Annotated in this window: 203 protein-coding genes, 10 pseudogenes and 3 riboswitches (2 of these 216 cut by a window edge); of the genes and pseudogenes, 77 read left to right on the top strand and 136 right to left on the bottom strand. The window is 49.3% G+C overall.

Going from position 1 to position 230,686, the window contains the following annotated elements; genetic code table 11:
* The 5 genes and pseudogenes from OIN60_RS05500 to OIN60_RS05520 all read right to left on the bottom strand — a co-directional run.
* Positions 1-104 carry the start of a hypothetical protein gene (locus OIN60_RS05500; RefSeq protein ID WP_305753848.1) on the bottom strand. It extends 388 nt beyond the left edge of the window, so only the first 104 of its 492 coding nucleotides appear in the window; it begins with the start codon at positions 102-104; the stop codon falls past the left edge of the window.
* A gap of 21 nt (positions 105-125) precedes the next feature.
* Positions 126-263, bottom strand: a pseudogene (locus OIN60_RS22555) (HNH endonuclease); the annotation flags it as partial.
* Positions 264-309: 46 nt separating this feature from the next.
* Positions 310-1,614: an AAA family ATPase gene (locus tag OIN60_RS05510; RefSeq protein WP_305753849.1), complete on the bottom strand. Its 1,305-nt coding sequence runs from the start codon at positions 1,612-1,614 to the stop codon at positions 310-312.
* Between the two features lie 110 nt (positions 1,615-1,724).
* Complete coding sequence (locus OIN60_RS05515; RefSeq protein WP_305753850.1) at positions 1,725-3,293, bottom strand: cellulase family glycosylhydrolase; 1,569 nt, start codon at positions 3,291-3,293, stop codon at positions 1,725-1,727.
* A 184-nt stretch (positions 3,294-3,477) separates the two neighbouring features.
* Complete coding sequence (locus OIN60_RS05520) at positions 3,478-4,884, bottom strand: MATE family efflux transporter (RefSeq protein WP_305753851.1); 1,407 nt, start codon at positions 4,882-4,884, stop codon at positions 3,478-3,480.
* A gap of 149 nt (positions 4,885-5,033) precedes the next feature.
* On the opposite strand from OIN60_RS05520, the gene OIN60_RS05525 reads away from it, so the two are divergent.
* A complete protein-coding gene (locus tag OIN60_RS05525; protein ID WP_305753852.1) occupies positions 5,034-6,029 on the top strand; it encodes an acrylyl-CoA reductase family protein in 996 nt (331 codons plus the stop codon).
* A 147-nt stretch (positions 6,030-6,176) separates the two neighbouring features.
* Here the strand turns inward: OIN60_RS05525 and OIN60_RS05530 are convergent, their stop codons facing one another.
* The 5 genes from OIN60_RS05530 to OIN60_RS05550 form a co-directional block, all read right to left on the bottom strand.
* Positions 6,177-7,730 (bottom strand): recombinase family protein, encoded by a 1,554-nt coding sequence (locus OIN60_RS05530; protein WP_305753853.1) that lies wholly within the window; start codon positions 7,728-7,730, stop codon positions 6,177-6,179.
* A gap of 647 nt (positions 7,731-8,377) precedes the next feature.
* On the bottom strand, positions 8,378-9,334 hold the full coding sequence (locus OIN60_RS05535; protein ID WP_305753854.1) for a nucleoside hydrolase: 957 nt from the start codon (positions 9,332-9,334) through the stop codon (positions 8,378-8,380).
* 84 nt (positions 9,335-9,418) lie between these two features.
* Entirely contained in the window at positions 9,419-11,326 is a 1,908-nt protein-coding gene (gene abc-f / locus OIN60_RS05540; protein ID WP_305753855.1) for a ribosomal protection-like ABC-F family protein, read from the bottom strand.
* A gap of 99 nt (positions 11,327-11,425) precedes the next feature.
* Positions 11,426-11,569 (bottom strand): RAxF-45 family protein, encoded by a 144-nt coding sequence (locus OIN60_RS05545; RefSeq protein ID WP_305753856.1) that lies wholly within the window; start codon positions 11,567-11,569, stop codon positions 11,426-11,428.
* 115 nt (positions 11,570-11,684) lie between these two features.
* Positions 11,685-11,897 carry a cold-shock protein gene (locus OIN60_RS05550; RefSeq protein ID WP_305753857.1) on the bottom strand — a complete coding sequence of 71 codons (213 nt, stop codon included), beginning with the start codon at positions 11,895-11,897 and terminating at the stop codon, positions 11,685-11,687.
* Positions 11,898-12,243: 346 nt separating this feature from the next.
* On the opposite strand from OIN60_RS05550, the gene OIN60_RS05555 reads away from it, so the two are divergent.
* The gene (locus OIN60_RS05555) at positions 12,244-13,305 is read left to right on the top strand and encodes a stalk domain-containing protein (RefSeq protein ID WP_305753858.1); all 1,062 of its coding nucleotides are present in this window, start codon (positions 12,244-12,246) and stop codon (positions 13,303-13,305) included.
* Between the two features lie 120 nt (positions 13,306-13,425).
* Here the strand turns inward: OIN60_RS05555 and OIN60_RS05560 are convergent, their stop codons facing one another.
* Together OIN60_RS05560 and OIN60_RS05565 are read right to left on the bottom strand one after the other, a co-directional pair.
* Positions 13,426-13,725, bottom strand: a complete 300-nt coding sequence (locus OIN60_RS05560) for a putative quinol monooxygenase (protein ID WP_305753859.1) — start codon at positions 13,723-13,725, stop codon at positions 13,426-13,428.
* A gap of 138 nt (positions 13,726-13,863) precedes the next feature.
* A complete protein-coding gene (locus tag OIN60_RS05565) occupies positions 13,864-14,874 on the bottom strand; it encodes an NADP-dependent oxidoreductase (protein ID WP_305753860.1) in 1,011 nt (336 codons plus the stop codon).
* Between the two features lie 121 nt (positions 14,875-14,995).
* Between OIN60_RS05565 and OIN60_RS05570 the strand changes: the two genes are divergently transcribed.
* Positions 14,996-15,577, top strand: coding sequence for a TetR/AcrR family transcriptional regulator (locus OIN60_RS05570; protein WP_305753861.1), 582 nt, complete (start codon positions 14,996-14,998; stop codon positions 15,575-15,577).
* Between the two features lie 159 nt (positions 15,578-15,736).
* Here OIN60_RS05570 and OIN60_RS05575 read toward each other — a convergent pair whose 3' ends face one another.
* Positions 15,737-16,918: an NAD(P)/FAD-dependent oxidoreductase gene (locus tag OIN60_RS05575; protein WP_305753862.1), complete on the bottom strand. Its 1,182-nt coding sequence runs from the start codon at positions 16,916-16,918 to the stop codon at positions 15,737-15,739.
* Positions 16,919-16,948: 30 nt separating this feature from the next.
* Complete coding sequence (locus OIN60_RS05580; RefSeq protein WP_305753863.1) at positions 16,949-17,380, bottom strand: DUF1641 domain-containing protein; 432 nt, start codon at positions 17,378-17,380, stop codon at positions 16,949-16,951.
* Between the two features lie 394 nt (positions 17,381-17,774).
* Between OIN60_RS05580 and OIN60_RS05585 the strand changes: the two genes are divergently transcribed.
* Complete coding sequence (locus tag OIN60_RS05585) at positions 17,775-18,170, top strand: rhodanese-like domain-containing protein (protein WP_305753864.1); 396 nt, start codon at positions 17,775-17,777, stop codon at positions 18,168-18,170.
* A gap of 300 nt (positions 18,171-18,470) precedes the next feature.
* Here the strand turns inward: OIN60_RS05585 and OIN60_RS05590 are convergent, their stop codons facing one another.
* Positions 18,471-19,130, bottom strand: a complete 660-nt coding sequence (locus OIN60_RS05590) for an HNH endonuclease (protein ID WP_370872387.1) — start codon at positions 19,128-19,130, stop codon at positions 18,471-18,473.
* Between the two features lie 275 nt (positions 19,131-19,405).
* Between OIN60_RS05590 and OIN60_RS05595 the strand changes: the two genes are divergently transcribed.
* Entirely contained in the window at positions 19,406-20,860 is a 1,455-nt protein-coding gene (locus tag OIN60_RS05595; RefSeq protein ID WP_305753866.1) for an alpha-amylase, read from the top strand.
* A gap of 21 nt (positions 20,861-20,881) precedes the next feature.
* Here OIN60_RS05595 and OIN60_RS05600 read toward each other — a convergent pair whose 3' ends face one another.
* Positions 20,882-21,976 carry a DNA alkylation repair protein gene (locus OIN60_RS05600; RefSeq protein WP_305753867.1) on the bottom strand — a complete coding sequence of 365 codons (1,095 nt, stop codon included), beginning with the start codon at positions 21,974-21,976 and terminating at the stop codon, positions 20,882-20,884.
* A gap of 174 nt (positions 21,977-22,150) precedes the next feature.
* Here OIN60_RS05600 and pepT point away from each other — a divergent pair, with 174 nt between their 5' ends.
* The 9 genes from pepT (at position 22,151) to OIN60_RS05645 (ending at position 30,088) form a co-directional block, all read left to right on the top strand.
* Complete coding sequence (pepT, locus tag OIN60_RS05605; protein WP_305753868.1) at positions 22,151-23,389, top strand: peptidase T; 1,239 nt, start codon at positions 22,151-22,153, stop codon at positions 23,387-23,389.
* Positions 23,390-23,853: 464 nt separating this feature from the next.
* Positions 23,854-24,348, top strand: coding sequence for a methyl-accepting chemotaxis protein (locus OIN60_RS22560; protein WP_370872403.1), 495 nt, complete (start codon positions 23,854-23,856; stop codon positions 24,346-24,348).
* 160 nt (positions 24,349-24,508) lie between these two features.
* A complete protein-coding gene (locus OIN60_RS05615; protein ID WP_305753870.1) occupies positions 24,509-24,850 on the top strand; it encodes a winged helix-turn-helix transcriptional regulator in 342 nt (113 codons plus the stop codon).
* Between the two features lie 123 nt (positions 24,851-24,973).
* Positions 24,974-25,612, top strand: a complete 639-nt coding sequence (hxlA, locus tag OIN60_RS05620) for a 3-hexulose-6-phosphate synthase (RefSeq protein WP_305753871.1) — start codon at positions 24,974-24,976, stop codon at positions 25,610-25,612.
* Positions 25,613-25,617: 5 nt separating this feature from the next.
* A complete protein-coding gene (gene hxlB, locus OIN60_RS05625; RefSeq protein ID WP_305753872.1) occupies positions 25,618-26,175 on the top strand; it encodes a 6-phospho-3-hexuloisomerase in 558 nt (185 codons plus the stop codon).
* A gap of 202 nt (positions 26,176-26,377) precedes the next feature.
* On the top strand, positions 26,378-27,241 hold the full coding sequence (locus tag OIN60_RS05630) for an SDR family oxidoreductase (RefSeq protein ID WP_305753873.1): 864 nt from the start codon (positions 26,378-26,380) through the stop codon (positions 27,239-27,241).
* Between the two features lie 130 nt (positions 27,242-27,371).
* Positions 27,372-28,049: a GntR family transcriptional regulator gene (locus OIN60_RS05635; RefSeq protein WP_305753874.1), complete on the top strand. Its 678-nt coding sequence runs from the start codon at positions 27,372-27,374 to the stop codon at positions 28,047-28,049.
* A 93-nt stretch (positions 28,050-28,142) separates the two neighbouring features.
* Positions 28,143-29,237, top strand: a complete 1,095-nt coding sequence (gene uxuA / locus OIN60_RS05640; protein ID WP_305753875.1) for a mannonate dehydratase — start codon at positions 28,143-28,145, stop codon at positions 29,235-29,237.
* Entirely contained in the window at positions 29,234-30,088 is an 855-nt protein-coding gene (locus tag OIN60_RS05645; RefSeq protein WP_305753876.1) for an SDR family oxidoreductase, read from the top strand. The genes uxuA and OIN60_RS05645 overlap by 4 nt, the downstream gene beginning before the upstream one ends.
* Positions 30,089-30,172: 84 nt before the next feature.
* Here the strand turns inward: OIN60_RS05645 and OIN60_RS05650 are convergent, their stop codons facing one another.
* Complete coding sequence (locus tag OIN60_RS05650) at positions 30,173-31,504, bottom strand: hypothetical protein (RefSeq protein ID WP_305753877.1); 1,332 nt, start codon at positions 31,502-31,504, stop codon at positions 30,173-30,175.
* 271 nt (positions 31,505-31,775) lie between these two features.
* Here OIN60_RS05650 and OIN60_RS05655 point away from each other — a divergent pair, with 271 nt between their 5' ends.
* Together OIN60_RS05655 and OIN60_RS05660 are read left to right on the top strand one after the other, a co-directional pair.
* On the top strand, positions 31,776-32,720 hold the full coding sequence (locus tag OIN60_RS05655) for an aminopeptidase (protein ID WP_305753878.1): 945 nt from the start codon (positions 31,776-31,778) through the stop codon (positions 32,718-32,720).
* 273 nt (positions 32,721-32,993) lie between these two features.
* Positions 32,994-34,139 (top strand): copper amine oxidase N-terminal domain-containing protein, encoded by a 1,146-nt coding sequence (locus OIN60_RS05660; protein WP_305753879.1) that lies wholly within the window; start codon positions 32,994-32,996, stop codon positions 34,137-34,139.
* Between the two features lie 129 nt (positions 34,140-34,268).
* On the opposite strand, the gene OIN60_RS05665 is transcribed toward OIN60_RS05660, so the two are convergent.
* Complete coding sequence (locus tag OIN60_RS05665; RefSeq protein WP_305753880.1) at positions 34,269-34,646, bottom strand: MerR family transcriptional regulator; 378 nt, start codon at positions 34,644-34,646, stop codon at positions 34,269-34,271.
* A gap of 228 nt (positions 34,647-34,874) precedes the next feature.
* On the opposite strand from OIN60_RS05665, the gene OIN60_RS05670 reads away from it, so the two are divergent.
* A complete protein-coding gene (locus OIN60_RS05670; protein ID WP_305753881.1) occupies positions 34,875-35,618 on the top strand; it encodes an SDR family oxidoreductase in 744 nt (247 codons plus the stop codon).
* Between the two features lie 142 nt (positions 35,619-35,760).
* On the opposite strand, the gene OIN60_RS05675 is transcribed toward OIN60_RS05670, so the two are convergent.
* The gene (locus tag OIN60_RS05675) at positions 35,761-36,678 is read right to left on the bottom strand and encodes an AraC family transcriptional regulator (RefSeq protein ID WP_305753882.1); all 918 of its coding nucleotides are present in this window, start codon (positions 36,676-36,678) and stop codon (positions 35,761-35,763) included.
* Positions 36,679-36,853: 175 nt separating this feature from the next.
* Here OIN60_RS05675 and OIN60_RS05680 point away from each other — a divergent pair, with 175 nt between their 5' ends.
* The 4 genes from OIN60_RS05680 (at position 36,854) to OIN60_RS05695 (ending at position 41,314) form a co-directional block, all read left to right on the top strand.
* Positions 36,854-39,079 (top strand): glycoside hydrolase family 52 protein, encoded by a 2,226-nt coding sequence (locus OIN60_RS05680; protein WP_305753883.1) that lies wholly within the window; start codon positions 36,854-36,856, stop codon positions 39,077-39,079.
* Positions 39,080-39,245: 166 nt separating this feature from the next.
* The gene (locus OIN60_RS05685; RefSeq protein ID WP_305753884.1) at positions 39,246-39,698 is read left to right on the top strand and encodes a hypothetical protein; all 453 of its coding nucleotides are present in this window, start codon (positions 39,246-39,248) and stop codon (positions 39,696-39,698) included.
* A 226-nt stretch (positions 39,699-39,924) separates the two neighbouring features.
* The gene (locus OIN60_RS05690) at positions 39,925-40,290 is read left to right on the top strand and encodes a MerR family transcriptional regulator (RefSeq protein WP_305753885.1); all 366 of its coding nucleotides are present in this window, start codon (positions 39,925-39,927) and stop codon (positions 40,288-40,290) included.
* A gap of 100 nt (positions 40,291-40,390) precedes the next feature.
* Positions 40,391-41,314: an NAD(P)-dependent oxidoreductase gene (locus OIN60_RS05695; RefSeq protein ID WP_305753886.1), complete on the top strand. Its 924-nt coding sequence runs from the start codon at positions 40,391-40,393 to the stop codon at positions 41,312-41,314.
* Positions 41,315-41,471: 157 nt separating this feature from the next.
* Here OIN60_RS05695 and OIN60_RS05700 read toward each other — a convergent pair whose 3' ends face one another.
* Together OIN60_RS05700 and OIN60_RS05705 are read right to left on the bottom strand one after the other, a co-directional pair.
* On the bottom strand, positions 41,472-42,389 hold the full coding sequence (locus tag OIN60_RS05700) for a copper amine oxidase N-terminal domain-containing protein (protein ID WP_305753887.1): 918 nt from the start codon (positions 42,387-42,389) through the stop codon (positions 41,472-41,474).
* A gap of 388 nt (positions 42,390-42,777) precedes the next feature.
* Positions 42,778-43,746: an AraC family transcriptional regulator gene (locus tag OIN60_RS05705; protein ID WP_305753888.1), complete on the bottom strand. Its 969-nt coding sequence runs from the start codon at positions 43,744-43,746 to the stop codon at positions 42,778-42,780.
* A gap of 185 nt (positions 43,747-43,931) precedes the next feature.
* Here OIN60_RS05705 and OIN60_RS05710 point away from each other — a divergent pair, with 185 nt between their 5' ends.
* Together OIN60_RS05710 and OIN60_RS05715 are read left to right on the top strand one after the other, a co-directional pair.
* The gene (locus OIN60_RS05710) at positions 43,932-45,323 is read left to right on the top strand and encodes an MFS transporter (protein ID WP_305753889.1); all 1,392 of its coding nucleotides are present in this window, start codon (positions 43,932-43,934) and stop codon (positions 45,321-45,323) included.
* Between the two features lie 441 nt (positions 45,324-45,764).
* Positions 45,765-46,421 (top strand): FMN-dependent NADH-azoreductase, encoded by a 657-nt coding sequence (locus OIN60_RS05715; protein ID WP_305753890.1) that lies wholly within the window; start codon positions 45,765-45,767, stop codon positions 46,419-46,421.
* A 199-nt stretch (positions 46,422-46,620) separates the two neighbouring features.
* Here OIN60_RS05715 and OIN60_RS05720 read toward each other — a convergent pair.
* From OIN60_RS05720 to OIN60_RS05755, 8 genes and pseudogenes are all read right to left on the bottom strand, one after another.
* Positions 46,621-48,372, bottom strand: a pseudogene (locus OIN60_RS05720) (ABC transporter ATP-binding protein); the annotation flags it as partial.
* The gene (locus tag OIN60_RS05725; protein ID WP_305753892.1) at positions 48,371-50,134 is read right to left on the bottom strand and encodes an ABC transporter ATP-binding protein; all 1,764 of its coding nucleotides are present in this window, start codon (positions 50,132-50,134) and stop codon (positions 48,371-48,373) included. The pseudogene OIN60_RS05720 and the gene OIN60_RS05725, both read right to left, overlap by 2 nt.
* 80 nt (positions 50,135-50,214) lie before the next feature.
* On the bottom strand, positions 50,215-50,628 hold the full coding sequence (locus tag OIN60_RS05730) for a MarR family winged helix-turn-helix transcriptional regulator (protein ID WP_305753893.1): 414 nt from the start codon (positions 50,626-50,628) through the stop codon (positions 50,215-50,217).
* A 224-nt stretch (positions 50,629-50,852) separates the two neighbouring features.
* A complete protein-coding gene (locus tag OIN60_RS05735) occupies positions 50,853-51,785 on the bottom strand; it encodes a GDP-mannose 4,6-dehydratase (protein WP_305753894.1) in 933 nt (310 codons plus the stop codon).
* A 5-nt stretch (positions 51,786-51,790) separates the two neighbouring features.
* Positions 51,791-52,759: a GDP-mannose 4,6-dehydratase gene (gene gmd, locus OIN60_RS05740; RefSeq protein WP_305753895.1), complete on the bottom strand. Its 969-nt coding sequence runs from the start codon at positions 52,757-52,759 to the stop codon at positions 51,791-51,793.
* Positions 52,760-52,931: 172 nt separating this feature from the next.
* Positions 52,932-53,210 carry a hypothetical protein gene (locus OIN60_RS05745; protein WP_305753896.1) on the bottom strand — a complete coding sequence of 93 codons (279 nt, stop codon included), beginning with the start codon at positions 53,208-53,210 and terminating at the stop codon, positions 52,932-52,934.
* A gap of 240 nt (positions 53,211-53,450) precedes the next feature.
* Positions 53,451-55,160: a methyl-accepting chemotaxis protein gene (locus OIN60_RS05750; protein WP_305753897.1), complete on the bottom strand. Its 1,710-nt coding sequence runs from the start codon at positions 55,158-55,160 to the stop codon at positions 53,451-53,453.
* A gap of 208 nt (positions 55,161-55,368) precedes the next feature.
* Entirely contained in the window at positions 55,369-56,769 is a 1,401-nt protein-coding gene (locus OIN60_RS05755; protein WP_305753898.1) for an MFS transporter, read from the bottom strand.
* A gap of 124 nt (positions 56,770-56,893) precedes the next feature.
* On the opposite strand from OIN60_RS05755, the gene OIN60_RS05760 reads away from it, so the two are divergent.
* The gene (locus OIN60_RS05760; RefSeq protein ID WP_305753899.1) at positions 56,894-57,232 is read left to right on the top strand and encodes an ArsR/SmtB family transcription factor; all 339 of its coding nucleotides are present in this window, start codon (positions 56,894-56,896) and stop codon (positions 57,230-57,232) included.
* Between the two features lie 96 nt (positions 57,233-57,328).
* Positions 57,329-58,705 carry a DUF2252 domain-containing protein gene (locus OIN60_RS05765; RefSeq protein WP_370872388.1) on the top strand — a complete coding sequence of 459 codons (1,377 nt, stop codon included), beginning with the start codon at positions 57,329-57,331 and terminating at the stop codon, positions 58,703-58,705.
* A 147-nt stretch (positions 58,706-58,852) separates the two neighbouring features.
* Here the strand turns inward: OIN60_RS05765 and OIN60_RS05770 are convergent.
* The 9 genes and pseudogenes from OIN60_RS05770 to OIN60_RS05810 form a co-directional block, all read right to left on the bottom strand.
* Positions 58,853-59,107: pseudogene (locus OIN60_RS05770) on the bottom strand (KGG domain-containing protein); the annotation flags it as partial.
* Positions 59,108-59,769: 662 nt separating this feature from the next.
* The gene (locus tag OIN60_RS05775; RefSeq protein WP_305753900.1) at positions 59,770-60,243 is read right to left on the bottom strand and encodes a phosphorothioated DNA-binding restriction endonuclease family protein; all 474 of its coding nucleotides are present in this window, start codon (positions 60,241-60,243) and stop codon (positions 59,770-59,772) included.
* A gap of 100 nt (positions 60,244-60,343) precedes the next feature.
* A complete protein-coding gene (locus tag OIN60_RS05780) occupies positions 60,344-60,739 on the bottom strand; it encodes a L5-gp82 domain-containing phage-derived protein (protein WP_305753901.1) in 396 nt (131 codons plus the stop codon).
* 86 nt (positions 60,740-60,825) lie between these two features.
* Entirely contained in the window at positions 60,826-61,626 is an 801-nt protein-coding gene (locus tag OIN60_RS05785; RefSeq protein WP_305753902.1) for a phosphoadenosine phosphosulfate reductase domain-containing protein, read from the bottom strand.
* Between the two features lie 34 nt (positions 61,627-61,660).
* The gene (locus OIN60_RS05790) at positions 61,661-64,999 is read right to left on the bottom strand and encodes a DUF6079 family protein (RefSeq protein WP_305753903.1); all 3,339 of its coding nucleotides are present in this window, start codon (positions 64,997-64,999) and stop codon (positions 61,661-61,663) included.
* A complete protein-coding gene (locus OIN60_RS05795) occupies positions 64,999-65,874 on the bottom strand; it encodes a DUF4007 family protein (RefSeq protein WP_305753904.1) in 876 nt (291 codons plus the stop codon). Before OIN60_RS05795 ends, OIN60_RS05790 begins: the two co-directional genes overlap by 1 nt.
* Before the next feature lie 32 nt (positions 65,875-65,906).
* Positions 65,907-70,985 (bottom strand): FtsK/SpoIIIE domain-containing protein, encoded by a 5,079-nt coding sequence (locus tag OIN60_RS05800; protein WP_305753905.1) that lies wholly within the window; start codon positions 70,983-70,985, stop codon positions 65,907-65,909.
* Positions 70,978-72,570 carry a hypothetical protein gene (locus OIN60_RS05805; RefSeq protein ID WP_305753906.1) on the bottom strand — a complete coding sequence of 531 codons (1,593 nt, stop codon included), beginning with the start codon at positions 72,568-72,570 and terminating at the stop codon, positions 70,978-70,980. Before OIN60_RS05805 ends, OIN60_RS05800 begins: the two co-directional genes overlap by 8 nt.
* 17 nt (positions 72,571-72,587) lie before the next feature.
* Entirely contained in the window at positions 72,588-74,261 is a 1,674-nt protein-coding gene (locus OIN60_RS05810; RefSeq protein ID WP_305753907.1) for a hypothetical protein, read from the bottom strand.
* A gap of 235 nt (positions 74,262-74,496) precedes the next feature.
* Between OIN60_RS05810 and OIN60_RS05815 the strand changes: the two genes are divergently transcribed.
* On the top strand, positions 74,497-74,835 hold the full coding sequence (locus OIN60_RS05815) for a helix-turn-helix domain-containing protein (protein WP_305753908.1): 339 nt from the start codon (positions 74,497-74,499) through the stop codon (positions 74,833-74,835).
* A gap of 101 nt (positions 74,836-74,936) precedes the next feature.
* On the opposite strand, the pseudogene OIN60_RS22565 reads toward OIN60_RS05815, so the two are convergent.
* The 4 genes and pseudogenes from OIN60_RS22565 to OIN60_RS05830 form a co-directional block, all read right to left on the bottom strand.
* Positions 74,937-75,130: pseudogene (locus tag OIN60_RS22565) on the bottom strand (IS4 family transposase); the annotation flags it as partial.
* Between the two features lie 18 nt (positions 75,131-75,148).
* Positions 75,149-75,370, bottom strand: a complete 222-nt coding sequence (locus OIN60_RS05820) for a type II toxin-antitoxin system HicA family toxin (RefSeq protein WP_305753909.1) — start codon at positions 75,368-75,370, stop codon at positions 75,149-75,151.
* Positions 75,363-75,785 carry a RelB antitoxin-like protein gene (locus OIN60_RS05825; protein WP_305753910.1) on the bottom strand — a complete coding sequence of 141 codons (423 nt, stop codon included), beginning with the start codon at positions 75,783-75,785 and terminating at the stop codon, positions 75,363-75,365. The genes OIN60_RS05820 and OIN60_RS05825 overlap by 8 nt, the downstream gene beginning before the upstream one ends.
* 256 nt (positions 75,786-76,041) lie before the next feature.
* On the bottom strand, positions 76,042-77,385 hold the full coding sequence (locus OIN60_RS05830; RefSeq protein ID WP_305753911.1) for a sodium-dependent transporter: 1,344 nt from the start codon (positions 77,383-77,385) through the stop codon (positions 76,042-76,044).
* Between the two features lie 444 nt (positions 77,386-77,829).
* Here OIN60_RS05830 and serS point away from each other — a divergent pair, with 444 nt between their 5' ends.
* Positions 77,830-79,116, top strand: a complete 1,287-nt coding sequence (serS, locus tag OIN60_RS05835) for a serine--tRNA ligase (protein ID WP_305754093.1) — start codon at positions 77,830-77,832, stop codon at positions 79,114-79,116.
* A gap of 16 nt (positions 79,117-79,132) precedes the next feature.
* Here the strand turns inward: serS and OIN60_RS05840 are convergent, their stop codons facing one another.
* Positions 79,133-80,668: a DUF4153 domain-containing protein gene (locus OIN60_RS05840; RefSeq protein ID WP_305753912.1), complete on the bottom strand. Its 1,536-nt coding sequence runs from the start codon at positions 80,666-80,668 to the stop codon at positions 79,133-79,135.
* Between the two features lie 107 nt (positions 80,669-80,775).
* Between OIN60_RS05840 and OIN60_RS05845 the strand changes: the two genes are divergently transcribed.
* Positions 80,776-82,464 (top strand): ABC transporter substrate-binding protein, encoded by a 1,689-nt coding sequence (locus OIN60_RS05845; protein ID WP_305753913.1) that lies wholly within the window; start codon positions 80,776-80,778, stop codon positions 82,462-82,464.
* Here OIN60_RS05845 and OIN60_RS05850 read toward each other — a convergent pair.
* The 4 genes from OIN60_RS05850 to OIN60_RS05865 all read right to left on the bottom strand — a co-directional run bounded on the left by OIN60_RS05850 (position 82,433) and on the right by OIN60_RS05865 (position 86,441).
* Complete coding sequence (locus OIN60_RS05850; RefSeq protein WP_305753914.1) at positions 82,433-83,446, bottom strand: asparaginase; 1,014 nt, start codon at positions 83,444-83,446, stop codon at positions 82,433-82,435. The genes OIN60_RS05845 and OIN60_RS05850 overlap by 32 nt on opposite strands.
* Before the next feature lie 103 nt (positions 83,447-83,549).
* Positions 83,550-84,224, bottom strand: a complete 675-nt coding sequence (locus OIN60_RS05855) for a C40 family peptidase (protein ID WP_305753915.1) — start codon at positions 84,222-84,224, stop codon at positions 83,550-83,552.
* A gap of 309 nt (positions 84,225-84,533) precedes the next feature.
* A complete protein-coding gene (locus tag OIN60_RS05860; protein WP_305753916.1) occupies positions 84,534-85,829 on the bottom strand; it encodes a nucleobase:cation symporter-2 family protein in 1,296 nt (431 codons plus the stop codon).
* Positions 85,830-85,850: 21 nt separating this feature from the next.
* Positions 85,851-86,441, bottom strand: a complete 591-nt coding sequence (locus OIN60_RS05865) for a xanthine phosphoribosyltransferase (RefSeq protein WP_305753917.1) — start codon at positions 86,439-86,441, stop codon at positions 85,851-85,853.
* 160 nt (positions 86,442-86,601) lie between these two features.
* Positions 86,602-86,705: riboswitch (purine riboswitch) on the bottom strand.
* Between the two features lie 99 nt (positions 86,706-86,804).
* Between OIN60_RS05865 and OIN60_RS05870 the strand changes: the two genes are divergently transcribed.
* The 4 genes from OIN60_RS05870 (at position 86,805) to OIN60_RS05885 (ending at position 91,238) form a co-directional block, all read left to right on the top strand.
* Positions 86,805-87,512, top strand: a complete 708-nt coding sequence (locus tag OIN60_RS05870; protein WP_305753918.1) for a response regulator transcription factor — start codon at positions 86,805-86,807, stop codon at positions 87,510-87,512.
* Entirely contained in the window at positions 87,509-88,525 is a 1,017-nt protein-coding gene (locus tag OIN60_RS05875; RefSeq protein WP_305753919.1) for a sensor histidine kinase, read from the top strand. The genes OIN60_RS05870 and OIN60_RS05875 overlap by 4 nt, the downstream gene beginning before the upstream one ends.
* A gap of 90 nt (positions 88,526-88,615) precedes the next feature.
* Positions 88,616-89,380, top strand: coding sequence for an ABC transporter ATP-binding protein (locus tag OIN60_RS05880; RefSeq protein ID WP_305753920.1), 765 nt, complete (start codon positions 88,616-88,618; stop codon positions 89,378-89,380).
* Positions 89,355-91,238 (top strand): FtsX-like permease family protein, encoded by a 1,884-nt coding sequence (locus tag OIN60_RS05885; RefSeq protein WP_305753921.1) that lies wholly within the window; start codon positions 89,355-89,357, stop codon positions 91,236-91,238. The genes OIN60_RS05880 and OIN60_RS05885 overlap by 26 nt, the downstream gene beginning before the upstream one ends.
* Before the next feature lie 196 nt (positions 91,239-91,434).
* On the opposite strand, the gene OIN60_RS05890 is transcribed toward OIN60_RS05885, so the two are convergent.
* The 3 genes and pseudogenes from OIN60_RS05890 to OIN60_RS05900 form a co-directional block, all read right to left on the bottom strand.
* Positions 91,435-92,157, bottom strand: a complete 723-nt coding sequence (locus OIN60_RS05890) for a hypothetical protein (RefSeq protein ID WP_305753922.1) — start codon at positions 92,155-92,157, stop codon at positions 91,435-91,437.
* Positions 92,158-92,181: 24 nt separating this feature from the next.
* Positions 92,182-92,508, bottom strand: coding sequence for a hypothetical protein (locus OIN60_RS05895; RefSeq protein ID WP_305753923.1), 327 nt, complete (start codon positions 92,506-92,508; stop codon positions 92,182-92,184).
* Positions 92,509-92,998: 490 nt separating this feature from the next.
* Positions 92,999-93,625 (bottom strand): annotated as a pseudogene (locus tag OIN60_RS05900) (MerR family transcriptional regulator); the annotation flags it as partial.
* 113 nt (positions 93,626-93,738) lie between these two features.
* Here OIN60_RS05900 and OIN60_RS05905 point away from each other — a divergent pair.
* Positions 93,739-95,967 (top strand): GDYXXLXY domain-containing protein, encoded by a 2,229-nt coding sequence (locus tag OIN60_RS05905; RefSeq protein WP_305753924.1) that lies wholly within the window; start codon positions 93,739-93,741, stop codon positions 95,965-95,967.
* Positions 95,968-96,034: 67 nt separating this feature from the next.
* Here the strand turns inward: OIN60_RS05905 and OIN60_RS05910 are convergent, their stop codons facing one another.
* The 3 genes from OIN60_RS05910 to OIN60_RS05920 form a co-directional block, all read right to left on the bottom strand.
* A complete protein-coding gene (locus OIN60_RS05910) occupies positions 96,035-96,583 on the bottom strand; it encodes a guanylate kinase (RefSeq protein ID WP_305753925.1) in 549 nt (182 codons plus the stop codon).
* Positions 96,584-96,705: 122 nt separating this feature from the next.
* The gene (locus tag OIN60_RS05915) at positions 96,706-97,398 is read right to left on the bottom strand and encodes a response regulator (RefSeq protein ID WP_305753926.1); all 693 of its coding nucleotides are present in this window, start codon (positions 97,396-97,398) and stop codon (positions 96,706-96,708) included.
* On the bottom strand, positions 97,395-98,993 hold the full coding sequence (locus tag OIN60_RS05920; RefSeq protein ID WP_305753927.1) for an ATP-binding protein: 1,599 nt from the start codon (positions 98,991-98,993) through the stop codon (positions 97,395-97,397). Before OIN60_RS05920 ends, OIN60_RS05915 begins: the two co-directional genes overlap by 4 nt.
* Before the next feature lie 197 nt (positions 98,994-99,190).
* Here OIN60_RS05920 and OIN60_RS05925 point away from each other — a divergent pair, with 197 nt between their 5' ends.
* From OIN60_RS05925 to OIN60_RS05940, 4 genes are read left to right on the top strand one after another with little or no spacing between them, the layout of a single operon-like run.
* Complete coding sequence (locus tag OIN60_RS05925; RefSeq protein WP_305753928.1) at positions 99,191-100,219, top strand: Bug family tripartite tricarboxylate transporter substrate binding protein; 1,029 nt, start codon at positions 99,191-99,193, stop codon at positions 100,217-100,219.
* A gap of 57 nt (positions 100,220-100,276) precedes the next feature.
* Positions 100,277-100,732: a tripartite tricarboxylate transporter TctB family protein gene (locus OIN60_RS05930; RefSeq protein WP_305753929.1), complete on the top strand. Its 456-nt coding sequence runs from the start codon at positions 100,277-100,279 to the stop codon at positions 100,730-100,732.
* Between the two features lie 21 nt (positions 100,733-100,753).
* On the top strand, positions 100,754-102,280 hold the full coding sequence (locus tag OIN60_RS05935; RefSeq protein WP_305753930.1) for a tripartite tricarboxylate transporter permease: 1,527 nt from the start codon (positions 100,754-100,756) through the stop codon (positions 102,278-102,280).
* Between the two features lie 49 nt (positions 102,281-102,329).
* On the top strand, positions 102,330-103,751 hold the full coding sequence (locus tag OIN60_RS05940) for an NAD-dependent malic enzyme (protein ID WP_305753931.1): 1,422 nt from the start codon (positions 102,330-102,332) through the stop codon (positions 103,749-103,751).
* Positions 103,752-103,854: 103 nt separating this feature from the next.
* Here the strand turns inward: OIN60_RS05940 and OIN60_RS05945 are convergent, their stop codons facing one another.
* Positions 103,855-104,520 carry a hypothetical protein gene (locus tag OIN60_RS05945; protein WP_305753932.1) on the bottom strand — a complete coding sequence of 222 codons (666 nt, stop codon included), beginning with the start codon at positions 104,518-104,520 and terminating at the stop codon, positions 103,855-103,857.
* 186 nt (positions 104,521-104,706) lie between these two features.
* Positions 104,707-105,369 (bottom strand): pectate lyase, encoded by a 663-nt coding sequence (locus OIN60_RS05950; protein ID WP_305754094.1) that lies wholly within the window; start codon positions 105,367-105,369, stop codon positions 104,707-104,709.
* 412 nt (positions 105,370-105,781) lie between these two features.
* Here OIN60_RS05950 and OIN60_RS05955 point away from each other — a divergent pair.
* A pseudogene (locus OIN60_RS05955) lies at positions 105,782-107,276 on the top strand (peptide MFS transporter).
* 71 nt (positions 107,277-107,347) lie between these two features.
* Here OIN60_RS05955 and rlmN read toward each other — a convergent pair.
* From rlmN to OIN60_RS05975, 4 genes are all read right to left on the bottom strand, one after another.
* Positions 107,348-108,412, bottom strand: coding sequence for a dual-specificity RNA methyltransferase RlmN (rlmN, locus tag OIN60_RS05960; RefSeq protein ID WP_305753933.1), 1,065 nt, complete (start codon positions 108,410-108,412; stop codon positions 107,348-107,350).
* Positions 108,413-108,649: 237 nt separating this feature from the next.
* A complete protein-coding gene (locus OIN60_RS05965; protein WP_305753934.1) occupies positions 108,650-109,510 on the bottom strand; it encodes a PepSY domain-containing protein in 861 nt (286 codons plus the stop codon).
* A 107-nt stretch (positions 109,511-109,617) separates the two neighbouring features.
* Positions 109,618-111,051 (bottom strand): sensor histidine kinase, encoded by a 1,434-nt coding sequence (locus tag OIN60_RS05970; protein WP_305753935.1) that lies wholly within the window; start codon positions 111,049-111,051, stop codon positions 109,618-109,620.
* Positions 111,048-111,707: a response regulator transcription factor gene (locus OIN60_RS05975; protein WP_305753936.1), complete on the bottom strand. Its 660-nt coding sequence runs from the start codon at positions 111,705-111,707 to the stop codon at positions 111,048-111,050. The genes OIN60_RS05970 and OIN60_RS05975 overlap by 4 nt, the downstream gene beginning before the upstream one ends.
* A gap of 212 nt (positions 111,708-111,919) precedes the next feature.
* On the opposite strand from OIN60_RS05975, the gene OIN60_RS05980 reads away from it, so the two are divergent.
* The 3 genes from OIN60_RS05980 to OIN60_RS05990 all read left to right on the top strand — a co-directional run bounded on the left by OIN60_RS05980 (position 111,920) and on the right by OIN60_RS05990 (position 114,071).
* Positions 111,920-112,783 (top strand): AraC family transcriptional regulator, encoded by an 864-nt coding sequence (locus OIN60_RS05980; RefSeq protein WP_305753937.1) that lies wholly within the window; start codon positions 111,920-111,922, stop codon positions 112,781-112,783.
* Between the two features lie 561 nt (positions 112,784-113,344).
* Positions 113,345-113,686, top strand: coding sequence for a type VII toxin-antitoxin system MntA family adenylyltransferase antitoxin (mntA, locus tag OIN60_RS05985; RefSeq protein ID WP_305753938.1), 342 nt, complete (start codon positions 113,345-113,347; stop codon positions 113,684-113,686).
* Positions 113,687-113,831: 145 nt separating this feature from the next.
* A complete protein-coding gene (locus OIN60_RS05990; RefSeq protein ID WP_370872390.1) occupies positions 113,832-114,071 on the top strand; it encodes an NAD-dependent epimerase/dehydratase family protein in 240 nt (79 codons plus the stop codon).
* Positions 114,072-114,361: 290 nt separating this feature from the next.
* Here the strand turns inward: OIN60_RS05990 and OIN60_RS05995 are convergent, their stop codons facing one another.
* From OIN60_RS05995 to OIN60_RS06015, 5 genes are all read right to left on the bottom strand, one after another.
* Complete coding sequence (locus OIN60_RS05995; RefSeq protein ID WP_305753939.1) at positions 114,362-115,468, bottom strand: FAD-dependent monooxygenase; 1,107 nt, start codon at positions 115,466-115,468, stop codon at positions 114,362-114,364.
* Between the two features lie 121 nt (positions 115,469-115,589).
* Positions 115,590-116,144 (bottom strand): GNAT family N-acetyltransferase, encoded by a 555-nt coding sequence (locus tag OIN60_RS06000; RefSeq protein WP_305753940.1) that lies wholly within the window; start codon positions 116,142-116,144, stop codon positions 115,590-115,592.
* A 134-nt stretch (positions 116,145-116,278) separates the two neighbouring features.
* Positions 116,279-116,755, bottom strand: a complete 477-nt coding sequence (greA, locus tag OIN60_RS06005; protein WP_305753941.1) for a transcription elongation factor GreA — start codon at positions 116,753-116,755, stop codon at positions 116,279-116,281.
* 375 nt (positions 116,756-117,130) lie between these two features.
* Positions 117,131-118,300 (bottom strand): chromate efflux transporter, encoded by a 1,170-nt coding sequence (gene chrA / locus OIN60_RS06010; protein WP_305753942.1) that lies wholly within the window; start codon positions 118,298-118,300, stop codon positions 117,131-117,133.
* Between the two features lie 178 nt (positions 118,301-118,478).
* On the bottom strand, positions 118,479-119,213 hold the full coding sequence (locus OIN60_RS06015; protein WP_305753943.1) for a Bax inhibitor-1/YccA family protein: 735 nt from the start codon (positions 119,211-119,213) through the stop codon (positions 118,479-118,481).
* Between the two features lie 302 nt (positions 119,214-119,515).
* Here OIN60_RS06015 and OIN60_RS06020 point away from each other — a divergent pair, with 302 nt between their 5' ends.
* From OIN60_RS06020 to OIN60_RS06030, 3 genes are all read left to right on the top strand, one after another.
* Complete coding sequence (locus tag OIN60_RS06020; protein ID WP_305753944.1) at positions 119,516-119,866, top strand: DUF805 domain-containing protein; 351 nt, start codon at positions 119,516-119,518, stop codon at positions 119,864-119,866.
* A 131-nt stretch (positions 119,867-119,997) separates the two neighbouring features.
* A complete protein-coding gene (gene bluB / locus OIN60_RS06025; protein WP_305753945.1) occupies positions 119,998-120,645 on the top strand; it encodes a 5,6-dimethylbenzimidazole synthase in 648 nt (215 codons plus the stop codon).
* A 119-nt stretch (positions 120,646-120,764) separates the two neighbouring features.
* Complete coding sequence (locus OIN60_RS06030) at positions 120,765-121,388, top strand: acetate uptake transporter (RefSeq protein WP_305753946.1); 624 nt, start codon at positions 120,765-120,767, stop codon at positions 121,386-121,388.
* A gap of 233 nt (positions 121,389-121,621) precedes the next feature.
* On the opposite strand, the gene OIN60_RS06035 is transcribed toward OIN60_RS06030, so the two are convergent.
* Entirely contained in the window at positions 121,622-122,689 is a 1,068-nt protein-coding gene (locus OIN60_RS06035) for an LLM class flavin-dependent oxidoreductase (protein WP_305753947.1), read from the bottom strand.
* A gap of 224 nt (positions 122,690-122,913) precedes the next feature.
* Between OIN60_RS06035 and OIN60_RS06040 the strand changes: the two genes are divergently transcribed.
* Positions 122,914-123,435, top strand: a complete 522-nt coding sequence (locus OIN60_RS06040) for a DUF1036 domain-containing protein (protein ID WP_305753948.1) — start codon at positions 122,914-122,916, stop codon at positions 123,433-123,435.
* A gap of 102 nt (positions 123,436-123,537) precedes the next feature.
* Here the strand turns inward: OIN60_RS06040 and OIN60_RS06045 are convergent, their stop codons facing one another.
* From OIN60_RS06045 to OIN60_RS06060, 4 genes are all read right to left on the bottom strand, one after another.
* Positions 123,538-124,554, bottom strand: coding sequence for an SDR family oxidoreductase (locus OIN60_RS06045; protein WP_305753949.1), 1,017 nt, complete (start codon positions 124,552-124,554; stop codon positions 123,538-123,540).
* A 178-nt stretch (positions 124,555-124,732) separates the two neighbouring features.
* A complete protein-coding gene (locus OIN60_RS06050) occupies positions 124,733-125,437 on the bottom strand; it encodes a hypothetical protein (RefSeq protein WP_305753950.1) in 705 nt (234 codons plus the stop codon).
* Entirely contained in the window at positions 125,437-125,661 is a 225-nt protein-coding gene (locus tag OIN60_RS06055) for a hypothetical protein (RefSeq protein ID WP_305754103.1), read from the bottom strand. Before OIN60_RS06055 ends, OIN60_RS06050 begins: the two co-directional genes overlap by 1 nt.
* 140 nt (positions 125,662-125,801) lie before the next feature.
* The gene (locus OIN60_RS06060; protein WP_305753951.1) at positions 125,802-126,344 is read right to left on the bottom strand and encodes a hypothetical protein; all 543 of its coding nucleotides are present in this window, start codon (positions 126,342-126,344) and stop codon (positions 125,802-125,804) included.
* A 98-nt stretch (positions 126,345-126,442) separates the two neighbouring features.
* Between OIN60_RS06060 and OIN60_RS06065 the strand changes: the two genes are divergently transcribed.
* Positions 126,443-127,357, top strand: coding sequence for a phosphatidate cytidylyltransferase (locus OIN60_RS06065; protein WP_305753952.1), 915 nt, complete (start codon positions 126,443-126,445; stop codon positions 127,355-127,357).
* A gap of 73 nt (positions 127,358-127,430) precedes the next feature.
* On the opposite strand, the gene OIN60_RS06070 is transcribed toward OIN60_RS06065, so the two are convergent.
* The 3 genes from OIN60_RS06070 to OIN60_RS06080 form a co-directional block, all read right to left on the bottom strand.
* Positions 127,431-127,535 (bottom strand): YjcZ family sporulation protein, encoded by a 105-nt coding sequence (locus OIN60_RS06070; protein WP_305753953.1) that lies wholly within the window; start codon positions 127,533-127,535, stop codon positions 127,431-127,433.
* 86 nt (positions 127,536-127,621) lie between these two features.
* On the bottom strand, positions 127,622-130,009 hold the full coding sequence (locus OIN60_RS06075) for a GH36-type glycosyl hydrolase domain-containing protein (RefSeq protein WP_305753954.1): 2,388 nt from the start codon (positions 130,007-130,009) through the stop codon (positions 127,622-127,624).
* 106 nt (positions 130,010-130,115) lie between these two features.
* Positions 130,116-130,592 carry a DinB family protein gene (locus OIN60_RS06080; protein WP_305753955.1) on the bottom strand — a complete coding sequence of 159 codons (477 nt, stop codon included), beginning with the start codon at positions 130,590-130,592 and terminating at the stop codon, positions 130,116-130,118.
* 136 nt (positions 130,593-130,728) lie between these two features.
* On the opposite strand from OIN60_RS06080, the gene OIN60_RS06085 reads away from it, so the two are divergent.
* The 3 genes from OIN60_RS06085 (at position 130,729) to OIN60_RS06095 (ending at position 134,069) form a co-directional block, all read left to right on the top strand.
* Positions 130,729-131,781: a bifunctional transcriptional activator/DNA repair enzyme AdaA gene (locus OIN60_RS06085; RefSeq protein ID WP_305753956.1), complete on the top strand. Its 1,053-nt coding sequence runs from the start codon at positions 130,729-130,731 to the stop codon at positions 131,779-131,781.
* Between the two features lie 92 nt (positions 131,782-131,873).
* Positions 131,874-132,389, top strand: coding sequence for a translation initiation factor IF-3 (gene infC / locus OIN60_RS06090; protein ID WP_305753957.1), 516 nt, complete (start codon positions 131,874-131,876; stop codon positions 132,387-132,389).
* Between the two features lie 252 nt (positions 132,390-132,641).
* On the top strand, positions 132,642-134,069 hold the full coding sequence (locus OIN60_RS06095) for an SEC-C metal-binding domain-containing protein (RefSeq protein WP_305753958.1): 1,428 nt from the start codon (positions 132,642-132,644) through the stop codon (positions 134,067-134,069).
* 141 nt (positions 134,070-134,210) lie between these two features.
* On the opposite strand, the gene OIN60_RS06100 is transcribed toward OIN60_RS06095, so the two are convergent.
* From OIN60_RS06100 to OIN60_RS06110, 3 genes are all read right to left on the bottom strand, one after another.
* Positions 134,211-135,266, bottom strand: a complete 1,056-nt coding sequence (locus tag OIN60_RS06100) for a threonine aldolase family protein (RefSeq protein ID WP_305753959.1) — start codon at positions 135,264-135,266, stop codon at positions 134,211-134,213.
* On the bottom strand, positions 135,263-135,712 hold the full coding sequence (locus tag OIN60_RS06105; protein ID WP_305754095.1) for a MarR family winged helix-turn-helix transcriptional regulator: 450 nt from the start codon (positions 135,710-135,712) through the stop codon (positions 135,263-135,265). Before OIN60_RS06105 ends, OIN60_RS06100 begins: the two co-directional genes overlap by 4 nt.
* A 77-nt stretch (positions 135,713-135,789) precedes the next feature.
* Positions 135,790-136,797 (bottom strand): glycosyltransferase family 4 protein, encoded by a 1,008-nt coding sequence (locus OIN60_RS06110; protein WP_305753960.1) that lies wholly within the window; start codon positions 136,795-136,797, stop codon positions 135,790-135,792.
* 140 nt (positions 136,798-136,937) lie between these two features.
* On the opposite strand from OIN60_RS06110, the gene OIN60_RS06115 reads away from it, so the two are divergent.
* A complete protein-coding gene (locus tag OIN60_RS06115) occupies positions 136,938-137,210 on the top strand; it encodes a hypothetical protein (protein ID WP_305753961.1) in 273 nt (90 codons plus the stop codon).
* A 70-nt stretch (positions 137,211-137,280) separates the two neighbouring features.
* Positions 137,281-138,051, top strand: coding sequence for a hypothetical protein (locus OIN60_RS06120; protein ID WP_305753962.1), 771 nt, complete (start codon positions 137,281-137,283; stop codon positions 138,049-138,051).
* A gap of 117 nt (positions 138,052-138,168) precedes the next feature.
* Here the strand turns inward: OIN60_RS06120 and OIN60_RS06125 are convergent, their stop codons facing one another.
* Positions 138,169-138,834, bottom strand: coding sequence for a GntR family transcriptional regulator (locus OIN60_RS06125; RefSeq protein WP_305753963.1), 666 nt, complete (start codon positions 138,832-138,834; stop codon positions 138,169-138,171).
* 177 nt (positions 138,835-139,011) lie between these two features.
* Here OIN60_RS06125 and OIN60_RS06130 point away from each other — a divergent pair, with 177 nt between their 5' ends.
* Positions 139,012-139,545, top strand: coding sequence for a YbhB/YbcL family Raf kinase inhibitor-like protein (locus OIN60_RS06130; RefSeq protein WP_305753964.1), 534 nt, complete (start codon positions 139,012-139,014; stop codon positions 139,543-139,545).
* A 339-nt stretch (positions 139,546-139,884) separates the two neighbouring features.
* On the opposite strand, the gene OIN60_RS06135 is transcribed toward OIN60_RS06130, so the two are convergent.
* Complete coding sequence (locus tag OIN60_RS06135) at positions 139,885-140,751, bottom strand: helix-turn-helix transcriptional regulator (protein WP_370872391.1); 867 nt, start codon at positions 140,749-140,751, stop codon at positions 139,885-139,887.
* A gap of 142 nt (positions 140,752-140,893) precedes the next feature.
* On the opposite strand from OIN60_RS06135, the gene OIN60_RS06140 reads away from it, so the two are divergent.
* Positions 140,894-141,634 carry an SDR family oxidoreductase gene (locus OIN60_RS06140; RefSeq protein ID WP_305753966.1) on the top strand — a complete coding sequence of 247 codons (741 nt, stop codon included), beginning with the start codon at positions 140,894-140,896 and terminating at the stop codon, positions 141,632-141,634.
* Here OIN60_RS06140 and OIN60_RS06145 read toward each other — a convergent pair.
* Complete coding sequence (locus tag OIN60_RS06145) at positions 141,631-142,545, bottom strand: LysR family transcriptional regulator (protein ID WP_305753967.1); 915 nt, start codon at positions 142,543-142,545, stop codon at positions 141,631-141,633. The two genes, OIN60_RS06140 and OIN60_RS06145, sit on opposite strands and share 4 nt — an antisense overlap.
* Positions 142,546-142,667: 122 nt before the next feature.
* On the opposite strand from OIN60_RS06145, the gene OIN60_RS06150 reads away from it, so the two are divergent.
* The 4 genes from OIN60_RS06150 (at position 142,668) to OIN60_RS06165 (ending at position 144,968) form a co-directional block, all read left to right on the top strand.
* Positions 142,668-143,408 carry an SDR family NAD(P)-dependent oxidoreductase gene (locus OIN60_RS06150; RefSeq protein ID WP_305753968.1) on the top strand — a complete coding sequence of 247 codons (741 nt, stop codon included), beginning with the start codon at positions 142,668-142,670 and terminating at the stop codon, positions 143,406-143,408.
* Positions 143,409-143,543: 135 nt separating this feature from the next.
* A complete protein-coding gene (locus OIN60_RS06155) occupies positions 143,544-143,984 on the top strand; it encodes a MarR family winged helix-turn-helix transcriptional regulator (RefSeq protein ID WP_305753969.1) in 441 nt (146 codons plus the stop codon).
* Positions 143,981-144,619 (top strand): nitroreductase family protein, encoded by a 639-nt coding sequence (locus OIN60_RS06160; RefSeq protein WP_305753970.1) that lies wholly within the window; start codon positions 143,981-143,983, stop codon positions 144,617-144,619. The genes OIN60_RS06155 and OIN60_RS06160 overlap by 4 nt, the downstream gene beginning before the upstream one ends.
* A gap of 43 nt (positions 144,620-144,662) precedes the next feature.
* A complete protein-coding gene (locus OIN60_RS06165; protein ID WP_305753971.1) occupies positions 144,663-144,968 on the top strand; it encodes a putative quinol monooxygenase in 306 nt (101 codons plus the stop codon).
* A 43-nt stretch (positions 144,969-145,011) separates the two neighbouring features.
* Here the strand turns inward: OIN60_RS06165 and OIN60_RS06170 are convergent, their stop codons facing one another.
* Complete coding sequence (locus tag OIN60_RS06170; protein ID WP_305753972.1) at positions 145,012-146,958, bottom strand: amidase family protein; 1,947 nt, start codon at positions 146,956-146,958, stop codon at positions 145,012-145,014.
* Between the two features lie 192 nt (positions 146,959-147,150).
* Entirely contained in the window at positions 147,151-147,597 is a 447-nt protein-coding gene (locus tag OIN60_RS06175) for a MerR family transcriptional regulator (RefSeq protein WP_305753973.1), read from the bottom strand.
* 178 nt (positions 147,598-147,775) lie between these two features.
* Between OIN60_RS06175 and OIN60_RS06180 the strand changes: the two genes are divergently transcribed.
* A complete protein-coding gene (locus OIN60_RS06180) occupies positions 147,776-148,630 on the top strand; it encodes an SDR family NAD(P)-dependent oxidoreductase (protein WP_305753974.1) in 855 nt (284 codons plus the stop codon).
* Positions 148,631-148,705: 75 nt separating this feature from the next.
* Here OIN60_RS06180 and OIN60_RS06185 read toward each other — a convergent pair whose 3' ends face one another.
* From OIN60_RS06185 to OIN60_RS06205, 6 genes and pseudogenes are all read right to left on the bottom strand, one after another.
* Positions 148,706-150,058, bottom strand: a complete 1,353-nt coding sequence (locus OIN60_RS06185) for an S-layer homology domain-containing protein (protein WP_442417847.1) — start codon at positions 150,056-150,058, stop codon at positions 148,706-148,708.
* Positions 150,038-150,547 (bottom strand): annotated as a pseudogene (locus OIN60_RS22720) (RCC1 domain-containing protein); the annotation flags it as partial. The pseudogene OIN60_RS22720 and the gene OIN60_RS06185, both read right to left, overlap by 21 nt.
* A gap of 109 nt (positions 150,548-150,656) precedes the next feature.
* Entirely contained in the window at positions 150,657-151,316 is a 660-nt protein-coding gene (locus tag OIN60_RS06190) for a hypothetical protein (protein ID WP_305753975.1), read from the bottom strand.
* A 73-nt stretch (positions 151,317-151,389) separates the two neighbouring features.
* The gene (locus OIN60_RS06195; RefSeq protein ID WP_305753976.1) at positions 151,390-152,787 is read right to left on the bottom strand and encodes a sensor histidine kinase; all 1,398 of its coding nucleotides are present in this window, start codon (positions 152,785-152,787) and stop codon (positions 151,390-151,392) included.
* Positions 152,788-152,789: 2 nt separating this feature from the next.
* On the bottom strand, positions 152,790-153,464 hold the full coding sequence (locus tag OIN60_RS06200) for a response regulator transcription factor (protein ID WP_370872393.1): 675 nt from the start codon (positions 153,462-153,464) through the stop codon (positions 152,790-152,792).
* Between the two features lie 80 nt (positions 153,465-153,544).
* Complete coding sequence (locus OIN60_RS06205) at positions 153,545-154,444, bottom strand: SMI1/KNR4 family protein (protein ID WP_305753977.1); 900 nt, start codon at positions 154,442-154,444, stop codon at positions 153,545-153,547.
* Between the two features lie 303 nt (positions 154,445-154,747).
* On the opposite strand from OIN60_RS06205, the gene OIN60_RS06210 reads away from it, so the two are divergent.
* Entirely contained in the window at positions 154,748-155,599 is an 852-nt protein-coding gene (locus tag OIN60_RS06210; RefSeq protein ID WP_305753978.1) for a helix-turn-helix transcriptional regulator, read from the top strand.
* A 109-nt stretch (positions 155,600-155,708) separates the two neighbouring features.
* Here OIN60_RS06210 and OIN60_RS06215 read toward each other — a convergent pair whose 3' ends face one another.
* On the bottom strand, positions 155,709-156,287 hold the full coding sequence (locus OIN60_RS06215) for a TetR/AcrR family transcriptional regulator (RefSeq protein ID WP_305753979.1): 579 nt from the start codon (positions 156,285-156,287) through the stop codon (positions 155,709-155,711).
* A gap of 318 nt (positions 156,288-156,605) precedes the next feature.
* On the opposite strand from OIN60_RS06215, the gene OIN60_RS06220 reads away from it, so the two are divergent.
* Both OIN60_RS06220 and OIN60_RS06225 read left to right on the top strand, forming a co-directional pair.
* Positions 156,606-157,634, top strand: a complete 1,029-nt coding sequence (locus tag OIN60_RS06220; protein WP_305753980.1) for a 1-aminocyclopropane-1-carboxylate deaminase/D-cysteine desulfhydrase — start codon at positions 156,606-156,608, stop codon at positions 157,632-157,634.
* A gap of 6 nt (positions 157,635-157,640) precedes the next feature.
* Complete coding sequence (locus OIN60_RS06225; RefSeq protein ID WP_305753981.1) at positions 157,641-158,156, top strand: DinB family protein; 516 nt, start codon at positions 157,641-157,643, stop codon at positions 158,154-158,156.
* A 3-nt stretch (positions 158,157-158,159) separates the two neighbouring features.
* On the opposite strand, the gene OIN60_RS06230 is transcribed toward OIN60_RS06225, so the two are convergent.
* The 3 genes from OIN60_RS06230 to OIN60_RS06240 form a co-directional block, all read right to left on the bottom strand.
* Positions 158,160-158,756: a CGNR zinc finger domain-containing protein gene (locus tag OIN60_RS06230; RefSeq protein WP_305753982.1), complete on the bottom strand. Its 597-nt coding sequence runs from the start codon at positions 158,754-158,756 to the stop codon at positions 158,160-158,162.
* Between the two features lie 96 nt (positions 158,757-158,852).
* On the bottom strand, positions 158,853-161,927 hold the full coding sequence (locus OIN60_RS06235; RefSeq protein ID WP_305753983.1) for a hybrid sensor histidine kinase/response regulator: 3,075 nt from the start codon (positions 161,925-161,927) through the stop codon (positions 158,853-158,855).
* Positions 161,928-162,066: 139 nt separating this feature from the next.
* Positions 162,067-162,429: a winged helix-turn-helix transcriptional regulator gene (locus tag OIN60_RS06240; protein ID WP_305753984.1), complete on the bottom strand. Its 363-nt coding sequence runs from the start codon at positions 162,427-162,429 to the stop codon at positions 162,067-162,069.
* 110 nt (positions 162,430-162,539) lie between these two features.
* On the opposite strand from OIN60_RS06240, the gene OIN60_RS06245 reads away from it, so the two are divergent.
* The gene (locus tag OIN60_RS06245) at positions 162,540-163,076 is read left to right on the top strand and encodes a dihydrofolate reductase family protein (protein ID WP_305753985.1); all 537 of its coding nucleotides are present in this window, start codon (positions 162,540-162,542) and stop codon (positions 163,074-163,076) included.
* Positions 163,077-163,166: 90 nt separating this feature from the next.
* Here OIN60_RS06245 and OIN60_RS06250 read toward each other — a convergent pair whose 3' ends face one another.
* A complete protein-coding gene (locus OIN60_RS06250; protein WP_305753986.1) occupies positions 163,167-164,666 on the bottom strand; it encodes a malate:quinone oxidoreductase in 1,500 nt (499 codons plus the stop codon).
* Between the two features lie 243 nt (positions 164,667-164,909).
* Positions 164,910-165,488, bottom strand: coding sequence for a TMEM175 family protein (locus tag OIN60_RS06255; RefSeq protein ID WP_305753987.1), 579 nt, complete (start codon positions 165,486-165,488; stop codon positions 164,910-164,912).
* Positions 165,489-165,729: 241 nt separating this feature from the next.
* On the opposite strand from OIN60_RS06255, the gene OIN60_RS06260 reads away from it, so the two are divergent.
* On the top strand, positions 165,730-166,458 hold the full coding sequence (locus OIN60_RS06260) for an MIP/aquaporin family protein (protein WP_305753988.1): 729 nt from the start codon (positions 165,730-165,732) through the stop codon (positions 166,456-166,458).
* Positions 166,459-166,574: 116 nt separating this feature from the next.
* Here OIN60_RS06260 and OIN60_RS06265 read toward each other — a convergent pair whose 3' ends face one another.
* From OIN60_RS06265 to OIN60_RS06315, 11 genes are all read right to left on the bottom strand, one after another.
* Positions 166,575-167,597, bottom strand: coding sequence for an ABC transporter substrate-binding protein (locus OIN60_RS06265; RefSeq protein WP_305753989.1), 1,023 nt, complete (start codon positions 167,595-167,597; stop codon positions 166,575-166,577).
* A 127-nt stretch (positions 167,598-167,724) separates the two neighbouring features.
* Positions 167,725-168,555: a helix-turn-helix transcriptional regulator gene (locus OIN60_RS06270; RefSeq protein ID WP_305753990.1), complete on the bottom strand. Its 831-nt coding sequence runs from the start codon at positions 168,553-168,555 to the stop codon at positions 167,725-167,727.
* A 278-nt stretch (positions 168,556-168,833) separates the two neighbouring features.
* The gene (locus tag OIN60_RS06275; RefSeq protein ID WP_305753991.1) at positions 168,834-169,175 is read right to left on the bottom strand and encodes a zinc ribbon domain-containing protein YjdM; all 342 of its coding nucleotides are present in this window, start codon (positions 169,173-169,175) and stop codon (positions 168,834-168,836) included.
* A 585-nt stretch (positions 169,176-169,760) separates the two neighbouring features.
* The gene (locus OIN60_RS06280) at positions 169,761-171,215 is read right to left on the bottom strand and encodes a serine hydrolase domain-containing protein (RefSeq protein WP_305753992.1); all 1,455 of its coding nucleotides are present in this window, start codon (positions 171,213-171,215) and stop codon (positions 169,761-169,763) included.
* A gap of 51 nt (positions 171,216-171,266) precedes the next feature.
* A complete protein-coding gene (locus OIN60_RS06285; RefSeq protein WP_305753993.1) occupies positions 171,267-172,373 on the bottom strand; it encodes a HAMP domain-containing sensor histidine kinase in 1,107 nt (368 codons plus the stop codon).
* A complete protein-coding gene (locus OIN60_RS06290) occupies positions 172,358-173,032 on the bottom strand; it encodes a response regulator transcription factor (protein ID WP_305753994.1) in 675 nt (224 codons plus the stop codon). The genes OIN60_RS06285 and OIN60_RS06290 overlap by 16 nt, the downstream gene beginning before the upstream one ends.
* Positions 173,033-173,139: 107 nt before the next feature.
* Entirely contained in the window at positions 173,140-176,751 is a 3,612-nt protein-coding gene (locus tag OIN60_RS06295; RefSeq protein WP_370872394.1) for a collagen binding domain-containing protein, read from the bottom strand.
* 281 nt (positions 176,752-177,032) lie between these two features.
* The gene (locus OIN60_RS06300; RefSeq protein WP_305753995.1) at positions 177,033-177,833 is read right to left on the bottom strand and encodes a transglutaminase-like domain-containing protein; all 801 of its coding nucleotides are present in this window, start codon (positions 177,831-177,833) and stop codon (positions 177,033-177,035) included.
* 13 nt (positions 177,834-177,846) lie between these two features.
* Positions 177,847-177,934, bottom strand: a riboswitch (cyclic di-GMP riboswitch).
* Positions 177,935-177,993: 59 nt separating this feature from the next.
* Positions 177,994-178,080, bottom strand: a riboswitch (cyclic di-GMP riboswitch).
* A 174-nt stretch (positions 178,081-178,254) separates the two neighbouring features.
* Complete coding sequence (locus tag OIN60_RS06305) at positions 178,255-178,764, bottom strand: GNAT family N-acetyltransferase (protein ID WP_305753996.1); 510 nt, start codon at positions 178,762-178,764, stop codon at positions 178,255-178,257.
* A gap of 329 nt (positions 178,765-179,093) precedes the next feature.
* Positions 179,094-179,525, bottom strand: a complete 432-nt coding sequence (locus OIN60_RS06310; protein ID WP_305753997.1) for an SRPBCC family protein — start codon at positions 179,523-179,525, stop codon at positions 179,094-179,096.
* Positions 179,522-180,028 (bottom strand): MerR family transcriptional regulator, encoded by a 507-nt coding sequence (locus OIN60_RS06315; RefSeq protein ID WP_305753998.1) that lies wholly within the window; start codon positions 180,026-180,028, stop codon positions 179,522-179,524. The genes OIN60_RS06310 and OIN60_RS06315 overlap by 4 nt, the downstream gene beginning before the upstream one ends.
* 246 nt (positions 180,029-180,274) lie before the next feature.
* On the opposite strand from OIN60_RS06315, the gene OIN60_RS06320 reads away from it, so the two are divergent.
* On the top strand, positions 180,275-181,549 hold the full coding sequence (locus OIN60_RS06320; RefSeq protein WP_305753999.1) for an AAA family ATPase: 1,275 nt from the start codon (positions 180,275-180,277) through the stop codon (positions 181,547-181,549).
* Positions 181,549-182,241 (top strand): RloB family protein, encoded by a 693-nt coding sequence (locus OIN60_RS06325; protein WP_305754099.1) that lies wholly within the window; start codon positions 181,549-181,551, stop codon positions 182,239-182,241. Before OIN60_RS06320 ends, OIN60_RS06325 begins: the two co-directional genes overlap by 1 nt.
* 66 nt (positions 182,242-182,307) lie before the next feature.
* On the opposite strand, the gene OIN60_RS06330 is transcribed toward OIN60_RS06325, so the two are convergent.
* The 9 genes and pseudogenes from OIN60_RS06330 to OIN60_RS06370 form a co-directional block, all read right to left on the bottom strand.
* Entirely contained in the window at positions 182,308-182,823 is a 516-nt protein-coding gene (locus tag OIN60_RS06330; protein WP_305754000.1) for a DinB family protein, read from the bottom strand.
* A 93-nt stretch (positions 182,824-182,916) separates the two neighbouring features.
* On the bottom strand, positions 182,917-183,678 hold the full coding sequence (locus OIN60_RS06335; RefSeq protein ID WP_305754100.1) for a helix-turn-helix transcriptional regulator: 762 nt from the start codon (positions 183,676-183,678) through the stop codon (positions 182,917-182,919).
* Positions 183,679-183,723: 45 nt separating this feature from the next.
* Positions 183,724-183,888 (bottom strand): annotated as a pseudogene (locus OIN60_RS06340) (helix-turn-helix transcriptional regulator); the annotation flags it as partial.
* Positions 183,889-183,987: 99 nt separating this feature from the next.
* The gene (locus OIN60_RS06345; protein WP_305754001.1) at positions 183,988-184,983 is read right to left on the bottom strand and encodes a phosphotransferase enzyme family protein; all 996 of its coding nucleotides are present in this window, start codon (positions 184,981-184,983) and stop codon (positions 183,988-183,990) included.
* Positions 184,984-185,079: 96 nt separating this feature from the next.
* On the bottom strand, positions 185,080-185,610 hold the full coding sequence (locus tag OIN60_RS06350; RefSeq protein WP_305754002.1) for a hypothetical protein: 531 nt from the start codon (positions 185,608-185,610) through the stop codon (positions 185,080-185,082).
* 23 nt (positions 185,611-185,633) lie between these two features.
* Positions 185,634-186,383 carry a Fic family protein gene (locus OIN60_RS06355; protein WP_305754003.1) on the bottom strand — a complete coding sequence of 250 codons (750 nt, stop codon included), beginning with the start codon at positions 186,381-186,383 and terminating at the stop codon, positions 185,634-185,636.
* A 174-nt stretch (positions 186,384-186,557) separates the two neighbouring features.
* Entirely contained in the window at positions 186,558-187,337 is a 780-nt protein-coding gene (srtB, locus tag OIN60_RS06360; RefSeq protein WP_305754004.1) for a class B sortase, read from the bottom strand.
* A gap of 18 nt (positions 187,338-187,355) precedes the next feature.
* Positions 187,356-193,649 carry a DUF7601 domain-containing protein gene (locus OIN60_RS06365; RefSeq protein WP_305754005.1) on the bottom strand — a complete coding sequence of 2,098 codons (6,294 nt, stop codon included), beginning with the start codon at positions 193,647-193,649 and terminating at the stop codon, positions 187,356-187,358.
* A 535-nt stretch (positions 193,650-194,184) separates the two neighbouring features.
* Positions 194,185-194,550: a MerR family transcriptional regulator gene (locus OIN60_RS06370; protein ID WP_305754006.1), complete on the bottom strand. Its 366-nt coding sequence runs from the start codon at positions 194,548-194,550 to the stop codon at positions 194,185-194,187.
* Positions 194,551-194,661: 111 nt separating this feature from the next.
* Here OIN60_RS06370 and OIN60_RS06375 point away from each other — a divergent pair, with 111 nt between their 5' ends.
* The gene (locus OIN60_RS06375) at positions 194,662-195,423 is read left to right on the top strand and encodes an SDR family NAD(P)-dependent oxidoreductase (RefSeq protein WP_305754007.1); all 762 of its coding nucleotides are present in this window, start codon (positions 194,662-194,664) and stop codon (positions 195,421-195,423) included.
* Between the two features lie 426 nt (positions 195,424-195,849).
* Here OIN60_RS06375 and OIN60_RS06380 read toward each other — a convergent pair whose 3' ends face one another.
* Entirely contained in the window at positions 195,850-196,212 is a 363-nt protein-coding gene (locus OIN60_RS06380; protein ID WP_305754008.1) for a winged helix-turn-helix transcriptional regulator, read from the bottom strand.
* Between the two features lie 103 nt (positions 196,213-196,315).
* On the opposite strand from OIN60_RS06380, the gene OIN60_RS06385 reads away from it, so the two are divergent.
* Both OIN60_RS06385 and OIN60_RS06390 read left to right on the top strand, forming a co-directional pair.
* Entirely contained in the window at positions 196,316-197,221 is a 906-nt protein-coding gene (locus OIN60_RS06385; protein ID WP_305754009.1) for an alpha/beta fold hydrolase, read from the top strand.
* Between the two features lie 14 nt (positions 197,222-197,235).
* On the top strand, positions 197,236-197,754 hold the full coding sequence (locus OIN60_RS06390) for a dihydrofolate reductase family protein (RefSeq protein WP_305754010.1): 519 nt from the start codon (positions 197,236-197,238) through the stop codon (positions 197,752-197,754).
* Between the two features lie 119 nt (positions 197,755-197,873).
* On the opposite strand, the gene OIN60_RS06395 is transcribed toward OIN60_RS06390, so the two are convergent.
* A complete protein-coding gene (locus OIN60_RS06395; protein WP_305754011.1) occupies positions 197,874-198,560 on the bottom strand; it encodes a TetR/AcrR family transcriptional regulator in 687 nt (228 codons plus the stop codon).
* 155 nt (positions 198,561-198,715) lie between these two features.
* Here OIN60_RS06395 and OIN60_RS06400 point away from each other — a divergent pair, with 155 nt between their 5' ends.
* Complete coding sequence (locus OIN60_RS06400; RefSeq protein WP_305754101.1) at positions 198,716-200,068, top strand: MATE family efflux transporter; 1,353 nt, start codon at positions 198,716-198,718, stop codon at positions 200,066-200,068.
* A gap of 243 nt (positions 200,069-200,311) precedes the next feature.
* On the opposite strand, the gene OIN60_RS06405 is transcribed toward OIN60_RS06400, so the two are convergent.
* The 7 genes from OIN60_RS06405 to OIN60_RS06435 all read right to left on the bottom strand — a co-directional run bounded on the left by OIN60_RS06405 (position 200,312) and on the right by OIN60_RS06435 (position 206,861).
* Positions 200,312-202,453 carry an ABC transporter permease gene (locus OIN60_RS06405; RefSeq protein ID WP_305754012.1) on the bottom strand — a complete coding sequence of 714 codons (2,142 nt, stop codon included), beginning with the start codon at positions 202,451-202,453 and terminating at the stop codon, positions 200,312-200,314.
* A complete protein-coding gene (locus OIN60_RS06410; protein ID WP_305754013.1) occupies positions 202,450-203,133 on the bottom strand; it encodes an ABC transporter ATP-binding protein in 684 nt (227 codons plus the stop codon). Before OIN60_RS06410 ends, OIN60_RS06405 begins: the two co-directional genes overlap by 4 nt.
* Positions 203,134-203,222: 89 nt before the next feature.
* A complete protein-coding gene (locus OIN60_RS06415; protein ID WP_305754014.1) occupies positions 203,223-204,161 on the bottom strand; it encodes a VanZ family protein in 939 nt (312 codons plus the stop codon).
* Positions 204,162-204,262: 101 nt separating this feature from the next.
* Positions 204,263-205,264 (bottom strand): sensor histidine kinase, encoded by a 1,002-nt coding sequence (locus tag OIN60_RS06420; protein ID WP_305754015.1) that lies wholly within the window; start codon positions 205,262-205,264, stop codon positions 204,263-204,265.
* The gene (locus OIN60_RS06425; protein WP_305754016.1) at positions 205,265-205,948 is read right to left on the bottom strand and encodes a response regulator transcription factor; all 684 of its coding nucleotides are present in this window, start codon (positions 205,946-205,948) and stop codon (positions 205,265-205,267) included. It abuts the gene before it with no gap.
* Positions 205,949-206,104: 156 nt separating this feature from the next.
* Positions 206,105-206,554 (bottom strand): YdeI/OmpD-associated family protein, encoded by a 450-nt coding sequence (locus OIN60_RS06430; RefSeq protein ID WP_305754017.1) that lies wholly within the window; start codon positions 206,552-206,554, stop codon positions 206,105-206,107.
* A 157-nt stretch (positions 206,555-206,711) separates the two neighbouring features.
* The gene (locus tag OIN60_RS06435; protein ID WP_305754018.1) at positions 206,712-206,861 is read right to left on the bottom strand and encodes a VOC family protein; all 150 of its coding nucleotides are present in this window, start codon (positions 206,859-206,861) and stop codon (positions 206,712-206,714) included.
* Positions 206,862-207,259: 398 nt separating this feature from the next.
* Here OIN60_RS06435 and OIN60_RS06440 point away from each other — a divergent pair, with 398 nt between their 5' ends.
* Together OIN60_RS06440 and OIN60_RS06445 are read left to right on the top strand one after the other, a co-directional pair.
* On the top strand, positions 207,260-207,727 hold the full coding sequence (locus OIN60_RS06440) for a MarR family winged helix-turn-helix transcriptional regulator (RefSeq protein ID WP_305754019.1): 468 nt from the start codon (positions 207,260-207,262) through the stop codon (positions 207,725-207,727).
* Between the two features lie 42 nt (positions 207,728-207,769).
* On the top strand, positions 207,770-208,708 hold the full coding sequence (locus OIN60_RS06445) for an NADP-dependent oxidoreductase (RefSeq protein WP_305754020.1): 939 nt from the start codon (positions 207,770-207,772) through the stop codon (positions 208,706-208,708).
* Between the two features lie 208 nt (positions 208,709-208,916).
* Here the strand turns inward: OIN60_RS06445 and OIN60_RS06450 are convergent, their stop codons facing one another.
* Positions 208,917-209,420, bottom strand: a complete 504-nt coding sequence (locus OIN60_RS06450) for an S-layer homology domain-containing protein (RefSeq protein ID WP_305754021.1) — start codon at positions 209,418-209,420, stop codon at positions 208,917-208,919.
* Between the two features lie 12 nt (positions 209,421-209,432).
* Here OIN60_RS06450 and OIN60_RS06455 point away from each other — a divergent pair.
* The 4 genes and pseudogenes from OIN60_RS06455 to OIN60_RS06470 all read left to right on the top strand — a co-directional run.
* Positions 209,433-209,839 (top strand): annotated as a pseudogene (locus OIN60_RS06455) (extracellular solute-binding protein); the annotation flags it as partial.
* A gap of 128 nt (positions 209,840-209,967) precedes the next feature.
* Positions 209,968-212,226, top strand: a complete 2,259-nt coding sequence (locus OIN60_RS06460; RefSeq protein WP_305754022.1) for a putative bifunctional diguanylate cyclase/phosphodiesterase — start codon at positions 209,968-209,970, stop codon at positions 212,224-212,226.
* Between the two features lie 4 nt (positions 212,227-212,230).
* Positions 212,231-213,877, top strand: coding sequence for a thiamine pyrophosphate-binding protein (locus OIN60_RS06465; protein WP_305754023.1), 1,647 nt, complete (start codon positions 212,231-212,233; stop codon positions 213,875-213,877).
* Positions 213,878-213,895: 18 nt separating this feature from the next.
* On the top strand, positions 213,896-214,288 hold the full coding sequence (locus OIN60_RS06470; RefSeq protein ID WP_305754024.1) for a carboxymuconolactone decarboxylase family protein: 393 nt from the start codon (positions 213,896-213,898) through the stop codon (positions 214,286-214,288).
* A gap of 320 nt (positions 214,289-214,608) precedes the next feature.
* On the opposite strand, the pseudogene OIN60_RS22725 reads toward OIN60_RS06470, so the two are convergent.
* From OIN60_RS22725 to OIN60_RS06500, 7 genes and pseudogenes are all read right to left on the bottom strand, one after another.
* A pseudogene (locus OIN60_RS22725) lies at positions 214,609-214,797 on the bottom strand (helix-turn-helix domain-containing protein); the annotation flags it as partial.
* A 308-nt stretch (positions 214,798-215,105) separates the two neighbouring features.
* Entirely contained in the window at positions 215,106-216,302 is a 1,197-nt protein-coding gene (locus OIN60_RS06475; RefSeq protein WP_305754025.1) for a site-specific DNA-methyltransferase, read from the bottom strand.
* Positions 216,303-216,325: 23 nt separating this feature from the next.
* Positions 216,326-217,771: a DNA adenine methylase gene (locus OIN60_RS06480; RefSeq protein ID WP_305754026.1), complete on the bottom strand. Its 1,446-nt coding sequence runs from the start codon at positions 217,769-217,771 to the stop codon at positions 216,326-216,328.
* Positions 217,772-217,786: 15 nt separating this feature from the next.
* On the bottom strand, positions 217,787-218,959 hold the full coding sequence (locus OIN60_RS06485) for a phospholipase D family protein (protein WP_305754027.1): 1,173 nt from the start codon (positions 218,957-218,959) through the stop codon (positions 217,787-217,789).
* Between the two features lie 201 nt (positions 218,960-219,160).
* Entirely contained in the window at positions 219,161-219,640 is a 480-nt protein-coding gene (rlmH, locus tag OIN60_RS06490) for a 23S rRNA (pseudouridine(1915)-N(3))-methyltransferase RlmH (protein WP_305754028.1), read from the bottom strand.
* 157 nt (positions 219,641-219,797) lie between these two features.
* The gene (locus OIN60_RS06495) at positions 219,798-219,965 is read right to left on the bottom strand and encodes a CxxH/CxxC protein (RefSeq protein WP_305754029.1); all 168 of its coding nucleotides are present in this window, start codon (positions 219,963-219,965) and stop codon (positions 219,798-219,800) included.
* A gap of 288 nt (positions 219,966-220,253) precedes the next feature.
* Positions 220,254-221,129, bottom strand: coding sequence for a DNA-binding protein (locus tag OIN60_RS06500; protein ID WP_305754030.1), 876 nt, complete (start codon positions 221,127-221,129; stop codon positions 220,254-220,256).
* Positions 221,130-221,387: 258 nt separating this feature from the next.
* Here OIN60_RS06500 and OIN60_RS06505 point away from each other — a divergent pair, with 258 nt between their 5' ends.
* Positions 221,388-222,098: a glycosyltransferase family protein gene (locus OIN60_RS06505; protein ID WP_305754031.1), complete on the top strand. Its 711-nt coding sequence runs from the start codon at positions 221,388-221,390 to the stop codon at positions 222,096-222,098.
* Between the two features lie 64 nt (positions 222,099-222,162).
* Here the strand turns inward: OIN60_RS06505 and OIN60_RS06510 are convergent, their stop codons facing one another.
* The gene (locus tag OIN60_RS06510; protein WP_305754032.1) at positions 222,163-223,401 is read right to left on the bottom strand and encodes a S1C family serine protease; all 1,239 of its coding nucleotides are present in this window, start codon (positions 223,399-223,401) and stop codon (positions 222,163-222,165) included.
* Between the two features lie 354 nt (positions 223,402-223,755).
* On the opposite strand from OIN60_RS06510, the gene OIN60_RS06515 reads away from it, so the two are divergent.
* Positions 223,756-223,962, top strand: coding sequence for a hypothetical protein (locus OIN60_RS06515; protein WP_305754033.1), 207 nt, complete (start codon positions 223,756-223,758; stop codon positions 223,960-223,962).
* Here the strand turns inward: OIN60_RS06515 and OIN60_RS06520 are convergent.
* The 6 genes from OIN60_RS06520 to OIN60_RS06545 form a co-directional block, all read right to left on the bottom strand.
* Complete coding sequence (locus OIN60_RS06520; RefSeq protein ID WP_305754034.1) at positions 223,931-224,737, bottom strand: MBL fold metallo-hydrolase; 807 nt, start codon at positions 224,735-224,737, stop codon at positions 223,931-223,933. The two genes, OIN60_RS06515 and OIN60_RS06520, sit on opposite strands and share 32 nt — an antisense overlap.
* Positions 224,738-224,739: 2 nt before the next feature.
* Positions 224,740-225,492, bottom strand: a complete 753-nt coding sequence (yycI, locus tag OIN60_RS06525) for a two-component system regulatory protein YycI (protein ID WP_305754035.1) — start codon at positions 225,490-225,492, stop codon at positions 224,740-224,742.
* A 52-nt stretch (positions 225,493-225,544) separates the two neighbouring features.
* Complete coding sequence (locus OIN60_RS06530; protein ID WP_305754036.1) at positions 225,545-226,852, bottom strand: YycH family regulatory protein; 1,308 nt, start codon at positions 226,850-226,852, stop codon at positions 225,545-225,547.
* On the bottom strand, positions 226,849-228,675 hold the full coding sequence (gene walK / locus OIN60_RS06535; protein WP_305754037.1) for a cell wall metabolism sensor histidine kinase WalK: 1,827 nt from the start codon (positions 228,673-228,675) through the stop codon (positions 226,849-226,851). The genes OIN60_RS06530 and walK overlap by 4 nt, the downstream gene beginning before the upstream one ends.
* Entirely contained in the window at positions 228,672-229,400 is a 729-nt protein-coding gene (gene yycF, locus OIN60_RS06540; RefSeq protein ID WP_305754038.1) for a response regulator YycF, read from the bottom strand. Before yycF ends, walK begins: the two co-directional genes overlap by 4 nt.
* A 295-nt stretch (positions 229,401-229,695) precedes the next feature.
* On the bottom strand, positions 229,696-230,686 hold the 3' portion of the coding sequence (locus OIN60_RS06545; RefSeq protein WP_305754039.1) for a M23 family metallopeptidase. Its footprint extends 551 nt past the window's final position; 991 of the gene's 1,542 nt are visible here — the last part of the coding sequence; its start codon lies off the right edge, out of view; it ends in the stop codon at positions 229,696-229,698.

The following is a 230,686-nucleotide window of genomic DNA, read 5'->3' on the forward strand; positions in this document are numbered from 1 at the left end:
TATTCGAAAGCCAATGCTGTATTATCTTTATCAGGCCAGAAAAAATCACTCAAAACAATAGGTTTATCACTTTTTACTGAATTACAGTTCCCGCAGGCTAGCAAAAAATTACTCCAGTCTTCCCTTAAACTTTGAACTATTGACTTGGGGTGAACATGCTCAACCGCTATATTTCCTCCAAGGGCTCGTTCACAATAAGAGCAATATGCTCCTAATCTTTCAATGAGGTGACTTCTTGCTTCTTGATACTTAGTAAACTGAATAGAAAACCATTGACATCAATAGGCGGCAATCCTTTTTCTATAGGTCTCATCCATTATTTCTCCCTAAATCAGCAGCCTTTCTTTCCATTTCCAAAAAGGCATAATATGCTACATCTGAACTGTATAACGACTCAATATCATCTAATTTTTGCTTTAGTTCTTCAAGTTCCTCACTTGAGGTGTTCTTGGCTTGTTGAAGCAAAGCATAATATTCTTTTGCCGCTCTATACATTTCGTTCAGTTTCTCGCTACGCTGCACCCCCTCTATCCCCATAGCGATCTCCGAAATATCTTCAATGCTTCTGTTAACAAATTCATCACTCATAACTTCTTCATCGTCATCTATCTCTTGAAGACGACGTAATTCACCTTCGTCAAGAGATTGGATAATAAAGGGGGAATGAGATGTAACAATAAACTGTATTTTCGGAAAAGTGCGTTTTAAGTCATTCACAATAGAACGTTGCCATTTCGGATGAAGATGAAGATCTAACTCATCGATCAGCACTACTCCTGGAGTCTCTTTAACTACACTGGCTTCCAACGCGGGATTTAACTGTGCCATCCTGTGTGCAATATCTGCAATCATTCCAATCATATTACGAACACCATCGCTTAAAAGGCGAAAAGGTAAGATTGTACCATCTTCCTTTACAGCTCGAAGTTCTTCAGAATCCACATCAAACTCAATTGTTCTCCATGTTTTCATACATACACTCACTGCTTTACGAACCGCATCCAAGACTTCCGGTGCCTGTTTCCGTTGTAATTCTATATACGTCATCTTTTCCATCCAACGAGTAAAGTGCTTCTCACTAGATGCAGGATCCAGACAGAATGAATACCCTCCTAAACGGTCATTTCGGATTTTGTATTCGTTTCGTTCACTCCTTTGAACCCACAGCCTGCCCGTTCCATAATAAGAGACCAAGGGTAGAATGACAGGCCTGCCTGCACTTACATTTCCCTGCAATTCACTCGCATACTCCATGATTGCTTTTGCTTCTTTGCTCGTCGTTGACCCCTGCTTCCCTCTTAATGATCTAGACCATTCTAGTTTTTGATCACCAATAGTGCCTTTGCAGGTAATTTTAACAGGAAATTGTAATTGAATATCTGCTAGTCCACCTTGGATAAAGGTTTTTCTGTGAACCTCATCTCTTCTAATATGCCTGGATTGCACTCCATTAAGCCCGCTGAGAAAGGAGCCTAGAGCAATTGCTAATCCATCAAGTATAGCCGTTTTTCCAGTACCGTTATCTCCAATAAGCACAGTAAATTGTTCCGAAAAGGTGATTTCCCTTTTCTCGAAACCATGAAAATTTTCCAATATCAACTCGTTAATAATCAAAAGCAAATCACCTCCCCATTGAAAATTTACCTTTAATCATTCTCTCCTTTTCTCTATCGTTACATCCCTTTGCTAACTTAAGGCTCATTTAGGAAAATTCCTGGAGCAGTTCAAGGTTCCACTCCCCATACCAAAGTTCCGTTTTTGTAGGCGGTAACCCGGTTCCAATCCTTGAAGCTTGTTGCAGTCCCGGCATAAGAGTAGTCATTGGTCTCATCATAGTTGCTCCAATCCGCCGGATGAATACGAAGCTGGATATCCCCGCTCTCTCCGCCTGCCGGAATGGAGCCAGCTCCCTTCCCGAATGACAGCTCCACATAACGGTCTGCACGGGCAGACGGAGTGGTCATCGTGGTGAATGCTCCGCGTATGCTGGAACCCCCGATCTTGGCCCAATCCACAAAAAACTGCGGCTTCTGCTTGCTCTCATCCGTGAAATAATAGCGGATCTTCAGATCACTTAATGATACAGCTTTCTGCCCGGTATTCACGATATTAAGCACTGGCTTTAGTGCATTATCCGACGGGTTACCGTCACCGTTGCGGTACTGCAGGACGATTCCTGCGGTATCTTTTTTACCGTTGCCAGTATCGTTCCCTTTATCTTTACCTGGTTGACTGGGTTGACTAGGTTTGCTCGGTTGCTTGGGTTTGCCACTGCCCGCATTCCCCACCGGCGACTTGTCCAGCAGCTCTTGCTTCACGAACCGGCCGGATGGCGACAACTGACTGTCCGGCCAGTTGCCTGTCTTGCTCGCTCCCGGCAGAAGCGCAGCAGATGTTTCTACCTTATCCGACAAGGACCAGTTCACCCAACTGATCTTGCGGCTGTCCAGGAAATCGATCCACACCTTGGCCTCGTTCAGGAACGGGCCTCCACTGCCTTGAGCATCGCTCGTTCCCCACTCGGACACGAAGATGGGGGCCTTCTTACGGAGCGCATAATCGATCCGGTCCCGCAAAGCCTTCCCATGTGTTCCTGCATAGAAGTGCAGAGCGTACATGGTATTGGCATCTGCAACCGGATTATCCGCTGCAGCATGAATATCCTGACTCCATGTACCTGTACCCGCAATAATAATATTATCCGGGTCCTTGGCCCTGATTACGGCGCTTACTTCCTCAATATAGGGCTTGATTTGTCCATTCCAGGTTACGCCGCCGTTAGGCTCGTTCGCCAGCTCATAGATGACATTAGGGGTCTTGCCATACAGACCAGCCATTTCACCGAAAAATGCCTTAGCCTTAGCCTTGTGCTTGTTAGGGTCATAATCCGATAAAATATGCCAGTCGATGATCACATACACGCCCAGCTTGCGGGCTGCTTCTACCGCTTCCTTCACCTTTTTCTTCAGTCCAGGATTGGAAATATATCCACCGCTTTCCGTATACATCGCTACCCGAAACACGGAGATTCCCCAGTCGTCGCGCAAAGATTGCATCGCCTTCTCATTGACGAAATCTCCATACCACTGGATGCCGTGGGAGCTCATTCCCTTGAGTTGAACCGGCTTCCCGGCCTTGTCGACCAACTGCCCGTTCTTCACCGATAATTGACCATACTTCTCCACCGGTGTCCGGGCTACAGTGGCGGCCGACGAAACTTCTCCGAACAAACCTGCATCCAGGCTGCTAAGCAGCATGAATACCGTTATGATCATTAAAGAGATTTTGTACATGTTTATGTTCTCTCCTTGATTCCTGTACAGGCCAATCATCCTGTCTGCTACCTGCCATGATGACGGGTTTTATTATAGGACAGCGCATTCCATTTTTCTACATTTAATTGAGTAAAACAAAAAAACCTCGCCCGCCAGGAGAGAATCCCCCTGACAGACGAAGGCCAATTACAGTATAGTAGCGTCACATCGCGGGAGCAGGAGCCGCCGGCTTGTCGGTAGATTCTTGCCCAACAAGCCCATGCTTCTCCCACACCCGGCTCTTCCAGCGGAAGTACATGATCACGGCACGTGTCCATTCATCTGCGGCAATGGCCAGCCATACACCCGCCAGTCCCATGTTCAGCTTGAACACCAACAGGTAGCCGAGCGGAAGACTCATACACACCATGGAGAGCAGGCCTATGAACACCGGGAATTTCGCATCCCCGGAAGCACGCAGGGAGCTGATGATGACAATGTTTGTGGTGCGGCCGCTTTCCAGCACCAAGCTGAGCAGGAGCACCTGAGCGCCAAGCCGGATAATATCAGGATTATCCGTGAAGATGCCCATGAGTGGTACCCGGAAGACAATGACGATCAGATCGATGGAAACCGTAACCAGAAGCGCCCATTTGGCGCTTTTCAACACACGCGCGAACGCGGCATCCTTCTCCCGGGCTCCGACCAGGCGTCCTACGATAATCGCCGTCCCCATGCCTACCGCCATGCTGAACAGATAAATGTAGCTGGAAATATTTAAAGCATACTGCCGTGTCGCCATCGCTTCAGCCCCCAGATAGGTTACATAGAGAGTGAATACGAGCTGGCAGATCTGATACGTGATGGATTCCAACGCGGACGGAATGCCGATGCGCAGTATTTTGACAATATATTCTCTGGACAATCTGACATAATACATAAATTCCACGCGAACTTCCGTCACTCTGTACATCAGCCAGAAGAAGATCAGAAGACAGATTAGACGGCTGCCGACGGTGGAGATCGCCGCACCTTCCACACCCAGAGCGGGAGCGCCGAAGTTGCCGAAGATCAGCATATAGTTGCCGACCACGTGGATCACATTCATCAGCACCGAAATATACATCGTTTCCTTGGTAAAGCCATGCGTGCGGATCGTTGCTGCCAGCGCGTTAATCAGCGCCTGCAGGAAGATGGCGCCACCAACAATGCTCATATAGGACTGTGCATAAGTCAGGATTTCACCCTGTACATTCAACCATTGCAGCATGTGTGTACCGAGCAGCAGGAAGGATGCGCTCAGCAGCAGACCCACGATCAGGTTTAACGTAATCGCCGTTCCCGTGACGCGGGCGGCCTCAAGCAGCTTCTTCGAACCAATATATTGTGCGACAACGATGGCAGCACCATTGCCGATCACTTCAAGGACAAGAATCGCGATGGAAATGATCTGATTCGCCGCGCCAACTCCCGATACCGCATTATCGGATACGGAGCTGAGCATGAAGGTATCCATGCTTCCCATCAGCATGAACAGGAACAATTCCAGGAAAATAGGCCAGGTTAAATGGAAGATACTCAACGAATTCCCCGACGGCAGCGATCTATTTTTTAGTGCTTTCGCAGTCAATGATGTCACCTTTCTTCATTTGGCTTTTAATAGGTCAAGGGGTATGTTAGCATACCCAAAATGAAAAAGCAGCAGTTTTTTGAAAATACATGTAAACCAGTTGTAAAATATGATTAACTCTATTCAATAATATGAAAGGAGGTTGTTTCATGTCCCTGACATTTCGAGCACTTGTCATCGATCTCACGGATACATTTACCATGAACATCTCCCCACTCACCCTCAAGGATCTCCCTGCAGGGGAGGTCCTGATCAGGACGGCCTATTCCAGCGTCAATTTCAAGGATGGGCTCGCCGGTACGCCGGATGGAAAAATCGTCACCTCTTATCCTTTCGTACCCGGCATTGACTGCTCGGGCACAGTAGTAGCCTCTACGAATGACAGCTATCGGGAAGGTCAAGTGGTGCTCGTTACCGGCTACGGGCTCGGCGTCACTCATTTCGGCGGCTTCAGCGAATATGTGCGCGTGCCGGCCGAATGGGTCGTGCCGCTGCCGGATGGCTTATCGTTGCGGGAGGCGATGATCTTCGGCACAGCCGGATTTACCGCCGCTCTCTCCATTGACCGGCTGGAACAGAACGGCATGGCACCCGGCAAGGGAAAGGTGCTCGTCACCGGCGCCACTGGCGGCGTAGGCGGGGCTGCGGTTGCCATGCTGTCACAAGCAGGATATGAGGTTACCGCCAGTACAGGCAAGGCCGATACCCATGACTATTTGCGTTCCCTCGGCGCAAGTGAAATTCTGTCCCGTGACGAGGTCTATGACGGCGGCCGAATCAAGGCGCTCGACAAGCAGCTCTGGCAGGCCGCTGTCGATCCGGTCGGCGGGGCGGCGCTCGCTGCCATCCTGAGCCATATCGCTCATGGCGGCTCCGTCGCTGTCAGCGGCCTTACGGGCGGAAGCGCTGTACCAACCACCGTGCATCCGTTCATTCTGCGCGGTATCAATCTGCTCGGCATCGACTCGGTCTTCTGCCCATACGATACCCGGCTGCGGGTATGGGAACGCTTGGCAAATGATCTAAAGCCGCAGCGGCCTGAGCTGCTTGTGGAGAAGGAAGTGACCCTGAACGAGCTGCCTGACACACTCACCGATATTTTACAGGGGCAGTCGCGGGGAAGAACGATCGTGCATTTCTCTTAAATCCTATTTGGGACATGCGGGTGAAGGATGTTTTAGTAGAACTGGTCAGTTAAACGTATTAGGTTTACGTAAACGTTTCAGTGGAAGCTAAAAAGGAGTATGGCGGGGTATCAAGCCATATAATAAAAAAACTGCTGTAGGCAGCCTTCACGAATAATATTCAATGGTATAGCGGAAGGGATAGGTTTGGCGTTCCTGGCTCCTGGTGGATTGTTTCCGAATCCCTTCCGGCATGACTCGCTCATAGTGGATTTGTTTTACAAACTGCTTCAAGGTCTCGTTCTGCTCCTCGACCGTCAGGGATTGGAATTCCTCAAGCAGTCTGATCATGCGTATCGTAAGATCCACAAGAGGTACAGCCTCTATGTTCCGGATCTGCTGCACGATCTTCTCCTTCGTTTCCTGCAGCATGTGACCTTGTTCCAGCAAGGTTTGCTTCTTCGCCTTGAGTTCTTCGTGCGACAGGACGTCTTCCAGCGCCAGTTCGATCAAGTTCCCTTGTAGCCGCTTGTTCTCCAGTAGCCGTGTTTCAATCATAGCCAGACGTTCCTGAAGATCCATAAGGTTGACATCCCCCTCTTGCTGCTGCAGGAGGTGAGCTGCCAGACGTTGCTTGTGGCTCTGGATCTGCAACACCACTTCTTCTTCCAGGAACTGCAGCTTCATACCCTGGTTGTTACATTTCATACGACTGTCAGGCAGCACATTTCTGCAAGCCCTGATGAAGAGAACCCCGTGTCTCTTCTTTTGAATCTCAAGTTTGTTTCCGCAAACACCGCAGAACAGAAGGTCTTTGAGCATGGTGGCTCCCGTTTGGCCGGCCAGCTTCTCGCGGGTCAACGGGGTCTGTCCCTTGCCTTCCATACGTTTCCGATTGGCTTGCTCCCAATCGTCCGGCGAAATGATCGCAGGGTGGGCGTGATCCGTAATGATCGTCTCCAACACCTTGTAGCTGTGCACCTGGCCCTTCTTGATCCGCTTTCGGTTCTGAAACACCAGGGTTCCCTTATACACGGGATTCCGCAGGATCAGCAGAATGTTGATGGGCAGGAAGTCATTCAACTGTTGTGTTGTGAAGCCCTCACGGTTCAATAGATTGGCAATCTTGCGGCAACTGAAACCTTCGATGTATAGCTTGAAAATGTATCGAACCACCCCGGCCTCGGGCTCGTAAATTTCTAGCTGCTTGGTATCAGGATTGCGTCGATAGCCATAAGCAGCCTTCCCGCTGACATGCTCTCCCCGTCTGGCCCGCTGTATTTTATTGGCTTTGGCTCTGCGTCCGATCATCTCATATTCCAACGTAGCGAACAAAGAGCTTACATCATACAATAGACGATCCTCCTGTGAGCCTGACAGGTTAAACGTTTGGGCAGGCGTCATGATTTTAACATCATGATCGATACAAAGCTGCTTAATCTGCTGCGATACGAGCCCATTCCGTGAAAGACGGTCCAGGGATACCGCAAAAATAATTTTATATCGTTCGATGTTATCCAGTAGTCTCTGCAATTGGGGGCGTGCATCCAGATTATACTTTCCCCCGCTCACAATTTCTTCGTACACCTCAAAGGTATAACCGTGCTCACGGCAAAATTCCTCCATCAGCTCACGATGATTCTGAAGCGTATCTTCATTTTCTCCCTTGTCCCGTGAAATTCGCAGGTAGAGTGCTCCCGATATCCCGGTGTTGCCATTCATGGTGCTCATCCTCCATCTATAGAGCCTGATTTCCTTACGTGTGAGAATATCTCATGGGAAACCTCAGATAACTCCGGATTGTTCGAAATCGTCCCGCATTTTGAACCCTTTGCTCTACTTGACAGCTATTCTGTCTATTCATATGAAACAAGCTGTGACTTATTACTTGGAAAAAATAGTTAATCGGGGCGAACCTAGTGAGACACAACAATCCATGGCATGGAAAAGGGTGTACGCCGGTGCGAATTACCAGAGAAGAGCGTAGTTGAAAGAGGGGCAAGCTAGGAGAGAGTCAGCGTGTTCCGGTGCTTGTGACGGATTTGTTTGTGAAAATTACAGGTAGATCATCAGGCGCAACGGGGGCCACGGGCACTCTTTTCGTGCGTGTTTCATGCGTGGGTGAGACGCTCCGAGAACGAAGCATTCCTCCAATCACTGTTGACCCTTCGGGCCAAAGGTGAACGCTCCGCTTTTCCGGAATTGCTTCGTCCTCTCCGCTGCTTTTGTGCATCCCCCAACTTAACAAGAACAACCGGAAATCGCAATCTTCTGGTTTAACAAAATTGAAAAAGGGGCTGCCCTAAGCCATTTTCATGACTTTTTGGACAGCTCCATCTGCTCTTTTCTTATAGGATAACCCGCGAAGTCTACTGAATCGCTCCAAGCACTTCATACAACATCGCGGTAAATGCTTCCCGGCTCACTTCCTCGCACACTCTTACATTGCGCGGACGCTCCAGCCGGTTGTTGATATCCACAAGACTGTAACCGCGTGTCAGCTCGCCCGCCGTCTCCACATCCACATGATACATGCCCGAACGAGTCATAATCGATTCATCGGCCGCTACAGCCATCAGCAGCGTATCCGGGTGTGTGGTGCCCGGCAGCCGGTGCACCTCTTTATTGAACTGCTTGACGACTTTATTAATATCGATAAAGAACTGCGCCCCCGCTGTCCCTATCCGCTCAATCTCCTCATGGTTCGTATCCTCCATCACCGAATAACGGGTACACATATCCCAGCCGACCATCGTGATCGGCACGCCGGAATGCAGTACGATTCTGGCGGCTTCCGGGTCAACCCAGAAATTGTATTCGGCCGATGGCGTAATATTGCCCAAGGAATTATTCGTGCCGCCCATGATGTACAGGTGAGGAATCTTCGGAATGATTGTCGGGTCCTTCTGAAGGGCCATGGCTATGTTAGTCAGCGGCGCAATCGCCAGCAGATGAATTTCACCAGGATTCGCGTGAATTTTCTCAATCAGAAAGTCAACCGCATGCCCCTGCTCCGGTCGCTGAACTGCCAGCGGGAAATTCGCTCCGCCCATGCCGTCAGAGCCGTGCACATCCTCCACCGTCCGATGCTGGCGCTCCCCGAGCGCCAGCATCGGCTTCTCGTGCCCCTTGTAGACCGGGATGCTTCCGCCTTTGCCTGCAACTTGAATGGTGTAGAGCGCATTTTCCACCTGCTGGTCAAACTGCACATTGCCGCCGGTAATCATCACACCTTCGACCTGGAAATAGTGCATCGCCGTCAGAAGGGCAATCGTGTCGTCCCCTGCTGTATCCGTATCGATGATGACTTTTTTTCTGTCCGTCATTTGCCTTGCGTCCCCCTTCAGCTTATCCGAACCTTCCGGTTCACTGTCTCTATTCATTGAAGCACTCCGGGGCCGCCAGTGCAACTATTCCAATGCAATCCACTCAGCCAGCAGCGCGTCCAGCCGCTCACGCTGCTCTTCCCGAGCATTCCATAGCTCCTCCAGCCTTACCGGATCATCTGTGGCCTGCTCCAGCTCGGCTTCAAGCGCTGTGAGCGCCGCTTCCTGGGCAGTGATGCGCCGCTCCAGCTTCTCCATGGCAGCCAAGGCTTGATTCGAGTTCTCCGCCTTGCTTCCGGCAGTTCCTTTCCCTTTGTCCACAACCACTTCTTCCCGTTTCTCCGGGACCTTGCAGATGTCTTCAAGCTGCCGCTTCTTCTCCCGGTAATCGTCGAACCCTCCCAGATAAGAGGTCAAGCGCCCGTTCTCCAGCTCCCATACCCGCCGCGCGAGCTTGTTGACAAAGTATCTGTCGTGGGAGATGACCATCACCGTGCCGGGGAAAGCCTCGAGCGCTTCCTCCAGCGCCTCCCGCGAATCGATGTCCAGGTGATTGGTCGGTTCATCCAGCAGCAGCAGGTTCGGCTTTTTCATGACCAGCAGCGCAAGCCGCAGTCTGGACCATTCTCCGCCGGACAACATGCGCACAGGCTTAAAGACATCAGCACCGTAGAACAGATACCTTGCCAGAATACCGCGGGCCTCCCCCTCTTCCACAGCAGCTTCCTTCCGGAAAAAGGTGAGCACCGTATCCGAGAGCTCCTCCCGTTCCTCCTGCTGCGCCAAATAACCGTACTCCACACGCGAGCCCCATTCCACATGGCCGACATCGGGCTGCTCATTGCCAAGCAGCAGACGCAGCAGGGTGGATTTACCTGCCCCGTTATCCCCCAGTAGCGCTACCTTCTCGCCGAACTCCAGGCTGCCTTCGGCACCGGCCAGGATCGGCCGCCCTGCGTATGCTTTATGAAGATTTTCGAAACGTACCACCTTCCTGCCCGAGCGGTCCTGCGGATTCAGGTCGAAATCCGCACTCTGCCGCTCCAGTACAGGACGTTTGATCAGCTCCATCCGTTCCAGCGCCTTGCGGATGGATGCGGCTTTTTTGAAAAACTTCTCATTGTCGCCGATCCGGCCCCATTCCTCAAACCGCCGGATGGCCTCTTTCATTTTCTTGATCCGCTTCTGTTGCTCCTGGTAGTCCGCGAACTGAATCAGGAGGCGTTCCTCCTTTTCTTTCAGATAACCGCTGTAATGAGTGAGGTACGTATGCGCCTCGCCATCTTCAATCTCAATCACTTTGCCGATGACGGCATCCAGGAAGTAGCGGTCATGGGACACGATGACGCAGGCCCCTGCATAACTGCGGAGAAACTGCTCCAGCCATTCCAGCCCCTTCAGATCCAAATGGTTCGTCGGTTCATCCAGCAACAGCAGATCAGGCTTCCCGATCAACTGGGACGCGAGCGCGATCCTGGTCTTCTCTCCCCCCGATAAGGAACCGAAGATGCGCTTATAAGCAGACTCGGGAATATGCAGTCCGTTCGCCACCTGATTGATATTCGCCTCCATTTCGTAGCCGCCTGCCTGTTCAAAACGCTCCTGGAGCGCAGCATACGACTTCAGAAGCTTCTCCATTCGCTCGGTAGCCGCCGCGTCCGGATCGGACATCTCCTGCTCCAGCCAGCTCATCTGGCGATGGCATTCCTGCAGCTCACGGTAACCATAAGCGAGCACCTCATGGACAGTCATCGCTTCGAACTCCTCTGGAATTTGCGGCAGGTACCCGATGCGGATATCCTTCTTATGCGTCAGCAGGCCTTCGTCCGGTGTGTTCTGCCGCGCAATCAGCTTAAGCAGCGTTGTTTTCCCACTGCCGTTGCGTCCGATCAGTCCAGCCTTCTCGCCTTCATGTATTTCAAAATCCACCCCATCCAGAATGAGGTTCGCTCCGTGATAAGCTCTCAATTGTTGCCCGTTTACGATATACATAGTAGGTCCTCCTCAGGTGATGAAGACCCTGACCCGCACAGCACAAAAAGGGCTGCAGGAATATGCCCGCAGCCCTTTCGGATAAAGCAATCCGTTCGGTTAAGGTAGGCGTCTTCTCGCGATAGTTATTTCCGTATTGTTAAAAATGGACAGACTTCTCCCGTTGACGGAATCAGCATGAACGATGCCAGCCATAGCAATGGGAAGCTGGCTAATACGGTTGTTCACCATCTCGAAATTCATCTACCTTCACCTCCTTCACATAATTACTTTTAATGTAGCATAAATTCGTTTGCACGCACAAGTGGCCAATGAGCCAGCATCCTTAGCTCCCGCTGAAATTCCATGCCGGGCCGCATCAGGAACGAGCGCCGGAAAAGGAACCGCCAGCGAGATTCAGAATCGGCAGCATTCTGACCTCCTGATTCATGGACGAATCGCATAAAGGGCAGCTTGGCTCCCCGTTGAACGTAAAATCCCTACGCATCCACCCGTTGCAATCATTGTTGGTGCAGGACCATACCTCTGTATTCTCCTCCGGGACAGGCTCAGGAACATGGCGTTTATACATGGTAATCCCCCTTTGACGTAATCAGACTATAATAATATGCTCACGATTTCCAAATTCATGCATGTCATGAAAGAAAATCAAAGCATGTCTTGTGCCCGGCGATGAAAATTTCTTGCCAAATAAAAAAATAAATTTAAGTCTTAACAGCAACCTATTACCTTTTTGGCGCGTCTAACATACAGAAGAAGGAGCTTGGTAACAAGTTACATTACTGATGTTGTTTTCTTTCTTCTAATAATGTTACTCTAGTAGTAAGCTTCCGTACCCATCATTTGCTAGATTGGGGATCGGGCCTTCCGCACCGTTAGCGGACATCAATTTTTAAGAAAAAGGAGCAGACAAGCGCATGAAATTCAAGAAACCCGTCATTATTACTGCGGTGTCGGCCTTGGCCGTTTCCGCCGCACTTTTAACTCAGCCTACATATGCCGCCCAAGCTACCAAAACGATTAAAGCGGTGTACAACAACATTGCCATTGTCTACAACGGCAACACCGTGCCGTCAGACGCATCCACAGAGCCATTCATGATCAACGGAACGACTTACCTGCCGCTTCGTATGGTCGGTACAGCCCTGGATAAGAAAGTAACCTGGGACGGTTCCAATAAACGTGTTGTGATCGAAGACAATGCAGCACCGGTTGATAACAGCACAGTGACAGCACTGAACAATCAAATCAACACCTTGAACCAGCAGCTCACTGCAGCGAAATCCGAAGCCGCGACCAAGGATGCTACCATTGCACAGCTTCAGAAAGACAAGGCAGCCCTGCAGGCGCAAATTGACAGTAACAAAAATAACAATAACAACAACAACAGCAGCTCCAACATTAGCGACCTGGAAGATGACCTGAATGATGATTTCGGCAATTATGAAGATACCGATTCCGAGATCGTATTGAGCGGTAACAAGGATAAAGTTACCCTTCGTGTAAATGTCGACAAGAAGGGTTGGGATAAGCTGTCCAGCAGCAAGAAGACCAACCTGATCCAGGACATCGTTGACGACATCCGCGACACTTACAAAGATGCGACGATTTCCGGTACGGTGCGTGATGACAGCAGTTCTGATACGCTGTCTACCATCTCCGTAAGAAGCTCGGGAGTTGCATCGGTGACCGAAGAGTCCTCTGGTTTGGAGGTTTCTGAGCTTGAAGATGAAATCCAGGATGATTTCAGCACCTACAAAAACGTTAAATTCGACATCAGACTGTCCGGTGATGAAGATAAGGTGACAGTAAGAGTCTATGTTAAGAAGGATGACTGGAACGGCCTGAGCGTTGCCCAACGGAGCGACTTCAAAGACGACATCGTGGAAGCTATTGAGAATGAGTACGAGGATGCAGATATTGCGGGAACCATTTTTGACAGCAGCGACAATTCCAGGCTCGATACTTTCGATAACTAATTAGTTCAGATAAGGTAAGGGCCGAAGCGAGAATCTCGCTTCGGCCCTTTTTTCATGTCCTTTTATAAATCCCACATGCTCAAGGTCAGCGGGATCTGTCCCCGGTCTACTCGCCCTCTTTTACTCCATGAACGAGCGTTCATTCGAGGCGTCGTATTTTAGAACGTCGATTTTGATCCTGTTTCCCCACTTCTCAAAAAACGCCGCCGCCTTTTGTCCTTCAAGATGGGCCGTCAGCGATTCTTGATCTTGCCACCGTTCGACGATCAGCATGCGTCCGGCGCGCGCATCTTCCAAAGTAACGGCATAAAAGAGGCACCCCTTTTCAGTTCTCATACTGGAAACGATGTCCGGAATGTCTGCAGTGAACTCATCCACATCAGAAGGATTCAGGTGAAGATAGCCTATGAGTACAATCATTTTTGTTCATCCTTTTTTGCTTAATGAAATTGGCAAGCTGCATTAAAAACCATTGGCGATCCTCACTCGTCGGCTCGTGGAACGTCGTAAAACCTTGCGACGTTCCACGAGCCGTGCGAGTCATTCGAGCTGTCGTCTTCACACGACCGTGAGCACGATCTTGCCCTGGATGTGCCCACGGGCGGCTCGTTCGTGCGCCTTGCGAGCATCGGCAAGTGGAAACGTGCTGTCGATGGCGACGCGAACCGTCCCATCATCAAGCAAACGCCCGAATTCTGCAAGCTGCGGGCCGTTCGAGCGCACTTGGGTCATCGAGACCGTGACGCCCAGCTTCGCGGCTTGCTCGGCATCGGAGAAGCCTAAGAACACCGGGAACAAAGCGCCGCCCCGCTTGAGCGTACGCAAGAAACGACCGGTGGTGGGACCGCCGAGGGTATCGAGAACGAGATCAACGTCATGCGCGACGTCCTCAGGAGAGCTCTTGGTGTAGTCGATGAATTCGTCGGCACCGAGCTCGCGCAGGAACGGCTCATGCTTGCCCGATGCCACCGCGATGACGTGCGCACCCTTCCATTTAGCCAACTGCACCGCTAAGTGCCCCACGCCGCCCGCGGCACCATTGACGAGTACCGTCTTGCCGCCCAGCGGCACCGGGCGATGCGACTCCGGTTGAAACGGATTCGCTTCATTGTGCCCCAGTTCAATCAGGTACTGCCAGCCGGTGAGACCTGCCATCGGCGCCCCTGCGGCTTGTACGTGATCGATGCCAGCCGGTTTGAGTGCAAGGTCCGACGCTGGCGCGGCGACGTACTCGGCATAAGCGGCGCTCTCCCCCATGCTAGGAAAGCGAACCATGCCGAACACTTCATCGCCGATGGAGAAGCCCTGCACATCCGTGGCTACCGCCTCGACGACGCCCGACACGTCTGACCCCAGAATGAAGGGAAAGGACACCGCCGGCTGCCACTCAGGAGGAAGATCCTTATACCCGGCGCGCAGGTACCAGTCAGGGGGATTGATGCCAACCGCGTGCACGCGGACAAGCACCTCACCCGGTTTCAGTTCGGGAAGCGGGGCCTCCTCGTAACGCAGTACCTCAGGGCCGCCAAATTCGTGCTGCCGAATCGCCTTCATTGTGTTTGTAGACATATATTGTTTTCTCCTTTCACGCAGATGTGTTATTATTACTAGAGCAGTGCTCCACTTAAACGGATCACTGTTCCGATTACAACTATACGGAGCTACGATCCGTTTGTCAAGGAGGAAACACATGCGAGCTGATGCGAAGAAAAACTATGAGCACATCCTCGCAGTCGCGAGCGTCGTTGTAACCGAGCACGGTGCCGATGCATCGCTGCGCGACATCGCTCGCAGAGCTGGCGTCGGGCTCGGCACACTGTATCGTCATTTCCCGACGAGAGAGGCGCTGCTCGAAGCTTTGCTCCGCGCGAACTTCGACGAGTTTACGGCAAAGGCACGTGAGCTCGAAACTGCGAATTCACCCGCTGATGCACTCGTATCATGGCTACGCGACGTCGTTGCATTCACGGGCAACTATCAAGGTGTTGTGGACATGATGATGGCAGCCAAAGAGGACCCGGAGTCCGCACTCCACGCTTCATGCATCACGATGCGCACGGCAGGCACGCGGCTTCTCGCTCGCGCTCAGGCCGAGGGTCTGGCGCGTACCGACATGGATGGTGATGACCTGTTCTCGCTAGCTGCTGCGCTTGCGTGGCTCAGCAATCAGCCCTCGTCCGCACCACGATCTGAGCATCTCTTCAGTATTATCGCGAGCGCGATCTTGACGAATCGAGCGAACAGCGATTTCAGGGCGCAGCCGTCACTCTAGAACAGGTCGCACGCGAAACAGAATTCATAGAAGTATCCCTCAAATCCGCTCCCGCCGCTAGGTGGGGGCTATTTGACGCTCACTTTTCACCAAATAGCCCATAACAAAGAACCCCGCATCTGTTGAGGATACGGGGTTTCGTATATAGACCAAATAATATTAGTAGGCCAATGCAAATAAGCCTTTGATGTGAGACAGGTAGCGAATGTTGCTGCCTTCCTTCATCATAGTGGCTACTGCGCCTTTCAGTTGGGTCTGGTTTGCACCCACGGTACCGATAGCGTCCGTTCTGCCCAAGCTTCCCAGTGTCCCGGAGAATACAGGCGAGAAGCTCTCCATTGGATGCCCGTTGAAGTATGCAAAGAGGTTGTAACCAACCGTCTCGCCCATCTGCCAAGCAAGCTGTGCCGTTGGAGGGTATGGGCGCTGTCCTTCACCAGGGAACACAACCGCGCTGTCGCCAGCCAGGAAGATATTCTCATGGGAAGTGGACTGCATCGTAGCAGTAACCGTAGCGCGTCCGCGATCCACAGCAATGCCGGATGCTCCCACAAGCACGTTGCCTTGTACGCCACCGGTCCAGATCAGGGTGTTCGTCTTGATGGAACGTCCGTCCTTCAGCAGCACTTCGTCAGCCTTCATTTCCGTGATTGGCACACCGGTAATGAACTGAACGCCGCGTTTCTCCAGACTGGTTACTGCACGGTCAACCAGTGGCTGGGCAAACCCTGCCAGAATGGAAGGACCTGCTTCAACACAATACAATTGAATATCGTTGTAATTAATGCCTTTGGCACGGCATACTTCAGGCAGCTTATCCGCATATTCGCCGACCAGCTCTACGCCTGTCAGACCGCCGCCGCCGATTACGATGGTAGCATCCGCCGGATTGCCGGATTTCTTGTAGGCATCCAAACGCGCCTCTACATGCGCACGAATCTTGTTTGCCTCATCCACGGATTTCAGCGTCAGGCTGTATTGCTCCAGTCCAGGAATTCCGAAATAAGCCGTTTGACTTCCCAGAGCGATAACGAGCGCGTCATAGCTGAGCGTAGTACCGCTCGCTAGAGTTACATGCTGCTCTGCAGGCTTGATTTCTGTTACCGTATCCACCTTCAGGTTGATATCCTTGTTACGCAGCAGCTTCTCCAGCGGCAGCGCCACGGCCTTCTCGCCGATGGTGCCTGCAGCCAGCCGGTGCAGCTCTGTAATAATCTGGTGTGTCGCATAGCGGTTAACAACGGTAATCGACGCTTCCCGCAGGCTCATATGTTCACGAGCCGTCAAAGCGGCCAGCAATCCGCCGTATCCGCCGCCAAGAATCAATATTTGCTTCGACATTTCCATCCTCCGTTCTTGATTAGTCAGCAGTTATTTGTTTTGTGTCTGGCGCTCGTTCAAAACGTCAAAGAAAGCCTGAGCGAAGCGCAAGCCCTTCTGCACATTCGGATCTTTGAGCATTTTAAGCATAGCAAACAGCCCAACCGTCCCCGCCTCGGTTTGTACACGGTCACCAGCTTCAATAGCAGCAGAAGCAATACCTTTGGCCGATTCTGTTACTGGCTTCACAAACTCTCCCATGGAGCTTTTCATATCCCCGATAAATACCGGGTCTGTCGCCAGACTGCGCGCTACATCATAGGCGTTAGTCATAACTGTAACCATCTCGGTCAACTTTGGCAGATTTTCAACCAGAACGGTCAACGATTGTTGAACCTCCGGCTTCATCAATTGGTCCAGCACATCGCGGGACTCCATGGTAGCTTCCTGTGTAGCTGCCACCTCTTGTTGATTTTCTGACATGACGTGAACGTCCTCCTTTACTCTAAAAATAGAAGTCCATTCCTTTCTCGTTACCTGCTTTGCATAAACGGCTCGCGAATCCCGGACAAATAAATCCATGACACATTGAAAAAGCCTTTTTGCTGCTGCAATGACCACGCACTTCATCTTCGTGAATCAAACAGGCCGAAACGGAATCCTATAACTCTATATTACACCTTTCACAAGCCTAACGTCGAAAAAAATTTTAGTTTTACATAAAATTTTTATAATATATACCGTAATTTTCATGAAAGCACCGGTTACATCTGAATATTTTCCATTTTTTAATGCAAAAAGGTTATTTCTTTGACGAAGCTGGTGATCATTGGATATCATTAGAGAGTATAAAATCTATGGAATGGAGGCTACAACTATGGCGTTAACATTTATGGACATGCTCAAGCAAGCACAGGCAAACGTGACAGGAGTAAGCTCACAGGAAGCTAAGAAAATGATTGAAGAGAACCCGGATACCTTCGTCATCGATGTTCAGGATGCCACGGATGCGGGAGCCTGCGGCCTGATCCAGGGAAGTGCGAACATTTCGCTCGGTATGCTTCCGATCCGTGCTGATCTGGAACTGCCGCAAGAGCTGCGCGACGAGCGCCTGGCAGACCGCAACCGTCCCGTTCTGACTACCTGCGGCGCAGGAGGCCAGGCTGCTCTGGCAGCTTATCTGCTGAAGCAAATGGGCTTTACCAATGTCGCCTACATCGAAGGCGGCACCGCAGCCTGGAAGGAATCGGGCTACGAGGTTAAAATGTACTGATTTTTAGCGAATTATGAGTAAAAGGGGCTGTCCCAAAGCTTGGGGCATCCCCCTTTTCAATTTTGTTAAGCCAAAAGATTGCGATTTCCGGTTGTTCTTGTTAAGTTGGGGGATGCACAAAAGCAGCGGAGAGGACGAAGCAATTCCGGAAAAGCGGAGCGGTCCCCTTTGGCCCGAAGGGTCAACAGGGATTGGAGGAATGCTTCGTTCTCGGAGCGTCTCACCCACGCGCGAAACACACACGAAAAGAGTCCCCCGGTCAAGAGCCTTTGGGGACACCCTCTTTTTTCTTCGTATTATTTAGGTCAGCCGCACACTCTCCCGTATGAACTCGTCAACATCCCGGTCCGCCTTGGACTGGTTACACTCATTACACGCACAGACACAGTTCACCGGCGTTGTATGTCCGCCTTTGGCACGGGGAAGAAGATGGTCGAGAGTGTCGCCGTAATTACCGCAGAAATAACAGGTGTATTTATCCCTCATCATGATATAACGGCGGAATTCACGATTCGTATATAAACGCCGGATGGTCGAGCGGTTGACAACCACCGCCATATGCTCCTTCACGAGGGTCACCGCCAGCTCAGGGTCGATCTCCTGGTTCCAGCGCCGGCCCTTGTCCGTTTTACCGCGCAGGCGGATCATTCCGTTCCTGTTCGGACGCAGCGCAGCCGCATCGTCGGGATTCAACTGGGCTCGTCCACCCTTGGTTGTGAGCTGCCGCCTCTCCATAGAAACGGGAAGCGCACGGGGAGCCGTCTTCTCCGCTTGCGGTCTGTCTGGCGCAGATTTGTCAGCAGCAGCCTGATTCTTGTGGTGCCGGCAATCCCGGCATGCGCCCCGCCGCGAAAGCGGCCCCGATTTCCGACCTGTTCTTCGCTGGAAACCGGCCAGAGGCTTGTATTCTTTACAGTAATTACAGTACTTCAGCATCGTCTGTTCGGCTGCATCCATCATATCCGGGCAGAATGAACTGCCGTCAGGTCACCTCCTTGCGCTTGTCCGATATCTATATTTGTCCAATCCGTTAAACACTAAACCCTACCCTAGACTAGCCCTAACCAAAATTACAGCCTGCTGCTTGTATTGTACCATAATCCAGTTAAAATAAAGGCATAAGCCAACCCGTCTAACCCATTCATCCGCTTGTATGGGTACGTTCTTCGGCAGCAGAAGTTTAGCATACCTTGCCTAATGGGTAACTTGTTATATATGCAAAGGGAGGGACGTGCATGAAAAGAAATCATACGATGATGCAGTTTTTTGAATGGCACGTAAAGGCTGACGGGAAACACTGGCAGCGGCTGATGGAGCGGGTGCCTGAACTGAAGCGAAAAGGGATCGACGCGTTATGGATTCCACCTGTGACCAAAGGACAATCCCCCGATGATACGGGGTATGGAGTATATGATTTATATGACCTGGGGGAATTTAACCAGAAGGGAGCCGTCAGGACCAAATATGGCACTAAGGACGAGCTGCTGGGAGCCATGGCCGCCTGTGTGAAGCACGGTCTGGCTGTCTATGTTGATCTGGTTATGAACCATAAAGCGGGGGCGGATGAAACCGAGCTGTTCAAGGTGGTTGAGGTGAATCCGGCCAACCGCAACGAGGTGATTTCCAAGCCTTTTGATATCGAGGGCTGGACGAAGTTTACCTTCAATGGACGCGGGAACCAATATTCAACGTTCAAATGGAATTTCGAGCATTTCAACGGAACCGACTATGATGAGAAACGGGACAAGACCGGCATCTACCGCATCCTGGGCAAGAACAAGCAGTGGAACGAAAATGTGGACGATGAGTTTGGCAACTACGATTATTTGATGTTCGCCAATATTGATTATAACAACCCGGTTGTACGGGAAGAGATGATCCGATGGGGCAAATGGCTTGTGGATACGCTGCAATGCAACGGATTCCGGCTGGATGCCATTAAGCATATTAACCACGAGTTTATCCGCGAGTTCGCAACAGAGATGCTCAAGAAACGCGGACAGGATTTCTATATCGTGGGCGAATTTTGGAAGTCCGATCTCAAATCCTGCCAAAAATTTCTGAATACCGTTGACTATAAAATAGATTTGTTTGACGTGGCCCTTCATTACAAGCTACATAACGCTTCGCTGGCCGGCAGCAACTATGATCTGTCTACCATTTTCAAAGATACGCTGGTCAATACACATCCGCTCAATTCCGTCACCTTCGTAGATAATCACGACTCTCAGCCGAATGGGGCGCTGGAATCCTGGGTAGAAGACGGGTTCAAGCAGATGGCTTACGCTCTCGTACTGCTGCGGAGAGACGGCTATCCTTGTGTGTTCTATGGGGATTATTACGGGATCGAGGGGGACGAGTCTGTTGAAGGCAAGCAGGCACAGATCGATCCGCTGCTCTATGCCCGTTATGAGAAAGCCTACGGTGACCAGCAGGATTACTTCAACCACCCGAATACCATCGGTTGGGTAAGATTGGGCACGCCTGAACTCAAGGCTTCCGGCTGCGCTGTCGTGATTTCCAACGGTAAAGACGGGAATAAGCGAATGCGTGTCGGCCAGCATAGAGCCGGTGAATTATGGACCGATCTGACCGGCAACCGGCATGACCAGGTCCAGATTGATCCGAACGGATGGGCCGAGTTTCCGGTCAACGGACGCAGTGTATCCGTATGGGCGCTGGCTAAATGATGGCCTACCCGCATTCAGCAATCATTTGTCCATTGTCGGGATGACCAACTCAAATTCAGCCGAAGCTTGCTTCACACCGTTCACGATCATATCCAGCCCGTGCGTACCGGGATAATGCTTCCTTGTCGTGATGGGCCGGATCGCATGGCGTCTCGTAACCAGGCTGATCCCCGGAGGGTATGCCTTCTCGGACAGCTTGAAACGCTTAGGTGCGGGAATACCGTTCGCTTTCATATATAGGATGTCATATTCAATCCGCAGCAGCAGCGGCTCCCCGGCAGGGTTGAACACGGTAAATGAAAACTCCAGCTCCTCCCCTTCTGTAATCGATGGCCGGGCTAGATGCAGATCACGGATTTCCACCCCTTCCGCGCTTTGCAGCCCGAACAGCTTCAGCACCTGCGGATCACCTTTCTTGAGCAGAGTCCTGCAGCCATGCCGGACAATCCAGTTCGTGTGAGGGTTCTCCCCTTTCCACGCACGGGCGATATCCGCCACCAGATCCGGGTGATCCTTGGCAATATCGTTCAGGTTATTGGCTACACTCTTGCGCACATACAAAGAAGGATCGCTCTTCAGCAGCTCCAGCAGCTCAATGACCGGGGCCGGGTCGGCGATAAATTCCTTCAACTGCCCTCCCCATGGCAGACGAGGCCTGCAGCCTTCACTTGCAAGCCGCCGCACATGCTCGCAGCTATCCGTCGCCCATACCCGCATCCGGCTCATGACACCCTTCGGATTCCGACGGATCAAGGCGCGAATCGCAAATTCGGAGGTGGAATACCGGGTAAGCTGCTTGAGCGCCTCCAGGGAGAGCTCCTCATACTCAAGCCCATTCAGCTCAACAAAGTCCGGAAAGAAAATATATTCTACTCCTCTACAGTCAGGAGCCGCCGCACATAATATATCCAGCGCTTCCGGGTAGGATGGCGGCAGCACCTCCGTCAGGGCACGGGCAATATGGCGGATGCGCTGCTTGAACTCCTCCTGCTCCCATTCCCCATCCTGGACACGCTCCACAAAACGGGCACCGTCAAAATCCGGGTAGACCTTACGGAACACGGCTGCCGTATCCTCCAGAAATTCGGGGCTAAATAATTCCTTGAATGTTGACATCTCTTCCCTCCGGGTCGTTTTCCATATCATGTGATCTAGGGCTCAGTTCTAAAGATGTTTTATTATAGCACATACGTTCCCCATGAAGCATCAGAAATAACCCTCAGGAAAAACCGCGTGCATCATGGTAAACTAGGAGCAATAACTACAACCTTCGGAGAGGAGTATGAATCCGTGAAACAAGACTTGATTCAACGTTTGAGCACCTACGCCCAGGTCGATACCCAATCCAATGAGGAGAATGAGACCTGCCCCTCGACACCTGGGCAAATAACCCTTGCACACATGCTCGTGGAAGAGCTGAACGCCATAGGCATGCAGGAGGTAACCATGGACGAGAACGGCTATGTGATGGCAACCCTGCCCTCCAATACGGATAAGTCCGTGCCAGTCATCGGCTTCCTGGCCCATCTGGACACAGCGACAGAGGTTACCGGCGCGGGTGTCCGCCCGCAGGTCGTTGAGAACTACGACGGACAGGACATTGTGCTGAATGAGCAGGAACGGGTCATCTTGTCTCCTCGTGATTTCCCCAGCCTGTCCCGTTATCAAGGGCATACACTGGTCACAACAGACGGCACCACTCTGTTGGGCGCGGATAACAAGGCCGGTATAGCCGAGATCATGACAGCTATGGACTACCTGATCCATCATCCGGAAATCAAGCACGGCAAAATTCGCGTTGCTTTTACACCCGATGAGGAAATCGGCAGAGGGCCGCAGCGGTTTGACGTCGCCGCCTTTGGCGCGAAATATGCGTATACGATGGATGGAGGCCCGCTCGGTGAGTTGGAATATGAGAGCTTTAACGCCGCAGCCGCCAAGGTCACCTGCCTCGGTGTTAATATCCATCCCGGCACGGCCAAGAACAAGATGGTGAATGCCGCCAAAATAGCGATGTTTATTCATACCAAGCTCCCTCCGCAGGAAGCTCCTGAGTTTACGGAAGGATACGAGGGCTTCTATCACCTGATGTCGATCCAGGGAGATATCGAACGAACCAGAATGCACTACCTCATCCGGGACTTTGACCGGCAGCAATTTGAAAGCCGCAAAGCCCGGCTGACCCAAATTGTGGAGGAAGCCCGCGCCATTTACGGAGAAGAACGCGTGCTTCTGGAGATCAAGGATCAATATTATAATATGCGGGAAAAGATTGAGCCTGTGAAACATATTGTGGACATCGCCCAGCAGGCTATGCAAAATTTGAACATCGAGCCCGAAATCAAGCCCATCCGCGGCGGCACGGACGGTTCGCAGCTCTCCTATATGGGACTGCCCACACCGAATATTTTCACTGGCGGCGAAAACTATCACGGCAAATTTGAATTCATCTCCGCCGATGTCATGGTACAAGCCACCGAGGTTATGCTGGAAATCATCCGGTTATATGAAGAGCGTGGTAACAGCTAAGGGAACCGCGTCCTCCTGCAGCACTTTATTTTATAGAAGCCGTATTCATTTTCAAGGCCTTCCATCCGAAATATAGGGTATTATGTATGACCCATATTAATTTCATCCTTGAAAGGTTGGTTGACTTGAACATATTAGAAGCTCTGATTACCGCTTTGCCTTATCTGGAAAAAGTAATGAGGGAGAAGCTGAACCTTGCGCTGTTCGATAGAACTCAGGTTGTAGCGTATCGAGGAACCTCCGATTTTGATATGGGTTTCAAGCCAGGATATGTGCTGGTTGACGGGTTCAAGGACTTTGCCATGCTGAAGAACGGGAATGAAGCGACTATGATCACGGTCCCGAAGGAAACCTTCGGTGTTGAACTGCACATGGTATGTGCTCCTGTACACGATGAGAATGGTGATATTGTCGCTGTGTTCGCTGCTATCTATAACCAGAGTAACCAATCCCAACTGGATCAGATGGTCGAGGAAAGCCGTGCGATTTCAGACCAACTGGTAGAAATGGTCCAGCACGTTGCCGCGCATTCCCAAGAGCTTCAGGCTACCAGTGAACAGATTTTGCAGAACTCGAAGCAAGCGGTTGAAAATTCGTCCAAGATCAACCAGGTTGCGACCTTCATCAAAGAGATTTCAGACCAGACCAACCTGCTGGGCCTGAATGCCGCCATTGAAGCAGCCCGTGTCGGAGAAGCGGGAGCAGGCTTCGGCGTTGTGGCTCAAGAGGTGCGTAAGCTGTCCGTTGAATCTAAGCAGGCAACGACAGATATTGAAGCGGCTTTGAAGGATGTGCAAAATTCCATGCGTCAAATGGAGCATGAAATCGCCCAAATCGCTGCATCCTCTCAAGAGCAGGCATCCCTGGTTGGCCAATTTACGGAAGTGATTGAACGCATGCAAAAGGCGAGCGACACGATGAAGGAGCTGGCCGGCAACCTGACCGTCTATAACGTTTAATATTTAGAAGGATAACGTCCTCACACATATAAGCAAAAGCGGCCCCCGGTATCCATCATCGGTTCAGGGGACCGCTTTTTCGCTGTTTTAGGCACAATGGATTTTTGCAACAGGCTCATATACAATATAATGATCAGCTTTTCGAAGGAGTCGGAGCAATATGGGAAACCAACAGTTCAAAACGGCGGTAGAGCTCACACTTAAAGTCATCGGGGGCAAGTGGAAGCCGGTGATTCTATGCCATCTGACCGACGGCGCCAAAAGATTCGGTGAACTCAGACGAGATATGCCGGGCATCACGCAGAAAATGCTGACTCAGCAACTGCGTGAGCTTGAGGATGACGGCATTATTCATCGGGAAGTGTATTCACAGGTGCCTCCTAAGGTCGAATATTCTTTTACCCCATATGGCCTGACTGTCAGGCAGCTACTGGATGAAATGGCGGACTGGGGGACACAGCACCAGCAGCATCTGGGAGAAGGCAATTCCATCGAATCATAGTTCCCTTCTGGTAACCACCTTACTTCGAGGATACTACGTTCCGAAATAGTGCGTACTTACATTATGAAAGAACAAAAAGTACAATGGACTCGACAGTAAAACATTAAAGGGGCGAACAGAACAATGGAACTGCAATTAGCACTGGATTTGGTAGACATTCCGCAAGGGATCGCATTAGTAAAAGAGGTTGAAGCTCATATCGATGTGGTGGAAATCGGCACGCCGATCATCATCAACGAAGGCCTGCATGCGGTAAAGGCGATGAAAGAAGCTTTCCCTAACCTGAAAGTATTAGCCGACCTCAAGGTGATGGATGCAGGCGGTTATGAGGTTATGAAGGCTTCCGAAGCAGGCGCGGACATCGTTACGATTCTGGCCGTGGCCGAGGATGCAACCATCCGCGGCGCTGTTGAAGAAGCCAGAAAACAAGGCGGGAAAAAGATTCTCGTGGACATGATCGGTGTCAAAAATCTGGAGCAGCGGGCTAAAGAGGTGGATGCGCTGGGTGTCGACTACATCTGTGTGCATACAGGCTATGATTTGCAGGCTGAAGGCGAAAGTCCTTTTGAAGGCCTTAAAGCGGTCAAGAGCGTCGTCAAGCATGCCAAAACGGCGGTAGCCGGCGGCATCAAGCTGAGCACCCTGCCTGAGGTGATTGCTGCCCAACCGGACCTCGTCATTGTGGGCGGCGGCATTACAGGAGAAGGCGACAAGCAAGCCATAGCGGCTCAAATGCAGCAATTGGTTAAGCAAGGCGCCTAATCGTCATGCAGACAGTCCAATATTTGACGGAAATCCTCAAGGAGCTGGAAAGAGCACCGGAGGTGGTCTCCAGTGAAGAGGCCGAGCGCTTGGCTTCGGCTATCATGGAGGCTGGGCAGATTTTCGTTGCCGGAGCAGGCCGTTCCGGCTTCGTCGTCAAATCCATCGCCATGCGGCTTATGCATATCGGTCTGAACAGTCATGTGATCGGTGAGACGGTTACGCCTGGGATCGGCCATGGAGACCTGCTGCTTATCGGTTCCGGCTCCGGTGAGACGAAGAGTCTTGCCGCCATGGCCGATAAAGCCAAATCGCTGGGTGCTTCCGTCGCCCTCCTCACGACCGCACCCCAGTCATATATCGGCTCCAGCGCGGATATTGTGGTCAAGCTCCCCGGCTCACAGAAAGACCCGGCGAGCGCGCATTACGAGACCATCCAGCCGATGGGCTCTCTCTTTGAACAGAGCATGCTCCTGTTCGGTGATGCCATTGTATTGAGGATTATGGAGCAGACGAAGCAAACGACGGAAAGTATGTACGGCAAGCATGCCAATCTTGAATAGACAGTTGTCCCATTGCCTTGGCAGCTAGCGTAATGATAGGAAGCCGCGATGATGTAGCATTCATCGCGGCTTTGTTATGTCTTCACAGCACAACAGCTTGTGAAGTTCACTTGACAGAAAACTCAAATGTAACTATATTAGTTACATTACGATCTATTTAGTTTAGCTGCTTTATAATTTTCTGTTCAGGAGGAGATTTCATATGAAAATATTAGTGACCGGCGCTACCGGACAATTGGGTTCAATGGTGGTCGAGACACTGCTCACCAAGGTTGCAGCCGACAGTCTTGCAGTAAGCGTGCGTGATCCCCACAAAGCAGACGATCTGGCTGCTCGTGGCGTTGAGGTAAGGCAAGGCGATTTTGACGATCCCGCTTCGCTCGATACGGCTTTCGCAGGTATTGACCGCCTGCTGCTCATTTCTGCTACAGATGACAACGATACGCGGATTCGTCAGCACAAGAACGCCGTTTCTGCGGCACAACGCGCAGGAGTAGGCTTTATCGCTTACACCAGTGCGACCAACGCTGCTGAAAGTCCTCTGTTCCTCGCGGAAGTTCATCGCACTACGGAGCAAGCCATCCGGGAGACAGGCATTCCTTACTCCTTCCTGAGAAACAACTGGTACCTGGAGAACGAAATGGGTGTGATCCAAGCAGCGTTGGCAGGCGCTCCTGTAACCGTGTCAGCCGGAAGCGGCAAAGTCGGCTGGGCGCTACGTGAGGATTATGCCGCTGCTGCCGCCGCTGTTTTGGTAGGCAACGGCCATGAGAATACGGTCTATGAGCTGTCTGGAACGCTTGCAACCTATGACGATCTCGCTGCTGTCCTGTCCAAAGCACTTGGCCGTGAGGTCCCCGTGCAGCATGTGGATGATGAGGCTTATGGCCGTATCATGGCCGAAGTCGGCGTGCCTCAGGAAGCGCTGCCGATCGTGATCGGCATCCAGTCCGGCATACGGGCAGGAGCGCTTGAAGTCAGCTCGAACGACTTGGAGACTCTGCTCGGCCGTCCTGCCGTATCGCTGGACGAAGCTGTGTCCCGGCTTGTAAATCAGCTTAAATAAGCAGACGATCATATCGACTTGAAAGAGCCGCGATTGCTCCAAATCGCGGTTCTTTGACGTGTTTTTATCAAAAAAAGGAATGATGACTACCATACTTGTATGGTAGTATGGTGATTAAGGAGGTGAATATATGGATGAAACCATGTACCGGCACAGCGGATCGGCTGGAAATTCCGTGTATGCCCGGCTGAAGCAGCAGATCATGAACCTGGAGCTTCCGCCCGGGACCGCGCTGTCCGAGAAGGAAACCTCCATTCTCTTTCAGGTCAGCCGTACTCCGGTGCGTGAAAGCTTCGTCAGGCTCGCCCAGGAGGGACTGGTGCTGGTGCTGCCGCAGCGTGGTACAAAGGTATCCTTGATCGATACGGGGCTTGTGGAGGAAGCGCGCTTCATGCGCGAGCAGCTCGAATCCGCCGTGGTACGTCTGGCCTGCTCCAACTTCCCTGCCGAACGACTTACGGAATTGGAGGCCAACCTGGCACAGCAGCGGGAAAGTATTGAAAAGCATGACGGGCGGCGGTTGTTCGAGCTGGATGAGGAGTTTCATCGCATCCTGTTTGAAGGCTGCGGCAAGCTTGCAACCTGGAGCGTGATGCAGCAGATGAACATCCATTTTAACCGGGTGCGCATGCTGCGGCTCGATACGAATCCGCATTGGGAGCATTTATATGATCAGCACAGCCGGATGGTGGAGGCGGTGGGCAGGAAGTCCCCGGACACGGCTGCACGGATTATGCATGAGCATCTGAATCTCGGCGTGGCCGATTTGAGTGTCCTGAGGAAACAGTATCCCGAATATTTTAAGTAAGCTCTGGCTTCAAGGTTCAGGCGCAAGCGCCTGTTCCACGGGAGCGGCGTAGTTTTGTAAGCGTTATCCTATCAAAAGAAAGGCGGTGTTGGAATGCGAATGACATTCCGCTGGTTCGGTGAAGGAAATGATACGGTCTCTTTGCAACAGATCAAGCAAATTCCAGGGGTGGAAGGCATTGTATGGGCGCTGCACGATGTGCCCGCTGGAGAGGAATGGCCTCTGGAGCGGATGATGGCAATTCGGGAACAAGCGGACCGGGCCGGGCTGCATCTGGATGTGGTGGAAAGCGTCAATGTGCATGAGGATATCAAGCTGGGGCGGCCGACACGCGATCTATATATCGGGAACTACATAAGAACGATTGAAAAGCTCGCTCAGGTCGGCGTTAAGGTCATCTGCTACAACTTTATGCCGGTGTTCGATTGGGTGCGGACCGATTTGCACAAGGCGACGGAAGACGGAGCGACCGCCCTCTTTTTTGAAAAATCCAAAATCCACGGTATTGATCCGTTAGAGCTGGTGCGCCAGATTAACGAGAACAGCGCCTTGACGATGCCGGGATGGGAGCCGGAGCGGCTGGAGCATTTGACGTCACTGTTCGAAGCCTACCAAGGGGTGACCGAAGAGGACCTGTGGAAGAACCTGCAGTATTTCCTCGATGCCATCATCCCTGTGGCGGAGCGCAACGGCATAAGGATGGCCATCCATCCCGACGATCCGCCATGGCCTATCTTCGGGCTGCCCCGCATCATTACGAGTCAGGACAATCTGCGTAAGTTTCTGGCACTGCATGACAGCCCGTCCAACGGCATCACCTTATGCAGCGGTTCACTCGGCGCCAACCCGGATAATGACATCATTGCGATGATTCATGAATTTGCCGACCGTATTCCGTTCGCCCATATCCGCAATGTGCGGGTGTTCGAGAATGGGGACTTCATTGAGACCTCGCACCGGACACAGGACGGGACCGTCGATATTTCCGGTATTGTCCAGGCATACCACGACGTCGGCTTTACCGGGTACGCCAGACCGGATCATGGTCGTCACATCTGGGATGAACAATGCAGACCGGGATATGGACTATATGACCGGGCGCTCGGCATCATGTACTTATGGGGCCTGTGGGATGCCTATCAGCGTGGCGTGGATGTGCCTGTCGCTGAAAAGGAGGCCGTACAATGACCGCTCTCCCCCTCCACCCGGCCTTGTCCGGAAAAGTAGCCGTCGTAACCGGCGGCTCCGGTGTACTGTGCAGCGCCATGGCCAAAGAGCTTGCCCGCCAGGGCGTCCGAGTCGCCATTCTGAACCGTACTGCCGAAAAAGGCGAGTGGACAGCACGGGACATTCGCGAGCATGGCGGAGAAGCTGTTGCCGTTGCCTGCGACGTGACGGATACAGAAAGCGTCAAGCAGGCCGAGGAAACCGTCCGCCGCCTGCTTGGCCCTTGTGACATTCTCATTAACGGAGCGGGTGGAAACCATGCCAGCGCCAACACAAGCCGGGAGACGTTCCAGCCTGATGACCTGAATCAGCCGCAGGTGACAACGTTCTTTGACCTGAGCGTGCCCGGCTTCCGTCAGGTGCTTGATTTGAACTTTGTCGGGACTTTAATCCCAACACAGGTATTCGCCAAAGGAATGATCGGTCGGCCAGGTGCTGTCGTGCTCAACATTTCCTCTATGAGCGCCCCCAGCCCGATGACCAAGGTTCCCGCCTACAGCGCCGCCAAGGCGGCGATCAACAACTTTACGCAGTGGCTGGCGGTGCATCTAGCCGAGTCCGGCATACGGGTGAATGCGATCGCGCCGGGATTTTTCCTGACCGAGCAGAACCGCCAGTTGCTTACGAACGAGGACGGCTCGCTCACCGAGCGCTCGGCCAAAATCATGGCCCATACTCCGCTGCGGCGCTTCGGGGTGCCTGAAGATCTGCTCGGCACACTGCTCTGGCTCGCCGACGACACTGCCTCCGGCTTCGTAACCGGCACGGTCATTCCGGTGGACGGCGGCTTCATGGCGTATTCGGGAGTCTGAACTTTCCCGGCGACAGCATCCCGCATCTGATTCGGAAGAGGCTTCCAGCATTACTGGAAGCCCCTCATTTTCGGGTACGAACAATCAATTTGTAATCTGCTTCCAATCTGCGGCACCGCCTCCGGTGCCTACCGCTTTGTAGGCCGTTCGAGTGACGGTATCGATATACTCTTCTCCAATATAATTCGCATTCATCGTTGGAGCGACCGTGCCGGTACGGACAACCGGAAACGATGAATAGGTCAGTCCATGATCGAAGGAGATTTGCGGAGTCGCCGCGTCAATTTTTCTGAAGCGCATTCGTCCTGCCCCGATGTAAGGGTATCTGCCGGTACGCCCGGCCACCAGACCATAATCCAGCTTCGATTGCGAGGATAAGGATTCACCGATGCCCACCTGCACTCCGTTGGCGTAGGCACGGTATCCGAATCCCGGGATAACATCGTACAGCGACATGTGCGAGCCCTGTCCCGAGAATTGTGCCAACTGAGTCTGGGAGAACTGACCGTCAATATTGTAGGATTCAAATCCCCATTGACCGTTCTCCGCCGGAGAAACCTTAATAATCCCCATGGCCATATGAGTTGCCGAGGTACCCAGGAAGCTGCAGTTCGATGATTTGAAGATTGCTCTTCCGTATCCACGGATGCCCCATCCGTGATGGTAGCCTTCAAAATCTATGCCGATGACGTCAATATTGCCCACAACTCCGATTTTTGAATTGTCAAAATAGTCCATTCCTATCACCATACAGCCCCAGGCGTCGTTGTCTGCTATCAGATTATAGCCCATGCCAAGCTGCCCGCCGTAGAAATGGTATCCTCCTCCATCCCGGTGAATCCAGACGCCAGCCCGTTCCCCATACAACCAGCAGTTAATGAATACCAGATCGCTCCCGCTCCCCCACAGCCCTGCGTCCTGTCCGCGCAGCAGCAGCCCAACCTGCGTGGAGCCAAACTCTGTCTGAACCTTATGGAAGGTCGTGCGGAAGCAGTTGTTCTGCAGATCGAAGCCAAAGGTAAAATTGGTCGATTTCACGTTGTGGATATCCAGTCCCCGGACTCCGTTAAGCACGAGCCCCGCTGAATTGGTTGTTGGTCTGGCTGAGGGCCCCTGAATGGACAAATTGCTGATATAGCCTGCAGGGTCCAGCAGCGGAGTACCTACCAATCCCGGTCCCAGCCGCAAGGCGGTCACCGCAGGATCGGTCGTTCTGATCACCGTGGCCCCTCTTCCACGAATGAAAAAATTAGTGCGCGTGCTGACAATCCCCTGCGAGATGTTAAGGATACCGTTAGGCAAAACCAGCTCAGCCCCCAAATCGGCACAGGTATCAATCGCATTTTGCAGCGCGGTGTAATTATCGATGCCCGGCATCACACCAAAGTCTTCAGCGGCAATTGAAGTTTGTGGCATGCGTATTCCCCCTTGATAGTTCTGATCACAATGCAATGATGACCTTTTTCAGACTATATGTGAAAGAATTCATCTATAATACTTCTTTCAACACTGCCTCATGATACAAAGTGCTTCTTTTTACAATATTTCAAAAATGTGTTGATATGATATCAAACCATTTCGATTGTTGTTGAAAAAGAGCGGAATGATCTGACCCAGCGTGCGTGGGAATCCTGTTATAATGGAACGGTAAAGCTCCAGACACTACGCGATAGAAGGAGGATGAAGGATGAAACAACAGCTGGTGGATATCAGTAAAAATGTATTGCAAAGCTGTCTCGGCCTGAAGGCGGAAGAAACCTTTCTGGTCGTGGCGGATGATGTGAAAAAGGAACTGGCCGAAGCTCTGTATGAGGCCGGCAAGCAGCTCGGGGCTGAGGCGATGCTCGTGGTCATGAAGGAGCGGATGAAATCCGGCGAAGAGCCGCCGCTGGCCATTGCCACCGCCATGGCGCAATCGAACGTGGTCGTCTGTGTGACCCAGCATTCGTTGACCCATACGCTGGCACGCAAGCAGGCCGCCGCTTCGGGAGCCCGCCTTGCCACAATGCCGGGTATTACAGAGGATATGTTCCTTGAGGGCGCCATCTCGGCCGATTACCATCAGGTCAAAGCGTTGACCGAGCAGGTAACCGCCATGCTGACGCCAGCCGAATCGGTACGTATTGAAAAAGACGGCTATACACTTACTTTCTCTATCGCAGGCCGCGAAGGCGCACCCAGCACCGGCATGTACCTGAATCCGGGTGAGTCTGGCAATCTGCCGTCCGGGGAAGCCTACATAGCGCCGCTGGAAGGCACAGCGGAAGGCCAAATTCTGATCGACGGCTCCATGGCCGGCATCGGCAAGCTGAGCTCCCCGCTGCTGCTCACGATTGAGCAAGGGCGGATCGTGAAAACAGAAGGGCCTGACGGTCCAAAGCTGCTGGAGATTCTCGGCGATGGAGACGGCCGAATGCTGGCCGAATTCGGCATCGGCACGAATGACAAAGCGAGAATCACGGGCGTCGTGCTGGAGGATGAGAAGGTCTACGGCACCATCCATGTCGCTTTTGGCAGCAACAATACGTTCGGCGGAACGATCTCGGCCGGTGTGCATCTGGACGGCGTGGTCGGACAGCCGGATGTGTATCTGGATGAGAATCTGATTATGAAAAGCGGGAAGCTTGTTTGAAAGAAATTGCATAATGTATTGGAATATGAATAGATTCGGAAAAGTGAACTGCACCTCCAATGTTAGATGGTGTCTAACAATTGGGGTGCAGTTCAATCCCCGGTGGTTTTCTTGTCTCGCACGATTTTCCAGGCGCCCCACAAGGTCAAAAATCACCAATAATCAAACACTAGCAATTGATTCATATTTTCATAAGTTACATTTTGGGTACAATTTCTCTAGCTTCTGAAGCAATTGCTAGCTATACTATTTAATGAAAGTAGGTCAATTTAAATGAAGCAGCGGTATCACCCATTGAGGCTCGTCATTTTTACCGCAATGGTGATGACATTGGTTTTAGCCCAAAATTCTTTAATTCTGGCTTCAAACCGGCCTGAAGGATTTGACAATGTAACTGACAACATGGGGCAATCTACAGATTCTACTGGAGATACAGACGTTACCAAGCTGGATTTGTCAGGCGATACGCCCCAATCTGATGATGCTGGCAGCACCATGGAGCGTAACATCCAACTGATATATGATGGTGCGGAAGTCCATTTTCCGGATGCGAAGCCGTTTATAGACGAAAATAGCAGAGTACAGGTACCTGTCAGATTCATGGCGGAGACCTTGAATTTTGATGTGAAATGGGGAGCAAGCAGCGGCCAAAAAAGTATTATTCTGACAAAAGACAATGTGAATGTAGATTTGAAGATCGACGACAAAGTGGCTGTTGTCAACGGAACGCAAATAGATATGGATACTAGCGCCATGATACTTCACGAAAGAACTTATGTCCCGTTAAGGTTTCTGAGTGAACTTGCCGGGATGGACATTATGTGGGGCTCCGCTGGCGATACCATTACACTGTCTCACAAGGAAACACAAGACAACAACTCCGATGAGCAGACTCAGACTCAACCGGCTCAACCTAGCGATACATACATAATGTCTGCCCCAAGAGCTACTGTTCAGCAGGCAAAGGAATGGGCAAGGGCCAAGAGCGCAACGGATGTGTTCATAGATCTGGCGGATATCGTCTGGGATGAGGCGCCAAAAGCGGGGGTCGATCCGGTTGTGGTGTACTGCCAGTTTGCAAAGGAGACCGGCTTTGGAAAATTTGGAGGCATATTAGATGAAACGTTTATGAATCCGGCCGGCTTAAAAACGCCAATCGGAGGCTCCGACACAGATCATGTGGCACATCAACGCTTTTCGAGCTGGCAGGAAGGGGTTCAGGCGCAGATTGACCATTTGGCGCTGTACGCAGGCGCTCCGGATTACCCTAAAGCCTACACATCTGATCCAAGGCACTTTCCCGGTTTGATGGGGCAGGCCGTTACGGTGGAGGCATTAGGCGGGACATGGGCGATCAACCCTACCTATGGCGTCGAAATTGTTAAGATGATGATGGAATTGGAAGCGATAAGCAGTTAGGCAGCATCACCTGACAGTGAACAAGCTCTTGAAATGGTCCATGTGACCATTCAGGAGCTTGTTCAGTTTTGGATATTCTATTTCCCAGGGAGCTTCGTGTATCTTTATTGGATCATGAGACTGGGGCACTTAAGGCAGCATCCTCATTAACCCCTTCTCCTGCATGTCATACAGCGCCAATTTGTAATTAATCTGCTCCAAGTATTTATAGGTCTGTCTAAGGTCCTCTTCCACCTTCGCCTTATGATCAAGCATCATTTTTTTGCGGATGGCCAGGGTGTTTTCCCCATCCCGATACAAATCGACATATTGCTTGATTTCAGACAACGGCATGCCCGTCGAGCGCAGCGCCAAAATAAAATTCAGCCACTCCATGCTTTCTTCATCGTAAAAACGGTTGCCGCTTGTATCCCGTTTGACGAAAGGCAGTATTCCCTCCCGCTCATAATAACGCAGCGTATATGCCGTGATGCCTGTTTCCTCCGATACCTCTTTAATTGTGGACATTCTTTTTCCTCCTCATATTAGAGTTAACTATAATTCAATTCCGCTAATTTTAAAGCCATTTTACCAAATATCTGCCCTAAACAACAACATAATCCCTATAAATAAAGGGATTTTTTCATGTTTTATTTTTTATAATTTCACGCTTGACTTAGAGTTTACTGTATTAGCTAAGATGAACTCAAGCCAGTTCGGCTGGTCATAAAATTCCAAAACAAGGAGAGATTCGACATGAACCAAAAAGTGGCCATTATTACAGGTGCAAGCAGTGGAATGGGAGCTGCCACCGCAAAACTCCTCGCTCAACATGACATTAAAGTCATGCTGTCCGCACGCAGAGAAGACCGCCTGCAGCAGTTGCAGGCGGAAATTCGCAAGGCCGGAGGCGAAGCCAGCTATAAGGTTACGGACGTAACGTCACGCAGCGATATGGAAGCCTTGGCTGAAGTTACGATTCAAAAATACGGACAAATTGACATCATGATTAACAACGCTGGAATCATGCCGCTTTCCTTCTTCCGCCATTTAAAAGTAGATGAATGGGAGCGCATGATTGACGTTAACATCAAGGGTGTAATCTACGGCATGGCAGCCGTTTACAAGCATATGGAGGAACGCAATGAAGGTCATATCATCAATTTCTCGTCTATTGCGGGACATCTCACCTTCCCTTCCAGCTCCGTGTACAGTGCAACCAAGCATGCTGTACGTGTGCTGACAGAAGGTATGCGGACAGAACTGGACGCAAAGCAAAACATTCGCACAACCCTCATCTCCCCCGGCGCGGTTGAAACGGAGCTGTACGGCACCATTACAGACGATTCGATCTATCCCGCGCTGGAGAAGCTGGGCAGCAAGGATTGGCAGCAGCTTCATCCAAACGATATCGCCAACACCGTTCTGTTTGCTATCCAGCAGCCCGCAAATGTGACAATCAATGAACTGATCGTCAGACCTACGTCGCAAAGCCTGTAAGCTGATAAAACATTCTTTCATTTTCTATTTGAAGGAAAAGTCATTGTAGATACTTTGGTCAATGCAGCCGGAATGAGGAAAATAAACCGCATAATATAAAAGGACGACGCCTGTCGTAAACGGGCTCGTCCTTTTTACCTTTTTAAATATCTCCTTGCCGAACAGCCTCAATCCGCCGGAATTCGCTGGGCGACATCCCCGACCACCGCTTGAACTGTCTGCTGAAATGGGCGATATCCCTGTAGCCGAGCATGGCGGCAATCTGCTGTACAGGCATGCCGGGATCCGCCAGCAGCAGCTTGGCTTCATGCAGGACAAGCCCGGAAAGATACGTCCGTGGCGACTCTCCGAACACCTGTCTGAACACCCGGCTGCAGTGGGAGACGCTGATGCCAAACTCGGCCGCAATATCGTCGATTCCGTAGTGGCTTACCTCTTCCGCCCCCTGCCTGAACGTCTGATTGGCAATGCCCTGCAGACGGCTGGCGATCTGGTATGCCAGCTCGGTCCGGTCATAGGCACCAGCCGAGAGTGCTGCCGCCTCGCTGGATACCGCCTCCCACAGCACGGCAAACAGCTCGAACACAGCGGACTGAATTCGCATGCGCTGAGCGACTGTACTGCCGCCGCCGGGCTCCAACAGATCAAGCAGCTTGGCCAGCGCTGGTCTGATCTGCCCCGCCACCGATCCGTCCGCCGGGAAGAGCTCCTGCTTCAGACGGGCGAGCAGGGACAGAAACAGCTTGTCATCGATATCGAAATGCATACAAAAATAGGTAAAGGGCGCTCCGCCGCTCGTGCTGGAATGAACAATGCCCGGGCGAAGCAGCATCAGATCCCCGGCCCGCTGCACATAGTGCCTGCCTTCCACGTTCATATGCTGCTCTCCGTCCAACACCACATTAATCTCGTATTGCGGATGCTCATGCGCGGGATAATCCCAACCGCTTCCCACCCGGCGCGTATGGATGGCGAACAGATTGACCGTCGTCCGCACATCGGGAAAGAAAGCCTCCTCCATGCTACTGCCCGGCTTGGGCGGTACAAAGCTTGCTGCCATAGCTCGCTCCCCCTGCTCCGTAAGTCGTCATACCAACAGTATATACCGGGATCGGCCCGATTTGGGTAAATGTTGGCGCGATTTGACAATGGCCCTTGCCGCACGCTCCGTGATAGGCTGTAGCTGAACAAGTTAGCGGAGCACATTTCGACTCTAATTGAAAGGGGTTTCAGTCATGACGTCAAATCTATTCTTTAATGCGCAGCACTCCCCGATCGGGGCATTTGCAAGCTTTACACTTGGTTTTCGCGGTGCCAAAGGTGGTCTTGGCCTTGAGCTGGGCAAGCCAGCCGACGAGAACGTGTATATCGGTCTGCAGTCACGGGACGGTGAGGTGTACGAAGCGCTGCCGTTCTTCACAGCCGTTCAGGATGAAAGCGTCAGATATGATGTGGAGAAAAAGGATAAAGAAACGGATGAAATTTCCCACTCCAACCCGAACGGAAACCATCTGCAAATTTCGAGCGGCTGGTATCGCCCCTCTGAGACGAAGCTGCTGCCGTTCGACGAAGCTGCCATCTCGCGCGAGTACAAGGCAGGCACCGATACATGGCGTGCGGGCGATCTGACGTTCCGGATCTACTCTCCTGTCCGGTCCGTACCTGAGCCGGGCAAAAGCGGCGAAGAAGAGCTGAAGGCCGCCCTTGTTCCTGCCGTATTCGTTGAACTGACCGTGGACAATACACAGGGTCAATTTGCAAGAAGAGCGTTCTTCGGTTACGAGGGAAGCGATCCGTATAGCGCCATGCGTGTCATCGACCACGTCTCTGCTGGCGGTAAAGGCATCGGCCAAGGCCGCAGCACGGCGATTGTATCCGACAACAACAGCATCGTTCCTGCGCTCGGCTTTACTATTGAAAAGATTCTGGAAGAAGCGCTTCCCGAGAACCTGACCTTCGGCCTGGGCGGCACCGGGGCGCTGCTCATGGAGGTGCCTGCAGGAGAACAACGGACATATCGCTTCGCCGTCTGCTTTTACCGCGCTGGCCTGGTGACGACCGGCATTGATGCATCGTATTATTACACCCGACTGTTCTCCAAAATTGAGGAGGTCTCCGGCTACGCCCTGGGTCGCTTCAAGGAACTCACCGCCTCCTGTACTGTGGCGGATAGCTGGATCGATGCGGCGGCTCTGTCCGCCGACCAGTCCTTTATGCTGGCACATGCCATTCACAGCTACTATGGCAGCACACAACTGCTGGATGCCGACGGCGAGCCGCTCTGGATCGTCAATGAAGGCGAATACCGGATGATGAACACCCTGGATCTAACGGCCGACCAGCTTTATTTCGAGCTGGCGATGAACCCGTGGACCGTCCGCAACGAGCTGGAGCTGTTCGTGAACCGCTACAGCTATCATGACGAGGTGTTCTTCCCGGGCCAAGACCGCAAATATCCGGGAGGCATCGCCTTCACCCATGACGTCGGTGTTGCCAACGTGTTTTCCCGTCCAGGATATTCCGCCTACGAGGTAGCCGGTATTGATGATTGCTTCTCCTATATGAGTCATGAGGAGCTGGTCAACTGGCTGTGCTGTGCGCTAGTATATGTGGAACAGACCGGAGACCGGGATTTCACGGAGCGCATGCTTCCAGTTATCCAGGAATGCTTCCAGAGCATGCTGAACCGCGACCATCCCGAGGCTGAAGAGCGCAACGGTCTGATGGGCCTGGACAGCTCGCGCACGCTCGGCGGAGCGGAGATCACAACGTATGATAGCCTGGACGTCTCTCTGGGCCAGTCGCGGAACAACATTTATTTGGCAGGCAAATGCTGGGCCGCATATGTTGCGCTTGAGAAGCTTTTTGCCGCGGAAGGGCTGGCAGAGCTTTCCCGTGAAGCAGGGCTGCAGGCGGACAGATGCGCCGCCACGATCACCGAACAGATGACGGAGCAAGGCTACATTCCGGCCGTCATCGCAGAGGGTAATGATTCCAAAATTATTCCTGCCATCGAGGGCCTGATCTTCCCTTACTTCACAGGCTGCGAAGACGCCCTCAAGCCGGATGGCCGCTTTGGCCCCTATCTGCAGGCGCTCACGCAGCATCTGGAGACCGTACTTGTGCCGGGAATCTGCCTGTTCGAGGACGGAGGCTGGAAGCTTTCCTCGACGAGCAACAATTCCTGGCTCAGCAAAATCTACCTATCCCAGTTCATCGCCCGCGAAATCCTCGGGCTGGCCTGGGAGCAGGAGGGCCATGCCGCCCATACAGCTTGGCTCACTCATCCGGAGCATTCTTACTGGGCCTGGAGCGACCAGATTCTGGCCGGCAACATCATTGGCAGCAGATATTATCCGCGAGGTGTGACAGCCATTCTGTGGTTATTTGAAGGAAAAGGCACCCGACTGACGGCCGGGCTGCAGGAACAATCCGAGCAATTTGCACGCACCATCTATTAATGGCATATTAATACTTTATGTCCCCCACTTCTCAGCAGCGGCGATGAGCAGCATCGCGGCTGCTTTTTTGCTGCACTGCCGCGTGGGCTCCAATGCAAACATCCGACAACGGAGAATATGCATCTTGAGACGTTTACTTGCTAAAAATACCTTAAGGAGTTTTTTTATGAAAAGTACCACCAGAAGGAAATACATTATTTTAGTTATTGGAATAGCTGTTTTAGTTGCTGTATATTTCATCACAAGGCCGAATACCACGTCTTTTAAGGAACTTGTATTAGATCATGTGAATGTGGCTGACATTACTTCAATTGAAATTGTGAAGACCCAGCGTTCCTCACAAGAGGAAGAAATTGTAGTGACAGATCGTAATAAAATCGAGAACATCATAAATGGTTTTGCTAGGGCTGAGTTGAGACAATCAGATTCGGGTGGCGAATTTAGCGAAGCTTATTGGATTTCGATACAAGAAAATGATAAATTAAGGTTCGGTTTACGTCTGGATGACCAAAACTATATTTCTATCAGTGATCTTCAGCGAAACGATAAATATGGAAGTGGTCATTATCAAATCACGAACGATTTCAACTCTGAATTTATTAGAAATTTATTCAATTAAGTCTAATTAAAGTGGAATAAACTCGATAAATGCGAAATTGACTAATATAAAAATGGGATTGTCAACAGTAAATCAGACAGCTTTTTTAAGGGCCTTTTGGCGGTACTGAACAGGTGTCATGTATCCCAGTGTTCATCCATAAGTAACGGCAAGATTTTATCGTGAACCGCATGAAAGTCGTTGGTATAATGATTCTATCTCGAACATAGAAGGAGGATCGGGCGGGATGAAAATAAGCGAACTGTCGCAATTGACCCGCGTAAGCGTACGGTCGATCCGGCATTATGATAACAAAGGCCTTCTGAATGCCGTTAGAATGGAGAACGAGTATAGGGATTTCGACGAATCGGCCGTACACAAAGTCAAGGCGATTCAATTATACTTGAAGCTCGGATTAACGACTGATGAGATCGGAACTTTGTTCAAAGGCGAAACGGCGGATCCTGACGAATATGAATTTTGCGAGGAAATGCTGGCGACATATCAACAGAAGCTCAGCAATGTGAATCATCAAATTGAAGCGCTTCATGAATTGAGAAGTGTATTGGAGAGACAAATCGATATAACGAAGAGCAAAAAAATCACCGTCTGAATTAGACGCAGCCCGGGGCATGATGAAATGCTCCAGGGCCGTTTGTATTCGTGTTGACTTTGACACTAGTGTAATCCTTTATGATGTGCTTGACTTCATCATGAAAGGAGTTTTTACATTGAACAGCAATGCGCATGCAGCCGGGAATAGCAAATCGGTGACTGTCATCGGTCTGGGTCCGATGGGCCAAGCGATGGCGGACGTTTACCTGAAACGCGGTTATAAGGTGACCGTGTGGAACCGGACCTCCAGCAAAGCAGACGAGCTTGCAGCGAGGGGAGCCGTCAAAGCATCCTCAATCAACGAAGCGCTAGCCGCTAACGAACTGACGGTCATCAGCCTTACGGATTACGATGTAATGTACCCGATCCTCAATCCGGCTTCGGAACATTTGTCCGGCAAGGTTCTCGTCAACCTAAGTTCGGATACCCCGGAAAAAGTCCGTAAGGCGGCGAAATGGTTATCCGACCGTGGGGCCAGCCTGATCACCGGTGGAGTGCAGGTTCCGCCTTCTGGAATCGGCAAGCCAGACTCTTTCACGTACTATAGCGGTCCAAAAGAGGTTTTTGAGGCTCACATGAAGGATCTGGAAGTCCTTACCGGCACTGACTACCGAGGTGAGGATCCCGGACTGGCCATGTTGTATTATCAGATCCAGATGGATATATTCTGGACGTCCATGCTGAGCTACCTGCACGCGCTTGCTGTGGCGGGCGCGAACGGCATTTCGGCGGAGCAGTTCTTGCCCTATGCTTCAGCAACGCTATCATCGTTGTCAACATTTGTCGAGTTCTACACGCCGCGACTCGACGCTGGTAAGCATCCCGGCGATGTGGACAGACTGGCCATGGGGTTCGCGAGCATTGAGCACGTCGTTCATACGGCCGAGGATGTCGGCATCGATATTGCTTTGCCATCTGCAGTTCTGGATATTTTCAAACGAGGTATGGAGAATGGTCACTCCGGCGATAGCTTTACCAGCCTCATTGAAATCTTCAAGAAATCGTCCGCTGCCCGTCCATAAACATGAGGGGCTGTCCCATAAGTAACTTTTTTGTGAATAAGGACGGTCAGTGGAATCGAAAATCAAAAAAACGGACCGGGCAGAGTACTCATCCTTGCCCGGTCCGTTTACTTTTTCATCCATTTCTACTTCTTCACTGGATATCTTTCAGTAAAAATTAATTTACCCGTTGTTCGCCTGGGATCTCCAGAATCACATTATTAGACCCAGATGCAGCAGTTTCTCCAATTTGAGTTTTCGTTCCGTTTTCTTCAATCGTTCCATACCAAATTTGCTCTATCATCCACAAATCAACGAAGTAACTCAACTTGCCGGTAATGTTCGGTCGATCTCCCCGCTCTTTGCTGACCGCATTAACAATATTGGGAATAATATCAGCTTTATTAGTGGCAGACGAGCTCTCAACACCTTCCCATCTAACCCAAGCTGCATTATCTTGGATCTCTAAATATTGAATTACTCCTTTGTTGATTATGAAAAACCTGTTAACCTCGCCATATGGAAAATAATACGTGGTTGAGTGTGATTCATCTGAAGTGGTGAATTTCTCGTGAAATGATATTCTAGGCAACTTGAGAGCCGCGGTTCTCGCTGTTTTTAAGTCTTCGCTTTTCAAATCTGCGATGACAGAAGGACCGGTGTTGTAGATGGCCACGGATTTCGAGGCATTATCCCACTTTACTGTAGCTCCAAATGCCTCGCCTATAAAACGAAAAGGCACGTAGGTAACTCCATCGATCATGCGAACCGGCGAACTTAAGCTAATCTTATCCTTTCCTTTTGAAGCGATTTTGTTCCCTACAATCAGATTCACTTTTTCCTGTGTCTTAGAGTTTGTAACTGTGACCGTTTTTGTCTTGTTGTTCCAAGCAACTTGTAGATCAGGGAGTAAGGCAACAGTACGTATAGGAACAAAAGTAGTCTGATTAATCACTTTAGGTTCTTCGTCACTCACTAAAACCCCGTTAATATTCATTCCCACAGCCGCATTGGCTGAAACATAAGATGTGTCGCTCAAAATCAGTGGTACAACTAGGGAAACCGCCGCAAATGCGCAAACTAACTTCCTGAACATTTTACACCATCCTAATTTTAGGATTTGTTAAGTTACATTGTATTAGAAGCATGAAAATGGAAAAAAAGTTGTTTTTGATAACAGGCCTGTTGATTAACCACTAAATTTATCAACAATTGGAGCAATTTTGTCAGTTTCTTCCTAACCAACCATTTCTCTATAGTCCTGGTCCAGTATATATTCCATTTCTGGAAGCAGAATTTCTTCTCTGAAGCCGAGTCTTTATGAAAAATCGATTTGAACGAACTCTTAATCACTCTAAATCAGGTCAAAAATAAAGCTGCAACAGCATGCCCACAGGCAACTTGTTACAGCTGTGATTCCAGAATAAATTAAAAATCGGAGCCCGTAAACCCGCGCGGCTCCGCTATTATCGTTCCATGATTTACTAACTATCCTCGAATCCCCCAGCGTAAGAAGTTTTCCGCACCGCTTTGATATCTTGCAGAGGAGGCAGACCAAAAAACCTCCGGTATTCCCGATTGAATTGCGACGGACTTTCATAGCCTACTTTCAGAGCCGCCGTCGTTGCCCCCACGGGACCGCTCAACATGAGGCGCCTTGCTTCAAGAAGGCGGAGCTGCTTCTGATACTGCAAGGGCCCCATTGTCGTTACCGCTTTGAATTTATGATGCAGTCCGGAGGTACTCATGTTGCAGGATTTTGCAAGTTCCTGGGCGGTAAAAGAGCTTGCGTAATTTTCTTTGATCCAATGGAGCGCCTTTCCGATTCCGTCTGTTATTTGATCAAAGAACACCTTTTGGAAAAATAAGTGCCCATAATCTCCTGACAGTAAGTTGAAAATCATTTCCCGTTTGATCAGTTCGGACAGAAATCGAACTTCTTTAGGCTTATCGATTAACTTCAGTAACCGCAAAAATATGTCCAGCAGCTCGGCATCCGATTTTCCGATGAAGGCTCCGGCACGCAGATCTTTCCCTTTGGGTTCCATGACGATTTCCGCCTCCATGACCACAGAAGCGATTTCTTGCGTCGTAAAATCGATACGCAAACTGATATAAGGCGATTGTTCCGTAGCGCCGATGATTTGGGAGGAAGCCGGCATATCGATCAGCGACGCCAAATAATCACCCGCTGAGTAATGCAAAATATCTTGACCAAGGTAGATCTTCTTAGTCCCTTGAAGGATCAGACAAAAAGAAGGCGTCAAAACACCTGGACTTCGCAGCGTCTCGCGACTGCTTCTAACAATGGAAAGAAACGGAACGATGGTTGGCGTCCGTCCATCCGCAAGGGTAATCCGATCCGTCATGGCAATGAGCTGATCCAACGCTTTCTTATGAATAGAAATGCTCTTTCCATTGATAGTTCGGCTATCCAGACCTTGTTCCCACATGTATTCCACCCCCCCCATCCTTATCTAAATTATACCGCCACTAAAAAAGATTGCAATGCAATTGAACTATGTAAAAAAAAGCAACTTGCAGCTTTAGGCAAATTTTAAGCAGAAACGGTCTACTTCCTTCCGCTCATTCCAACCATAATATTCATCAGAACAGTATCTTCTAAAAGGAAAGGAACATGTTTATGCAACAGTCGAAATGGATTATTTTAATAATTGTCATCGCATGTCAACTTCTCGTTGTGCTTGACTCCTCCATTATGGTTACGGCAATACCTCAAATCGGTCGGTCGCTGCATATGACGGCAACCAGCTTGACTTGGGTCCAAAATGCCTACATTTTGCCGTTCGGCGGTTTCTTGTTGCTCGGTGCCCGGGCAGGGGATATTATGGGGCGCAGAAGAATGCTTAGTGTAGGCATTGGATTATTTTCGCTTGCTTCTATGCTGGCTGGATTGGCGCCGACAGCTGAATTTTTGCTTGTCTCCCGTGCATTCCAAGGCTTTGCGGCGGCTTTGGCAACACCTGCTGCACTAGCATTGCTGTCAGCGAGTTTTGTAGAGGCGAAGGAACGTGCTAGGGCGATTGCGATGTACAGCGCGGTTGCGGGCGGAGGCGGCAGTGTCGGTCTCCTTCTTGGCGGATTTTTCACTGATTTTATTTCCTGGCGCGTTGGGATGTTTATCAATGTACCCATTGGAATTGCATTGCTGTATTTGATACAGAGGTTTATTCAGCAAACAGGTACGAGGACCGGACGTTTTGATCTTTGGGGTGCAATTGTCTCCGTAATCGGCATGACTGCGTTGGTATACGGTTTTGTTCAAGCTGCCGATCGCGGTTGGGGGGAACCCGAAACATGGATTTCACTTGCAGCCGGGATTGTTTTGTTAGTTGCGTTCGTTTTTATTGAATCTCGAGCGGCTGAGCCGATCATCCCTCTCCGATTGTTTGCGAACCGCCAGCGGTCCGGGGCTTATCTTGGAAGGTTCCTATTATTATGCGGGACTTTTTCACTCTTTTTCTTTATCCCTCAATATTTGCAAAACGTCCTTGGTTTCAGCTCGCTTGAAGCGGGATTAGCCTTCCTGCCGTTTACAGTCGCCCAATTCGGGATGATGTATCTAATACCTGGGTTGGTGCAACGTTATGGAAATAGGAAAGTCCTGATAGCCGGTTTGCTGCTCGGCATCATGGGTATACTCTGGATGAGCCGAAGCGTCTCCGTGCAAGCTCAATTCTTTCCGCAAATGTTCATCCTCTTGGCCATCATCGGCATTGGCGTCGGAATGGCCATCCAACCGCTTACCGTTCTGGGTCTCTCAGATGTGGATCCTCAAGATAACGGTGCAGCTTCGGGTCTGATTAATGTCGCGCATCACAGCGGTTCCTCGTTAGGTTTGGCTGTACTCATAACCGTATTTGAAGCAGCTATCGGTTCGGGATCTTCAAAGATGCAATTCGCACATGCTATATCGGACTCCCTATTGGGGTCTGTCGTATTTGCTACATTAGCTCTTGTTGCGGTGTGGTTCTGCTTTGTTCCATCGCGCCAACCTGCTCGAAAATAAACATTAATAGATTCTTGATAAAGGGTCGTTGTAACACCCACATCCAAAATGCAAAGAGCCAGGTAACTTTACTGTATGCCTGACTCTTTGATTATTCTACTGAAGCTGATATTATTCGCTGCCGTGATTGCTTTTGTTCTTCTCCAATGGTTGCATAGCAGTATCAAGTCATCCATCATCAAGTGCAAATCGCTCGCGATTGTTTCTTTCGTCCGCTTGTTCCTTCTCGATCAGCTTTCTCTCGAATGGAGGGTCGCCATTTCCTTACTGTTGGATTGATGCAAGAATAATAATGCCCTAATAATTGGTTAATCAACACGCCTGTTTTGATAACATGAAAAGCGACTACTTTCCGGTTTTGGAAGGTAGTCGCTTGTGTATGTCACAGAATCAAACCGTGAATTGTCTTATTTACATATGAAAACAAAGGAGAGATACACGTTGGAAAAATTACTCGTTATTAATGCGCACCCAAAAGTGGAGGCCGATTCATCCGTAAGCTTGATCGTGCTTCGTCATTTTCTGGAAACCTATAAAAAATATAATCCGGAAGGCCCTGTTGAACAAATTGATTTATATCAGGACTACATTCCTTGCATTGATCGCATCTTCCTCAGTACGCAGGAAAAAATGAAGAGAAACGAGCGGTTGACTGAAGAAGAACAGTTGCTCGCTTCCCGTATGTCAGAAATTATGCGGCAGTTCAAAAGTGCCAAAAAATACGTCATAGCCATGCCGTTGCATAACTTTAATGTCCCCTCGAAGCTAAAAGACTACATGGATAACATTCTGATCGCCAAAGAAACTTTCGCCTATACAGATAAAGGATCGGTTGGTCTGCTAAACGACGGCAGGAACGTGCTCGTCATTCAGGCGAGCGACGGAATCTATACGAACCAGGACTGGTACGCCGAAGTCGAGTATTCCCATAAATTTTTGAAATCGATGTTTACCTTTATGGGGGTTGATTATCAAATCATCCGTGCCCAGGGGAATTACTTCTTCAAGAGAGATGAGCTTCTGGCCAAGGCATTCCAAGAGGCCGAGGCTGCGGCTGCCTCCTTTGCACAATCGAGTAATCTGAAAGGGACGAAATAAGCTTCTGGTATCTTCAAAAAGAGGAAGAGATGTTCGATCAACATCTCTTCCTCTTTTCCCCTTAACCGCATCATATGGGTGATCGCACGCATCAGCGGAGAGAACGAAGCAATTCCGGAAAAGCGCAGCGTTCGCCTTTGGCCCGAAGGGTCAACAGCGATTGCAGGAATGCTTCGTTCTCGGAGCGGCTCCCATCACCCTACGACGCATTCTCGAACTGGCTGTTATACAGATCGGCGTAGAAGCCGCCTTTGGCCAACAATTCTTCATGGTTCCCTATTTCTATAATATCGCCGTCTTTCATGACCAGAATCAGGTCGGCATTCTTGATCGTCGAGAGACGGTGGGCAATCACAAAGGAGGTTTTACCGACGGTCAGACGATCCATCGCTTGCTGAATCAGCAATTCCGTACGTGTATCCACGGAGCTTGTGGCCTCATCCAGAATAAGCATGGGCGCATTTTCAATCATCGCTCTTGCGATGGTGATCAATTGCTTCTGGCCTGCGGAGAGGTTGGCTTTGTCATCCAGCACTGTATCATAGCCCTGCGGCAGGGTTTTAATAAAGCTATGCAGCCCCACCGCTTGACATGCGGCTTCCACCTCTTCATCGGTTATATGCGTTTTGGAAAATACGATATTGTCACGAATGGTTCCTTCAAACAGCCAGGTATCCTGCAGCACCATACAGAATAAATCATGAACATTCTCACGGGTTAATTGGCTGATGGGAGTTCCATCGATATAAATTTCTCCACTGTTCAGCTCATAAAATCGCATGAGCAAATTCACCAATGTGGTTTTGCCTGCACCTGTCGGACCGACAATGGCAATTTTCTGTCCGGCTTTGGCTGTCATGGAGAAGTCTTTGATAATCATACGGTCTTCGTTATAGCCGAAACGGACATTTTTAAACTCAACATCCCCTTTGGCATCTTCCAATTTCGTTGTCTTCTTGCTTTCGTCTGCCAATTCTTCTTCATCCAGAAATTCAAATACCCGTTCACTGGCGGCAGCCGCAGATTGCAGATTGGTTGCAGCCTGTGCCAATTGGGACAGCGGTTGTGTAAACAGGCGAATATATACCATAAAGGCCACAATCGTACCTATCGTTATGGCATGATTGGATACCAGCACAGCGCCAACGACGCAAACCGCGACATAACCGAGATTCCCGATAAACATCATGACCGGCATCATCAGGCCTGACATGAACTGGGCTTTCCATGCATTGGTATATAAACGGCCGTTAATCTTATGGAATACCTCTTTGGCTTCCTTTTCCCCGTTATATACCTTGACTACGTTATGACCCGCATAAGCTTCCTCGATATGACCGTTGATTTGGCCAAGCTCTGCCTGCTGTGAAATAAAATATTTCTGCGAATGCTTCATGATCACGGTCATCAATGAAAAACCGATCAACGTAGCGGCAATTCCGGTGATAGCCATAATCCAGTTGGTATAAAACATCATGATCAGGGCACCAATGAAGGTGGCAAGCGCGCCAACCAGCGTCCCCAGACTGTTGTTCAACGTTTGACCGATGGTATCCACATCGTTGGTCACACGGCTCAGAACATTACCGTAGCTCGTAGAATCAAAGTATTTCAAAGGCATATGATTGATTTTCCGGGACAGCTCGGTCCGCATCTTTTTCGTAATGCGCTGGGTTACCGTGGTCATGATAAAACCTTGAAAATAGTTAAAAACAAGACCCAGTCCGTAAAGGATAACCAGTATAAGAGCAATTTTCTGCACGGCATCCAGGTCGATGTCTGTCATGATTCCTTGCTGGATCAGATTCGTAATATCACTGAGCTTATCAGGACCTATCACGTTGAAGGCAGAGCCGAGCAAACTGAGCAGCAAAGCCAGTATAATCATCGGTACATAAGCTTTGCTGTAGGACAATAGCTGGCTGATGGTTTTGCCGAAATTTATCTTTTTATCCATGTACGAGTTCCTCCTTCGACAGCTGCGAATAAGCGATTTCCTGATAAGTGCTGCAGCTGTCCATCAGCTCTTCATGCGTGCCATTTCCTACAATTTCTCCATTCTCCAATACAATAATCCGGTCGGCATCCTTAATAGTGCCTATGCGCTGCGCAACAATGAGCGTCGTGGCCTGGTCGGTTTCCTTTTTGAGAGCAGAGCGCAGGATGCGGTCTGTCTTGTAGTCAAGCGCTGAAAAGGAATCATCAAAGATATAAATCTCCGGTCGGCGGTAGATGGCACGGGCAATCGATAGACGCTGCTTTTGTCCGCCGGACACGTTCGCTCCTCCTTGTGAAATCAGTCCCTCATACTGACCGTCCATTTTCTCCACGAACTCTGATCCTTGCGCAATGCCGACGGCTGTTTCGACAAGCTCCTCCGAAGCTCCGGCACTTCCGTTATCACCATACGATACGTTGGAGGCCACCGTGCCGCTAAACAGTACAGCTCGCTGCGGAACATAACCGATTTTGTTATGAAGCGCTGCTTGTGTATAGCTTTTGACGTTGACACCATCGACGAGCACCTCTCCCTCGGTCGTATCATAGAACCGGGGAATCAGGTTGATGATGCTTGTTTTGCCGCTGCCTGTAGCGCCGATAAAAGCCACCGTTTCACCTTTTCTGGCAGTAAAGCTAATATTGCGCAGCACAGGCTCCTCCGCGTCCGGGTATTTGAAGCTGACATTGCGGAATTCCACCTGGCCAACAACGCCGCTTTCCCCAGCCGTTTGATGACCGTCCACAATTTGGGATTGGGTATTTAAGACCTCCATAATCCGTTTGGCGGAAATAGAAGCGCGAGGCATCATAATGAAGATCATGCTTACCATCATAAAGGCCATGACCACCTGCATGGCGTAAGAGGAGAATACGACCATATTCGAGAACAGGGTGATGCGGTCCGGCACGGCAGCCGCGTTAATCAGGTAAGCGCCGATCCAATAGATAGCAACACTCAAGCCAGACATAATAAAGGTCATGCCCGGGCCAATCATCGCCATTAACCGGTTGGCAAACAGATTGGTTTTCGTTAATTCCGTGTTCGCCTGCTCGAACTTGGCTTCTTGATACGGCGCTGCATTATAAGCGCGAACTACCCGCAGTCCGGTCAGATTTTCACGGGTGACAAGGTTCAGATTGTCCGTCAGACGTTGAATCCGTTGAAACTTCGGCAAAGCGAAAATAATGATCACACTCAGCATCACGATCAGGGCAGCTACGGCTCCCCCCGTGGAGGCGGTCCACTGCCAGTTTTGATCCGCAATTTTCACAATAGCCCAAACGGCCAGGATCGGTGCCTTGATGATTACTTGTAGCCCCATGGCAACCACGGTTTGAATTTGGGTAACATCGTTCGTGGAGCGGGTGATCAGACTTGCGGTCGAAAAGCCGTTAATCTCCTCCATGGAGAACGATAAGGTTTTATCGAAGACCATGGCGCGCAGACGTTTGGCTAATCCTGCCGCCACCTTGGCAGCGAAATAACCGACAATGATTGAGGCGATCATACTGCCTACAGCACACAGCAGCATATAACCGCCGGGAATCAGCAATTCCGATAAACTTGACCCTTCCATTTGCAGCTTGGTCGTAATTTCCGCCATATAATCCGGCAGCCTCAGATCAAGCCATACCTGTGCAACGATGAAAACCAGGCTAAAAAATACGAGCAGCCATTCATTCTTTGTGAGATACTTGAAAATCTTCACCATCTATTTGTTCTCCTTTTATCTTATAGTGTAAGATATTTGGCAAAAATATGATGCAGCCCAGGAGTGAACTGCATTTGAATTCAGCATTTAGAGACGATGATTTTTACCAGACGGACAAATTCCTTAGCCTCCTCCTCACTTAGCTTACGAAGAGTTCTCTCTGTCCACGCAATGCCCTCGTTATGCCTGTCGATCAGAAATTGTTTGCCGGAATCGGTAATAAATACGATCACTTTGCGTTTGTCAGTTATATCAGTCCGGCGCACAACAAGCCCCTTCTTTTCCAAGCTCTTCAGCGCTGTCGCTATCCGTCCCGTACTGACTGACAAGTATTCACTCAATTCCCCGGAGGTGACCCCGGTTTTATTAAAATTCAAGCAAATGAGAATTCCCATCTCCCCACGCGAGAAATGCTGTCCCCGCTCATCAAATGGCGGTTTACGCGCTTGGGTAACATAATCGAAGAGTTCTGTCGCTAATGCCTTATAATCCAATGGAATACACCTTCTATAATTTATCTTACACTATAAGATAATAATGAATGTTAGATGCTTTGTCAAACAGATACTTCCAACTCCCTTTCTTTTCCACCAGCTCGGTGTCCCCGTTCCCGATGACTGAATGCGGAACAGCATTTTTTTACTGTGAGAAACTGCAAAAAACGGCGTTTCCGCCGGGAATGAAGATGATTTCCCGGAAGAAACGCCGTCTGCAATTTTTAATGCAGCTGTTCTTTCCAATGCTGAAGCAATTCCTGAATCGTTTCCGACAGGGAATGCCTGGGCTGCCAGCCGGTGTCTCGCCTGAGCTTTGAGCTATCCCCCGCTCGAACGGCAATATCGTGCATTCTTACTTTTTGCGGATCCTGGACGATTTCATAGTCGGCAATTCCTGCGTGATTAAACAATAAACCGATGATTTCACGTATCGATACGGCATAACCGGAGCTGATATTGTAAATCTCTCCGCTGCGGCCATCCGTCAATAGTCTGCAATAGGCCTCCGCCACATCCCTTACGTCCAGGAAATCCCGTCTAACATCTATGTTTCCGGTGTAGAGCTTTTTCTCACTATATTCAGTCAAACCGGCAATTTGGGCGGCAAAATCCGAGCACACAAAATCCTTCGACTGGCCCGGACCGGTATGATTGAACGGCCGGGCCATCACTGCATCAAGCCCATATGAATGGAAGTATTGCTGGCACATAAGTTCAGCGCATGCCTTAGCCGAAGAATACGGATTTATTGGCTTGCACGGGTCTTCTTCCGTTAAAGTCGCTTTTCGGGAATCACCGTACACATCGGCCGAGCTCACATAAAGAATTTTGCTATCCAACCCCAATTTCCGCACACATTCCAGCAGGTTCAATGTACCCTGAAACATGATTTCATAAGTTGGTTTGGGCGCTTTTAAAGAAGCGGGGATAAAGGCGGGAGCTGCGAGATGAATGACATAGTCGGGGCGATAAGATCGCAGGATAGCTTCAAGACGCCCGGCATCCAGCACATCACAACGCCATTCTGCACTTTCCTGTCCGTTCACAAAGCCCTTTGACCTGGCTATCCCCACAACATCCAAGCCTTTGCTCAATAATGATTCGGTCAAGAAACTACCGACAAATCCGCTGGCCCCGGTTATGAACGCTTTCATTCCAATCACACCAACACTTTGATTTTTTGCAGATCGCTCTCGACCATCATTGTCACTAGCTCTTCAAAGCCGACCTCCAGCTTCCAGCCCAATTTCTGCTGAGCCTTGGAGCTATCCCCCAGCAATAAGTCCACTTCTGCCGGGCGAACAAAGCGGGGATCAATGACAACATGATCTTCCCAGTTCAGCCCCGCATGTCGAAAAGCAATTTCAACAAGCTCCTGAACGGTATGAGTTTCGCCGGTCGAAATGACATAATCTTCGGGTTGATCCTGCTGCAGCATCAGCCACATCGCTTTAACATAATCTCCCGCAAATCCCCAATCGCGTTTGGCATCCAGGTTACCCATACGTAGTTCGCGTTGCACGCCCATCTTGATTTTGGCTACTGCATCCGTTACCTTGCGCGTAACGAATTCAATTCCGCGGCGCGGCGATTCGTGATTGAACAAGATTCCCGAACAAGCATACATGTCAAAGCTTTCCCGATAATTCACCGTAATCCAGTGCCCGTAAACCTTAGCGACCCCATACGGGCTTCGCGGATAGAAGGGGGTTGATTCCCTCTGCGGCGTTTCGACGACCTTGCCGAACATTTCACTGCTGGAAGCTTGATAAAAGCGGGCCTCCGGTTTAGCTGCGCGCAGAGCCTCCAGCACGTTCGTTACGCCGATGGCCGTCGCTTGCCCCGTCAAAACCGGCTGCTCCCATGAAGTTGCCACAAAGGATTGCGCGGCGAGATTGTACACTTCGTCCGGATTGGATTTTTTAATGGCCTGAATGAGCGAGCCCTGATCCTGTAAGTCCCCTTCAATAAACTCAATCTCATGTTTAATATGCTCAATATTCCCCATCATGGGGGTGCTTGTTCTGCGCCGCAGGCCGAATACTTTGTATCCTTTTTCAAGCAAAAGCTCAGCCAGGTACGATCCGTCTTGACCCGTAATCCCTGTAATCAGGGCAACTTTAGCCATGCTCCTCATCTCTCCAATCTTGATTTTGATCTGATATCGTATGCAGAAGCGGAGAAAATGGAGAGCGAACGGGCAGTATCCATAAACCAGGCAGGGACCCTTCCTTCCGGACATGATAAAAAAGCCCTTCAGCGTGCTGAAGAGCTTTGGATTGAATCGATTGATTTATAGTTTAATCTTCATAGCCCGCATAGCCCCGGTCCATGAAAAAGTCCATTTCCGTATCTAGAATCGTCTCCACCGTGAGTTCATCCAAATCCACATCCGGTCTGCTCAAGACATATTCCACCAGTTCATCTCCGTCCACGTCAACGTCACCGTTGACATCCGCCTGGGCATAATTGATAAAATCCTGCTCATGCTTTAATACAAGCCTAATGCTCTTGGAATCGATGTTGGTCTGTTCCGCTATGAACTGGACGAGATCCAGTTCATTCACTTTCTCACTCATTACATTTCAACTCCTCATTATGACTTGTTTGGCATACTTTTTGTATATGGACGACGGCGCTCACCTAATATATCCCGTCCTTCATGGCACAGGCTGAAACTAACATAACATATTACAGGGCCATGCGCCAGCCTCCGGCCCAACACGGGCAGCCTGGAATCCAGTGCAAGCTTAGGATGGGATAAATAAAGGATAATTATTCCTTAGTCAGCTTGTAAGCTTGTATTCATCTCATCATCTTCAGATTTTGAATTGACCCATGGACTCTTGCAGCTCAGTGGCAATCACGGACAAGGCTTCCGAGGAGGAGGTAACCTGCTTAATGGATTGCTGCTGCCCTTCCGCTGAAGCCGCAACCTGGCGGGAGTTATGACTCGCCACCTTCGCAATCTGTGCAATCTCGTTAAACGAAGCGGCCACCTGCTGCACTCCTGCAGACATTTGCTCGGTCGTTGCCGCCATCTCCTCAATCTGGCCAGCGATATGGCCGTTCATCTCTACAATATGCCTAAAATTCTGCTCTGTCTCATGAGTCAGCCGCAATCCGTCCTGAACCTCAAGCATCACCCATGACATCGCCTCCATGGATTGCCGCATTTCCACTTCCATAGCATGCACCAGCTCTCCAATACGTTCCGAAGACCGAGCCGACTCCTCCGCCAGCTTGCGTACCTCAGTGGATACAACGGTGAAGCCGCGTCCATGCTCTCCCGCCCTCGCCGCTTCAATAGAAGCGTTCAACGCCAGCAGGTTAGTCTGCTTCGAAATATTTTGAATGACGGCCACCATTTCACCGATCCCCTGCGATTTCATTTCCAATGACTTGATCGCTGCATCCGTAGAGCGTACGGAATCATGAATGCTCGACATCTGCTCCACTGTCCGATGGGCGGACCGTCCGCCTGTCTCGGCCTGTTCCTTGGAGGAGACAGCCGCTTCGGCCACCTCTGTCGATTTTTCAGCAATACGCTGAATGCCGATTGCGAATTCTTCTACCGCCGCCAGATTTTCCTGTGTACTGTGGGTCTGGCTCTCCGCTCCTGTGGCCACCTGGGCGATGGAGGCAGCGATCTGTTCGGATTCCTGGGCCGTTTGCTCCGCGATGCGCAGCAGGAAACGCGTGGATTCTCCAACCTGCTCCGAGGCGAGCATGCCATTGCTTATAATTTTCTGCAAATTGGTTTTCATTTCATTATATCCGCCAGCCAGTTGGCCGATCTCGTCCTGCACCGTGTCTGTAACCGTATGTGTGAAATCACCGGTTCCGGCCTGCCGGATGGCTTCGGATACCCGACCGATCCGGCGTGTGAATTTACGAATATACCACAGAATCACGGCTATCGCGATGCCCATGGCAATCAAAAAAACAATGAAAAATCTCGTCAGAAAAGAGGATACGATCACATCGATTAAAGACTGCTCCGCACCCACATATAAAATGCCGATGACTTCTCCACCCGTATTTTTGATTGGCTGATAGGCCGCCTGATAGGTTTTTCCGACGACAACCGCCTCGCCGTAATATTGCTCTCCGTTGTGCAGAACCAAGTCCGCCACTGTATCAGACACCTTCGTGCCTACAGCTCTTTCCCCATCGATCATGACGTTCGTGGCAACCCGCTCGTCCGCCTGGAAAATGGTGACTGTATCGCCCGATGCTTCTCCGATTTCATCCACCAGCTCAAAATTTCCGTTCATTACGGTATCACCTTTATACAACTGCCCGTCCCGGATCTGCCAATCCCCCGGGTGCTTGTAGCCGATCAGTTTATCAGTCATCTGCAGGTCCCGCTTTGCCTTCTCTGTTGCGAAGGTTTTAATGCCCTTCTCCATTTCTCCGATCACGTCAAAGGCAATCATCATAGAAAAAACAAGAAACATGCCGATTACGATCAGACTGATCTTGGTGCCAATACGAATGGTGCGCATAGTGAAGCTCCTTCTCATCATAAATGTTTCTCCACTTTCAGGAGATGCCGCTCCCCTGACAAGGAATACATGCTTTATTATCGGCACGTTACATCTGTTTTCGAAGGAAATGCAGTGGTGTTTGTCACTTTTTTTCAAAAAAAGACGCAAATAAGGGGAGGTCCCGTAAGATCTATTGACCCTGGGACTCCCCTTTTCGTGTTCTGAGACGCTTCGAGAACGATGTTTCTTAGACTTCAAGCGAACCGGATTTGTTATTGGCTTCCAGCAGCTTGGTGCCGCGCAAATAGGCATAAGACGAGATAATGGACAGCAAAGCCATGACCACCAGCCCCCAGAAAATGTTGGAATACGCGGTCGAGAGCGAAAGCCCTTTTTGCCATTCCATAGCGCTCGATGCCAGAGCTACGCTGAATGCACCGCTAAAAAATTGCAGTAGCTGAAAGAGACCCATGCCAGAGCCAACCTGCGATTTGGGCAGAATCCGGGAAATTTCGTTGGACACGCTGCTTGACAGCATAGAGAAGCTCAAGCTGTTCAGCAAATAGATAAATAAGATGGAAATCCATGAATTTCCGGCAAGCAAAGCGAACAGAATCGTTGCGAGCAGCACCATTGGCGGCGCGTAGCGCAGAATCGCCAAATTGCCATGCCGGTCAATGATGGAACCGACCTTGCGGGAAGCAACTATGGCCAACAAGGAGCCGGGGAAGATGATAAAACCGGCTTGGCTTGCGCTAAACGCAAACTGATGCACTAGAATTTGCGGAATCAGAAATAAGGTAGCAAAGCTGCACAAATACGAAAGAATGCCTACCAGCGATAAAGCCGTATAAGAAGCATTAGCGAACAGGGACGGCTGGACAAACGGATCTGAAGCAAAGCGGATGCGCAGGACAAATAGAGCCATGCCCAGAACTCCCACCGCAAGCGCGATCCATGAATGGTTCGTCAGGAACAGAAGCACACCGGTCGTGCCGGCAGCAATAAAGATGGCTCCTGGCGTATCAAAAACACCCCGCGTCGGTGCTTCCCGAGGGATAAAAAGGTAGAAAAGCGGGACAAGCACCAGACTGATTGCGGTGATCACAAACAGATAACGCCAGCCGAAGAAATCAACAATGGCACCGCCAGCAACCGGCCCGAGACCAAGGCCCAGGGAAACAGCCGACATAATGAAGGCCATGGCTTTGCCGCGCCGTTCAATAGGAATATAGCGGGTGAACAGCACCATGGAGAGTGACACCACCGCTCCGGCTCCGGCCGCTTGAAGTACACGCATGGTCAGCAGCAGCCAGAAGCTTGTGCTGAATAGTCCGCCCAAAGCGGCAAGCCCCAAGATAAGCAATCCGATCACGAGCAAACGCCGGAGCGGCACAAAATCCGAAAGCCGGCTGTATGTGATGGAAGAAATGGCAAACATAATGGAATAACTTGTTACGGCTAGGGAAGCAACCGCATCCGGGAGTCCGAATGCATCAGCTATGTCTGGCAGAGCCAAATTAAACATGGACGTATTCATGATGACCAGAACAACGGCAAGCCCGAGCAGCAGCGTCAGCACACCTTCTTTTTTCAAATCGCCCTCTGCAGGAATGGAAGAGGTAACATCAGTTGATGCTGCCTTCATTTAATTTCACCCACTCTTTAATTTTATAGTTCGAATGTAATCGAACATTTGAAATATAGCATGGCATCATTTAAAATGCAATTAGAGATTATGTATTAAATTTCTTCTCAAAGGGGATTGTCAGATGAAAGTGCTGCATCATCCGAACCGGGAGGATATTAAGCTTTCTTCCGTGTTATACGCTCTGAGTGATCCAATCCGGTTATATATTGTCTCTCAAATTAGCCGTAACGGCGAAAATCCGTGCAACTACTTCGATGTGCCGATCGCCAAATCCACCTTATCCCATCACGTCAGAACGCTGCGTGAGGCAGGGGTGACATTTACGCGTATCCAAGGGACGCAACACTTGATTTCGGTGCGGAGAGAAGATTTGGATTACCGTTTTCCGGGATTGCTTGATTCCATACTGAAAGCATACGAGTCTTCAGGTCAAACCCTGCAGCCAGATGAGAAAGAATAATACATGATGCTCACCGGTGTTCACTCTAAAATACTTTTTGCACCCGCAGCCGTGAGAAGTTATGATTAAGAAAAAAGCCCTAAAGGAGCTTGCCATATGGGAATGACTTCCGCTATAACCGAAGGAGTACTACGCACAAGAGCAAAGCTGCGCAAGGAATTGCTGCATTCTGTTTTTCATGAATTTGACGGCTCTCTTATGAATCTGGAAGAGCCTAAGCGAATCGAGAAATATCGCAAAATGTCGCAGAGCGCCTTTTCCTTCTATAGGGGAAGCGCCTATCTCTTCTATTTCGACGCCACCCGCCACTATTTCCCATACCATACCTCCGCTGAACGTCCTACCTGGATTCAAGGGGATCTCCATTTCGAGAACTTCGGGGCATTTCGGAACGAGTCGGGACAGATCGTCTATGATGTCAACGATTTTGATGAAGGCTATGTCGGCTCCTACTTGTATGATCTGCTGCGGATGTCCGTAAGCATAGCCTTAGTCGGAAGACAGCTCGGATACAGCAGAGAAGAACAATTGCTGAGCGTGTCAGAGTATGTGCGTGCTTACTACAAGCAAATGCATCGTTTCTCCGCTCACAAGGACGATCCGGCAGCATTTATCGTAGATCAGCAATCGGCCAAGGGCCCGGTAAAAAAGCTGCTCCGCAAGCTTGAGAAGCGCAAACAGCAGCATTTCCTGGAAAAAGTAACAGCCTTTATGCAGACTGAACGCGTATTTCTCGAAACAAGCGAGCTGGTTGCACCAACAGAAGAGGAACAGACCGGACTGGAGCAGGTCTGGGCCTTCTATCAGGACACTCTCCGGGGCAAAAAGCACAGCGAGGAACATTACGGGATTAAAGATATTGCCGTGAAGCACGGCTCAGGAACCGCCTCCATCGGTCTTGACCGCTATTATGTGCTTATTGAAGGCGGCATGGAGAAAGAAGGCACGGATGATACGGTGCTCGAGGTTAAAGAGGTGCGTATTCCCGTACCCGCTTATTTCATGCCGTATTCGGAGTCCTTCTGGCAGTCCTTCGGTCATCAGGGCAAGCGGGTCACCGCTACACAGCAGGCAATGCATCATGAAGCGGACGAGTACCTTGGCTTTCTTACTATTGAAGACCGTCATTTCTACGTTCGAGAAAGATCTCCTTATAAAAAAAGATTGAAGCTTGAGAATATACAAAGCATGGACGATATGAAGCAAATTGTCGCTTTGATGGGCCGACTTACTGCCAAAATGCACGCCCGGGCGGATGCGGACGTTGACGCCGGCATTTTGACCTATCATAGTGAGCACGAAATTGTCAAAGCCATGGGTCCCGACAGAGATACCTTCTGCCGCCATATTTCCCAATGGTCAGCCGCTTATGCGGACCAGGTTGAGACGGATTATGCCCTCTTCCTGGAATGGGTCGGACAGTATGCTGCAGAACAGGCAAAGCCTGAAGAAGAGCAGCTCGTACAAATATAAGAAAACAGAGCTGTGGCAAACAAAATGTCTGCTGCTTGCCCAAAAAAAGGTCCTGCTTTCGAGAAAATAACCGGACCGGGTAAGGATGAGCCCTTTACCCGGTCCGGTTTTCGATTTTTCATTTAGGAGACGTCAATGGAATCAACGATCATCACCGCGCGATTCGCCGCCTTTACGGCCGATCTCTTGGTAAAACTCTTTACCATGTGATTTGGCCGTAGCCTCGCCTCCCTTTTCACCAATTTCCTGATAAAATTCTTTGTCATGGGAATCAGCGGTAGCTTCCCCGCCCTTGCGGCCGATTTCCTGATAAAATTCTTTGTCGTGATTTCGAGCAGTGGCTTCCCCGCCCATTCGGCCTGCTTCTTCTCGACTCATTCTGCCATTTTGGTTATGCGCCATGTTCTATCACTCCTCTGAATTTGTAGTGTGGTTAGCGCCACGTTCATTTATTACCCGCCCTCTGGAGAACGAAACACAGCAGAGTTTTATCCCGGAGCCGAGGGCCATGCTGTTCATCTAAGAGAGCATAGTTTTCACGTCTGTTGATGAACTGGGTTAAGAAGGCTCAACAAATAAACGTGCTTTACCGGCACTTTAGTCATGGCAATGACCCATTCGACTTGCAAATGATTATGCCGTATTTGTTCCGTGAAACGGATGAACGGCATGGTCTTGCAAGGAATAATAAACGATTTTGAATGGTCATACAGCCATTTTAGGATCACGTAAGTTATTCAAGCGGCAAAAGCTGGTTGAATACGGCATTCTGCGTTGTGCCAAACAAAGCAGGCACATTGAGGTTTTGCTTGATCCATGCCCTCACCTCTCAACAAGTATATAGTCTCCAGTATACGTGAAAGCCAAGTTTTTTCTGTAATCGATGCCATCTACCAAAAACCGATCTTTACCGTCCATACCATTACATCTGCAGCCGAGGTATCAGAGGCTACTACTATATCCTTGATAAGTTACACTAATGATCGGCATATCCACACAGAAAAAAGCAACCTGTCACGGTCACTTTTTTCCGATGCTATTGGCGGTGGGCCTGGATCTCGTCTTCATCTTATCGATATTGCCACGTTCAAACCGACCGCATCTAAAATGTCCTGATGCCTCATTTCTGGAAAATGGTCATACAGTATCAAATTTGCCACTTCCTGTATTAGTTCCGGACGCTCATCCAGCAAACGAAGTACATCCGGGGTAAATCCGCCGCTGATACCTTCAGACATTAACAATCTGTCTGAAATTCCGCTTTTATCCACCGATTTGTTCAACTCCCATAGGCCATCTGTCGATAACCGTACAAAAGGTTCTTCAGGGTGGTAGTATTTTCGTCGCGGACCGAATTCTATCAGTAGATTTTTCAGTTTGCTGCGCGTTCCTTCATAAGTCAAACATTTCTCGCCATGCTGGAGCTTAGAGAGAGCGAGCAGCAGCAATAATGGTTTATGCGGAGCTGTCTGCCCCCTCCTCTTCCATACGTTCAAGTTTGCAATTCGCTCTTTCAATTCTTTTTCGGTTAAATGCACGGTCATCACCCAGACCGAATATATCAAACCCATCCAGTAGAAAACATGCACAAAAAAATAACTTGAACCTATAGGTTCAAGTTACATACGCTCAGTACCGCTAACGATTAGCGCGCCAATAATAGACTTTCCCACCCTCACATACGGCGATATCGGCATAGTTTAGCGGCTCGGCCGTTTCCCGATCCACGAAGCCCGTAACCTGGTAAGGATTATAGTACGCCTCACGCAATTGCAATTGCGATAGACTATCTATGTCTTGCTCGTATTTCCCTTTCACAAAAGCGTGCACGTTCTTCTTCCGCTCGCGCAGTACGCGCATTCTTCCGGAAGAAGAAACAGGGAACCGCACATCGCGAACAATGATCCGGTCCGTGTAGCCTGCCACTTTACGAGTTGTGGCAAGCCGCACCGAGAAACATCGCTTGTGCAAATGGAACGCAATCAATACTAACTGACCATCCTCTACAACAAATCGTTCCGCCGCTCTCCGCATAAGCTTCATCCTAACTAGTAGTTTTACTATATTAGTATGCGGAGAGTTTGCGATTTTATAACCAAGCTAACCAAATATTAATAACTTTATATCGCGCAGACGCAAGGCACCGTATCATCCGCTTGCCTCAAATAATGCTCAATGCCTTCTCTCTCCAAAGTTTCGCGGTATTCCCTCAATGTATAAGGGCCTCCGTTACGCTTCAGAATCGTGACATCCTTATCAAAATGACGCCTGAACTCTTCTTCCATCTCTTCCTGTTCCCTGTAAACATCCGGCCAAGTGCGGTACAAGTGGGCGTAATGCTGGAATCCGCCTCTGACACATCTGCCCCCGCAATTGGCATGCGAGAAACCTAACTCATACATGATAGGCAACCGAATGCCCCATTGTTCCTCTATAATTCGTTTGGCATCCATTTCCTCCCGGAACGTCGAAATGAGCGGAAATCTCGTTTCGACCGGTTCAAGCGGAACATGGGCGTAGAACTCTTTCAGATTGACCGCGCGATGCTGCTCGTGCCGACCAATGCCAAAATACAAGATAGGCTCGAGTCCGTGTTCACTTCTCAGTTCTTCTAGGAAGATAACGGTGTGCCTGACTTTCAGTTCCTCGGAACACTTGGCCAGCCGCGAATTCCCCATGAATCTATAATCGTAGAAGACTTGCTCCGGTGTTCTGCCGTCGGTGCGGTAAGTAATGTCCATACCCAAGTAATCGGCGACTTCATGCATGAATCGATAATTGTCTTCATGCTCCCATAACGTGTTCGTAAAGAACAAGATGCTGTTTTCTCTTCCATATGTCTGCACCATATGATGGGCGACGTAAGCGGAAGAAGCACCTCCGCTGTACATAGCGACATGAACCGGTTTGCGCGTCGTCATCGTATAGCTCCTCTCCTCTATCTCATTAAATCTGTTACAATTCGTAGATCAGTTTGGCCAGCAGCTGTTTGATTTCTTGCGTTGAAACGTCTCTCCCGGCGTATTTCAACATATTTTTTACGTTGATATAGAGCGTTTGCGTTTTTTTCGATAAGGGTTGGTTCACATCGACGGTCATATCAACGACAGCGGCCACCTCACTGCCCGCCCTGAACAGCTCCCACTCATATTTGACTTGGCTCAGGAAAAGCTCTTGTGTCGAATCCGACCAGTCCGCTCGCGCGACCCCTACGAGATGCTCCGCCATTCGATCGATGATCCCCGTCAGATCCTCCGTTACCGGCAGCGTCATCAGCTTGCTATTCTTCTCGATTGCTTCTTCGCGGCTCTGATTGAAGATTTCGAAGAAGCGTACGAAAGAGTGCTGTCCTGTTAAGGCCAATATGCGCTGCGCCAGCTCCCGTTCGTTATGCTGCATGAAATGTTCCATTTCTTCCTTGGCTTCCGCCAGCGAATCCAGATCTATGACAAGCTCCTTCATGTAGGTATAAGGGTCCACCTCTGTTGACCTGATCCGATCGCGAATTCGAAGCGTCTCAGGTGAAAGCTGCTGCGAAATTTGTGCAAACTTCGGCAACTGCCGGAGCCATTGCAACAGCGATTCGGACGCTTGAATGAAGCTGTTGCATGCTTCGTCAGGAAGCTCCAATCGCCTGCCCGCTTCCAGCAACTGATTGCGTTCTTCAACAGACCAGTCGTAATACCGATATTCGAACGAATCGGCCAGCTCGACCATTTCCAGAATAGAGACACCGCTCAAATGCGAGATCATCATATCATGCGAATAGAACAGCAGTTGCTCCCACCGATCTCTGAGTAAGGCAACGAACAGAAGCGGTACGACCGATGACCGGATGCCGTAAGGCGCCTCTCGCATCATCCCGATAAGCTCGGACAACTTCCCGATCGGCTTCCGATACAATTGCTGCATCAACCCTTGCCGGATGGCTTCAAGCGTTCCGTTGCAATTCACGACTCCGTCCCTATCGATGTGGTAGTCGTTATTTTTCAAAGTCGTCGCGTAGATCAAATAGTTCGGGCCGTGGCCGTCAATGCCAAGTGCAGGCTCCGACGGATCCTGGATCAGGCGATCAATAACATCTGTGACCGCCCGTCGCTGGATCGCAGAAATCCGGTTCCGGTTGAACGCTTCATTGCGAATAACCGGAGTATGAGGATATTTATGCAGCAGCCGATCACTGAGTCTTCGCTCCAGAACGTGCAAGTCTCTCACCATCACCCGTTCCGTCCCCGAGCGCCATTCCAGCTTGGCAAACTCAAAATATCGGTCGACAAAAGCCTGAATCATCAGGCTTGTTTCTTCCTGTATGAACAGAAGCTCGTTCTTCAACCGGGAATCTAACGCCAACAGCACCGTATCATTCAGCAAGTGTTCCGTTATTTTAAATTTCAGCACATAGGGAAGCACTGTTTCCATTGAAAAGGAGGGAAATGCAACCAAGAAGGATCGGCCCAACTCTTGCATAACAGCATCCGGATCGTCTTTCCGATCCTGATCTTCATAGGCCACGAACCAGATTCGATCATCGCCCGGCCATTCTTTTTCTTGGGAAGCTTTCATCTCCGCAATATCTGCAAATCGGATATCCGCGTAACGAAGCATATCCATTTCGTCGTTGTAATCATAAGGAAGAATAAACGATAACGGCAGATGGCGCTCCAGAATATCCATCCCCTCGCGGGTTGTGAGTGAGGATGAAGTCAGCTTCTCTGCAATCAGATCCTCTATATTGATCGAGCTTCCGTTAAATAGCTCCCATTGCCCTCTCACGCTGTTGTATCGAACGATCTTAGCCTCGACCAACCGGTTCAGTTCGTTCTCGACTGCAACGTCTTCGATGCCAAGCGCAAATGCGAGGAATGGAATCGTAACGGGTTGTTTCTGAGTCAGCCTGGTTTCGGCCCACATGGTCAGCAGTTCCACAATACGCTTCTGCATCAGGCTTTCGCCATCTATGTAAGGTATTACGGCATGATAAAGCTCCAAAGCCGATTGTTCCTTAATGTCTGCCGTGTCCAATCGAAAAAAACGAAACAGTCGATCAGCATAGTAATAACCGTCATGCTGCTGTATATGCTCGCGTAGGCTGTCGCGCTCGTGATCGGACAGAAACGAGTACAACGTACGCTCGTTTTGCCCATAAATATTGGAAAGCTGCGGCAGTAACATGACCGCAACCGGATGAACCGGATACAGTGTTGTGAGCAACCCTTGCTCCAACTGATAGGAAGTAAAATCGCCAAACAAAGGGAAGCCTCTTAACGAATCCGCTGTCTCAAAATCGGCTGTCCCCCCCAAGTTGGCCCCATTAATGTCGCGCAGCGCTTCTTGCGCCAGATGCAAGTAGGTCCCGGCATCGTTCTCTAGCGTATAATGGCGGAAGCGTCCCTCGATCTTTTCAAATTCCAATCTTATGGATTCCCGGCTATTGGTGGCGTATTGCCGAATATGCTTATGACTGACTAATAGCAGATGTACATTATTCGCCCGATCGGCAAACTCGGCGAGCGCTTGCAGATCCCGCATATTAGGGGTTGAATTCACGTCATCAAGCGTCTGCAGGAACCAGCCGAACTCATCATAAACAATGAACAGCCCCAGCTGCCTCGCTTCCAGTTCCTTGGACACCGACTCAAGCTCTTCAATGAAGGAAGCCTCATGATTATATGACCATGACGTACCGGCCGTCACGCTTGGATAGAAATTGATAAATTGCTGTGTCAGTTCCTCATGGCATGCTTCGATCTGCTTGCGCCATTCCGCTTCTTCAATCGGTCTCTCCTGCAAAAAATGCAAAAATGCGTTGTACGCTTCCGAGTATGACTGCTTCCAACGATCCACTGTACTGAGTATCGCTAACGCTTCATTCGGCGTGACGATGTGAAGACCCGCTTGATGCAGAGCGCGATGGATAGCTTGATTGATGATCTTGGATATATTTCCGGTCTTCCCGCTAATTAATACCGGTATATAGGTGACTGGACTCCCATTCATGCGGCGAAGCATGTGCGCCAACTGTGTGTCAATTCGCTCCGCTTGACCTTGCAGATTCATGCTCCACTCATGCGAGAATTGACGCGACAATAACTGGCAGATGATTGTGGATACGAGAGATTTGCCTGTCCCGTAAGGTCCGATCAATAAGTGTGAATGCTTGTCTCCTTGCCCGGACACTCCCTCCAGAACTCCGTTTAACACTTTGCTATGGGATAGCGTCAGCACATACCGATCCAGCAAGTGCGGGTCGGGCAAGTCGAATTGCATATGGATGCTGGAACGATATTTTTTCATCAATAGCCCGCCTTCCGCTCATAGGCCTTCTCCAAGAATGCGTATGGATCTTCTGTTTCTATGTTCAAGACGTTGAGTTGATTCGTACGGACGAGATTCACAGGATAATCGGAATTTGCCTGGAGCATCTCCATCGCTTCCAGAATGTGATGAGTCGACAAATGAAACAGCTTTCCCCACAGTAGTGGTTTGACCAGAATCTCCTCCAGCGTCACACTGTCCACCTGATTAAGCTCACAGTAGCGGAGCAACGCGAAGTACAGCGCATCAAGCTCCAACTGCAGTCTCTCCGGGGTACGCTTGATGAACTGCTCCTTGGATTCAAGAAGCAAATCCAGCCCCGTTAACGGACTGGTTACAATATCTTCAGGATCGTCATTGTTGCGGGCCCGCGCAGTGTACATTAGCTTAAGGCAGTCCAGATCCCTCTTCAGCGTATGAATGGACACGGGCCGGCTATGATGAAGCGAAGCCCAATTAGCTAATGCGGCCAGCATTCCCTCATTGGAAGCGGCTCGCTGATTGAACTCGTTGAAATACCAGTACCAGGCCGGCGCACTTACTTTGTTGGAGGCCAGTACGGTATGCAGCGCGGCAGCCGTCAGTGGAAGTCGGGCAAAACGGTCGTGGCGCGATAACAGCTGGCCGAATGGCGTCAATCGATGAATCGATTGACGCTGTTCGTTTTTGCCTTCTTCCATAACGGTTGTAGCCACGACCCAATATCGCAGCGACTTAACCATGTTTTTGCCCAGTCCGACTCTCTCGAACGCGAATTCCTCAAAGAAAAATCTTGGATCTTCCTGCGTCATTTTTATCGCTTTGGACAGCCAATTCACCCGCAAATAAAAACTTTGATGATGTCCGAATTTCATGATGCGAGTTCATCCTTTCAACCACTTTGCAGCTATTCCTGCTTCGTAAAATACTGTATGAGTGCGCGTTTGACGCGAGGTATCAGAAACGGACTCTTCGCTCGCACGGTTTCCGGCAGATCCAGCTTGATCAGAAAATCCCCCTTGCCGCCAAGCGTCTCGGCGCCTTCCTCATTGATGATAATTTTGGAGGCATGGTGGTCCGCCGCCTTCAAAGCCAACCGGGCCGGCAGATTATTGCGAATATTCGTCGGCACAATATCTGCCTTCGGATTTTGCGTACAGATAAGTAAATGAATACCAGCCGCCCGCGCTTTTGCTCCAAGACGCAATATAGAGCTTTCCACCCTGTCGCTCAAGCTCTTCTCCCGCTCCATGAAATCTGCGAATTCGTCGAAGACGACAACAAGACGCGGAAGCGGCGAACCGGTTGCCTCTACAAACTCGTCGATGCTCATTACGCCTTCGCGTGCAAACAACGAATATCGCTGCTCCATTTCCTCTACCAATTGCTCGAGTACGATGATCGCTTCCTCAATCTCGGTTATAACCTGCTTCGTATGGGTGCGGTTTTCATAAATCATAAACTCGACCTTCTTCGGATCAATGAACAGAAATTGCACCTCGGACGGCTCGTATAGGCACATCATAGCCAATATAATCGAGTTGATCGTGACGCTTTTGCCACTCCCCGTCGTTCCGCCTACCAAGAGATGCGGCGTGTTGGAGCTGGAGAAGTCTAGCACGATGAGTTCACGCACCTGCCCGACGCCTATCGGCGCAATCAGCTTGCCCTTCAGCTTCTCCAGCGGGTACTGCGCCCGTGTTATCTCCATGAAATCTTCGAAGTAAACCGTTTCCGGCTCCTCTCGATTAATGTCGATATTGATTCTGCCTTTGCGAAGCGCGATAAACGGCACGGAAGGCAGCTGCAGCCACAGGCAAATATCCTTGGCTTTGTTTTCGATGCTGCTATATGACTTATCCACCGGAATTTCGACGACAAGACGAATGACGCTGACGCCGATGAACGCGTCTACGACCTTAATCGGTATTCCGATTTGACTGAAATTAAACCGCAGCTTCTTCTGATAGCTCTCTACCAGTGGCAGCATGTCCTCAGTGCTATTCGATTGTTCCCTCGCTTCGTCGGCAAGAGCTATCTGCTCGGGATAAGCCTTATCCACGTTACCATAAGCTGCAGTTGTGCCCGCAACTTGAGCCAACGTCTCCTCAATTTCACGATGCGCCGCTGCCGCTTCCGAATGATCCGGCACCGGAGTTTCCACTTCTACCCTCGCATCATTTCTGGAAATGACGGCAACATTCATCTCCTCCATCACGTTCTCCAGCGCAGCATCTTCGAATTCCAGCTTGCTCGTAACGAATACCGGAAGCTCCTCCAATGCCTCGTAGGAAGGTGTAACATCTTCCTGGGACGCGCCTAGCGCTCTCAAGATATAAGAACGATTATAAATATGGTTCGTATATTCGTTATGAAGCCGTTCCATCTGATAGCCGTTCACATGTCCTTCCATAACACTGAGCTCCAGCATATTGGACGTATAAACGAATGTGTCGATTGAGCCGGACAGCTCCACGTCGATGCAGTCAGTTGGAATCGACTGCAATTCCTTCAGCAGCAATGCGTCCTCCACTGAATATGTGCCATACTCCAGCAAATAATAAATCAATTCTTGGCGCCACAACGACGCGCTGGCCGGATGCTCGTTGAATACAAATCGGTTCTGGTACACTTCAAGCCCGGCTTTCACTTGCTTGATGGCATCATACCTTTCCGGCTCAAAGATGGTATGTGAAATAAACTTCAGCTCAATGATTTCAAAATGGATATGAATCCGTTCCCCGGTACGCCTTAACGCCATGCGCACGAGGTCAGGTCTCCGTGAATTGCCTTGAAACCACGGCAGTTCGTCGCAAACAGACCAGACAGTGAGTTCCCCGTCTTGCGCCGCTCTGACCTGTGTTGCCAGGTAGATCGCCATCATCTCATGAGCAAACTTGCCGGGACCAATTGCGCGCAGTACGACGCCGCCTGAAATATCCTTCACCCGCTCAGTCGCCTGCACAATGATTTGCGGGTCGATATGGTCGTTCTTGAGCATCAGCGTGTACTTCTGATGCAACCGGTCGTAGTATTCATGATCGGCAAGCTCATTCGCCAGCTTCCGAATGTATTTCGAAGAAGACAGTATCGTCCGAAAATCCTTGTCATTGCCTGCCTTCGATTTATACTTGATAATCTGGGCTTTGGAGGAAACCTGCCGCAACAAGGACTTATCCAGATGCCGGTCGATAAAGAGTGACCAATTAAACTGATCGTGCATATAGTTGATCAATTCAGTATCCGACAGCTTCGTAATAGAGATTACGTTGCGCAGCAAATAATGCTCATCGGGCCGAACCGTCTCATTGTTATGCACGATAAACTGCATCTGATAGAAATACTGCATGACCTTGGGCAAGCTCTCGCTGATGAAGCTGACCCGTTTCACCGCATCATCCCTCTTGAGCGGCTCCTTATATATGGTGCCGAACCAATTGTCCGAATCCTTGACGCTCACCTTCTCAAGTCTGTACTGAATATGAGACGTTTGGCCGAAATAATTAATCAGCACCCCAATGTCCGCATCGAGCAAATACTGGGATACGCTCTGCATCATAGCATTAATGGAATGCTCGGCGATGACCTGAATTTCTACCCTTGGGAAGCTGTTGTAGCGTTCAGAATGCTGCTCCTCCTGATTCATCCAGCCGTTCAAATGTTCATGTACAGCAGCACCGTTCGTCTCGCAATGCACGATTGCCTTGACTTTACGCACATCGGTATATCTGAATATCCGGTCTACGGCGCTCGTCACATACTCCGCATGGGGGCAATACAAGAACACGATGTCCAAGCAATCGCTAGCGTATGGATACACGTCCAGATACGTCTTGACCGTGGTCAGAAATTCCTCGCTGAATGTATCGACAAGCTGCTCCTCGCCGCTGTTCTTGCCGTTCAGCGCAAATATCCCTTCGCCCATCCGTTCCTGCTGTTCGATCAGGAATTGATCCTCAATGACAAAATAACGTGGCGAAAGATGCGCTGTTTCTTCCTGCTTCTGCTGCAGATAAGCTTTCATCTCGTCAATAGTTGATGACGTTATTCGCTGTTGTTCTACCCAACTGTCCAACTCCCCGCGAATGCGTGAGAGACGCTTAGCATAACTGAGCAGCCGCAGTGGATTAAGAAGTGTCAGTACGCGCGTCTGCGCATGACCGACCGAATCGCTGATCTTGCAATCGTAACGGTCGATGGCTCCCAGATGGCCGATATATTGAAATACATGCTTCGAAAGGAGTGCCGATTGATGGATTTGGCTTAGCAGGAGTTCCAGCTTCGCTTCCAGCTCAGCGAAGTCTATGCTGCTCAGTCCTGAATTCAATCCACCCTTAAGTTCACGGGTGTACCAAGCGATAAACGCATAGATTTGTACAGCTGCATCTTCAACATGGGAATAGCCCGTCGCCACGTAGCCGCTGACGCGTTCCTTCACTTCCTGCACCACATCCGTCAGCTTTATTTCGGATCCATAATATTCGCGCACGTAAGGAATATGCCCCGTATCCTGCATATGCTCAATCATACTCGGGAGAGCACCCGTGAACGCCTTGACCAACTTGAACTGGCTTTCCAGAACGGCCTTGTTGTGTATAAGCAATTGCAGCTTAAAAGAAAGATCGCCGTCTTTCTCTTGCGCGTCGGAATCCTTGAGCGAGGATTCGTCGAATTTGATATACCCCGTTAATTGCTCCAGTTGAAGGAGATGGAAGGATAGCGCCGTTCGCGCGGATTCTTGCACGGGCGAATTCAAATAGAGCACGAATGCCGCTTCGTTCAAGCCATACTCCTCCTGTTCGGAAGAATATTCTTCTAGCAACTGAATCGACTCTTGCAGCAGAGCATCGCTAAGCTCCGTGTATTCGGCCAGTTGCCGTTGACGAGAGAGGATGCGCTCCAGATCCTTCTTCAGCTTCGGGTACTCTTGAAGCTCGTCTGTGAACTCATTGATAAATTCCTGAATTTTGTCAGGCTCGCGGCCATCGTCAATAGCTTCCAGTGCTTCCGTTACGATCTGATCCTTTTCCGGCTTCCAATCATCCTGCCCTTCGAGCACCATCCTGAAATCATTAATCTTCTCGTTAATCTTCTGCGCCTTTAGCTTGAAGAACAGCGCCGTGGATATAACATCGAAATCATATTGAAGCAACTCACTCGATTGATTATGAATAAATGCCAGCGCCTGCTGGCGAAAAACATCCGGGTGAACCTTATCCCACAGCTCATGCTCGTCCTGCGGAGCAGTCGATTTCTCGATGAATGAATACAAATTGTCGATCAGATCATCTTTCTTGACGGTCTTCCCTTCCCGCTCTAGTCTGGATAGCTGGTAGTTCCGTTTCAGTCGCGCATATCCATCGGCCCCGCGGAAAGACAGCTTGCTGTCACGGAACAGTAGTAGCTGATCCATGTTCTGCTGTATCCTGTCGATCATAGACAGCTGCGGGTCCTGAACGACGGCAGCCAAGAAGGCGAGCACAGTGCGCAGTTGTGCATCCGCGATCCTGCCGTACATACTTAGAAATTGCTTTAGCGCCTCCAGCTCGTCTCCATAGCACTTATGTATATCCGCGAAAAGCTGGTACAACACTTCCAACCCTTGCGGGCTTAATAGACGGGCCTCATCAATGGTAAATATGTTTTCCAAGCTTTGCGCTTCTGGAGACACATCGTTCATAAAGATAAGAAGCGCGCTGCCCGCTGCCGTATTATTGCGAAGCCAAGTGCTGGTTTCATGCTGCTGACACTGATAGGACTCGAAACCGTTCACCTTGTTCAAAGTACGAATAACAGGTTTGTAGTACGCCAACAACCGATCTTCCGCGTCCCGAAACGACTGCAGCACATCGCCCCATGCCGCATCGTCAATACCTGTGATTTTGGTAAACAGCTTGTCCCCATTGGCCCTCTGCTGATCCTGGAAATAGCGGATGACAAGCTCGACCATCCACTGGCCCAACAATTTTCGTGCGGAGCTATACATAGCTTACCTCCATCATGCTAGGCGCGTACGGATTCTGAACCATAGCCGTAGCGTCCGAAAATTCGATAAGCAGCCCGTTATGACGTAGTTTGTCGCGCAGTGCCTTCTCATTATCGTTAAAGTAGCGAATATTCAGCCTTGATTGCTCATACAAACCCGATTGTCTGGCCTGGCTTTCCCCAATAACAATTCCGTAGTCCCGGTAAAGCGTCTCAAGAAACTCATAATACTCCATCTTCTCCTTCGGCTTCACTTTCGTGAACACGATCATCTGCAAGAAGGGGTCCGAAATCGAGTAGCGATAATTGGAAGCCGAACCGCGGCGGTAAGTCGCAAAACCGCCATCTCGAGAGATGACCCGAGTAATGTTCAATTGATGCTTCTTCAATTGATCGGAGATCGCTTCGCGAATCAGTGCCTGCAACCGTCCCGTTACGTCGGCAACACTGTTGCACCGTAAGAGTGTGTTTTCAATAGTCCTCTTCCGGCTGCGCATCAGGTTTAATCCCAGTATGTCAATGAATTGCTCCGGTTCCGCCTTCCATTGCGGTAACTGCTGCTCGATCTCTTCTTCGTTGCCGAATGTCTGTTGCATTCTCAATTCAAGCTCATGCTCGAACCTAGCTTTGATCAAGTTCTCATGTTGCTCGAAGCTAAGAGACGACAGCCGGGAGATCGGCTTATTAGTGCCGTCCAGACAATCAATGAAATAATAATGACGGCCAGGAGTAGTATACGACCTTTCATGCATGTAACGCGCCAATTGGAAGCATACCAGCGCAGTCAGAAGATGAAACATCTCATAGATATCGAGATCAATGGAGAGAAGACGCTCCAATTCTTCCGCAAAACTTTCAAACAAACGTTCATTTTCCTGCGGGGCGGACGGCGGCAATACAGGCACATTCTTCTCGCTACTCGAAGCGGACCGCAGTCTGGCTTGATCCGACGAAGCTTCATCCTCATCAAAGGCCGACGCAATTTTGTCCACGACCTTCTCAATAATCTTGTTCTTCTTCAACAATTGCTTGAAGCGTGTCTCAATAAACTGACGACGTTCTGTATGCTTGTCGGTACCATATGCTAGCATGAGAAAATACAATTCACCGCCGCGGGCATAGAAATTTCGTTCAAAGGACAAGTCCTTCCCCTTCTTACGCAATTCCACATACAGCAACGATTCATGCAGAGGATACAAGGATCGGGCAAACCAGGAACGATCCGCCTCTTTTCCCGTCGTGTTATACAATGTAACTTCCAAATTTCGAAGGAATTGCTTAAGCACATGGATATTGTCCTCTTGGATAGCGCCAAGAAGCTTTGTTTTTTCCTCTTCCTCCAGCACCAAGATACCACTCGAGCCTGAACCTTCCTTCACGCCCTCAAAAATAAACTTGCGAAGACCCACCGACTTCTTGCGCCGATAGTAGTCATCACTGAAGCTGTAATTCGCGCCGAACAACACATTAAGAAATTCCAGCACGTACTCCGGCCCCCGCTGGCCATCCTTAAATCGGTGTCCCCATATATCGGCAGATAGTTGTGACGTAAATTTCGCATTACTTTCCTCTGATGTCTTCTCCATTTGGCGGTACCTCCGCATTAAATATCGATTTCATATGGCGTGTACACGCCTTTGTTCGGATCGATTGCGAATACTTGCAAGCTGAACTCATTCAGTTCGCTGCGACTTATCAAATCGTTCTTGAAGGTGCCTAACAAGATGTCAACCTCTTGTCTGAGCGCTATGAACAATCCGCCCCCTGCTAAGCGGAGCAAATATTCAAATACCGGCAGTTTAACCTCCAGCTTCGTTTCCTGGTTGACGGTTATGTACAATTTGGACGGCAAATAATCGATATCCGAGCGATCTTCGTCTATCGAAAGCTTCACTTGACTTGCAGAGAAGCTTTCGTGAATAAGAAGATTTTCGTTCACTACAAACAAGTTAGTTTCGCTCCGGCCAATCAGTTTTTTGGAGAAATTATGGTTGAGCCCTTGGATCAGTTCTTTGCGCACAGAAGCAAGCACCTGCCGATCCTTCAAGCTGTCGAGAAAACGATAGAAATGTAAATAAGGGATCAGCTTCTCGCGCATACTGCCATCCTGTTCGTCTGTCTCGAAGAAATACTTCCTTCTGAACCTGGACATTTGAACGAAAATCTCCATTGATTCCTTGCTCCGATCCTGGATACGATGCACCTCGATCATCTTGCGATAATAACCGAACAGCAAGTCGATTTCGTCATCGAATAGCCGTTGATGCTTCTGTATAACCTGGACATCGCCACTAATATCCCCGTTCAACAAATAATCGTCGATAGCTGAAATAGACAGCTTGCCGGGATCAAGATGCTTGAAGTAGCGGATCGCACCTTGCTCTCCCGCGCCGCTCTGGGGCAAATGCACGCCATAAAAATTGTCGTAGTAGGCACGATTAGCATGCTCTTCGATATCTTGATATCCAGCGCTCATCACTTGCTCGCAGGTGAGCCCGCCGGTCAACACATAGCTGATATGTATAAGTATTTCGCGCATGGTAACATGGACGCCCAAGCAATCGAGAAGGCGATACTGCTCAACAAGCCGATTCCGGACCAAGGACTGAGACATTCGCCGATGGTTCAACTGAATCACACAGTTTTTGTTTCGACTACATCTCTCGCAAGCGGTCCAATTGTCTTCACGGTTCCATTCTTCCATGATGCGAGACGCGTATATAGATGAAGTGACATCCTGCAAATTGACCAAATGGAGCTGTCTATCATTAGACCTATGATTGAGAAATCTATCATTAACGGCCTGGGACAATGGGTAAAGAGCAGGATGTTGAGAGAGGAACTTGGACAGCTTGCCTTCATTGGCGGCGATCAGATAATAATGACGACTCACGTGTCCCTTCTCCATCACCTCTTGCAAGCGCTTAAGCTCTTCCAGGATTACTGCATCGGTAAGTTCTGACAAATCCTTCACAATCCGAAGCGTGCCCCCGCTGAACGGTACGTCCACAATTCCGCTAATCGGCCATTTCTGCAGTGGCTTCCCCGTTATCTGTTCATATACAGTTCGACATAGGCGTGTCTTGCCATCGCCGGCATTGCCCGTCATGATCACGCTGCGGGGCGCTTCCTTAAATAAGGACAACAAAAATCGCTCAATGTTGGTATCGATTGCAAACCGATATTGATCCGTACTTTGGATATACTCGTCGTATATTTTCGCATGGCTTGGAGAAAGGACGTTAAATTGATCGAGGTATTGAATGAAGGAATTCATGTCGCCCTCCTAACGAAGCTAATAGTTCCATAGTAATGAATGTATGTGATTAATTTCCTACAACATAGCATACCACTTTTAACCAATAGGTTCAATTGAACTATACGTTTTATGCTGTATTTTGTAGAATCATGCTTTTTTGAATAACAATTTCACCCAATTTAACTAATAGGTTCAGTTTGATCTTGCATTCATGTTATCTCTGAATTGCGGTTGCTATATTTTTAATTGGGTGATGATCTTGAGCTTTGACTATGGAATTATTGGGAATCGTATCAAAAAATCGCGAGAGAAAAAGGGGTTAACTCAAGAAATGTTGGCCGAGGAATTGGATGTGTCCAATGCTTATATCAGCAAAATCGAAAGAGGAAAAACGCAAATCAGCCTGGATCGCTTATCCGAGCTGTGTTACGTTCTTGAGGAATCGACAGAATATATATTGAACGGTTCGGACAGCACATCGGATGACTATCTCCGGAATGAAATTATGGTCATGCTGGAGGGTTGCTCTGCGGAGAAAGTGAAACTCATTTCGCAGGTGATTAAACCTATTGTCGAGTATCGGGAGAAGTAGCATAATTGTAGAACTACGCCAATGCTGATGGGCTTTGGCGTAGTTTCGTGTGCTTAAATGGTTCTTTTCTCTTCGACCAGATTGGGCATGCCCATTCGACAGCCCATCGTCAGCATGCGAAATCCTTTAAAATAAGCGCCTGTGGCATGATCTCTAAATCGGGCGAGCAATTCCACCGCTTTACTGCGGTTGCGTTGAACATGGAGTCATCAATGATGAAGACCGAAATCCGATCCCCTAGACGTAAGCAAACGGACCTTAGTACCGTAGCGACACTAAGCAGAGTCAGGAATCTGAGCCTACGTCATTAATTCTACTTTTTCGAATTAAAATACTCTTTATCAACTCTCAACTGCTGTTTTAAAATCCGATTAAACAGGCCTTTACCGATTTCTCCCGTTCCCTTTGATACCGCTGTTCTTAAAATCTCTCCGTTTGGCAGAGTTTTTTCATATATCTTATCCCTGCCATTCTGTCTTACCAAAACCCAGTCATCGCGTCTTAAAAAGCTTTCCAAATCACCCCAACTAGGCATGGAATATTCGTGCTACTGACTCAATATCATCTTCCAATAGTACACGTAGAATGTACGGGGCATGTTTATGTCGATTGGGGGTATTGTAGTAACGCGAGTAATTGGCCTCATAATCTATCGCATATTCAACCAAGTTCCTGGACAATTCATATTTGAGTTCTTCTAGTGTCTCGGCGTCTGCTACAATATCATCGATTTGCTCTATTGAGCCGGCATATCGACCATCCTCATCTTGTTCATATTCAAAGGTCAACTCATACACGGACAGCAATTCCTTCATTTGCTGTTTCGAGAATGCCATTATGACATCTCTGTTTCGCTTGATCGCTTGAGGCTTATCTCTGACAATGGTATCAATAAAACCACCGAAATTTGCTCTTACTTCTGTAGCGTTAAGAACAGTTTGCATAATCATCCCTCCCTCGCCTCCATTGTACAGAAATATGTACACATTGTACACTGTGTAGTATATTCATCTGTGTTCCCAATCATACCTGCAACGCAAAAAGAGCACCTAATACGTTCCTAATACGGTGCTCTTTCTCATGGTTTGGTGGAGGCGGAGGGCGCGGAGGGGCAAACCCACAGTTCACCACCGCGTGATATAGATATAAATTTCCCAAAACGATAAATTATCCCCGCAGCAAGCTGCGGGGAATTAGCCCTAGAAATTAAAACTTGATGAAACCCGCGGAATACAACAGTACAAGCAGCATCAGTACAGGCGCTACATAACGCAGCATGAAGAGCCATACACGGAACCACGCTGCAGTCAGACCCGCCGCATCCGCAGCCTTCTTCCAGAAGTATCCTGCGAAGAGTGTGGTAAGCAGCCCACCCAGCGGAAGCAGAATATTGGAGGCAATAAAGTCCATCCAGTCAAAGAATGCCTTGCCGCCGAACGTCAGGGCAGGTACCATTCCGAGCGACAGCGCGGAAGGAATACCCAGAATGAAACAGAGCAGCGCCATCGTCCACACAGAGCGGGAACGGCTCCAATTCCAGCGTTCTTTGGCATAAGCTACAGGAACCTCCAGAATCGATACTGCAGAGGTCAGCGCGGCAATCGCCAGCAGAATGAAGAACAAACCGCCGAACAGCCCGCCGAGCGGCATCGCGGAGAAAGCTGCAGGCAGGGCGATAAATACGAGCGAAGGTCCTTGTGCGGGATCAATGCCAAAAGAGAATGTTGTCGGGAAAATAATCAGGCCGGCAATCAGCGCATAAATCAGGTCGCCTGCGCCAATGGCCAGTGTAGCCGTTCCCAGCGACTGGCGTTTATCCACGTAAGACCCATACGTAATCAAAATCCCCATACCCAGGGAAAGCGAGAAAAAGGCATGTCCCAAAGCCACCAGCGCAGATTCCGTGGTCAGCTTCGAAAAGTCGGGATTCAGAAAGAAGGAAACCCCTGCACCGGCACCCGGAAGAGTTACAGCGCGAACCATCAGCACAATCAACAGTACAACCAGGCCGGGAATGAGCACCTTGTTAAACTTCTCGATGCCTCCGGAAATACCGCGGATAACAACCCAAACCGTAATGAGCATGGCAACCGCCTGCCATACAATCACCATAGGCCCGGACACTAAGGAGCCAAACTGCCCGGCAAAATCCTCATTCACAAACAGTCTGCCGCTGAACGCAAGAATAGCATAATGAAGCGTCCAGCCTGCTACAATTACATAAAAGGACAGAATCATGGAGGGCGCGATGATCTGAATCAGTCCGAGACGTTCCCAGATCTTGCCCCCTCCGGCTTTGACGAAGGATGAAGCAGCGCTACCCCGCCCGCTGCGTCCGATGGCCAGCTCGGCCAGAAGAACCGGCAGACCCACCGCTATCAAACATACGATAAAGATCAGGAAGAAGGCCGCTCCTCCGTATTGTCCCGTAATATAAGGGAACTTCCACATATTCCCTAGTCCTACCGAACTGCCTATTGCCGCCAAGATGAACCCGGAGGAGGAGAAGCGTTCTCCTTTCACAGACAGCTTTTGTTCTTGCAAACTCATTTAAATCCTCCTAATCAAAACCCAAATTTAGTTCATTATATACTAGCTTACACAGTAGGTCAGCAACAAAGTTTGAAAATTCGCGAGGCAAATACAAATCGTTAATCTGTCCACCCCCGGAATAATATCTATTTTCAGAAAGGTGCTTGAATTGATTCTCCTGATCTGTGTATAATATCCAAAAACATACTCGATCATGCCCGTGAAGAGCATCCAACTCGGAGGTGTTTTCGTCAAGGAGCTCGCTGCAGTGAGCAGCATCTCCCTAAGTTAACCGGCCCCGCCCGTTACAGCGGACTAAAGTGGATTGGACAGCATGCTGTCCGGTCAATTTGGGTGGCACCGCGAGATCAGAGCGCTCCTCGTCCCATGTGGATGAGGGCGCTTTTTTGCATTTCAGATGGATCTCAACCTATTCGATGGAAGAAGGAGTGCGGTGACATGTTGTTGGATATCAAATGGATCAGACAGCATCAGGAGGAAGTACAATCGGCGGCAAATCAGAAAAAAATCAAGGTTTCAGTAACGGAATTGCTGGAATGGGACGACCGGAGACGGCAATTGCTGCAGGAGATGGAGACGCTTCGCCAGCAGCGCAACCGACTGAGCCGGGAGATTGCAGCCCTGGTCCAGCAGAAAAACAGCACGATGACAGACTTGACCAGACAACAGGCCAAGGAAGTTCATGCGGCGTTGGATAAGCTGCAGGAAGCCTATCAGGAAGCGGAAAGGCAGTGCCAGGAGCGCATGCTGCTCATTCCTAATATCGTTTCGCCAGATACACCCGTCGGCAGCTCGGATAAAGATAATGTGATGCTGAAACGCGTGGGCGAGTCGCCTTGCTTCGACTTTGAGTTTAAAGATCATATTGCCCTCGGCCAACTGCATCAGATGATTGACATTACCCGTGGTGTCAAAACAGCCGGAACACGAAGCTATTATCTTACCGGCAGCGGTGCCCTGCTGCACCGGGCCGTTCAGCAGCTTGCGGTTGATCTTCTGTTAACCCAAGGCTTCCGGCTCCTTGAGGTTCCGCTCATGGTACGAACATCGGCCATGATGAATACCGGCTTTTTCCCGCTCGGAGAAGAACAAACCTACCGGATCGAAGGGGAGCATCAATGGCTAGTTGGAACCTCGGAGGTTCCCCTGGTATCTTACTTCAGCAACGAGATCATTGATGCTGCCGAGCCGATCCGGCTAGCGGCTGTCTCGGTCTGCTTCCGCAACGAAGTAGGCTCGGCAGGCAAGGATGTACACGGACTGTACCGTGTTCATCAATTTGCCAAGGTGGAGCAGGTGATTCTGTGTGAAGCCAACCTGGAGACGTCGGAGAAGATGTTCGGGGAAATTACAGGGCATGCGGAAAAGCTGCTGCAGCTGTTAGAGCTGCCCTATCAGGTTATGGCCGTCTGTGCCGGGGACATGTCGCAGAAAACCTACAAGCAGCTGGATATCGAAACTTGGATGCCGAGTCGCGGCGCATACGGAGAAACGCACTCGTCTTCGCAGCTATTGGATTTTCAGGCCCGCCGCTCTAACATCCGGTACCGGGATGCGGAGGGCAAGCTCGTGTACTGCTATACGCTCAATAACACGGCCGTCGCCTCCCCACGTATCCTGATTCCGCTGCTGGAAAACCATCAGCAGGAGGACGGATCGATCCGCATTCCGCAAGCGCTGCGGCCGTATATGAACGGTCAGGAGATTCTCCGGCCTCCGGTCGAGTAACCAGTCGGGAGCTAATTTACCGGCCGTCAAAATAGTCCTCAAGAGCCTGCTGCGCGCGGTACTCCGCCAGATTAAAGGACTGCCACGGCTCTTTAACACTCTTCATCTCGGTAATTCGCTCCCGCAGGTAAGGATTCAACTCCGGATACGTATCCTGCGCAAATTCGATCAGACGCGGAACGGCATCGGCGGACAGCCCCTGCAGATAATATATATCCATATTTCCGCTCACATGGTAGCGTTCGATGTTCCGGTCCGCGATGATCGTATCCATTCCAATATAATTAATCAGCACATATGCGCACAGGCCAAGCACGATATAACATCTGGCCAGCGGAATCCGGGTCATATGAATACGGAGCGCTGCAATCAACAGCAGCAAGCCCAGGAAGATCATAAACGCATGAACAAGAAACCGGGTATACGTATAACCATAGGTTTCTTCGTACATGACAAGCCGAATATAAGCGGAATACAGCATGACACCCGAGCAGGCAACCAAGATATACAGCATCCCTTGATTCCACCGGTGCAGCTTGCCGGGTGTCTGTTCTCCCAGCAGCAGCACGACCAGCATGAGGGTGAAATTAATGCCTGTCACCAGCACCAGTTGAACAAATCCGCTCCTCGCGTACTCCGCATAGGATAGTCCTTCCGGCAATATTCCTTCCCCTGCCCCGAACAGATAAGCAAACTGGGTATAGACAAACAGCAGATATACCGCATTCATCGTGACAAGCACCGTGGCTGTAATGACCGGAGCCAATTTAACGCTCACCGCCTCATCTGCCCACTCGCCCAGTCTCTGCTCAAGTCTGTCATCCGCAGTCTCCCCTTTCCCGAGCTCTGCGGCATACGGCTTAAAGCCCACGAAGCCCCAGAGATATCCGAAGAACATCAGACCGAGCACTGCAATCCAGAGCAAACGCGTACTGCCCTCCCCAAAACTCAAATGACGGTCCAGCCAGGAGGGAACACTGGCAAGCATATGATCGAAGATGCCGTCAGCCGAAGACAGCAGTGACATTACGACCGCTACCAACGGCAGTGCGACGAGCAAGCCGGTCAGAACCTGAACCAGCACCCTCTTCTGTCCCTCTCCCATGTGGCGGATCATGCTGTCCTTCAGCATACGGAACACCCCAAAGGCATGCCGCAGGCTGCGGGGAACCAGATGATCCAGTGCATCCCACAGCAGGCGTTTATCCCCCCAACCCAGCCTTCTTGCACTGAACTTGTAAGCCATATGTAAGGAAATGAGGCAAGGAATGACGAGCAAATTTAATGCATAGAAGAGCGGATTATAAAACAGCACATAAGTCAGGGACAGAAGGATAACCGCTGTGAACATCAGCCAGCCAAACCAGGTAAATTCGCGCATCCGGTCCTTTGCGAACACAAACATAAACACATATAAGAAAATTGTAAACAACGGGTACGCCAGCCCCGGAAGATGCCCGTAAAACAGATACTGATGAATCACCGCTAATAGAAACGCACCCGCAAGCGCATAAAGCGGCCGTTTGGGGCTCTGCAACAGTTTGTCAGCCATAACTCATAACCTCCAGTATTTTCTTCACCCTATTTTAGGTGATAAAATAAGAAGATAAAGAGAAGAAAAAAGATGACAAATTTCCTATTTTAGGAGCCGATCAAACGATGAAGCTGCACAACCAATTTCTGCGTCTGCGCGCCCATTACGGGGAAAGCGATGAAATTTCTGTAACGATGGACGAGCTTGCTGTAACCTTTGATTGTACGCACCGTAATGCGCTTAGCATTATCAATAAGATGGAGAATCATGGCTGGATTCGCTGGACGCCGCGCCGGGGCCGGGGAAACCGGTCAAGACTGGAGTTTCTGGTGAGGCCGGAGGAAATCGCGGTAAAATCCATGATGCAGGCCATTAATCGGCGGGACATCCGACGAGCGATGGACCAAATTCATGCTTATGCACCTTCCGCGAGCCTTCAGGATCGTCTTCAGGGATGGATTATGTCCTACTTCGGTGGCCACTCGGAAATTCGCCGCAACCGACAGATCGATACACTGCGCCTCCCGGTAAGGCAGAAGCTTCACACCGTAGACCCGTTATACATGAATCTGCTGGCAGAATCCTTCGTAGCGAGCCATATCTTTGACGGACTGGTCAGGAGGGACGGTCAAACCCAGCAGGTTGTACCGGGTCTGGCACACGCCTGGGAGGTGAACGCCGACCGTACAATATGGACCTTTTATCTGCACAAAGAAGTGCTGTTTCATAACGGTAAAATGCTTACTGCCGAGGATGTCGTCTATACCTTTGAAAGATGGATGCAGACCTCGCAAAGAACGCTGTACAGCTTCATATTTCGGCAAATCCGGGCGGTCAGGGCCATGAATCCGATCACGGTTGTATTAGAGCTCAAGGAGCCGAACGAGCTGTTCCTGCCCTTCCTCTGCACCAGCCGGGCCGCCATCGTCCCGAAGGACCTGGATCAACTGGGCGAGCCGCAGTTCGGTCTGAAGCCCGTCGGAACAGGCCCCTTCAAACTGGTGGAAATGAGCGAGAGCATTAGTTGCCTGGAGGTGTTCCCCCATTATTTCCGGGGACGGCCCCACCTGGACCGTGTCGAAATGATCCACGTTCCCTGGGAGCCGACTGATCATTCGGAGGACGCTTCGTCCCCCTTTCACGTGATCCATAATCCTGATTCTGCGGAGATGGGAGCCTGGAGCCAGATTCACTCGGATGTGACTGTGCGCAAGTTCGTCACCTGCAACACTAAAAAAGCCGGCCCACTCCGCAGCCCGGAGGTGCGGGCCCGAATCCTATCCTGTCTGCAAGGGAACCGTAATCCCTCTACCCCCGGGGCGGCCGGACAAACGGATAGCGGAGCGCCGATTTCGCTGCAAATTGCTACGATTCCGCAGTACAGACAGGATGCGGACCTGATCGTGGAGCGGCTGAAGCATGCGGGCTACACGTGCAGCGTGGCTTCAGTACCTGTCGAGGATTTCAAAGGGGATGTCCGGCTGCAATCGGACCTGATTCTGTTCTCGCTGATCCGTGACCGGGATGAGCAGCTCCGCCTCTTCGATCTGTACCTGACAGCGGCGGAGCATGTCGACGCGCACACGCGTGTTGATATAGAAAAGCTGCTGCGGAGCATAGGGAATGAACCGAACGAACAAATTCGAGAGGAGAAGCTGGCGAAACTGGAGTCACTGCTGATTCGCGAAAATCACCTGCACATTCTGTATGAACGGCCAGTGCAAACCGCCTACCTGCCTTCCGTGCGGGGCGTAACCTTCAACAGCCAGGGGTGGGTCGATCTCAGACATGTGTGGTTTCCGCCGGAATCGTAACCTCATTCACATAATTGGTGCCCATGATCCGTGCCGCTTCGGCCGGATCGGCCGCCTGCCCCAAGGCCCACATCATCTTGGTCACCAGCGCTTCCGTCGTCATATCATAGCCGGGGATAACCCCCTTCTCCAGTACCTTCTGCCCCACTTCATAAATGGTCAAATCCCCGCCCTCATAAGGGCACTGTGTTGTCACCGCGATCGTGGTGCCGTCCTTCATCAATTGCTCGATTTTATCAATTAGACTTCTTTCCTTGAACGGTACTCCGCCGAGTCCGAAGCCTTCAATGACAATTCCCTTGTAGCCCAAGGACTGAATCGCATCAAAAATGCCTGGATTGGTGCCTGGAATCAGCCTGAGCAGGAACACTTCGGCACAGTAGCTGTCGTTATACGGATGGTTGACCTGCCCTGAAGGCAGAAGCCCTTCCGTATAGTTCACCTTCCCATTCTCGACCAGTCCAATATATGGATAGTTGATGCTTTCAAAAGCGTTATAGCTGCGCGTTCTGATCTTGGACGAGCGGCTGCCGTTAATAATTTTGCCGTTAAATACGACGAATACCCCGGTGACCTCTCCGCAGGCTGTCAGGAAAGAATCGATTACATTTTTCTTGGAGTCGCTGTTTTCAGCCAAAATAGACACCTGCGAGCCTGTAAGCACAATCGGCTTGTGCACCGTTCCCAGCATAAAACTCAGTGCCGAAGCCGTGTATGCCATCGTATCCGTCCCGTGTGCGATCACAATCCCGTCATAATCATCCAGGGACTTGTGCACCATCCGGGCTATCGTGGCCCAGTCCTCCGGCTGTGTGTTGGTGCTGTCAATGCTCATCAGATTATAGGCATCAATGTGACAAAGCTCCCGCAATTCCGGAATCTCGGCCAGGATGCTTTCGGCCGACTGCGTCGGCGTAAGGCCATGCTCCTGATAGGATGAGGAAATCGTTCCTCCTGTATTGATAAACAGTATGTTTTTCATATGGATCAGTTCCTTCCGCTAGCTCCTCTGTAAAACCCCAACTTTTAGAGTATACCATCCGCAGAGGAAAATATCAGGAGGCTCCGTTCTTCCTTGCTATTCACTATATACCTCGATCGCTATAAGCGACCGGGCGTTTCTCGAAATCAAATGGGTAAGGCTCCATTGGATATCCCCATTCATCCGTCGTAAGCCGCTTTTGTACAAGTTTTTTCCGGTCAAGCAGCGGGTAGTCGTACAACGGTCCTTCGTAGACGAGCTCGAATGCGGGATGAAGTAAAAAATCATATGGCGTAACCAATCCTGAGGGACGCTCCCACAGAGGCAAGCCGCTCTGCCTAAAAATATCCGCAACAAATTGGGAGCAAAAGTATGCGTTTTCAGGCTCAATGCTCTTTTGCAGTACCACGCCCAGCAGTCCCATGAGATTATATCTGTATCTGTGCTGATGCAGGCTGAAGTATTCGATTCTCTCCGCTACCTTCTCCACTACATCCCTCGCCACCCGGATCCGGAGCAGCATACATTCTGTGTCCGGATACCGGCAGTAGGTTCCCTCATATATATCCTCCTGTACAAAACCAGCCACCCACGGACAAGCCGCCTGCTTGCGCCCAAAGCTGAACACCTCATTCAACCCCGCGTCCAACGCCAAGGAAGCATGATTATACGGAGCTGAAGTAAACTGCCGGATCAGATTCGTAAAATGCGTTCCAGTATGCGTCAACAGAACATACAGGCTGTGATCCTCATGATCGTTCTTTTGATAAAAGTACATTTTATTTACCACCCCAACTCATCGTTGAGGTCATTATATGTTCTCTTCCCGTTCTGGCAAACGGACCAGCGGCCGGATTGCAAGCTAGACTTTAGGCCAGCGTGGAACAGGACCCGGTGGATACCTACCAAGGAAAAGAACGCAAAAAGGCGCCAGATCAACAACAATGTTGACTGAGCGCCTTGCCGCCCCTGGACGATTGCAGACAAATTACTGCTGCTGCCCAGGAAATTATGTGTGATCTCGGTTTTCATCGTTGGCACCTGGTAAATTCCCTGTTCATTCAGGAGCAGGAATACTTCTCTGCCCTTACACCGGAAGATCTGATCCCGGCTGCTTGGAAATGCCGCTGCGTGCCGAGAAGATCAGATTCAGGATGACCGCCGTCAGCGAGCCAGTTACGATGCCGCTCTGCAGTAGCATTTTGCTCCACTCCGGCAGCATATCGAACATCTGCGGCACAGCAGCCGATCCCAGACCAACTGCAATGCTGCAGGCCACAATCAGGAGATTGCCTTCCTTGCGCAGATCAACTTCGGAGAGAATGGAAACACCTGATGCGGCAACCGAGCCGAACATCACGATCATGGCCCCGCCGAGCACCGCATTCGGGATGACGGTGGTGAGTGCCGCCAGCTTCGGCAGCAGGCCAAGCACTACCATAATGGCTCCCGCCGCAAAGATCACATTCCGCGTTTTCACGCGAGTCAGCGTAATAAGCCCCACATTTTGCGAAAACGCCGTATAAGGAAATGCATTAAAAATGCCGCCGAGCACGATAGCCGCACCCTCGGAGCGAAGCCCATTCACAATCTGTTGCTGCTCCACCTTCTGGTCCGTCGCTCTGCCGACCGCCAGGTACACGCCTGTGGATTCGACCATGCTGACGATATTGACGATAATCATGGTGAGCACCGCGATAATGCTGAACTCCGGCATACCAAAGTAAAACGGCTGCGCGATACTGAACAGAGAGGCCGCGCCTACACCTGCAAAATCAACGATCCCCATCATATAACCTGCAGCCGTGCCTACCGCCAATCCGACAAGCACGGAGACAATACGCCAAAAGCCTTTGCCCCAACGGTTGAACAGCAGGATGACAATCAGTGTAATCAAGGCCAGCAGCAGGTTGCGTGGTGCTCCGAAATCCGCACTGCCCTGACCTCCCGCGGCATTGTTCATGGCGACCGGAATGAGGGTAAGGCCAATGATAGTCACAACCGTCCCCGTCACAACCGTCGGAAAGAACCGAAGCAGCTTGCCGTAAAGCGGCGCAAACAGCACCACAAACAAACCGGACAATATAATCGCGCCATACGCTGTAGCCAGATTCGAGGTCGAAGCGATGGCGATGATCGGCCCCACTGCGGTAAACGTACAGCCCAGCACGACCGGCAGCCCGCTGCCGAAATATTTGATGCGCAAAATTTGCAGCAAAGTTGCGAGACCACAGGTAAACAAATCGGCCGCAATGAGATAAGCGATTTGTGTTTCCGTAAGGCCCAGGGCTCCGCCGACAATGAACGGCACGGCAATCGCACCGGCGTACATGGCCATAACGTGCTGAAAGCCCAGGGCAAGAATTTTCGGTTTGCTTAACATATAACCTCCTCCTCGGATGGATTAGTGGACTAAAGATTCTTCGTCGACAAACTGTACATGTCCCGGCGACATGGCTGCGATCCGCGCAAGGGACTGCACACGGATTCCTCGTTCCTCCAGCAGACCTCTCCCTTCCTGGAAGCTTTTTTCAATCACACAGCCGACCCCGGCCAGCTTCGCACCGGACTCTGCCACAATATCCGTCAGCCCGATCAGCGCCGCGCCTGTAGCCAGAAAATCATCCACAATAAGCACACGGTCACCTGGACCGAGATAATTTCGGGAGATGCTGACCTGGTAGGTCTCACGTTTCGTAAACGAATATACTTCAGCCGAATACACCTCTTCCCCTTGGGTCACGGCTTTCTTCTTTTTGGCATATACAAACGGCACACCCAACGCAATGCCCGCAGCCATCGCAAACTGAATGCCGCTCGCTTCTATAGTAAGCACCTTGGTAATCCGTTCATCGGCAAAGATCCGTCCGAACTCCCTGCCAATCTCCAGCGCAAGCCCCGTGTCCACCTGATGATTCAAAAAAGAATCCACCTTCAATACCGTATCGGATAAAATTTGCCCATCCCGCCGGATGCGTTCTTCAAGCTGTTTCATGTCCTCAGCCACTCCCTTTTCTTTATCTCTTTTTAAAAAAACAAAAAAGGACAGGTCCTTGAGTTGTTTCTCTCAAGTGAAACCTGTCCTTCCGGGTTCTGGATCATAGTCCGATCCGGTACCCAAAAAAGCTTCCGCTGCAGATTCGATCCGAAGCCGAGCGGTATGCAAGTTCACTCATAGTCAGACAATTACAGTGGTCGTCCGGTAGAAACTTTTGGGCCCTATTCCCAAGATTATATGAGTTCATATGAAATTGAATGAAATATTTCGTAAAATACTCTATGTATAGTACATGCTGTGTCATATGTTTTCAAGCAGAATTTTTTAGGCAACCTATCCTATCTGAGGAGCGATTTCCTTATGCAGCAAATCATGATCGTGGAAGACGATCCGAAGCTCGCGGAGCTTCTGGAATCTTATATCGTCAAATACGGCTACGACGTCCATCTGGTGCGAGATTTCAACCGGGTCATAGAGGAGTTCCATCAGATTAAGCCGGATCTCGTCCTGCTGGACATCAACTTACCCAGCTACGACGGATACTACTGGTGCCGCCAAATCCGCCTCATCTCCACCTGTCCGGTGCTGTTCATATCGGCGCGCGCCGGCGAGATGGACCAGATTATGGCCTTGGAAAACGGCGGCGACGATTATATTACCAAGCCTTTTAACTATGGAGTAGTCATGGCCAAAATCCGCAGCCAGCTCCGCCGTGCCTATGGTGAGTACGCCCCTGGGCATCAGGAGAGAGTCCTACAGGTGCAGGGGCTGGTGCTCCTCCCGGAAAGACTGGAGCTCAAGCTGGGAACGGAGCGGGTCACGCTCACCCGCAAAGAAACGGATATTATGGAGAGCTTGATGGAGCGGTATCCACGGGTATCCAGCCGGGACGCGCTGCTGGAGAAGCTGTGGGACGACCAGTCCTATGTGGACGAAAATACGCTGAATGTCAACATTACACGGGTGCGCAAGAAGCTGCAGGAGCTGGGCGTTGAAGAAGCGATTGAGACCGTCAGAGGCACAGGCTACAAGCTGAACGTCACCTGGAACGGGGAGGCGAACGTGTGAAGCTGTTCTTTCGTGAGCATGCGCTGCTGATTGTCGTACAGATTCTGCAGTTCGCCATCATGCTCTCCATCTATTGGCTGGACGGCTATCGCCAATTGAAGCCTGCGTTATATTCGTCTTTTCTCGGCTTCTTTCTGCTTGGCTGTTATCTGGTCTACCACTATATCAGCCGACGCCGTTATTTTCAGCGCTTGAACGCTCCCCTCGAATCCCTGGATGCTTCTTTCGAGAAAATGGAAACGGCCCCCGTAGCCGAGGCGCTGCAGGAGCTGCTGCGGGCGCAGTACCGTCATTATCAGGAGCAGCTGACCCAAGCCAAACGAGAGCAGAAACAACATCTGACCTTTATGGACCAGTGGGTGCATCAGATGAAAACACCCCTTTCGGTCATAGAGCTGACCGTGCAGAATGTGGATGAGCCGGAGTTTGCCAGCATCCGCGAGGAGCTTGAGCAGCTGCGCGGCGGCCTCAATACCGTACTGTACATGGCGCGGCTGCGCACCTTCGAGCAGGATTTCCACGTCAAAGCAGTCCATCTCTCCAAAATCATCAGCGAGGTGCTGAATGATAACAAGCGACTGTTCATCCGTAATCAGGTGTACCCGGAAGTGATCACCGGCGAGCCGGACATTATGGCCGAGTCCGATGAGAAATGGTTGTTCTTCATGATTTCCCAAGTCGTCATCAATGCCGTGAAATATTCCGCAGGCTCCGGGGAAAAGGTCACGATCTCCTCTTATCTGCGCGGAACGGAAGCCGTCATTGAAATCAGTGATCGAGGTGTCGGCATTCCCGCTTCCGATATCAGGCGGGTGTTCGATCCATTTTTTACAGGGGATAACGGCCGAGGCTTCCGGGAATCGACAGGAATGGGGCTCTATCTTGTCCAAGAAGCCGCCAACCACCTCGGTCACCGGATTGAGCTCGAATCGCAGGTTGGCTCAGGCACGACGGTGCGGATTGTTTTTACCTCCTATCAGCTTCGTCCGGACGTGAACCTTACATCCATGTAAGCCAAGTGAAAGGGAAATCGATAGCTGCCGTTTGACCGGCACTCTATACTGGTCACAGATGAGGAAAGCATTCTGAAGGGAGCTCTGCACATGCTGAATGTGAACCAGGTATCGAAAATTTATGAAGGCAAAGTAGCCTATCGTGCTCTGACCGATATCAGCTTTACCATCGAGGACGGAGAGTTTGTCGGCATTATGGGCCCGTCGGGCAGCGGCAAAACGACCCTGCTCAATTTGATTGCCACCATTGACGACCCAACCACCGGCGAGATTCTGATTGACGGGCGCAATATCACCAGGCTTTCCAAACATGAGCTGGCTCAATTTCGCCGCCGCGAGCTGGGCTTCGTTTTTCAGGACTTCAATCTCCTGCATACCTTGACGGTTGAGGAGAATATCGTCCTGCCCTTGACCCTGGACGGCAAAGGAGTGAAGGAAATGAAGGTCCGGGCGCAGACAATCGCCGAGAAGCTGGGCATTACAGCCATTATGAACAAACGCACCTACGAAATATCCGGCGGACAGGCGCAGCGGGCCGCGATTGCCAGGGCCATGGTTCATGCCCCCAAGCTTGTGCTGGCAGACGAACCGACCGGCAATCTGGACTCCAAGTCCGCCAAGGACGTGATGCAGATGCTGGAGAAAATCAACGTTGAGCAGCGGGCCACCATGATGCTGGTGACGCATGACGCCGTAGCCGCCAGCTATTGTCACCGGGTTATTTTCATCCGAGATGGCAAGCTGTACACTGAAATTAACCGCGGGGACAACCGCCAAACCTTTTTCCAGAAAATCATCGACACCTTGTCACTGTTAGGGGGGCACGGCAATGACGTTCCGCCAGTTCGCGTTTAACAACGTCTCCCGCAACAAAAGGCTTTATGCCGCTTATTTTCTGAGCAGCCTGTTCACGGTGATGGTGTTTTTCACCTTTTCCATCTTTGCCTATCACCCAATGCTCGGACCCGGCCATGTACACAGTAATGCGGCTACGGCACTTGCTGTATCCAAATGGATCATCTTTGTGTTTTCGTTCTTCTTTGTGCTCTACTCCATGAGCGCCTTTCTGCAGTCACGCAAACGGGAATTCGGGCTGTTAATGCTTCAGGGCATGTCTATCGGCCAGCTGCGTCGAATGGTTTTTCTTGAAAACATGCTGATCGGCTCAGCAGCCACCGTGGGCGGGATCGGACTGGGCCTTGTATTCGCCAAAGCCGTGCTGCTTCTGGGCGAAAACGTTCTGTACATCGAGGACCGGCTCGCTTTTTATTTTCCGCTTAAAGCTATTGGGATGACGATGGCTTCGTTTTTGGTTCTATTCATTTTAATCTCATTCTTTATCTCGGCCGTACTGCGGAGCGGAAAGCTGGTCACGCTGATCAAAGGCAGTAAAATATCCAAAGGAGAACCGAAAGCATCTGTCGTGCTCTCGCTGATCGTCGTGCTGCTCATCATAATCAGCTATACCCTCTCACTGCTGGCTAAAGGCATGATGGTCGTCATGCTGCTGCTTCCCGTAGTGATTATGGTGTGCATTGCCACCTATCTGCTGTTTACCCAGCTCAGCGTTTATGTAATTCGGCTGCTGAAGGGACGGGAAAGCATCTTCTGGCGAAAAACCAATATGCTGCTGTTGTCCGATCTCGCTTACCGGATGAAGGACAACGCCCGTACCTTTTTCCTCGTCTCCATTATTTCGACGGTCGCCTTCTGCTCCATCGGTGCCCTGTACGGATTCAGAACCGTTCTGCTTGAACCGCTGATGGACAGCAACCCTTATCTGGTCAGTCTGAATTCTACAGCAGATAATCCGGAAGAAGACCGGCAGGTGCAAAGGATCGATGAAGAGCTGTCCAAGGCCCATATTCAAGCCGTTCCCATAGAAACAACCTTAACCTATTATCAGGTTGAAGGGGATAAAAGACCCGTGCTGATCATCGGCCAATCCGAATACAACCGGCTGGCGAACCATCTGCAGGCAGAACAAATTCAATTGCAGGATGGAGAAGTCGCGGCAGTAGGATACTGGATGTCCGGCGGAATCATGTCGAAGCCACAGGCGAATTCAGAGTATCGGCTGGCATCAGGTGTCACGATTCAAGCAGACCAGCAGGTTCTATCGACCGTCCTGCCTGAGAACAAGGCTTCTCTTGTGTTGACGGACCAGGCTTATGCCCAGCTCGGTCAGCCTGATGAAGCGCGTCAATTGCGTGTCTGGATCGGAGCCGAGGGGCAGCCGGGAGCGGTTGAGGCAGGTGAGAAACTGGCGGATCAGTTTCCTTATTCTGATGATTACCGGTTCATCGCCAAGGATTATCAAATGATGGCCGTAATCAAAGGCTATGCTCCGATGCTGTTTATCGGTTTGTTTGTCGGCATTGTCTTTTTTGTCTCTGCAGGCAGCTTTCTTTACTTCCGCTTGTACAGTGATCTGGACGACGACAAAGAGAAGTTCCGTTCCATTTCCAAGCTGGGCCTGAGCGAAAGAGAGCTGACCAAGGTGCTCACCCGGCAGATTTCGCTGCTCTTCTTTGCGCCGATTGTGGTTGCATTGATTCATGGGGCCGTGGCGCTCACGGCCTTATCAAATATGTTTGCATATTCATTATTCCGCGAGTCGGCCGTCGTATTGGGCGTGTTCTTCATCATTCAGGTTGTTTATTTTATCATTGTGCGGTTCTTTTATATCAAGCAGGTGAAGGCAGCGCTCTGATATTGTTTTTTGTCTGAAATGCAAACAGAGCATTCCGTCGCGTCCTGTCCTTATTTCGGCGGGTGAATTAAATAAAAGCTCATCGTTTCCTCTAAGGAACGCGATGAGCCTTTGATTTTAGAGCAGGAAAAGTAGTTGAACCGAATAGTTACCCTCTTGATCCAACATAAAAAATGTACAACAGTGGTCATTAAAACTATCTTCCAAAACTCAAAATTTCATTCCCGGAATCAGTCATTATTATAAATCTTTGATCTGTTTTGTTTTTGTATTTATGTGCAGGGACCGAGCCAGAGCTCACAGTTTTTGTATATTTTGAAGGATTGTTTATAACGTCATCTCTGCAAGTGCCAGCAGCTAATAAATAGTTATATAGATTTGTTACACTTACTTCGGATTTATGTTTTCTGAAGTGATATTCGAGAGACGCTCCACGAGTGCTAAACGTACCTTTATGCCAACCAAGCGTAGCCAGTTGAGCCTCAGAATATTCCAATCTGGCATTTCCAGTCAAGTTTCTTGTACCGCTACCATCAACAACTCTTATATTAACATTATATACCATTTGAGTTCGAGTCATCGGTACATTCCATACAAATGTTTTTCCAACCGCTGGTGGAACACTTCCTGATTTCGCCGCTAAAGTACCATAGTCAGTTGCAGTCCCGCTCACTGTTACATTATCCAGAGGGTCTACACCAATATTCCCAACCCAAACAGCCAAGTTGGTGTAAGAAGGAGATACTGTAATAGGTATTCCATTCGGAGCCTGTTGTATGCTGTTTTGGTTTTGGTCAAATGTAACCGTTGGTGCGTAGGGATCGGTAGTATTAGGAGTATGATCCTCTGCAAATACAGTTGCGCTGATGGAAAATAGCATTATAAGTGTTAAAAGAGAACTAAGAATTTTTTTGTTCATTATGGAACGCTCCCTAATTTTAGATTAAATTCCGCAAATCGTGAAAAAAGAGTGATTTTTGAAACAGTCATTTGCCCATTCATCAATCTCTATCAATAGTTGTCTTGTTGTCGCGGATTTGGATGAGAGTACAATTTGTTTAATACTCTCCCATTCAACTCTTTTTACTTCTGTAGGACCATAGTAGTTAAAATTCACAAGAGAGTTAGCTAATACTTCTCCTAACTCTGTCTCAGCCAGTACTTCTTCTGTTACATAAATTGAACTATCTAACCAATGAGAACCATTAAGTTGTCCTTGCATAAATTCGAACACATCATGCCCGTTCAACTCATGTTTCTTTAAAGTCAACAATTAGTTTCCTCCATACTAAATATTTTCTTTTTTTGATATTAAAGAATTATACATAAAGAAAAAGAATACAGAAAAAACGCTATTTCTCTAAGTAAGTCACCCTCCCTTTGTTAATTATTCGAGCATGGGAATAATAACCACAGCTTTCGTTCATTTTATACAATAATAACCATTTTGTATACCTTTTTTTAATATAATAGTTTTATTATGGGGAAAAATGTATTATATTACCTTAAAGTAGCGAAGCACCCAAAGTCCGAAGCGACAACCTGCAACTCTTAACTGCCCGTCGCAGTCACTGAGGCATTGAAAACAAGCTCCGTTGAGTGTAGATACGGTCATGCAGGAAGATAAAAGTCGTGCTCGCAACCAGGCATAGGACAGAAAACCTCAATAGAATAGCCGCGATGGTGGTACTGACGATGGTGGTTTTTCTCGTCACGCCGTCGTTTCCAGATTTCCCGCAAAGTACTTTCAATACGACCTCCTAAACTTTATCAAAACCATCCGCATAGATCGCCATCGCATCCCGCATGAACACAGCCAAGCCTTCGCCAAAGCGGTCAATATTCTCCTGGAATCGGTTATCTTCAACATACATCTGCCCCAGCCCTTTAAATGCTTCCGGCGTGTAATTGCCAAACCGGGTGATAAAACGGTACCAATCCCCGATGATCCTCTGCACCTCGGCAGAATCAGGAGAGCCTTCTTTAAGCTCCGCAAGTTTACGGTAGATGACGTTCATCTCCTCGGCTGCGGCGCTCTGTTCCTCCCTGTCCATCCCTGCAACAGTCTCATTTGCTTTATTCACCGTTTCATCTCCCCAGCGTTCGCGCGCTTCCTGTTCATACGGATTGCTGCTAAAATCAAATCCCTCAAATTTCTCTTGATTCGTCATTTCAATCTCCCCTTTTGCATGCTGTATGGTCTTGTCGATCATGGCGATCATTTTATCGAGGCGGTCGCGCTTCTCCGACAGCATCCTGCGCTGCAGCTCCAACGCCTCTTCCCGGCTAAAATCGGGGCTGTCCAGAATCTGCTTGATCCGGTCCAGCGAAAACCCTAGCTCTTTAAAAAACAGAATTTGCTGCAGCCGCTCCAGATTAGCATCCGAAGGGGTCAAGTTGAAAGAATACTGGCCGGAATGCAGCCCAGGCAATGGGATTAATGGTTAACGACTGGTACAATAGAGTCAACAACCAACCCAGGAAAGGTTCGTGACCCTTTATGCTCCGGTTAAATATGATTAGAACAGGGTTTCTGCTCGGCATTTCTCTTATTCTGGCTGCTATCATCTATTTCTTTGCCGCCAACTGGGGCGGCCTGGACAGAATCACTAAAATTCTGCTTTCCGCCGGGCTCCTTGTGCTCTTTTATGGCTTGTCCGCTGCCTTGTCTCGTGTCCGCTCGCCGTTTGTACAGCATGCTTTTCTCTCCAATATGCTGTTGGTGGCAGGCTGTATCTGCTTCGGCGCTGCTGTTGCACTGCTCGGCCAGTTATATAACTGGCATGCTGACAGCTATTGGTTATACCTGATCTGGTCGGTACCTGCTGTATTATTCGCCTGGATTACACGGTACAGCCCGTTCTATGTCATCGCCTATACCCTGCTGCATCTGGCTTTATGGTTTTATTTCTTTCCGGCGGCCTCGTCCTTCGCTTACAGCGATCGGGCTATGATGTATATTGGGCTGCTGTTTGCAGCCATAAATCTGGCGGTGCTGCTGCTGACCTTTACCGAACGCCTGGTATCCGCTCCACTAAGATACATCAGCTTGATCGTATTTCATGCTTCACTACTGCTGCTGACCAGCGTCTTGGGATACGGGATGGAGGACACCTTGGTGAACCTCATCTGGGCGGCCGCGATTATAGCCGGGTTCTACATATTTATTCGGGTCAGATTAAATAAAACCTTGCTGACGCTCAATGCGCTCGCAGCTTCCGCTTTCGCTGTAGCCAAGTTTTTCGAGCTTGCTTTCAGCTACGCCTCGATTCTCTTTTATGTATGGGGGCTCGTCTTCGTAGCGCTGCTGTTGACCGCCAATGTCCTGTTCTTTCGTTATCTGAAACAGCTCGGAACTCAATCGGCCAACACGCTTGGGGAGAGCAGTGAGCAATCTGATGTAGCAGAGAAGGCCGAGCATGGCAGTGAAATGGTCAGCAAGGCCGTGAACCGATTGATCCAGATCACAGGTGTCCTGATTGGCAGCATTTCGTTGATCGGACTTGTGTTTCTCGCGTCGGACGGGCTCGATCCGGAGCTTACACTGTACGGCTTGTCATTGCTGTTCACCCTCCCGATGATTGCGGTCTCCCGGATTCATCCGGTCATTCGTTATACGCTCCTGTCTATTGGTTATGTGGCAGGACTTGTTGCTAGCGTGTTGATGAACCAGTGGGGGTGGACGGCTCTGTTCTGTCTGGTGATTGCCGCAGGCTGGCTGCGGACGGCAGGACGCATTCAGCTATTCTGGACTCATGCCCTGTTGAACCTGGGGCTTGGTCTTCTGCTGACGCGGAGCCTGAACCTTCCTGGACAGCAGTTATGGATTACCCTGCTGATTCTCGCTGTGCTGAACGGACTTCTGTACGCAGCAGCTCCACGAATCCGGCAGGACTTCCGGTGGATCAGAGAATGTACGCTCTTTCACACCTTGCTTTTCCTGCTGTGGATGACGTTTTTCGAGTATATGTCCGTGTATGTACACGCTCTGGTCAGTGGCCTGTATTTCATCGGGGTCACCCTGTGTGTCTTTCATTTCATACGCAAGCAACGGACGCAGAAGGCTGTCATTAGCCTCGTATACTGGTGTGCCTTCGTTGCCTTTCAATATTACGATCTGCTGTGGACCCTGCTTCATAAGTCGGTGACCCTCGCGCTGATCGGGCTTGTGATTCTGGTGATCACATTCTTCGCAGCAAGCCGCCAGCGGCTGCAGGAGTCCGGAACAAGTCCCGGCATCATCAAATCCGCTCCTTTGCTGACGGTCCTGGTCATTGTACTGCAGTTCGGCTTCATCGGCCTGCAGACCGCAGGAAGCGAAGCACTGCTGCGGAACGGCTCCTCCGTCAAACTGGAGCTTGCGCCGGTCGATCCCCGCTCTCTGCTGCAGGGGGACTACGTCGTGCTGAATTACGCGATTTCTACCCCTCCGCAATCAGCAGGACCGCAGGATAATCCCGGCAGCCGCAGTAAAGTCAAAGTGGTGCTCACCCCTGACGGTAATGGCCTGCACAGGTTGGCACGCTTCTATACCGAGGGCGAACCGTTAGCCGATGGCGAGACGGTGATCAACGGACAACTGAACGGCCATGGCTCGATCTACTACGGGATTGAAAGTTATTTTGTACCCGAAGGCACCGGGCTTGAGGTAGAGCGGAGCGCCCGTTATGCGTATGTGCGTATAAGCCGCCAAGGCGATGCTCTGCTGGAGCGGCTGGCCAACGAATAGAACAATTAGGGGGTGCCCAGGCCAATAGACCTGTTGGGACACCCCCTTGCTCCGCGTTACCGCCTATTTATGAATGGAGCAGCCCCTGCCGCAGAATTCCGATGATGGAGCAAGCCTTGTCCAGGTTGTCATCTGAGTTGCGTATGATAAGGTCACATTGGGACAGCTCCTTCATCTCCCGCTCGAAGTCCGCCATGCGCCGCTCAATCTCTTCCGCTGCTGCTCCCCTCTCCTGCAGGCGGCGTCTGCATTGCTCCTTCTCGACGGACACCCCCACCAGCAGCGTTTGTGCGGGGAACATAGTTTTGATCGCTGCGGCTCCCTTAGCTTCCATGACCGTCGACGTCGGTGTTCCTCCTTCGATAATGTCCCGGATGGACTGCACGGAGGTGCCGTAAGCATTGCCCTTATATTCATTCATTTCGATCATCAGTCCGCTGTGGAACATCTCCCCAAGCTGCGCTCTCGTCGTAAAATGATAGTCACGCCCGTTCACCTCACCCGGCCGGGGTGCTCTGGATGTCCAGGTCACGACCTTGGGCAGCCCGAGCAAGGACTGGAGCGTGCTTTTGCCGGAAGCGCTCGGGCCTTGAAAAACAATAAGCGAAAAAGACATAGGTTCCTCCAATAGATCTGTTGAATTCATGCAGAATCGTCGGGTTGATACAACCAAAATTCTCTTTATTATAACGCCAACAACTCCGCAGGGGAATTCACAGCTTCCTCCTCAGGCCTCGCTCACGTTTTTCTTGTATAGACTCTTTCCGGTCTTCCGACCGTACCGTAGGAGATATCTGAGGTCATTTCACCTTTGGCCACAAAATACTCCAAATACCGGCGGGCCGTCGTGCGGCTAAAGCCTGCTCTTCTGCCCAGCTCCTCGGCAGTGATCACCTCCGGGCATTCCTGGATAAACGCCCCGATCTTCTCACGTGTCAGCTTATCGATGCCTTTAGGAAAGTAAGACTGCTTCTCCTTGCCCCTATCCTCTGTGCCCCACAGCAGCCGGTCAATTTCCTCCTGGTCAATTACCTGATCCGGTCCGCCCATGGCCTGCAGCTGCCGGTGATAGGCTTCATAAGACCTCAGCTTCTCCTGAAACCGCGCAAAGACAACAGGTTTAATCATAAAATCATATACTCCGCGCCGGATGGCTTCCCTGACCGTATCAAAATCCCGGGTCGCCGTAATAATGATAACATCGGTCAAAGGATAGTGTGTTTGAATATACCGGAACAGGTCAAGGCCGTCCGTGCGTGGAAAATGCAAATCAAGCAGAACAAGATCAGGCTCCAGGATTTCCAGATGCTCGTAAGCCTGCTGCTCATCCGTTGCAATGCCGACCACCTCAAATCCTCCGGTCTTCTCGACAAAGCGGCGGTTAATCTCGGCGATCCGCGGATCATCCTCAATGATTAATACCCGAATCATGGACCTCCCTCCTTTCGCTCGGACAGCGGAATGTTCACTTGAAATACAGTTCCCCGCCCGGGAGCCGATTGAAAACCGATGCTTCCCCCCAGTTCTTCTACGGCCTGCTTGACAATCGCCAGCCCGAAACCTCTTCCCTGCGCAGCTTTGGTGGAAAAGCCTGTCTTGAATACATGCTGCGCAGCATCCTCCGGCACGCCTGTTCCACGGTCCGCAATCTCGATGAACAGGCTCCCGTTCCGGTCGGACAGCAGAACGTCGACCTGCCTGCGGCCCTCTTCCGCAGCCATAACTGCCTCAAGCGCATTGTCAATCAGGTTGCCGATAATCGTCACCAGGTGGCTCCGGTTCCCCCCTTCAGGGATGCGGCGAAAAGAGCTGCGTTCATTCACAGTCAACCCGACCTTCAATTCATTGGCACGGTTAAACTTGCCGATCAGAATGCCGCCGATCATCGGATCGGGGATCTCCCGCAGGAGAAAATGGATCAGGCTTTGATGCATGTCGGTCTCATAGGTGATCAAATCCATGGCCTCCTGATAGGACTCCAACTGAATCAGCCCGTAAATGGTATACAGCTTATTGGAGTATTCATGGGTTTGTGTGCGCAGCGCCTCAGCATAGCGCTTCACCTGGGTAAGCTCCTCCGTGACACGCAGCAGCTCCGATTTGTTACGGAAGCTGGAGACGGCGCCGATCACCTGCTGCTTATGATCATGTATCGGAAGGCGGTTCACGACAACCGTGCTGCCGTTCATCAGCATCTCCTGATCAAATTCCGCCCTCCCCGTCCGAATCACCTCCAGCAGGCGGGATTCCGGCAGCACCTCCAGAAGGGGCCTTCCGATAACCCCTGCCTCGTCTTGCCTGTTCAGCAGCTTCATCGCCGTCTGGTTGACCAGCGTCACACCGCCTTCAGCATTCACGGCAATAATCCCTTCGTGCACGGTTTCCAAAATGGCTTTCTTTTCCTGATACAGCATACCGATTTCGCGGGGCTCAAGCCCGAAGATGGACCGCTTGACCCGCCGGGCAATCCATATCGCGCCTGCACAGCCGGACAGCAGGGTGAACACGGCCGCGAGCAGAATGCTGGCCCGATAACCTGCGGTTTCCTGCTGCAGCTTTTCGATGAGAAAACCGACAGACACGACGCCGATCACCCGACCGTCCCGGTCAAAGACAGGCGCCTTGCCCCGTACCGAAGACCCCATTGAACCAAGCGCCTCCGAAATAATCGCTTTTCCCTGAAGCACCGGACCATTATCGCCTCCGACCATCTTCATGCCGATCCGGTCCGCTATGGGATGCGAATAACGGGTTCCCTCCCGGTTGCCCACCACAATGAATTCGGCGCCGGTTTCTTCCCTGATCCGCTCCGCCACCGGCTGAATGACAGAGGAGGGATTTTCAGCATCAAAGCCGCTGCGGATCACATCCAGGGACGCTACCGTCTTGGCTATTTTCAGTGCGGCCGATCCGGTATTCTGCTGCTGTGTCGTAACTAACATCCGTTCAAAGCTCAGGGTGAGCACAATAATGGTTGCCAGCAGGAGCGTACCGATCAGAAGAATAAGTCTTGTCTGCAATCTCATGACGGATTCCCTCCTCCCCAAAGAAGCTCTTGGTGTTGTGAACTTTATGAACAAAATGATCAATATGCCCTTTTTTCAACTTATGTTCATATGCTGTGCAGCGGAAATGAGGCATGGTAGTATAAACACACAATAAAGTAAGCGTTTACAAAAAAACTTAAATACTACCCATTTATTTATCAAGGAGGAATCGCATCATGAGACAAAACCGGAAATTGTGGGCAGTCATTCTGCTAACGGCTGTTACGGCAATCAGCATGACGGCATGCGGCGGGTCCGCAGCACCGGGAGCCGGAAAGCAGTCTGCCTCCGGATATCCCGAAAAACCGTTGATTATAACCGCTCCTTCCGGTGCGGGCGGCGGATGGGATAAAACCGCGAGATCGCTGACCAAGGTGCTGGCGGAAGCCAAGCTCGTCGAGCAAACGATGACGGTCGAAAATAAGCCTGGTGGTGGCGGCACGGTTTTCCTGGCTGAATATGTGACCAAGGATAAAAATGATCCTTATAAACTGTTCGTCAGCTCTCCACCACTGCTCATCAACAAGCTGAAAAAGGAGGGCAACAGCCCTTACGGCTACCAGGATGTCACCCCGCTGGGCCAATTGACGAAGGACTACGGTGCCATTGCCGTGGCGGCGGATTCCAAGTACAACGATCTCCAGAGCCTAATCGCGGACATCAAGGCCAATCCTGCGCAGGTGACGCTCGCGGGCGGCTCTGCACCGGGCTCCATGGATCATTTAATCAGCATTTTACCAGCATTCAAATCGGGTGTCGACCCGAAAACCATTAAATATCTATCCTACGACGGAGGCGGGGAAGCTATCGCCGCCCTGCTCGGGAATCATGCTGACGCGATTGGAACCGACGTCTCCTCGCTCGGCAGCTATCTGAAATCCGGCAAAATCAAGATCCTCGCCGTGACCTCCGCAGAGCGGCTTGACGGCGATTTCAAAGATATTCCGACCCTGAAGGAATTGGGCATCGATTCGGAATTCACGATCTGGCGGGGAGCATTCGGGCCGAAGGAGATGACGGAAGAGCAGGTCGCTTACTGGGATACAACACTGAAGGCCCTCTCCGAGCATGAGACCTGGAAGCAGGAACTGCAGGCGAATGACTGGCAGAGTGAGTATAGAAACTCCTCCGACTTCACTGCATTCCTGGCAGAGCAGGACAAAGTCGTGCTTGAACTGCTGACAGCGCTCGGCATGCAAAAATAACATCCAGTGAGGGGAGGATCAGCCCCCCTCGCTGCAAGCATCAGGAGGTGCATTTCCTTGAACAGAACCTTTGACCGTTATGCCAGTATTGTGTTCCTGCTGCTTGGCATCGGGTTCATGTGGCAGAGCACCCGGATCAGTGCTGCGGCCTACGGCAGTACAGTTGGTCCGAATATTTTTCCTTTCTGCCTGGGCGGGCTGCTGATTCTGCTCAGCATCCGTCTTTTTTACGAAGTATTGATCTCCAAGGCGGAACAGCACAAGGAAGCAAAGCTGGATTACAAGCGTTTCCTGCTCATTTTCGGGGCCTCTGTGCTCTATGCTCTCTTATTTGAAACGCTCGGATACATCCTCGCCACCTTCCTGTTTCTGCTGTTCTGCTTTCAGGTGCTGGAGCGGGGCAAATGGCTAAAATCAGCCCTTATTGCCGTACTTTTTGCCGTCAGCGTATATGTTATTTTCGTAGTCGTTCTGGAAGGCTCCATGCCCGGCTTCCCGGTATGGTTCTCCTAAGCGGCTCAAGGAGGGACATTCATGGGTACACTGCAGTATCTTGCTGAAGGATTCGCCACCGCTCTGCAGTGGCATAATCTGCTGTTCGCTTTTATCGGTGTGCTGATCGGCACAGCCGTCGGCGTGCTCCCTGGCATCGGGCCGATGAGCGGAGTCGCCCTGCTGATTCCGGTTACAGCCTCAATGACCAGCGGCCTGGGGCCGGAAGAGGCGGCCACGAGCTCCATCATTCTGCTTGCAGGTGTATACTACGGAGCGATGTATGGCGGCTCAACCACCTCCATCCTGCTGAATACGCCCGGGGAATCCTCCTCGGTCGTCACAACGCTGGACGGTTATCAGATGGCCCGGCAAGGCCGGGCCGGAGCGGCGCTCTCGATTGCAGCGATCGGTTCCTTTGCCGCTGGCCTGGTGGCGCTGCTCGCGCTCATACTGCTCGCAGACCCACTCTCCAACGTGGCCATCAAGTTTGGACCAGCCGACTATTTCTCCCTGATGCTGCTCGGGCTCTGCGCAGTCAGCGGCCTGGCCGGCAAATCGGTCACCAAAGCGCTCATCATGACGATCTGCGGGCTGCTGCTCGCCACCATTGGCATGGATACCGTTTCCGGTGTGGCAAGGTTCACCTTCGATATCCCCATTCTCTATTCCGGGCTTGAATTTTTGACGGTGGCGGTCGGATTGTTCGCACTCGGTGAAGTATTCAAGACCATTCTGGAAAAAGATGCTTCGGCAGGCAGCACGGCCAAAATCGGCCGCATCCTGCCCACACGCCAGGATCTGAAGGACAGCACCGGACCGATTGCGCGCGGCTCGCTGCTCGGATTTTTCATTGGCATCCTGCCCGGCGCAGGTGCCACCCTCGCTTCCTTCTTCAGCTATATTATGGAGAAAAAGCTGAGCAAGCAGCCGGAGACGTTTGGCAAGGGCAACATCGCAGGCGTAGCAGCCCCCGAATCGGCCAATAACGCAGCCTCCGGCGGGGCCATGATTCCACTGCTCACCTTGGGCATACCCGGGTCAGGCACGACAGCCATTCTGATGGGCGCCTTGATCATGTATAACATTCAACCAGGCCCTCTGCTCTTTGACGAACATCCCCAGGTGGCTTGGGGGCTCATCGCCAGCATGCTGATCGGCAACTTGATGCTGCTGGTGCTCAATATGCCCTTGGTCAAGGTTTTTGCCAAAATCATTCAAACACCGCCGAAATACTTGCTGCCCATTATCATCGCCATCTCGGTATTCGGTGTATACGCTGTGCAGGTACAGCTATTTGATCTCCTGCTGCTGCTCGGTTGCGGTGTCATCGGCTTCCTGCTGGCCCGCAACGACTACCCGCTGGCTCCGCTCGTGCTCGGGCTGGTTCTGGGACCGATGATTGAAAATAACATGCGCCGCGCACTGACCACCTCCAACGGTGACTTTATGATTTTCCTGCAGAAGCCGCTGTCCGCCATCTTTCTTCTCATCGCCGTACTCTGGCTGCTTGTACCTATTCTGATGAAGAAGAGAGGGAAAAAGGTGGTTGTTAACGAAGAAGGTTAGAGGGAACATGCAATTTGAATGCAAATCACATGAACCGGAGGGGATTGCCATGGGAAATACCAGACTCGGCGGAAAAAGCATCATTCTTCGACTTGAGATTCAGACGGACATGATTAATTTCGGACAGGTTGCATCGGTCATCTTTGCCGCTGGCGGAGACATTGTGGCGATCGACGTGATCCAGACGAGCCGGAATATGACCGTTCGTGACCTCACCATTACCGTCACAGACAGCGTGGATATCGGCATCATTACGGAAGCGGTTAAAAATATGGAGGGCGTACGGCTGATCAATATTTCAGATCGCACGTTCCTGCTGCACCTCGGCGGCAAAATCGAAACCCAGCCCAAAACCCCGATCCAGAACAGGGACGATCTGTCGCGGGTATACACGCCAGACGTGGCACGCGTCTGCATGGCGATCCACGAGGAACCAGACAAAGCCTATTCCTTGACTGTAAAAAGAAATACAGTCGCTGTTGTATCCGACGGAAGCGCCGTGCTCGGGCTTGGCAATATCGGTCCTTACGCCGCCATGCCTGTCATGGAGGGCAAATCCATGCTATTCAAGCAGTTTGGCGGCGTCGATTCCTTTCCTATCTGCCTGAATACACAGGATACCGAGGAGATTATTGCTGCCGTTAAAGCGATCGCTCCCGCCTTCGGAGGCATCAATCTGGAGGACATTTCTTCTCCGCGCTGCTTTGAGATTGAGGAGCGGCTGCGCAAGGAACTCGATATTCCCGTCTTCCACGATGATCAGCACGGCACCGCTGTCGTTCTCTATGCCGCCCTGATCAACGCTCTGAAGCTCGTCGGTAAATCCATCGGCAGCATTAAAGTGGTGGTATGCGGCATTGGTGCCGCCGGTATCGCGTGCAGCAAAATTCTGCTGTCGGCAGGTGTCAAAAATATCATCGGCGTTGACAAGATGGGAGCCATCGCTGCGGGCAACCAGTATGAGAACCGTATGCTGCAGTGGTATGCGGAGCATACCAATCCGGAACGTGTGCAGGGCACGCTGCGGGAGGTCATCCATGGAGCCGATGTATTCATAGGGGTATCGGCGGGTGGCATTCTCAGCCGTGAAGATGTCGGGCATATGGCCGACCAGCCGATCGTATTCGCCATGGCCAACCCAGTGCCGGAAATCCGGCCGGAGGAAATCGAGGATATCGCCGCCGTCATCGCCACCGGGCGCTCCGATTATCCGAACCAAATCAATAATGTGCTGTGCTTTCCGGGGATCTTCCGAGGGGCACTGGACTGCAGGGCCTCGGAAATCAACGAAGAGATGAAGCTCGCGGCAGCAGAGGCCATCGCTTCCGCCATTTCAGAGGAGGAGCTTAACCCGCTGTATATTATTCCGAGCGTTTTCAATCAACAGGTGGTCAAAGCGATCCGCGACAAGGTTGTGCAGGCTGCCATCCGCAGCGGGGTGGCTCGCAGAATTCCGCGTGAATACAGGTAGTCTGCAGATCTGCAACCATTTCGTTCCTTATTTGAAAAGTAAAACAAAAGCTCATCGCCTCCTCTAATGAAGCGATGAGTTTTTGTTTTTAGTCAACTGTTCATCAGCCTTCCAGTCCCAAAGCATCTATCAAGGAGGGCACAAGTGGCTTCAGCGGATTGCCAATTTCAACACGGTATTCCCGCTCAACCGCCTCGGCAGCTTCCGTCATGGACAGCTGGGCTGTATGGATCATGCGCTGCTCCCCGGATTGAATCAGATCCTGAATATAACCGGACACCCGCTTCAGATATGCTTCCTTCTTCCCCGCCATAATGAGCTCGAAGCTTCCTTCAATCACCTGCACCTCTATATCGGGTGCTTTGCCCACTGTCTCTGCAAAAGCATACAGTCTTTTCATCGTACCTTCTACCGTGTCCGGGTTCGTAAACAGTACAATTTGCGGCTGTTCCCAGCGGCACAGGACATGGAAAAAGGCCTCGTCAATCGTGATAACCGGAACAGGCCACTGCGGCTTGCTCTCCTCCAGCAACGCCGCGTACTGTGTACACGTAACCAGCACGACATCCGCACCGCAGTCCATCATCCATTCCAACTGCCTCATCACCTGCTCCGAAGCCTGGGCCCGGCTGAAACGTTGATCCGACGCCATACGGCGGATGAGTCCTGGGTCTGTGTAATGCGTCAACTCTAGTCCGAAGGGAGCAAAAGCCCGTTCTATGTAATCCACATTCGAATAATGAGCGTGCAGACAAGCCAATCTTTTCACAGGAGGCACCCGCTTTCTTCATACTCTTTCAAATATTATCAGCACAACAGCAGGCAATGAAGCAAGCCCACAACCAAAAAATAAAAAGGCAGCAGCGCCATCCCGGGCAGACACAGAAAAAGCCTGCCCTTGAGCGGGACAGGCTTAGCTTTGGATCGAAAATCCTGCTGGACCTGGCTGACCGGCTTAATACTCCGTATTCCCGGACGCGCTTGTTTTGCCGGAGGCAAAGCCTTTGAACAGCGTGGGTACATTCGAGTATCTCGTGTTAGTGATTTTCGCCGCGCTTTTACTGCTGTCTGTTCTGAAGATGGAGTCCTTCACATTGGAGATGTCAGAGCTGTCCAGCGTGAAGTTCACTGCGTAGGAGGTGCCGCCGTTCTGGCGAGCCAGCTTGCCGATGTCATTGGCCTTGAAGTTCTTGATATTGATCGTTCCTTCCGCATTCGCCTGGAACACCTTGTCATAGGCTTTATAAGCACCTCCTCCTGTAATGTTAACCGTTCCTTTGGCTTTAAGCGTTAACGCATCTTCCCCTACATCCTGCCACGTTACGTTGCTAATGGTTGCATTCCCGTAGCAGTGCACACCGTCGGCTCCCGGAGCACCGATCGTGACGTTCTTAAGGATGGCCCCGTTCTCAAGACGGAAAATAGGCTTCTGACCTTCACCCTGACCTCCGTCCCCAAGTGTATCGGGATTAGCCACGTAGGTCTGTCCCTTTCCATCAAATGTTTCTCCTGCCTTGACGATAATTGTTTCCGAAACCACCTGAGACGCGGCTTGTACCTTGCTGTTTACGGCACCGAATGAAGTGATCAACAATGCGGATAACAAAAGAGCTGCCATACCTTTTTTCACAGTCACTACATCCTTTCTATACCTTGAGATTTATGATAAGGCCTGTACCATTTTTTCATGCTGTCGTCATAAAAGAGATGTGCACCTCTCTTTTTGTATACGCTTTCAAAACGCGAGTGGAAAATGGAATTCAGCTTATCATATTGGTATATTTTTCAATTATATTCCTTTCTGCGGATCTTTCAATCATACCTTTAGACCACAAATTAAAGAGTTCGTTCAGCCCATAGCTCCCCAAAACCATAGTTCGATAATACCAATTATTCCCATATTCAATTACCCAGCCATCTTTCCATTACCTCAACGGACACCTCGTTGCCGGTCATATCGAGCCCTAACAGACTTATTCCTCTTCAACGTGGGTAATATATTCATGATGTCATGAAAAGGAGGTTTTCGTGTGGCGGATTCTACAAAAGATAAGGTGTCGGCCAGCGTGCCGCAAAAGGGCTTTTTCGGCCACCCCAGGGGATTGTTCACTCTTTTCTTTACAGAGTTCTGGGAGCGGTTTTCTTATTACGGCATGAGGGCCATTCTGGTCTACTACATCTACTACGAAGTCACCCGGGGAGGCCTGGGGCTGCCTGAGCCGACTGCCCTCGCCATCATGTCCATTTACGGATCGCTGGTATATATGTCAGGCATTATCGGGGGCTGGCTGGCAGACCGGATGCTCGGCACTTCAAGAGCGGTATTCTACGGCGGCATTCTGATTATGCTGGGCCACATTGCACTAGCGGTTCCCGGCACCATCTCTATGTTCTTCATCTCTATGGTGCTTATCGTGCTGGGTACAGGGCTGTTAAAGCCGAATGTATCCAGCATGGTCGGCGAGCTGTACAGCGAACAGGATGAGCGCCGGGATGCGGGCTTCAGCATTTTTTACATGGGCATCAATCTGGGCGGCTTCCTGGCGCCTTTAATCGTAGGCACCGTAGGCATGGATTACAGCTTCCACCTCGGCTTTGCCCTGGCGGCGGCAGGCATGTTCCTCGGACTTGTTCTGTTCGTCTTGACACGCAAGAAGAATCTGGGGCTGGCCGGCACCATCGTGCCCAATCCGCTGGCCCCACAGGAAAAAAAGAAGGTGTTCAGCATCCTGGGCGTATGTGCGGTCGTCGTCGCCCTGTTGATTGCGGTAGCGATCCCCAAGCGGGCTTCTGACCTTTGACAGCTTTATCACGCTGGTGGGCATCCTCGGCATTCTAATCCCAATCGCTTACTTCGTGGTCATGTACAACAGCCCGAAGACCACCCCTGTGGAACGGTCCAGGGTTATTGCTTATATTCCCCTGTTCATCGCCTCTGTCATGTTCTGGGCGATCCAGGAGCAGGGCTCCACGATTCTTGCCAACTATGCGGATCAACGAACCCAATTGAATTGGGCGGGCATTCGGTTGTCCCCGGCATGGTTCCAGTCGCTGAACCCGCTGTTTATCATTATCCTCGCGCCGGTATTCGCCTGGCTGTGGGTCAAGCTCGGACAAAGGCAACCCACCGTTCCGCGTAAATTCTCATTCGGTCTGCTATTTGCCGGGCTGTCCTTTCTGGTCATTCTGCTGCCTGCGTATTGGGGTGGCCCGGATTCGCTTGTGAATCCGCTATGGCTTGTGCTCAGCTATTTTCTCGTTGTGCTTGGCGAGCTGTGCCTGTCACCAGTCGGGCTGTCGGCTACAACCAAGCTAGCACCTGCCGCCTTCTCCGCACAGACAATGAGTCTCTGGTTTCTGTCCAACGCGGCGGCCCAAGCGATCAATGCGCAAGTCGTTCAGCTCTACAACGCCGAGAATGAGATAACCTACTTCGGCATCATCGGCGCAATATCCATTGTGCTTGGTCTTCTACTCTTTATGGTGTCACCGAAAATTCAGAGCTTTATGAAGGGCGTGCGTTAGTCCCCGGATACGGAGCCATAGAAAAGAGCCATAAGGGCGGTTAAAGCCGCTTCCTTATGGCTCTTACTGGATTAGGCTGTGCTTTTACGGATTTGCTTGCTGCGCAGTTGACCACACGCCGCATCAATGTCTGTTCCATGTTCCATACGGACAGTGCAGTTGATGCCCTGCTTCTTCAGCGTATCATAGAAGCCGAGAATCGACTCCTGCTCACTGCGCTGATACTGGCTATGCTCATCCACCGGATTATAAGGAATCAGGTTTACACTGGCGAACTGCTTCTTATCCTGGAGCAGCTCCGCAAGCTCCAGCGCATGCTGCTTCTGATCGTTGACATCCCGCAGCAGAATATATTCGAACATAATTCTCCGCTTCGTCTTCTCCAGATAGTATTCGACCGCCTCCATCAGTTGCTCAATCGGAAACGCGCGGTTGATCTTCATAATCCGAGTACGCAGGTCATTGTTCGCTGCGTGCAGCGAAATCGCCAGATTCACGGGCAAGCCGCTGTCGGCAAACTCCTTGATTTTGTCCGGCAGACCGCTCGTTGATACTGTAATACGGCGCACACCGATGGCAAGACCCTTGTGATCCTTGATAATATTCAGGAAATCGAGCAGATGGTCATAGTTGTCAAACGGCTCACCGATGCCCATCACCACAACATGGGTTACCTTCTCTCCTTGCTGCTTTCCGTCCAGGTGCAGCTGAACCTTCATAATTTGTTCGACGATCTCGCCGCTTGTCAGATCCCGGCTCTTCTTGATCAAGCCGCTCGCGCAGAAGCTGCAGCCGATATTGCAACCCACTTGGGTCGTTACACAGACCGACAGGCCGTATTTCTGGCGCATCAGCACCGTTTCAATGAGGTTCCCGTCCTCCAGCCGCAACAGGAACTTGATGGTTCCGTCTGTCGCTTCCTGTCTGACATGCTCTTCAAGCGTACGGATAACAAAATGCTCTTCAAGCAGTTGAACACAGGATGGATGAAGCTCCGTCATCTCGGCAAATGCCGCAACCCGCTTGCGGTACAAGTATTCCCACACCTGGGAAGCGCGGTACTTCTTGTGCCCTCTTTCCCCGAGCCATGCTGTCAATTGTTCTATCGTCAATCCATAAATGGATGGTTTATTCATTCTTTACCCTCTCTTCGATCTATATCGTGAAAAATGTTTCCACGTGAAACATTTTGTCAGATTGTGCTGACCTGTAAATTCAAGCCTTCATCTTATTGTCCCAAAATTTCAGAAGTTAAACAAGAGGAACAGACAGGGATTTTTGCAGCAGCACGTTTCTATGCGAAAAGTAAAAAGCCACATCACGGCAGCTATATCCCATGATGTGGCTTTATCGTTTAAGCTATTCAAGCTTAATTAATTTAATGCTGCCTTTTCTTCGTCCAGGCCCTTCAAAAAGCTTTGATCCATACGGCTCTGATATATCAGTACCTGTCCTGACTCCTCATCAAATACTACATAATCTTCTCTGCCATTCCCCAACTCAAGCACGGCCTGCATATTATCATACATTCTAAAATCATACACCTCTGTATGCTTAATTGCCTTTCCTTTATTCAGATCATGACTTTCGATAAATTGTACGGCTCTTTGCTCCAGATCCGCTGCTGAAGTCAGACGGTTAGACGGGCCTGCATCAGGCAGATCACGGCTTATTCTTAAAACATCGCCATTCTCCGCGTCTATCGTTACAGAATATACCTGACCCTGTTTCTTCACGAACGTCCCGTCCACTTCGATGACCTGGCCAGCCACTTGCTGATGCTCGGCGGAAATGAAGTTAATGTTCCAGAATGGACGATCCAACTGCTTCTCCCATGCCATATAGTTACTTGTATCCAGGTCCGGCAAGCCTTTGGTATAAGCTGTTTTCTCGTCTTCCACACGTTTTTGATCATAATACTCGGTGTGTGCGGCATATGTTGCATCCATATCTGCGCCAAAAATCTCTTTGATACGGTTCTTGGCAATTTCAAGGGCTTGTGCATCCTTCACCGGACCTGAAACCACACCTTCAGCGGTAACTGTTGGCTTGATCCCTCCCGAAATCACCTTGCTATTCGCATTCGTTTCCTGTGCCGTCATCAAAGTATCCTTTTGAGGCGTATCCAGGCCTGTCGCTGCATAAGCTGCTGTCCCCAAACTGCCGACCATAATCGCTGCGGCAATCGCCACACCTGCCGTTTTTTTGCCTTTAACCAGAAATTTACCATTCATATTCATATACCCCCACGTTATAGTAGTTGATTTTGGAATTGCGCAATTCCGTTCTACATCTACCACTTTATATCAGCGATGTTGTATAAGAATCGACAAGTTGTAAATTAGTTGTATTCTTTAGTGAAGGTCATTTTGACTCTGGTTCCTTGATTCACCACGCTGAAGATTTCGATCTGCGCTTTGTGCAGCTTTATGATCTCGGCACAGATGGCCAGCCCCAGACCTGCCCCGTGACGGGAACGGGTTTCTGCTTGATCCACCATGTAAAAAGGTTCAAACACCTTGGATATGTCCCCTTCAGGGATACCGATCCCTTCATCCTCAATCTCCAATACGTAGGTATGATCTGCCTGGACCGCCTGACCCCTCAAATAAATCCGGCTGTCTGCGGGAGAGGCTTTGATGGCATTATCCAGTAAATTGATACACAGCACCTTAAACAAATCCTTGTCCATGAGCACCGTATCAGCTTCCACCTGCAGGACCAATTCCATGCTACAATCGTTCAGCCTGGGCTTTAACGATTCTGCAATCTCACCGCATACCGCCTGTATATCTTCGTTTCTTCCTTTCAGCTCGTTCTTACTCAAGAGAATCATATCCATCAGCTTGAAGGACAGGCTTTCCAGCCTTTTGCCTTCAACATAAATAAAGTGTAAGCCATTGAAAAAAACCTCTTCATCGTAACGGGTGGAACGAAGAAAATCAGCATAACCTATGATGGAGGTCAGCGGTGTTTTTAATTCATGGGTCAGCGCTTCAATAAAACGCTGCTTATGCTCTGCGGCCGTTTTCAGCTCCTCTACATTCTCCTCCACGGCAGCCGCCATTTGGTTAAAACTGCGGGCCAGGGAACCGACTTCATCCTTGGATGCCACCTCAATTCGCTGAGTATAATCCCCTCGGGCAATCGTCTGTACCGAATTGGACAAGCCACGTATGGAACGTGTCAAATACCAGAGCAGCAAATATAGAGCCGCGGCCAAGCTGACCGTAGTTATGATATTCAATTTAATGAACAAACTGTATTGCTCCGCCTTGTTCGTGTAGACATCCGAAATATCCCGAATATAAACAAGCTTAAACGTGTCGTCTTCCAGCTCCAGCCTGCTGATGACAAACAAATAGCTCTTGCTGCCAATATCTCTTATGATGTAGTGCCTTTGCCCGGAAAGTGGAGTCTGCAGTTCCTTTCTTGCTCCCTCAAGCTCTTCTTTAAAGCTGCTGTACACGATCCCGTTATGTTCATCAAGGATTTCAATGAATACGCCTTTTGAGCCGAAATTTTGGGTATACTCAGCAAAAGCGACTCTTAAAAAATCCCTGAGCACGCTTTGCGGAAAACCTAGCTTCTGGTTTAGATAGGCTCCATTGGTTTGAAGTCCAGATTGCACAATCAGCTGCTCGGTCAGACCACTTTCGATTTCCTTTTTTAAATTTTGACTGAAATGATGTTCGATTAAATACAAGGACGCGGCGTTAAATACACAGGCGAATAATACCAAGGTGCACAAAAATATTTTCTGCCACAGCTTCATAAGGTATTTTCCAGCCTGTAGCCAAACTTGAATATCGTTTTGATGCGCTCTTCAAAGCCGAGCTTCTTCCGCAGCTTCTGGATATGAATATCCACGGTACGGGTTTCGCCCGTGTAGTCGTAGCCCCATACCAGTTCCAGGATCTTTTCCCTGGACAACGCTTTGTTGCGGTTACGTATGAGAAGCAGCAGCAGCTCATACTCTTTTAGCGTCAGATCAATGATCTCATCCGCTTTTTTTACGGTGCGCTCCTCCAGCTCTATCGTCAGATCCTCGTAGGTAATGAGACTGCTTTGATGTGTAAAACGGCGAAGCACCACTTCAATGCGGGCTAGAAGCTCTACCGCTTCAAAAGGTTTTACAATGTAGTCATCCGCGCCCATTTTTAAACCTTTTACCCTGTCGGCAAGCTCTTTTTTCGCCGTAAGGAAAATCACTGGAATCCCGCTGGGCCGTATTTTTTCCAGAATGGCAAAGCCGTCCTGATCAGGCAGCATTACATCCAGCAGGATCAAGGCCGGCGTATATTCCTGAAGTATGGCGAGTGCTTCCTCCCCGCTGAAGGCTTGTCTGCTTCCATAACCGGCCACATTCAGATTTAGACGAATTAATTCCGAGATAGCCCGTTCATCTTCTATAATCAATATTTTTTGCATGATGCTCCCCCATGATCTTGAGTATCCCGCGCTTTTGAAATACATTGATTATAGCTTGAAAAAGGCTAATTCTCGTATTCTAGTTGTAAATTAGTTGTAAACAAAAAATGGAAAGGTGCGATCGGCGGTTAAAATCTGTCCAATGACAGCACGTTAAAACAGGTACGCTCCGGTGCCCCGGTGGTATGATCATAGCAAGGAAGGTGAAGCTGTTGGATTGGTTAACGCGGATGAAGGATGCTCTGGATTATATCGAAGACCATATGGAGGAACCCGTGTCGATCAGCGACATTGCCAAGACCGCCTGCTCCTCTACATTTCATTTTCAGCGGATGTTCCATATGCTTACCGGGATGACGGTGGCGGAATATATCCGTAAGCGCAGGCTGACACTGGCTGCACAGGAGCTGGCGGTCTCCTCTACGAAGGTGCTGGATACGGCGCTCAAATACGGCTATGATTCACCCGAGTCCTTCGCCAAAGCATTCCGGAAAATTCATGGGATTGCACCTTCACAGGCGCGTGATCCCGGCGTGAAGCTAGAGGCCTTTCCACGCATTTCCTTCCATTTATCCTTGAAGGGAGATCAAGACATGGATTACCGTATTGTGGAGAAAGACGGCTTTACCGTTGTGGGCAAGTCGATTCAAGTATCACTGAAGGATGGGGACAACTTCAAGCAAATTCCTGCCTTCTGGGCAGAGAGCGATACAGATGGAACCTCGGAGGCATTGCTGGAGCTGGGATCGGGCGGTGAAATGCTGGGGATTTGCACGGAGATGCAGCAGGGTCAGGAACAATTCACTTATATTATTGCCGTGGAAAGCAACCAGGAAGCCCCTGCGTCCAGCGGCTTCATTACGTATGAGGTGCCTGCCGCCACCTGGGCTGTATTCCCTGTGACCGGTGCTATGCCCGATGCTATGCAAGACATATGGAAAAGGATCTTCCAGGAATGGTTCCCTGCTACAGGTTATGAGCATGCCGACGCACCGGAGTTTGAGCTGTACTCGCCCGGGGACCCGGCAGCGGCGGATTATCGTTCGGAAGTATGGATTCCTGTCTTGAAAAAATAAAACGTCTATCGATGTGTCTAAGGTTCAACACCGAAATTGGAGCTTGATTGGACCAGTTTTCAGATGGAGCCCTATAAAAACAACAAAAATCCGGCGAGGGAGCACCTCTTACCGGATTTTGTTGTACAGTCATTCAGCTTAGAAAACAAAAAATGAATTTAATTCATAATATAATATTTTTGTAAACATTTCCCTAATAAAGGATTGTTAATTTTGAAAAACTTTGTTACAAACTTAGTTTTCACGTTTTTTACCGCACTCTTTGCTACTTATTTGTTTTCTGGAAGAGTAGGTATAGATGGGGTTATCGTTGGATTAATTAGCACAGGAATAGTAGCACTCGGTTATCTGTTTGTGTACTTCAGAAAGAAAATCCGTAAATGAAACCGCATTTTTAACACTAGCTCGATCTTTATGGTAGTCACAGCTCAGCTAGAAAAGCTCCCTGATTGAGCTACGAACGGTTTACTTGTATTTTTACACGTTTTTGGATACGCTCATGGTAAGGTTACCGCTTGAAGGAGCCGCCACAAATATGATTTATGGAATGGATGGTGTGTCATGCCTGATCGGGGACTTGAACCAGGGCAAAAATCAGCCATAACCGATTATTTGAGTGAGCGTTTCAATGCTCATACTGTGATTTTATTCGGATCGGCTGCCAGGGAAGAAATGCGCCAAGACAGCGATGTGGATATTGCTTTTCTATCCGACATCCCTGCCCCTTCCGCTTATGAATTATTTATGGCTTCATCAGAATTGGCCGATCTGGTCAAACGTGACGTAGACCTGATTTTTTTCCTCAAGCCACCCCTGTTTTCCAGGCTCAGATCATTGGAACAGGCGAGGTACTGCATGATTTGCAGCCTTATGCACGTCAGATGGCATTTATGCGGGCTTTGAAGGAATATGCCCTGCTTAACGAGCGAAAAGAAATCATCGAGAGCTACTGGAGAGGTGAAAAATGATCCAGGATATACCGGGCTAACGCAATCCTAACTCACCTAATTCCGGAAGCGAGTTGATCTTATGAGCCAAAAAGTAGTTCTTGCTTGGCGGTACGGGCTTCATCGGACGTTATCTGGAGGAACAATTTACACAGCTCGGCTACTCTGTCGAGATCATTTCCAGACAGCCCGGGCATATTCCGTGGACAGATCGGGCCCGCATCCTTTCAACCCTGGAAGATGCCGAGCTGCTGATCAATCTGGCGGGCAAGTCTGTGAACTGCCGCTATAACAACGCCAATAAGACAGAGATTCTGCGCTCCTCACTTCGGGCGGCTTGACAACACACTTCAAGATATCCTGACCTGAACGCCAAAAGGCCATCTACCTGTTCCCGCTAAGGTAGATGGCCCTCTCCAGCCGTTACGCTAATCCGCTATGCTAATCTGTTACGCTAAATTTTAATTTCCAGCAGCTCATACTTCAAAATACCGACCGGATTCACTTGAATATTCCCGGGGCACCAACCCGGTATATCCCATAAACACCTTTGCACTGACAAACCGCTCACTTTGCAATTTAGCTCTGCTTTAGATCGCAGGCCCTTATACTACCTGTATTGAGCTTAGCTTTAGTGTGCTTGCGAATTTCTTTCGCGAATGGCTTCTTCAGTTCGCGGGATAAGAAACTCCACGCCAAATTTTGCCGCGTTCGCTTGCACTTCCTCGATGAAAGGACGAAAACTCTTATTGTATTCTTGGAACGCAAGTTCAAAATTGCCATGGGATTTTTGGAAAGCATCAGCCAAGGCAGCCGCCCCATCTATGGCCAGTGATCCACCCATGCCAGCAGCCGGAGAGGCGCAGTATCCAGCATCACCGACTAGCGCTACCCTGCCTTTTGTCCACGACGGCATTTTCATTTGGCACAGCTTGTCAAAGTAAAAAGTTTTCGAGTTTCTTACTTCTTCCAACAATTCCGGCGTTCGCCAGCCTACTCCAGCAAACTGATTCAAAATTATATTCCGCTGCTGTTCTTCATTTCGGTAGTCGTAGGGGAGTTCCTTCTCCGAAAAAAAGCCGAGGAGGATATCGGTTTTATTGTTGTAGGCGTTCAGCATGACCGTCTTGCCTGGCTCATTGTACATCTGTGTCGTATTCTCCCGGATCAACAGCTTATCCACGATCGTGATAGAGAAATAAGCATTAAGGAAATGCGAAAACTCCGCCTCCTCGCCAAAGCAATATTTTCTGACGGCCGAATGAATACCATCGCAGCCAAATACCAGGTCAAACGAGCGCTTTTGGCCCCCTTTGAAAGCTACGTTGACGCCGTTACCTTCTTCCTTTAACGACACTATGCTATCGCTGAAAATAAACTCGACATCATCTTTAACAGCTTCGAACATGATGTTCAGCAATACATTTCGCTCGATTTCGTATTCATCTTCCGCGAGCTGCTCACTGTCTTTTTGAATGAAGTGCGATTTTTCAGTGACATCATCGGAATTTTTGAATTCCACCACTTCCATGGTTATTCTATTCGACAGGATTTGGTCCAACAGCCCCATACGTTTCACGATATCGATGGTATTTCCGCGGATATTTACAGGCGTCCCGCCTTTTTTGAGACCTTCGGTAATTTCAACAACAGTCACGTTGTAGCCCAACTTCTTCATCCAATAGGCTGTTGAGAGACCTGCGAAACTCGCCCCGCTAATTAGGATATTTTTTTTCATTTTCGATTCTCCCGTGATGATTTTATATTGGACAACTCTGATTCTGATTCCACAGCGTCCGATCAATATCTGTATAATACAGAGCCATTATGAACTGAATATGAACTTCGACTGGCTTGTTCTATTGAAACTCATCCTTTAGTATGGAGTACATTTTTAAATCCTGATGTCTCCCTTTTATGAAGAGCCCCTTTCTAATAATTCCTTCAAATGACATTTCCGCCTTTTCCATAACTCGTGCTGAACCGATATTTTCCAAATAGCATTTTGCTTGAATACGAACCAAGTCCATATTGGTAAAACCGAATTTAATAACTTTTTTTGCGGCTTCCGTTGCGATACCCTTTCCCCAATAATCCGGTGATAAAGCATATCCCATTTCGGCAATTTTATGCTGTCTATCCCATGTGGCGAACTCTATTGTACCAATCAACTTACTATTTTCTTTATATTCAATACCCCAATGAACCAAGCTCTTATTATTCCACTGGATAAGTACTCGCTCAATCGCTTCTTTTGTTTCTGTGATTGTTTTGTGAGGATTCCAAGAAGCGTACTTTGGTACTTCCTCATTAGAACAGTAATAGTACATATCCTCTGCATCTTCTAATGTTATCTTTCTTAGTTTCAGTCGATTGGTCTCTAAGACTGGCAGCGCATTGAACACATCTTCCATATGAACACCCACCTAGTTTGGTATACATTGATTATAAGGGGATAGGCCTAGTCCTCCTAAGATAATATTTAAAAAAACACCAAAAAGCCATCTACCCGCTTTTCATAAGGTAGATGGCCTTTTTGACCGTTAAGTTAAATTTTAATTTCCAGCAGCTCATACTTCAAAATGCCGACCGGAGCGTCCACATGGACGATATCGCCGACCTTTTTCCCCATCAGCTCCTTGCCAAGCGGGCTTTCATAAGAGATCGAGTTCTCCTCCACATTAGCCTCTGCCGGTCCCACGACCCGGTACTCAATCTTCTCATTGAATTCAATGTCGTTCAGCACCACTACGGAGCCAAGACTGACAGTTCCCAGATCTATTTCTCCCTCTTCTACAACGCGGGCTGTTTTCAGCGTGCGTTCCAGTTGCAGAATCCGTGTCTCCATAAAAGCCTGGTCTTCCTTGGCGGAATGATATTCACTGTTCTCCTTCAGATCTCCGTAGCTGATCGCAACCTTCAATCGTTCAGCAAGCTCCCTGCGTTTGGTGCCTTTGAGTTCACGAAGCTCCTCTTCCAGCTTCGCCAGACCTTCCTTCGTTAAAAGCGTTTCCTCATTGCTCATTTGTTACACCCCCCTGCGCTCTTACTCTCTATTTTACCCAATTCTCATTCTTCTTGCTATTCGGTATATCGACTCATTTTGTTCGAAAATATGCTCATCGGCATGCTCGCCATTGCCTCCGGGATTCAAGCAATTGCTGTTGTTGAAAATGTTTCTGCTCATCAGTACGAAAGTGATTGATACGGATGAGCTTCCGTTCTATCGGCCAGGACAAGCGATACTGCTTACAGCCGGACCAAGAAGGAGCCCAAACCACCCTATGGATGGCTCTCAAGTCTGACCTCATGAATAGGAGCCCCAGAAGGTCCATGGACCTGGGGCTCCCCTTTCTTATGTTCGAGACGCTCCGAGAACGAACCGTTTCTCCAATCGCTCCTAATAGATCAGGGTCCCGCCCAAGACCCCGGCAATAACGATCACCCAGGGAGGCAGCTTCCAGAAGACCAGCATGATAAAGAGAATGGCCGCCACCGCAAAATCCAGTACTCCCCGGACTGCGCTCGTCCATATGGGGTCGTAGAGCGCCGCGAGCAAAATTCCGACTACAGCGGCGTTTACACCTGCCAGCGCACCCTGAGCCCTGGGCATACTCCGGATGAGCGCCCAGAAGGGCAGCGCGCCTGCGACCAGCAGAAATGCGGGCAAAAAGATGGCCAAGGTAGCGATCAAAGCCCCCTGCCACCCTCCTGCAACGGCCCCGATATACGCGGCAAAGGTAAACAGCGGGCCGGGAACGGCCTGGGCAGCTCCATAACCGGCCAGAAACTGCTCTCCACTGAGCCAGCCTGACGGCACAGCTTCCCTCTCCAGCAACGGCAGCACGACATGCCCGCCTCCAAATACCAGCGCCCCCGCCCTGTAAAAGCTATCGAATAAAGCAATGCCAAAGGAGGGGAATATCCCTCTCAGCAGCGGAAGCAGGAGCAATAAACCCGCAAATAGAAGGAGACAGGCAGCGCCAGCCTTCCGGCTGACAGACGTCTGCATATTTGCAACGGCGGGAGCAGTCGTATTGCGGTACAGAAATAAACCCGCAGCCGCGGCGGCAAGCACGACAACCAATTGACTTACAGCCGTCGGCCACAGCAGAACTATTACAGCGGCCAGAATGGCTACGGTCGCCCTGCTACGGTCAGGCGCCAGCTTCTGCCCCATGCCCCATACAGCCTGGGCGACAATAGCTACCGCCACCAGCTTCAATCCGTGGACCCAGCCGGCGTTCAGCATGTCCGTTCCCTGCAGCAAATAAGCGAACAGCACCATCGCCAAAACCGAGGGCAGTGTAAATCCGATCCAGGCAGCAAGCGCCCCGATCCAGCCGCCCCGGAGCAGCCCTATTCCTATGCCAACCTGACTGCTTGCAGGCCCGGGCAAAAACTGGCACAGTGCCACCAGATCGGCGTAGCTTTGTTCATCCAGCCATTTTCTGCGCCGGACATACTCATTATGAAAATAACCCAAATGGGCAATGGGACCTCCAAAAGAGGTGAGACCCAGCTTGGTGGATATGCCTAAAATCTCTAGCCATGCTTTCATGTTATTCATTTTAACCCCGCCGCTCCTAATTCAAAATTCGTAACCTGCCCGCTTAACTGTCCCGTTTTATTATCTCTGCGATTTGTTTTTGATGTTGCCGCTTTTCGTCATCCCAACATCAACTATGGCTGAGACTTACAGAACGGCGAAAGGCCACCCGTAAGGCGGCCTCCAATGTTACTTCTTCTTAATCCCGGCTGCGCAGCTTGGCCAGCAAACGGATGATCTCCACATACAACCATACGAGCGTGACCAGCAGGCCGAAGGCTCCGTACCACTCCATGTATTTCGGCGCGCCCTGCTGCGCCCCACTCTCAATAAAATCAAAGTCAAGCACAAAGTTCAAGGCCGCGACAATCACGATCACAACAGAAATCCCGATGCCGATCAGGCTGTTGTCATGCAGATAAGGAACCGTGATCCCGAACAAACCCAGGACAAAGCTCAGCAAATAAACGATAGCGATCCCTGCCGTAGCAGCGAATACACCCAGCTTGAAGTTCTCCGTTGCCCGGATCAAACGCGTTTTGTAAGCAATCAGCAGGCCAATAAATACGCCCATAGTAATCAGGGCCGCCTGCATGGTAATTCCATAATACAGCGTTTCATAGGTTGCCGAGAGCGCCCCCAGAAAGGTGCCTTCAGCCACCGCATAGAACGGGACAAGGAACGGTGCGGCCGACGGCTTAAAGCTGATGACCAGCGCCAGAATGAAGCCAACCACGGCACCGCCGATGGCCAGGCCTCCCACATTGTATCCGCTGAAATACATCGTCCAGGATATGATGGCTGCCGCCACAAGCAGGGCCAGGGTCATAAATGCCTTGTTTACCGTACCGCCAATCGTCATTGGATCATGTGCAGAGTACTGGCGGTCAAAAGTTTCATCATTCAAAGTTGGATTGCCACTGCGTCCTACCAAGATAATCCCCCTAAAAGTCATTTTTTTTCAACTTTATCATAGACTAAAGCATCGCCATAGTAAAAAGATGGGAATCACCTGCTTGTACATTCTTCTCTAAATATATATATGGAGGAGTGGATATATGACTTAAGTAGCTATTTCAATCCGCTAGTTTGCTTGAACATGTAATCTTGTCTCCAAATTTGAGCCGCTGGGATTATTTAAACCTGAATGTTATTTTACGATAATGTATAAATATGTGGATGTCATTAATACTCATTCCATAATACATAATAAAATCCAATATTAGGAGGGAAATCATGAATTGGTATGTTTCCGTTTTGAAAAATTATGTTGGCTTCCAGGGAAGAGCGAGAAGAGAAGAGTACTGGATGTTCGTGCTTGTCAACTTTGGAGTTACCGTCGTACTCTCCCTACTGCAAGCCCTGTTCGGTATTGATCAGGTCTTGACCAGTATATATGGCCTGGCCGTTTTCTTGCCTACTCTGGCCGTGGGAGCTCGCAGATTGCATGACACCGGAAGGAGCGGGTGGTGGCTCCTGCTCAATCTGATTCCTTTGGTCGGAACCATTATTCTGATCGTGTTTTTGGTGCAGGACAGCCAATTTGGCAACAACCGCTACGGAGCTAATCCCAAAGAGAAGTTCTAAAAGAGACGGCGGTTATGACGAACGTAAATTAAGAAAACAGCCCTGGATGCCTTGCTGGTATCAGGGCTGTTTTTGTATAATTGCCAGATCAAAAGGAGGCATCCCCCTATGCCACCAAAGGAGACGAGCGTATGTTTTTTAGCGAACAGGAAAAAGAAGCGCTGTACAAGGTCATTTACAACCGCAGAGATATACGAACATTTTTGGCGGATCCCATCCCGGCGGACGTCATCCTCAAAATACTGCATGCCGCCCACCACGGTCCGTCCGTCGGCTTTATGCAGCCGTGGAATTTTATTCTGGTGACCGGGGAAGCGACCAAAGCCCGCCTGGCTTGGGCAGCCGATAAGGAAAGAAGGGCGCTGGCCATTCATTATGAAGACCAAAGGAAGGAGCAATTTCTCAGTCTGAAGGTGGAGGGAATCCAGCAGGCACCGCTTACGATCTGCGTGACGTCCGATCCCACACGTGGCGGTTCTCATGTGCTCGGCCGGAATTCCATACCCGAAACGGACCTGCTGTCTACGGCATGCGCTATCCAGAACATGTGGCTGGCCGCTTGTGTGGAAGGCTTGGCGCTCGGCTGGGTCAGCTTTTACAAGAAGAATGATGTGCGGGACATATTAGACATTCCGCCTCACATTGATCCTGTCGCCCTGCTCTCTGTCGGGTATACCGACAAATATCCGTCGAAACCGCTACTGGAGACCGCCAATTGGGAAAAAAGAAGAGAATTGCAGGAACTGATCTACCACGAGCACTGGGGAAGTGAAAATTAATTCATATACTCACACGCCATTTTACGATAAACTAATTCGGTAGAATTCTGGTTCGGCAGAAGGATATGTAATTTAAACAGGATGTATCCTGTATGTAGTGGAGGCTTAAAATTTCTAACATGCACAAAGAATCTCAATCCAGCATCAAAATTGTAACAGCCGATCCAAGCGCCATCGGTCTGTTCGGACTGGCTATCGTTACGCTCGTCGCTTCCTCCCAGAAGCTCGGCTTAACGGAGGGGCTGAGTCTCGTCATTCCCTGGGCGCTCTTTCTGGGCGCCTTTGCGCAGCTCTTCGCCTGTATCCATGACGCAAAGCATAATAACACCTTTGGAATGACCGCCTTCGGCGCATACGCATTCTTCTGGTTTGCTACCGCAGGAAGCTGGTTGATCAAGCTGGGGGCATTCGGGCCAGAGCTTGCATCCAGCGCGGATGGCAAGCAGCTCGGATTTGCTTTTGCGGGTTATCTTGTCTTCACCTTGTTTATGACCATCGGAGCGATGGAGACGCACAAGGTATTATTCTTTATTTTCGTATTGATCGACCTGCTGTTCCTGGGCCTTACCCTGGATGCCTTCGGGGTCGTTCCTGAGGTATTCCACACGCTGGCAGCCTATTCCGAATTAGGCATTGCTCTTCTTTCACTCTATGGAGCGGGCGCAGCCGTGCTGAACACGCATTTTGGCCGGGTGTTTCTGCCGGTCGGCCGCCCATTCGGCATCTTTAAGCCACGTTTATAACGGGAATATTTCATCAAATGTTCAATTGCGCCGATCCGCGATTGAACGTCGCAACCATGATTGAAAGCGATTGCAAACCTTCCGGGCACAACAACCTACACCGATGCGTATGCATGGGTGTGGTTTTTGGGGGCGTATACAGCTGAATAGAAACGCAGCCTGAGGCTGTACTGTATCGTAGCCTCAGGCTGCTCTAGTGTGTATCGAGAGGGACCCTCGGCTATATATTCATCTTAACGATTGAATTTCTTGCCGCGGCCGACTTCCCATTGCGCTATTTCTTCCCGTACCTGCGGGGCAACCTCGGTTCCCAGCAGCTCGATTGCATGCATTACGTCCTCATGAGGCATGGTACCGACTGGGACATGCAGCATAAAGCGGGTGATGCCTACGTTCTTGCGCAGATCAATAATCTTGCGGGCAACTGTGTCCGGATCTCCTACATATAGCGCGCCCTCGGGGCTGCGAGCAGCATCAAAGGTAGAACGATCATACGGGCCCCAGCCTCGTTCCTTCCCAAGCTTATTCATTGCGGCCTGGGTGGAGGGGAAAAATTTCTCCGCAGCCGTCTCGCGATCTTCCGCGATGAAGCCGTGTGAATGGGATGCCACCGGCAGCCGTGATGCGTCATGTCCCGCATGGGCAGCCGCTTGTTTATACAGCTCCACAAGCGGCGCAAACTGAACGGGACTGCCACCGATAATCGCCAGCACCAGCGGCAGGCCGAGCAGGCCCGCGCGGATGACGGATTCCGTATTCCCCCCACTGCCAATCCACACGGGCAAAGGATTTTGTACTGGCCGCGGATATACGCCCAAATTGTTAATCGCCGGGCGGTGTCCGCCATTCCAGGTCACTTTCTCAGATTCCCGCAATTTCAGCAGCAGCCCCAGCTTCTCGTCGAACAGCTCATCGTAATCTTCCAGGTCATAGCCGAACAGCGGGAACGATTCGATAAAGGAGCCGCGGCCTGCCATAATCTCTGCGCGCCCATTGGAAATACCGTCCAGCGTAGCGAAATCCTGAAATACGCGTACCGGATCGGCAGAAGACAGCACCGTAACCGCACTGGTAAGCCGAATCTGCGTCGTCTGTGACGCGGCTGCAGCCAGCAGCACAGCAGGAGAGGATGCCGCATAGTCCTCGCGGTGATGCTCCCCCACCCCAAAGACATCCAGCCCCACTTTATCGGCGAGGACAATTTCCTCCACCACTTCACGGATACGCTGTGCATGACTTATAACCTCACCGGTCACCACATCTGGCGTTGTTTCTACGAATGTACTGATCCCTATTTCCACTGAACTGTCCCTCCTGGTTCGTATTCCGTTTTTGCAGAAGCTTTCCGGATGATAGCATCTTCCACATGACCATCGCGGAAACTAATTTTCATATAACAATGATTTGTTCACACCAAAGACAAATTGGCATAAATATTTTGGAATCAACAATTATCCACTCCCCCTTTTTCCCATTCTCATATGATACACCGTAATGCCATCATACTACACAAGGAGTGAGCAATTTGGGTTTAAATTTCCGTAATAGCACGAACTCACCTGTCTATGTAGCCTATGCATACCCCAATCTCGGCTGCAGGCCGGTTACCTTTAGAAAGGTTGGATGGTACCGCATTGAGCCCGGACAGACAAGACAAGTATGGATCGGTTATGCTGGTGGGAATACGTTCTACTATTATGCGGAGAATGATTCAGGGCAAGAATGGTCAGGCTCCTTCCCCACCGAGGTCCCTCTGCAGGCCTTTTCATGGTGCTGGAACACGGGCTGTACGACCTGCAGAAATGTCGGCTTTCGTGAACTCTATGTTAGTCTGCTCAACGCAAACTATACCATCAACCTGATTTCAAGCAGCAGCCAGAGAACTCCCAACGCACGGAATATCCGCTCAACCCTGCCTACCGGCTCTAGAACAGGCAGAAAAATCGTACGTAAAATCCCTCGTCCATTAACCGGGAATGTAAAAGAGGGCACACCAAGATTACTTAACCGCACAGCATTCCCCGCAAGAACGGCTAGAAAAAGATAAGTGATATGACCACACTCATTCCGCCAGACCACCGGCGCGATGTATCATCTAATGAATAAAGAGTGCCTCGTTGGCACTCTTTATTTTCATTCAATGATGAAGTTATTCACGAAGGGTCGCCAATGCATGCCCCATTGCGGAGATGACCTGATCACACCATCGGTCGAACTCAGGATCTTCCCTTTGGTATTCGGGGTGGGTTAGAATATACCGGATCGTCTGTTTGATTCCCTGATCAAGCCGGGTCGTTGCCGCGAACCCCGGCACAAGCCTCTTCAGCTTCGAGTTATCAAAGACGACGGAATGCGCTTTGTCTCCCAGCAAGGAGCCTCTGAGATCAAGCTTGCTGCATGCGGCCAGAAATACGGACGGAACATGCACCGCATTGAGCTTGACACCCAACGCATCGGCAACGATTTCGTAGATTTGATTCCAGGTCACCGTCTCATCAGAAGTAATATGAACGGCTTCCCCGATGGCGTGAATGTTGCCCATCAATCCGATAAAACCCTTGGCAAAATCACCGTTATGCGTCATCGTCCACATTGAGGTTCCGTCCCCGTGGATAATGACGGGCTTATTCTGCAGCATTCGCTTGGCTACCTGCCAGGACCCCTGGCTTCCATGGACCCCGAGCGGGATCGAACGTTCATCATAGGTATGGCTCGGTCTTACAATCGTTACCGGAAAGCCTTGATCGCAGTATTGCTTCATCAAATATTCTTCGCAGGCAATCTTGTTTCTGGCATACTGCCAGTACGGATTGGACAAGGGCGTCCCTTCCGTGATTCTGTAGTCGGACAAAGGAGTCTGATAAACCGATGCCGAGCTGATGAATATGAACTGCTTTGTTTTCCACCGAAACAGGCGGTAATCCCGCTCCACGTGAGCGGGCTCAAAGGCAACAAAGTCAGCCACTACGTCAAAATTCAGATCTTTAATCAGCAGGGCTACATATCCTTCGTCGTTGATATCAGTCTGAAGGAATTTCACCCCATTCGGGATGGCATCAACCCGGTTGCCCCTGTTCAGCAAATAAAGCTCGCAGCCCCGCTCCAGTAGTTGCCTGGTGATTGCGGAGCTGATCGTCCCCGTCCCTCCGATAAATAGTGCTCTCATCACTGCACCTCCATAATCGTATGAAATGAGTCAAATGAAAACTTATTGCGTAGCAGCGGCTCTACCTTATTTTACGATGCTATGTGTGTCGGCAATCACCATTTCTCCAGTCTTCGAGCGAAAATAATCAGCAAAAAGACGGCTCCCCCCTCTCGGGACAAGCCGCCTGTCTGCCTCCTTATGGTGTCCACTGGTCATGGACAATTCCTACAAGCGCATGATCCTGTCCGATCTTCTCGAAAACAAGACGAAGACTGCGCCAATCCCGCCCGTCTGCTCCAGGGTCGCTTCCCTCGATATGATAATCCACAAAGTCATATTGATCGGCAGGGTATACCTCGTTCAAATTGATGATCGATGTCTCCTCCCCAAGCACCTTGTCTACCGCAATCTCGGCATTTTCGATAAAGTCTGCATCATAAACAAACTGTTTGTGGTACTCCGCATACGGCAGCTTGATCACCTCTCCAGAGCCTGGAAACGTGCGCCATACATGCTCCGTAGGATCATTCATCAAACCTTCAAGCTCATTCTGTGTAAAAACAAGATCGGCATTCGTATCCACATAAGCGTAAGGCGAAAAACGGACCCCTTTCTCCGCATGTGCCCATGCGGCGACCTGGCTCATATCGCCTTTTTTCAGCGCTGTCATGACGGTTGATGCCGCTTCCAGCGCCGTTGGAGGCTGCCCTTCCATGTCATCCGTCTCCTGATTTTCCGATGGCTCCTGTGCCTGCTCCTGGGTTTGTTCCTGAGTTTGTTCCTGAGTTTGTTCCTGAGTTTGCTCCTGCTGCTCCGTAGCGGCTTCGGGTGATCCGCTGCAGGCGGCAAGCAGAAGGACTGCGGTTAGAATCGTCATCCAGCCCATACTTTTCATAATCATCAAATTTCCCCTTTGTGATGGATTTCATTTAACAAACGAATTTTACCACAAAAAGGTTCCACACCCACAATTGAGCCTACCTTATTCAGAAGCCGTTCTTCATAAATAAACGAGAAGTCAACAAGCTCGTTTATTTGCCGCAGCATGTTGTCTCTCGGAACGATCAGGTTGTAGAGCTCTATGTATGGACTTTTGACCAGTGTCTGTTGTTGTTGTTGAATCATTCGGCTCACCCGCCCCATTAGATGCTTTAATTATACAAGAAAAAAGGTACAGCCTCCTCAATTATCTTGAGAAACTGTACCTTTCGCATTAAGAGACTTTTTCAGTGGCCTCCTTCTGGCCGGAATGGACTTTCTCGTATTCAAGCCAATGGATCATACTCGCTTAGCTTTCCCTCGTAGACCAGCCGCAGCCGGTCGCTTTGCCGGAAATCGTCCGGCGTAATCAGCGCGGGCAGCTTATTCCAGATCTTGATGCCGGATCGCTGCAAAATTTCCGCGACAAATTGTGAGCAAAAATAAGAGTTGCTGAATTCGACCGGCTCCTTCAAGGCAACACCGATTACCCCCAGCAGGTTATACATGTACCTTTGGCGGCTGCGGATAAAGATTCGCAGCACCCGCTTCATCTTCTCAACCTCGCGTTCGGTGACCCGCAGCTCGTAAATAACACAGGTGGTGTTCGGATACTTGCTGAACGTGCCTGTCTTGATATCTTCCTTCACAAATCCGCCGTCCAGGGGATTGTTGGGATGCTTTCTGCCGAAGCTGTACAGCTCCGAAAGCTCGCGGTCGAAGGAAATCGAAGCATGATTATAAGGCGCCTTCGTATAAGTTTGAATTACCCTCGTAAACAGGGTTCCGGTATTCGTAAGCAATATAAAAACCGATCTCTCCACTGCCATCTGCAAAATTACCCCTTACCAAGTTAGAAGTATTCCTTCATAATAACATAGGACCCTTGTTAATATATCTCATATTGTTACAAAGTTGGTGATTGGCAGTGGACGGTTCGTACTATACATTGGCCCTTATTTTCGCAGCCCTATTGGCTATCCAGTTGATCTATTATATCGTGAGCAAGCTACAGCCTGACAAGGACTACACCACCATTGGGTACCGGATCAAGACCTGGTGGGGCATGTTCTTCATCTTCTGCCTGGCCACCCTGTTCAATGCAGTGGTTTCGCTGCTCTCTCTCATGGTGCTCACCTTCTTCGCGCTGAAGGAGTATTTCTCCATGATCAAGACAAGAAAAGCCGACCGCCGCCTATTTCTGTGGGCATACCTTTCCATCCCTGTACAGTTTTACTGGATTTATATCGGGTGGTATGGCATGTTTATCGTCTTTATTCCGATATACGTGTTCCTGTTCCTGCCGCTGCCCAGGCTAATCAATAAAGGCACTGTCGGATTTCTGCGCAGCGTCAGCTCGACCCAGTGGGGGCTCATGCTGATGGTGTTCGGGCTCAGCCATCTAGCCTATTTCCAGTTTGCCACACCGCAGTATGGGGCAGGGCTTGTCCTGTTTCTGGTTGTGCTGACACAGCTTAACGATGTTATACACGAAGTGGCGTCAATCTACTTCGGCAAGCGGAAGATCGTGCCGACAGCGAACCCGCATGTAACGTGGGAGGGCTTCGCCAGCGCATTTGTCGTTACGACCGTCGGTTCGTATTTCATCTATCCATATCTGACACCGTTTGATCCGGCCTTCGGACTGATCTTCGGCATGCTGATCAGCTTGAGCGGCTTCTTCGGCAGCCTGACCGTTTCCGTACTGAAGCGGGACCTGCTGATCGCCGATGACGATAAGTTCGACGCCTTGAAGCAGAGCTACTTGAGCCGGGTAGACAGCCTGACCTATACCTCACCGGTCTTCTTTCATGCGATCCGTTATTTTTTCGATTTCATGTAGCTCGCTTTATCCACTGCAAAAAAGAGCCTGCATCGGTGTGCAGGCTCTTCATATTCGGGAATAGGATGCAGCCTCAAAATGTCTGTAGAATGATGACCAGTAGAATGTAAAGCACCAGAATTGCAGTAGTAGATGTATAGCCCCCAGCTATGGGTGCAGCTCCTACATAACCGCTCATGGCTTTCCCCCCTCCGGTATAATCACCTTTCCCTGTCAGTATATGCTTTGTCCTGTCGCTTGTATGGACTTGAACCTAAGCTTTGTTTACCCCTCGTCCGGTATTTTGACCAGCACCTGATATTCGGTATCCGGTTGCAGATCCTTAAGAATGCCATCCGCAACGGGAACTCCGTCCGCATATACCTCTAGCGCTTGCAGTCCTGCTTCCCTTTGCATCACGATATGAAGCTTGGCACCCCTGAACTCCCGTTTGACCGTGACCTCTTTCCACTCGGCAGGAAGCTGCGGGGTGATCTTCAATCCTTCCGCACAGCCCTGGAGCCCGAATAGACCGTCGATTAGACAGCGATATACCCACGGAACGGTACCCGTATTGAACAAATGGCTGGAGCGCCCGGCTGTACGCGGGAACTGCCGGTAGGCTCCGCGATAATAGTTCGGTATAAATACCGGAAGCTGGCCCCGCTGTACAATATCCTCCAAATCGGGCCCGGGGAGCATTTTTCTCAGCAAACGATACGCGTTCTCCTGCTCCCCAACGGCATACAGCGCGTAAATATAAAATGCCGCAGCATGGTTATAGACCGCGCCATTCTCGGCGGAGCCTGGGTGTTTCTGCGTAACCCTGCCTACATCCTCCCGCATCGAGGTGAAGGAAGGGGCCAGTTTTTCCACACCATATGGCGTTTCCAGTTGCTCTGTGACAGCCCGCATCAGCTTGCTCTGCTTCTCTGAATCGGCAGCGCCGCTCAGCAGCGACCAGCCCTGTGGATTGATGAAAATCCGGCCCTCCCGGTCTGTACTGATCCCGAACTTGACGTTGTCATCCGTTATGCCGCGCGCATACCATTCGCCATCCCACAGATATTGGTTGACAACCTCATTGGTCGTATGCGCGTTCGCCCGAAATTCTTGAGCAAGGTCCGGGTGGCCGCTGTTCTCGCAAATCCCGGCCCATACGTTAAAGGCATAAGCCGTCGCAATGGTCAGCCAGCCGGAAACACCCTTGCCTTTGTAACCCACCATATTCATCGGGTCGCACCAATCGCCCTGATTAATATAGTTCAAGCCCCGCTCATCCCGGTCGTTCATCAGCCAGTACATCGCCTTGTTGATATGCTCGATTACGGTGTCTGTCTCCTCGCTGTCGGCATAAGGAACCTTTTCATCCAGAATGGAGTAATCGTTCGTCTCATCCAGATAAGTGCTTAAGCAGATAGGCAGCCAGACACAATGGTCCGTGTGCGGAACCTGGTTAATGTATTTCAGCTCCGCATCCTTGTGCAGAATGATACCATCTGGCATGGCACCGCTTGCATTTTGCTGCCCTAACGCGATTAGGAAGGCCTCCCTGGCTGTTCCCGGTTTGATATAACTCATTCCCATATGATCCTGCAGAAAATTCCGCGTCTGAGGATCGGTTGTAAGGCGGTTCGTCTGTCCATGATAATACATCTGGCGCGGTAGCCAGTGATTGACGAAGTTATCCAGATCCGAATCCGGAGTTGCAATCTCGATGCAGCCTCTGCCTTCGCGTATGTATTGATCATATTCCCGTTCAGCCACCGTGAATCCGTCTTCGCCGTCCGCATTTGTATTCAGCAGGTAGCTGCTGCGGATTTGGGCAATCTGTTCCTCATCCTTAGCCGGACCGAAGATAAATCGGTAAGCTTCCTCTTCATCCGCACCCAGCTCTATTCGATATTGCAGGGCAGCCACGGGCGTTTCGTACCTGGCATCGCCTTTGGACAGAAGCTCCTGCTCCCTAATCCCCGTCGGCATCGTGATGCCGCCCTCTCCCTCGAAGACCTCCTGGTTCACTTCCCAGGCAGCAGGCTTCCGCTCCGCGATCAGAAAGGTTTTATCGCTGAAATCTTTAATTTTGTAATAATCCTGATATTTCTGATACGGTGTAATCGATGTGCATACAATGGCTTGTAAATCCTCGTGATATTCGCCGGACTGATTCATCCATGACATATAACCCACGGTGAAGTAAGGGTAAATGCTTAATTTTCTTGGGCTTCCCGACAGGTTCTTCACCTTCACGCGCCAAAGCTCCATGGCGTCTTCCTTTGGCAGGCTCAAGCTCATCTCGATATGAATCCCCTTACATTCTACCTTCCACACGATTCTGCTTTTCCCTATAGCAAAAGTATACTGATCCGCCGGTACGCGCACAGGCTCATACGGGGCGGAGAAAATTTCACCGCTCTCTTCATCCTTCACGTACAGAAAACGGCCGGGATGATGCGCATAATACGGCTGCTCCGGCTGCATGAACGTCTTCGCCTCCAGGTTGGGGGCATGGGAGTACTTGGCAGGCTCCGGCTGCATGAACTGGGCTACGGTATATCCGCGGCAGTTCACATGGATCATCATTTTCTCATTCCAGAGGAACCCCGAGGCCTTGGGAAGGGCGGTTGGGCTCGACAGTTCATAATACTCTTGATCTTCCGATGCTCTTATCATTGTTCATCCCTCTTTTTCCATAGGTTTCATAACGATTCAGCAGATTGGAAGCCTGATATGCCGGTTAATGTCCTATCAATCTACCGTGGATTTCCTGTTTATTATATCACCTTGAAGGATCACGCTGCAGCTTCCGAATAAACACGATTTGCCCAATATGATAGGCATTGTGGATGGCCGCATTGCTGATCACTTCCCACCAGACTACAGACACGGGAAATCCAATCGCCGGCGCTTCTAATCTTTCAATACTAAGCAGGTCTTGCCACTGCAGAAGCACGTCGAGCAGCCCCTCTCTTAAATCAGAAAAGGAGACATTCTCTGCTATAACAAAACTATGGTTGTTGTCCCCCACCGCTACCGCTGCATCCATTCGCCCCTCCTTGAAGCGAGTCAGCCATATCTCATTCCAATACAGCAAATGCTGTGTAATCGCAGCGATGCTGTGACTACCCGGAGCAGGCTTCCAATAGGCCTCTTCCTCCGTAACTCCTTCAACAGCCTGTAAAAAAGGCAAATGCCAGCTCGGATCATTCGCATTCGCCAGGAGCTGATTCGCCAAGACTTCCTTCGCATGTACCACTTTATTTCCCCCTCTTATTCGTTACTCCTTCAATCATAACGCATACGAAATAAAATAGATGCCTGATTTTCGGCGATACTAATTGATGTAGACCTATATAATAAAATCAATAATGACAAGGTTAGGAAGTGCGCTCATGATCCGTACTGAACGTCAAAAAGAATATTATAACGCGCTGCTTGATAAAAATTCAGAGTATGAAGGTGTGTTCTATGTCGGAGTCCGGACGACAGGGGTATTCTGCCGCCCCACCTGTCCGGCTAGGAAGCCCAAATTCGAGAATTGCGAGTTCTTCGAGTCTGCGCAGCAGGCACTGCTCGCCTCCTTTCGCCCGTGCCAGCGCTGTCGTCCGTTATCTCATCCGAATCATGTGCCGGAGATTGTCCGTGTACTGGTCGAAGCGGTTGAGAATAACCCGGAGAAACGCTGGAACACGCAGGATTTCAAAGACCTCTCAGTGGATGAATCCACAGCGCGCCGCCAGTTTAAAAAGCGGTTTGGCATGACCTTTGTGGAGTATGCACGCGCACGCCGGATGGGCCTTGCTTTGAAAAATATCAGGTCGGGGCAATCCGTCATTGACAGCCAACTGTCCACAGGCTACGAATCCAGCAGCGGCTTCCGGGACGCCTTCTCGCGCATCATGGGAGCTGCACCCACCCGCTTGGATCACATGAACATTTTGCGTGCTGCCTGGCTGGACACGCGCCTTGGCCCTATGATGGCTGTTGCAGACGATGAAGCTCTGCACCTGCTCGAATTCATCGATCGTCGGGGGCTGGAGCGCGAGGTGGAACGTCTGCGGCAACGGACCAAGTCGGCGATTATTCCCGGAGTGACCGACCCGATCCGCTCAATCGAGCAGGAGCTGGCCGCATATTTCGAGGGCAAGCTGACCTCCTTCCAGACGCCGCTCGAGTTACACGGATCACCTTTCCAGAAAAGCGTGTGGGAGCAGCTTGTGAACATTCCATCCGGGGAGACGCGCTCCTATCGGGACATTGCCGTTTCACTGGGGAGGCCCACCGCGTTTCGCGCTGTGGCCCAAGCCAACGGGGCGAACCAGCTTGCCATCGTGATCCCCTGTCACCGGGTCATCAACACTAATGGGGAGTTGGGCGGTTATGGCGGCGGACTGGCACGTAAGAATTGGTTGTTAGATCATGAAAAACAAGGAAGATACACATGACACAGTCTCAATTATCGAACAAGATTCATTTGAATCTCCAACTGTTCATGTACTATGATAGCTTTATCATTGTTTGGGGAGGTTTCATTAACGTGGCAGTATTCATCAACGAGCAAATCAGGGCTTCCGAGGTGGTGCTCACCGGACTCCGTGGCGAGCATCTCGGTGTCGTATCCAGAGAAGAGGCGCTCGCCATGGCCCGGTCACAAGGGCTGGATCTGGTCTGCACCTCGCTCATGAGCAGCCCGCCGCCTTGTAGCCTGGTTGCCAAAGGCAAGGGGAAGGCGCTCGCTCAGAAGAAATCGGTAGCTGGGAAACCGGAGAGCGGCCGTTCCGCAGGGAAGAACCCCAAGGAGAAGGTCAAGGAGCTTCGCTTCACCGCTCATATCGAAGAGCATGACTATGACACCAAGCTGCGCCAGGCGGACAAGCATCTGCGCTCCGGCAAGCCGGTGCAACTGGTCGTCAGAGCGACCGGTGCCAAAGAAGCCTCTGCCGCCAAGGCAGTACTGGAACGGCTGCTCACCGACCTGAAGAGTATCGGTGTGAAGGAAACGGGAATTCAGACGAGCGGCAAGGGCTCACAGGTAAGAGTGAATCCGAAATGATCGAAGGGGATTTTGAGCTGAGGGACACAAGCGTGACACGACCGTCCTTGGCCGAGGATAAGCTGTTTCCAACCACATAAATACAGCATATTTGCGTGCTTCTGGTAACTCCGCTCAGAAGCTCCTCCGCAGGACAATTGGCTGCTTCCGGTTTTCACTGCTTGCTTTTAATTACACGCTTCTGCTGGTATCCTGTTTGTATAGCTTGTCTGTTCAAACCGGATAATAATATATCGAGGTGAATCTTATTATATGAGCAGTATTGGAAGAAATGAGCCTTGTCCTTGTGGAAGCGGGAAAAAATACAAAAAATGCTGCCTTGAGCAGGACCGTGCTTTGGAGCAAATGAGTCCGGACGGCTCTGCCGTCAGCCTGGAGGATGCGAAAATGCTTGCTTTTTGGGCCTCCTCCCCCTCCAAGCTGCGTGATTTCGTAGATATGCTGGATTGGCCGAATCCGTTACAGCAGAAGCTGGCGGAAGTACTGGCCCTGGAGCTGTATGAAGGATATAAACCCAGTTCTGCAGAAATGCGCGAAGCCCTCGCCGGAACGATTGTACTTTGGAACAGCTTTTGCGTGGATATGAATCCAACTTTCCGCAAAGCGGGCGGTTATAAAGCTGCTTTGGAGTTCTTTTTTCTGATGGAGACGAGTGGTGTGCCGAACCAAAGCGAGCTCGCCGCCAAGCATGGCGTTTCCGCCTCCACGCTGGCCAACTGCCTGAACAAGCTGGAGGATTTTATTGAGGAACAAGGGGAGCTGGTATTGGACGAGCAAGAGAATGCCGGAGCCCCGCAAATCCACCCTTTATCAAAACTGGAGCATGAAGCGAATATAACCGATATAACCCGTCTGCTGGAAGCTCAAAATTTCACCAACCTGGAAGATGTTCAAGCATTTTTATCTGCTCAATTAGATAAGCCCAACGCTCGGAAGGCCTCATCGCCTGCAGCAGGCGGGAATCAGGTCAGGGAGATATTGATTGCCGCAGATCATGCAACGTCATCCGCAAAACGCAAAAAGCTGCTGGAGCAAGCCTATACATTGGACCCTGAATACCCCGATACACTGCTCATGTTATCTGAAGATACAGCAACCATCGTAGAGTCTATGCAGCTGGCTAAAACCGCTATGGAGTTAGCAGCCAAAAAGCTGGGGAAGACTTTCTTTGAAGAGAATCGCGGATATTTTTGGGGACTCGTCGAAACCCGGCCGTTCATGCGTGCCAAAGCTGCTTATGCCCATTTATTGTCTCTATCCGGTAGACTTAACGCGGCTTGTGAGCACTACGAACAACTCCTTGAACTGAATCCGAATGATAATCAAGGGATCCGTTACGACCTGCTTATGCTTTATTTGCAAATGGAGCGTTTGGAGGAAGCTGATCAGGCACTCAAGTCTTACGAAGAGGATGCCTCCTGTTTTATACTGTATGACAAGCTGGTTCTGGAATACTTGAAAAATGGTGTTACTGAACATCTTGCTTTCTTATATAAGTTGGCACGGAAAGAAAACAAGCACGTTCCCGCCTACCTTCTCGAGCAAAAAAGACTTCCCGCTACCATGCCGCCTTCTTATACTCTGAGCAGCGTGGAGGAAGCGATCACTTACGCCTTCACCCACATCCAACTGTGGGATCGGCTAGTAGGTCTGAAAGAGTGGATGTCTAAAGCAAGATAAGACGACTCGTAAACTATCAGGTCTCTGTGGAGTAATGGCTTCAACAAAGGAACCATTACTCCACGAGTTGGATAGGACTAAGCTTCAAAATACTGTTGTTTAACATAGTAATACGCCGGCTTTTCACCTTTTTGCTCAATGTTACTGCCAGACGGATGAGGGATGAAGGCGCTTAATGTCCTCTATTAGCATGTCAACATGCTCTTGCTTCGTGGCCCAACTGGTGCAGAACCGTACCGCACTATGTAGTTCATCGGTCTTTTCCCAGAAAGAAAAAGAATAGGTATCCTTTAACGCTTCAAGCAACCGATCCGATAAAATCGGGAACTGCTGATTGGTTGTGGAATGATAATGGAAGGAAACCCCCAGCTCAGCCAAGGCATTGCGCAACAGCTTGGCCATATCTACGGCATGCTTGGAAATTTCGAGATATAAGCCGTCTTCAAACAAGGTTTCAAACTGAATGCCGAGCATTCTCCCTTTGGCCAGCAGCCCGCCCTTTTGCTTGATGTGGTAGCGGAAATCCTTTTTCAGCGCGTCGTTCATAATGACTACAGCCTCACCCATCATCGCGCCAATCTTAGTCCCGCCAATATAAAACACATCACACAGCTTGGCGATATCCGCCAAGGACACATCATTGTCCTCCGCAGCCAATGCATATCCCAACCGCGCGCCGTCTATGAACAATGGCAATCCGGTTTCCCGGCAAACCCGATTCAGTGCTACCAGCTCGGCTTTGCTGTAGATCGTTCCATTTTCGGTGGGCTGAGAAATATACACCATGCCCGGCTGTACCATATGCTCATGAGTGACGTCGTTCCAATGCGCATCGTAACAATCTTTGACCTGATCTGCCCGAATTTTGCCATCGTCACTTGGCAGGATCAGCACTTTATGTCCGGTGGCTTCAATCGCTCCGGTTTCATGTACCGCGATATGCCCCGAAGTGGCCGCAATGACGCCTTGATGCGGTCGCAAAATGGAAGCAATAACGGTCATATTCGTCTGTGTGCCCCCCACCAGAAAGTGAACGTCCGCATTTTCCGCATCACATGCCTGTTTAATATAGGCTTTAGCTTGTTCAGTATGCGGGTCCGTACCGTATCCGCTGGTTTGCTCGTCATTGGTTTCCACCAGCCGCTTCAAGATGCGCTCATGAGCACCCTCGGTATAATCGCATTCAAATCTTATCATCCGGTTGTCTCCGTTCTCTCCAATTTATCCAGCTTCTTCTGTATGGACATGATCGAAGCGTGGAATTCCTTCATCTCTTTATCTGGTAATCCAGCAAATAATCTTATAATCTGTTCGTCAGACCTTTCGTTCAACTGATTGTAAAATTCCATGCCCGCAGTTGTTAAACGAAGCAGACTGGATCGTTGATCCGAGCTGGAGCTTTCCTTGACGAGCAGGCCGTCCTTGCAAAGCTTATTCACGATTCTGCTCATATAGCTGCGGTCGATATTAAGCAAGTCCACCAGCGTATTCGCAATACAGGGCCCCATCAACCCGATCTCGATCATCACACGCGCTTCTGTAAAAGAATAGCCCGTATCCAGCACATATCTGTTCAATACGCCAAGGATATTCGTATATCGCCGATTAAACCGCCGAATATCCGCGATAACGTCAGCATCTATATGGATTGAAAACCCTCCTTTTTTGTGGACTTTGTCCACAATTATCATATCGAATTTTAGTGGACTATGTCAACTATTCAAGTGGAATCCCAGCGTTCAATCACTTCACGGTATATTTTCAAGTATTGCTTCGTCATTCTCGCGTTCGTAAATCGGCTATCTACATACTTCCGAAGGGCCGAAGGTGCCGGATACGCCGGCCGTTTAACCTTTCGGATCATCTCGTCCACTGAACTACATATCATATGAGGAAAATCCGACAACACTTCAGGCACCGATCCATTATTCAATGCCAGTACGGGTGTACCGCAAGCCATGGCCTCGATCATGACAAATCCGAACGGTTCTTCCCATAACGTCGGAAATAGCAGACACTGGGCATGCTTCAACAGGTCCTGTTTCTTCTTCCCGCCTACAGCTCCGACGTAGCTTATATTTGGGTTTTTCGATATACGGGGTTTAACCTCTTTTTGAAAAAATAAGGGGTTTTTGACCGGGCCCGCAATCACTAAAGATTTTCCCGTCTTTTCAGCGATATCAATAGCCTCAAGTATGCCCTTCTGACGGATAATGCGCCCTAAAAACAGAAGATAATCGTGTTTTTGTGTGCTATATTCGTATTCATCCAGATTAATACCGTTATAAACGTAATACCCACGGTTTTTACCCATAATCTTCCTTGCTCTCCTGCTCACATAGACAGGGTATCTAACCTGTTGCTTCACGGGGAGGTGGATCGTACATACGGTAGGTATACTCAGGTTTTTCAATCCCAACACTGAGCGAAAGCTATGGTCATGAATAATATCAACATTCTCGGGAAGACGCCGCTGAACGAAGTTCGCAAGCCCCCGACGCGTTAATATGCCGGTACCGGTATAGGTGATGAGCTTGGCACTGCTCTTGCTGCCAGCCGGAGCAAACAGCGTCACATCATGTCCACGCCTCACCAGCTCCTCTGTCAGCTCATACACGGCTTTCTCCGTGCCTCCTTTGTTGGAGGGTAAAGGCTGCGCACTCGGAGATATGACCTGGACGATTTTTAAGCGTGTTTTTGTATGCTGTTTAGACTTCACTCGTTTCATTGTGACTGCCCCTTCCGCGAAAAGATTCATAGATGTTTTTGAATACTGCGGGCATGCCTTCCAATCCTTAGATATTAATCTATTCATGAACTGAAATTTGGCTACTACAAAACATTCGCTAACCCTCTTCATCCCAGTCCATGAACAGGAAATGGAAATGGATAACTGGTGTTGGGCTGCAACGGCAAATTGTTAAGTATGTCAAAGGTGCTGTTGTTGATGAACCAGGCACTAATAACGAAACGATCGAGGCTTTAAACTATGGCGGAGTTGAAGGCACACATAAAAATAATATATTGGCTTTTGACACTGTCGTAGCTCAAATCAATAAGAATCAACCAGTGTTAGCAGCTATTAATTGGAACAATTCAACAGATGGTGTGGGTCATATGTATGTTATTCATAGTAGATAATAGAAGATTTTATTGGGACAGAACGGTCTATCGGATCTATGTGAATTAATACTCTGAAAGGGGAATTGAAATGCTTAAAAAATTTATTTTCTTTGGAGTGTCTTGTCTACTCTCTTTATCACTCAGCCTGCCAGTTTTTGCTCAAAGTGTTTCCGAAGACATTGAAAGTGCCATTACACAAGACCTCAAGAAAAGCGAAAAACAGATCAGTAAAATCCAGTCTAACAGCATGAATCCCTCAATAGAAGGCAGTTATCCGGTCTATTTCTTATCCGTAAACTCTGATACATACACACCTGACTTGGATAATTATCTTAATTTTGATGGCTACCTATTTGAAGTTGCTGATGATGGCGGGAGTAATTTAGGCCTTGCTTTTACTGATGAATCCGTGAATTACTCCGAGATCGTTCAGATGTCTACTGACACCAACTTTTCAAGTCAAATGGCTAAAGCTAAAACGTTAGTTGAATATTCAGAGAACAGTAAATTAATCTATGACATGGCTTATCGGGTGGTTGCTTTGGTTACCCCTGAAGAAGATTCTGTTAAAGTCGTAATGCTTAGAGACAGCGCTCTCAACTCCTTGAATCAATATGAAGTATATGATTTCGAAGATTTTATTAACAAAATCAAGACTGCCCAAGAAAAAAGAATACAGGAAGCTTCTCAACTTGATACGAATGAACCCACGTCAGGAGGGGGAGCTGGAATAACTTCAGACGACCCTTCTTCGGGCAATACTTTGATTTTTCTCATAAGTACTTTCGCTGTCATTGTGGCAGGCACGGTGAGCTTTATTTTTATCAGAACCAGGAAAAAAACATTCTTAGTCGACTAAGAAGCCTAATGTGAAAAAAGGAGCAGTTGCCATAGAGCAAACTGTTCCTTTTTTATTGCCGCTTGTCTGTAACGGATCTGGGTAAAGATGGAGATTTGTGACCTAACCCGCTTCCGCTTACCGGTTATCAAACAGGATATCCGCGGTGAGCTGAATGTGCGCTCTGAAGATCTCGACAGCACGCTCGCTGTCGCGGTTAAGAACAGCATCTGTTAATGCCTTATGTTCGGCGCGGCCATCACGTGTTGGCTGCTGCTGGGTAGACCAATGCCGATAAAATTCGCTCAAATCCCAAAGGCGTCTGCAAATATCCAGGAGAACCGGATTGGGACATGCGGCGATCAATTCGTAATGAAATTGACGGTGGATGTCGGACCACTCTTCGCGAACGGCAAGCTTTTGATCCGCTTCCTCGTACTCGGCCGTTTGCGATAACTTGTGGTGAACGGCGATGACGTTGGACTCCCATGTGAGATCGCCATGGGTGATGGACAGGCGTAATGCTGCGGATTCATTGATCAGCCGCGCCTCTATGATATTACTCAGTTCTTCTTCCGACGCCGTCTTCACTGAAAATCCGTGATTCGGAGTTTGCAAGGCAAGGCCTTGGGTCGCCAACCGGGTCAGTGCTTCCCGAACGACGGCAACGGAGACATCAAAACCTTTTGCTAATTCCGATACGATTAATGGAGTGCCTGGTTCATATTGCCCGGCCAGAATATCGGACTGCAGTTTCTTCCTGACATTTTCGCTTAAAGTGGACGAACCGTTTCTTTTGGCCACGGAGCCGACACCATCCTTCATACACATCAAGATTATACATGTCTAAATAGTTTACGCCTGAATCTATAAAAAAACAATGGATGAATTCGACAATACATAATATAAACGATTTATATTTACAAAATCGATTATCAAATATATAATCGAGTCATATTCATCACAAGGAGGTTATTTACAGTGCACAACAACCCATTTGCCAAGTTACCGGAAGTCGAAGTCTTTCAAGTGACCAGTAACGACATTACGGAGGGCCTTCCTCTGCCGCCTCAGCAATACTCGGGGATGTCAGGTGTGGAGAGTGCCCAAGATCTTTCGCCCCATTTGAAATGGTCAGGTGCGCCCGAAGGAACGAAGAGTTTCGCTATCACCGCGTATGACCCAGATGCCCCGACCGGATCGGGTCTCTGGCACTGGGCTGTCATCAACATCCCTGCCAGCGTCACCGAACTGCCGACCGGCGCAGGCGACGAGCAAGGCAGCGGCTTGCCACAAGGCACCCTGCAGCTGCCAAACGATTTGCGGCTCAAACAATTTATCGGTGCGGCACCTCCAGCGGGACACGGTCCGCATCGGTATTATTTTGTCATTCATGCGCTGGATGTCGAGCAGATCAGTGTTGACCCCAACGCCACGCCAGCTCTCTTAGGATTTACCATGCTTAGCCATACGCTGGGGAGAGCCGTTCTCATGGCAACAGGGGAAACCAAGTAACCCAAGCCGTTTGGGGGGATGGGAGCCAGCCGGGGGCAGGAATGTCAATGCTCCAAGCAAAGCAGCACCAGGTACGGAGGAAGATATGAAATTAAACGATCCATTTCAACAAATCGTATGCCCCATATGCCAGCAGCCCATTAAAATTTTGAAGCATACGGTCATTTGCGGCTGTGGGAGCAAGATGAAAAACAAAGTCAAAATCAAATAACTCGAAAACAAGCTACTCCCTTGTACGGCAAGGGGGGGTGAAAAAAAGGTACCCATACACTAAACATTTTTTGAAGTGTCCAGTGTATGGGTACCGTTTATAAGCCCTCTTCTTTGTCGTAAGTGTGCTCACTTCAATACGAATTCTCTCCGCTTGTACATCAGTTTCTGCATTTTCTCGGCTGTGCCATCCGGGAGCGGGACGTGGACGGATATTTCAAGCTCAGGGGATTCCAGAGGCTGCAGCGTAAGATGGTCAAATTTCAATATGCCCGCTTCTGGATGATACATGATTTTATACGCATCGGAAGCATCCAATACGTCATAGCTCTGCCAATACTCTTTGAATTCGGAACTTGCCTCACTCAACAATTGAACTTGTTCAGCCCACCAAGGATCATCCACATATTTGGCATACTCCGCTCTGAATCTGGCAATGGTGCGCCTGGCGTGAGCCTGCCACTGATCCCCTTTTAAAACGCGAAAATAGTCCGATGTGAATGTGACCCAAAGAAAGTTCCGCTCTCTTTCCGACTGGCCTGACAGGTTCGCAAAATCGCCCTGAAGCACAATGAATGCCTCATTCCAGGCGAGTATGTTCATTCTGACATCCATAACTGCGGCGGGAGATGTCCCTAGACTGTCAAGATGCCGCTGAATCACCGCGCTGACCTGTCCATCCAAAGAGCGGGGACGCTCAGGAGGAAGCTGACGGTGTGCCAGCAGAAACATATGTCTGCGTTCCGTCTCATCCAACTGCAACACTCTCGCCAAGCTTTCAAGAACTTCGATGGATACATGGATTTCCCGTCCTTGCTCCAGGTAGGTATACCATTCAAGACTGATGCCTGCCAGCGTCGCTACCTCAGACCGCCGAAGACCTGGGGTACGCCGTCGTCCTTCAGGCAGACCGAGCTGCTGGGGAGATATGCGTGCCCTGCGATTGCGCAAAAATTGGGCCAATTCACTGTAACGATTCGGTTGTAATTCCGACAAATCCATTCCCCTCCATATGTTCACCCAAAGTAACTTGGTAGTGGCAGTACTAGAATAAACGCACCTCTGAATATCCAATTAACTTGATTATACAATGGGTTTCGTACAGAAACAGCACAAGACAAAAAAGGAGCGATACGCAATGAACATACAAAATAACACAATCCTGATCACAGGTGGAGCTACGGGGATCGGGCTGGCGCTTGCTTCCAGATTCCTGAAAAACGGTAACAAAGTGATCATCACCGGCAGAAGAGCGGATAAGCTGCAGGAGGCAAAAGATATTTATCCAGAGTTGGTTACTTATGTTAGCGATGTATCCAAAGAGGAGGATCGTGTTGCGTTATTTGAAAAAGTAACCCATGATTTCCCCGATTTGAACGTCTTATTTAACAATGCCGGAATCATGCACTACCTGAATTACGATGGTACGGAACCATGGACACATATTGAGCTGGAAATAAAAACAAATTTATCGGCACCCATTCATTTAACCCGGTTATTCGCACCCCATCTTCTGAAGCAAAAAGAAGCCGCGATTCTAAATGTAACATCCGGGCTGGCACATGTACCTCTGGCCGCCACCCCTGTATATTCTTCCACAAAGGCAGCCCTGCATTCCTACACGCAATCGATGCGGCATCAGTTCCATGGTCAAATCCGAGTCATCGAGGTGTCCCCGCCCCTTACAAACACCGATTTAGGTATTCCAGGTGCAAACACAGCAGGTATCCCCGTGGACCTTTTTGCGGATGAAGTCATGGCTGGATTAGAGCGCGGTGAGGATGAAGTCACTTACGGCTTTTCCAAGCTCACGGCTAACGCTTCCCGCACAGAGCGGAACGAGCTTTTCAATCAACTGAATGCCCATAACCACGCTTAAGGTGAGTACTGAGCTGCCTCGCCCACTCTAAGTGGACGGGGCAATTCCTCTTTCAAATATTTATAGAGCTTCTGGCCCGCCAATTGGAACGGATATGCTGATTCCTTACACAACATCCCGAAGGTCATGTGGATGAGATTTCCGCTGACCATCCTGACCGTTACTCCCTTCGTTTCTTGCACCATAATTTTAGGCACAAGGGCGACTCCAAGCTCGTTCTCGACATAAAATTTCAACGCCGTCATGCTCCCGATCTCCATCGTATCGAGCAGTACATTTCCCTTTTCCTGTAGCACCACCTCCAGCTTTCTCCGATATGGACAAGTTGCAGATGTGATGAGCAGCCGATATCCCTGAAAATCTTCCGGCATGATCACCTCTTTCTGCGCTAACGGATGATTCTCTGGCATCAGTGCCACGAACTCTTCCTGAAATACTGGCTCATAAAATAATCCCGATTCCAGCTCAGGTGCCGTACAGAGCGCAAAATCGATTTCTCCTTTAAGAATCCGTTCACTAAGAGCCGGAGTGTTCGAAATGTCTACAGAAATCCGGATATTCGGATATATGGACATAAACTTCCCCAGGATCGCAGGCAGACGGTAGCTGGCCGTTGGCTCTGTCACGCCTAGCCGGATATGACCCGATTCCCCTGATTTCAAATCCGACAGACGGGTCTGAAGGTGCTCCATATTTTTGATGATCTGCAAGCTTTGGTCGTAAAATAGCCTGCCGGCTTCCGTCAGGCCGATTTCTTTGCCGCGTTCGATGAGCTGAACCCCCAGCTCTGCTTCGAGCTTTTGCATTTGCATGGTGACTGTGGATTGAGCGTAGTTCATTTCCTGTGCGGCGCGTACAAAGCTGCCCTGTTGAACGATCATTTGAAATGTTTTCAATGCTTTGAGGTCCATGCTCCGTATCTCCCATGTTAATTCAATATTATTGAATCAATTATTCAGATAGTTCAATTATACAAATTACAGTATGCAAATTACAATAAAGTTATCCTAATACAACCGAGGAGTGAGGTCATATGGAACTCAAAAACAAGGTGGCTCTAGTTACCGGTGGCGGTACGGGTATCGGCAGGGCAACCAGCCTTGAGCTGGCTAAACGGGGTGCAGTAGTGATCGTTAACTACTCACGCTCCCAATCCGATGCGGATGAAACGGTGCAATGCATCAACAATGATGGCGGACGGGCTATAGCCATACAAGCGGATGTGTCAAGGGACGAAGAAGTACGAGCTATGGTCCAGGATGCCGTCAAGCATTTCGGCACGATCGATCTGCTCGTGAATAACGCCAGCATTACCATGCATATTCCGCTGGATGATCTGGAGTCGGCAGCGGAGGAAGTGTGGGACGAGCTGTTCGCTGTAAATGTCAAGGGCATGTTCTACTCCGCGCGGGCTGTTGCCCCTTTTATGAAAAAGAAGCAAAAAGGCGCCATCGTCAATCTTGGCAGCATCGCCGGGCAAACCGGACTGGGCTCCTCGCTTCCCTACGCCGTATCCAAAGCGGCCGTTCACGGCCTTACCAAATCACTGGCACGGGCCCTTGCCCCCGACATAAGAGTGAACTGCATCGTACCTGGTGCCGTAGCGACAAGATGGTGGGAAGGCCGGGAAGCGCAGATGAGCAGCCTCGCCCCCCATCTTCCTTTGCAGCGCATCTCGACACCCGAAGACATTGCCGCCATGATCTGCGCCGCCCTGGAGCAGGAGGCTATGACCGGGCAAATCATCACCGTCGATAGCGGCCAAACCTTGTAATGCCAATTATGCAATTCCTGAGCAAATCGATAGCGAGCGATGAGGTTTTAACATTTGACAAATACCCAAGCATTTCATATACTTGACCTATCAAAGATTGATATATCAAACAAATTAATGTTAGGATGAAGACTAATGACCTCTGCAGAGGAGAATTGTATTATTGATAGCCTTCAGAACCTATATTTCCTGATTAATTCCAAATTCGGGAGCTGTGCAGGCGTAAGCCCTTCAAGATTAAGACTGCTGCAGCAACTGTATAGTGCGGATGAAATCAGCCAAACAGCCCTGCAAAAGGAACTGCAAATCGATAGTGCCGCGATTACCAGGCATTTGAAACAACTTGAAGCGGACGGTGTTGTCACTCGGCGTATGAATCCAGATGACAACCGTGTCACTTTGGTCCAGCTTACCGACCATGGCCGTCAGCAAATCGTCACTTACCAGGAAGAAAAAATCCGTTTCACCGCTCACATGCTCCAAGGCTTCAGCGAAGAGAAACAACAGCAGTTATCCAGCATGATTCATCGCTTGCAGACCAATATCCAAGACTACGAAGGAGTGAATGACAAATGAGTACTAAGCAAAAAAATAACGATTTTCAAGATATCTTCACAGGACGCCGTTCCATCAAAGTATACGATCCAACCGTTAAAATCAGCCAGGAGGAAATGACGGAAATGCTCAAGGAAGCCACGCTGGCTCCATCTTCCAGCAATATGCAGCCTTGGCGTTTCCTCGTGATCGATAGCCCTGAAGGCAAAGCGAAACTTACACCGCTGGCCCGCTTCAATTCAAGACAGGTGGAGACCTCTGCTGCGGTCGTTGCGGTTTTTGGGGATATCAACAGTGCTGAGAATCTCGAAGAGATTTACAGTAAAGCCGTAGAGCTTGGATATATGCCATTGGAAGTCAAAGAACAGCTAGTGCCCTTTATATCTGGATACTATGCCGACATAACGCCGGAAGTAAAGCGGGACACTGTGCTTATTGATGGCGGATTGGTAGCCATGCAGCTCATGCTGGTTGCCCGTGCCCACGGATATGACACGAATCCAATCGGCGGTTATGAAAAAGACGAGATTGCAGAAGCCTTCGGTCTGGATGCGGAACGTTATGTTCCAGTGATGCTGATCTCCATCGGTAAAGCAGCAGACAGCGGTTACCCATCCTACCGCCTGCCTGTTGATAAAATTGCTTTCTGGAAATAATATACACGAGCATTCACCACAACCTTAAGGGAGATGACTGAACATGATCATTATTCATGCCACTTTCCACGTAAACCCAGCCAAGAACGAGGATTTTATGCGGGAGATTCAAACCTTAATTAGCGCCTCCAGAGAAGAAGACGGCAATATCTCGTACAGTCTGTATAAGGATACCGAAAAGGAATCCTCCTACACGATGGTTGAGATTTGGAAAGACCCTAATGCCGTTGGTTTCCACAATCAGAGCGCTCATTTCCAGGCTTTTGTGGCCAAAGCCCCAGAGTATTTGAGCGCTCCAGCGGAGATCAAGGCTTATACGGGAGAACCGATGGAGATTCCGGCCGACTAAAGAAGACCCGGTGATCTAAACAGGTACCCATAGACTGGACACTTTAAAAAAAGGTGTTTGGGCTGTGGGTACCTTTTTGTATAGCATCGGCTGCCTCATCCACTTCACGTTGGGAGGCAAAGTTGCTGTGGTAGGCGGCGAGCGCCGCGTCCACCTCTTTACCACTCGCATCGGTCGCTTCAGCGTCATCGATCAGCGCTTTGAGCCGGTCCTTTACAGCCATACCCGGAGCAATGCGGACTTGTGCAGCCTGCTCGAGAGCATACCCCATCCCGATCAGATCGGCCTCGGTAAAGGCATCCCCCGTAATCTGCAGATGAATCGGGAGTCCATTACTGCCCTCCGCTGTATGGTACCCAACGGGAACCGTAATGCTGGGATAACCCGCCATAGCAGCAATCATCGTTGTTACCTCTTTGAATCCAATCAGCGCGTCCAGGCTGTACTTGGTCAACAGATAATTAATGCCGTTCTTCCTCGAAAACCGGATATCCGCCGCTCTATGCTCCTGCGCGGTCAGAGTATCCTTCGAGCCTGGTGTCATGTCGTAGCCTGCACACTCCTGGAGAATCGTTTGACCATATTTCAGTACATCGAGATGCCTGGCGTTATAATCAATGACGTCCTGCAGGCTCTTGATCACCGTCTGATGGTCGCTCGCCAGGATGGGCTTTGTTTGGGAATGGATATATTTTTCAATATCCTGCTTGAAGTCGTAAAACAGCACCTTTGTATCCGGGGCAGCAGGCAGCTCATCCTCCATATCGCCTCCATCCGCCGCATAGACAATGTTAGCCCCTTGCTCTTCAAGAACACGAAGCACTTTTTGGAAGGCGGCATAAAGATCAGGGGCGTTCTCTTTATCCGGGGACTTGTAAACGCCAAGAGCTTTACCTTTAAGACCATCCTTGCTCAGATATGCTGTATAGTCCTTCATATGCTCTTTCAAATAAGCCTCATCCACCACAATCTCATTGTCCACACCCATGTTGACATACTGGTCGCCCGGGTCATATCCCTGCATCACGGTTAGCAGCACGGCCACATCGAATACGTTCCGCCCCATGGGTCCGGCCGTATCCTGGCTGTGTGCCAGCGGGATGATCCCGTTGCGGCTGATGAGTCCGACCGTCGGCTTCAAGCCGACCAGAGAGTTTTTGGTTGCAGGCGACAGAATGGAGCCGGAGGTTTCCGTGCCCACCGTAATCGCGGCCAAGGCGGCAGCCCCTGCTGCGCCGGAACCGGAGGACGACCCTCCAACGTTCAGTACACCAGGCAAATAAGGGTTCAGTACCTGACCTTTCAGGGTAGAATAGCCGTTCCACATGCCATACGTAATGAAATTGGCAAACTCGGAAAGATTCGTTTTGCCTAGAATGATGGCGCCGGCTTTCCTAAGCTGAGTAACAACAAATGCATCCCGTTCAGGATAATGGTTCGCGAGCGCAATAGAGCCTGCCGTCGTGGGCATACCATCTGCCGCTGCCGTACCAATGTTATCCTTGATCAGCACAGGGATGCCGAACATTCCCTCAGCTTGGGAGGCATCCGCTCTCACTGCCGCATCACAATGTCTGGCTGACGCAATAGCATGTGGATTGATGACAGACACAGCGTTCAGCTTGACGGTATGCTTGTCATACAAATCAATTCTAGCCAAATACATATGGACCAATTTCTCATAGGTAAGCTTCCCGGCCTTCACCATCGTCTGCAGGTCTGCGATCGTGGCTTGATCCAGGTCCACGGTCATAGCATCAAGCGCAACGCGCAGGGCAAGCCTGGCTTCATTGATCTTTTCAACCGTGCTATGCGGTGTAATATGCTTCACCTTGCCCAAGGCGTGCTTCACGTTATCCGAATACGGTGCCGGAACGTCGTCCAGGTTCACGTTTTTTGCTTCTTCAACAACAGCTTTCAGGTCATGCAGGGCGGCTGTTGTTGTAAGAGCACTCGTCATCCAACCGCTCTCCGTTCCCCCTCGTCCCATCCGAACCCATCCTCTACATAAATTTTTAATACTCTCAGCGTATTCCTTATACCACCTTTCCCATTCCGGTTTTCGCGGGGCGATCACTCCTCCTCCACGGAGATCAGCGACTGCTAGCTCGGAGAACCACTTCAGGTGAAAAAAAGAAACCAAATCGCTTGCGTTTTATATAGCGACTTGATTTCTTCTGAATTAACTTGGGATTTTCTGGTATAGATTAATACTGTTGAACCTCTCCTTGGGTGGAGCTGCCGGTTCCCTGGACGTTTCTTCCGTACAATTCCGGTCTGGCTGTAAGTCTTCCTCCAGCTTGGCATCGATATAATCGAGCACCGTTTGGAGGTCCTGCATCTGTTTTTGCACCCGTTCCCGATGGCTCTTCATCATATCATACAGCTCCGGAAGCTCCTCCTTTGTGGCGTTCCGGGGCATATCCAAATACGGCTTCATTTCCTCCAATGGCATGCCTGTTTTCTTCAGGCAGTTGATGAGCTGCAGCTTGTACAAATCCTCCTGACTGTATGTCCGGCGTCCGTTGTCCATTCGCTGCACGCGCGGCAGCAGGCCGATCTTTTCGTAGTATCGAAGGGTATCCTCTGACAATCCGGTCAACTGTGAAGCCTTTTTGATGGTAACCATATCAAGCCCCTCCTATCTGCTTATATATGTATTATAAAACCTGGAGTCAACTCCAGGTCAATAGAAAATAAAGGGTAAAATAGTTTGACTCAAACTGCTTGACTTGGAGTCGACTCCAATAGATATACTAACCCCATCAACCAGTTTTTACACTGTTTCATAATGGGAGGAATTCATAATGAGTGAACATAAATCAACCAAAGTTGCACTGATTACAGGAGCAGGGGCCGGAATCGGCCTGCAGCTAACACGCCGCCTGCTGGGTGAGGGCTGGGAGGTTGCAGCTCTCATCCGGTCCGTATTTTCCGAAGAAGACAGCATGATCCGCGAAGCCATCAGTAAAGGCCAGCTGCGGGTATATAAAGCAGAACTTACAGATTTCAGCCAGCTGCGGCGGGTGCTTAACGAGGTCAATGGCAAAGAAGATCATATCGACGTTCTCTTTAACAATGCCGGGGGAAGCCTGCCCGAGCTGCGCTTCTCTCCACAAGGACGGGAGATGCATTATGAGCTGCAAACGGTCGTGCCGTATATCGTATTCATGGAGCTGAAAGACCTGCTGCAAAAAGGGGCCTTAAAGACGGTGGTGAACACCTCCTCTGCAGCTCTCCGTCACGTCAAACGCTTCAATCCGGATGAATTGCCGCGCCCGGCAGGATTTAAAAAGCTGACCGGTCCCTATGCCACTACCAAGCTGGCTCTGTCACTTTGGACCCGGGAGCTCGCCGCGCCGATGGCGGCAGAAGGGTTTCGTCTGATCAGTGCAGACCCTGGCTCCAATAACACATTGAGACCGACGAAGAAATCCGGCCTTCCGCCGGCTGTGAAGCTGTTGATGCGGTTATTCTTCTCCCATCCGAGCCAGGGGGCCAACCTGTTGTGGGATGCGGCGTTCAAGAGAACCGGCTACCCGTCGGGCTCGTTTGTGTTGAAAGGACGGGCGGCGGATCTGCCATACGCAGAGACCGGCTCCAAAATTCTGAGCATGATGCAAAGGATTTATGAGCAGGAATTTAATGCTGGCTGGTATTGAGGAGCACCGGTTGGCCGGCCTGTTGAAAATCAAATGCCCGGTTAGCGCTAATAACAGACTAACCGGGCATTTAATTTAATTATTGTTGAACTGGAGCCATCTCAGCAGCATCGTAACCGCTTCGGCCCTGGTTGCCGTGAACCTTGGCTCGAACCGGTTGCCGCTGCGCCCGTTAACAATCCCGATGTTACTTAATTTATATACCGCAGCCTTCGCCCAGGAAGGGATTTGGCTGTCATCTGCAAATGGGGCTTCTCCTGTCAACGGTGAATCCATACCAGCCGCTCTGGCAACCATAACAGCCAGCTCCGCACGGGTGATCAGCGCTCCTGGACGGAAGCTCCCGTCTTCGTAACCGGACACAAGCCTCAGCGCTACAGACTGCTTCACCGCATCGTATGCCCAATCACCAATTTGGTCTTGGTCGCTAAAGGTGAGTGCTGCACCTTCGACCTCAGGCTTCAAAGCATTGATCAGCATCCGTGCAAATTCGGCCCGCGTAATGGTAGCGTCAGGCTCGAAGGTGCCGTCCGGGTATCCATTCACAATACCAAGCTGCACGGCCTTTATAATGTTCGTTTCCGCCCAGTGTCCGGTAACATCGGAGAAGCTCGCACCTTCAGTGCCGCTCTCTGCGGTACTGCCGCTTTCGTTGGCCCCGTTATCGGGGGTGCTGCCCGTTCCGGTGCTCCCACCATCACTGCTGCTGCCTCCGGTGCTTCCACCACTACTGCCGCCGCCGATACCGCCACTGCTTCCATGGTCTTCGTCATCATCATCGTCGCCGTCTCGGCTGCTGCCGCCTCCACCTGACGAAGGTGCTGCCGGCGTCACTGCGTTCGAAGCCGCTGACGGAGTGCTCCAGCCCGCGCTGTTCTCCGCCTGTACCGTGAACGTATAGCTCGTGCCGTTCGTCAGACCTTTCACCGTGATCGGGCTATCCTCCCCGCTCGCCTCGATTCCGCCCGGTGACGATACCACCTTATACCCGGTGACCGCACTGCCTCCATCGCTCGCTGGAGCCGTGAACCTGATCACCGCCTCACCGTTGCCCGCTGCAGCCGAGACGTTCATCGGCGCGGACGGAACCGCAACGGTGCTGTCCATCACCTCAACCTCAAGGCTTTGCGGCGCTCCCGCGCTGAACGTAAAGGTAAACGCAGCGCTCCCCGTATCCAGCGCCGCCAAATACGCCTTGGCAATCGTCACCATATTCCCGTCAACGGTGTAATCCGTTCCCTCATTGAGCGGAGTTCCGCCATGCTGAATACCTGCGAACGTATTTCCGTTCAAGGTCAGCGTAACGTGGATATCGGCCTGTTTGGATTCATTTTTATCAAACACCGCGCTGTCCGGGCTAATCGAGCTATCCAAAACAGGCTTTGGTGCAATATACACCAATGAATGATAAGCTCCTGCAGCAATCATTTGCACATCATGATCATCCATAGCTGCAATCTTCGTTGGGACGCTTCGATTGACGGTATCCCCATGCCCCAAATGGCCAAACTGATTACTGCCGAAGGAGTACACGTCCCCTTCCCTGGTTAAGAGCAGCGAGAAACCCCCGCCGGCCGCAATGGCCTTAACATCGGAAATCCCTTCGATCCTCTCCGGAAGGCTGCGGAGCACCGTATCTCCAAGACCTAGCTGGCCGGAATCGTTATAGCCAAACGAGTATACGTCTCCGGTTACGGTTAACAGGAGGGAATGGTCCGCTCCGCCCGCAATGGACTGAACATCCGTGATCCCTTCAAGCTTCGTTGGATTGCTGCGATTTTCCCTGTCTCCAAGCCCTAATTGACCGAAATCATTATTTCCGAACGAGTACACATCTCCGGTTACAGTTAATAAAAGAGAATGATTCCCGCCACCCGCAGCTGCTGTGATCTCGTTCAGTTCTTCAATCTTCTCCGGAGTCTTTCGTGCAGCTGTATCCTAGAGGATTTTGGCATAAGGTAGGCACAGAATCAACCAAAAAATGCCTGCCTTCATAAATAAAAGGCAGGCATTACAATAGGCTGTATTAGTTGGCTGGCTCGGCTGGCTGTATCGGCGCTGTTGGCGCTACTGTATCCGATGACGCTGTTGAATTTTTTTCAAGGGAAACGACTTCGCCAGTTTTGGAATTTACAAATGCAATGTAGATATCCGGGTTATCGTCCTCACCTGCAATAGAGAGTTGCACGGTCTCACTGGCCTTACTAGTCTCACTGGGGCCGGTTTCTCCATTTTTAGCCGCTACAGCCGGCTGAGTATCTACAACCTGGACATCCGCGAACGATACAAAATAAAACGTTCCTTCCATATCCTCTCTCGTGCAGAAGACCGGGAAAGCCTTCATGCCATCCAGGGATACATCAAATTTCTCCTCAAGCGCTTCCTGGGCAATATCCACTGCTTTGTCTTCGCTCATATCCTCGCTTGTTTTCTCGGGAGTGGCCGAGAAGCCTGGTGATAACGCGAAGTAACTGACAGACCCTTCCTTGCCGCTTGTTTTCTCGGAAGTGGCAGGGACCGCAGCACGGAGTTCGCCCTCAAACTCTGTTTGCTGATGCTGACCGGTCACCTTTACACTGGGAGCCGTATCATTGGCAAACGCATAGGTTGACAATGCACCGTTCCCTGCGATTAAAGTCACTGCTGCTCCGACCGTAAGTGCTGTGGCGTAAAGCTTCTTTTTCATTTTCTTACCTCCGTCATATGATTTATTGGGATTTCGTAACTACAAGCTCATTATGAGGGGGGCGTATTATGGACTAGTGTTCGAGTTGTAACGAAGCTGTAAAAAGAACGGACACCTTCGTATATTCATGTTCCTTGGATTCAATGTGAATTGGCGCATGGTGGAGCCGGGCGATTTGACTGCAGATGGACAAACCCAGGCCGATGCCTCCCAGCTCCTTGGAACGGGATTTGTCTACAACGTAGAAGGCTTCGGTAATTTTTTCGATATCCTTGTCCGGGATGCCCTTTCCGTAATCGGTCACCTCAATGACAACGTGCGGGTCTCGAAAGCTGCTTTTCAGATGAATGGTGCTCCCGTCAGGAGAGGCCTTGATGCTGTTTTCCACCAGGTTCATGAACAACGTCTGCAGCAGTACGGGATCTCCATATATCCGCTCTGCCTGGCACTCTTTGACCAACTTGATCTGCTTTGCTTGCAAAGCATGCTGCTCCATTTGTTCCACATAAGCAAATAAGGCTTCAACCTCCACGGACTGCAAGGTAATCTCCTCGTTCTTCAAATACAGCAGCTCCATCAATTTTCCCGACAGCAAATCCAGCCGGGCTACATGCTCATGAATGTAATCAACCGCCATTCTGCGGTCTTCTTCAGTGCTATTCGCATAATTTAAAAACTGGCTGTACCCTTTTATCGCCGTAATCGGCGTCTTCAGCTCATGGGTCAGGCTATTAATGAAGGTTTCCTTGTCTTCGTTCGCTTTTTGCATCGTTTCAATATTCGTGGACACTGCATCCACCATTTTGTTGAAATCCCGGGCCAATTCGGCGATTTCGTCGCTTCCGCTAACCTTAACCCTTTGGTGGTAAGCTCCCGCAGCAATGTCCCTGACCCCTTTGTTCAGGTTTCGGATTGGAGCGGTCAACCGGAACAGCAGCAGAATGAGCACGGAGGATAAAACGACGGAAATGACCACACTCAAGGTAATAAAATAACTGATCAGGTTGTCATAATAATCTTGCAGATAAGCGGAGCTCCTGGATATGACCAGCTTGAGCCCATTAAACTCCATGCTGCCGCCCACAAAAATCCACAGCTTCCCATCAAGCTTCCGGTATACCGTTTCACGCTGCTCTCCCTGCAATTCCTCTCGTGTGCCCTCAAACTGGTAGGCATTGGAGAAGACCAGCCGCTCCCCTTCATATACCTCCATCAGGATACCCTCTGCAAAGTAATTGTCGGCAAAACCGGAAATTACAGCACCATAGGCCGTGCTGCCGGTGCTGCTGGAAAAAACCTGCAGGATATAACTTAGCGAGTTATCGATGCTCTCATATTCGCTTACACCTCTGGACATATCCATCTGCTCGTTTAATTGGTAGCTTTTTTGCAGCAAGGCATAGGCTCCGATATCAAAAGCGATCAAGAAAACCATCAGCACACACAAATACGTTTTCTGCCAAAATTTCACCTTCACACCTCTAACCTGTAGCCGTATTTGTACACCGTCTTGATATGGTGCTCCCAGTTCAGCTTTTTTCGCAGCCGCTGAATATGCACGTCCACGGTTCGCGTTTCTCCATAAAAATCAAAACCCCAGGTCTGCTCGATGATCTTTTCACGGGAAAGCGCGATATTTTTGTTTTGAATGAGGAATTCGAGCAGTTGAAATTCTTTATTGGTCATTTCCACGACTTGTCCGTTCACCGTGACGATATGCTTGTCCAGATCCACCGTCGTCCCGCCCAGGCTGAATTCACTTGTGTTCTTCTGATTTCGGCGCAGTACCACATGGATCCGGGCGATCAGCTCCACCGCCTCAAACGGTTTGACGATATAGTCCTCCGCCCCAATCTCCAAGCCATGCACTTTATCTGAAACGGCATTTCGCGCTGTCAGGAAAATCACCGGAATGCCTCGTTTCACAAAACTCCCCACGAGATCAAATCCGTCTCTGCCCGGCAGCATCACGTCCAGAATGACCAGATCAATCCGCATCTCGTTCAACAGCTCCGGGATTTGCTCGCCGCTGTACAATTGAACATACTCATGCCCTACCATTTTCAGATTCACAGCAATCAGGTCGTTGATTGCCTTCTCATCATCGACGATCAAAATTTTGGCCATCATATCACACTCCACCGCCATGATATCAAATCTCCGCTTGAAAGTTATTATAGAGTTGTAAAAAAAAGAGCCTGAACGAATCAGGCTCTTAAATATATTGATTATTCTTTCACCAGCCCGCGAATGAAGGCCTCAAAGCTGGGCGCAAGCCGTGTAATTTGGTAATTATTCTCCTTATCCACATGCACAACCTCAGGTTCGCCGTCATTTCCGAATTCCCGGTAATCCAGCATAACCACTTCGGAATCCGATGGGCAGTCACAGATGACCACGCCAATTTCAGGATAACCTCCGCTCTCAATCCTGAATCGGCTGCCCGCTTCTCCGCACAGCGAACGCCTCTTGTCGCGTCCAATGCCCAGAATGCCGGAAATGATGATCTGCTCCTTGGAGCCCGAGTCCGGTTCTAATATAGGGAAGCTATTGCTGCGGGGAATCCCCCCGTTGTGCGCCTTCATCATTTGAATATAGAAGGCCGGCAGCCTGAAGACCAATTCCTCTTCTACAGAGTCAATCAGCTCATCTGTGGGCGGTACCATCACATATTGCTCGATCGCAAGATCGCTGTCCTCCCAAAAATCCGGGAAATCGATCATTGACTCCGACTCAGCCCCCGCCACGGATTGGGTCGCTTCTTCCACCGATTGCTCAGAGAGCTTGCTTCGGCTCAATTCCAGAAACTCCTGGATTTCCTCGTCGCCGGGCTCTAACTGATCTGCTGTTTCGAAGGCGCGCAGAGCCTCCTCATATTGATCGAGATGGTAATAAGCAAAGCCTACACGGTAATGCCACAGCGGGTCCTCTTGTCCCTCCTCCGCAACGGACAGAAAATGCTCCACCGCCTCTTCGTAACGCTCAAGATTATTCAGCGCTCTACCCAAATGGCTGGTGAGCTCATAGTCCCTGTCCTCCGCAGGAATCTCCATAATGGCATCCACAATTTCCTCGAACTCATCTTCCTCATGCCACGCCTCCAGCTCTGGCAGCAGCTCGTCCCGCATCGACTCAGCCTCCTGGTTTTCGTCCTTTTTATAATTTTAACATTTCCGATGACGCATTCTCCAGCTTGCAGAGCCTATAATACTAAAAACCCGGGAAATATCTGGTTAAATAAGGATAGGCGATAAAAATATCTTCCACGCTTTGTTTTATAACTGAGACGTTCATTGGATAACCGCTCCGAATTTGAGCAGCGCTCCATGAACGTCTTTCCTTGTTGATTGCAACGCAGATGTGGAAGTCTATAGGTTACAAAGATTACAATGTTCTTATGGGAACTTGGACAAGCGAGGAGAGTGATATATATGAAAACACGTCGTTCTTCAACACCGTTGGGTGAATTCATCAAATCACGCAGGGAGCGGCTGCAGCCTGCAGAGGCTGGAATTGATCCGCTGCCGGGACGGCGGCGTACCCCGGGGCTGCGGAGGGAAGAAGTAGCCTATCTCGCCAATATGAGTGTGACTTACTATACGTGGCTGGAGCAGGGAAGAGAGGTAAATCCTTCACCTGAAATATTATTGAATATCAGCCAGGCGCTGCTGTTAAACGAGGATGAACAGAAGCATCTATTTGATCTGGCCAATATAGGCCCTGGAAGCACTGGTACAGTACTGAGCAGCAGGCCAGATACCGTTTTTTTGCAAAATATTGTGGATCAATTACATTATCCTTCCTTCGTCACAGACGAAGGCACGGATGTGATCGCCTGGAATCGGGCAGCGGAACTGATTATCACAGATTTCGGCAGTCTGCCGGAGAATGAGCGGTATATGATGAACGTTATATTTCTGGATCCGGATTATCGCAAAAAACTGGAGAATTGGGAGGATTTTGCGCGTTACAGCGCAGCAATCCTGCGGGCGAACTTCGACATCTATAAGAATAACCCCTTATATATGGAACGGTTCGAGCGTTTGAGACGGGAAAGTGAGGAATTTGTGCACTTGTGGGAGCTCTACGAAATCAAGCAAAAACGTGTAGCAACAGCTCAATTTCTTCTTCCTGACAGACAAAAGATGGAGTTCATGATCCATTACGCTAGTGCCATTGATAACGACCCTGGCTTGCACTGGTGCTTCTTTGTCCCGATGCCGGGTTCAGGCACGGAGGAAAAATTATTGCATCTGCTGGAGCAGGACACACTGCTTCAATAGAGCGATCAGTTATGTACGAGAAAGAGCCTCGTCCTTGAGACTGTCCAAGGATGAGGCTTGATTGCCAAGCGGACCACCGTTATCGCTTCATCTGCTGCTGCCTTCGTGGTCATCCCTTTAGGCTATGCATCGTCAATTCAGCAATCCGCCGAAGTTTTTCTTTGGTGACCGAAGTCCGAGCCATGACTCTCAATCCCGCTAAGGCATTATGAAGATATTCGGCCATTTCCGTCGCTTCGTATTGCTTTGTAAATTCGCCGTTTTGCTGCCCCCATAATACGATTTCTGCAAGCATCTGCTCCACCCTTGCAAAAGCTTCCACGGCTTTCGCATCAACGTCCGCATCCCGAATCGCCAATTCGACGGCCGAGTTTACAAACATGCAGCCGGGCGGTGTGTCCTCTTCCCCATTGATGATGAAGTCGAAAACGAATTGGATCGCTTGCGCAGCCGTCTCGGATTGCTTGAGCCCCGCCGCTAATCTCGCGTTGGTCCAGTCTCCGAATCGATCTATCGCTTTGAGAAACAAAGTGTGTTTGTCGGTAAAGGTATCATAGAGACTTCTTCGATGAATCCCCATATGCTCAACAAGGTCGTTCATCGAGGTCTTCTCGTATCCTTGCTCCCAGAAGAGCTTCATAGCCTTCTCCAAAACGACGCTTTCTTCAAATTCTTTGCTTCTAGCCATTTCTTTTCCCTCCTGAACCTATACTATCGCATTGGGAACGATCAGTAAATAAGTGTTTTTACCAAGCGTTCCCACATTATGGGTGAACGTAACCGGAGCCGCGCTTCAAGCCAATACGGACGCCCGCATCAAACCGAAAAGAACGGGACTGCGTTGGGATATTGCGTCGCCCAAATTCTCGGTGGCACCTCAATGAAATAACCACTAAAATAATATTGACAGGTTACTTTTTGTGAATATATGATAGAGCTCAAGGGATCGATCGTCCCTGCTGGAGTCAGACAGTCCATCGATAAAAAATGTCACGGAGGAGATGAAGTGAACGAAATCCGATCATTGCCACGGGTCATGCTGGGAACTTGGCCAACTCCCTTGCAGCCCGCAGAACAGCTATCCTTGCAATTAGGGTGTCCTCTGTATATTAAAAGAGAGGATATGACCGGCCTTGGCGGCGGCGGCAATAAGGCTAGAAAGCTTGAATTCCAGCTTGGCAAGGCCAAAGCGGACGGCGCAACCCATGTCATCACAACCGGTGCCGTACAATCCAATCATACCCATCTCACAGCTGCCGCTGCCCGCAAGCTTGGATTAAAGCCTCATCTGGTGTTGAGTGGTGTTCCGGGTAAGGAAAAGCATGGCAATCTATATTTGGATCATTTGATGGAATCCGAGCTTACCTTTGTTACTCCTCCGGCCGATCGGCCGCCGCTGGAAGTGGTCAATGAGGTCATGGATGAAGTGGCTAGCAAAATTGCGAACGAAGGCGGCAGGCCCTGCATTATTCCCGAAGGCGGCACGGACGCTCTGGGCACGGTGGGTTATATTCTTGCCGTGGAGGAACTGGTTCAGCAGCTTGATTCGTTCGGGCTGAATCAGCAGCGGATCCTTATCGTCGTCGCCACAGGTACATGCGGCACACATGCCGGGTTAGTGGCAGGAGCCCACGTTGTACCCAATTCGTTTGATATTTTAGGCGTTAGCGTAAGCGGCACAACACATATCAAAATCGGGAAGACAGCGCGTGTTGCTACCCAAGCATTGCATCTTGCCGGGTATGAGCATGTTGTGCAGCCTGAAGATATCCGGATAGACGACCGTTTTATGGGGGCCGGGTACGGAGAAGTTACGGAGCAAGGCTGTCAGGCCATTTATACCGCCGCGAAAACAGAAGGACTTTTCCTCGATCCTGTATATACCGGAAAAGCGATGGCGGCACTGCTGCAAATGGGACATTCGGGGCAATTGGACAAGTACGCTGCGGTTGTTTTCGTACATACCGGGGGTTTGCCGCTGCTGTTTCATTACGATTCAGCCATTACTTCTTTTAATAACGTGAAGGTGAGATGAAATCATATGTCAACTAACCAACATCGACCGACGATCGCCGCTGAGATAGGCAAAGATTTAAAGATGATTATGGAAGGCTTGCTGGAGGATGTATTCAAAATCATTCGAAATCTGCCCCCCGAAGCATTGAATTGGAGGCCGGAGCAAATGAACAACAGCCCTTATGTCCTTGCCTATCATTTGCTCGGCTCTGCAGGTTATTGGATTGGGGATGTCGTGGGCGGCATTCCGACAGATCGTATCCGAGCCAATGAATTCGGCGTATCCGGGGATCACGAACAACTGGAAAAGCTGCTGGCTGATACCAAAGAAAGGCTGGTCAAAACGTTCGATAATTTGCAGGATAGCCAATTGCAGCCTGCCCCCATCGATTTAAGCCGCGGTGTTTTATGCTGGGGAGAGGTTCCGCCCGAAGGACGTACAGCGATGTGGGTACTTGTCCACGATCTGTGCCATATCGCCTTCACACTAGGGCAATTAGACCGAATCCATCGCCTTTGGGAAATTCAAAGCAAATCGTAATGTTCATGGATTGGCGGACTCCTCGGGCTGTCCTTCATATTTCAACTTAAATCTCGACGCTTTCATTCGGTTTCCGCACAGCTTCATCGAGCACCATTTCCGCTTGCCGGTAAAATCCAAGTAAAACCAAATGCATTTTGGATTTTCACAGCGGTGCAGCCCTTGCAGCTTGTCCTTCGTGCATATATCCAAGGCGTCTAAAGCGATAAGGGAGAGCAGCGACGACGGAAAGGAGCCTATCGGAACGGGAATTAGACGGTCTTCCTTATATGTATAGGACAATGGTGCATTCTCGATTATTTTCTCCAATGGCTCGATCAAATTGACAGGCGGAGATCCGCTGGCTGCAGTTTTTTCAAACAGCTCACGCAGAGTGGCTCTGAATTGCTTCAGCACGGGGAGCACGCTCTCATCCGGCTGCTCGCCAAGGTCGCCGAACTGCTCCGGTGAGAAGGCCCCTATAGATACCAGCGTTTGAAACCAGTGAACGAGGTCCTCTTGGCTGGAGAGCGAATCGATTCGTTTGCCTCTTCTCATTTCTTCCGTATTAATCAAGTCCAGAGATGGATTACCGGAAAAAAAATTGAATTTAGCCGTCATAAATATCTCCTTAAGCAAATTAATCGTTGCTATCCATTGTAGCACACATGGAAACCTTAACAAAGGATATTAACCTGTTAGACCGACCAATACAGGTTAATATCCTTGAGGGTTCTCATAATCAGAAAGCCCGAAGGGTCGAGACTTGTCCGGAATTTCAAACGACATGGTTGTTCCTTTCCCGTAATGACTCGCGATAGACAACCCCTGCCCGTATAACTGCTTTAATCTCCGATTCGTATTGGCGATGCCAATTCCGTTTTTTTCATTAACCCTGGCGTTTAGCAGCCTTTCCACCTGCTCCTGATCCATCCCTTTTCCGTCATCGCTTACTTCAATAAGGGCATAATCGTTCTGACGCGTAATGGAAATACGAACGGTCCCGCCTTCGGGCTGGCTCAATAGGCCATGATTCACGGCGTTCTCCACCAGCGGCTGAATGGAGAGCGGAGGGAGCTGCAAGTGCATGTCCGGCTCCACCTCCCACTCAATCGACAGCCGATCACCAAACCGCACTTTTTCGATATACAGATAGGACTTGACTAACTCCAGTTCATGAGACAGCTCAACCAGCCTGCCCGTGTTGAGATAATTGAAGCTAATCCGCAAATAGGAAGCAAAGGCATCGCCCAGTTTGAGCATGCTGTCCGTATCCATCTCACTTAAAGCCAGCAGCGAATTTAGAGTGTTAAACAGAAAATGAGGCTGAATTTGCGCCTGCAAATAAGCGGCCTCCATACGCAATCGCTCATTCACGGATTGCCTCAGTGTGACCAAGGCTCTAATCCGGTATTTCAGCTCCAGCGCATCTACGGGCTTGGTGACATAATCGCTCGCTCCCGCCGAGAAACCTGTGTAAATGTCCGCTGGCTGGCTGCGGGCAGTAAGCAGCAAGACGGGAAGCTCCGACATGGGGAACTGCTCTCTTACGATCCGGGTCAATTCATATCCGGACATGTTCGGCATCATCACATCGGCGATGAGCAAATCCCACTGCTGCGTGTCCAGCAATTCCAACGCTTCCCGGCCCGATTGAGCCGTCACGATGACATAGGGCTCCGTCGATAGAATGCTAGCCAGCACCTTCAGGTTGATCGGATCATCGTCTACAGCCAGAATGCGGGCTCTGCTCTCTTCCAAAAGCGGCGGAGACATCGTTGCGGAGACTTCCCTTTCCCCAACCGTCAAATCCCGGAGCAAAAACCCTGCAGACGGCTCATCTATTCCTGCCAGATCCTGTCCTGCAAAAGAGGACGTCTGCTGCATCGAGAGATTGGACTCATCCGCCACAGGCAGATCAAAGCTGAAGACCGACCCTTGGCCGGGCTCGGAGTGAACTGTCAATGTGCCGCCATGCTGCTCAATGAGCTGCTTGCTGATGCTTAGCCCAAGTCCGATCCCCTGTCCGTCGTTGACGTCAAAAGCACCACGCTCATAAGGAAGAAAGACTCGTGCACGGGTGGCTTCATCCATACCGATCCCGGTATCGGCGATATGAATGAGCACACGCCCTTCCTTTATTTCGGCGGATACGGAGACCGCGCCCTCTTCCGTATATTTCAGGGCGTTGTGCAGCAGGTTATAGAACACCTGCACCAGCCTCTTTTCATCAGCCAGAACGGAAGGCATAGCTTCCGGCAGATCCATGTGCAGGGCGACCGGCTTGGCTTCTGCCATATACTGCAGCATGGAGATGATGCCTGGTACGATGGACTGAACCTGTAGGGGCTCCTTCCGCAGCACAAGACGATGCTCCTTAAGGCGGACCACATCCAGAAGATCGCCAAGCAGATGGGACATGCGCCTGCTGATCGTAATAAGCAATTGCATATCGTCAAGACTGGACTTCTCTAGCCTGTCTTTTTCTTTGGCGACCACATGATGGGCGATATTCAAAATGCCGTGCAGCGGTGTCCGCAGCTCGTGCGAGGTATTGGCCAAAAATTGATCCTTGATCTGGTCAGCCTCCCTCAGCTTCGCGTTCAGTTCAATATTCTCCCTGGATTGGCGGAAGTATTGCTTGAACCAATATGAGGAAAATCCGATAATCGCGATGACCAGGTCGATCGGATAATAGACGGCGGTGACGTCGCTGACAGCCTCAGCCGTGCTCCAGATAAAATTAGAGATAATGCCTGCCGAGCTTAGCAGCAGGAAGATCATGTCGCGGTCCGTCTGCCGCTTGAAGATCGACATCCCGATGATATAGAGAAACCAAGCAAATGACATGAAATAGAGAACGTAAAACAAGCTGGAAAGAACGATGCCATCCACGTAAGCGGCCGGTATGATCAACAGCAGCACCGTAAACCCGATGTTTGCCGCGAAAAATACGCGCAGCCATCCTTTATGGAACAAGGTCGGCATGAATCTTCTGAACAGCAGCAGCATTAATGGAACTTGCCACAGCATGCTGATGCATTTGATCTTGATCGCCCATGTATAATGGATCATCGGAAACCAATTCAACAGTATGGTATCGTAGTTACTTAGAACCACAATGCTGACGACCAGCAACAGCAGCCCTGTAATCAGCAACGTTTTCTCTTTGGGATTGAACGCATAAATAATGAAAGCATACACTTCATGAAGCAGCAGCACCAAAAAGATGAATATCTGCAACCCGATGGAATACCAGCGTGCAAAGTCAATGGACGCCTGGGAGCCGAAACGCACCGGGTTCACGAATCCGCCCTTGTTCGGGTTGTCGAAGTTGGCTACACGGACCAATATATCAATTTCGGTAGTTCCTTTTATATCATAGGAGGCGGTAAAGGAGACGCTTTTCGGAGCATACTCCTGTTTAGATGTAGCCACCTTGCCGATGCTTCCCGCCATTTCTCCGTTGATCTCAATTTCAGATGCAGTCGTAACCCCTCTGAACCAGAAAGCTATGGGCTCCTCCAGAGGATCGATCAAAATACGCAGCCGATACGTTCCGTATCCGATTGAGTTCCCGGTGTCCGGGTGGAGCGCACTTCCCCAGTCTGCCGGAACCGGGATGTTCATAACATCCGGTCCTTTCTCAAGCAATTCTTTTCCAGTGGTAAGTGATTCGGGGTAGAATTTCCACTCCCCATTCAAATAAAAGGGAGGCGACTTCTCCAAATCCGTCCCGCGGAGATCAATTACACCGTCAATGGCACGAGGGTGATCCTTTACAGTGAACATGTCGGACCACATCCATCTCATTCCGGTTAAAGCGCTAAATATCAGGAGCAGTAACACTATATATTTGTATCGGGTCTGTTTTTCTGTTCGCATATAAAAAATTTCGACATGAATGAGGGGATTCCTTTATTCGTCAAATTCACATCTTGTTTTCTGCTTCTTGCCCGGGTACGTCCGTCTCTGTCCGCAAATATGCTCCATGCTCCTGAGTCCAAGTCCACATGGCGGCAAAAATCGGCTGCAGACCCTGCCCGGCCTCGGTCAGCTCGTATTCGACATGCAGCGGCACACCTGGGTAAAGCGTGCGTGTGACAATCCCCTTCTCCTCTAACAACCGCAATCGGTCTGTCAGCGTTTTCGGACTAATAGGTTGCAGCTTACGGCGTAATTCCCCAAAACGTCTCGTCCCGTTAAACAGTTCAAACAAGAGAAGAAGCATCCATTTACTATCCAAAATCTCCAGGATCGGTTCAACAGTGCCAGGGCAGGAACGGTCCATCATCGGCTTTCTCTCCTTAGTTCATTTTATGAAACTATTGCACTTAAATGTAACTACTTTTCAAATGTACCATAGATCGATTACGATGTGAATCAAGAGGAGGAATATAACTTATGAAAACCATTTTATGGGCAACTTTAACCGCTAACGGCAATTATGCGCAATCCAGTCCGGAGAATCCACCCAAAAAAGAAGCGCTGGACGACTTCGCGACACACGCCAAAGCTGCAGGAAATTTCATTGTCGGTCGCAGAACGTTTGAGGCAATGCAAGACCCGAGCAGAGTCTCTCAAGAGGAACAGGTGAGCGCGGATGGCCCTTTCGCTGGGATGGACATCGTTGTTGTGTCCAACAGTATTCAGACTATCCCCGGCGTAACCGTTGTAAGCACGCCTCAAGAAGCCTTAAACTACTTACAACAAAAAGGCCACCAAACCGCGCTTATTAGCGGCGGTGCGGATATCCATAATTCATTTCTAAGTCAAGAGCTTGTAGACGAAGTTATTTTCAATGTTGCGCCTGTGCTGGAAGGAAAAGGGCTGCACCTTGTCATCGACAAAGACAACTACCAATACAAGCATGTGCAACTGCTGGATTGCAAGGCCCTCGGCAGTGGCGTCATCCAATTACACTATGCGATTGACCGCTAAATAAGAGTCCATTCCTAAATATTATCCCAGCATAAAGCCCCCTCTCGTCGAGGGGGCTTTCATTTTTATTTCTGTTATAGCTCCAAAAAATTAACTAAAGACCGTTTTTTTCTCGCTCAGACCAAGCGCCTGCGATGTTGCTTCGTGAGTTCTCTGGAAAAGCTCGGGGTTTTCTGTTAATGCCACACCATAAGAAGGAATCATTTCTTTGATTTTCGATTCCCACGCCTTCATTTGCTGCGGGAAGCATCTTCCCAGCACCTCAAGCATAACGTTCACAGCCGTAGAAGCCCCTGGAGAAGCGCCGAGCAGTGCGGCTACTGAGCCATCCGCAGCGGTAACCACTTCCGTACCAAATTGCAGTGTGCCTCTGCCGATGGCCGTATCTTTGATCACCTGCACACGCTGGCCCGCCACCACGATGTCCCAATCCTCGCTTTTGGCGTTCGGAATGAACTCTCGCAATTCTTCCATCCGCTGCTCATTGGATAACATCACCTGCTGGATCAGGTATTTGGTCAGTGCCATCTCTTTTACCCCCGCCGCCAGCATGGTCAGGATATTATCCGGTTTTACGGAGAGGATCAAATCCAGATTTGAACCTGTTTTTAAAAACTTGGGTGAGAAGCCGGCAAACGGCCCGAACAGCAATGCCTTTTTGTTGTTGATATATCGGGTATCCAGATGCGGAACGGACATGGGCGGAGCCCCGATTTTGGCCCTGCCGTATACCTTGGCATGGTGCCGTGCCACCACGTCCGGATTGTTACAGGCCATGAACAGCCCGCTTACCGGGAAACCCCCGATATGCTTGGACTCGGGAATGCCGGTTTTCTGCAGTAAAGGCAGACTTCCACCGCCGCCGCCGATAAAGACAAATTTTGCCGTATGATATTCCGTTGTACCGCTCTCGATATCCTGCACCTTCACGTTCCACAAACCGTCGCTCGTTCGTTTAATATCCTTGACACTATGCTTGTAGTGAATCTCGACATTCTTGCTCTTTAAGTGCTCAAATAATAAACGTGTTAAAGCGCCAAAATTAACATCTGTACCGGATTCAATTTTGGTGGCTGCTATCGGTTCGTTCGATGTACGCCCTTCCATAATTAGTGGAACCCATTGCTTCAACTGTTCCGGATCGTCTGAAAATTCCATTCCCTGAAACAAAGGATTTTCTGAAAGCGCTTTAAATCTTCTTTTCAAAAAGGTCGCATTTTCATCACCTTGTACCAAACTCATGTGAGGTAAAGGCATAATAAAATCCTGCGGATTGCGAATCACATTGCTGTTTACAAGATAAGCCCAAAACTGTCTTGAAAGCTGAAACTGTTCATTAATACTTATGGCTTTGCCAATATCTATAGATCCGTCAGATTTTACGGAAGTATAGTTAAGCTCACACAGAGCGGCATGGCCTGTACCCGCATTATTCCATTCGTTGGAGCTTTCTTCCCCCGCGCTTGCGAGTTTCTCAAATACTTTGATTTCCCATTCCGGTGCCAGTTCTTTCAGTAATGCTCCCAAAGTTGCGCTCATGACTCCTGCACCAATTAAGATAACGTCCGTTTTTATCTGTATGCTGCTCATTACAACCCTTCCTTATACCAATATTTGCAAAAAAGGGTAGACGCTCCGGCTTAGGTACCACAAAGCAAGGCGCCACCTAGGAACTCAACATTCTTCTCAATTATAAACTATTTAAATCTGGTTAAAAAGTGACAATTCCGATTTCATAGCTCGGAGCATAAAAAAACCAGTATAAAATGTAAAAGGGCCTTAGCCCGGCACATCCGGACTAGACCCAACAAACTCTCTAAAAAATGATCTATCTTAATGGCCTCGCAAGGCATGCTCGATTCGTTTATCCGGCACACACCAAATAACGGCGACAAGTATAAAAAAGAAGCCGGATATCCAAGGGCTCACATAAGCAGTCACAGCCGCGATCAAGTAGAGCAATGGAGATACTCTCCCCTTCCAGTCTTTGCCCATCGCCGCGGCGAAGGAGGAATCACTGGCATGCTGTTTAATAATCGCACGCTGAAGCAGCCAGTACGAGAACGCCGCTAATAGTAGAATAATGCCGTACAGCGCTGTTGGAGTAGCTGCAAAATGGCTTTCCCCCATCCAGGCTGTCGTGAACGGAATAAGGGATAGCCAGAAGAGAAGCAGCAAGTTGAGCCACATTAATCCCCCGTTCATCGTTCGAACCATGTGCAGCAGATGATGATGATTGTTCCAGTAGATACCAACATATACAAAACTGAAGATGTAGCTTAGGATTTTCGGACCAAGTTCGATTAACGCATGCCAATCATGACCTTCCGGGACCTTGAATTCCAGCACCATGATCGTAATGATAATGGCCAGCACGCCGTCACTGAACGCTTCCATCCGATTCGCTTTCATCGTGTTTCACCTTTTCCCGCTTCGCGCGCTCTTTTCGCTAATTCAACACCAGTAACTTTGCATAATCCCCTTGATATTGTCAAGCAAAATTCCCACACTATTTCATTCGAAAATATAACTCAATCATCCCGTATCCGGCATGATTCAGAGTTTTTTGGCATATATCCTACTTTATGTTCAGTTTTTTTTTAATTTATCTCGTTTATAATAAGATTGATATATATTCATTAGGAGGTAGGTTATGAACGCTTCATTCAAAAAATATGCTGCCGAGTTCATTGGAACATTTGTACTTGTTCTGTTCGGCTGCGGCAGTGCCGCCACGGCGGGAGGAGAGCTCGGGTATTTGGGAATCGCATTGGCATTCGGGCTGTCTATTGTCGCAATGGCCTATGTCATCGGCCCGATTTCGGGGTGTCATATCAATCCGGCGGTTTCACTCGCCATGCTCATGAGCCGTAAGCTAACGGGTGCCGACTTCGTCGGATACGTTATTGCGCAAATTGCCGGAGCGATTGCGGGCTCCGCTATTCTGTATGCGATCATCGTCTCCGCAGGCATGCCCACAACGGGACTCGGCCAGAACGGTTTCGGCCCTGGTTATGGGATCGGTATTTCAGCGCTGATGGCAGTCATTGTCGAAATCATTTTAACCTTCGTATTTATTTATACGATCCTGGGTGTAACCTCCAGTGAGAGCAATGGAAACGTAACCGGCCTGGTCATCGGGCTGACGCTTGCCTTTGTACATATTTTGGGTATTGCCTTAACAGGTACATCTGTCAATCCTGCAAGAAGCCTTGGACCGGCACTTCTGCTTGGCGGGCAAGCATTATCCCAATTGTGGGTGTTTCTGATCGCCCCGCTTGTCGGCTCGGCGCTGGCGGTTGTTGTCTACCAGTGGCTAAACAACAGTCACACAGACAAGATTGTTAACAAGAAGGGATCCGTCTCAAAAGTGTCTGTATAAAAACAAGACATCCCAAAAACCCAGTGAAAGGACCTCATTCTCCACTTGATTGTGGAGGACGAGGTCCTTTCTATGGATCAATATAAATTTTGCATTTCATCACAAGCTGTCTGAACCTACTGGTCCAGTGCTTCCAGTACGGACTCGATGCCATAGGTGTTGGCAAGCGGTCCATAGCCCATTGCGAGAGCACCGTTGACAGCATACGTCTGGCCGCTCTTAACTGCTTTCAGACTTTTCCAAACGTTGGTCTTCTCCCACTCGTCTGTCAAGGAGGCTGCCGACGGGTTATCATAGTTGAAATAGCCAAGAATCAAATGGTCCGGGTTCAGCGCACTTAGTCCTTCTAAAGACAGCTCGGCACCTTCCGTCATAGCCGAACTGTCCGGTGCCTTCAATCCGAGCCCCTTGTCGTAATATGGGACTAAGTAATTGGTTCCACCCAGCCATACGGCGTTGTTCCGCACCTGAAGGAATGCGACGGTTCCCTTAACATCGGCCAGCTTCTCCTTGGCATTCTGCAGCTTGGCTTGATAGTCGGCGATGAACTGTTCCGCAACATTCTCCTGACCCAATATTTCTCCGAACTTGGTGACCACCGCCGGCCAATTGCTCCATACGTCGGTGTCAGCTTCATCGATAACGACGGTTGTCGCAATTTTCTCCAGTTGGTCCTTCACCTTGGCATTGACAACATTGCCTGCAATGATGACGTCTGGCTGATACTCCAGCAGAGCCTCCATATTGACGGTCGTGTTCTCACCAACGATTGCGAGCTCCTCGACTTTGTCGACATAGGGCTTATACGTGTCAGTGCCCAGTGAGGAATCGTCCTTCGTGAACGGTAATGCGAGACCGACCGATTGCAAATCGAATAAGAGGATAGAATCGACGTATCCCCAGTGAACAACAGCGACGCGCTCCGGCTTCTCCTTAATGACGATACTGCCGTTGTCCGCTTCGATCGTTCGCGGAAATGCGGCGGGAGCCATTTCTTCCTGCCCCGTCGCGTTTGGCGACGGGCTGGCCGTTGGTCCACTAACAGACCCCGTATTGCTTGAACAGGAGCTCAGAAGCAGCAGTAAACTGATCATACCTGTAAAAAAAACAGACCACGATGTGGCTTGACGAACTTTCATATATGGTGTGTCCTCTCTCCATTTTTGTAAATGATGATCATTCTCAATTACATTTATAATAGTATCATCATACTAGCCCGATGGGAATGAAGAGATTCCCGTTCCAATGATGGACTATTTCACATGATCAAGCCTCCGTGCTGTCGAAATCCACCTGGCTGGGCGAAATCCCTTTATACTTTTTGAACAGTCTGCTGAAATAGTACGGGTCTGAATACCCGATGCCTTTGGCCACGGCGGATACGGAAAATTGCTTTGTTAATAACCACTCGTGTGCCTTATTCATCCGGTAATGGATCAGATAATCGATAGGTCCTGTCCCGGTATATTTAGTGAACAGATGCGAGAAATATTTGGGCTTCAATTGGTAACGGTCGGCCAGCTTGGCCAATGTCAGCGACTCGGTGAAATGCGACTGAATATACTGAATTGCGTCCTCAATAACAAGATAGCTGTCCTTGTTCTGATGATAACGCTCCGATTGCAGCACTTTGGTGATGAACTGGTAAAATAGCGAGCGTTGATTCAGCTTGTCCATCACATCAGGAGCGGAAGCAGCGTTCAGCAACTGCTCCACCAGCTTCAGCAGCTCTGGATTTAGCGTAACCTCTATACAGAAGATGTCTTCTGGCCTCCGCTGTCCCTTTTCTTCACCTATACCGCTCGGTAGGTAATGAGCTAGACAATATTGGAAGCCATCCGCGCCAGAAATCACTTCCAGCCGTCTGCCTGCCCCTCCGATCAAGATGTGACCAGGCTTCATCATGTAGCGCTCCACTTCGTCGAAGACGAATGTGGCTTCCCCCTCGAGTGCGATGATGACACCGCATTTGGCGGTAGGCTTGTGGACATGTCCACTATAAGTACGGTTACCTTCCAGCGATGTGCGGTATACACCAAACAGGTGAATGGGTGTCGTTGCAAAATATTGTGCAAGCTCTTCATAGGTCCGCGACATCCGGGGGTCCTCCTAATCCATCGTTTTGACAGCGAGCCGCAAGCTCTCCCTATATAAATGAGATTGATATCAATCATACAAGTTACGAAGCCATTATAGGAAAAATATTTCCCTATTGCAAACGTTAGAGCCCACGATTATAACGTGCTTCTTCCGACACTTCTTTGAAACCAACGGTAGTATTTTACCACTTGTACTGGCCATCGGCGAAAAATAAAAGGCACCCGCTTTGGGGTACCTTTAGCTTGCCAAGTAAGTCAACTAGCGCATTCAGTATCTTAAGCTTTTTTTACAAACTCGGACTTCAGCTTCATTGCTCCGAATCCATCGATTTTGCAATCAATGTCGTGATCCCCATCAATCAGACGAATGTTTTTGACCTTGGTGCCGATCTTGACGACTAATGATGTTCCTTTTACTTTCAGGTCCTTGATGACAGTAACCGCGTCTCCGTCCCGCAGGACATTGCCGTTGGCATCTTTTACGATTTTTTCGTCTTCATCCGCTTCGAGACTGGATTCCAGGCCCCACTCATGAGCACATTCCGGGCACACCAGCAAGCTTCCATCCTCATACGTATATTCGGAATTGCATTTCGGACAATTAGGCAAGTTAGACATCAGTTTTGGGATTCTCCATTCATTATATTGATCTAATCTCTAACATACTGTCACAGGTTGCAACAGATCGTCAAGAACTAGCAGCTATGCCGCAGACTGTAACAAAAATATAATCTCTCCACCCTGGACATCAATATGTTGTTTGCACGCGCGTACCAAGATTCAAATAATTTATTTCTCTATGGACCAAACGATAAATGATGAACACGAGGTACCTTGTCAAGTAAAATCACCGTTAATAAATCCAACTCTGTATGATTGATTAACAATAGATAGATCATAATCTGGTAAAGGAAAATATCGTTTCTTCTGTGTGAAGAACATTCGCTTAATTCCCGATCCAATAGTATCGATTGACCATTGCTTCAGCTAATGGCTTAGGGCAGCCTCTTTTTCAATTTTGTTAAACCAGAAGATTGCGATTTTCGGTTGTTCTTGTTAAGTTGGTGGATGCACAAAAGCAGCGGAGAGAACGAAGCAATTCCGGAAAAGCGGAGCGGTCCCCTTTGGCCCGAAGGGTCAACAGGGATTGGAGGAATGCTTCGTTCTCGGAGCGTCTCACCCACGCACGAAAAGAGTGCCCAATCAATCTGATTTTGCAAGATAATACCGTCTGAAATAACAAACCAAATTCGCTATATTTACGATTGATAATACAACAAGCCATATAATCAGGGATGACATGGTGGTCCATAGTCCATACCAAGGCAAAACCCGCCCGGCACCTATAAATGTAACTAATGGGGACAGAAACAAGAGAATCAAGATAGGCAGCATTCTTACGGCCGATGAAAAAATCAATTTTCCGGTCGTGATGCCTTTTGTGCTCCTATGGATACGAAGGTGTGTATATACTCCCCAGAAGATTGTTGCAATCACCAGCAGAATCATAACCATCTCTATGTTCCTGCTGTTAAAGATAGAAGTTTCGGGCCTTTCGCCATGAATAATCCTTGCGATCCCATCAATAAAAGCTGAATAATCGACAAACATGTTTAAACCAGAGTCAAACATCATTGTGATGCCCAACTGTTGATCCAAATATATCATCTCTTCCGCCTTATATGTCCAGAAAATCCCGCTATGAGAAATCATCCGGCCTCCTTGTTCATCCTCTTCTGCAAGCCACCCCATTCCATATGGTCCGCTCTGTCCGGCTGTATGATATTGCTCCATCAGTTCCGGAGCAAGCAGACGACCGTTAGATTGGGCAAGCATCCATTTGGCCATGTCTTCTGCAGTCGAAATTATACCAGCGGGGCCGTCAACAAACCAGAAGGGTTCAGTATGACTTACAGGATGGCCAAGCAATAGATAATATCCCCGTGGAATAGCAGAATTTTCACTGATTTGCTGTGTGGTGCTGACATTGAAGGTATGGCTCATCCCCAGAGGTTCAAATATATTATTTTTCAAGTAAACAGAGAAGCTCTGACCGCTCATTTTCTCCACAAGAAGCGCCAAATATTGATAATTAGGATTGTGATAGCTATAGGCTGTTCCAGGATCATTAGCAAGCTGAACCGTATTCAACGATGGCTTAATCTCTTGTAGTGATTGATATTGAGGGGATTTTGTCATATCAGGATTCACTTTGTCATTAAGACCGCTTGTCTGGTTGAGCAAATTCCGGACCGTAATATGACGAACACGTTCGTCTACAGGTGAGAGGTCGGGAAAGTAGGATGTGTATGGTGCGTCAAGGTCGATCAGTCCTTTGTCCACCAACTGCAGGACAGCCAGTGCCGTAAAAGATTTGCTTAACGAAGCAATAGGAAAAGGGGTGCTGCCGTTAATATCACGACCATTTGAAAATGCACCGTAACCTTGTGCATAGAAAACCTCTTCATTGTTGGTTATGGCAAGAGCCGCACCCTGAATATGATTGGCTTTCATGTTCTTTTTGACATAGTTATCAATTTCTTGTTGTATCTCAGCGTTGCTTCGGACTTCAAGGGCGGACACAGGGGCAGCCAAGATGGCCATGATCAGCAGTAAAGCACCCAAGCATAACCTCATTTTCTTTTGCACGATTCTCATACCAGCACTCCTCAATCATAGGATAAGGAAATGCTAATGGATCATTTTCAACTATTTATCAACTCCGTTCAAAAAACTTGCTGTCACGCTCCCACCGCCATCAGAGCCGTTGTCTATCTGCAGACTACCCTCGTGCTTTTCGCACAGTACTTTGCAAATATAAAGTCCCAGTCCATGATGCTCATTCGCATCCCATACCTCTCCACGATAAAAAGGAAGCATAGCCTTTTGCAGCGCTGTGTCAGAAAAACCGACGCCGTCATCCGTAACCGTTATGGAAAAAAAGCTCTTGCTGACGCTATAGTGAATACTCACATGACTGGAAGCATAACGCGCTGCATTAGCCAGCAAATTCTCAAAAACCTGCAGCACCACATGTGTATCGACCGCTATTTTTTTCGAATCCGCAGCCATGGACGAGCCAAAAGCCTTACCGCGTTGTTTGGTTATTTGCCGCGCACTGTCATTCAGCAAGGAGATGAGCTGATCCACTTCAAACGCATGGCTGCGTACCGGCATCTCCTCCAGCTTCTGAATGGAATTCATCGCCTCCGTGTAGCTTTCAAGACGCACAATATGTACTTTCATGGTTTGAATCGTGTCCAGAAGTTTTTCCTCGGATATCTTATTTTGGGGCAGATAGGTAGTCAGAAACTCAACATATCCTTTCAGCACAGATAGAGGCGTCCTCAGGTCATGGGCAAAAATAGCATTCAGTTGTTTGCGTTCCTCAACCGACCGCCAAAGCGTTTTATGATTCTTCTCCAACTGACCGCGCATGTTCTCAAATACACGACATAACTCGCCCATCTCATCCTGACTATCATAAGAAATATGAAACCCCAAATCGTTCGCCGAAATGTTCTCCGATGCCTTCATCAGCATTTCAAGCGGCCTTTTCAGTTTCCATCGATAAAAGAGGCTGGCCATCAGGACGATACCGACGGCAACAGTTAACAGCACCACCGCAACGAGGGAAGGCAACACCCAATCATTTACGGAAGAACGGTCTGTTAGCCGCAGCCGTATGCTTTCCGCCCATCCAAACTCCAGTGTGATAACGGCCAGAACAATGATGAGCATAAGACAGCATAAAAAGATAAACGATTGCAGCAAGGTCATATGCTTCAGGCGCAGCCGATTTATGATTTTCGCCATTTGTAACCCACTCCCCAGACGGTTTCGATCCTGTTTTCACAGCCATGCTCTTTCAATTTGAAGCGAATTCGCCTGATATGTTCAGCTATCACAGTGCTGTCGCCCTTATCGTTGAACCCCCATACTTTTTCAAAAATACGTTCTTTGTCAAACACCATTCCAGGATATGTGGACAACAGCTCTATGATATCGAACTCTTTTTTTGCCAAGGGAATTTGTACATCATGGATGTAGAGTACACGAGCCGAATAATCAATGGTCAAATCCTCACTAAACTTTATCGACATTTTATTTTGACTTCGCACCTCCCTGCGTAGATGCGCCTCTACCCTTGCGCCCAGTTCATGAATACTGAACGGTTTTGAAATATAATCATCCCCACCAGCCTGAAATCCTGATATTTTATCCGTATCCTCAACACGGGCTGTTAGAAATAAAATAGGGCAGGATACAAACTGCCGGATTTTCCTGCATAATTCAAGACCATCCAGTTCAGGCATATTGATATCCAGCAACACCAGGTCCGGTTGATCTTCAATTTGCCGCAAGGCCTCATTACCATTCTTCGCCGTCATCACGAAATATCCGTTCATTTCAAAGTAATCCGTCAGCAGCTTTCGAAGATCGGCTTCATCATCTATGATCAGTATCTTTTTCATATATCTGCCCCGCTTCCCTATCTTGAATTATTTCCTCCATCTCTCGAACATGGAAAACGGCTCCTCTGCCCTGCTTACAGGACAAGAGGAGCCGAAGCACCAACGCATTATTGTTTCATTGTGTTCCGTTTGCGGCCTAACCATACACCGAGAGCGATCAGTCCGAGACCCGCCAAATAGAACGGATAACGGCTTGCTTCACCGGTTTGTGGAAGCATCGATACCTGAGTCTCCGATGTTGGAGTCTGTGGTTTCGGTTTCTGCGTTTCCGGTTTCTGTTCGCCTTCACCGCGCGGAGTATCCTCCTCATCGATATCCACGGTAGGGATTTCCGGCTCGCCCGTCGAAGGCGTTTGAGGAGTTGTCGGTTCGCCTCTCGGGGTGTCTTCATCCGGCACTTCTACTTCGCCGGGCGGAGTCCCTGGGTTAGACGGAGTTCCCGGATCGGATGGTGTTCCTGGATTGGATGGGGTGCTCGGAGGCAACCCTGGATCGTTATCGTCATCATCGTCATCCTTTGAACCACCCGGCGTTCCCGGATTCGATGGATTGCTCGGATTTCCAGGACTTCCTGGATTGGACGGACCGCCCGGGTCGGTCGGATTGCCAGGATTCCCTGGATCGGTCGGATTACCGGGATTTCCTGGTTCTGTTGGATCCGTCGGATCGGTTGGATTGGAAGGCTCGCCAGGTTCAACGGGTTCTTCCTTGTGGTTCGTTACAGTCATTTTCTTAACATTGCCTTGGCTTTGGATACTGGAGTCGATCTTTACGCTCCATGTCGCCTGCTCGACCGTATATCCTTCCGGAGCAGCCAGCTCCTCCAAAATATAGTCGCCATACAGCAATTTCGCAAACAGGATCTTGCCGTCCGCATCCGTCGTTTTTACGATTGGCGTCCCTTTGCCCGCTTTATCGTACAGCGCGAACTTCGCTCCCGCCAGGGTTTTAGCCGCATCATCTTCATCAACCTTGGTCACCTGCAGGCTGCCTGTTACGCCGCCTCCCGAACCCGAACCGGAGGAAGTACGGACAATAACTTCTTCCGTCGTTTCACGGATCTCCGTCTTCAGTTGATCTCCTTCGAGTGCCACTTTATTTTGTACAGCTTCTTTATCTCCAGCGGTAATGAACGACTGATATTCCAAAATATAAGCCGTGGAGATGGCGTTGGTGAACTTTAATTCGAATGTTTCTTGATCTCCTTCATCCCTTGTGATGGTTAATGTGTAGTCCTTCCCTTTGGTCAGCTCTTCGGCTTTCACCGCTTCACCGTTTGCACTGACCTTGGTTGCGTACAGGTGGAAGGAATCCTCGATCAAGATTTGGTTCGGACTCGGATAATCGATCACCTTGGCGTTGGAAATATGCGATTGGCCTTCATTAATTCGAATTGACCAATCGATTTTGTTTCCATTTTGGGCACCGCTTTTCTCCACGTATTCGCCGCCGTGTGGAACCGTCACGCTGCCGTTCCATGTGGCCTCTTTATCGCTGCCATTCCACAGCTCAGCGGTATTATCAATATTTTTGAGGATCAATTCACCTTGCAGCGACGTCTTGAACTCAATCCAGTATGCGGATTTGACCGGGCTGGTAAAATGAATGGACAATTGGTTGCCGTTCGCTGCGGACGGTTCCGTCAGCTCATATTGAGACGCTGGAACCGGAGCGCCCTTCGCAACCCCATTCCATCCTCCCGTCAGCTTCATCTCATATACTTTAACCGAGTTGGGCACAAGCTTCTGCCCATGCTTCAGAACGTCCTTCACGATCGCATCGTCAAGTGAATCGAGATTGTAGTTCATCTTGATGTTCCACGTAATCTCTTTGCTGACAGGATTGTAGCTGCCGTCTTTACCACCGTTATTTTTCGTGTAATTGTCGGAGGCGAAGCTTGCATCCCGTTCAATCGTCCGTGTTGTCCCGTCGCTCTCGCTCCACGTCATGGAAGCTCTGTTCATATAATCTAAATTTCTTTTTTCCAGCCAATCGATGTTAAACTTCGTTTGATACTCGATTGTGTACGTAGTATCAATAGTCTTGGAGAACTTGATAACAAAACCGCCACGCAGATTATTTTGATCATATTCTACCTTATAATCACTCGCAGGAACGATTTTGCCGTCCGCTTTTACGATCACGGAACCTGGAACAAATTCGAGGCCGCCTTGCGGGAACGTATCCTTGATGACTACATTCTCCATGCTGTACTTGCTGCCGTCCGGCTTTTTATCACCGTTAACCGTAATGCCCCATGTTGCCGTTTTGTTGGCGAAATCGACTTTCCAGGTCCCCTTCTCCAACGCGCGGATACCTTGGGCCGGAGCTGTTGCCCCTGTGGTTGTTCCACCTGATCTAACTTCGTTCTTTACCTCTTTCCCATCGGCGCTCGTCCGGTCCACCGGTTTTGTTTGGTAAACGATGGTATAAGGGGAGTCGATATCCTTCTCGAATTGAAGTGTAAATCCGTTTGTACCTACTGGTGTAACGGTGTATTCATTCGTTGAAAGCACATCCTTGGCATCCGTCGAATTTCCATTGTACACCTTCAGCGAATCAGTAACCAATGTATGAATTGCACTAAATTCATCCGTGATCACCGCTTGGTCTCTCGGAATCTTCTTCTCGTTGAAGTTGTATTTCACAGTCCATGTGATGATTCCAGTGTCTTTATCCTGGCGATACGATTTATCCAAGAATTGACCACGATTCACGGTTACCGTAGCAGTCGATTTGGAATCTTCCATCCCGTCGCCAGACAGCACAGCAGTGTTCTCGAAGCGCGACTGCTCGCCGGTAAGCTTCGTCGAAAAGCGAATCTCGTAGGCTTTGCTGATCGTCTCGTCCTGGAACGCAAGCTCCAGTTTAGCACCGCCATTCGTTTCGACCGTATACTGTCCGGCCTCTACCTTATCGCCAAGGACCGTCGATCCGTCGCCGTTGACCTGTAAGCGGTAAACCTCGACAGAGTCGGCGATGAGCTCAGAGCCTTCAGGCATCGCATCCGTGATGACCGCATGCTTGATTTTATCCAGCGATTTGTTCACCTGGACTGCCCAATCGATCCGGTCTTTGCCAACCGCTTTCCCCTGCTTATCGATCAGCTTTCCACCTTGCGGCTTCAGATTCACGATCACGGTCTGCACTCCACTTTTTACCGGAAAGGCAATAATGACTTCCGTGCTTCCCTTAATGGTTTCTTTCGTAAATTCCGTGCGAATTTCCAGCTTGCCGCTTACATTGGAGTGACTCTCCACATAATCGTTGAAGGTCATGACAACCTTCCCGTCCCGATCGACCGTAAATCTGCCAACTTCACCTTGATCGGTCACGAGCGGTGCGTCAATGTCCGTAAAAATTTCAAACTGTGACGGCAGATCGAAGCTAAATGTATCCCCGTTCTTGTAGCCGTGTCCGTTCGGAAGCTCCCACTCGTAGCTGAGATTGACAGCCTCACCGATGTCCAGGGTGCTGTCCGGATTATATACCGCATCAATCACGGTACCGTTCATGTCAGTTAACACGACTTTTGTTAAAATACTATCCGTGTTGGTGACTGGCGCTGACGGGGCATAGACATCATCCGTCACTCCATATACTGCTTCCTGCACGCTTGCTGATGCATTGGCATTGGCCGTCAGGGCGGATACGCCAAACAGCGATTGAATGAAAAGCAGCAGCGCCACAACGATTCCACTTAACTTTTTCTTCATCATCTTCTCCCTCAGTCTCTCCATCACCCTCATAGTATTCGGTTCCGATCCTGTTGCCGTGCGCAAACCGGGCTATATATTCCATCGAATTTGTATGCCGACAAGGGACTTTCCAGTCCATCACCTCCACTTGTTCCTAATTGGCGCACGATTCGTTATGCTAGTTTTTTCCTTCAGAACCAAACTGGGCTCCTTGCATTATAACTATCGGATCTCTACAATTTCTCTACAAACTCGAATAAGCTTTGGACAAGGGTCCAAAGCTTAAGATTAAAATGTATTATTTAGTAATATTTGGTTGCTGAGTAACGGGAGGCGTCTTTGATCATTTTGGACTCGGCCCCTCCGACTTTCCAGCCTGCATCAACGGTTGTATCCACGATTACCCAGCGTCCGTTCAAATACACTTCATTCCAGGCGTGGTAAACATCAACGTATTCCGAGGTTCCCATCACAAGCTTGGTGGGAATGTCGATGCTGCGCAGCATCGAAGCGAATAGGGAGGCGTAATCATAACACATCCCTTTCTGCCCTGCCAGCGTGCGGTTGATATCGGGAAGATAGTCCGTCAGATCGCCGGATGCAAGAGCTTTGTCATACCGGATTGTGCTTACAATATATTCATGAACAGCCTGTACTTTCTCTTCATCAGACTGAGCGGACCGTGTCAGCTTCTTCGCAAGCTGAGCAGCCTTGTCCTTATCGCTCCAATTGATATTCTGTACAGAGTTCAAAAACACTTTACTGTTGCTCGTCAACTGAAGCGTGACTGCCGCTTCCTGAACGACCTGATATTTGGTACCGCTGACTTGTTCCAGCACAGTGACCTTATAATCACCGTTGCCCATCTGCAGCGGAAATGCTTCCTGCCGCTTGTCCGGCGAAAGCTTGTATGTATATTTGTCCTGCCCCTTCGTGATCATGAGCTTTGTCTTAATGCCAGCTTTCACGTCATATCGAATGACGATCACACCACGATCCAGTTGCTCTAGGTCCAACCAATCTGCAGACGGTGCAGCTTGTGCAAAAGGAGTCCATAAAAATAGAGTCAAAAGTCCTATGAGCGCGAATATTGTATTGCGCATGCTGTAAACTCCTTTCGGCGGCCAGGCTACCATTGACATTTCGTCAAGAAGGCCCTGTAGCTTTGCGTCCCAGTCTTTCGACAAGTTTGCCATTAACGTACTAGAGTTTCCAGTTTTTGATATATATTAATCGAATTAAGGAACAAAAAAAGCCGATTCGTTCGGTAGCTGGCTGCCATTGACACATCAATCAGAAGGCCCTGTAGCTTTGCGTCCTTGCCTTTCGACAAGTTTGCCGTTATCGTGAGTAGCTTTATGTAGGTCTATCATATCAAATGTCTCTATTTCTATCAAGAAAAAAATTCGAAAATTGTCGAGCGTCACACTACAAGATTCTCCTGAATCAGACCGATATCGTTTTCCGTTAATTTATTTAGCGCATCTCTTCTGTAGGACCGGGAACTTCCGTTCCCGGATGTTGCTATTTCTTAGTGGCCGTAAACTTCCAATGGAGCAATTCTTCATCTGTATGATCCAACTCGAATCCTAGCTTCACTAGCAAATTTTTGGAGCCAGTGTTATCAGGTTCGCATCTGGCCGTTATGATTCGCACCTCTTCGTGATTTAAGGCCCATTCGATCAATTTTTGGGCAGCTTCAAAACAATAACCTTGGCGGCGGTGGCTTTCATTCGTGGCAAAACCGATTTCAATCCTGCCGTCTTGATCAGGGTCACCCAAAAATCCAATCCCTCCAACAATCTCCTTGCTATCTTTGGCCGCGATGATCCATGAGTCAAACCCTCTGGTACCATTGTTTTGGATCAACAGCTCTCGAAAGTAAGGTAATGCTTCAAAAAAGTCAGGCCCCGGCCATTCGCCGTTAGTTTTATAACCAAGGGCTTCAATAGCGCCTACATCACGTTGAGCCGCTGCCTCAATTAAAGGAAGATCAAGTGTTTTTAAAATGAGCCGATTCGTTTGCAGTTCCATGTATTGTCCGCCCTTCTGTCCACAGGAAATTTTCATTCAAGAATTCTGACGCGCTCACTTGCTTACAAGATAAACAATCCCATCTCATCCCCCTCCACAGAAAAAAGACAGGAATGAACATACGTCATCCCTGCCCTTATATTACCTGTTATTGTTGTATGGGCCACAAAGGGGTACCATTCGGTACCCCTATAAGGGTTCAAACGAAGCTTTTTATTCGGAAAGCAGCGCATTCAGCTTGAAAGACCTGTTTCCGCGAAAATTCAAACTCCCTCGAGGATATGATTTCATTCTCACCTGCAATGGCTTCCATGGTAATCCCCTTCCCGTTAGAGCGTCTTGCCCAAAGCATCGAGCATTTCGTTCGTGCCATGCTCGCGGATCTCCGGTGTATCGTGCCCGTCCAAAAACGCGCCCTGTTCCGTGAAAACCAGCTTGGTTCCGCCCTCGACCGGGATGAATTCGACCGTTGTCAGCGAAGCAGAGATGCGCGTGTCATCTGCATCCAGTGTGTAGGTGTAGACGATGCGCTGCTCCGAAACGATCTCTTGGTAACAAGCATCAAAGGTAAAAACCGGTCCCCCCGGCGGACCTCCTTTGCTGTATTCACGTCCTCCAACATGGAATTCGAAAATATCGGGTTTTGAAAACCATTTTGATTTGGCAGTTTGGTCAGACCAGGCGCTGTAGACCTTCCCAGGCGATGCGGCATAGGTTCGTTCAACAACGAACGTCGCATGATTGACGAATCTTTCAGTCACGATTTATCCCCCTCTGATTGTGTCCCTTCATGTTCCTTAACAATAAAATTCCCCAGTGCATCCAGACGATGCTCCCAGCTCGTCCGACGCTCGATGATAAGCTTGTCATGACTCTTTTTCATGGCTTGCAAGAGCCCTGTGAAGTCTTCAACAGTTAATGGAGCCTTTACCTGAATCGACTTGGATACGTGCTGGAGCTGCTCCAGCAGCTGCTGCTGCTGCTTTATTTGCTCTTTGATCCGGGCCATCTGCAGGTTCACGATCTCAAGTGCGCTGATCTGCCCACCATCCAGAAGGGACTTCACTTCGTCAAGAGACAAACCTAGCTCCTTAAGGGATAAAATCTGCTGCAGACGGGACAGATCGGATTCGTTGTATAACCTGTGACCGGAATCCGTCTGATCGGACGGCGAAAACAAGCCGATTTGATCGTAAAATCGCAGGGTACGCACGGTGAGCCCCGTTAATTTGGCAAGGTCACCTACCTTCCAATGCTGTCCCATAGACACTCCTTCGTTAGCGCTAACTGTTTACCGGTACTTTGATTATAAAAGATGACGTAACGTAAGGTGCAACAAAATTATTTGGGATTAACAATAGCGCATGTCCTTCCTGGCACATTCCATAATCTTCATTGACTCGAATAATTTTCGATTTTTTCGTAATTTATAGGCGTTTAAAAGTCTAAATAACATTAAAACATGTTATAATTGAGATAATACCGAAATTAAAATGTGAGGATGATCTCCATGCTTGTCATGTTTAGGTTTAAAAATTTTTCATCCTTTCGGGATGAAGTCATTCTTGACCTTCGTGCTTCATCACATACACAGCATCCATCCCATGTTATAAAAGATACACCGTTTAAGTTGCTGAAAACACTGGCCATCTACGGCCCGAATGCCAGTGGCAAGTCAAACTTAATAAGTGCGATGCATTGGTTCGAACAGATCATATTCAGCCACTTGTTTCAGGACAGTCCAGAAGACGAGAAGAGTGAAGGGATTGAAGCATTGAGAAAGCTTCCACCCATTCGCCCCTTTTTATTATCCGAGCAGATGGATCCTTCGATTGAATTTGAAATGATTTTTGTGCATCAAGAGCAATTGTTCCAGTATGGATTCACATTACAGGAAAACATTGTTATATCGGAATGGCTTAATGTTAATAATCATTCGGTGTTTGAACGTGATCCATCCGTTGGCATCACGTTCGGCAATAAATTTAAAGCGCAGTTGCGTTCTTTCACCAAGTATCGTGAAGATCGCTTATACCTTTCCGTTCTTGATTATTTTGCAACAGATGATGTAAAAAAACTCGTGGATTGCTTTAAAGACTTCTTTCGCAACCGATTCAATGTTCATTTTGAGCTGATTTTTGAGTCAAGTATTAAAGGCACAGTAAGTTCTATTCCCAACTCTCCCCGACTCGTAAAGGACGATGTATTCCGTGCTAGAGTTGCTGAATACATTCGCTTTATAGATGTGGGAATTGAGGATATTGTGATCGAAAAAGAAGAGATGTTCGATGACAAACAGGGAAAAAAAGTGCAGCGACCACTCATTAAAACGATCCACCCCGTTTTTAACTCAAATGGAGATCAAGTAGACACCAAATCATTCGACCTAGCTCAGGAATCTTCCGGAACGCTTCGGTTTCTTTCTTTTATACAGGAAGTTCTGATCTTGCTGGAGCGTGGGGGCGTTTTTGTTATTGATGAGCTTTCTGCAAGATTACATCCTCTGTTAACCAAATTCATCGTGGATCTCTTCCAATCGGATAGAAATACGAATCATGCACAACTGATCTTCACAACACACGATACATCCATTTTGAATAAGGAGCAATTTCGCCGTGACGAGATTGTATTTGTTGACAAAAATGAGCTTGGAGTCTCTTCCTTATACTCATTAGCAGATTTGAAAATGGTCCGGCAGGATGCCACTTACTATAAAGATTATTTTAGTGGAAAGTATGGCGCAATCCCGATTTTTCAGACTTCGTTTCCAGAGAATCGGGGGTGATGAACATCGCGCGCTTGAATCCATTTCTACCCAGACAAGTTGAGACACGACCAAGTAATTTGGGGAAAGTATTACTCTTTTGTGAGGGGCCGACTGAGGTCTATTATTTTGAGTACTTTGCTGAAATTATTCGAAAAAGCCGCAACAAGTACTCTCATTTAGATATTGAATCGATTCCGGCAAACGGAAATGCACAACGAGTATTAAATTTCGCCGAGGACTTTCTGAAGGATGAAACCAACGTGCAAAAGTATCTACTGTACGAGAAACACCTGGTGTTCGACTGCGATGCACCAAGCGAGATCGAAAAAGTCATTCGTGACATGCTTGCATCAACCAATGGTTTTGCGCTATCTCTAACAAACTTAATGTTCGAAACTTGGCTGTTAATGCATTTCGAGCAGGTAGAACCTGCGTACTCACATTCGAAAAAAATCATTGGCGAAAGATTGTCTCATGTATTAGGAAGAGAATATGCTAAAGCTGATCCTGGACTCATTCGTCAAATTATCGGGAATGGCGATACCTTGAGGAATGCAATTAACCATGCGCATAAACTTGAAGAGCGATATACCGAACAGGAACTGGCATATGATAAAGACATTCACCAAATGAATCCTTACACAACTGTTCATTTGTTAATGGAGCGTATACTATTAGAGATGAGTAGTGTTGAAGAAAAATTCACTTGATTTTCTGTATAGGCATCCCTGAAACACAAGGGATGCCTATACATTTGTTTTATGAAAATACAGCTTCTATTCTTTCATCCGCCGTTCCATCAAATAAAACAAATAATCGGTCGGGACCCCAGCATGGCCTTGCTGCCTTAACATCGCGGTTATATTGCCCCGGTGATACGTCCCATGGTTGACCACATGCTGCAGGATGTCGGAGAAATGTGTATCGAGACTGCCAAATTGCGGATGCCCGATCGTCATCGCCTTGTCCGGGTCGGGCGTACGCCGCAGCAAATTACGGAACTGTTCGGCGACACCGGCGAACAACTGCCGCATCTCGTCCACAGTTTTGCCCCGTGCTTCCTCCGTCCAGCCCGGGATCTTTGGAAAAATGTCCTCATTCGGAATTTCCGCAAGCACGAGCCTATAAAGCTGTTCGAACAAGTACATATGCCCGAGAGTTTGTGACACAGATGGGAATATGCTCGTCACTTCTGCATGAAAGACATCCTTCGGAAGCTGCTCCAGGTGGGCGAACAACCGGTCATTCGCCCACACATGATATTCATACAATTGATGAGAGTGTTGAAACATGGATGAATCCACCTTTCCTTTATTCGTCGTTTGGCTGCCTTAGCCTTGCCTCTATCGTATACCGGGTTCGCTGACAACCGTTGTCAGCGAAGCTCAATCGGGATCGTCTTTGTAATGTTTTGCGATTCCGTATGCTATTTCCTGGATTTGACGTTTCAGCTCCAGTGGCTCCCGTATGCGAATGGCTGTGCCAAACGTCATCAGATACATCGGAAGGTACTTGTCCATCGTCGGGACGTCGAGCATAAACCGCGCCTCCTGATCGGTCCGTTCCGTCAAATAATGGCGCAGATGCCAATGACCGCACACCTCGTTCAGCGTGTCGGGCTCTCCCTCAATGCGGATAACCACCAGCGGCCCTTCCGCCTCCCGTCCCCGCTCGGACTGGTCGCGGAAATAGGCCGACGCGGAGAAATACTCCGGCTTTGCGAACCACACTTCGGTCGGCTCCATTCGCGCGATGCGGTCCACGCGGAACGTCCGCACAGCCTGCGACCGATGGCAGAACGCGACAACGTACCATTCGTTTCGGTCGTAGGCCAACCCGTATGGATCAACTTCACGTTCGCCGGCCTGCTCCGCATTCGCTTTGCGATAGGTGATGCGCACCGTTTGCCCGTCCTTCGCCGCCTGCTCCAGGTCCCGCAACAGCGGGACGACGGAGGGCGGACGCACCGGAGAAATCACATCCAGGCCGCTCGTCTGACGGGACAGATCGTCGCGCTGCTCTTCGTGCAGCCCGTTCTCCACCTTTTTTAACGCGCTTTCCAGTTCTTCCGTATACGGGTAGCCCGCACCTTGCGCAAATTTAAACGCATCCACGAGCGCCCTCAGCTCCACGGAATTGAAAAACAACGGCGTCTCCTTGAAGCTTTCCAGAATGCGAATGCCGCCGTCATGGCCCGACTCCGCGACGACCGGCACACCGCTGGCACCTAATGCGTCGATATAGCGGTACACGGTACGGACGCTGATCTCCAAGTTATCCGCAATCTGCGCGGCGGTGAGCTTCCTTCCGGATCGCAGCATCCAAAGCATGGACAGCATGTTATCCCATTTCGCCATCGAGAGCACTCCTTTTCCTCGCGAAAATAGCCTTTGCTGCAACGGCTCCTTTCAATAACATGATCATAATCCATGCCGCTGCTCTCCCAATCAAATTTTTCACCGTATCACTGAAAATTCCTTTCCAAAGAGAGCAGACTTCCTCTCTAAACTAGCTGTCAACGCCCCTCTGAGATTGGTTAGCCAATCCGGCTCGTTTTCCCATTGGTCTGCGGTCGACCTCAAAATTCGAGCATAACCATATAAATTCGCAAATCGCCGGCATGCCGGTAAGATGCTCTCATACTCCGTTGATACCTCATGTTCCGTGAGATATCCGTCCAGGAAGCATTTTTTCCTAAGCTCAAAAATTTCTGTCGGAATACAATCCTCCAAGCTATCAAGCGCTTGCTCGATGTCCATGGCATACCAGTGATACATGGCATCATCAAAATCAATCACATTACATGAGCCCGATTGATCATCATAGAATACATTGTCGTATTCGAAATCATAATGAATCAGCCCATAATTCATGGGTGACCTCGGGAGGGATGCAAAATAATCTTGAAGCAGTTCCGTTTCCATCCATGCTGCTGACTCGTTTGGAAACGTCTTTAATACTTCCTGAATCCAATCTAAAACATCGCTGTATGACCATCTTCTAAATTGACCAGGTGTGTATTGGCTGGATAAATGATGGAGCCTCCCCAAAGCTTTTCCATAAATGAAGATAACGCTTTCACTACAATCCGTATGTTGGAGCTGTACGCCGGAAACACGTTTAAATACCGACGCAAAATATTCGCCCCAAGGTGTCCGTACCTCCACAAGCTCCTCACCATTACTTGAAGCAACGGCTTCTAAAACTCCATAACGATGATCACGCAAGTAAGAGATAAAGTCCAACTCCGCCAAGCTGTTCGATTTCACTTTCTCGGTCGTTGGGGCAAACCGTAACAGATGTGTCTTGCCTTCACATTGAAAGGGATAAATGGCATTCGATGAAATTCGATAGTGTTTAAACATCTCTATCGATTCTCTATCATATTTCCAATTTTTCAAGATCATTTCCGCCAAGTCCACATTGTTAAAAAGGTATTTCAACTTTAACATGAGACATCCAGCTCCTATCCAATGGATATGTAAGACCGTCCATTAATTTTAATGCGTTTGCCCTAGAATTGTGGGGAAGAGTATTCATAGCACATCTTATTGAATAACTGCTCGAAATGCTCCAGCTATTGGATATTGTGAATTGGACCGCACCATATTCTCTAAATAACCCAAAAAATAGTTGTAGCCTTCCATTAAAATTTTCCCCTCAATGAAAAATACGAACAGTGACAACCGTAACCGAACACGGTTCCAAGGCCCGGCCTCAATATACTCGTAAATACTGTTGTTTTGAAAATGTTGCAATGTCTGTCTCTCGGCTAGTTCAACTATCTCTTGCATGGATTGCATCTTTGATAATTTTATCAAAATGGGATTAAATTGATCTCCTTCTGCAGGATACATAGAATACTGACCTTGAAGGAAGTCATGCAATTGTTCCAATACGATGGACTCTCTTAGCGTAAATCGGACTGTCTCTTCAGCTTCATGGCATGTAAACAAAGCCATATCCATTTTTTCGCCAAGCTTCATAGCCACGTCACTTTCTGCTAAACCGTGCTGCTTTAATTGTTCCTTATCCACGGTTACACTATGACAAATGCCCAATTGGAGATACTGTCCCATATATGTATGCCCCCTTCATCTATTTAGTCCTTCCAAAACATAGGCTCTTCCTTCATGCCAAGATAGCGGTCAAGCTGTTGTTCCTCAAGGACAGCTATCATATCTGCAAATGGACTCAAATCCTGATTCACTGCATAAGCTTCCAGAGCATTGAAATAGCTAAGCCGTTCCTCCTTCGCAATAGAAATGGGGAGAAAACCATGCGCCATCAGTTGATAGTTCATGATTAACCTTGATGTTCTGCCATTTCCATCTGTAAAAGGGTGAATTCTTACAAACTCAGCATGGGTCCATGCTGCAAGCTCTATCACATTGGAGATGCTCTTTTCCGATAAATCTACATAAAAATCTTTCACCTGACGGTACATTTCATTCGGTGACGGCGGCGTATGGGCTGCTCCGGAAATATAAACATCCACATTACGATAGATACCGCCCACCATAATGTTTTCCATGAGCATGGCGTGAATATCCTTGATTCTGTTTTCATCGAGGGGTAAGCCTTGTACAATACAATTTTTGATATACTGGTACGCCTTGTTATGATTGACAACCTCGTAGATCTCCCGAAGTTTTTTGCCGCCTACCGACAGACCCTCTTCCAGCAGTACTTTCGTTTCTAACAGTGAAAGGGTGTTTCCTTCAATTGCTGTGGAATGATGTGTATATTCCAGTTCAAATGCCTGTACATAACTTTTAACAGTAGCTTCCGGGAGTGTGTCTTTTCTCTGATCGTACAGAGCTTTTTTCTGCAGTAGTATCTGATAATCCACTCTGCTCACCCCTTTTTATATTATTTTATTCAAAATTTATGTAGCTCGCTGAATTCATTATGTTCTATTCTGAATTCATTATATTCTATTTCGGAAGTGAAACCTATTCAAAAAAATCGCGTCCTCCGAGGGAGAACGCGATATAAAGCAGCTTAAATCCGTATTTTAGCATCGTCATTTACGCTTTCGGGCGACCACCGCTAAGCGGCCGTTTTCGGTCGAGTACTCACATGTAGACAGTACAATAAGCTTGTCGCCATACCGGGCTGTCACACCCGTGTCGTAAAGAGCGCGTTTTTTGATATTCTGTACATACGAATCGAACTCGGCGGGCGTATTTACTTTTTCAATCTGGTAGTACTTAAACACGTCGTCCGATTTGCGATAAACTTGTGACAGAATAACGGCAACAATCTCATACTCTTCCTTCTCGTAAAGCGTACTGAACCGGAACGTAGCATGCTCTTTATAAAAGCTTTCTTTCTTATATTTCATTAAATCTTTAAACATCCAGCCGCTTTTCATGTGATGTCCATGAATCAGCAAAATGTCCGAACCGTTGACCCGGCTGTGCGCATCCAAAAAGGGAAGGCCGCCTTTGTTTTCGTTTTTATCAAAATCATGATCGAGATAATACGCTACATCCTGTGGATTCTGCATGATCGGGTACTCGATTCGGGTGCCGTCAATCTTCAGCCAACCGACAATATCCGGGTTTCTCTCGTAAAGTTTGCGAAGCTCGGGAAGCATGACGGGCTCATATGCCTTCGTAATCAAAGGGGAAGGGGGGGTCTCCCCTCCGCCTTTGTCCGACTCTTGCTCCCAAACTTTGGTCAGCTCTTCGATTTTCTGTTGCTCAGCATAGTCCCGCAGGAAAGTTCTCGTAATTTCGAAGAGAGAAAATATCAACAGAAGGAAGGAAACGGCGATAAGAATTTTTTTGATTTTACTCATTCTCTTACCGCCTTCCTGTTACTGGATGTTCTTTTTCTTCTTGCTAGTGAGCAGACAGAACCCGATCGTGATCAAGGACATCAGCGCCAAAATCATATAAAAGATTGGCGATGGGCTGCGATCCCCTGTTTCCGGAACATCGTCCAGCTCGTTGTTGCTGCCATTGGTTATATTGTTGATGTTACCGACTCCGTTGTTGCCGTTGTTGGCTTCGTTATCGACGTTGCCGACTTCATTGTCACCGTCACTGGTTCCATTGTCGACGTTGCCGGCTTCATTGTTGACGTCGCCGGTTTCAATGTCGATATTGTCAACTCCGTTATTGACATCGCCGGGTTCGTTGTCGATGTCGTCAGATCCGTTGTCAACGTTGCCTGGCCCGTTATCGACGTTGTCAGTTCCACTGTTGACGTCGACAGGTCCGGCGTTATGGTTGTCAGCCTCGTTATTGCTAGAATCGTCTCTGTCGTCGTCCTTGTCAGACGAGTCATCGTCGTTGTCAGTTCCGCCTCCACCGCCGGACCCAGGATTATCAGGTTGGGTTGGCCCTGGGTTCACAGGGGCAGGACCGGGGTTGCCAGGTTCAGGTTGACTGGGTTCGGGTTGACCAGGTTCAGGCTCGGGAGTTCCGGGCTCAGGCTCGGGTTCGGGAACAGTTCCGCCTCCGCCGCCATCAGAACTGATCGGTTTCATCGGTACGTCGTATTTTACAATGTCAAAATCGACAGAGATCGTATCGCTCCTGTGCGTCTCGTATCCGTCCTTCGTTACGATCAGATAGTAATCCGCTTCAGGAAACACCATGTACGCATAGAAGCCATTTGCGTCGCTATCCTGCTCCGGGCTCTCGTTGTCGTGCGGCGGAAAATTCGGAACCTTAGGAAGCGTTACTTTCGTACCCGGAATGCGCCCGTTATCTATATTCCGTTGCGTATTCGCATAATACAGCGTAACTTTGGCTCCATCAATTTTTTTACCGGTGCTGGCATCTCCTGTCGTCTCATCATAAACCGTACCGTAAGGATCGACCAATTCATCAGAAATATTCAACTCTCCGTTAGCTTTCACGTCCAGTTGGCTCACTTTGAAGAGCAGTTCCTCACCGGTCTCAGCTTTATAGCGAACTTCCATGGTGTACTTCTGCTCGCTCAGCCCTTCCACGGAGAAGGTGCCGTTCGCAGCCATCGGAAACGCCTTAGGCTTGCCGTTCTCTTCAATATACTTGTTGTTCTTGTCCTTCAAATAGATATGCATATTGCTGGTAAATGACTCGTTGAATAACTCTTCTGTTCCATCCAGTTGCTTGAAACGAACGATCCCTACTGCCGTAATGTCCGCAGGAACGGTCTCGTCCTTCACGCTGCTGTCTACATTTGCTTTTTGCGTGAACTTGACTGGAACATCCTTCCCGCCTGCCTGATACATCTTCGTATACGTGATCGTATAGTCGGTATCCGCCTCGGCAGGAATTGAATATTCACCTTTCTCATCCGTTCGGATCTTCTGCGTTTCGTTGGTTTTCTTGTTAGTCAAGATGATTTCCGCATTCGGAATGACTTCTCCTGTGTTGTTGTCACGCAGCACGCCTTCCAGGTACGGGCGGGTATTGACAAAGTGTGCCTCTGCCGCTATTTTCTCCGGAATGGCACCTGTGCGAACGAGACTTTCAGGGTCCGTTACATAGCCGTCTTGCTTATAATCATCCTGGGTCACTGTATACTGGAGATACGTCGGAAGCCCTTGTACAATAAACGTCTGGCCGTCTGTAAGCTCGAAGGTCTCTCCGCTCTTGATCATGCCCGTGGTGCCGTCCGACTTCTTATAGACGTAGGATTTGTCCGCTCCCTCGCCGGTAAAGGTGATCGTGTACTTGAACAGCTTCTTCTTGTCGTCGTCCTTGCCTTTAACCGTGTTGCTGATTAGCAGGCCGCCCTTCAAGACTCGCACATTCGTGAACGGGGCAACTTTATCATTGCCTTCCATAACTCCGGTATAGTACCGCTCCTGAGGAGTAGTCACGTATTCATCGGTTGTGTAGTCTGTCTGAGTAACTGTGTATTTCAGATTCTTAGGCAGATCCAAAATATCCAGTGTCTCTCCATCCTTGAGGCGGAAGGTACCACCTGACTTGATCGTACCCTTGCTACCGTCCGACTTCTCGTAAGAGTAGCTTCCATCCTTGCCTGCATCCTCAAAGCTGACGGTGTACTCGAACTCCTTCGTCTTGTCGGCGCCGTTGCCCATCACCGTGTTGCTGATGGTCAGCTTACTGACGACCCGCTCATTGATGAAGTCCGCCTTGTGATCGCCTTTAAACACAATTGTGCCGGACAGTTCTCTCGTCTCCGGTTTAGTCGTGTAACCGTCAACGGTCGTATAATCGCCCTCGGTTACGGTGTAGACCAGATTTGCAGGCAATATCGGCAGTGTCACCGTTTGCCCGTGCTTGAGGGTAATTTTGTCACCGCTCTTGATCTTGCCATACGTATTATCTGGCTTCTTATAGGTGTACTCTCCATCCTTGCCCTCGCCACTGAAGGTCACAGTGTACTCAAACTCTTTGTCCGGGTCACTGCCGTTGCCCTCCACCTTATTGGTGATGGTCAGCTTGCCTTGAGCCGGTGTAGGCACGATCAGCGGATTGTTCGCTTCCACCTTCTGTCCGTTAACAAGGACAGGCTTGCCCGGCGCATCAATGATACGTACCCGGTATTCCGTAGTCGTAGGCAAGTAAGTGAGGAGATCAATATACGTTTGCTTGAGCAAATAATCCCCCGGCACCTGAATAATGAAATCCGTCTTGCCGTCCGTGCCCGTCGTTTTTTCCGGCATTACATTGCCTTCTTTATCCTTGGCCGGTGTACCGTCAGGATTGAACAACTGGAACTTTACGCCCTTCAGCGGTGTTGTGCCGTCGGGACCCACCTTCTTGAGGAAGAGCAGGCCGTTTTCATTTGCACTTCCCGCCACATCGTTCGCATCCAGCGTAATACTGCTCTGCGCTCCGATTGGCGGAAGGGCATCGTCGCCCATCAGCTTGATGGAGTTCCCGGCCGCTCCCGGCTGCATGCCCTGGGATTCGGTCTGGTAAACGATCTGATAGAGCTTGTTCGGGTCGGCAAAATCAAACCTGAGCGTCGATCCCCCAGTTGCCGAATCTATGCCTGCGGTCACCTTCACTTCGGAGTTCGGATCCGCAAGATTCAGCGGCCCTCCGGCACGCTCCAAAGTGCCATCCGGCTTCATCTTGCCAGGATAAACAGCGATGTCGGAAGGTGCCAGAGATAGACCGCCCTCTGCATTTTGGCGCAGCTTCAGTCCCTTGGCAAGGGTATCCAGCAAATAGACACCTTGCTTCATCTCGAACGGAGGCGTGTAATTTACCGTCCATTCCTGTACACCGGAAACCGGCTTTTTCACCGTCTTGCTCAAAGACTTCACAGGCACAATAATTCTGTGCTTTTCGGTGGCGCTATAAGGCTTGTCTCCCCATTTCATGGAGAAATCAGCCTGATTCTCTCCGGCATTATTGTTGCCTAGCTGGTAGGTCGCCAGCTTGGCATTGGTCGGACGCGCCTTCACCAAAATGACGTAAGGGCTCTCCAGCTTGGAGAAGGTGAAGGTGCCTACATTGCCGTTCTTGGTGAAGCTTACCACATGCTTGGGATCGTTTGGCTGAATGGGCAGGCCAGATGCTTGTGCGTATTGGCCATAACCGCCTCCACTTGCTCCTCCCAATCCAGAATTTACATTATAGCCCGTAACCCCTATATAAAGTCGATAGGCTTCGCCCGGAGCGTAATCTACAAATTCCCAGCCCTCGGGCAGCGTATCCACCAGCTTGATGTCACTGGCTACACGGTTGCCGCCATCCTTGGCCATCTCCTCCGTCTTGAAGCCCGGCATGTTCACCGCCAGCCGGAAAGTGACCGTTCGATCTTTTCGGTCATAGCCTGCCAGAATGTAATTGTCACCACGGGTGTTGTCCATATACAAGTTCGGATCATTGACGACAATGGGCCGCGTCCATATGCTGGCGCTCCAATTTCCGTAATTTCGGTTCCAATCGGCGGCTATGTTTCCTAGCGCGTTGCCGTTCTCATCGAATGAACTCGCATACAGCATCTCCTTGTTCAGCATCCGTACCCTATTCTTGACGGTGGCATCATAGCTCGCCTGATAGCTGTCACCATCGAAGAGCAAACCGCGATTGCTCCAATCGCCTTTATTATCCTGGCGGAACAGGTTGTCCGGGTTGGTCGTGACGGTTTCGAATGAAACATCCCCCTTCACATTTCCTTTAAACCCGGTCACCTTGATAAGATCCGCCACCGGCTCACCGTTTACCGTCAAAGGAATCACTTCACCGGTCAGCCCATTACTCAAGGTCAGCGTATTCTCGCGGTATTTTTGCCAGAGCTGCTTGGTGTCGATACTGCTCTTGAGTGCATTCAAGGTTTCCAATGATACCTTGGGATTGGCGTCCAGATTATCCAGCACAGCAAGCGAATCACCGTGAACCAGCAAATCATAGACGATTGGAGCATCCAGATCGTACTGCAACGTCAGGCTAATCTTCCACTTTGCGCCGGCGACGTTGTACAGCGCATACGCAGGGGTTGTATGTGTTTCGGCTGCTTTTGTGAAGGCATGTGCGCCGATTATAACCCTTGCGGTGTCCACAACGGCAGTAGGAGCGGTCCAGCCGGTCGCATCGTTGTTCTGGATGGCACTTTCTCCAGCCATAACATCCAATTCCCAGTTTGCCCGCGCTTTGTAATCGAAGGTTGACTTGCTGCTGTCTGTCACCTTTGTCACAATCGTCATGTAGAGGGGGCCGCTCAGATTTCCGCCAATGGCGGTTCCGATCTCGTACTCTCCTGAAGCGTTACGGGTAATTGGAGTATCCGTACCGCCATCCCCATTCTTATAGGTTGCGGACACAAACTCCGTCCCGGGGGGCAGAATGTCTGTAATCTTAACGTTCTGCAAGTCGGTTTTGGAGATCACCCTGCCATTGCTAATCGCCTTGTTGACCTCAACAGTCCAGGTAATGAGGGTATCGTTTCCGCTCTTGCCAGGCTTGCCGCCCACCACGATCCAGTTGGGGCGCATGGCAACCTGATGCGTATTTGATGAGGCCTTCACATCGGCAGCAGGGTCACCCAATAGCTGTGCGGTGTTTGCAACGCGGGTCCAGCCATACTGATTCCAAGCGCCGTTCTTCTCATAATAATACTTATCCTTAGGAATCCATGTTTTGAAAGTGATGGTCGCCGTGTTTTTGACCTTTTCTGCAGTGGACTCATTTGGGAATTTATAAGAGATTTTTCCATCAGCATAATCAGGCTCTACCGCCTTTCCATCCACAGTAAAGGTCCCAGGCACATATACGCCGACGTCGGTAAGTTCATCAGAGAAGGTCAACCCGTCCAGCGGCATGGGGATGGTCTTATCATCCCTGTCCGTGGCCGTCACAACCGCTCGCCATGTAATCGTGCCTTCTTGAAAATGGGCGATGTTGATTTCGCTGTCATCGTTGCCGTTGCTGGCTGATTTGACGTCAATACTGTACTCCGGCACCAAATCAGAGTTTTTAAACTTATAGCCATCTCCGAAAATGGCCGTGTTCCTGCCGCCGCCAGGGGTCTGATCTGCCGCCTTGGCAGTAGCGGAAAAGCCGACTTTGACGTCGCGTCTGCTGCCGTCATATACCCCTGCACCATCAAATGTAATTTTGATAGAATCGGCAAAAAACTGAACAGTAGCAATTTTCAGGTTGCCCTGATTGATGTTTGTAGGGCCTGCAGGCGTCAAATTCACATCAGGGAAGTAGGTCGCCTTATCCAGGACGGCATAATCTCCCTGCTGAATCACGCTTTCGGGCGGAGCAGTGATATCGTCGCCCTTGGTTGGCACGGCGATATCCTCTAGTGCAAGGGTAAAATCCCCCCGGCCGTTAATTTCCCCGCCTTCTGGGATTACAACCGGATCAGGGCTACCTTGCTTCACCGTAAGCTTGAACGTCGGATTGGCATTTGTCAGCACCGCCGTTTTGTCCCGCGGGTCTACAGCGATCACTGCCAAATTCAATGGCGGAGCGTATACCACCCCAGGCACCGACGGTGGTTCGTCCGCTGACGGCGGTTCATCCGGCTCAGTGTACACCGCCTCAGATACCGACGCCGTCCCGAAACCGTCTGACGCGATCTCCGCATTTGCAGTAACAGAGAACATCACCGTCTGCAAGAAAAGCAAAATTGCCAGGCAGAGAGATAGCACAGTTTTGCCCGTACTACGTTTTCGTTTCAAACAAATTTCCCCTCCATACCCGAATTTTTTGGCGACATCGAGCCCATCTGCCCGATATAACCCGCTCAAGCAAATAGATATATGCTATTCTATTGGCTTGATCCCAGTGGCCCTTTACACCATTGAAATCTTGCGGAGTCTCAGATGAACGGGTAGGTGCCGTGGGTATACAGGTCGTTGTTATACTTAGTACTTTTCTCCCCCTCTCCTTCTCTTATCTTCGCCATTCACATATCGAAAATGACATAATACGCCAATTTCCAATAGCATATTTCACCATTATACTACCATCGACCTATACAAAATCTAGACAAAGGTAGGAAATTCAATCCAGATGGACTGAGCTTCAAGCGAAGAATTCCCAGCTCATTGAAGAGGAGGATACATTCGGAGTTAGGGTACGAGGAACAAGATTTGTTACACAAGGATCCTATGCCCGATTTTATGATCTCGTACGAAGCAGTGAGCCGTAAACCGACAACGGGCTTAAGCCGTCCCCGTCATAAGATATATATCTATCCCTCTTATAACAAGCCTACTTCTCTTGTTTACTCATAAAATCTTTGTAAGCGGAAATTTTATGTTCAAGCATCTCATCTGCAGCTTGCAAAGTTTTGATTTGCTCTTTAATAGAATGTTTATGGTCTTCTAATAAGTGTAATCGCTCCTGAGCGGTGTGTTCCCCTTCTTCAACCAATGAAGCATACTGTTTAATTCTCGCAATCGGCATTTGTGTTTCTTTTAATTTGATCACAAATTGCAGCCATTTAAGATGTGAGTCATCATATCGTCTGTCTCCGCTGGTATCCCGAATGGGAGTAATAATTTTTTCCTTTTCGTAATACCGCAATGTATGAGTGCTTATTCCTAAATTTTCGGCCACTTCCCCAATGGTAAGCATAAAAAAACCTCCACACTGAATTTTTCTTGACTTAGAGTTTACTCTAATCAGTATAATCAGCTCCATGTTCATTCACAATCAACGAAATCAGTAAATTCAGGAGGAATTTATATGAAATATACGGTTATTACAGGAGCAAGCTCGGGAATTGGGTATGAAACGGCTCTTGCTTTTGCGTCTCGCGGAAAAAATTTAATCATAGCAGCCCGCAGAACGGAAGAATTGGAAACGTTAAAATCAAAAATAGTAGAAATGAACTCCGACCTGGATGTCATCATTCGAACCGTTGATTTATCTGTCACAGCGAGTGTGCATGAATTTTACGAAAGTCTGCGGAATTATCAGATCGAGACGTGGATTAACAATGCTGGTTTTGGGAACTTTGCTTCTGTGGGGGAACAAAATTTAAACAAAATTGAGACGATGCTTCAGTTGAATATACAGGCTTTAACCGTGCTGTCCTCTCTGTATGTACGAGATTATGCAGAGGTTGAAGGAACGCAAATCATCAATGTGTCATCAGGAGGCGGGTACGTCATCGTTGCCGATGCTGTGACTTATTGTGCAACAAAGTTCTATGTAAGTGCCTTTACAGAGGGCCTAGCGCAAGAGTTGAAAGGAAAAGAGGCAGCCATGCGGGCGAAAGTTTTAGCTCCTGCTGCAACTGAAACAGAATTTGCGAAACGTTCTCTGGATGCAGATGAATTCCAATATGAAGGCTCGATTCCCAAGTTTCATACTGCGAAAGAAATGGCTGGATTTCTGTTAGACCTTTATGATAGTCAAAATGTTGTGGGCATTGTAAATGGTGAAACGTATGAGTTCCAATTAAGAGATCCGATTTATCCATACGTGACGAGAACAAGGAATTAATTTTGTGTACTTTCATCGAGCCATCCATATAATGTTTGTCTGCGTTGGCCGGGTTAAGGATCATAAAGTCGATTGTCGCTTCCGCTAACCCGCTCATAAGGGCAAGGCGGAACTCTAGCGGTGCTTCACACATTGGCCCATTTTCACTGATCCGTTTCAAAGGCTCTCTGATGCCGGTCATGGCCTGACTCGCGATCTGGCGGCTCTCCGAAGTGATATCGTCTGATACGCTCAAAAGTGCGAGTGTCCGACGCTTTTCCGGGCAGGACGTTGCCCAGTGCAGCCAATAGGACCACATATAGAGAGCCTGATTCACACCTATAGCCTCCGCGGCAAGCTGTCTTAGATAAAACTGCGGAGTATAGTGTCGCCTCTTGACTATGTAACCATCCTCTCTATAAGAGTTTGCCCTGCTTATGATACGGTTCACTTTACCCTCTCTGCTTCTTGATCACTCTCGATCGTCTTGTTCCGCAGATGTGCGCCATGCTCCTGAGTCCACGTCCACATCGCTTCAAAAATCGGTTGCAGCGCCTTCCCGCTCTCGGTAAGGTCATATTCGACATGCAGCGGTACGCCTGGGTAAATAGTACGTGTGACGATTCCTTTTTCCTCTAACAGTCGCAAGCGATCGGTCAAAGTTTTCGGACTAATCGGTTGCAGTTTACGACGTAACTCACCAAAACGCCGATTCCCGTTGAACAGTTCGAATAGGAGAAGAAGCATCCATTTACCGTCCAAGATTTCCAGGATAGGTTCAACAGTACCAGGGCAGGATCGATCCATCATTTTGATCACTCCATAGTTCATTTTTTGAAACTATTGCACTTTAATGTAACTACTTTTCAAATGTATCATAGATCGATTAAGATGTGAAGCAAGGGCAGGAAACATGTTGAGCATTCCGTTAGAAGGAGAGATCATCCTGAATAGACCGTTTGAATTAGACCCTGCGGAGTACCCGTTCACCGACCGCTGGTTGCCTTACCGCGACGGGTACATCCATTACGTCGATGAAGGGCAAGGGCCGGTGGTTCTTCTGCTGCACGGCAATCCTACGTGGTCTTATCTTTATCGAAACGTAATCAAGGAGCTTCGTACAGAATTCCGTCTTATCGCTCCGGACTACCCCGGATTCGGGATGTCACAAGCACCTGACGGCTACCGGTTTACGCCACAAGAGCAATCGAAAGCCGTTTATGATCTCATTCAACATTTGAATCTAAAGGAATTTATTCTAGTCGTTCAGGATTGGGGAGGTCCGATCGGTCTGAACTACGCGGTACGGCATCGAGATAACTTGCGCGGCATCGTTGTGATGAACACTTGGGCATGGCCTGCGGAAATATGGCCGATGAAATTGTTCTCGCTCGCCATGGGGGGCTGGCCTGTCGGGTACTGGCTTCAGACACAGTATAATTTTTTTGCCAAAGTCATTGTACCTCACGGGATACATCATGCCGAGAACGTCACGGATCGTTTGCGAAAAGCTTATACCGATCCGTTCCCGACTCCGAAGTCCAGGATACCGACATGGGTATTTCCAAGGTATATCCGTAAAGCACGAAAGTGGCTCGCCGACATTGAATCGAAGATGTCCAATTTGTCCGATTTGCCCGCACAGATTTTGTGGGGAACGAAAGATAGCGCCGGCTTCCCGCTCGAACAGATGGCAAAATGGCAAAAATATTTGCCCATGAACGAAACCGAGATTCTGGAAGATGCTTCACACTATGTTCAAGAAGATCGTCCGGAACGGGTGGCAGCAGCTATCCGAACATTATCGAACCGAATATGAGGAGGAGTAAGATTATGAAAAACATTCTATGGGCAACCTTAACCGCCAACGGCAATTATGCACAATCCGGCCCCGAAAATCCGCCGAAAAAAGAAACGTTGGACGACTTTTTTACACACGCCAAAGCTGCAGGGAATTTCATTGTCGGGCGTCGGACCTTCGAAGGAATGCGTGGCAACGGTGGACCAGGGCCCTTTGCTGATATCGATATCGTTGTCGTTTCTCAGAGCGCCACGGAAATCCCAGGAGTAAAGGTTGTAAGATTACCAGAGGAAGCCTTGGATTACCTGAAAGAGAATGGCCATCAGACCGCTCTTATTAGCGGCGGCGCGGATATCCACAATTCATTCCTGGGTCAAGGACTTGTAGACGAGGTGATTTTCAATGTGGCACCTGTATTAGAAGGTAGAGGGTTGAATCTCTTAATCGACAAAGATAACTATTGTTTTAAACATGTGCAACTGCTGGACTGCAAGCCTCTTGGCAGCGGTGTCGTCCAACTGCGCTATGCGATTGATCGAACTGTTTCTTAGAAGTTTTACCGACTAAGTCAAAACTCATTCGTATATAGGCAGGGAGAATTCTGGCATAGATAAACGTTAAGCCTTATGAAACCTGCTCAGCCGACAACCGGATGAGCAGGTTTTACATTCTACTTCTCCTGTTCCTGGATCACCTGCTCAATCCCCAATAGAATCAGCTTCAAGCCGAACTCAAACGCCCTGTCGGTTCCCATCAGCTCGAACAGCCCGCTCTTGAACATTCTCCGAAACAGCCCCGCATCCGTCTCGCTCATGGAGTCCATAAGGCCAATCAACTCCTCGCCCGGAAGTGCCCCCGATCCCTGGTCCTTAAGGATAGCGGAGATACTGCGCTCATGCTGATAATGGTCCAGAACGAAGTAGAAGACATAGTTCACAAGCGTAGTAACCACTTGCATTTTCTGCTCTTGCTCAAGCGGCGTCGATTCCACACAGAGCAGCATACGGTTGGTGTACCGGATGATATCCGGTTCGTGGGGCAGCGTCATCATCATGAGCTGCGTAGAGCAGGGATACCGGCTGAGCACACTCCGTATCGTTACCGCAAGCCCCGTCAGTTGCTCCTTCCAATCTCCCTCGGAGTGGAACTCTTCAAGAATTATTTTTGAAATCTGATTAGCCAGACGCTGGTAGAGGTTCTGCTTGCTCTTGAAGTGCCAGTACAGAGAAGGAGCCTGAATCCCCAGCCGGTCGGCCAGTCGTCTCATGCTGAACTTCTCGATCCCTCCCTCTCCCAGGAGCTGCCAAGAAGCTTCCAAAATCTTATCCTCCGAAATTTGAGGCTGCTGTTTTTTCATCGTATCCGTCCCTCTATCTAACAGTGTAAGTTTATACTTTACAGCTATCTAAGTTCATGATAACATCTAACACTGTAAGGTTCAAACTAACACTGTAAGGCTAAGCCTGGCACGGTTAGACTGAGGGCCAAATAATGAAGAAAGCAGTGATCCACATGGAAACAGAAAACCTCTATTACTTTGAAAAAGCGCCTGTCGCCAAGGCTGTTGCTCATTTCGCTGTACCAATGATGTTAGGCTCGTCAATGAATGTCATCTATTCTATTTTGAATGCCTATTTCCTTGGTACGCTCCACAATACCGCCATGTTAACCGCACTCACACTAACCCTGCCTTTATTCGCGGCCATTATGGCGCTGGGCAGCTTGATTGGCATGGGCAGCGGTACATTCATCTCCCGTTTGCTGGGAGAGAACAAATATGATGATGTAAAGCATGTATCTTCATTCGCCTTTTACAGCAGTTTAGTTCTTGGTCTTATCTTGGTAGCCGTCGGTCTGCCGTTGATCGATCCCATTGTTCATGGCCTGGGGGCAACACCTGATTCTTACGGTTTCACGAAGGATTATGTCACGATTATGCTTATCGGCTCACCAATCGTCATCTTATTTTTCACGCTGGAGAATATCGTGCGCTCGGAGGGTGCAGCTATGACGTCGATGATCGGTATGATTCTCAGTGTTGTCGTGAATATTATTCTCGATGTGCTGGTCATTTTCGTCTTGCATGGGGATGTCATTGGTGTTGCATCTGCTACAGTCATTTCTAACTTGGTGGCGAGTGCATTCTACGCCTTCCATATGGGGTATAAGAGCCCATTCTTAACCGTCTCCGTAAAATGGTTCAAGGCGACCAAAGATATTCTGAGCAATGTATTCAAAATCGGGGTTCCTGTCTTTATTATGAGTATCTTCTTGGGCGCAATGTCACTTATCTTGAACCATTTCCTTGTTGAATATGGGGAGCAGGCCACAGCAGCTTACGGAATTTCATCCCGTTTATTGCAGTTTCCTGAATTTGTTCTGATGGGCTTATGCGAGGGAGTCGTGCCGTTGATTGCCTTCACTTTTACAGCGAATAAATTAAGAATGAAACAAACTATTGGGTTCACGATCAAAACGATTGTGGCGTTAGCTGTCGTGTTTGGTATCATCGTCTATCTGATTTCCGACCACTTAATCGGTTTATTTACGAATGACCCGCAACTAATTGAAATGGGCAGCTATATTCTGCATGTGACGTTTTTATCCCTGTTCATTTCAGGAACGACCGCGTTGTTTACGGGGATCTTCCAGGCGACAGCGCAAGGAAGCGCCGCTTTTATCATGTCCATTATTCAAGGAATTACGCTGATTCCTGTGTTATTTATCGCCGATCGAACGAGCGGCTTCCACGGAGTGGTCTGGTCACTTGTCATTGCGGATGCGGTCGCGTTCCTTGTCGGGGCCATCATGCTGTATGTTCTGCGGAACAAATTGCAGCCGGAATTGGATAGTTTAGTACAGTAGAAAAAACGTATAACACGCAAAAAGGCAGGATAAGGGTACTCCCCAATCCTACCTTTTTTAGCGATATCCTTCATATACATCGTCTTGCTGTTCTGCTGGACTTTTCCAATGCTTTGATGTCTTTAGACACCTCTTACGCAATTGATCCAGACGTGGCTGAAGAATTGTGGGAATTGTCAATGGAATTGATTAATAGCTAATGAGGCACGGCCCTGACTTCAGCCAAGCCAGGACCGATGGCTATCATATATTCTCTTGTTTCAATGTATCAATAATATTTCCCTTTTTTACTTTCGCGCCAGAATAAACCATCGCGGAACTGACAATGACAAATACGGCGACAATGACAGACAGAATGCTTATCCAAGGCAGGGTGAACCCGTAGCTAAATTTGTTCGCAAATGCTCTATAGATCAGAACCATCACGACGAAACTAACGGGAAGCCCGAAGAGCAGCGACTTGACCCCATAAAAAATACTTTCATAGTTCATCATTTTCGCAAATCCTTTTGGTGTCATGCCTACGGATTTCAGCATCGCAAATTCTCGTTTGCGAAGAGCCAACCCCGTCGAGATCGTATTAAAAATGTTCGCAATGGAAATTGCAGAGATTAATACGATAAAACCGTAAGAAAATACGGACATCAATAGAATCTGCTGTTCTTCGCTTTTTCTGGATTGATATACATTGTAGACATTCAGATTGGTCTCATGCATCTCTTCAATTTCCTGCTGCGTTGTCATAGGTTCCGTGCTTTTCAAATGGAGGTAAGTCGAAGCGTTAGCTAGGTCTTCGTCGTCTTCGTGAATCACGTTGTATTCCGTGACGCCATCCAGGGATACGATTGATTGCATCAACCGGTTATCTATTCTTTTCCCATTGCTGTACGATACTTCAATATCGTAATTAACGCCTTCCCGCGACAGTTCCAGGGATTGTGTCATGCCAGCCGTAAAAAACGATACTGTCAAAAACAAAACGATGCTGATGACAAGCGAGAATACAATGGCATGATATCTCCGTTTGTTCCTTTTCAAGTTTTTCAGCCCGATTTCCGCTTCAATCCCGAAGAACTTACGAATGATCTTCGACGTCTTCACAGCTTTGGCCGTAAGCTTTACATCGGTAGTTTGGCGAATCGCATCCATAGCAGATACCTTGGATGCTTTGATCGCCGGAAGATACGCCGAAACGAAAATCGTCAGCATCGAAACAAGACAAGCAAGCAAGAGCGATAACGGCGTGACGATGAGCCTCAGCTTTTCGCTGGTCCATAATGCCTCTTCAATCATCACGTTCATGAACCAAAAGGTGATCCCGATCCCGGCAAGACCGCATAGAATGCCAATGGGAATGCTGATCAAGCCAATGACGAACCCTTCAAAAAGCACTGAATTTCGCTTCTGCCTTGTCGTAGCCCCTACGCTCGCGAGCATCCCTAAATGGCGGGAACGTTCCGAGACGGATATCGCAAAAGCGTTATAAATGAGCGAAACCGCGCCAATCATAATAACCGCCATAAGGATCGCCGATAATGAGAACATCATGCTGTACGAGGCTTCGCTTTTGGACAAGCCATAATAATGAAGCAAATCGTTATTATATTGGACTGTTTCAATTTGGTTGTTCTTAGCCAAATCCTCCGCATGCGCGAACAGGAACGGGTTGACACGCTGCAAGACTACCGATGCATCGACATGATCGTTGTCCGCGATGATATGATCGTCGACATAGCTAATGATCGTATAACCCGGGGCCTGAGCCGTTTCCCATACGGGACGTTTGATGAAGCCCACCACCGTATAATCCCTGATCTGGATATGCTGCAACGTTTCGTTCAATGTGCCGTCTTCCCTGCGCAGCGGTTCGGTCTGAACCAGAGGATGATCGCCCCCTTGTTCGAATCGTTCGCCGACGCGAAGGGTTAGACGATCGCCGATGTCGTACTTCACTTTGGCGTTCGTTGCAACAGGCTCGGAGATCACGACTTCCTTGTCCGTATGCGGAAGGCGACCCTGGCTTAGTTCAATCTGAAATTGTGCGAAGCCCCGCGCATCATATTCCTTGATGAACAAGTACGGCTTATTGGGATTTTGTCCCCCTTCTAATAGGGCATAGCCCAGGTCCCGTGTGATCGCAACGGTTTGGGTTGCGTCATCACCCTGTATCGCCGCAAGCTGTGCTTTGGTTACATCTTGATATTGGACATGCCACTCCCCTGTATCCGCGATGGTTTGTCTGATCATTAAATCCGAAAAGGAAAAAACAAGCGTAGCGACAGCGGTCACCATGGCAACCGAAATGATGACGCCGATGATGGTTACAAGCGTTCGTCTCTTGTTCTGCTTCAGATGCCGGATGGTTAATGTATTGACAATATTCATCGCCTTATCACCTCGTCCTTGGCAATCCTCCCGTCTTCAATCGAAATGATCCTGTCGGCTTGCAAGGCGATTCGTTCGTCGTGCGTGATCACGATCAGTGTCTGATGATAGGTCTTATTCAGCATTTTTAATAAGTCGATGATCTCGCTGCTATTCTTGCTGTCCAGATTTCCGGTCGGTTCGTCGGCCAGCATAATCGCAGGATTGCCGATGAGCGCTCGGCCGATCGAGACCCGTTGCTGCTGTCCGCCAGATAGCTGATTCGGCAGGTGATTTAATCGATGCTGCAAATTCAACGTATTCACAAGGCTATCCAACTGCTTTGGATCTATCTTTTGGCGATCCAGCAAGAGCGGCAGCGTAATATTCTCTTCCACCGTCAGGACGGGAATCAGATTGAAAAACTGGTAGATCAGGCCGATTTGCCTGCGCCTGAAGATGGCCAGCTGCGTTTCATTCAAGGCATACATGTCCGTATCCTGAACATAAACCTTCCCGCCAGTCGGCCGATCCACACCGCCCAGCAGATGAAGGAGCGTCGATTTCCCCGATCCGGACGGGCCGATAATCGCGACGAATTCGCCTTTTTGGACCGAAAAGGAAACATCATCAAGCGCCTTCACTACCGATTCGCCTGTGCCGTATATTTTAGACAGATGCTCAATTCGCAAAATTTCCATGGCTATATCTCCTAAAAGTTTTGTGAGCGTAACTTCTTGAATCGACTTCGTACAAAACTCACTTCGGAAGCATGGGCTCTCCTAAATGCTCAATTCCAGAAATATACCATCTCTCTAAATCCAACATCCCATAGGGTTTCATTCCCCTCAATGGTTATCGTAAGCTCATCTGCCTGTGGGAGGAAAATTTCGTTCACAGCTGGCTCATGGCCTTGATCTTCTGCAGATACGGACAGGAACTCATGTCCGTCGATGGTAAGCTTGATGCTGCCCTGGAAATCTTTTTGATCGGGAATTCCATAATTAAAGAAAAGATACAGCTCCCCCTTATTGCCCAACGTATACGTGTACGTTTCCTTCTTTTTACCTTCGATGTTATACACATTATATTGGGGTTCCACGTCTTGACCACCTATCTTAAGACTAGACGGTTTGCTCCCCGTTAATGTCTTCCCAGTACTATCCTTCAAATCATTTATCGCCACAAAGGGACCCATTTCTTTGGTGAACACTTGGTCAAGCATCCCGAAGACCCCACACACTCCGAGCATCAAGACAACACTAGAAATACCCGTAGCCGCAATATTTCTCCAGTTGTTTTTTGTACGAAAGCCAAGTTTGTACGCCCCGAACCCGATGGCTGCACCCAATGAGTTCTGTATGACGTCGTTCATGTCAAAGCTGCCGAGGAAGGTTAGTGCCTGAATCGTCTCCAACACGAGAATGGACAGGATGAACGAGATCATAAAGCGAACAAAGCTGGTTCGATATAATAACGGAATCAATATGCCAAAAGGGATGAAGGCTGCGATGTTCCCAAAACCCACAAAATCCATCAGCGTAGGATGTAGAAGATCGGATAGGCCTGGCAGTCTAAAAAAACTGTCCGGTAAAAAAATAAAGGTGTACTCGGTGATTTGATCTACCTTGCCTGCTCTGCCGAAAGCGAAAAACAAAAAATAAAGAATAAACAGGGTGTAGAAAATCGTGATAGCAAAAATAATCTTGCGTTGTTGCTTCAAATGCATGGTCTTACCTCCATCGTTCACCTGATGAATATCATTTTAACTGTCTAAAATGACTTTCCAGTGACGATGGAGGTGACAATTCAGTCACTTACGGCGTGCCGTTAAATCACGTGCTTATAAAATTTAATCCGAAACTGCGTACCCTTCTCGCCGTCGCTCGTCACATCGATCACGCCGTTCTGGCTGGCAATGATGCTGTGAGCCATCGCAAGTCCTATACCGATGCTCCCTTCGCTGGCGTTCTTTCCTTTGTAAAAACGTTTGAAAATATAAGGCAAATCTTCTTTCGGAATGCCTTTTCCGTTGTCAGCAATGACAATTTCCGTAAATAGTGCGTTTTCGGAAAATGTGATGAGGATCACTCCGCCTTCAGGCGTATGCTCCACGCCATTTTTCAAAATATTGATGACCGCTTCAGCAGTCCAATTGAAATCTCCGACAAAAGAGACATGGTCATCGCCCGCGATGGAAATCGTCTGTCCCTTAATATCCATCGGAATCATAACCGGCTCTAATGCCTTTTGGATAAGGTTTTTCATGGCTATGCGATCTTTTTTGAATTGGATGGTCTTCGCATCCATTTTCGATAGCCTTAGTAAGGAAGAAACAAGCCAATCGATACGTTCAAGCTGGATGCGAATATGATGGGTGAACTCCGTTCTTTTGGCCGGAGGCAGGTCAGGGGCGCTTAACAAGTCAGCCATCACCGTCATGGAGGTGAGTGGCGTTTTGAGCTGATGTGAGATATCGGATATGGCATCCGTCAGTTGAATTTTGTCCCGCTGCAATAGCGACCGGTGCTCCGATAGCATGAGCGTTACTTTGTAAATATCATTCTTTAAAATGCTTAGCTCGCCTTCTTGGTTATCGCGAACGTCAAGGGAATCATTGCCGTTGCTTATTTCCCGCAAATAGACGGAGAGCTTCGCTAATTCGCGGTACCTCCATCTCGTGAATAACAAACTCGTGCCAATAAGCAGCATGGATACAATAAAAGCGAATGCCGCGGCGACGGACGAAATGAAAGCAGCGACGATGATCGCCGTTAAGCTGATCGAGCCCATGACGAGTAATAACATTTGAATTTCCCTATTGCGCAGCATCTAATCACCGACCTTATAGCCTAAACCGCGTATCGTTTTGATCAAAGTCGGCTGCTCTGGATCATCCTCCAGCTTTTCCCTCAGCCTTTTGATATAGACCGTTAACGTATTGTCATTCACGAAGTCGCCCGCCACGTCCCAGATTTGCTCTAAAAGCTGATTCCTTGTGAGGACCTGTCCAACGTGGTTGCCGAAGATCAGCAATAAGCGATATTCCAAAGCAGTTAGCTGAATTTCGGCACCGTTTTTATACACTTTGCCTTCCAGCGTATGGATTCGAATATTGTCGATGTCGATGATCGCTCCGGCGTGGGACGGCTTCTGGTATCTCCGCAAGACGGACTTGATCCGGGAGAGAAGCTCACGTACTCGAAAAGGTTTGGTAATGTAATCATCGGCTCCCATGTCGAGTCCCATCACGACATTGACCTCATCGTCGATCACCGTTAAGAAGATGACCGGCATGTCTCGTCGCTCCTTCACCATCTTGCACAATTCATAGCCGTTTCCGTCCGGAAGCTGTAAATCGAACAAGCATAAAGTGAACTGATCAATGTCTTCGGCGAGCACCTTTTTGGCTGAAGCGACATCATGGCAGAGAACAGTTGGATAACCATCTTGCTGCAGCGAATATTCCAGTCCCGACGCGATCGTCTTATCATCTTCGACTAATAAAATTTTCATATGCAAATCATCCTTACGTTAGAGTAAATTCACTCCTCATCTTAGTTTCGATATTATAACAGATTTTAATCAACAGGTTTCACAGTTACTGATGGTAGGGTTCGACTGAAGCGAAAAGCAAAGGCGCCCCATTGGACGCCCTCCTGTCTAACATCATTATTGAAGTTTGCCTTCGCGCAGCAATTCGACGGACTTCTCAATACGCCGCTGCCTGGTTTCAGCACTCTTCGCACCCTCGATATTCAATACAAACCGGCGCTTGTTGCTGTAAGACAAGCCTTCAAAAAACTGCTGGGCCTCCCCATGACGATGAAGCGCCTCCGTAAAATCATCCGGCACGATTAACTCACGCGGCGCGGTGTCCAGTTCAAGCTCGACCTCGATTTCATCCCCGGCCTGAATGCCTGCCCCTTCGCGATTCTCCTTGCTGACAGGAAGCATGAATTTACCGCCCATCGACGCAATCGTGCTGCGATAGGTATAAGAGCCGATCGTTACTTTAACAGGCGGCTTCTTGCCTCCTCCGAGTCCCTCCACGATTTCGTCCGGGACTTCAATGCCGGTCGCTGTTTTCTTGCTGAGTTGAAGCGTCGATTTAAATTTCATGAAATTTCCCTCCTTTTTCTCATAGAGACTGCCTTGTTAATCATTTTTCATCTCATCCTTCAATTTTATTCGAGTCCATTTTGCTGATTTTTTTCATAATGGGAATAGAGTTGCGGACCGTGCTTTTTAGCTCTGACAATTTCTTGGGATGTATTTCTTAGGCATTCTCCGCCGTAACGGGGTTAACTGCAAAGAGGGAATGAATGCTGCCTTCTGGATCTGCAAAGAAGCCCGTGGTGTGCCCCCAGGACGTCACCTTCGGCGCTGTTATCCCTGTAGCCCCTTTTGAAACAAACTCATCATACATAACGTAGACATCCTCAGGAGAAGCACATTCGAAGTTAAGCTCAAAAGCCTTGCCCCTTACGCTCTTCTACAAAAGAATGGTGACCGTTTGTGTTATCTGCCATTAATGGTGCCGCGAAAATGGCTAGACGAACGCCATCATTCTCAAATTCAGTGTAATGTTCTTCTATGCAGTAGAAAAAAACATATAACACGCACAAAAGCTGTCACATTCAACCCACTCACACTGTCCCTCCATGGGGACATCATCACCGGGCTGTCTATGTGGCAGCTTTTTTCTATTCCAACCAGGGAATTCATCTAATTTTTCATTTATGTTGACGGCAACATAAATAAGTGATATCCTAGGTTCAGTCACATATGTTGACGACCACGTAAATGAAAGGAAGGCTAGCTGTATTGAAGAAAAACAATAATAACGAAGCCATGGATAATGAAATCAGTGCGGTAACACAATTTCCTGTAAGCTTCTCTATATTCAGCATGGCTCGTTCACATCATAAGATTGCAGGACAGCTGCTTCGAGAAGCGGGCCTATACCCAGGGCAGGAGCTCGTACTGATGCAGCTGTGGCACCAAGACAGCCAATCACAGAATAGTCTTTCACGGTCACTGCGCCTTGATCATTCGACAATTGCCAAATCCGTTCGCCGTTTGGAAGAGGCAGGGCTGGTCACCTGCAGCCGCTCTCAGGAAGATAAACGCGTAACCATCGTATCGCTCACCCAGGCAGGTCGTGAATTTGAACCCAAGGTGATTGAGGCTTGGAGTAAGCTGGAAGAGATTACAACGCAAGTTCTCAATGATGAAGAAAAAATGCAGTTTGTTGCCCTGGCACAAAAAATTGCCGCTTCATTAGAAGCTTAACTGTAAATCAAAAAAATGATGAGTGACAAAGGAGAGATAAGCATGTCTAACAAGTCAATGCAAGCCATTCTGGTCAATGAATATGGCGATCCAAATGTTTTGAAGGTAGAACAGGTTGAACGCCCTCAGCCGCAAACGGATGAAGTGCTCGTTCGCATTGTGTATACTACGGTTATTCCGCTTGACTTTAAAATTCGTAACGGCTGGCTTCAAGAGGTTTTCCCTGTAACATTCCCCTACATCCCTGGATTTTACGCTTCCGGAGTTGTTGAAGAGGTGGGGCAAGGTGTAACGGAGTTCAAACCGGGGGATCGTGTTTTTGGCAGTATCAGAGGAGCCTATGCTGAATATGGCATTGCGCAAGCCCAGGAATTAGTTAAAATGCCCGATCATCTCACCTTTGAAGATGCGGCAACGATTAAGGCAGGAGCCGAAGCAGCCTGGAAAGCGTTGTTCACCGAAGGCGAGCTGCAGCCTGGCCAAACCGTTCTTATTCATGCGGCAGCAGGCGGTGTTGGACAATTTGCCGTTCAGCTGGCCAAGTGGAAAGGAGCAACCGTGATCGCAACAGCATCAGCCTCTAACCTGGACTTCGTCAAGTCTTTGGGAGCAGACCAGGTCATCGATTATACCACGACGGCTTTCGAGGACGTCGTCAAAGAAGCGGATCTCGTCGTTGATTCCGTTGGAGGCGATACCGAGAATCGATCCTGGGCCGTTCTGAAGAAGGGCGGAATTCTCGTTTCTTTGACTCAGGACCCATCCCAGGAGAACGCTCAAAAACACGGCGTTACCGCTAAATTCAACACCAAGTTCCCAACATACGAGAACCTGCAGACCATAACAGAATTAATGGCCGAGGGTACGATTAAAGCAGAGATCGATTCTACTTTCCCGCTAAGCGAAGCCGACAAAGCACTGGAGAAAAGCGAAGCAAGACATGGACGCGGCAGAATTTTGCTGCACGCAAACTCAATCTGACAACATCATATATGAAATAGAAGTTTGGATATGAAAACACGGAAAACAACACGAGTGTATACCACACTACGTGTTGTTTTCTTCGTTCACATGAGCACGTTTAAGCTCTTTGCAACAAACCAAGACCCTTCTGCATCGATCGCAAAAGGGTCAGCGGTGAATCCCGTGAAGCAAAGCCCCACACTATGACTACTCGGTCTCTATGATGTTACAATCCTTCAATGATCTCTTTGATCGTACTATCGCTCTCCAAAGCGCGAACGATTAGCGTCACTGCCTGGGCACGAGTGGTTTTACGGTTTGGCGCAAATGAAGTAGCGGGTACCCCTTGCACCAATCCGGCCGCCGAATTCGAGTTGCCTGAGTCTGAACCGCCCGAATTCGAATCGTCATTACTCGACTTACGGGAAATGTACAACACGATCCGATCATCCTGATAAATAACATTGGCTCTATACTTGCCCGGAAATCCATCGATCTCAACATTGGCGAATTCTCCGCTCCGCTGTTTAGCCCCATGGGTTATAAGAGTGATGTTGCCAGTGCCAGGCACATAATTATCCGTAAATTTTACGCGCAGCTTCCCGTCCGCTTGAACCGCACCTTTGATTTCGAGCACGTCACCCGCGCCGGTAAGATTAAGCTCAAGGGTACCGTTCGCAGATTGCGTAAAGCTTCCGTTAATGGTCATTTTGCCATATACGCTCTCCACAACAGAGCCGCCGCCTTGCAGCCAGAAATGAAAGAAGCTCTGCAACATCTTCGCAAATGGTATCAGGATGGCATCATCGACCCGGAGTTTGTTACCGGGGAGAACAAGGGAGGCTACAAGCACCTCTCCCATGCTTTTATTAATGAAAGAATCGGCATGACCTCGATGGGCAACTACTATCACTGGATTCAAGACGGCGATTATTTGACGTGGACTTATGATGGCCATTCGGGCGGCAAACGGGGCTCCAAAGCCTATGATATGCTGATGAGCTTCACCGCGATCGGCGCGCGGACGCCGCCAAAGAGCCGGGTAAGCTGGAAACGATCCTGCAGATCCTGGACTATGTCAGCGCCAATCCCGACCTAGAAGAGGATACTTCGATGACATACGGGATGAAGGGAAAGCATTGGACATGGGCAGGGAACTAACAGAAATCATTTGACAAAAAACTTTAAGCGTCGTCATAATGAAAAAAGAACCGCTTTATAACGGGGTTGCTCATGATTTAAGTATATTTTACTGCATTTTCATGGAGCGAAGGGGGATGGGGATTGCTTTGACGGAAGTATCCTTGATCTCGGATTCTAAAGAGAGATGTGAAAAGCTAGGGATTGATCCACGAGGGGTTCCCTCCTTTTCTACCTTTTTATCAGAAGATGATTTGAATCTAAAACGGGCCGAATACGAAGAAATATTGTCCGTTATTAATTTTTTTGTTCATAAAATGTTGGAGCTCATGAAAGGGATTCCATTGCTGATTCTGATTTCCGATGAGAATGGCTGTATTCTGGAAATGGCTGGGGATGAAGCGATCAAGAGTGTGGTTCAGCAATCGGGCATTAAGGTTGGCCTCGTGTTCAACGAGCAAGAAGCGGGAACCAACAGCATTAATTTGGTTTTGGATCATCGTCAGCCTATCCAACTTGTCGGGGACGAGCATTATTATGATTTTTTGTGGTCCACCGCCTGTTATTCCGTGCCCTTCCAATATACGGATATCGCCAATTTGCTTGGAACCATTACGATCATGACGGCGATCGATCAGCATAATCCGTTTTTACTGGCGATGCTATGCACGGTCGTAGATTCGATCGAAAGAGAACTCCTGCTGAAAAAGCAAAATAGACGATTGCACATATTGAATCAGGTGGTCATCGAAACAACAAGAAACGGCATTATTATTACTGACCGGGACGGGAGCATTACCGAGTTTAACAAGTTTGCTGAAATTTTAACTGGTGCAAAAAAGCAGGATGTCATGAATAAACCTATTCCGGATGCCCAAACAAATGACTTCATTAAAGAGGTCCTTCAAACGGGAAAAAATTACGAGGATATGGAATTCATGCTGCAGCCTCAGACGGGACAAAACGAGCTGGTCTGCCTGTTCGACGCCTTCCCTATTCGTGATGAGAATATGCAGGTTATGGGCGCCTTTGCACAGTTTCGGGATATCACAGAGCGTTATCATACGCAAAAGCAAATCAATTATTTAGCCTATCATGACGATTTAACCGGTTTGCCGAATCGAAGATTTTTCACCAGGCATATTGATGAATTGTTGGAACATGGGTTGGAAGAGAACAGTATCTTTGCTGTCATGTTTCTCGATCTGGACAGCTTCAAGAAGATTAATGACACGCTGGGTCATAACAACGGTGACGTGCTGTTGAAGCTGGTTGCCGAGCGTCTGAAAGCTTGCTGCCATGCTCCGAATCAACTGGTTTCCAGAATGGGTGGGGACGAATTCACGATCCTCTTGCAAGAGATTACAGATCATACGGAAGCCATTCAGGTTGCGGAAGAGATTATTAAAGCATTTGAGAAACCATTTGCGGTGGACGGCTATGAGTTCTATATAACAGCCAGTATCGGTATTGTCTTCTATCCGCAAGATGGCACGAATGTCGAGATGCTGATGAAGAACGCCGACATTGCTCTTTACCGGATGAAAGACGACGGAAAGAACAATTATAACATTTTCAAGCCTATCCCGAACAGCAGCGGTATCGAACGGCTTACATTGGAGCATTCGATCCGTAAAGCGTTGCAACTGGATGAATTCGTGTTATACTACCAGCCCCAAATCGATATTCAGACAGGGGACATCATCGGTACCGAGGCGCTCGTTCGCTGGAATCACCCGACTCTCGGCTTGATCCCTCCAGCTAAGTTCATCCCGATTGCCGAAGAAACAGGACTCATTGTCCCCCTTGGGGAATGGGTGTTGAAAAGCGCCTGCATCCAAAATCAAATATGGAAAGAAAAGGGGTTTCCTCCTATGGGCATATCGGTCAATCTCTCTTCTCGCCAATTTTCAAAATATGATTTGGTAGAGACCATCAAAGAGATTTTACTCGAAACCCACATAGATCCCCAATACCTGGAACTCGAAATTACAGAGTCGATGACGATGAATGTTGATGTTGCGATCGAGGTACTCGGAAAACTTAAGGAACTAGGTATGCAAATTTGCATTGACGACTTTGGAACAGGCTATAGCAATCTTTACTACTTAAAATTGTTTTCGATTGACCGGCTGAAGATTGATCAATCCTTTGTCAGGAATATTATGACAGATTCGCATGACGCGGACATTGTAGCTACGATCATAGCAATGGCCCATAAGCTTGGAATCGATGTTATCGCAGAAGGTGTAGAAACCAAGGATCAATTGGATTTCCTGCGTAGCCAGAACTGTCATAAAGTACAAGGTTTTTATTATCACCCACCTTTACCTGCGGAACACATCGAGCAGTTGTTGATGAAAACAGTAGCAACGAAAATCAATTCGCAAAGGTGATACGATGAAAAAGAAAGTGTATACCCTACTAGTCGAACATTTTAAAAATTGGGGGATTTCTCATGTATTCGGCATCCCCGGAAAGTCCATTTCTCCGCTGATGCTTGAACTTGAAAACTATGACATTCAATATGTGCTGGGGCGTCACGAAGCTGGCAGCGGGTTTGAAGCGTCAGGTTATGCACTGGCGAAAAAAACGATAGGGATCGCGATGGGTACTTCCGGACCGGGAGGAACGAATCTGATTACAGCCGCGGGGCAGGCCAAAGAGTTCCAGCTACCTGTGTTGTTCATCACCGGACAGCCATCGATGCAAGAGACGGGGCGCGCTTTAAGTCAAGATTCAAGTCAGTTTGGGGCAGATTTGGTTAAGATGTTCGAACCCGTAACCTTGTTCAGTGCTCGCATCGAGCGGGGGGATCTTCTTTACTTATACCTTAAACATGCCCTGGAAAAAGCCTACACGGGTGAAAAGGGGCCTGTTCATCTTTGTATCCCGTTTGATGTGCTGATGGAGGAAGTGGAGACCTTCTACCTGCCTTTGCCGGACCACATTTCACCTGTTGTATCCCCCGATATTGATAAGGCGATATCGTTGCTGGGCGAGGCTAAGAAACCTGTTCTCTTCCTGGGCAAAGGTGCCGTCATGTCGGATGCATATGACCCATTGCGGATCATTGCCGAACATTGGGGGATTCCTGTAGTGACCACACCTGGTGGAAAAGGGGCATTTCCCACCAGTCATCCCTTATACTTGGGCGGATTTGGCCTCGGCGGTTCCAAGTATGCAACAGATTATATGAGATCCGGCATTGACCTGATGATCGTCGTTGGCAGCAAATTGTGCGACATGTCTTTGTCCGGATTTACAGCCGATATGGAGCCGGAAAAGGTTTTGCAATTTGAATATGACCTTAAGTTCGCAGGTAAAACCATTCAGGCACCGACGCAATGTATCCTTGGTGATATTCACTACAACCTGACTCAACTCATTGTGCAAAGCGGGGCATCCACCAAAGAGCACGAAGTGCCAGCAACCCGGGCACAAGCGGCGGCGGCAGCGACCTCCCAAATGGAGTCCGTGCTGTCAGCGGGAACGGCGTTCAGGAGCCTGCGGGCCGTGCTTCCCCAAGAGGCGGTTCTCTTCGGGGATGCAGGAAGTCACTCCTTTCATGCCGTCCAAAATTTCGAAATCATCGAGCCCGGGACATTCTTTTTCGATGAAGTGTTCATAGCCATGGGAGCAGCGATCGGCTATTCGATTGGAGCGAAAATAGCTATGCCCGATCGCCCTGTCGTCTGTGTGACCGGCGACGGCTGCATGATGATGCACGGCACCGAGATATCGACAGCAGTTAACCATGGGATTCCGGTTATTTTCTTTGTGCTGAATAACGGTCGTTTAGATATGGTAGAAAAGGGAATGTCCTATAACACAGGACGCTCCGTTGGCGCTGTCTATGAGCGACCGCTGGATGTCAGCTTATTTGCCCAATCCATGGGCGCAATGGCATTTCGCTGTGAAAATGAAATAGACATCAAGACCGCGGTTCAGTCAGCATTGCAGTCCAGCACGGCTACGGTCATCGAGGTAATGGTGGATCCGCAAGAAATTCCACCAATTCTCACTAGGTTGCTTAGTTTAGATTAAAACCCACGGAGGACGTATATGGAAACGAATCGCTATGAGAAAGGAATCGAAGTTTTACAACAGATGGTAAGCGAAGAAACACTGAACGCAACGGTTAAACAAATGGAAAAATTCTGTCCTGATATGGCCAAGCTGATTGTCGAGTTCCCTTATGGCTCGCTGTATTCCCGTCCAGGTCTGGATTTAAAGCAAAGGAGCCTGCTTACCATGGCGGCTATGATTGCCTCAGGAGCAGCAGCTCAACTCGATTTCCATATTGAAGCAGCCTTGAATGCCGGACTTACACCCAATGAGATTGTGGAAGCCGTCATGCACTGTGTATCTTATGCGGGCTTTCCCAAAACGCTGGATGCCATGTTTGTGGTCATGAAAGTGTTTAAAGAACGGGAATTTAATTACGAAGAAGCATGACACCCAGCATCTGTCATAGTTTATGTCTGCGCACTCGATCGAACGAGAAAAGTGCGAGAAGTATTAGAAATGAAAGAGGGGCTGGCACAACCAGCCCTGCCTTCAACCTAACCAGGGCCGATGGAGAGGCCGTTTGGTTCTTGAATTAAAGCAAAAGATGTAGGTGGTGACGCACTCCAAACAAGAGGAACTACGATTTCCTCGAATAAGCCTCCTCCATTCAGCGTACCAAACAGCAGGACGGTAATAAACAATGTCAAAAATGCCAAATTATTTTTCTTAGCGCAGCCTTTTCACCTCCAATCGACTTTATAATCGACACGCTGGACGTAGCTCTCCTGAGATGCCTCCGCATGGTAAGGCTCCCGCGCTGCGTTTCGACGGAGTTCCCGGCTAATGGTGGCGTGAGTCTGCCCCATTCCTTGACAATGGATCTGGCACTTTTTTCTCTATTGGTGGAGGATTTCTAGCTTGTGTCGCTCGATTATGCTAAGATGTGTGTGGCTCATGGCGGATTCTCCTTGTGTAACTGTGGGTGTAGGAATTTTCATTCTACACGAATCCGGCCATGGGCCCTTTGTTTGTTTATTTCCAGTAGGTGTCGCACTTCATATTACAGTCTGTCAAATTTTAAAATCCTCTGCTGCGTTTTCTTATTCATAGTAAGCCCCCAATTTCGGTTTTAGGATGAAACGCAGAATACCCTATTCCTAACTCGGAATAAGGGTCTTGCAGTATTGCTTACTTCAGTTCTTTAGATTATTGGAGAATACTTGAGCAGATTGAATTCACGAATTTTTCTCCTTTAATCCTCGTGTTATATAGAGTATTTAAGTTTATATTCCTTTATAAGTTCGATATTCAATACACTAGCATTTCGACTGTTAATAAAGTAGCTATAGCCGCCGCCACCCTGCCAACTTATTTCTTTCGAAATGCCTCCATCTTCTCCCTCAATGACATTCCTCAGTCTCGGAACAACTAGTTCTTGAATATGTTTACCGACTTCTATTCCAATATATTTTCTCTTCATTTTATGTGCTACTGTGGCTGTAGTTCCTGATCCCAAATACGCATCTAGCACTAAATCATTCTCGTTAGTAGCAATTTCGAGGATCCTTCTTATCAAACTCTCTGGTTTAGGTGTATCAAACACAGGACATCCAGGGAATAGACGTAATAGATGTTTTTTGGCCATTTCATTCGTCCCAACCTCACTACCCAACCACAATGTTTCGGGGGTTATCCCAATGCTACTTGATAAAAATTTTTTGATTCTTGGGACGCCATTTCCATCTTTCCCAAACCAAATATTATTAGACAATATTTCTTGCTCCATTCGTTCTTTGTTGTATACCCAACATCTTCCATTTGGTGGTGAATGTTTTTTTCCGTTTGGTGCAACTATTTCATAAAATTGACTCTTAACAGCATGTCCTGCTTGTACATGAGCAGATACTGATTGCCATGATCCTCTTGGATCATTATCTTGATTTTTGTATCTCGATAACATCTCCAAATTTGGAGGGAGTAAATTCCTTGAATGTTTAAATTTGATAGGATTCTTGGCGTAAACCAGAATATACTCATGATTGTTTGAAAATACTTTGCGATTTTCCCTAGTAATTCGTTGTTGCCATATAATGGTTGTAATAAAATTTTTTCTTCCGAACACTTTATCGGCAGCCACTTTTAAATAGTGCACTTCACTATCATCAATAGATATCCATATGCTACCTTCGTCAGAAAGGAAACTCTTTAACTTTTCAAGTGTCTTAGTAATCTCTTCAAGCCACGTTTCATGTTTCATATCATCATTATAATGAGTGTACTTCTCACCGTTATTATACGGCGGATCAATATATATACACTTCACTTGATTGCTAAATCGGTCTTTAATAATATCAAGGACACTACAATTGTCGCCTTCAATAATCATATTACCCGTTTCTTCTTCGCCGTGGGACTTTTCTTTTATATATTCTAATTGACTATAATCATGTATTTTAATCATCTACTTTCTATTATGAATGATATTTATAATTGACAGATTATTAATAATTCTGCTTCGTAGGAAATATCAAAATTGTTGTTAGAGTTGTTTAACTTACTATGCGAAAATTGACCCGCGGAGATTGTTTCAACCCTTGAAAAATACCTCCTGGCCATATCTTCAAGCCCATTTATTGTATGCACCCTAGGGGTAGACTTCTTTGTTTCATCATATGGAGAATAAGATAGAACAAGCGGAACATCTAACTCACGTACTTTCCTAAACAAATTTTCAAAAGCTGTTGTTGCCTGGGATTTTATTGAAAATGGCGACTGGTGCCTATCCTCTCTGTACATCCCCCTACTTAAGTTTGTTCCTCCATTTAGGTTTGTTCTCGAAATCTTAGGATTATCTCGAAGGCAAATTGTTTCAAGGACGTGGTAATACCTACTATAATGATATCTAGTATAAGGAGGATCAGCATAGACAACTTTTACGTTATGAGCGTTTCTATTAGAAAGAATATCTAATGCATCCGAGTAATCCATCTTATATATATAATGGTCAAACACTGACTTTTCTTGAGCTAAATAAAGCTCTACCCATTCTTTATATATATGAAATACATTTTTTTCCCTATCCTTTTGAACTCTGCTACCTATATTTTTCTTCGGAGTACCATCAGCACTTCTCGGTTTGATTGGTTGAGCAAATTGCTTTCCTACAGTATTGACAATATCACTTGCTGTACTTAAAACTGATGCGAGGAATATATCCCGCGCCTCTTCCGGTAATTCTTGAACCCCTTCTAGGATGGAGTCTATTTGTACGGATTGAAGATAGGAGAAATAGACCCCTCCGAAATAACGGACAACTAATGCCTCTGCTCCCGCAGTAAACATTGAAGCCTCTAGGCGAGAAACCGTACACTTCAACGCATGAATTAGTTTAGAAGAACAATCGAGATTTATGCCCTGCTCATAGGATAAAATAGATCCCTTTTCTAAAAGTTCACATAGAGGATTCGGGTCTCCATGTAAAGCTTGGTCAATACAACATGCCTCGTATTCAATCATCGGTTCAATACATGAATATAACTTAGCATAATGTGATGATCTTTGACATCCTTCCAAAAACTCATTTACATTAAAGTCCCCACTTATAGGCTTCAGTAAAGCTGAACAAATAACCCTAGAATACTCTTGTATGTCCACTGATGTTACTGGTCTAAACTTAGACAAGTGCCTTGAGACAGTCCCCGACCCGGCAAATAAATCACAGACTCCACCACCTGATGGCTCTACTTGGTCAATTGTACTTTGAATAAAATCTAGAATTCTTAACTTACTACCCAGATAATGAATAGGTCTAAATTGAGACACTTGAGTTGCTGCTGATATTTCTGGAAACATGCTTAATTGGCCATATTTAAAACTATCATTTTGAACCACTTTAATGTCTGAGGCATATTCAAGCTGTCTATTTTTCATTAAATCACACCCAACTTATACTGTTATATTCCAAATTGGTAAATGAGGGCATCTTATTCTGATCTCATCTACTGATGTAATATGTCTCTTCATTTGGTTATTAGTAGTTGCAGGAATCTCCAAATCTAGATATTGTCTAACTTCGTTATAGAAAGGGTCGGTAGGCATTGCGAGCACGTAAAGAAAATCTCGAGTTGACACACGTACAAATACCCCAATAGGTCGATTAAGAGTTGGGTATGCTAAACCTGCTGCAGCACCAAGCTCTATTCGCCAATTATGACTGGCCACTGAAACACTATTTCTTATCTCAGTTTCACCAAGGGTTCCCGTTGCAGAAACATTCCTGAGTAGCATACGATAATATCCATTAACACCTGCAGGAGCACCAAAAAAGTTCTCAAAAGCGTACTTACTAAAGTTGGCCTGTTTCCACCTAACGTTATTATTTGGTATCTCTGCAACCAATGCAGGATCGCTTTCATCGAAAATCCACGCTCCTAAATCTTCCTCTTCAATAAATTCAGAAATCAAAGGAGCATGTTCTTCTTGAAATTCACCCTCTTGTTCAACTTCAAAACTTGGATCAGCAATTGATTCGTCATGTTCGTCTAAAACAGCTCTATTTTTTAATCTCGAGAAGACTTTTGCGTTCTCCTTGGCCTTTTTAATAACTTCCTCATCATCTATCTGCTTCAAGAATCGTGTGTTTAGATCTAACCAACTATTCCAGTACTCTTCGATTTCTTGAATTTTTGTACTGTCAACTTCAACTATACTAAAAGCTTCTCTATTTCGTCTTAATCCTTTTTCTGTTAAATTACCAGACCCTAAGACTAAGACACCGCCAGTATTATTTTTAAACCAACTGAATTTTGGATGAAACAGTGATCCTTTTGTATCATGATGGAATGCGGAAGCTTCCAGTCCACTGAATTTGTTTCTCAACTCGTTTATTTTTTCAAGTGCTTTTTCACTGGTTATTTCGTCAATCCCTACTATTAGTCTGAAGTTTCCGTTAATTATCATTTTAGTAAAAGAATCATCCTCGAAAAGTAACTTTGCACCGCCTGCAGTAACGAAAGCATATGCCCCTCCACCTTGAGTAGCGCCCTCAGATGCCTTAAGTAATGCTTCATGTAGGGAATATCCATCCTCAAACATTGGGTCCTGTATATAAAAGTCCATTCCTATTACTCCTAACAGTAAGATATTTGTTTTTATTATATCTTATTTTTTTATAATAGAGGAAAGAACCTTCATATACATTTGATTAATCTTCCAATAAAATTAAGCAACTGAAGTAACATTTATATTATACCAAACATTTGTTCTCATTTATAGTTTTTTAAATTTTCTACTCTCGTTCCCGCACGAAAAATTTCGCCGTCACTTATGATACGGTTCCCCCCGATTGATCTTCACCGCCCTATAAATCTGCTCCACCAATACTAGCCGCATCAGTTGATGCGGCAGTGTCATGCGCCCGAAGCTCAGCCTCTGCTGAGCGCGGCGCAGAACGGCGTCCGAGAGGCCGTTGCTGCCGCCGATCACGAACACGACGTGGCTTGTGCCATAGGTGGCGAGCTTGTCCAGCTCGGCGGCCAGCTCCTCTGAGCTCCACAGCTTGCCGTCGATGGCGAGCGCGATGACGTGCGCTTCGTTCTTGATCAGCGCGAGCAGTCGCTCGCCCTCGCGCTCCTTCACCTGCCGGACCTCCGCCTCGCTCATGTTCTCCGGCGCTTTCTCGTCCGGCACCTCAAGCGTTTCGAATTTCACATAAGGGCCTAACCGCTTAGCATACTCCGCAATACCCTGTACCAGATATTTTTCCTTCAACTTGCCGACTCCGATAATTTGTATGAACACGGCTGCTGCCCCCTTCGTTTCTTATCTCAGACTAGCCTCCACAGGTGATTCTGCCAATCACCCTGGATGCCAAAAAGAGCGTGCCCGATCCACTCCCGCCGGTCACGCTCTCCTTCTCGTTTCATTTCAATGGTTCCATTTGCTCAATCGTGTCCGGTTATACAATCAGAAACTCGGCATGCTGGTCACACTGCGAGCACTTGACCGGCGGGTCCCAATCGGAGAATTCCGTCTCCTTCAGGTCCACCACATCCGGCGCATCCTCAAATTCATCGACAAACAGGTCGATCGCCAGTTCCACATGTTCTTTACATACAACGTACATTCAAATAGCATCCCTTTCCGTTATACCTCTGAAGCGAGCGGCTTGGTGTGTAGAGCTCTTGCCTTGGTATCTATCATTCTAGCCACTTCTCTGTTCTACCACACCTTACACGGAAAGAAAAGGCCCTTTGCCCTTTTATACACCAAAAACATCTTCTCCAAGCTCTGCAGGAGCGATTCTCTATACTGGTCTATGTATTGGTCCTTAACAGAGGAAAAGGGAGATGGCCCTCCTATGAAGAGATACAGCCAGAAGATATGTGCCGACTCTTGCCGAGCGTAGCTTTTTTTACACAACACCTTCCCGGGAGGCCAAAATACGTTCCCCGTCAAAATTCATACCCTCTTCTTCTAATTCGGACTGTATAATGCATGCCAGCAGGCTGTGATATTCCTTAACCTGATCAGGCAAAGCGTAGCTGCGGAACATCTCGAACATTGCTACACACCGTTTAAAGCCGTTCATATCGTTCAAATGGATATACCTGTTCAATGCATGGAGCGTATCGGCCAAGCCCCGCCTATAATCTTTATTTCTGAAGCGATAAATCATGAGAAGGTACCTTACTCTTGTATAACGGGTGAAAATGAGAGGGTCTGTTTCTGTGGTGTCGGGATTAAAATTTTCGATCAATGTGTTGATTTCATCATTCAGATCAAAATTATGAAGAATCGCCGCCTCCAAAATATTGACCAGTCCGGCTGCGATTTCCTGAGGATTGTCTTTAAGGAATTGAACATAATCGGGGAGCACCTTCAACTGGCCTTCCAGCAAATCAAGACCGAAAGCGTTAGCCCTGGCGAGAAAATTCAGACGGCGGACCTCTTCCATGCCAGCCTCATCCAGATCCTTAAACCATCCGAGGTCGGCATATTGACGGATACAGTGTCGTTCTTCCGCATATTTTTTTAGCTTTCTGAGCGCAATTCCTTTAATGAGCAAGCTAAAACCATAGTAATACACCAACGGTCGTTCCGTATGTATGGACCAAATGGCCTGTCCTTCCTGTTTAAAACAATGCTGATTATAAATAGAAAGAACCGTCACATACAGATGATCTGCAATATCGATCATCTCACGCCAGTTACCCAGTGAATAGGCCATTCGCAACAGCTTGACGAGCCCGTCCAGATCGCGATAGTTTCTTAAATCAATTTCCGTCATTTTGGCAATCCCCTCCTTCGCTATTTTTCCACCCCATCCAAAGGTATACTAGTTCTCATTTACACGTCAATAGCCGCATTTTATCGAAATTCCCCATAATTTAGGTTGAATTGGAAAAGGGCAGTCCATTTTTTTATTTCCTGATACACCTGGACATTAGCCTGCATATACTACACAAAACAAAAAAACATTGAGCCTTTCAGAAGGCAGGGTATTCACAATTACAGATTGCTTCATACATTTGGGAGATCACAAGAAATGAGAGGGAAGACCATGACAGATGAGGAAACTAACTTTTGCTTTGTAACCTGCGTGAATGATGAACATATGTACAAATTATGCCTGGAGCACATTCAAAGCCTGTTTCTGCCGCCGGGAGTTCAGCTCGAAGTCGTCGCCATCAGAGGAGCGACTAGCATCACATCCGGTTATAATCAAGCCGCTCGCAATTCTAAAGCGAAATACAAGGTGTATTTGCATCAGGATACGTATATCATGAATCGCAACTTCCTCTATGAACTGTTAAGAGTGTTTCAAAACCATCCCCAGCTCGGGCTGGTCGGGCTCATCGGGTCAGGAACCATTCCGGCTAATGGCGTGTGGTGGGAGTCAGGCGAACTGTTCGGCAAAGTACTAGAGTATCGCAGCACGTACAATTACTTGAAATTCGCCGAGGCTGAGGGCCCCTTTAAAAATGCTGCCGCCATTGACGGCTTACTGATGGCGACTCAATACGATATCCCGTGGCGGGATGACATCTTTGACGGTTGGCATTTCTATGATATATCCCAAAGCTGCGAATTCAAGAGGAAAGGGTATTCAGTGGGCATTCTGCCCCAGGCCGAGCCTTGGGCTCTTCATGCCTGCGGAGTTATGTATCCAGATGATATCTATTACCGGTATCGTGACAAGTTCCTTCAAGAATATAGCTCAGATGCAACAACATTTGGACCAAATAAGCCATTCTGAAAAAATACGGGAAGCAAAGAAGATCTTGTCTAGTCTTCTTTGCTTCCCGTATATTGTTTTCCCTTTACTCGTCCGGCTTATCCATCAACTTCACCGTCACCTTCTCCACCTTGCCCTCACGGTAGTAGGTGACTTCCATCTTATCGCCGATCTTCTTGTCGTTATACAGATACCGCCGCAGCTCTAGTGTGGAATGAATCAGCCTTCCGTCCAGCGCCGTAATGACATCGTTCAGCTTCAGTCCGCCTTCCTTCGCAGGCCCATGCGATTCCAGCACGATTACACCTGCTTTGACCTCGTCCGGAAGCTTCAATTCCTTACGCTGCTCGTCGTCAATCGGGGCGTACTGATTTTCCAGATCTATCGTGTAGACACCCAGGTACGGGCGCTCAATTTCCCCATCGTCTATGAGGTCGTTGACCGTGGTCATGACCTCATTGGCCGGGATGGCAAAACCCAATCCTTCCACGCCGGTATCTGCAATTTTCATGGTATTGATGCCAATCACGCGACCGTTCAGATCAACCAGAGCACCTCCGCTGTTGCCTTCGTTAATCGCGGCATCGGTCTGGATCACGCTTTGCTCCCAGTCGTATACACCATCCTGGTTAATGGACACCGGGATAATCCGGTTCGTATAACTGACAATCCCGGAGGTAAGTGTATCGCCCAGCCCGAGCGGGTTACCGATGGCGATCACCGTTTCTCCCAGACGCAGGCGGCTGGAGTCGCCGATCTCGGCAACCGTATCGATATTTTTATCATCAACAGCCAGAACCGCAATATCCGTTATACGGTCTCTGCCGATTAATTCCGCTTTCTTGCTCTCCCCTTCGACCGTCACCACTTCAAGGTCCTCGGAGCCTTCCACAACATGATTATTCGTCATAATGTATGCCTTGCCTCCGGCAATGCGGAAGATCACCCCTGAGCCGAGCGCTGAATCGGCTAAGGCCGCTTCTTGCCCGTCCCGGTAATTTACAATGCTTACGACCGCAGGGCGAACCTTGGCAGCCGCCTGAATTAGACGCTCATAAGGATCCGAGGAAGACAATGTCGTATAACCGTTGGCACCGGTCAATGCCGTTGTGTTCGGCAGACCTGTGATGAAGCTGAACAGAAGCACGGCCACAATGGCACTGATCACACCGCTGACAACCGCGGTCTGCAGCATCGACGGCCGTCTCAGGCGTCTTCTTCTCCCTGACCATCGGGCCTTGCTGTGGTGGGAACCGGGGGCGGGAGTCTTCAAGCTGCGTCCCGACACTTTAGCCGAGTAAAAATCGTCATCAAACAAGCCCATGCTGATCCTCTCCCCTTCTTGACACGCACCGGTTTACTTATTGATCACCACAAATTGATCGCCACAAAACTCCCTTATCTAGCCGCAAAATAAAAATTGCAACATTTCCAGCATACACGCTGGCGGACGAACCGGATAGAGGCAAAAAGAGGAATGATTTTCACCCAAGCTGACTACAATGGTAAAGAGTCTATTAGACATGCATTGCCGCTTATCCTAGCATTCATCAAGCTGTATATGCACCTTCCAAATCTTTGTATTTGGTAATTGTATTGTATCATAAGCCACTTTAAAAAACAGAGCCGTTTTGTGCGGACAAGTTCATTTTTTATTGAAATCAAAGGAGGAAAACGCATGGAACGACATCGTACAAGCATGGAGGAAGTGGGGATGGTTGCCAAGCTGGCAGACTTAAAGGAAGATCATTACCGCAACACCCTTGCGCTCAGCACACTAATTGAATTACTCGTGGATAAAGGGGTTCTTACCCGTGAGGAAGTGGAGCAGAAAGCCGCCGAACTGGACAGCTTTATGGCTCACTTACCTTATCCCATGGCGTAGGCCTGTCGTAATACGTTTCACACAGTCTGAATTCATTATCCTTGTAAAAACAGCCGCGGTCTTCCATCGCTCCCCGCACTGTCATCTTGGCAAGCTCCATCATATTATGATCCCGGCTTAAATGAGCAAGGTACGTCCGCTTCGTATACCCGTTGAGCAGCTCACTTAAGATCGCACCCGCCATTTCATTGGATAAATGGCCGATGTCGCTCAGAATTCTGCGTTTAATATTCCATGGATAACGGCCCATGCGCAGCAATTCAACGTCATGGTTCGCCTCCAGAATCAGCACATCCGATTTGGAAATCGCCTGCTTCACCTTGTCGCTGACATAACCGAGATCGGTCGCGACGCTCAGCTTCTCCTGCTCGTCATAAAAGTTATACCCCACCGGCTCGGCCGCATCATGCGAAATGCCGAACGATTCCACCCGCAGCGAACCGAGCTCCAGGTTGGCCCCGGTCTCCATTATTTTTCGATTCTCATCTTCAATAGTCCCGATGGACTTGGCCATAGCAGCCCAAGTCTTCTCGTTGGCATAGACCGGGAGATTGTATTTGCGCGCGACGGCCCCCAGCCCTTTGATATGGTCGGAATGCTCGTGGGTAACGAGTATTCCATCCAGGTCCCTCCCGCTCAGATCACGCTCCTGCAGCAGCTCTTCAATGCGCTTCGCACTGAGTCCTGCGTCGATCATCAGAGTGGTGTCCTCATTGCGGACCACCGTTGCATTCCCTGTCGAACCGCTCGACAGGACGGTAAATGATATGCCCATGATTATGATTCCTCCGTTTGTTCTGTCTTCGGGCTGATGACATCACCGTTCATCTGTACGTAATACTCCTGCCCATCCTCCAGAATGAACCGCCATACCGCGACGGCCACCTGGTTGTCCGAATTAAAATCACGGCCGTAATAACCGAGCCGGATATCCTTCACTACCGCTTCCATCGGCAAATAATTATCCACCAGCCGTCCCAGCGCCTTCGACGCCGGCAGTGCCTTTTCCTTTTCCTCCGTTGTTGTCAGCCCAACCGGAATTTTACGGTATTCCGTGATCTTCTGATTGCTGTAATAGAGCTCCAGATTCACCTTGAAAAGGGGCCATCTTCCATCTACCAGCGGGTGCAGTACAAAAGCGCCGAAGGCATCGTCCGAATCGTACTCCGCCAAGGGATCGTAATCATAGTCAGCAATATCGGGAATCTCAGAACGCAGCGCCTCCGTCAGCTCTGGAAGGCTGAAGATCAGTCTGCTATCCACCGGCTTGGCCAGCTTCACCCGCTTCCCTTTCTCGCCCGCCACATACGTATAGGACAGCTTCGGCAGCTCCGGTGTTCCGCCGGGAATTGGAGCCAGCACCTGGATGCCCTTCTCTTCCATGATCCGCTGCGTATCCGCATCCAGGGAGGTGAAATCGAGCGACGGTCCGGCCGACTCACGCATATCGCTCCACAACTGGAATCCCAGCACCAGATTCAGCAGCAAAAAGGCAAATATCAGCACATTTTTGGCGCGGCTCCAATCCATTCCCGTACCCCCTTCATTCCTTCAATAACAGCGCTTCTATCCTGCACAAACGTCAGCCGCCGTTGCTTGGAGGGGCAGAAGATGCCCCCACCGTAAACTCGCCGCCGCTCTCCAGCTTAACCCGCCATACCGGCACAAGTTCAATACCCTGGTCTTTCAGCTTCGGCAAATACGCCGGACTAATGTCCGTAATCGCTCTGCCTTCCGTCTGCTTAGCAAGCTGCTGCTTAAGTTTTTCCCCTCCAGGCAGCATCACTTTGGTGGAGGAATGCTCCCCGCCCTTCAAATACAGCAGCGAACGCTCATAGACAGATGCCGTTTCCTGCTGCATTTCCAACTGAATCGTCCCGAAGCGGAAAGAAGGCTTGTCCATCACCGGGTAGGACTTGTAATACTGCTGAAATAACACCTGGGTCCCATAATCCAGACTGCTCTGCATAGCCAGCCGATAGCTGCCGTCCCAGCCTCCATGCTGGTTGACGAACTCCACGCCTGCCAGCAAATCGCGGACGGCATCGCTTTCCTCCGAGGAAGGGGCCGCCGGGTCCGTATAGCTCATCCAGCGCTGCTCCTGCCTGACCTGCAGACTACGTTTGCTGTCCGTATAGATTTCCGATCCATCCTTCTCCTGAATATTGCGTGTAATGCCCGGATCAAAGAAGAGATTGCGCTGCATTTGCTCAGTCGTAAATAGTCCGGACAGAATGACAGGCTGCTCGGCCTCCACACCCTCATAAGGGATATAATAAGCGCCGTCTGTCAATTCATAGGGCGTCGTACTGGTGCCAAAGGCTACATGCTGCTCCACGTCCTCAATCGTCAAATCCGCCTGGGTCGCTTCATAAACGACATCCCCACGGGTACTGAAGAACAGTGCATGGGCCTGTGATGCCTGCTTATCCACGTAGATCCAGATCCGGTTGATCGTTTCCGCGCGGAAGACAGGGTCCGGCGTAATGCGCATCAGCCTCTCCAGCAGCGTGACCGGCACACCACCACTAAATGAGAGCTCAATTCCCTTGTTCTCTTTACGAATGGCGTTCCAGTCGGACGACTGGATGCTGCGTCTTTGATAGCTTTCAAAGGTCCGCCCTTCCAGACGCGAAAGAATTAGATCATAAAAGGTGGTTCCCGGATAAAACACCGTATGCTTGTCTTCCCCCATATGAATGATCATCCGGTCGGGGAAAATAAGATCCTCGATGCTCTCCTCCTGGCCCATATTGTCAGTCTGTACATAGCTCGTCTCCGATGAGAGAATCGTACCGCTTCCGGGCAGACGGTAGATCAGAAAATAGCTCTGTACCAGACTGCCCAGCACCAGAACAGAGAGCGCCATTGACTTAACCCGTTCCTTCAACGCATTCCCCTCCCTTCACCCGGCATCGGCAGTGTAAACGTCGCACGTGTACCTTTGCCCAGCTCGGATTCCAGGGTAATTATGCCGCCGTGCGCTTTGACAATTTCCCGGGCAATCGACAAACCAAGCCCTGTTCCTCCCATGTTTCGCGAGCGCGCCTTGTCGACACGGTAAAAACGTTCGAAAATCCTGTCGAGATCCTTCTTCGGAATACCGATCCCGGTGTCCTGCACGGATATCGCGAGCCATTCACCGCGGCGGCGGGCTTCAATCACAATGCTTCCGCCTTCCGGCGTATATTTGAGCGCATTTGAAACCAGATTATCAAGCACTTGATCCACCTGATCCCGATCCACCATAACGGAGCCGATACCCTGTTCAATTACAACCCGGTCCTGAATCAGCTTCTCCTGTATTTGAAACGAAAAGCGGTCCGCCACATCCTCCAACAGCTCCTCAACATCCACAGGCTGAATACGAAGCGGGGCCTCATTGGAATCCAGCCTGGACAGGTGCAGCAGATCCGTAACGAGCCGGATCATACGCTCGGTCTCGTTCCGGATGACACCAACAAAGCGCTCTCCGAGCTGCGGCTCCTGCATAGCGCCTTCATCCAGCGCTTCGGCGTAGCTTCGGATCGTCGTCAGCGGCGTCCGTAGCTCGTGCGACACGTTCGCTACAAACTCGCGCCGCGTATGCTCCATCTCCTCCTGCTCGGTCACATCCTGCAGCACGGCTATGGTTCCTGTAATGCCAATCTCGCGACGGTGAATCGGTGTGAACGTCACCCGAATAACGACCGGGTCGGATTGATCCAGCGGCTCGAGCTGCAGCAGTGTAGATGCAGGCACGCCCGTGATCAGCGCATCCGCTTCCTCCGGGTCCAGCCCGAGCAGCAGCGCAATATGCCTGCCGGCAATCTCGTTGTTGTTCACCCCGAGCATGGAGCTGGCCCGCAGGTTAACGAGGATAACCCGCCCGTTCTCGTCCGTTGCGATAACGCCGTCGCTCATGTTCGACAGAATGGAGGACAGCTTCTCCTTCTCCTCTTCATTCTGGGAGAGCGCTTCACGCAGCCTGCTGGTCATATAGTTAAAGGCGCTGCTCAGTTGACCGATCTCGTCGCTGCCGAATACAGGCATCTTCTGGTCAAAGTTGCCCTCTGCCACGGCCGTTGCATGCTTCGTCATCACCTTGATCGGATGTGTGATCGTATGCGAGAGCACGACGCCCAGCACAGCGGTCAGCCCGAGTGCAATCAGCATTCCCGAGAGGAACACATTATTGATCCGCTGCATCGTGTCGTACAGCTCAGCCATGGAGGCGGCAATATAGACGGCGCCGACAATTTTGCCGTCGCTGATGACCGGTTTGGCCACCACCTTTTTACGCACATTATCCTCGTCGATCATGTACTCTTCGTTATCGCGAATGCCCTGCAGCGCACGGCTGACCACGGTTTGCGTATTTTTCCGCCCGATGTAGTCAGCATGGGAGCTCTGGGAGGTAATCAGCACCTTGCCGCTTGCGTCGAGCACCTGAATTTCGGCCCCGCTGAAATCAAACAAATTGTTCACGCGCACGCGCAGACTCTCGACGCTGTCTTCCGCACTCTTGCCGTCAGTTCCGCCCAGGTCCTGCTCTGCAAGCACCGACAGCATTTCAGCCCGGGCCTGCAAATCCTGCGTGAAATTACTCGTCAGCGAATTCTTCATCGAACTGACGAAATACACGCCGATCAACTGCATGGCCACCAGAATAAGCAGCACATATATAATGATCAGCTTCGCCTGGATCGTACGGAAGAACCTCATCCATTTCATCCGAAGCTGCCGCCTTTGCCGTTATGGATCAAATATCCAAGTCCACGCCGGGTCATGATCGTCTCCGGCTTGCTCGGATTCTCCTCAATTTTCTCACGCAGCCGCCGAATAGTGACATCGACCGTCCGCACGTCTCCGTAATACTCAAAGCCCCATACCGCCTGCAGCAAATGCTCGCGTGTCATCACCTTGCCTGCATTCTTCGCCATGTAGTACAGCAGCTCGTATTCGCGGTGTGTCAGATCCAGCGGAGCCCCATGTTTATAAGCTGTGTACATATCCGTATCAAAATAAAGGTCCCCCACACGCAACCCCTGCGGCTTCTCCTCCGCCGGTTTAAGCTCGGCTGCGGCGGCACCACGCTGACGGCGCATCTGAGCCTTCACCCGTGCCAGCAGCTCGCGCGTGCTGAATGGCTTAGTCACATAATCGTCAGCCCCGAGCTCCAGACCGAGCACCTTATCGATCTCCCCATCCTTGGCGGTAAGCATGATGATAGGGGTCTGCAAATGATGGCCCCGCACCTCGCGGCAGACATCCATACCGTCCATGCCCGGCAGCATCAAGTCCAGCAAAATCAGATCCGGCTGCTGCTTGACTGCGATATCGACCGCACTGATTCCGTCAAAGGCACAAATGACCTGGTAGCCCTCTTTTTCCAAATTAAATTTCAAAATATCGGCGATAGGCTGTTCGTCATCCACCACCAGAATCGTTCCCTGCATGCCGTATCTCACCCCGATCGCATCTATGATATGAAGCTTATAGAGCCATTTCTGCGTTTTGCGTTTATTGCAAATATTTATTTTATATCTAACCTTCATTTTAGCATAGCAGACATGCCGTTACATCCTTCCCAGCCATGTTGTCTGCCAAAAAAGTACCCTTGCCACGCAGGAATAGCAAAAAGCATGCCCGGCAATTGCCGTACATGCTCTATTTTAAAAAATAAATATATATAATAATCAGTTCATTACATTGCGACTCCCAAGTACTTGCACTGCGGGTATGACACTCGCTTTACCTCAAATACGTCAGCGGATTTTGCGCGGAATTGTTTTTACGGATTTCAAAATGCAGATGCGTTCCAGTTGAGCGGCCGGTGCTGCCCATCACGCCGATGGACTGTCCCTTGCTTACCGTCTGACCAACGGAGACGCCGATGCTGCTCAGATGACCGTATACCGTCTGGTAACTGTTGCCATGGTCGATGACAATCACATTGCCGTAGCCATTTTGTGTACCCGCAAATGAAACTTTGCCTTCATCCGAGGCCTGCACATCACGGCTGCCAACCATATCAACGCCTTCATGCATTCTGCCCCAGCGCGAGCCATAGCTGCTTGTCAGGGAAGCCCCTGATACCGGCCATGCGAAATCGCCTGTTCCCTGGCCGATCACCTTGGTCCCCCGCAATACAACTTCCGGTACGGAAGCCTTCAGAACCTCCTGGCCAAGCCATTCTTCCTTCACAACTTCCCCGTTCTCTTTGGTAATCTGATAATCCATCCGCTTCAATCCGGCCTGTCCGGGGCGGACTACCTTGGTGGTTCCGGCTTTCAGCTCATCGCTTTCACGAATGATTTTTTCCGGCTCAATGTTGATCTGCTCTACAACCTTCTCTACTGTCTTGACCGTCACTGGAGGCTTAGGCGCAGTAATTTTAAGCTCATCACCGATTTGGAGATATTTTTCCTTGGTTCCGGAATTATTTTGCTTGATCTCCCAGGCTGTCATTTCAAACTTGCCGGCAATGGTGGAGAGTGTATCCCCTTCCCTTACCACATACGTCACCGGCTCTTCCCGTTCTTTCATCAGCGTCTGGACCGCCTCATCCTCTGTCAGTACCTTATTCGGGTCCGCCTCGACAGGCTCAAGGTCGATGTCTTCGTTGATGCCAACGGAAGTCAACCAAGTCTTAGGCGTTGCCGCAGACGCCCCAGTCGATGTTTTCTTGGCGCTGGACTGAATTCCCGTCGTTCCTTCGCTGTCCGGCATATATTGCTTCTGA

It is taken from the genome of Paenibacillus zeirhizosphaerae (assembly GCF_030705605.1).
Lineage (GTDB): Bacteria > Bacillota > Bacilli > Paenibacillales > Paenibacillaceae > Paenibacillus > Paenibacillus zeirhizosphaerae.

Coding starts and splice junctions, on each gene's coding strand:
- OIN60_RS05515 (WP_305753850.1), bottom strand. CDS start 3,293: ATGTACAAAATCTCTTTAATGATCATAACGGTATTCATGCTGCTTAGC.
- OIN60_RS05525 (WP_305753852.1), top strand. CDS start 5,034: ATGTCCCTGACATTTCGAGCACTTGTCATCGATCTCACGGATACATTT.
- OIN60_RS05530 (WP_305753853.1), bottom strand. CDS start 7,730: ATGAATGGCAACACCGGGATATCGGGAGCACTCTACCTGCGAATTTCA.
- OIN60_RS05535 (WP_305753854.1), bottom strand. CDS start 9,334: ATGACGGACAGAAAAAAAGTCATCATCGATACGGATACAGCAGGGGAC.
- abc-f (WP_305753855.1), bottom strand. CDS start 11,326: ATGTATATCGTAAACGGGCAACAATTGAGAGCTTATCACGGAGCGAAC.
- OIN60_RS05545 (WP_305753856.1), bottom strand. CDS start 11,569: ATGAATTTCGAGATGGTGAACAACCGTATTAGCCAGCTTCCCATTGCT.
- OIN60_RS05550 (WP_305753857.1), bottom strand. CDS start 11,897: ATGTATAAACGCCATGTTCCTGAGCCTGTCCCGGAGGAGAATACAGAG.
- OIN60_RS05555 (WP_305753858.1), top strand. CDS start 12,244: ATGAAATTCAAGAAACCCGTCATTATTACTGCGGTGTCGGCCTTGGCC.
- OIN60_RS05560 (WP_305753859.1), bottom strand. CDS start 13,725: ATGATTGTACTCATAGGCTATCTTCACCTGAATCCTTCTGATGTGGAT.
- OIN60_RS05565 (WP_305753860.1), bottom strand. CDS start 14,874: ATGTCTACAAACACAATGAAGGCGATTCGGCAGCACGAATTTGGCGGC.
- OIN60_RS05570 (WP_305753861.1), top strand. CDS start 14,996: ATGCGAGCTGATGCGAAGAAAAACTATGAGCACATCCTCGCAGTCGCG.
- OIN60_RS05575 (WP_305753862.1), bottom strand. CDS start 16,918: ATGTCGAAGCAAATATTGATTCTTGGCGGCGGATACGGCGGATTGCTG.
- OIN60_RS05580 (WP_305753863.1), bottom strand. CDS start 17,380: ATGTCAGAAAATCAACAAGAGGTGGCAGCTACACAGGAAGCTACCATG.
- OIN60_RS05585 (WP_305753864.1), top strand. CDS start 17,775: ATGGCGTTAACATTTATGGACATGCTCAAGCAAGCACAGGCAAACGTG.
- OIN60_RS05590 (WP_370872387.1), bottom strand. CDS start 19,130: ATGATGGATGCAGCCGAACAGACGATGCTGAAGTACTGTAATTACTGT.
- OIN60_RS05595 (WP_305753866.1), top strand. CDS start 19,406: ATGAAAAGAAATCATACGATGATGCAGTTTTTTGAATGGCACGTAAAG.
- OIN60_RS05600 (WP_305753867.1), bottom strand. CDS start 21,976: ATGTCAACATTCAAGGAATTATTTAGCCCCGAATTTCTGGAGGATACG.
- OIN60_RS22560 (WP_370872403.1), top strand. CDS start 23,854: ATGGTCGAGGAAAGCCGTGCGATTTCAGACCAACTGGTAGAAATGGTC.
- OIN60_RS05615 (WP_305753870.1), top strand. CDS start 24,509: ATGGGAAACCAACAGTTCAAAACGGCGGTAGAGCTCACACTTAAAGTC.
- hxlA (WP_305753871.1), top strand. CDS start 24,974: ATGGAACTGCAATTAGCACTGGATTTGGTAGACATTCCGCAAGGGATC.
- hxlB (WP_305753872.1), top strand. CDS start 25,618: ATGCAGACAGTCCAATATTTGACGGAAATCCTCAAGGAGCTGGAAAGA.
- OIN60_RS05630 (WP_305753873.1), top strand. CDS start 26,378: ATGAAAATATTAGTGACCGGCGCTACCGGACAATTGGGTTCAATGGTG.
- OIN60_RS05635 (WP_305753874.1), top strand. CDS start 27,372: ATGGATGAAACCATGTACCGGCACAGCGGATCGGCTGGAAATTCCGTG.
- uxuA (WP_305753875.1), top strand. CDS start 28,143: ATGCGAATGACATTCCGCTGGTTCGGTGAAGGAAATGATACGGTCTCT.
- OIN60_RS05645 (WP_305753876.1), top strand. CDS start 29,234: ATGACCGCTCTCCCCCTCCACCCGGCCTTGTCCGGAAAAGTAGCCGTC.
- OIN60_RS05650 (WP_305753877.1), bottom strand. CDS start 31,504: ATGCCACAAACTTCAATTGCCGCTGAAGACTTTGGTGTGATGCCGGGC.
- OIN60_RS05655 (WP_305753878.1), top strand. CDS start 31,776: ATGAAACAACAGCTGGTGGATATCAGTAAAAATGTATTGCAAAGCTGT.
- OIN60_RS05660 (WP_305753879.1), top strand. CDS start 32,994: ATGAAGCAGCGGTATCACCCATTGAGGCTCGTCATTTTTACCGCAATG.
- OIN60_RS05665 (WP_305753880.1), bottom strand. CDS start 34,646: ATGTCCACAATTAAAGAGGTATCGGAGGAAACAGGCATCACGGCATAT.
- OIN60_RS05670 (WP_305753881.1), top strand. CDS start 34,875: ATGAACCAAAAAGTGGCCATTATTACAGGTGCAAGCAGTGGAATGGGA.
- OIN60_RS05675 (WP_305753882.1), bottom strand. CDS start 36,678: ATGGCAGCAAGCTTTGTACCGCCCAAGCCGGGCAGTAGCATGGAGGAG.
- OIN60_RS05680 (WP_305753883.1), top strand. CDS start 36,854: ATGACGTCAAATCTATTCTTTAATGCGCAGCACTCCCCGATCGGGGCA.
- OIN60_RS05685 (WP_305753884.1), top strand. CDS start 39,246: ATGAAAAGTACCACCAGAAGGAAATACATTATTTTAGTTATTGGAATA.
- OIN60_RS05690 (WP_305753885.1), top strand. CDS start 39,925: ATGAAAATAAGCGAACTGTCGCAATTGACCCGCGTAAGCGTACGGTCG.
- OIN60_RS05695 (WP_305753886.1), top strand. CDS start 40,391: ATGAAAGGAGTTTTTACATTGAACAGCAATGCGCATGCAGCCGGGAAT.
- OIN60_RS05700 (WP_305753887.1), bottom strand. CDS start 42,389: ATGTTCAGGAAGTTAGTTTGCGCATTTGCGGCGGTTTCCCTAGTTGTA.
- OIN60_RS05705 (WP_305753888.1), bottom strand. CDS start 43,746: ATGTGGGAACAAGGTCTGGATAGCCGAACTATCAATGGAAAGAGCATT.
- OIN60_RS05710 (WP_305753889.1), top strand. CDS start 43,932: ATGTTTATGCAACAGTCGAAATGGATTATTTTAATAATTGTCATCGCA.
- OIN60_RS05725 (WP_305753892.1), bottom strand. CDS start 50,134: ATGGTGAAGATTTTCAAGTATCTCACAAAGAATGAATGGCTGCTCGTA.
- OIN60_RS05735 (WP_305753894.1), bottom strand. CDS start 51,785: ATGAAAGCGTTCATAACCGGGGCCAGCGGATTTGTCGGTAGTTTCTTG.
- gmd (WP_305753895.1), bottom strand. CDS start 52,759: ATGGCTAAAGTTGCCCTGATTACAGGGATTACGGGTCAAGACGGATCG.
- OIN60_RS05745 (WP_305753896.1), bottom strand. CDS start 53,210: ATGAGTGAGAAAGTGAATGAACTGGATCTCGTCCAGTTCATAGCGGAA.
- OIN60_RS05750 (WP_305753897.1), bottom strand. CDS start 55,160: ATGATGAGAAGGAGCTTCACTATGCGCACCATTCGTATTGGCACCAAG.
- OIN60_RS05755 (WP_305753898.1), bottom strand. CDS start 56,769: ATGAAGGCAGCATCAACTGATGTTACCTCTTCCATTCCTGCAGAGGGC.
- OIN60_RS05760 (WP_305753899.1), top strand. CDS start 56,894: ATGAAAGTGCTGCATCATCCGAACCGGGAGGATATTAAGCTTTCTTCC.
- OIN60_RS05765 (WP_370872388.1), top strand. CDS start 57,329: ATGGGAATGACTTCCGCTATAACCGAAGGAGTACTACGCACAAGAGCA.
- OIN60_RS05780 (WP_305753901.1), bottom strand. CDS start 60,739: ATGCGGAGAGCGGCGGAACGATTTGTTGTAGAGGATGGTCAGTTAGTA.
- OIN60_RS05785 (WP_305753902.1), bottom strand. CDS start 61,626: ATGACGACGCGCAAACCGGTTCATGTCGCTATGTACAGCGGAGGTGCT.
- OIN60_RS05790 (WP_305753903.1), bottom strand. CDS start 64,999: ATGAAAAAATATCGTTCCAGCATCCATATGCAATTCGACTTGCCCGAC.
- OIN60_RS05795 (WP_305753904.1), bottom strand. CDS start 65,874: ATGAAATTCGGACATCATCAAAGTTTTTATTTGCGGGTGAATTGGCTG.
- OIN60_RS05800 (WP_305753905.1), bottom strand. CDS start 70,985: ATGTATAGCTCCGCACGAAAATTGTTGGGCCAGTGGATGGTCGAGCTT.
- OIN60_RS05805 (WP_305753906.1), bottom strand. CDS start 72,570: ATGGAGAAGACATCAGAGGAAAGTAATGCGAAATTTACGTCACAACTA.
- OIN60_RS05810 (WP_305753907.1), bottom strand. CDS start 74,261: ATGAATTCCTTCATTCAATACCTCGATCAATTTAACGTCCTTTCTCCA.
- OIN60_RS05815 (WP_305753908.1), top strand. CDS start 74,497: ATGATCTTGAGCTTTGACTATGGAATTATTGGGAATCGTATCAAAAAA.
- OIN60_RS05820 (WP_305753909.1), bottom strand. CDS start 75,370: ATGCCTAGTTGGGGTGATTTGGAAAGCTTTTTAAGACGCGATGACTGG.
- OIN60_RS05825 (WP_305753910.1), bottom strand. CDS start 75,785: ATGATTATGCAAACTGTTCTTAACGCTACAGAAGTAAGAGCAAATTTC.
- OIN60_RS05830 (WP_305753911.1), bottom strand. CDS start 77,385: ATGAGTTTGCAAGAACAAAAGCTGTCTGTGAAAGGAGAACGCTTCTCC.
- OIN60_RS05840 (WP_305753912.1), bottom strand. CDS start 80,668: ATGGCTGACAAACTGTTGCAGAGCCCCAAACGGCCGCTTTATGCGCTT.
- OIN60_RS05845 (WP_305753913.1), top strand. CDS start 80,776: ATGAAGCTGCACAACCAATTTCTGCGTCTGCGCGCCCATTACGGGGAA.
- OIN60_RS05850 (WP_305753914.1), bottom strand. CDS start 83,446: ATGAAAAACATACTGTTTATCAATACAGGAGGAACGATTTCCTCATCC.
- OIN60_RS05855 (WP_305753915.1), bottom strand. CDS start 84,224: ATGTACTTTTATCAAAAGAACGATCATGAGGATCACAGCCTGTATGTT.
- OIN60_RS05860 (WP_305753916.1), bottom strand. CDS start 85,829: ATGTTAAGCAAACCGAAAATTCTTGCCCTGGGCTTTCAGCACGTTATG.
- OIN60_RS05865 (WP_305753917.1), bottom strand. CDS start 86,441: ATGAAACAGCTTGAAGAACGCATCCGGCGGGATGGGCAAATTTTATCC.
- OIN60_RS05870 (WP_305753918.1), top strand. CDS start 86,805: ATGCAGCAAATCATGATCGTGGAAGACGATCCGAAGCTCGCGGAGCTT.
- OIN60_RS05880 (WP_305753920.1), top strand. CDS start 88,616: ATGCTGAATGTGAACCAGGTATCGAAAATTTATGAAGGCAAAGTAGCC.
- OIN60_RS05885 (WP_305753921.1), top strand. CDS start 89,355: ATGACGTTCCGCCAGTTCGCGTTTAACAACGTCTCCCGCAACAAAAGG.
- OIN60_RS05890 (WP_305753922.1), bottom strand. CDS start 92,157: ATGAACAAAAAAATTCTTAGTTCTCTTTTAACACTTATAATGCTATTT.
- OIN60_RS05905 (WP_305753924.1), top strand. CDS start 93,739: ATGCTCCGGTTAAATATGATTAGAACAGGGTTTCTGCTCGGCATTTCT.
- OIN60_RS05910 (WP_305753925.1), bottom strand. CDS start 96,583: ATGTCTTTTTCGCTTATTGTTTTTCAAGGCCCGAGCGCTTCCGGCAAA.
- OIN60_RS05915 (WP_305753926.1), bottom strand. CDS start 97,398: ATGATTCGGGTATTAATCATTGAGGATGATCCGCGGATCGCCGAGATT.
- OIN60_RS05920 (WP_305753927.1), bottom strand. CDS start 98,993: ATGAGATTGCAGACAAGACTTATTCTTCTGATCGGTACGCTCCTGCTG.
- OIN60_RS05925 (WP_305753928.1), top strand. CDS start 99,191: ATGAGACAAAACCGGAAATTGTGGGCAGTCATTCTGCTAACGGCTGTT.
- OIN60_RS05935 (WP_305753930.1), top strand. CDS start 100,754: ATGGGTACACTGCAGTATCTTGCTGAAGGATTCGCCACCGCTCTGCAG.
- OIN60_RS05940 (WP_305753931.1), top strand. CDS start 102,330: ATGGGAAATACCAGACTCGGCGGAAAAAGCATCATTCTTCGACTTGAG.
- OIN60_RS05950 (WP_305754094.1), bottom strand. CDS start 105,369: ATGGCAGCTCTTTTGTTATCCGCATTGTTGATCACTTCATTCGGTGCC.
- rlmN (WP_305753933.1), bottom strand. CDS start 108,412: ATGAATAAACCATCCATTTATGGATTGACGATAGAACAATTGACAGCA.
- OIN60_RS05965 (WP_305753934.1), bottom strand. CDS start 109,510: ATGAATGGTAAATTTCTGGTTAAAGGCAAAAAAACGGCAGGTGTGGCG.
- OIN60_RS05970 (WP_305753935.1), bottom strand. CDS start 111,051: ATGAAGCTGTGGCAGAAAATATTTTTGTGCACCTTGGTATTATTCGCC.
- OIN60_RS05975 (WP_305753936.1), bottom strand. CDS start 111,707: ATGCAAAAAATATTGATTATAGAAGATGAACGGGCTATCTCGGAATTA.
- mntA (WP_305753938.1), top strand. CDS start 113,345: ATGCCTGATCGGGGACTTGAACCAGGGCAAAAATCAGCCATAACCGAT.
- OIN60_RS05995 (WP_305753939.1), bottom strand. CDS start 115,468: ATGAAAAAAAATATCCTAATTAGCGGGGCGAGTTTCGCAGGTCTCTCA.
- OIN60_RS06000 (WP_305753940.1), bottom strand. CDS start 116,144: ATGGAAGATGTGTTCAATGCGCTGCCAGTCTTAGAGACCAATCGACTG.
- greA (WP_305753941.1), bottom strand. CDS start 116,755: ATGAGCAATGAGGAAACGCTTTTAACGAAGGAAGGTCTGGCGAAGCTG.
- chrA (WP_305753942.1), bottom strand. CDS start 118,300: ATGAATAACATGAAAGCATGGCTAGAGATTTTAGGCATATCCACCAAG.
- OIN60_RS06020 (WP_305753944.1), top strand. CDS start 119,516: ATGAATTGGTATGTTTCCGTTTTGAAAAATTATGTTGGCTTCCAGGGA.
- bluB (WP_305753945.1), top strand. CDS start 119,998: ATGTTTTTTAGCGAACAGGAAAAAGAAGCGCTGTACAAGGTCATTTAC.
- OIN60_RS06030 (WP_305753946.1), top strand. CDS start 120,765: ATGCACAAAGAATCTCAATCCAGCATCAAAATTGTAACAGCCGATCCA.
- OIN60_RS06045 (WP_305753949.1), bottom strand. CDS start 124,554: ATGAGAGCACTATTTATCGGAGGGACGGGGACGATCAGCTCCGCAATC.
- OIN60_RS06050 (WP_305753950.1), bottom strand. CDS start 125,437: ATGATTATGAAAAGTATGGGCTGGATGACGATTCTAACCGCAGTCCTT.
- OIN60_RS06055 (WP_305754103.1), bottom strand. CDS start 125,661: ATGATTCAACAACAACAACAGACACTGGTCAAAAGTCCATACATAGAG.
- OIN60_RS06060 (WP_305753951.1), bottom strand. CDS start 126,344: ATGGCAGTGGAGAGATCGGTTTTTATATTGCTTACGAATACCGGAACC.
- OIN60_RS06070 (WP_305753953.1), bottom strand. CDS start 127,535: ATGAGCGGTTATGTAGGAGCTGCACCCATAGCTGGGGGCTATACATCT.
- OIN60_RS06075 (WP_305753954.1), bottom strand. CDS start 130,009: ATGATAAGAGCATCGGAAGATCAAGAGTATTATGAACTGTCGAGCCCA.
- OIN60_RS06085 (WP_305753956.1), top strand. CDS start 130,729: ATGATCCGTACTGAACGTCAAAAAGAATATTATAACGCGCTGCTTGAT.
- OIN60_RS06095 (WP_305753958.1), top strand. CDS start 132,642: ATGAGCAGTATTGGAAGAAATGAGCCTTGTCCTTGTGGAAGCGGGAAA.
- OIN60_RS06100 (WP_305753959.1), bottom strand. CDS start 135,266: ATGATAAGATTTGAATGCGATTATACCGAGGGTGCTCATGAGCGCATC.
- OIN60_RS06110 (WP_305753960.1), bottom strand. CDS start 136,797: ATGAAACGAGTGAAGTCTAAACAGCATACAAAAACACGCTTAAAAATC.
- OIN60_RS06115 (WP_305753961.1), top strand. CDS start 136,938: ATGAACAGGAAATGGAAATGGATAACTGGTGTTGGGCTGCAACGGCAA.
- OIN60_RS06120 (WP_305753962.1), top strand. CDS start 137,281: ATGCTTAAAAAATTTATTTTCTTTGGAGTGTCTTGTCTACTCTCTTTA.
- OIN60_RS06140 (WP_305753966.1), top strand. CDS start 140,894: ATGAACATACAAAATAACACAATCCTGATCACAGGTGGAGCTACGGGG.
- OIN60_RS06145 (WP_305753967.1), bottom strand. CDS start 142,545: ATGGACCTCAAAGCATTGAAAACATTTCAAATGATCGTTCAACAGGGC.
- OIN60_RS06150 (WP_305753968.1), top strand. CDS start 142,668: ATGGAACTCAAAAACAAGGTGGCTCTAGTTACCGGTGGCGGTACGGGT.
- OIN60_RS06155 (WP_305753969.1), top strand. CDS start 143,544: ATGACCTCTGCAGAGGAGAATTGTATTATTGATAGCCTTCAGAACCTA.
- OIN60_RS06160 (WP_305753970.1), top strand. CDS start 143,981: ATGAGTACTAAGCAAAAAAATAACGATTTTCAAGATATCTTCACAGGA.
- OIN60_RS06165 (WP_305753971.1), top strand. CDS start 144,663: ATGATCATTATTCATGCCACTTTCCACGTAAACCCAGCCAAGAACGAG.
- OIN60_RS06170 (WP_305753972.1), bottom strand. CDS start 146,958: ATGGGACGAGGGGGAACGGAGAGCGGTTGGATGACGAGTGCTCTTACA.
- OIN60_RS06175 (WP_305753973.1), bottom strand. CDS start 147,597: ATGGTTACCATCAAAAAGGCTTCACAGTTGACCGGATTGTCAGAGGAT.
- OIN60_RS06180 (WP_305753974.1), top strand. CDS start 147,776: ATGAGTGAACATAAATCAACCAAAGTTGCACTGATTACAGGAGCAGGG.
- OIN60_RS06185 (WP_442417847.1), bottom strand. CDS start 150,058: ATGATTGCTGCAGGAGCTTATCATTCATTGGTGTATATTGCACCAAAG.
- OIN60_RS06190 (WP_305753975.1), bottom strand. CDS start 151,316: ATGAAAAAGAAGCTTTACGCCACAGCACTTACGGTCGGAGCAGCAGTG.
- OIN60_RS06200 (WP_370872393.1), bottom strand. CDS start 153,464: ATGGCGGTGGAGTGTGATATGATGGCCAAAATTTTGATCGTCGATGAT.
- OIN60_RS06205 (WP_305753977.1), bottom strand. CDS start 154,444: ATGCGGGACGAGCTGCTGCCAGAGCTGGAGGCGTGGCATGAGGAAGAT.
- OIN60_RS06210 (WP_305753978.1), top strand. CDS start 154,748: ATGAAAACACGTCGTTCTTCAACACCGTTGGGTGAATTCATCAAATCA.
- OIN60_RS06215 (WP_305753979.1), bottom strand. CDS start 156,287: ATGGCTAGAAGCAAAGAATTTGAAGAAAGCGTCGTTTTGGAGAAGGCT.
- OIN60_RS06225 (WP_305753981.1), top strand. CDS start 157,641: ATGTCAACTAACCAACATCGACCGACGATCGCCGCTGAGATAGGCAAA.
- OIN60_RS06230 (WP_305753982.1), bottom strand. CDS start 158,756: ATGACGGCTAAATTCAATTTTTTTTCCGGTAATCCATCTCTGGACTTG.
- OIN60_RS06235 (WP_305753983.1), bottom strand. CDS start 161,927: ATGTTCACTGTAAAGGATCACCCTCGTGCCATTGACGGTGTAATTGAT.
- OIN60_RS06240 (WP_305753984.1), bottom strand. CDS start 162,429: ATGATGGACCGTTCCTGCCCTGGCACTGTTGAACCGATCCTGGAGATT.
- OIN60_RS06245 (WP_305753985.1), top strand. CDS start 162,540: ATGAAAACCATTTTATGGGCAACTTTAACCGCTAACGGCAATTATGCG.
- OIN60_RS06250 (WP_305753986.1), bottom strand. CDS start 164,666: ATGAGCAGCATACAGATAAAAACGGACGTTATCTTAATTGGTGCAGGA.
- OIN60_RS06255 (WP_305753987.1), bottom strand. CDS start 165,488: ATGAAAGCGAATCGGATGGAAGCGTTCAGTGACGGCGTGCTGGCCATT.
- OIN60_RS06260 (WP_305753988.1), top strand. CDS start 165,730: ATGAACGCTTCATTCAAAAAATATGCTGCCGAGTTCATTGGAACATTT.
- OIN60_RS06265 (WP_305753989.1), bottom strand. CDS start 167,597: ATGAAAGTTCGTCAAGCCACATCGTGGTCTGTTTTTTTTACAGGTATG.
- OIN60_RS06270 (WP_305753990.1), bottom strand. CDS start 168,555: ATGTCGCGGACCTATGAAGAGCTTGCACAATATTTTGCAACGACACCC.
- OIN60_RS06275 (WP_305753991.1), bottom strand. CDS start 169,175: ATGTCTAACTTGCCTAATTGTCCGAAATGCAATTCCGAATATACGTAT.
- OIN60_RS06280 (WP_305753992.1), bottom strand. CDS start 171,215: ATGAGAATCGTGCAAAAGAAAATGAGGTTATGCTTGGGTGCTTTACTG.
- OIN60_RS06285 (WP_305753993.1), bottom strand. CDS start 172,373: ATGGCGAAAATCATAAATCGGCTGCGCCTGAAGCATATGACCTTGCTG.
- OIN60_RS06290 (WP_305753994.1), bottom strand. CDS start 173,032: ATGAAAAAGATACTGATCATAGATGATGAAGCCGATCTTCGAAAGCTG.
- OIN60_RS06295 (WP_370872394.1), bottom strand. CDS start 176,751: ATGATGAAGAAAAAGTTAAGTGGAATCGTTGTGGCGCTGCTGCTTTTC.
- OIN60_RS06300 (WP_305753995.1), bottom strand. CDS start 177,833: ATGCGCAATACAATATTCGCGCTCATAGGACTTTTGACTCTATTTTTA.
- OIN60_RS06305 (WP_305753996.1), bottom strand. CDS start 178,764: ATGGAACTGCAAACGAATCGGCTCATTTTAAAAACACTTGATCTTCCT.
- OIN60_RS06315 (WP_305753998.1), bottom strand. CDS start 180,028: ATGGGACAGCATTGGAAGGTAGGTGACCTTGCCAAATTAACGGGGCTC.
- OIN60_RS06320 (WP_305753999.1), top strand. CDS start 180,275: ATGCTTGTCATGTTTAGGTTTAAAAATTTTTCATCCTTTCGGGATGAA.
- OIN60_RS06325 (WP_305754099.1), top strand. CDS start 181,549: ATGAACATCGCGCGCTTGAATCCATTTCTACCCAGACAAGTTGAGACA.
- OIN60_RS06330 (WP_305754000.1), bottom strand. CDS start 182,823: ATGTTTCAACACTCTCATCAATTGTATGAATATCATGTGTGGGCGAAT.
- OIN60_RS06345 (WP_305754001.1), bottom strand. CDS start 184,983: ATGTTAAAGTTGAAATACCTTTTTAACAATGTGGACTTGGCGGAAATG.
- OIN60_RS06350 (WP_305754002.1), bottom strand. CDS start 185,610: ATGGGACAGTATCTCCAATTGGGCATTTGTCATAGTGTAACCGTGGAT.
- srtB (WP_305754004.1), bottom strand. CDS start 187,337: ATGAGTAAAATCAAAAAAATTCTTATCGCCGTTTCCTTCCTTCTGTTG.
- OIN60_RS06370 (WP_305754006.1), bottom strand. CDS start 194,550: ATGCTTACCATTGGGGAAGTGGCCGAAAATTTAGGAATAAGCACTCAT.
- OIN60_RS06375 (WP_305754007.1), top strand. CDS start 194,662: ATGAAATATACGGTTATTACAGGAGCAAGCTCGGGAATTGGGTATGAA.
- OIN60_RS06380 (WP_305754008.1), bottom strand. CDS start 196,212: ATGATGGATCGATCCTGCCCTGGTACTGTTGAACCTATCCTGGAAATC.
- OIN60_RS06385 (WP_305754009.1), top strand. CDS start 196,316: ATGTTGAGCATTCCGTTAGAAGGAGAGATCATCCTGAATAGACCGTTT.
- OIN60_RS06390 (WP_305754010.1), top strand. CDS start 197,236: ATGAAAAACATTCTATGGGCAACCTTAACCGCCAACGGCAATTATGCA.
- OIN60_RS06395 (WP_305754011.1), bottom strand. CDS start 198,560: ATGAAAAAACAGCAGCCTCAAATTTCGGAGGATAAGATTTTGGAAGCT.
- OIN60_RS06400 (WP_305754101.1), top strand. CDS start 198,716: ATGGAAACAGAAAACCTCTATTACTTTGAAAAAGCGCCTGTCGCCAAG.
- OIN60_RS06405 (WP_305754012.1), bottom strand. CDS start 202,453: ATGAATATTGTCAATACATTAACCATCCGGCATCTGAAGCAGAACAAG.
- OIN60_RS06410 (WP_305754013.1), bottom strand. CDS start 203,133: ATGGAAATTTTGCGAATTGAGCATCTGTCTAAAATATACGGCACAGGC.
- OIN60_RS06415 (WP_305754014.1), bottom strand. CDS start 204,161: ATGCATTTGAAGCAACAACGCAAGATTATTTTTGCTATCACGATTTTC.
- OIN60_RS06420 (WP_305754015.1), bottom strand. CDS start 205,264: ATGCTGCGCAATAGGGAAATTCAAATGTTATTACTCGTCATGGGCTCG.
- OIN60_RS06425 (WP_305754016.1), bottom strand. CDS start 205,948: ATGAAAATTTTATTAGTCGAAGATGATAAGACGATCGCGTCGGGACTG.
- OIN60_RS06430 (WP_305754017.1), bottom strand. CDS start 206,554: ATGAAATTTAAATCGACGCTTCAACTCAGCAAGAAAACAGCGACCGGC.
- OIN60_RS06435 (WP_305754018.1), bottom strand. CDS start 206,861: ATGTATGATGAGTTTGTTTCAAAAGGGGCTACAGGGATAACAGCGCCG.
- OIN60_RS06445 (WP_305754020.1), top strand. CDS start 207,770: ATGTCTAACAAGTCAATGCAAGCCATTCTGGTCAATGAATATGGCGAT.
- OIN60_RS06460 (WP_305754022.1), top strand. CDS start 209,968: ATGGGGATTGCTTTGACGGAAGTATCCTTGATCTCGGATTCTAAAGAG.
- OIN60_RS06465 (WP_305754023.1), top strand. CDS start 212,231: ATGAAAAAGAAAGTGTATACCCTACTAGTCGAACATTTTAAAAATTGG.
- OIN60_RS06470 (WP_305754024.1), top strand. CDS start 213,896: ATGGAAACGAATCGCTATGAGAAAGGAATCGAAGTTTTACAACAGATG.
- OIN60_RS06475 (WP_305754025.1), bottom strand. CDS start 216,302: ATGATTAAAATACATGATTATAGTCAATTAGAATATATAAAAGAAAAG.
- OIN60_RS06480 (WP_305754026.1), bottom strand. CDS start 217,771: ATGAAAAATAGACAGCTTGAATATGCCTCAGACATTAAAGTGGTTCAA.
- OIN60_RS06485 (WP_305754027.1), bottom strand. CDS start 218,959: ATGGACTTTTATATACAGGACCCAATGTTTGAGGATGGATATTCCCTA.
- OIN60_RS06495 (WP_305754029.1), bottom strand. CDS start 219,965: ATGTACGTTGTATGTAAAGAACATGTGGAACTGGCGATCGACCTGTTT.
- OIN60_RS06500 (WP_305754030.1), bottom strand. CDS start 221,129: ATGACGGAAATTGATTTAAGAAACTATCGCGATCTGGACGGGCTCGTC.
- OIN60_RS06505 (WP_305754031.1), top strand. CDS start 221,388: ATGAGAGGGAAGACCATGACAGATGAGGAAACTAACTTTTGCTTTGTA.
- OIN60_RS06510 (WP_305754032.1), bottom strand. CDS start 223,401: ATGGGCTTGTTTGATGACGATTTTTACTCGGCTAAAGTGTCGGGACGC.
- OIN60_RS06515 (WP_305754033.1), top strand. CDS start 223,756: ATGGAACGACATCGTACAAGCATGGAGGAAGTGGGGATGGTTGCCAAG.
- OIN60_RS06520 (WP_305754034.1), bottom strand. CDS start 224,737: ATGGGCATATCATTTACCGTCCTGTCGAGCGGTTCGACAGGGAATGCA.
- yycI (WP_305754035.1), bottom strand. CDS start 225,492: ATGGATTGGAGCCGCGCCAAAAATGTGCTGATATTTGCCTTTTTGCTG.
- walK (WP_305754037.1), bottom strand. CDS start 228,675: ATGAAATGGATGAGGTTCTTCCGTACGATCCAGGCGAAGCTGATCATT.
- yycF (WP_305754038.1), bottom strand. CDS start 229,400: ATGCAGGGAACGATTCTGGTGGTGGATGACGAACAGCCTATCGCCGAT.